This is a genomic window from Streptomyces sp. NPDC025651 (assembly GCF_055558735.1).
Map to the genome: position 1 here is coordinate 960265 of NZ_JBVHLZ010000001.1, position 225867 is coordinate 1186131.

The following is a 225867-nucleotide window of genomic DNA, read 5'->3' on the forward strand; positions in this document are numbered from 1 at the left end:
AGTTCGGGCCCGAGGGGTACGGTGAGTACTTCGAGCACAAGATGATCCACCTTCCGGCCGGATACGAAGGAAGTGGTGCCTGATGGGCGATCGCTGGCACGTCGAGGTCGACCGCTCGGTCTGCATCGGCTCGGGGATGTGCGTGCTCACCGCGCCGGGCGGTTTCACCCTGGACACCGCCCGTCAGTCGCACCCCACCGCCCCCGACACCGACGCCAACGAAAAGGTCCTCGAGGCCGCCGAGGGCTGCCCCGTCGAGGCGATCACGATCACGCTTGCCGACAGCGGGGAGGTCGTCTTCCCGCCGGAGGACTAGCCGGAGGGCCGGCCGACTCCCGTACGCCCGCGTCGATTTCACTTCGGTGACGACGCGGGCGTCGCCATGTGTGCGATCCGTGGATAACCTGTGTACTCGAACAGGAGCGAACGCGACTTTACGCATGCGTTCCGCACGGCCATCCGATGACACTCGTGACTGTTCCGTCCCCTTGCGCCCTGGAAATCTCTCTGCCACGCCGTGCAGAGAGGGGACACCATGGACAAGCGGTACGAGGTCTACTGTCTGGCCGACAGACACTTCTACGAGACCCCGGACCGGCTGTCGTCCGCGGGCGCCGCGGGCGCCCCCGAGTTCCCCGTGACCCACCGCCCCGTTCCCGAGGGCTGGCGCTCGGGCCGCTTCGGCGACTGGCTCTCCTTCGTCCCGGTGGACGACGAGGGAACCCCGCGCCCCGCGCCCCAGCAGGGCTGGAAGATCCACGTCTCCGCCACGCTGCACAACGCCGACCGCGTCGCGGCGATCGTCTGGGACTACTGCGTGCCGCGCGCCGTCCCCTTCAAGCTCGTGCCGGCCAAGCACCTGCTGCACCTGCGCAACAGCAAGTACGCGGGGCGCGACAACAGCGGCAAGGCCGTCACCGTCTACCCGGCCGACGAGGCGCAACTGCACGAGGTACTCGTCGAGTTGGGCGCGCTCCTCGAAGGGTTCGAAGGCCCCTACATCCTCACCGACCTGCGCTGGCAGGAGGGCCCGCTGTACGTCAGGTACGGCGCCTTCACGCGGCGCATGTGCGACAACGGCAAGGGCACGCTCGTCCCCGCCGTCGAGGACGGAGAAGGGCGTCTCGTGCCCGACTCGCGCGAGCCCACCTTCAAGGTCCCCTCGTGGGTGAAGCTGCCCGCCTTCCTCGAACCGGCGCTCGCGGCACGCAACACGACCACCGTCGGCGACCTGCCGTACCGCATCGAGAAGGCCCTCCACTTCTCCAACGGCGGCGGGGTCTACGCGGGTACCGACACCCGCGACGGCCGCAAGGTCGTCCTCAAGGAGGGTCGCCCGCACGCCGGGCTCGCCGCCGACGGAGCCGACGCCGTGGCCCGCCTCGAACGCGAGAAGGCCGCCCTGGAGAAGCTCTCCGGTCTCGGCGTGGCCCCCGAGGTCCGCGACTGGTTCCTCCTCGGCGACCACCGCTTCCTCGTCATGGACTTCCTGGAGGGCTCGACCCTCAACTCCTTCTTCGCGCACCGGCATCCGCTGTGCACCAGCGAACCGGACGACGCCGCCATCTCCGCGTACACGGCCTGGGCGCTGCGCATGCACGCCGCCGTCGAGAAGGCCGTCGCCGCCGTGCACGAACGCGGCGTCGTCTTCAACGACCTGCACCTCTTCAACATCATGGTCGCCCCCGACGAGGAGTCCGTCTCCCTCCTCGACTTCGAGGCGGCGGCATCCGTCGACGACGGCGGCCGCCAGATCGTCGCCCACCCCGGATTCCTCGCGCCGCCGGACCGCACCGGCACCGACATCGACCGCTACGCCCTGGCCTGCCTGCGGCTCGCCCTCTTCCTGCCGATCACCTCGCTGCTCTCCATCGACCGGGGCAAGGCCGCGCACTTCGCGCAGGTGATAGCCGCCGAATTCCCCGACGTACCGCGGGAGTTCCTGGACGAGGCCGTGGCGGAGATCGAGCGCGGCAGGGGCGGGCGGACCGACGGGGAGGAGCCGGCGCCGGTCCTCGCGGCGGGAGGCGCGGAGGCCCTGGAGGGGGGCGTCCTGAAGGGGGGCGGGACCGGCGCCACCCGGCCCTCGGCAGGAGCGGCCGCACCCCTGGTCGACCCCGCCGAGTGGCCGTACAGCAGGGACTCGATGATCAAGGCCATCCTGGCCTCCGCGACGCCCGAGCGCGACGACCGGCTCTTCCCCGGCGACATCGCGCAGTTCTCCGAGGGCGGCGGGCTCGGCCTCGCGCACGGCGCGGCCGGCGTGCTGCTCGCCCTCGCCGAGAGCGGCGCCGAGCGTTACGAGGACGGCGAGCGCTGGCTCCTCAAGCACATCGACCCCGCCCCGCGCGGCACGCCGCTCGGCCTGTACGACGGCCTCGCGGGCGTCGCCCACGTACTCGACCGGCTCGGTCACCGCACCCGCGCCCTGGATCTGGTGGGCCTCGTCCTGCAGGAGAAATGGGAGCGGCTCCCCTCCGACCTGCAGGGCGGCCTCGCCGGACTAGGCCTCGCCCTCGACGCCCTCGCGCACAGCACCGGCGAGCGCGAGCTCGGCCAACACGCCCTGCGGGCAGCCGAGTTGCTCGGCGAGCGGATCACCGCCGACAGCGGCGAGGAGAAGGGCAAGCGGCGCCGTGCGGGGCTGCTGCGCGGCGCCACCGGGCCCGCGCTGCTCTTCCTGCGCCTGTACGAGAGGAACGGCGACCCCGCCCTCCTCGACCTGGCGGCGCGGGCCCTGCGCGCGGACCTCGCCCAGTGCGTCACCCAGGAGCGGGACGGCAGCCTCGCCGTCAACGAGGGCTGGCGCACCATGCCCTACCTCGGCGACGGCAGCGTCGGCATCGGCATGGTCATCGACGACTACCTCGCGCACCGCGACGACGCCGCGTTCGAGGCGGTGCGGCCGGGCATCCTGGCCGCCGCGCGCTCGCGCTTCTGCGTGCAGCCGGGACTCTTCCAGGGGCGGGCGGGGCTGCTGCTGCACGTCAACCGCAGCACCACGCCCGGCATCACCCCCGAGGACGTGGCCGCGCAGATCGACGCGCTCGGCTGGTTCTCCATGGCCTACGACGGTCAACTCGCCTTCCCCGGCCACCAGATGCTGCGCCTTTCGATGGACCTGAACACCGGGACGGCCGGCTGTCTCCTCGCGCTCTCCGGCGCGCTCGGTGACAGCGGAGCGCACGTCCCCTTCCTGCCGCCGCCCAGGCGGCCCCAGAGCCGGTCCCGCGATTCAGCGGGGTCGTGACACAACCGCTCGAATACCAAATCCCCCAAGAGAGAGGCAGAACCATGGCACTTCTCGACCTGCAGAGCATGGAGTCCGAAGAGATGACCGGTGGCGGCGGTGGCGGCAGCGTCGCGAGCCTGCTCCTCTGCTGGAGTGACGCCAGCATCGTCCTGTGTCTCTGACGGTCCTCCGTCTTGACGCGTAGCCGCGCCTGAACGGCACGGCATCGAAGGCCCGGACGGCTTCCCGCGAGGGGGCCGTCCGGGCCGGCCGCTGCCACGGACGCAGACGACGAGGACCCGGAGCGCCATGGCCACGACGACCCCCCGTCCGCAACGACCCACCGCCGACACGCGCCTGTTGGGCCGCGCGACCCGGCACAGCGCCGCCCGCTGCGCGGCCCTCGCGCTGTGCGCCGTCGCCGGTGCGGGCGCGGGCCTGCTCCTGCCGCTGGCGATCGGCCGCGCCCTGGACGCCGTCCTGACCGGACACGTGAGCGGTCACGACGGGGGCGACGCCACCCGCTGGATCCTCGCCTGCGCCGCGCTGGTCGGCGCGAGCGCCCTCCTCGACGCCGTCGACGGCGTCCTCACCGGCACCACCAACGCCCGCACCACGGCCTGGCTGCGCGGCCGCGTCACCCGCCACGTGCTCGGCGTCGGGCCCCGCGCCACCGCGCGCTTCGCCCACGGCGACCTGGTGGCCCGCCTCATCGACAACGCGGCCCACGCGGGCATCGCACCCGCCACCTTCGCCTCGCTCGTCGCCGCCCTGGTCACGCCCCTCGGCGCCGTGGTCGCCCTCGCCCTGATCGACGTCTGGCTCGCCGCGGTGTTCCTCGTCGGGGCGCCCCTCCTCGTGCTGCTCCTGCGGACGTTCGTCCGCGTCTCCTCCGACTGCGTGGCCCGCTACCAACGCATCCAGGGCGACATCGCGGGCCGCCTCGGCGAGGCGATCGGCGGGGCCAGGACGATCGCCGCCGCGCACACCGAGGACAAGGAGTCGCAGCGCGTCCTGCACGCGCTGCCCGAACTCGCCCGCCAGGGACACCGGATGTGGCGCGTCCAGGGCCGCTCCCAGGCGCAGGCCGTGGCCATCGCGCCGCTGCTGCAGATCGCGGTCGCCGCGGTCGCGGGCGCGCTGCTGCTCAGGCACCGCATCACGGTCGGCGACCTCCTCGCCGCGTCCCGGTACGCGGTGCTCGCCACCGGAATCGGCATGCTCGTCGGGCAGTTGGGCGGACTCGTGCGGGCGCGGGCGGCGGCGCGCCGCCTGGAAGAAGTGCTCACGGAGCCCCTGACCACGTACGGCGACAGGCAACTCCCGCCCCAGGGTGGCCGGTTGGAGCTGCGTGGCGTCACGGCGTCCCGCGGCGGACGGACCGTGCTCGACGGCGTCGACCTGACGGTGCCCGCGGGCAGCACGCTCGCCGTGGTCGGCCGCTCCGGCGCGGGCAAGTCGCTCCTGGCGTCCCTCGCCGGGCGCCTCGCCGACCCCGACGAGGGCGACGTGCGCCTGGACGGCGTCCCCCTGCGCGCGCTCGGCCGTGAAGAGCTGCGCCGCGAGGTCGGCTACGCCTTCGAGCGGCCCGCGCTCCTCGGCAGGACCCTGGCGGACACGATCGGCTTCGGCGCCCCCCGCCCGGCCCCGTCCCGCATCGACGAGGCGGCCCGCGCCGCCCGCGCCGACACCTTCATCACCCGCCTCCCCGACGGCTACGCCACGCCCTGCGGTGACGTCCCGCTCTCCGGGGGCGAGGCCCAACGCCTCGGCCTGGCACGGGCGTTCGCGCGCGGCGGGCGGCTGCTGATCCTGGACGACGCCATGTCGAGCCTGGACACCGTGACCGAACACCACATCGCCGAGGCGCTGCTGTCCCCCGCCCCGCACCGCAGCCGGCTGATCATCGCCCACCGCGCCGCGACGGCGGCCCGCGCGGACGCCGTGGCCTGGCTGCACGAGGGCCGGATCAGGGCGGTCGGCCCGCACGACGAACTGTGGCGACGCCCCGAGTACCGGGAGGTGTTCGGCGCGTGAAGCCCTCCCGCGGCCGGTCGGCGCAGGCCTGCGAAGACCCCCGCCGCCCAGGCGCCCGCGGCCCCTACCGCCGCGGTGTCCGGTTCCTGCGGCGCCGGTGGCAGGTGGTGGCGCGGCTCGCGGCCTGGTCGGTCCTCGAGACCGGGCAGACGTTCCTCACCGGGTACGCCCTCGCGCGCGCCCTGGACGACGGATTCCTCAAGGGGCGCGAGGCGGTCGGCCTGTGGTGGCTGGGCGCGGCCGCGCTCGGCGTGGTCGTCGCCGCGTACGGCACGGGGCGCGTGTACCGCGCGGTCGCCGACCTGGTGGAGCCGCTGCGGGACAGCCTGGTGCGGCAGGTCGTCGGCCGGGGCCTGCGGGACGCGGACGGCGCCGCCGTCTCCCGGCTCACGCAGCAGGTGGAGATCGCCAGGGACACCTTCGCGGGCCTGGTCATGGTCTCCCGCTCCTTCGTCTTCACCGCGGTGGGCGCTCTGGTCGGGCTGTTCTCGCTGGACCCGCTGCTGCTGTTGGTGGTCGCGCCGCCGCTGCTGGCCGGGATCGGCCTGTTCGTGGGGTCGCTGCGCCCGCTGGCCCGCCGCCAGGAGGACTTCCTGGTCGCCGACGAGGAACTCGCGGCCCAACTGGGCCTGGTCTGCCCGGGGTTGCGGGACGTCACGGCTGCGGGAGCGGAGCGGGACGTGGCCGGGGACCTGGACCGGGGCGTCGCCGCGGAGTACGAGGCGGCCGGTGCCCTCGCCCGCTGGGGCCTGCTGCGCACGGCGGCCCTCGTCACCGGCGGCCAGCTCCCCCTGGTGCTGCTCCTCGCCACCGCTCCCTGGCTCCTGGACCGCGCAGTGACACCGGGCGCCCTGGTCGGGGCCATCGCCTACGTCACCCAGGCCCTGCTCCCCGCTCTCCACAACCTCGTCCACGGCCTGGGCGCGAGCGGCTCCCGCCTGGTGATCGTCCTGCGCCGCCTGGTGTGGGACGGGCCGCCGGGCGCCGAGGTCACGGGTCAGGCCCAGGTCGACAGCGCGGAACCGGGTGCCGGCGCCGACACCGAGGCCCCCGCCCTCGACCTCTCCTCCCTGACCTTCGCCTACGGCCCCCACGCCGAGCCCGTCCTCAAGGACCTGGCGCTCACCGTGGCCCGGGGCGAGCACCTCGCCGTGGTCGGGCCCAGCGGCATCGGGAAGTCCACGCTGGCCGGGATCGCCGCCGGGCTGCTCGAACCGGACGCGGGGCAGGTGCGGGTCTGCGGGCGGCCCGTGCGGGGCGAGGGGGCCGTGGGGCGGCGCGTGCTCATTCCCCAGGAGGCGTACGTCTTCTCCGGGTCGCTCGGCGACAACCTGCGCTATCTGCGGGCGGACTCCGTCCCCGAGGCCGAGGTGCTCGCCGCGGCCGAGACCATCGGCCTGGCCCCGCTGATCGAGCGGCTCGGCGGACTCGACGCCCCCGTCGTGCCCGCCGAACTCTCGGCGGGGGAGCGGCAGTTGATCGCGCTGACCCGCGCCTATCTCTCCTGCGCCCCGCTGGCGATCCTGGACGAGGCGACCTGTCATCTCGACCCGGTCGCGGAGTCCCGCGCCGAGCGGGCCTTCGCGGCCCGCCCGGGCGGGACTCTCGTGGTGATCGCCCACCGTGTCAGCTCGGCCCGCCGCGCCGACCGCGTCCTGGTGATGGACGGGGCGCACGCCCTGTGCGGGCGGCACGACGAGCTGATGGAGCGTTCGCCCCTCTACCGGGATCTCAACGGGGCGGCCGGCGGCCGCCGAGAGCCGACGGGCGGTTCACACCCAGCCCTCGCCCTGCGAGATCCGTATGGCGTCGATCCTGTTCCGCGCCCCGGTCTTCCGGGTGATCGCGGCCATGTAGTTGCGCACCGTGCCGTTGGACAGATGGAGGCTGCGCGCGATCTCGGCGACCGACGCCCCCCTGGCGGCGAGTGAGAGGACGCTCAACTCCCTTCGAGTCAGCGGCATCTGTGATGCCTTGAGGAATCCGAACCCCAGCGAGTCGTCGACGTACCGCTGGCCTGCCGCCACCTGCCTGATCCCGGCGAGCAGTCGCTCGGGCTGGCTGGCCTTGTTCACATAGCCGAGGGCCTCCGCCTCCGCGGCCCTCCGCAGCAGACCTGGCCGGTTCGCGGTGGCGAGCACCAGGACCCGGCAGGCCCTGCCGTGCGCCGACGGACCGGTCAGTTCGGCGAGCGGAGTGAGCGCGTACGTCGATTCGTCGTCGAGATCCACCACGCACAGGTCGGGTCGTACGCTGCGTTGTCGGCCGCGGGCGTGTGACCACGGCGCATGGAACACCTCCAGATCAGGCTCACGGGCCAATCGCTCCGCCAGAGCCAATCGCATTAGACAGGCGTCGTGCACGAGAAGGACCCGGATCACGCTCTGCCCCTCCAGCTCCCCGCTTCCGGTTGCTTCGTTCAAGCACGCAGACCATTCATAGCGGCGAGTACCCCAGTCGTGACGCTGAGAACTGGCCAAGGGGGAGTCCGGGGGCGCATTTGCCATACGACTGTGCGCCCCCTGTGTCACAGACAGGGCTACGACCTGCGGCTGACGCCCCTATGCGCGCGTCCGCCTCATGCGTGCGCAGGCCCGGCCGTCAGGTCGATCAGCCGGCACACGGTCTCGATGTCGATCTTCACCTGCGCGATCGACGCCCGGCCCGAAAGCCATGTGATCAGCGCCGAGTGCCAGGTGTGCTCGATGACCCGCACCGCGGAGAGCTGCTGGGCGCTCGGTGGCTCGTCGAGGCCCATCGCGTCCAGGATGATCGCCGTCGTCAGCCGCGAGACCGTGTCGACCTCGGGGCTCACCGAGCGGTCCGCGAAGGTCAGGGCCCGTACCATCGCGTCGGCCAGGTGCGGCTCGCGCTGCAGCGCGCGGAAGGCGCGCATCAGGGTCTCGGCGACCCGATCGGCGGGCGTCTCGCCGGCCGGCGGGCGCTTCCTGATCGTGGTGTGCATGTGCTGCAGCTGGTCCTGCATGGTGGCGACCAGCAGATGGACCTTGGAGGGAAAGTAGCGGTAGAGGGTGCCGAGCGCGACGCCCGCGGCCTCGGCGACCTCCCGCATCTGCACCGCGTCGAAGCCGCCCCTGCTGGCCAGTTGGGCGCTCGCGTGCAGGATGCGTCGGCGGCGCGCCTCCTGGCGCTCGGTGAGGGGCGGCGCAGCTGGGCCCGCCGCCTTGGCTTCCGCTGTCATCTCGATGCCCCTCCGAAAACGCCTCCCGGGATCGCACAGCATGGCAGGGAGCCCGCCGTGGCGCGAATCACCTGATCCGGGCCTTACACCTCGCCTACCTGCCGGTAGATTCGAAGCTCGTTCAGCGATCATTCAGCGATCAAGTCTGAAACTTGTTCTAGATTACCGTCCCGGCGTAACCTCGCGGACAACTGCAGGCAGAAGGGGGCCGAGAGTGACCGCTGAGGCCATGGAAGCGGGCCCCCGCAAGGGCTCCGCCACCGACGGCGACCGTCCGTTGCGCATCGCTCTCCTCACGTACAAAGGGAACCCGTTCTGCGGGGGACAGGGCGTCTACGTACGCCATCTCTCCCGCGAGCTGGCCCGGCTCGGCCACAGCGTCGAAGTGATCGGCGCGCAGCCCTACCCCGTGCTCGACGAGGGCGAGGGACTCGACGGACTCAGGCTCACCGAGCTGCCGAGCCTGGACCTCTACCGCTCCCCGGACCCCTTCCGCACGCCGAAGCGCGACGAGTACCGCGACTGGGTCGACGCCCTCGAGGTGGCGACGATGTGGACCGGCGGCTTCCCCGAGCCCGTCACCTTCAGCCTGCGCGCCCGGCGCCATCTGCGGGCCCGGCGCGGCGAGTTCGACGTCGTGCACGACAACCAGACCCTCGGGTACGGCCTCCTCGGCGACCTCGGTGCGCCCCTGGTCACCACGATCCACCACCCCATCACCGTGGACCGGCAGTTGGAGCTGGACGCCGCGCCCGACTGGAAGCGCCGCGCCTCGGTCCGCCGCTGGTACGCGTTCACGCGCATGCAGAAGCGCGTCGCGCGCCGCCTGCCCTCGGTCCTCACCGTCTCCGGCACGTCCCGCCAGGAGATCGTCGACCACCTGGGCGTGCGCGAGGACCGCATCGACGTCGTCCACATCGGCGCCGACACCGACCTCTTCTCGCCCGACCCGTCCGTCGCCGAGGTGCCCGGCAGGATCGTGACGACGTCCAGCGCCGACGTCCCGCTCAAGGGCCTCGTCTACCTCATCGAGGCGCTCGCCAAGGCGCGCACCGAGTACCCCGAGGCGCACCTCGTCGTCGTCGGCAAGCGCGCCGAGGACGGCCCGGTCGCCCAGGCCATAGAGCGCCACGGCCTCGAAGGCGCCGTCGAGTTCGTCAAGGGCATCACCGACGCCGAACTCGTCGACCTCGTCCGCTCCGCCCAGATCGCCTGCGTCCCTTCGCTGTACGAGGGCTTCTCGCTCCCCGCGGCCGAGGCGATGGCCACGGGTACGCCGCTCCTCGCGACCACCGGCGGCGCGATCCCCGAGGTCGCGGGCCCCGACGGCGAGACGTGCCTCGCGGTGCCGACGGGCGACGCGGGGGCACTCGCGCTCGGCCTGAAGCGGCTCCTCGGCGACGCCGGGCTGCGGGCCAGGCTCGGTGCCGCCGGGCGTGCGCGCGTGCTCGCCAAGTTCACCTGGGCCCGCGCCGCCCAGGGCACCGCGGAGCTGTACCGCGCGGCGATCGAAGGATCCGCGGGACGCGGCGCCGCCCGGGCGGTGGCGCGCGGCCACGCCCTTTCCGCGGCCGCGGCCGCCCCCGAAGTTGCAGGACCTCACCACGAAAGCAGGGCCACGTGCTGACCGTCGACTTCACCCGCTTCCCGCTCGCCGCAGGCGATCGCGTCCTGGACCTCGGCTGCGGGGCGGGCCGGCACGCCTTCGAGTGCTACCGGCGTGGCGCGCAGGTGGTGGCCCTCGACCAGAATGCCGAGGAAATCCGCGAGGTCGCCAAGTGGTTCGCCGCGATGAGGGAGGCGGGCGAGGCCCCGGCGGGCGCGACCGCCACGGCCATGGAGGGCGACGCCCTCAACCTGCCCTTCCCCGACGAGTCGTTCGACGTCGTGATCATCTCCGAGGTCATGGAGCACATCCCCGACGACAAGGGCGTCCTCGCCGAGATGGTGCGGGTCCTCAAGCCCGGCGGCCGCATCGCGGTGACCGTCCCGCGCTACGGCCCCGAGAAGGTCTGCTGGGCCCTGTCGGACGCCTACCACGAGGTCGAGGGCGGCCACATCCGCATCTACAGGGCGGACGAACTCCTCGGCAAGATGCGGGAGTCGGGCCTCAAGCCGTACGGCACCCACCACGCGCACGCGCTGCACTCGCCGTACTGGTGGCTCAAGTGCGCGTTCGGCGTCGACAACGACAAGGCGCTGCCGGTGCGGGCGTACCACAAGCTCCTGGTCTGGGACATCATGAAGAAGCCCCTCGCCACGCGGGTGGCCGAGCAGCTGCTCAACCCCGTCGTCGGCAAGAGCTTCGTGGCGTACGCGACCAAGCCGCACCTGCCCAAGGCCACGGCCGACGCCGCGGGCGCCGCCAAGTGACGAGCCCGGAGCGGACCGAACACCTCGTCCTGCCCGGTGTCCTGACGGCCGATCAGGCCGCGGCGACCGTGCGCGGCATCCTCGCCGTCCAGCGCGAGGACGGCGCGATCCCGTGGTTCCGCGGACACCACCTCGACCCGTGGGACCACACCGAGGCCGCCATGGCGCTGGACGTCGCGGGCGAGCACGCGGCCGCCGAGCGCGCCTACGACTGGCTCGCGCGGCACCAGAATCCCGACGGTTCCTGGTACGCGGCGTACGCCGACGGGGACCCGGACGACGTCACCGACCGCGGCAGGGAGTCCAACTTCTGCGCGTACGTCGCGGTGGGCGTCTGGCACCACCACCTCGCCACGGGTGACGAGGCGTTCCTGGACCGCATGTGGCCGGTGGTCGTCGCCGCCGTCGAGTTCGTCCTCGGGCTCCAGCAGCCCGGCGGGCAGATCGGCTGGAAGCGGGAGGCGGACGGCACGCCGGTGAACGACGCGCTGCTCACCGGTTCCTCCTCGATCCACCAGGCGCTGCGCTGCGCCCTCGCCATCGCCGAGCAGCGCGAGGAGCCGCAGCCGGACTGGGAGTTGGCGGCCGGTGCCCTCGCGCACGCGATCCGCCGCCACCCCGAGCGCTTCCTCGACAAGGACCGCTACTCCATGGACTGGTACTACCCGGTCCTCGGCGGCGCGCTCACCGGCCCCGAGGCCAAGTCCCGTATAGAGGAGGGCTGGGACCGCTTCGTCGTGCCCGGCCTCGGCGTGCGCTGCGTGGTCCCCAACCCCTGGGTCACCGGCGGCGAGAGCGCCGAACTCGCCCTCGCCCTGTGGGTGTTGGGGGAGTCGGACCGTGCCCTGGAGATCCTCAAGTCCATCCAGCACCTGCGCGACGCGGAGAGCGGCCTGTACTGGACGGGCTACGTCTTCGACGACAAGGCGGTCTGGCCCGAGGAGCTCACCACGTGGACGGCGGGCTCGCTGCTCCTCGCGGTGGCGGCGCTCGGCGGGGACGAGGCGACGTGCGCGGTGTTCTCGGGCGAACGGCTGCCGACGGGGCTCGACCCGGAGTGCTGCCAGTAAGGGGCGCGCCTCAGTACCGTCGCAGTCGCCCCGCCACCGCGTGGCCGACCAGCAGGTACACGACCGCCGCGAGGCCGTAGCCCGCGACGACCCTGGCCCAGGCGTCGTCGAACGTGAACAGGTCGTGCGACCAGCCGGCGAGCCAGCGGGCCACGTCGTGCACGAACTGGACGAGGTCGTTGGCGCGGTTCGCGTCCAGCAGGTACATCAGGATCCACAGGCCGAGGATGAAGGCCAGGACGTCCGCGACGATCACGATGATCTTCGCTGCCTCGTTGGTGCCGCGTGTACGGGTTCTGGGAGACATGGCGGACGGGTACCGGGCAGGGGCTCCTTGAAACCCGGAGGGACCCGGACGGGCTCGCCCGGGTGGCGGCACCCGGCGGCCGGGGCGAGGCTGCGGTGAGGAACGATCACCGGACCGCAGCTCACCCCTGGAGGCCGCTGCCGTGCTCAGCCCCGTATCCCTCCGCCGTGTGCCCCTCCGCCGTGCCGGAGTCTCCCTCACGCTCTGCTGCACCCTGCTCGTCGGCGCGACGGCTTGTAACGGCGACACCGCCGGGACCAAGGACAGCGCGGCGACGCCGTCGGGCACCAGCTCCGCCGAGAAGCAGAAGTTCGCCAAGACCCGCTTCGTCGCCAACGCGGGGCTCGCCGCGGGGGCGACGTACCAGTGGATCGTGAAGCCGTTTCGCGCGGGGACGTTCCAAAGCGGCGCGGACGGGCGGAAGTTCGCCCTGGTCAAGGCGGGCCTCGCGGGCGCGTTCACGTACAACAGGCTGAAGGCCGCGGTGAAGAACGCGCAGGGCGACCCGACCCTCGCCAAGGCCGTGGCGCCGCTGAGCGCGGGCATCGACGCGCTCAAGGACCTGCCGTCCAAGCTCCGCAAGGGCGAGGGCACGGACGCGATCGTGAACTCCTTCGACGGCATCATCAACGACGTGAAGGGCGCGGGAAAGAGCGCGGGCGCCGAGGTCAAGGACAAGGTGCCCTCGGCCGGGGAACTGGCCAAGGGCTAGGCCGTGCCTAGGAGTTGAGCTCGGCCAGGGTCCGCAGCGTCAGCGGGTCGGGGGCCAGCACGAGCAGGTCCGTCACCGGGCCCTTGCGCCACAGCTCCAGGCGCTCGGCGATGCGGGCGCGCGGGCCGACCAGGGAGATCTCGTCGGCGAAGGCGTCCGGCACGGCGAGGACGGCCTCCTGTCTGCGCCCCGCGAGGAACAGCTCCTGGATGCGCCGGGCCTCCGCCTCGTACCCCATGCGGGCCATCAGGTCCGCGTGGAAGTTGCGGGCGGAGTGCCCCATGCCGCCGATGTAGAAGCCGAGCATGGCCTTGACGGGGAGCAACCCCTCGCTCACGTCGTCGCAGACCTTGGCCCGGGCCATCGGCGCGATCAGGAAGCCCTCGGCGAGGTCGGTCAGCGACGCCTCGTACACATCCGTCCGGGTCGGCGACCAGTACAGCGGCAGCCAGCCGTCCGCGATCCGCGTGGTCTGCGCGATGTTCTTGGGCCCCTCCGCGCCGAGCAGGACCGGCAGGTCGCCCCGCAGGGGATGGGTGATCGGCTTGAGGGCCTTGCCGAGGCCGGTGCCGTCCTCGCCGCGGTAGGGGTGGGCGTGGAAGCGTCCGTCCAGCTCCACCGGGCCCTCGCGCCGCAGGACCTGGCGGATCACGTCGACGTACTCGCGGGTCGCGGTCAGCGGAGAGCGGGGGAACGGCCGCCCGTACCACCCCTCCACCACCTGCGGCCCGGACAGCCCGAGCCCCAGCATCATGCGCCCGCCGGAGAGGTGGTCGAGGGTGAGCGCGTGCATGGCGGTGGTGACGGGGGAGCGGGCCGCCATCTGCACGACGGCCGTGCCCAGCCTGATCCGTGAGGTCTGTGCGGCGATCCAGGTCAGCGGCGTGAAGGCGTCCGAGCCCCAGGCCTCGGCGGTCCACACCGAGTCGTAGCCGAGGCGCTCGGCCTCCTGGGCGAGGGCGACGTGGCCGGGGTCGGGGCCGCGCCCCCAGTAGCCGAGTGCGAGCCCGAGCCGCATACGCCCTCCCAGTCGCCGACATCGTCTGACGGTGCGTCAGGTGAATCCGTCGAGGGGCGACTGTACGACAACGGCCCCCCGCCCGGAAGGGCGAGGGGCCGTGCGGTGAGCGTGGGGTCAGCCGCGCTGGATCCCCGTGGTGTCCTGCAGCACGCCGCGACGGCCGTCCTGCGTCTGGGCCACCAGGCCGGGGCCGCGCTGCTCGACGGCCAAGTACCAGGTGCCGGGCGCCAGTTCGGCGATCGGCGTGGGCGAGCCGTCCTCCGCGTACAGCGGACGCGGCACCGGCACGGCGAACCAGAACGGCGAGAAGTCACCGGCCGGCTGCGCCTGCGCGGGCGGCGGGGTCTGCCCGCCCTGCGGCTGCGGCTGGCCACCGAAGGACTGACCGCCCTGCGGCTGCGGCTGACCCGGCTGACCGCCGTACGGCGCGCCCTGCTGCGGCTGGCCCGCACCCGGGTAGCCGTAGCCACCCTGCGGCTGGCCGCCGTAGGGCTGCGGGGCGGCCGGACGCGGGGCGCCCATGAGGGGGGCCTTCAGCGCGGGGACGATCAGGGTGGCGATCGCGCCGGCGGCGAGCACCAGGGCGGCGATCATGCCGAGGATGAGGCCGACACCGGCGTCCGGGGACTCTCCGCGGGCACCGAGCGAGTTGTCGAAGAAGAAGCCGTAAGACTGGTCGGTGTCGAAGATCGCACCGAGGGAGCTCCAGGCGGCGGCGATGGCGAAGGCCACACCGAGCTGACCGAGGTCCAGGCCGATGACCTTGCGCGGCTGGGGCAGCGCGCGGCCCACGACGATGAGTGCCGCACCGATGATGCCGAGCAGGTAGACGCTCAGCAGCAGGTTGCCGTTTTCCCAGGCGTTCGGCAGCTTGTCACTGGGGGCGCCTTCGATGTCGAGGGTGTCGAGGAACGAGGCGATGAAGAGCAACACCGCTGCTCCGATCACCACGCCGTCGCCTCGAGTGAGGGAGCGGAAATTCACTTCAGGGTCCTTCGTCAGTCGTCTCGTCAGTGGAGGCGTCGCTGTCGCCGTAGTCGCGGTCGTGTCGCGGTGCGCGAAGCGCGGGGGTGGCCCCTCATCGTAGGGAGGACAATATCGCCCGGACACGCGGGGTGTCTGCTCGGGATAAAGACGTCCACGCTTCGGAACGAGGACGTTCACGATCTACCCCCGCAGGAAGCCGGTGATTCCCGACGAAATCCCCTGCGCGGCCTTCTGTCGCCACGCGCCGCTCTTCAGGAGCGCCGCGTCCTTCGCGTCCCGCATGTTGCCGCACTCGATGAACACCTTGGGAACGGTGGAGAGATTGAGGCCGCCGAGGTCCCCTCGTACGTCGAGTCCGGTGCCGTCGCCGATGTAGTTGGAGGGGGCGCTGCCGGTGGCGCGGACGAACTGGCCGGCGATGCGTTCGCCCAACTCCTTGGAGGGCGCGACGATTCCGGAGGTGTCCGCGGCGCCGGACCGCACCTTCGCGGGCATGATCACGTGCCAGCCGCGGTTCCCGGCGCCCGAGCCGTCGGCGTGGATGGAGACCACCGCGTCGGCACCGGCCTTGTTGCCGATCCGGGCGCGTTCGTCGACACAGGGGCCCCAGGGCCGGTCGCCGTCCTGGGTGAGCTTGACCGTGGCGCCCTGCTTCTCGAGCAGCGTGCGCAGGCGGTGGGCGACGTCCAGGGTGAACGTGGCCTCGGTGTAGCCGTCGTTGGTGGACGTGCCCGTGGTGTCGCACTCCTTGCGGTTCGTCCCGATGTCGACCTGGCGGTTGATCTCGGCCGTGTGACGGAAGTTCCCCGCGTTGTGACCGGGGTCGATCACGACGACCTTGCCCTTGAGGGGGCCGTTGGCGGCGGGCTGGTGCGTGGGCTTTTTCGTACTCGAATCGTTGCCGTCGCCGCCCGCGCTCTTGCCGTCCTTCTCCTTTTCCCGCCCCTTGTCGGGTTTGTCGCTGTCCGAGGGGGAGGAGGAGCCGGACCCGGACGGCGCGCCCGGCTCGGCGGACGCGCTCGACGACGCGGGCAGGGACCGCGCGGGCTCGCTCCCGCCGGGCCCGCTCGTCGCCTGATAGACGAGCCACCCCGCGAGACACGTCGGCACCAGCGCGGCCACGGTCACCGTCAGCGGACGGCCGAAGCGGCGCCTGGGCGGCTGGGAGGGATCGAATTCCGGACCTACGTACGACACGAGGGCGAGCCTATCCGCGAGGTCGGGTCCCCGCTCCGGTTGCGGTGGGATCCACTCCGGCCGGGGCGGGATCCGTGACGGCCGGGGCGGGACCCGTGACGGCCGGGGCGGGACCCGTGACGGCCGAGGTCAGATCCCCGCCCCCGTGCGCCGCAGCACCCGCAGTGAGTCCGTCGCCGAGACCTCGGTGAACGCGCCGGATCCCAGGGCCCTGAGGTAGACGCGGTACGGGGCCTGGCCGGTCATGATGTCGACCGGGTCGGGGAACACGTCGTGGATGACGAGCAGGCCGCCCTCGGCGACGTGCGGAGCCCACCCCTCGTAGTCCGCCGTGGCGTGCTCGTCGGTGTGGCCGCCGTCGATGAAGACGAAGCCAAGCGGGCCGCCCCACACCTTCGCCACCTGCGGCGAGCGCCCGACCACCGCGATCACGTGGTCCTCCAGGCCCGCCTTGTGCAGGGTGCGGCGGAAGGTCGGCAGCGTGTCCATCCGGCCGACCTCGGGGTCCACTGTCCCGGGGTCGTGGTACTCCCAGCCGGGCTGCTGCTCCTCGCTGCCGCGGTGGTGGTCCACGGTGATCGCGCTCACCCCGGCCTGCCGGGCCGCGTCGGCGAGCAGGATCGTGGAGCGCCCGCAGTACGTGCCGACCTCCAGGAGCGGAAGGCCGAGCGCGCCGGCCTCGGCCGCGGCCGCGTACAGGGCGAGCCCCTCGCCGCGCGGCATGAAGCCCTTGGCGGCCTCGAAGGCGGCCAGAATCTCCGGCTTAGGCTCGGCGGCCATGGGCGTCCTCCAGGTCGTACGTGTTCGTGGGGCGTAGGTGTTCGTGCGGCGTACGTGTTCGTTCGTGGGCTGTGCGTGCTCATCGGGCGTACGCAGGTATGCGGCGTGCGTACGTATGTATGGGCGCCCCATGATGCACCGCACCCCCGCCACGGGCGTGACGGGGGTGCGGTGAGCGCGGGTGCGTCAGGCCGGTACGTCGCTGGTGCCCGGCAGCGAGAGGTCCAGTTCCACCGCGCGGTCCCGGCCGGGGTGTGCCGCCGCCGAGGCCAGCGGGCCGTGGCCGGTGGCCCGTACCGCGAGGACGTACGAACCGTCGCCGGGCACGGAAAGCTCGTACCGCCCGCCGTCGTCGGTCAGGGCCGCGCCCGCCTGGCGCCCGCCGCGGTCGATCAGCGTCACCTTCGCGCGGGGGACGGGCGTCCCGTCGGCGCCGAGCACCTGGCCGTGGAAGCCCGCGAGGGCCTTGACCGCGCGCCGCAGATTGGCGTCCTCCTCGCTGCTCGCCCGCAGCTGCGTGGTGGTGGAGCGGCGCGCCGAGGGCAGCAGCAGGGCGAAGAGCAGGCCGACGGCGACCGCTCCCGTGGCGATCAGGAACGAGACGCGGAAGCCGTGCATGGTGGGCACGGCGACGCCCCCGACGTGGTCGGCGGTGTTGGCGAGGACCATGCCGATGACGGCGCTGGACACCGAGGTGCCGATCGAGCGCATCAGGGTGTTGAGGCCGTTGGCCGCGCCGGTCTCGGACGGGTCGACCGAGCCGATGATGAGCGCGGGCAGCGAGGAGTAGGCGAGGCCGATGCCCGCGCCGAGGACCACGGAGATGACGATCGTCTGCCAGGCGGCGCTCATCAGGCCGAGGCCGGCGCCGTAGCCGATCGCGATGATCAGCATGCCGAGGATGAGGGTCACCTTCGGGCCGTACTTCGCCGACAGGCGGGCGTACACGGGAGCGGTGAACATCATCGTCAGGCCGAGCGGCATCACGCACAGGCCCGCGACGACCATCGACTGGCCGAGGCCGTAGCCGGTCGCGGACGGCAGCTGGAGCAGCTGCGGCAGGACGAGCGAGACGGCGTAGAAGGCGACGCCGACCATGATCGAGGCGAGGTTGGTGAAGAGCACCGAGCGGCGGGCCGTGGTGCGCAGGTCCACCAGCGGCGCCTTGACACGCAGCTCCATCACGCCCCACAGGACGAGGACGACGGCCGCGGCGCCGAAGAGGCCGAGCGTGGTGCCCGAGCCCCAGCCCCAGTCGCTGCCCTTGGTGATGGGCAGGAGGAAGAGGACGAGGCCCGCGGAGAGGCCGAGCGCGCCGGGCGCGTCGAAGGTGCCCTCGGCGCGGACCGGGCTCTCGGGCACGAAGGCCAGGGTCAGCAGCATCGCGACGACGCCGAGGCCCGCGGCGCCGAAGAACAGCGCGTGCCAGTCGGCGTGCTGCGCGGTCAGCGCGGCGAGCGGCATCGCGAGGCCGCCGCCGACGCCTATGGAGGAGCTCATCAGGGCCATCGCCGAGCCGAGCTTCTCGCGGGGCAGCATGTCGCGCATCAGGCCGATGCCGAGGGGGATGGCGCCCATGGCGAAGCCCTGCAGCGCGCGGCCCGCGATCATCACGAGCAGGTTGTCGGTGAAGCCGCAGACCAGCGAGCCGACGACCATCACGGCAAGGCTCGTGAGCAGCATCTTCCGCTTGCCGAAGAGGTCGCCGAGGCGGCCCATGATCGGCGTGGAGACGGCGCCCGCGAGGAGGGTCGAGGTCATGACCCAGGTGGCGTTCGACGGCGCGGTGCTCAGCAGCTCGGGCAGGTCCTTGATGACCGGCACGAGCAGGGTCTGCATCACCGCGACGACGATGCCGGAGAAGGCGAGTACGGGGACGACTCCGCGGATGCCGCGTGGGTGGGTCGTCGTCATCGACATTGCGTGGGGCCTCCGGAGGCGGAAGGTCGAGCTCGGCAGGAGCGCGGGTGGTGGGCGGCGAGGTGGTGGCCGACGGGGTACGTGTAGCTCGAACCTGTTTCCCGGGGCGACTATTCCGACGGATGTCGTACGAGGGGAAGTCTTGACCCGCTGTTAACCGATTCATCGACCGGGGCGGGGCTGCCCCCGGAGGCGCGCGTCGGGAAGGCGGAGGCGCGCGTCGAGAAGGCGGGGGCGCGCGTCGAGAAGGCGGAGGGGCGTATCAAGACTGCGGAGGTGCGCATCAAGACGACCCGCATCTGACCTTCCGTCAGATTGGAACGTGTTCTACTCTGACGCCCGTCCCGGCAGCTGCTACCGGTGAGGATGCGCATGGGGATCGGAATCACGCGGGAACAGCGGGAGTTGGCGTCGGCGGTGCGCGGCTGGATCGCGCGGGCCGTGCCGCCCGAGGAGATACGCAAGCTGCTCGACGCCCCGTCGGGCGGCGGCAGGCCCGCCCACTGGGACGGCCTCGCCGAACAGGGGCTGCTCGGCGCCCACCTGCCCGAGGAGTGCGGCGGCGGGGGCGGCGACCTCGTCGACCTCGCGGTCGTCCTGGAGGAGGCGGCGCGTGCCGCGCTCCCCGGCCCGCTCGCGGCGAGCTCCCTCGCCTCGGTGGTCCTGCGCCGCGCGGGCGCCCACGCGCTCGCCGCCGAGCTGGCGGGCGGCACCCGCGTCGGCGCCGTCGCCCTCGACGCGGGCACGCTCACCGCCGTCTGCGTCCCGGACGGATACGTCCTCGAAGGCACCGCCCCGCCCGTCCTGTCCGGCGGCGAGGCGGACCTGCTCGTCCTGGCCGCCGCGTCGGCCTCGGGCCCGGTGTGGCTGGCCGTCGACGCCGCCACGGCCGGGCTGACCGTACGGATCCACGAGAGCGCCGACCCGACGAGGCCCACCGCCGAGGTGAACCTGCGCTCCGCCTACGTCCCCGCGGACCGGGCGCTCGCCGTGGATGCCGCGGCCGTCCGCGACCTGGCCGCCGTCGTCCTCGCCGCCGACGCGTGCGGCACCGCGGCGTGGGCGCTGCACACCGCCACCGAACACGCCAAGGTGCGCGAGCAGTTCGGGCGGCCCATCGGACAGTTCCAGGGCATCAAGCACCTCTGCGCCGACATGCTGATCCGCGTCGAGCAGGCCACGGCCCTGACGTGGGACGCGGCCCGTGCCGCGGACGAACCCGGCCTGCCGGACGACGTGCGGGGCCTGGTCGCCGCGCTCGCCGCGGCCACCGCCCTGGACGCCGCCCACTCCTGCGCCAAGGACTGCGTGCAGATCCTCGGCGGCATCGGCTTCACCTGGGAGCACGACGCCCATCTCCATCTGCGCAGGGCGGTCGTGGCCCGGCAGCTGCTCGGCGCCGGCGACACGCACCGGCAGCGCGCCGTACGCCTCGCGGAGTCCGGCGCACGGCGCGAACTGCGCCTGGAACTGCCGGAGGAGGCGGAGGCGTACCGCGTGGCGGCCCGCGAGGTGATCGGGCGGGCCCGCGGCCTCGACCCGGCCGCGGCACGCAAGGCCCTCGCCCCCACCGGATACGCGGCCCCGCACCTGCCCGCCCCCTACGGGCTGGGCGCGGGCCCCGTCCAACAGCTCGTGATCCAGGAGGAGTTGAAGGCGGCCGGGGTCAAGCCGGCCGAGCTGGGCATCGCCACCTGGGTGATCCCCTCCCTCCTCGCGCACGGCACGCGGGAACAGCAGGAGCGCTACGTCGCGCCCACCCTGCGCGGGGAGTTGCTCTGGTGCCAGCTCTTCAGCGAGCCGGGCGCGGGCTCCGACCTCGCCTCGCTGCGCACGAAGGCCGAGCGCGTCGACGAAGGGTGGCGCGTCAACGGCCAGAAGGTGTGGACGAGCGCGGCCCAGTGGGCGGACCACGGCATCCTGCTCGCCCGGACGAACCCGGCGGCCCCCAAGCACAAAGGGCTGACGTACTTCGTCGTCGACATGAAGGCCGCGACGTCCGAAGAGGGCGCCGGCATCGACATCCGCCCCCTCAAGGAGATCACCGGGGACTCCCTCTTCAACGAGGTGTACTTCGACGACGTACTCCTGCCCGAGGACGCGGTCGTCGGACGGGTCGACGACGGATGGCGGGTGGCCCGCGACACGCTCGGCAGCGAACGCGTCCACATGGCCGACCAGTTGACCTTCGACACCGGCCTCGAAGCGCTCATCGCGCGCGTCGGCGACCTCGACGGGGCCTACCGCGCCCGCATCGGGGCGCTCGCCGCCGAGGCGCACGCCCTGGCCTGCATCGGGCTGCGCACCACCACCCGGCAGGTGGCGGGCGCGGAGCCGGGCGCGGGCGCCTCCGTACGCAAACTCGTGCAGACCCCGCACCAGCAGAAGGTCGCCGAACTGGCCCTGGAACTCCTCGGCGCGGCGGGCGCCGTGCGCGAGGGCGCGGGGGAGCGGGCCCTGCACGGCTTCCTGATGTCGCGCTGCCTGACCATCGCGGGCGGCACCACCCAGGTCCAGCTCAACGTCGTCGCCGAGCGGATCCTCGGCCTGCCCCGTGACTGAACCTCGGTCAGTGCCTCGGCCAGTGCCCCGGCCAGTGCCCCGGCCAGTGCCTCAGTCAGTGCCTCAGCCAGTGCCTCAGCCAGTGAAAGGGACCCTCATGAAGGCGTACGTCGTCGGCGTCGGGATGACCAAGTTCGAGAAGCCCGAGACGCGTGACTGGCAGTACTGGGACATGGCGAAGGAGGCGGGCACCAAGGCACTTCAGGACGCCGGGATCACGTACGACCAGGTCGAGCAGGTCCCCGTCGGCTACTGCTTCCAGGCCTCGACGGCCGGTCAGCGCGCCGTCTACGAACTCGGTCTGACCGGCGTCCCCGTCTACAACGTCAACAACAACTGCGCGACGGCGTCGACCGCGCTGATGATGGCGCGGCAGTTCGTCGAGGGCGGCGTCAGCGACTGTGTGCTCGCGCTCGGCTTCGAGAAGATGGCGCGGGGTTCGCTGGGCGGCGGCGGCGACGGGGGCGACTTCAAGACGTCCCCCGTGGCACGCCACTACGGAATCATGGCCGCCCGCCACGGCTTCGAGATGACCCCGCCCACCGCGCAGATCTTCGGCAACGCCGCGCGCGAGCACATGGAGAGGTACGGCACGACCGAGGCGCAGCTCGCCGCGGTGGGCGCCAAGAACCACCGGCACTCGGTGAACAACCCGTACGCCCAGTTCCAGGACGCGTACACCGTCGACGAGATCCTCGCCGCCAAGACGATCCACCGCCCCCTCACCAAGCTCCAGTGCTCCCCGACGTCGGACGGCTCGGCGGCGGCGGTCGTCGTCTCCGAACGGTTCGTGGAGCGTCACGGCCTCCAGGACCGCGCCGTGGAGATCGCCGCCCAGGCCATGACGACCGACACCGGCGAGTCCTTCGACTCCGGGTCCTGCGTCGACGCCGTGGGACAGCCGATGTCGCGGGAGGCCGCGCGCCAGGTGTACGAGAGGTCGGGGCTCGGCATCGAGGACGTGGACGTCGTCGAGCTGCACGACTGCTTCTCCGTCAACGAACTCCTCACGTACGAGGCGCTCGGCATGTGCGCGGCGGGCGAGTCGGGCAAGCTCGTCGAGAGCGGCGCGACGACGTACGGCGGGCAGTGGGTGGTGAACCCCTCCGGCGGGCTCATCTCCAAGGGCCACCCGCTCGGAGCGACCGGCATCGCCCAGGTCGCCGAACTGACCTGGCAGCTGCGCGGCGAGGCGGCGGCACGGCAGGTCGAGGGCGCGCGGGTGGGCCTCGCGCACAACATCGGCCTGGGCGGGGCGGCGGTGGTGACGATGCTGCGGAGGTAGGCGGAGGTAGGCGGAGGTAGGCGGAGGTGGGCGGAGGTGGGCGGAGTCACATGGAGATAGGGGGCGGGCGCGAAGAGTGGGGGAGAGGGGGGCGAAGGGAGGTGGTGGGTGTCGTCTGGGAGACCTAGGCCTCGCGCCCGAGGACCGCTGCAGCGAATTCCCGATGCAGGGCACATCCGGGCCTTGAGAGGATGGCTGTCATGGTCCAGACGCCCTCCACCACTTACACGGCCGCCACCGGCACCTCCCCCTCCCACCCCGCCAAGAAGTCCGCCCCGGTGTGGGCGGTCCTTCTCGCGGCCTGCGCGGGCCAGTTCCTCGTCGTCCTCGACGTCTCCGTGGTGAACACCGCGCTGCCGTCGATGCGGGCCGACCTCGGCATGAGCGCCATCGGCCTGCAGTGGGTCGTCAACGCCTACTCCATAGCCTTCGCGGGCTTCATGCTGCTCGGCGGGCGGGCCGGGGACCTCTTCGGGCGCAAGCGGATGTTCCTCCTCGGGCTCGGCCTCTTCACCCTCGCCTCGCTCGGCGGCGGCCTCGCCCAGGCCGAGTGGCAGCTCCTCGCGGCGCGGGCCGTGCAGGGGCTCGGCGCCGCGGTCCTCGCGCCGTCGACCCTGACGATCCTCACCTCGGCGGTCCCTGAGGGCGCGGCCAGGGTGCGGGCGATAGGCGTCTGGTCGGCGGTCGGCGCGGGCGGCGGGGCGGCCGGCGGCCTGGTCGGCGGGGTCCTCACCGACCTGCTCTCCTGGCGCTGGGTGCTCCTGATCAACGTGCCGATCGGCGCCCTCGTGATCGTCGCGGGCATGGCCTGGCTCACCGAGAGCAGGGCCGGGCAGGCGCGCCGCCTGGACGTGCCGGGCGCGGTGCTCGTCACGGCCGGGCTCGCCACCCTCGCGTACGGCATCGTGCAGACCGAGGAGAAGGGCTGGACGGCGGCCGCGACCCTGGTGCCGCTGGCGGCGGGACTCGCGCTGCTCGCGGCCTTCCTCGTGGTGGAGGCGCGCACGAAGGTGCCGCTGATGCCGCTGAAGCTGTTCAAGGTGCGGACGGTGTCGGCCGCGAACGCCGCGATGTTCGTGTGCGGCGGCGGCATGTTCGCCATGTGGATGTTCATGACGCTGTACGCCCAGAACGTCCTCGGCTACTCCCCGCTGAAGGCCGGCCTCGCCCTGATGCCGTCCTCGCTCACCATCGTCGCCGGCTCGATGATCGCGCCGCGCCTGATGCCGGTGCTCGGCGCGAAGAACGTCTCCGTGCTCGGCATCGTGGTGGCCGCCGCGGGCTTCGGCTGGCAGTCGACGATGACGGTCGACGGCGCGTACGTCACCTCGATCATGCTGCCCGGCATCGTGATGATGTTCGGCGCGGGCCTCGCCACGACGCCCCTCGCCTCGCTGGCCACGTCGGGTGCGCAGTCGGGCGACGCGGGGCTCGTCTCGGGCCTGGTCAACACCTCCCGCACGATGGGCGGCGCGCTCGGCCTCGCGGTGCTGTCCACGGTGGCGGCCGCGCAGATGGACGGCTCGACGTCGCGGCAGGCGCTGACCGACGGATACGCGATGGCGTTCCGCACGAGCGGGTTCATTCTGCTGGCGGGTGTGGTGGTGCTGCTGCTGTGGATGCCGAGGCAGCGGACGACTTCGTAGGCGGCTTCTCACGGGTGAGGCAACGGTTCGTGGCCCTCATGGACTCCAATGTGCAAGGAGGCATTCATGGGGGAGCGAAAGCAGGCTCTGGACAGTGAGTTCCAGGGGTTCGTCACCAGCCGCTGGTCGCGGCTGATGCGCACGGCGTTTCTTCTCACGGGGGAGCAGCACGCGGCGGAGGACCTGGTGCAGTCGTCCCTGGAGCGGACGTACGTGTCCTGGCGCAAGGTCAGCGCCGCGGGTGACCCGGACGCCTATGTGCGCCGGATCATGATCAACACCCATGCGCGCAGACACCGGCGGAAACTCAAGGAGTTCCTGTCGCTGCAGGACTCGAACCCGGTGCTCGACAGACCCGAGCACGGCGACCGCATGGCCCAGGCGGACGACCGGGCGGCCCTGCTGCGCGCCCTGGCCCAACTGCCCGTGCGCCAGCGCGAAGCGGTCGTCCTGCGGTACTGGGAGGACCTGAGCGAGACCCGGACCGCCGAGGCCATGGGCTGCTCGGTCGGGGCCGTGAAGAGCAACGCCGCCAAGGGGATCGCCAAGCTGCGCGCCATACCCGCACTGACCGAGAAGGTCGCAAGCCGAGGAGAGAAGTGATGACCAGCCACCAGGACCCGGCGCGGCACGAGACCGCGGCGCACAGTGACATCGCCCACCGCCTCGCGGACGCGGCGGACGAGGTCGAGATCGGCACGGCCCCGTACCAGGCGGTGATGCGCGCGGGGCGCCGCAGGAAGGCGCGCCGCTGGGTGGTCGGAGCCCTGGCGGCCGTCGCGCTCGCCGGCTCCACGGGCTCCCTGGCGCTCGCCGTGGTGGACGGCAGCGACCAGGCGCGGGTGGCCTCGGACGGCACGGCCGAGGAGCGGCATGTGTACGCACCGCGCCTCACCCCGCTCACCGAGGTCCTGGACGACGCGGGGGCCCAGGCGGCCCGGGTCGAGCTGCAGACGTGGGGCGCTCCGCGTGACGAGGCGGAGGCGCGCGGTCAGAAGAAGGCCATGCTCAGGGCGGGCGTGTGGGACGAGCGGACGGCCGACCCCGTCCCGGACTTCGACCGGCCCTGGTTCGCGGTCGTCGTCAGGGCCGACGGCAAGGACGAGGTGACATCCTTCGGCCTCCAGGACGAGCGGCCGGGCGGCGACGACGGCCTGAGCTTCGCCTCGGTGGAGACCGAGGTGAAGGGCAGGAAGCTCACGATCGGCCACGTCGGCCCGAAGACCAAGCGCTTGGAGTACGTGTACGAGGACGGCACCTCGGAGCCGGACCTGCACAGGGCGGCGGGCTCCGCGTACCTGTGGTTCACGCGGGAGGAGGGGGAGCCGGGCCCCGAGGGCAAGCCGGAGTCGATCCGTCTCTACGACGGAGAGGGAGTGGTGACGGTGGTGCAGGACGACTGAACCCGAGGGACGAGCCCGGCCGAACGCCCGGCCCGTCCGGCGATCGAGGGCGGACGCGGCGGGGCCGGTGACCGACGGCAAACACACCGCGGGGTCACAGCCACCCCCGCTGCCTCGCCTCCCGCACCGCCTCCATCCGATTCCGCGTCCCCGTCTTCCCGATCGCCGCCGACAAGTAGTTCCGCACGGTCGACTCCGACAGATGCAGCTTGGCCGCGATGTCGGCGACCGTGGCACCGTCCACCGAGGCCTTGAGGACATCCGCCTCACGGCCGGTCAGCGGGCTGGGGCCCGCGCTCAGCGCGGCCGCGGCGAGCGCCGGGTCGATGACGGTCTCGCCCCGCAGCGCCTGCCGGATCGCCTCGGCCAGGTCCTCGACGGGGCCGTCCTTGACCAGGAACCCGACCGCGCCCGCCTCCATGGCGCGGCGCAGATAGCCGGGCCTGCCGAAGGTCGTGAGGATGAGGACCCGGCAGTCGGGGCACTCCTCGCGCAGGTCGGCCGCGGCGTCCAGGCCGCTGCGGCCGGGCAGTTCGATGTCGAGCAGGGCCACGTCGGGCCGCGAGGTCAGCGCCGCGTCGACGATCTGGTCGCCCGCACCGACCTGCGCGACGACCTCGATGTCCTCCTCCATACCGAGCAGCAGGGCCAGCGCGCCCCGCATCATGCCCTGGTCCTCGGCGAGCAGGACTCTGATCATCGGGTGTGCTCCTCCTGGACGCCCGCCGGGGCGGGGCCGGTCTCGGGTGCCGGGTCGGGTTCGGTGTTCGGCAGCACGGCGGTGACCTGGAAGCCGGAGCGGGGCCCCGGACCCGAGGTGAGGGAGCCGCCCGCCGCCGCGAGGCGTTCGGCCAGGCCCTTCAGCCCGCTGCCGGGCGTTCCCGAGCCTACGCCGCGGCCGTCGTCCGTGATCACCAGACGGGTCTGTTCGGTGGTGCCGGTGACCTGGATCTCGCACTGGGAGGCGCCGGAGTGGCGCACGACGTTGGTGGCGGACTCGCGGACCACCCAGCCGAGCAGCGCCGCGGTCTGCGGGGCGAGCGGCGGCCCCGACTGGCGGACCACCGTGTCGATCCCGGCGGCCTGGAGCAGGTCGCGGGCGCGGTCGAGTTCGGTGGCGAGGCTGCCCTCGCGGTAGCCGGTGACGGCCTCGCGGATCTCGGTGAGCGCCTGCCGGCCGACGGACTCGATGTCGGCGACCTGGCCGAGCGCCGCGTCGAGGTCGCGGGGGGCCAGGCGGCGGGTGGCCTCCGCCTTGACCACGATCACGGAGAGGGTGTGGCCGAGCAGGTCGTGCAGGTCGCGGGAGAAGCGGAGGCGTTCCTTCTCCACGGCGCTGCGGGCCAGCTCCTCGCGGGTGTCGCGCAGTTCGCGGACGGCCTCGGACAGGGAGAGGATCGCGGCCGTCACCATGGTGGAAAGGAAGGTTCCGTATGCGACGTTCACCCCGCTCCAGCCGTCCCTGAAGGCGCCGATGACGCCCGCGAGCACGCTCAGGGCCAGACCGATGGGCCCGAGGCTGCGGCCGCGCACGATCGCCCCGACGGCGAGGCCGAGGAGGGGGAAGAAGAGGAGCCAGTTGCCGCCGTAGGCGGCGGCCAGGCCGGTGGTCAGCAGGCCGAGGGCGATCAGGGCGATCAGGGTCGAGCGCGCCTCCCGCTTGCACTTGTCGAAGGCGCGGAACGCCAGGAAGACGTAGAGGGAGTTGAAGGCGAAGATCCCGAGGCCGCCGATCCAGGGATTGGGGGTGTCACCCTGGAGGAGGTGGGAGAAGGCGCCCAGGCCCATCAGGAGCCAGGGCAGGAGCGAGAAACCGGTGGGCGGGGGGCCGAACTGCTCGATGTTCCTGCCGGTCCTGCGGCCTTCCCGCCAGTCGGCCTTGACCAGCTTGTGCTCGGCCTTCCACTCGTCGCGGGCGCCCTTCCACTGCGCGCGGGCGTCCTGCCACTCGTGCATCCGGCAGCTGAACCTGCTCATCCTGGGCATGTCGGCGTTCCCCGTCCTCCGTGTCGCGTGGCCGCGCGACGTCGGCGTGCTCTGCGTCATGCGGTCCGCGCGGCCCGCCGGTACGAGTACACAGCGTACGAACCGAAGGCGAGCAGCCAGCAGAGCAGGACCGCGACCGTGACCAGGCCCGGCGCGCCGTTCTCGGTCACCGCGGTCCCGAGGTCCGCGAAGCGGTGGGTCGGTGTGTAGTCCGCGATCGTGCGCAGCCAGCCGGGGAACTGCGTGATCGGGAACCACAGGCCGCCGAGCACGGCGAGCCCGATGTAGCAGGCGACGTTCACGACACCGGTGGACTGCGCGGTCAGGCGGTAGCCGTTGCCGAGGCCGAGGAGGGTGAAGGGCAGCGAGCCGAGCCACAGGAGCAGCGTGGCCGTCGCCCACTGCCAGGCGTCCATGCGGATGCCGTTGACCAGGGCGCCCGCGGCGAACACCGCGACGACCGAGGGGAGCACCGTCACCGAGCCGTTCAGGGCCCGGCCGAGGACGACCTGGCGCGGTGTCATGGGCGTGACCCTGAGCTGGCGCAGCCAGCCGATGGACTTGTCCTCGGCGACGCCGGTGCCGGTGTTCATGGCCGCGCCGAGCGCGCCGTAGGCGGCCATGCCGATCATCGACTGGGTCTTCCAGGCGCCCTGGTTCTCCCCGAGGTTGGTGAACAGCAGGTACATCAGGACCGGCACGGCGACCGCCGAGATCACATAGCCGGGGTCGCGCAGCGTCCTGCGGATCTCGAGTCGGAGGTAGGCGAGCATCAGAGCGTCTCCAGAGCGGTCGGGGCGGTGGTGGGGGAGTCGGCGGGGGCCGAGGTGAGGGCGAGGAAGGCGTCGTCCAGGGAGGCGGGCGCGACCTCCAGACCGCGGACCGCGCCGCGCGAGGCGAGCGCGAGGACGGTCGCGTCGGAGTCGTCGGTGCGCAGCCGGGCCCGGTCGCCGTGCACCTCCAGGGAGAGCACGCCGGGCAGCTCGGTGAGTCCTTCCGTGCCGTCGCCCGCCAGGTCGAAGGAGACGAGGCTGCCGCCCGCGGCCCTGCGCAGCTGGTCGCCGGTGCCGTCGGCGACGATCCGGCCGCGGTCGATGACGACGATCCGGTCGGCGTGCGCGTCGGCCTCCTCCAGGTAGTGCGTGGAGAACAGGACGGTGTGGCCGCGCCGTGCGTAGGAGCGCATCGAGGCCCAGAAGGCGTGCCGGGCCTCGACGTCGAGGGCGGCGGTCGGCTCGTCGAGCACGAGGAGCGCGGGGTCCCCGGCCAGCGCCACGGCGAACCGCACGCGCTGCGTCTGGCCGCCGGAGAGCTTGTCCGCGCGCCGGTCGGCGAGTTCGGCGATGCCCGCGAGCTCCAGTGCCCGCTCGACGGGCATCGGCTCCGGATACGTATGCGCCACGAAGGAGATCAGTTCGCGCACGGTGACGCGCGGCACGAGCCGGCCCTCCTGGAGCATCGCGCCGACCCGTCCCCCGCCCACGGCCTCCCGAGGCGTGCCGCCGAAGAGCCGCACCGCGCCCTCGTCCGGCTCGTTCAGGCCGAGCAGCAGGGAGAGCGTGGTGGACTTGCCCGCGCCGTTGCGGCCGAGCAGCGCGACGGTCTCGCCGCGCGGGATCTCCAGGTCGACGCCGTCCACGGCACGGACCCGGCCGAAGGTCTTCACGGCTCCGCTGAAGGAGACCGCCGGTCCGCGATCTGATGTCTTCGTCATGGCTACGACGCTATGAACCAGGGGGCGGGCGGCGGCAGATGCGCCTGTACGGACTCGGCCGGTACAAATGTCACGGGTCTGGATCTGACGTGACGTCAGGAGTCTTCACAACCTTCGTGGCCTCGGCTATACATGGGACCGCCGGACTGGAACGCGTTCTAGAACGGCCCTGTTGCGACCTCGGTGCGGCCGACGGTGCGGACGGCCGCACCGAGGTCTTCACTCCGGCCCAAGGAGCTGCCGCCACATGCCCATCGACGCCGCGAAGGCCCTGGCCGCCGAGCCCCGGTCCACCGAGATCACCTGGGACCACAAGGACATCCAGCTCTACCACCTGGGGCTCGGCGCGGGACTGCCCGCCACGGACCCCGACGAACTGCGCTACACGCTGGAGTCCAAGCTGCACGTCCTGCCCAGCTTCGCCACCGTCGCGGGCGCGGGCATGGGCATGATGGGCGGCCTCTCCGCGCCCGGTATCGAGGTGAACCTCGCCGCCGTCCTGCACGGCGGCCAGAGCATCGAGCTGCACCGCCCGATCCCGGTCAAGGGCACGGCGGTCGCCACCTCCAAGGTCGCCGCGGTGTATGACAAGGGCAAGGCGGCGATCCTCGTCCTGCGCTCCGAAGTCACCGATGCCGAGGGCCCGTTGTGGACGAGCGACGCCCAGATCTTCGTACGCGGCGAAGGCGGGTTCGGCGGCGACCGCGGCCCCTCCACCCGTCTGCCCGCCCCCGAGGGCGACCCCGACCTGGAGGTCGAGCGCCCCGTCCGCGAGGACCAGGCGCTGCTCTACCGCCTCTCCGGCGACTGGAATCCGCTGCACGCCGACCCCGAGTTCGCCAAGCTCGCCGGGTTCGACAGGCCGATCCTGCACGGCCTGTGCACCTACGGGATGACGCTCAAGGCCGTCGTCGACACCCGGCTCGGCGGCGACGTGTCGCGGGTGCGCGGCTACAGCACCCGCTTCGCCGGGATCGTCTTCCCCGGCGAGACCCTGCGGATCCGCATGTGGCGGACCGAGGGGCGCGTCCGGGCGACCGTGACGGCGGTCGAGCGGGACGACGCGCCGGTGCTCGCCGACACCGTCGTCGAGCACGCCTGAACCGCCGGGCACGCCCGAACCGCCGAGCACGCCGGAATCTTCGTACGAGAGGAGCCGCACCATGCGCGCAGCCGTACTGCACGAGATAGGCCAGGACAAGCTGGAGGTTCTCGACGACGTCGAGGCGGTGGGCTTCGGTCCCGGCAAGGTGAAGATCCGGGTCCGGGCCACGGGCCTGTGCCACTCCGACGTCTCCGCGATGAACGGCGTGCTGCCGCAGCCCGCCCCCTTCATCCCCGGGCACGAGGGCGCGGGCGAGATCATCGACGTGGGCGACGGCGTGACCGGGCTCGCCCAGGGCGACCGGGTGCTGCTGTGCTGGCTGCCCGCCTGCGGCGCCTGTCCCGCCTGCAAGCGCGGCCAGACCCAGCTGTGTCTGGCCGGGTTCATGAACGCGGGCACTCCCAACTTCCAGCGCCCCGGCGGTGACGTCTTCGGCTTCGCGGGCACCGGCACCTTCACCGAGGAGGTCGTCGTCGACGCCGGGTGCGCCGTGCCGATCCCCGACGACGTGCCCTTCGACATCGCCGCGCTGATCGGCTGCGGCGTCACGACGGGGCTCGGCGCGGCCATCAACACCGCGGACGTGAGGGCCGGTTCGTCGGTCGCCGTCATCGGCTGCGGCGGCGTCGGGATCTCCGCGATCCAGGGCGCCCGGCTCAAGGGCGCCGCCCAGATCGTCGCCGTCGACCCGGTCGCGTCGCGCCGCGAGGCCGCCCTGAAGTTCGGCGCCACGGAGGCGGTCGCCCCCGACGAGCTCGGCGACGCCAAGCAGCGGATCACCGCGGGCGAGGGCTTCGACTACGTCTTCGAGGTCGTCGGCAAGTCGGCCACGGCCCGCACGGCGTACGAGACGACGCGGCGCGGCGGCACCCTGTGCGTCGTCGGCGCGGGCGCCATGGACGACTTCCTGCAGCTCAACATGTTCGAGCTGTTCTTCGACGAGAAGCGGATCCTGCCGTCCATGTACGGCGGGGGCGACGTCCTGGAGTCGTACGAGCGGGCCATCGCGCTCTGGCGCGCGGGCCGCATCGACCTGGAGGGCCTGATCACGCACCGCGTGCGGCTCGGCGAGATCAACGAGGCCCTGGACCAGATGCGCACGGGTGTCGCCCTGCGCACCTGCATCGAGATCTGAACCGCCCCCGTTCTCCGCACCGCCAAGCACTCAACTGTCCAGCTCTGAAGGGACCTTGATGTCACTGCCACTTGAGGGCCTCTGTGCGATCGTCACCGGCGCGGGCCGCGGGCTCGGCCGGGCCGAGGCCCTGGAACTGGCCCGGCTCGGCGCGAGCGTCGTCGTCAACGACTTCGGGCAGCCGGGGCGCGACGGCTCGGGCGAGGCGTCGGCGGCGCCGGCCGAGGAGGTCGCCGCCGAGATCCGGGCCGCGGGCGGGCAGGCCGTCGCCCACACCGGGGACGTCGCGGACCACGAACAGGCGCGTACGCTCGTGCAGTTGGCGATCGACACGTACGGAAAGCTCGACGTCCTGGTCAACAACGCGGGCATCCTGCGGGACCGGATGATCTTCTCGATGAGCGAGGCCGAGTGGGACTCGGTCATCCGCGTCCATCTCAAGGGCCACTTCAACACGACCCACTTCGCCTCCGTCCACTGGCGCGAGCGCTCCAAGGCGCAGGGCGGCCCGGTGTACGGGCGGATCGTCAACACCTCCTCGGAGGCGTTCCTCGCCGGGTCCGCGGGCCAGCCCAACTACGCGGCGGCGAAGGGCGGGATCGTCGGCCTGACGACGTCCACGGCGCTGGCGCTCGCCAAGTACGGCGTGACCGCCAACGCGATCTGCCCGCGTGCGCGTACGCGGATGACCGAGGACGTGTTCGCGGGCTTCCAGGAGCCGGGCGCCGGTCAGCTCGACCCGCTGGCGCCGGAGCATGTCGCGCCGCTGGTGGGGTACTTGGCCTCGCCCGCGGCCGCGCGGGTCAACGGGCAGCTGCTGGTGGTGCACGGCGGCATGGTCGCGGTCGTCGAACGGCCCAGGGTGGCGGCGAAGTTCGACTCGGCGAAGGAGGCGTTCACCTTCGACGAGCTGGACGAGGCGCTGTCGCCGTACTACGCGGAGCGCCCGGAGAACGAGACGTTCGCGGCGGCGGAGGTCCTTGGCCTCAAGAAGGGCTGACGCGGCCTCATGTGACGAAGGGCCCGGCACCCTTCTCGGTGCCGGGCCCTTGCCTGGTACGTCGGTTCAGGACGCCTGGTCCTGCCTGCGGTGCCGCCCCCGCGGAACCGTCGCCTCGTCGTGCTCGGCCACCGGTCCCCGGTGCTTTCCGGCGCCGACGAGCCTGGGCGGCTTCGCCTGCGGCTCGGTGTCCCGCGGTGTCTCCGTACTGGTCTCGGTCGTCAACAATGCACTCACACCCCGTAAGAAGATCGTTCGGTACAGCCGGGCGAGTCTAACCGCCCGGCTTGCGCCCGCCGAGGGGTGCCTGCTGCAAGGGAACAGGCCGCGCCGCCATGGGCTTCGGAGGATCCGGGGGAAGCGGCTGTGACCTGCGGGGATCCTCCTCGGCCGGCGTCCCGGGCGGCTCCTGCGGCGCGGGCACCGCCATCCTCGCCACTCCGCACGGCGCCGCGCCGGTCGCGTACGGAAGGCAGAGCGTGCCCTCCGGCGTCCACCACCCGGAGCCCGCCAACCACCCCTCGGGCGCCGCCAGTTGATGCAGCCGCCGCCCGGCCGGGCGCCACAGGCCGACCCAACTGCTGCCCGCCGCGCCGTCGATGCGCAGCGCCACCGCGCAGGCCTCCGGTGTGAGCACCTGCCCCGGCTGGACGGCGAACGGCGTCGCCGCGAGGTCCGCGGGGAAGCGCAGGCACTCGGGGAAGCGCACCGGCCGCGTGCCGCCGAGGACGCCCCAGCCGACGCGGTCCTCGCCCGGGGCGTCCGAGCGGATGATCAGCAGGCCGCTGTCGGCGTCGGCGAGGAGCAGCCGGTCGTCGCTGTCCTCCGCGATCTGCAGGAGGGGGGAGACCTCGCCGCCGCGCTCCAGGTCCACCGCGACCGTCTTGGTGCGGCCCTCCAGCGTGCGGTCCAGGGCGAGCATCCGGTCGGTGCCGTCCAGCCAGACGCCGCCCGAGCAGCGGCCGGGGACCTCGGCGAGGTGCTCGGGCCCGAAGGCGCCGCCCGCCACCAGCCAGACGGCGCTGGAGCGCTCGCCGGGCGCGATCGCGTACGCGCAGGTGCCGCCGGGGGCGGGCGGCAGCAGGCTCAACTCCCCGCACTCCACTGCCCCGAGCGGCACCTCGCCGGTCCCGGGGCCCGTCGGGTAGAGCAGGGCGAAGGTGTGCCGCTCGCCCACCACGCGGTGGATCAGTACGCGGCCATCCGTCATCGGGAGCACTTCGGTGGCCGGCTCCTCCGGCTGGTGGCCGGGCAGCGGCACCGCGTAGGGCTCGGCGGAGCCGAGGGTCCAGCGTTCGGGGTACCAGGACTCCGAGGCGTCCGGGGCGTCGGCGGCGCGGGCGAGGCGCGCCGCGTACGACCCGTCCGCCGTGATGGTGCACCCCGCGGTGCGGGTACGGACCCGGGCGGGGGGCGGCGGCGCTGGTGGCGCTGTCATCGTGGGTGTCACCTCCGGCCCCGAAGCTAGTTTTCGTACGCACTGACGTGGCACCGACGGGCGTCCGCTTCACACAGAAGGGTGGCGATGTCCCGATTCGCCTGAGGGGGCAGGGGCGGTTGTGCTGTGACGGAGGTGACTGTTCCGTAGGGAGGGATTCCGTTTAAGGTAAGGCGAACCTAAGCTCGGCTGGTTCCGAGCAGCGCACCCCCTGGAGTCCCGATGTCCGTGTCCCTCCGGTCCGCACGGCGCAGCCGCCGCCGCGGCACCGCCGCCGTCGCCCTCGCCGTGACCGCGGCGCTCTCGCTCGCGGCCTGCGGGTCGTCCGACGACGGCGCCGCGAAGTCCGAGAACGGCAGCGGCAGCAAGGCCGTCGCCCAGGGCGGCGACGACTTCGCCGAGGCCGCCGAGCAGACCGCGAAGATGGGCACCACCGCCAAGGCGGGCGAGTTCCCGCGCACCATCACGCACGCCCGCGGCAAGACCGAGCTGAAGGCGCGGCCCAAGCGGGTCGTGGTCCTGGACGTCGGCGAGCTCGACAACGTGGTCTCGCTCGGCGTCAAGCCCGTCGGCTACGCCCCCACCGAGGGCGACGACGGCATCCCCGGCTACCTGAAGAAGGAGGCCGGCAGCCCCAAGGACGTCGGCACGATCAACTCCCTCAACCTGGAAGCCATCGCGAACCTCAAGCCGGACCTGATCCTCGGCAGCGAGCTGCGCGCCGCCAAGCTCTACCCGCAGCTCTCCAAGATCGCCCCCACCGTCTTCTCGATCCGCCCCGGCTTCACGTGGAAGGAGAACTACCTCCTGAACGCGGCCGCGCTGGACAGGACCGCGAAGGCCGAGGAGGAGCTCGCCACGTACGAGAAGCGGGCGAAGGACCTCGGCAAGGACATCGCCGAGGCCCACGACGGCAAGAAGCCGACGATCACGATGCTCCGCTACATGCCGGACCGCATCCGCCTCTACGCCAAGGCGTCCTTCATCGGCACGATCCTCGACGACGCCGGTCTGCCGCGCCCCGAGAACCAGCGGATCAACGACCTCGCCACCGAGATCAGCCCCGAGAAGATCGACCAGGCCGACGCGGACTGGATCTTCACGGGTGTCTACGGCGACGCGGAGAAGACGGGTCGCTCCGCCGCGGAGAAGAACCCCCTGTGGAAGAAGCTGGACGCGGTGAAGAAGGGGCAGGCCAAGGACGTCCCGGACGAGACGTGGTACCTCGGTCTCGGCGTGACCGCGGCGAACTCCGTCCTGGACGACCTGAGGAAGAACCTGGCCTCGTAGAAGGCGCCCCGTCAGGGGCGCGGGGAACTGCGCGAGCAAGCGCAGAAAAGCCGCAGACGCGTCTGCTCGTTGCCCGGCAGACGCGTCTGCGGCTTTTCACCGGCTGAGCGCGCAGTTCCCCGCGCCCCTGACGGGGCCCTCCGTAGCCGCCCGGCTGCGGCCAGTAGCACGCGACATGCCGAGCGCAGCGGGAAGGTAGCCTTTCCCCGTGCCCCGTCTGTCTGAAGTCATCGCCGCCCTCGACGCCCTGTGGCCCGCCGAACTGGCCGAAGGCTGGGACGCGGTCGGCACGGTCTGCGGGGACCCCGAGGCCGAGGTCTCCCGGGTCCTCTTCGCCGTCGACCCGGTCCAGGAGATCGCCGACGAGGCGGTGCGCCTCGGCGCGCAGCTCCTGGTCACCCACCACCCGCTCTATCTGCGGGGTACGACGACGGTCGCGGCGTCCACCTTCAAGGGCCGCGTCGTGCACGACCTGATCAAGAACGACGTCGCGCTGCACGTCGCGCACACCAACGCCGACCGCGCCGACCCGGGCGTCTCCGACGCGCTCGCGGGCGCGCTCGACCTCCGTGTCGTACGTCCCCTCGTACCTGACCCGGCGGACGGGAACGGCCGCCGCGGCCTCGGCAGGATCTGCGAGCTGGAGCACCCCCTCACCCTCGCCGAACTCGCCGAGCGCGCCGCGAAGCGGCTGCCCGCCACCGCGCAGGGCATCCGGGTCGCGGGCGACCCGGAGCAGCTGGTCCGCACCGTCGCGGTCAGCGGCGGCTCCGGCGACAGCCTCTTCGACGACGTGCGCGCCGCCGGTGTGGACGCCTTCCTCACCGCCGACCTGCGCCACCACCCGGCGTCCGAGGCCCGCGAGCGCACGCCGCTCGCTCTCCTGGACGCCGCCCACTGGGCCACCGAGTGGCCCTGGTGCGAGCTGGCCGCAGCCCAGCTCGACGCGATCTCCGACCGGAACGGATGGGGACTTCGCGTCCACGTCTCGAAGACGGTCACCGACCCCTGGACCGCCCACGCGGCCTCTCATCACGACTCAACAGGAGCCCCCAACTGAACGCCGCGCCCGCCGACCAGATCCGACTGCTCGACGTCCAGGCCCTGGACGTACGCCTGCAGCAGCTCGCGCACAAGAAGAAGTCGCTGCCCGAGCACGCCGAGATCGAGTCGCTGACCAAGGACCTCACGCAGCTGCGCGACCTGCTCGTCGCCGCGACGACGGAGGAGAGCGACTGCGCCCGCGAGCAGACCAAGGCGGAGCAGGACGTCGACCAGGTCCGTCAGCGCGCCGCCCGCGACCAGCAGCGCCTGGACTCGGGCGCGATCACGTCCCCCAAGGACCTGGAGAACCTCCAGAAGGAGATCGCCTCGCTGGCCAAGCGCCAGGGCGACCTGGAGGAGGTCGTCCTGGAGGTCATGGAGCGCCGCGAGTCCGCGCAGGAGCGGGTCGCCGAGCTGACCGAGCGGGTCTCCTCGGTCCAGTCGAAGGTCGACGACGCCACGGGCCGCCGTGACGCCGCCTGTGAGGAGCTCGACGGCGAGGCGGCCACGGTCGGCAAGGAGCGCGAGGTCGTGGCGGGTTCGATCCCTGCCGACCTGCTCAAGCTCTACGACAGGCTGCGCGAGAAGCAGGGCGGCATCGGCGCCGCCAAGCTCTACCAGCGCCGTTGCGAGGGCTGCCGCCTCGAACTCGACATCACCGAGGTCAACGAGGTGAAGGCCGCGTCCCCGGACACCGTGGTGCGCTGTGAGAACTGCAGCCGCATCCTGGTCCGTACGTCCGAGTCCGGCCTGTAAGGACGCCTGTACATGCGCGAGTTCATCGTCGAGGCCGATGGCGGCTCCCGGGGCAACCCGGGCCCCGCGGGCTACGGCTCAGTGGTCATCGACGCGGCCACGGGGGAGACCCTGGTGGAGGCCGCGGAGTACATCGGCGTCGCGACGAACAACGTCGCGGAGTACAAGGGCCTGGTGGCAGGGCTCAAGGCGGCGCACCAGCTGGACCCGGCCGCGGCGGTCCACGTCCGCATGGACTCCAAGCTCGTCGTCGAGCAGATGTCGGGCCGCTGGAAGATCAAGCACCCGGACATGAAGCCGCTGGCGGCGGAGGCGGCCCGGGTGTACCCGTCGTCCCAGGTGACGTACGAGTGGATCCCCCGCGAGAAGAACAAGCACGCGGACCGGCTCGCGAACGAGGCGATGGACGCGGGCAAGCGCGGCAAGCAGTGGTCGCCGTCGGCGTCGACGGCGGATCTGGACGCGCGCGCCGCGCGGGGTGCCGCCACCGACCCGGCGCCTTCGGGCCCGCCGGGTGACGCCGCGGCGGGCGCGGCGAAGGCGCGGGCGGCCCTGGCGGCCACGCCGAAGGGCTCGACGGCTTCGGGCCAGGGCGGTTCGACGGCTTCGGGCCAGGGCGGCTCAGCCGCTTCGGGTCTCGGCGGCTCTGCCCACTCCGCGCCGGGTTCGGCTCACTCCGCGGCGGGCTCTGCTCACTCCGCGCCGGGCTCCGTCCACTCCGCGGCGGTAGGCGCAACTGCCGCTCCCGCCGCGCCCGTTCCCTCTTCCCGGTCCGCCGCGGCCGACGGCGCCGACGCCCGTGCCGCGCGGAACGCCGCCGCCACGCCGGTCGGTTGGGCCGCGCCCGCCGATCTCGGTGCCCCGGCGACCTTCGTGCTCCTCCGGCACGGCGAGACCGCGCTCACGCCCGAGAAGCGGTTCTCCGGGAGCGGCGGGTCCGATCCGTCTCTCTCCGACGTGGGCCGTGAACAGGCCGAGCGCGCCGCCGCCGCGCTCGCCGCGCGCGGCACGATCCAGGCGATCGTCTCCTCGCCGCTCAAGCGCTGCCAGGAGACGGCCCACACCGTCGCCGCCCGCCTCGGACTCGACGTGCACATCGAGGACGGTCTGCGCGAGACGGACTTCGGGGCCTGGGAAGGGCTGACCTTCGGCGAGGTGCGCGAGCGCCACCCCGAGGAGCTGGACGCCTGGCTGGCCTCGCCGAAGGCGGCGCCGCCCGGCGGCGAGTCGTTCGCCGCGGTCTCCCGCCGCGTCTCGGCGGCACGCGACCGGCTGACCTCGGCGTACGCGGGCCGTACGGTCCTGCTCGTCACGCACGTCACGCCCATCAAGACGCTGGTGCGCCTCGCGCTCGGCGCCCCGCCGGAGTCCCTGTTCCGCATGGAGCTCTCGGCGGCCTCGGTGTCGGCCGTGGCGTACTACGCCGACGGCAACGCCTCGCTGCGCCTCCTGAACGACACGTCGCACCTGCGGTAGCCGCGGGGTCAGCGCAGAGATGCCGCCTCGCGCGCCAGGGACTCGACGCGGGCCCAGTCCTTGGCCGCGACGGCATCGGCGGGAAGCATCCAACTGCCGCCCACGCAGCCGACGTTCTTCAGCGCGAGGTACGAGGGCGCGGAGGCCGGCGTGATGCCGCCGGTCGGGCAGAAACGGGCCTGCGGCAGCGGGGCGCCGAGGGACTTCAGGTAGGCGGTGCCGCCCGCCGCCTGTGCGGGGAAGAACTTCATCTCGCTGACGCCGCGCTCCAGCAGCGCCACGACCTCGGACGTCGTGGAGACGCCCGGCAGGAACGGCACCCCCGCCCCCTTCATCGCGTCGAGCAGCGCGTCCGTCCAGCCGGGGCTGACCAGGAAGCGGGCGCCCGCGGCCACGGAGTCGGCGACGTTCCGCGCCGATATGACGGTGCCCGCGCCGACCACGGCGTCCGGCACCTCGGCGGCGATGGCCGAGATCGCGTCGAGCGCGACGGGCGTCCGCAGGGTCACCTCGATCGCGGGGAGCCCACCGGCGACGAGGGCCCGCGCCATCGGCACGGCGTCGTCGAGCTCCTCGACGACGACCACGGGGACGACGGGGGCCAGATCGAGCACGGAGGCAGAGGGAGAGGTCATAGAGGCATCCTGCCTCGGCGCGCGCAGCATGCGCAAAGGGTGTTGCGCATGCTGCAACGTGGGGCGTTGGGGGGCTCGGGGGAAGCAGGGGATCCCCCGTGCCGGGGGCTTTGGCCAGGGATCCCCCGTGCCGAGAGCTTCGGCGAGGGACCCCCGCGCCGAGGGCTTCGGAAGGCCCGCGCCGAGGCGGCCTCCGGCGGTCTCCCGCGCCGAGGCGACCTCTGACGGCCTCTGACGATCTCCGACGGCCTCCCGTGCCGACGGCCTCGGAGAACCCCTCCCGCGCCGGAGGCCTCAGTGGATCTCCCGCACCACCACGTCCAGCGCCCACGGCCTGCCCGCCTTCGCCGGCGCCTCCGCCTCCACCACGTGCCCCAGGTCCCGCAGCGCCTCGACCAGCTCGGCCGGGTTCTTCGGCTGTGCGCCCGTGGACAGCAGGGAGCGGACGATCCGCCCCTTCGTCGCCTTGTTGAAGTGCGAGACGACGGACCGCTTCTCCACGCCGTCGACCAGCTGCGCGTGCAGCACCCGCACCGTCGCCGTCCGCCCCGCGACCTCGCCCTTCGGCTTCCACGCCGCCGCGTACGCCGACGACCGCAGGTCCAGGACGAGGCCGTCGCCCGCGGCCTCCGGCATCACCGACGCCATCGGCGTACGCCAGTACGCCCCGAGCGCGCCGAGCCCCGGCAGCTTCACGCCCATCGAGCAGCGGTAGGAGGGGATCCTGTCGCTCACGCCGACGGCGCCCCACAGCCCGGAGAAGACCAGCAGCGACCGCGCGGCGCGGCGCTTGGCGGCGGCGTCGAGCGAGGCCAGGTCCAGGGCGTCGTACAGCACGCCGGTGTAGATCTCCCCGGCCGGGCGCGCGCCCGCCGTGCGCAGCTCGGTGTTCTTCGCGACCTCGCCGCGCAGCCCCTCGCTGAGGCCGAGCACCGTCCGCGCCTTCTCCTCGTCGGCGGCGCACAGCTCGACGAGCTCGTCGAGGACGGCCTGCCGCGCCTCGGCGAGCCCCGGCAGGGACAGGGACTCCGGCTTGAGCGGGGCACCCCGCCCGGACGAGGCCTTGCCTTCGGACGGCGGCAGCAGGACGAGCACGATGGGACTCCTTAAGCGGTACAGCGGTACGAGGCCTTGAGCGGTACGAGCAAGGGGTGCGGCCCCTGCGAAAGGGTACGGCGCCAGGACCTCCGCGCCCCACAGGGTGCCGAGCCGTGCCGGGCGCCCTAGGCTCGGTCCATGCCCCGCCGCCATCTGCAGGTGAAAGGCGCAGCCGAGGCTCCGCTGCGGGCCGCGCTGCGTGAGCTGCGTACGAGGCTGGACGTGCCCGAGGAGTTCCCCGCCGACGTCCTCGCCGAGGCGGAGCGGGCCGCGGCCGGGCCACGCCTCCCGGACCACGACGTCACGGACGTCCCCTTCTTCACCGTCGACCCGCCCACCTCCGTCGACCTCGACCAGGCCATGCACCTGGCGCGGCGCGAGGGAGGCGGCTTCCGGGTGCGGTACGCGATCGCGGACGTCGCCGCGTACGTCACGCCCGGCGCACCCCTGGACGCCGAGGCCCACCGCCGCGTCACCACCCTCTACTTCCCCGACGAGAAGGTCCCGCTGCACCCCACCGCCCTGAGCGAGGGCGCCGCCAGCCTGCTGCCCGACCAGACGTGTCCGGCCGTGCTGTGGACGATCGACCTCGACGCGGACGGCCGGGCGCAGCGGACCGACGTGCGCCGCGCCCTCGTCCGCAGCCGCGCCAAGCTCGACTACGAAGGGGTGCAGAAGGCGATCGACGGCGGCACGGCGGAGGAGCCGGTCGCCCTGCTCCGGGACATCGGGCGGCTGCGCGAGCAGCTGGAGGTCGACCGCGGCGGCATCTCCCTCGACGTGCCCGAGCAGGAGATCGTCGAGCGCGACGGTACGTACGAACTGGCCTACCGGGCCCCGCTCCCCGCCGACGCCTGGAACGCCCAGATCTCGCTCCTCACCGGCATGGCCGCGGCCGACCTCATGATCGCCTCGGGTACGGGCATCCTGCGCACCCTGCCGACCGCCCCCGACGGCGCGGTCGGCCGGCTGCGCCGCACCGCCAAGGCCCTGGACATCGACTGGCCGCACCACGTGCCGTACGCGCGGCTCGTACGCTCCCTCGACGCCCGGAAGCCGCGCCATGCCGCCTTCCTCCAGGAGTGCACGACGCTGCTGCGCGGCGCCGGGTACACCGCGTTCAGCGGCGGCCGGCTCCCCGAGCACACGACCCATGCCGCGGTCGCCGCGCCCTACGCCCACGTCACGGCCCCGCTGCGCCGCCTCGTCGACCGCTACGCCGCCGAACTCTCCCTCGCGGCCTGCGCGGGCGCCGGTGTCCCGGAGTGGGTGCTCGCCGCCCTGGACGAACTGCCCAAGGAGATGGCGGACGGCACGCGGCGCGGCAACACCGTGGAACGGGAGTGCGTGGACATCGTCGAGGCCGCACTGCTCAAGGAGCGGGTCGGCGAGATCTTCGACGCGGTGGTGGTGGACGTGAAGGAGGGCGAACCGGCCACCGGAACCGTGCAGTTGACGGAGCCGGCGATCGTGGCCCGCATCACGGGCGGCACGGCGAAACTCCCCCTGGGCGAACACCTGAGAGTCCGCCTCACCCAGGCGGACCCGGGCACGGCGAAGGTTCAGTTCGCGCCTGCGTGAGACGGCTCGGCCGGCCGTTCCCTCAACGCCGCGAGCAGTTCCGCCGGTTGATCGGCGTGCAGCCGCACCGTCGTCACCTCGCGCCGCTTCCCGAGGAAGCCCACGGCGGTGACGGGAGCCGAGAGCTCCAGGGTGAGCGAAGTGGTCGAGGCGACAGGCATGTTGAGCACGCCTTCCGCCGCCTCCTGCCCGGACGACCGCTCGGCACGCACCGCCGTGATCAGCGCGAGCGGTATCCGCAGGTCGAGGTGGGCGCCCTTGCGCACCCGCAGTGCGTCCGGCGACAGGACGTGCGGCCGGGTCACGGAGGCGGCGTGGAGGCCGAGCATCAGGACCACGCCGTACACGTCGACGACCAGCAGGATCCCGTGGGCGACCGGCCGGTCCCGCAGCAGCACGGCGAGCCCGTACGCCTCGATGGCGCTGACGAAGGTCAGGGCGAACATGATCGCCGCCTGGTCGCGGGCGTGCCCGAAGGCCCGGTCGGTCCCCGGCCGCACTCCGCTGCGCCGCCGGGCCACCCAGAGTACGAGGCTGACGAGGACGCGGAGTTCGTGCCCGATGAGGCGGCGGAGGGGCAGCGGCACGAGTTTCTGGAGCCCCGTGATTCTCCTGAGCCGATTCATGGCGTGCTCCCTCCTTCGCTCTCCTGACTCGTGTCCCGTACGAGCAGCCGCATCGCGTGGCGGAAGGCCTCGGCCTGCGGGGGCGAGAAGTCGGCGAGGAAGGCTTCGAGGACGCCGTTCTCGGAGGCGCCGTGGAGGTCGGCGAGCGTCTGCGCGCCCTCGCTCCCGAGCTCCGCGACGAAGGAGTCCGGCAGGGCGCCGGCGAGCGCCCGCGCGGCCTCGTCCACGGCGGCGTCCGTGCGCGGGTCGGCGGGGTCGGCGTCCGCGAGGGCGTCGAGCAGCGCGTACACCGCGTGGGCCCGCTCGGCGGCCCCCGGCGCGGCGAGCGCCGGGCCCATCGCGGCGAGGAAGGCGTCCCGGTCCTGCGGTGACGCGGTGCTGTCGAGCAGGGCGAGGAACGCGCGGTCCTTCGCGGCCGTCGCGGACCCCTGACCGCCGTGCTCCGCCGACGTACGGTTCATCTCGCCGAAGAACGCGGCCAGTTCGGGGGAGACGGGCCCTTCGGGCGGGAGCCGCCCGTGCTCCGCGTCGTCGAGCAGGGTCCGCAGCCGCGCCCTGCGCCCGCGGATGTCGGCCTCCTGCCGGGCCAGGTCGGCGTCCAGCTCGGCGAGGACCTCGGCGAGCTCGCGCCCCGCGTCGTCCGCGAGCACGTCCCGCACCTCGGCGAGCCCGAGCCCGAGCTCGGTCAGCCGCCTGATCCGGGCCAGGGCGACGGCGTGCCGCAGGCCGTACTCGCGATAGCCGTTGGCCCGCCGCTCGGGCTCGGGCAGCAGGCCGAGGTGGTGGTAGTGCCTGATGGCACGCGTGGTGACGCCGACGATGCCGGCGAGCTCTCCGATCCGCATGGGTCCAGTAGAAAGGTTGCCGTTGCGGCAAGGTCAAGCGGACGGCTCCGGGTGGCGCGGACCTAGGTGCGGCATGGAATCAGGGGGCGCGCGCGTTGGAATCCTGGAACGGGTGACGGCACGACGGGACACCGGGGGAGCGGCACCGCATGTGTGACACGTACGACGGGACGACCGGGGCAGAGGCCTCCGGTACGCCTCATGACGACCTCGCCGGTGTCGTCGGGCCCCGTGAGCGGGCGACATGGACCCGTACGCCGCTCGGGCCTTCCGGGCGGACGCTCGACCTGTTGACCGCCCGCTTCGACCAGCACCGCTACGCACCGCACTACCACGAGGAGTTCACGGTCGGCGTCTGTGTCGGGGGATCTGAAGTCATCGACTATCGGGGCGGGCGGCTCCACCTCGGGCCCGGGTCCATCGTCGTCCTCGCCCCGGGCGAGGTGCACACCGGCGGGCCCGGCGCGAGCGGCGGCTACGCCTACCGCGCCATGTACCCGGCGCCGCTCCTCCTCGCCGAGGGCACCACGGCCACGCCGCACTTCCGCGACGCGGTGATGGACGACCCCGAACTGGCCGCGGCCCTGCGCGCCGCGCACACCGAACTCAGCGGCCCCGCCGACCCGTTGGAGGCGGAGTCCCGCCTCCCCTGGCTGCTCGCCGCCCTCGCACGCAGGCACGGCACCGCCCGGCCCCTCGCCGATCACGTCCCCGGCGCCGACCACATCGCCCGCGCCGTCCGCGACCGCCTCGCCGACGAACTCCTCGCCCCGCCCTCCCTCGCCGACCTCGCCGCCCCGCTCGGCCTGTCCCGCTACCAACTCCTGCGCGCCTTCCGCACATCGACCGGAATGCCGCCCTACGCCTGGCTCGCCCAGCACCGCGTGACGCTGGCCCGCACCCACCTGGAGGCAGGCCTGCGCCCCGCCGAGGCGGCCTCCCTGGTGGGCTTCGCGGACCAGGCGCACCTCACGCGCTGGTTCCGCAGGGTGCTCGGGGTGACCCCGGCGGCGTACCGGGCAAGCGTCCGCCGGTGACGTACCGCAACAGCGTTCAAGACCCCCGACGCCGACCCGGCCGAAACTGCCCGCATGACGGCACGCGGCTGGTTTCTCTTCTCCCTCATGGGTGTCCTGTGGGGCATCCCGTATCTCATGATCAAAGTGGCGGTCGACAGCGATCTGTCGCCGTCGATGGTGGTCTTCACACGCTGCGCCCTGGGCGCCGCGCTCCTGCTGCCCTTCGCCGTACGCCAAGGGGGACTGCCCCGCGTACTGAAGACGCACTGGCGCCCGATGCTGGCCTTCGCCTGCGTGGAGATCCTCGGCCCGTGGTGGACCCTGACCGACGCGGAGCGCCGCATCTCCAGCTCCACCGCGGGGCTGCTCATCGCCGCCGTCCCGATCATCGGCGCCCTCCTGGCCCGCTTCTTCGGCGACACGGAACGGCTCGGCCCGCGCCGTCTCACCGGCCTCGGCCTCGGCCTCGCGGGCGTGGCCGTCCTGACGGCGCCCCATCTGACGGGCGGCGACGCCTGGTCCCTGACGGAGGTCATGCTGACGGCCCTGGGCTACGCCATCGCCCCGCTGATCGTCGCCCGGCACCTGCGCGACGTGCCCAGCCTGCAGCTGATCGCGCCCTGCCTGGTCCTGGCCGCCGTGGTCTACGCCCCCGCGGCGGCGCTCTCCTGGCCCGCGACCGTGCCCGACGCCCCGACCCTCGCCTCCCTCGCGGGCCTCGGCGTCATCTGCACGGCCCTGGCCTTCCTCGTCTTCCTCGAACTGATCAGGGAGGCGGGCCCGACCCGCGCCGTCGTCTTCACCTACGTCAACCCGGCCGTGGCGGTGGCGGCGGGCGTCGCCTTCCTCTCCGAGCCCCTGACGGCGGACGTCATCGCGGCCTTCGCCCTGATCCTCGCGGGCTCCTTCCTGGCGACGGCGGCCACCGCGGGCACGGCACGGACCTCGGGGACCCGGCGGGTAACATGGTCGGCACGGCAGACGAGCCGGGCGGACGGCCGCGTGAAGACCCCCTCGGGGGACCTTCCCGAGGAACGTCCGGGCTCCACAGGGCAAGGTGGTGGCTAACGGCCACCCGGGGTGACCCGCGGGACAGTGCCACAGAAAACAGACCGCCGGGGACCTCACGGTCCTCGGTAAGGGTGAAACGGTGGTGTAAGAGACCACCAGCGCCTGAGGTGACTCAGGCGGCTAGGTAAACCCCACCTGGAGCAAGGTCAAAAGGAAACACCCCGGTGTTTCTGCGCGGACGACCGAGGGCTGCCCGCCCGAGTCCGCGGGTAGACCGCACGAGGCCGGCAGCAATGCCGGCCCTAGATGGATGGCCGTCTCCCCGGCCGCCGCGAGGCGACCGGGCGACAGAACCCGGCGTACAGCCCGACTCGTCTGCCCTTCGGTCTCTGACCAGCGCATTCGCCACGCCCAAGCGCTTGTCCGCTCGCTCGGACGTCCCTTGGCGATTCTGACTGCGGAGTCGCGCAGCCCCGGCGCTTTGACGCAGCTCCCTCTGAACCGGGCCGCATCGGCGTCCGGCGAGTCAGGAATCAGGAGTTCCGGTAGAGGAAATCAACGATACTGGCGAATGAATGGATGAAGCTGGCATCTCCAGGGGCGATAGGCCCTGCGGCCCCAAAAAGGAGTTGAATCCTGGTCGGGCCTTGTCTCTTCCCTGTCCTGCCGCTCCGGTGCACGCGTCGTGCGGCCGCTCGCCAGTGGTTCTTCGCGAGCCCCCGGAGCGCCCGGTGGCGAGCCGGGCACAGGTGTCACCGCGTTCCGACCCAAATCGCAGGCATGGCCACCAGTTGTAAGAGGCTCATTACAAATCCAGTCGTTCCGCTTCATGTAGAACCCCCGGGTAACGCAACAGTGTTGAAGAGTGTTGAAGTTGAGGAGATTCGGTGGCCTCCTTCCGCTTGGCCGAGATTTTAACGATCATGAACTAAAAGAGCGGCGTTGCACTGCTACTTGCCGGTCACCCAGCGAATCCTGCTTCCGCAGAACGGAAGGCGCCCTGCTGCGCTCCGTGCCCGAGTTCTGTCGATAGCGGTCAGTTGGTGTGACTCATTGGGGGGCAATTGTGTTTGCTGTAGAGGACAATGAATCTGAGGCCACGCTACTCATCGCGGATTCCAATCCCCTGACCAGATTAGGGCTTTCCGCATTGTTGGACGCGACGTCTGGTCTTCGTGTGGTCGGTCAATCCGCCGACAGTGAGAATGCCTGCAAGATGGCCGAGAATATGCGGCCAGACCTTATCGTCATCGACACCGCCTTCCCGGAAATTGGCGGCGCAGAGACCATCCGTAGAATCCTCGAAGCCGTACCCGAGTATGTTCCGAGCGCACTTCTCATGGCCTCGAAGGTGGATGACAACGATATTTACTCCGCGCTCCACGTAGGGGCTACTGGAATCCTCTCGAAGGATATCCCGCCGGATCAGATGGCGGCCGCAGTCGGTGCCGCCGCCCAGGGGATCATGGTCTTCTCGCCCGACGTGATGACACGCATCATCGACATCTGCACCCGTCGTTCTACGCCATTCGAATACGACGGGTCGGGCCTGGACGCGCTCACCGAGCGCGAGTCCGAGGTTCTCAAGCTCGTCGCCAAGGGGCATGGGAACGTCATCATCGCTCGGTTTCTCGACATCAGTGAAGCGACGGTGAAGACACACCTCAACCGTGCTATGGGAAAACTGGAGATAAGCAGTCGGGCCGAAGCTGTCGCGCTGGGCTATGAGTTCGGCCTTGTCATACCACGGGGCTGTGTGCCGGGAGCTCAGTCGAAAGCCCGCAGCGCATGAGCGCGGGGCTGCGGTGATCCCCGTACATGGCGCAGATGGAGCTCCGGAGGAACAGGTGCATGGTGAAACGCGTGAATATCGATTAGCCGAGCTCGCCAAGGAATCCGGCGTTGCTCAGCGCACCATTCGCTACTACCGCGAACTGAAGATTCTGCCGCCGCCGCGTCGCGCGGGTCGGATCGCCTGGTACAACGAGAGCCATGTCGCTCGACTGCGAGCGATATCCGGGCTGCTGCGCCGCGGGCACTCGCTCAAGGGCCTCGCCGACCTGTTCGAAACCGTCACGGAAACACATCCTGCCGGCGAGACCCGCAGGGACCAGGTTGATACCGGGCATCGGCCGGCGACAACAACAGAGGACTCGGCCGGGATCAAACGGTTACGAAAGGAGAAGGCAGTGGTCAGGCGGGGGTCCGTGGCCAATCTGGAGCCTGGGGCGTCGGCGAGGCCGCGCACTCGGCTGAGCCCTGGCGAGCGCCGCGAGCAGCTGCTGCGGCTTGGAGTCGAGCTACTGGCCGCGCAACCCTTCGACGAAGTGTGGACGAGCCGTATCGCCGAGACCGCCGGTGTGTCCCGTGCGCTGCTTTATCGCTATTTTCCCACCAGACGGGAATTTCTCGCCGCGGTCGTCAGTCGCGAAGGTGACCGGCTGATGGCAATGACGGCGCCTGACCCGGCTCTGGCCATCGAGGAACAGCTGTCCAGCACGCCGGACCTGTACCTGCGTTATGCCGAGGAGAACGTGCACGGCTTCCGCGCGTTTCACCGCGCCGCGACCGTACAGGACGAGGCGATCAGCCGGATCTACGAGCACCACCTCGCCGAGCAGGAGCGGCGCATCCTCAGCGCACTCGACTTCGGCTTCGCCTCGCAGTACTCGGCGCAGGCGCTGCGGCTTGCGGTGCGCGGCTGGCTGACCTTCGTCATCTCCGTCTGCTTGGACTGGCTGGAGCGCCGCGACGTTCCCCGGGACGAGGTGCGGGCGCTGTGTGCGCGCGCCTGGCCGTTCAGGGTCGATGCGTTCTCAGCGGGCGAGACGAGCTGATCACACGGGTACGTGGGGACGACGGTTCATCGAGGCCGAGTAACGCATCTGGTGTGCATCTGGAGCGGCATACCGCCAGAGGTGGACAACGAATATCCGCAGGGAGTGCAGATCCGGCTACACCTGTAGCTGTATGTGCATGCTCGATCACATTGATATGTTCTTCGAGGAATTGGCGGCAAAGTATTGGGTCCTGATCTGGCAAGGGCTCCCCCCTTGCGGGGGAGCGAGGGTGTGCGGGTGGAGGTTTCCGTTACGTGAGCGTATCTCGTGCCATCAGTAGAATGTCTTCCACTACTCGGGGGTTCACGTTCGTCTCAGGGGACTCGGCTGAGTTTCTCAGCTTTGCCGACCTGAAAGAGTCTGCCGATGACATGGGCAGGAGGCTTGGTGCCGCCGGTTTTGATCCCGGGGACCGAGCCATCCTCATGCTCGATAACCAGCGTGAATTCCTCGTCGCTTTCGTGGGAATGGTACGGGCCGGGGTGATCCCTGTTCCAGTGTTCCCGCCCGCCGTTCTCGGCCGGACTGAGGCCTACCGGGACCGGCTGGCTTCCATTCATGCGTCGTGCCTGCCGCGGCATGTCATCGCCGACGAACGACTCTTCGATCTGTGCGCGGAGGCCGTCGGCGAGAAGCCATTGCTTTATGCCGATCTCTGTCGCGCTGAACCGACCGGGGATCTGGTGGAGGAATCGGGCGACTCCCCTCTTTTCCTGCAGTACACCTCCGGCAGCACGGACAGCCCCAAAGGTGTGGTCGTCACCCACGACAACCTCCTTGAGAATGTGCGCTGCATGCACGAAGGACTGGCCATGTCCGCAGAGCGTGACCGCATGGTCAGCTGGCTCCCGCTCTTCCACGACATGGGGCTCATCGGCTGTTTGCTGGGCCCGCTGGTGTACGAGATCCCTACGTGGCTCATCCCGCCGTACGAATTTGCGCGGCGGCCCACTCTGTGGCTCGACTGGATGTCCCGCGTTTCCGGAACCTTCAGTTACGCGCCGAACTTCGCCTACGATCTCGTCACCCGGCGCGCCAGCGACGATCAACTCGCCACTTGGGACCTGTCGTCCTGGCGCGTGGCCGGTATCGGTGCGGAACCGGTCAGGCCCGATACCCTCCGGGAATTCACGCAGCGCTTCGCCCCTGCCGGGTTCAAGGAATCGGCGATCACACCGTCGTACGGACTGGCGGAGGCCACTTTGGGGGTGGCCTTCACGCCGGTGGAGCGAGAGCCGCGCACGCTCTGGGCGGACAAGGCGGTCTTCCAGGAGGAGGGCCTGGTGCGCGGAGCCGACCCCGGCCCCGAGGCGATCGAACTCATCTCCTGCGGACCCGTGTTGAGCGGCTGGGACGTGCGCATCCGCGGACGTGCCGGAGAGCTGCTGGACGAGCGGGCGGAAGGGCACATCGAGGTGAGCTCGGGCAGCGTCGCCGGAGGTTACTGGGCGGCGCCAGAGCTGACCGCCGACACCTTCACGGACGGGTGGCTGCGCACCGGGGACCTGGGATTCCTGGACGAGGGCGAGCTCTTCGTCACCGGACGTGTCAAGGACATGATCATCCACAACGGTCGCAAATACCATCCCACCGACATCGAGTGGGCCTGTATCGGCCTGGAAAGCGTGCGCCGCGACCACGCGATCGCCTTCAGCGACGCCGATGAACGCCTTGTCGTCGTGGTCGAGCACAAGCGGGCCGGCGCGCCCGAGGACTTGGCGGAGCAGATCGTCCGCCGGGTCCGGAGCATGGTCGGGGTGGTGCCCGACGATGTCGTTCTCGTACGGCCCGGCACGTTGCCCAAGACGAGCAGCGGCAAGCTGCGGCGTGCCGCGTGCCGCGACACGTACGCCCGGAATGCGTTTGCCGAGCACGGAGGAGCCAAGTGAAAAGCACCGGTCTGACCGAAGAGGAAGCACTCGGCCTGGTGGCCGAGGCGATGGCGGAGGTGGACCCCAGGCTGGCCGGGCGCAGGCTTCGCATGACCGACGACATAGCGGATGTCGGATTGGACTCGGTCGCCACCCTGGAACTCATCGCCCGTGTCGAGGACAGGACCGGGCTCAGCTTCGACGACGACGTCCTGTTCTCCGCGAGCACGATGGGCGACATCGTCCGGCTGCTCCGCTCGGAGGCGTCGGCCGGAAAGGGGAGCTGATGGTTAATCCCATCTCCGAGGAAAACCTGTACCGGAAGTACATGGAGTTCTTCGAACTGGCCGAGCGTCGCCGCCGGTGGAGCGTTTTCGACGACATCCCGTGGGACAAGTGGGAGGAACGACACGAGGACGAGACCCTGGCGCTCTGCGCGGAGACCTTCCTTGGTGTGGAGATGTATCTCCCTGATTATGTGGCCGAGGGACTCAACCTGATGCGGGAGTCGTTCGGGCAGAGCTGGTTCCACGTGAACTGGGGATACGAGGAGTCGAAGCACGCGCTCGCGTTGAAGGAGTTCCTGCTCCGCACCGGGCAGCGCACCGAGGAGCAGGTCCTCGAATTCGAGCGCAAGGTACTCAGCCGCCGCTGGAAAATGCCGTACAGCACACCGCGCCGCATGTTCATCTACGGCGCCATCCAGGAGAAGACGACCTGGGTGAGCTATCGGCGCCAGTTGGATCGGGCCCGCGACCTCGGCGACTCCGTGATGTCGGAGATCTGCCGCTACATCGCGCGCGACGAGGCGGCGCATGCCGACTTCTACCAGCGCACCCTCCTGGCCTGTCTGCAGGAGGACTACGAGGGAACGATGGCGGACATAGCCCACGTCGTCAGGGACTTCAAGATGCCGGCCTATGACCTGCTGCCTGACTACGACAAGCGGCTGTCGGTCATGCAGGTCATTGGAATCGACCGGCAGTCATTCTTCCGTGATGTCCTCATGCCGACCCTCAAGAAGGTGGGCATAAGCCGCAGCGATCTCTTCAGGGCTCAGCACCTCCTGCCCTCACAGGAACGAGAGGACACGTGATGGTGAACTCATCGCCCCGGGTTACGGACCGGGAGATCATCGAAGTCATCAAGAACCATCTCACAGCGCGTGGTGTATCCGAGGAGCGAATCGTTTCCGGTGCCACGTGGAAGAAGGATCTGGGGATCGACTCGCTCGACATCCTCACCCTGACCCAGGAGCTCGAGGACACCTTCAAGGTGAAGATCGGCGAAGAGGAAGCAATCGAGATCCGCAATGTCGGGGATGCTGTCGACTTCATCCTCGAGGCGTCGTCCGGCCACCTGGCAGAAGAGGAAGACGGCAATGGCTGAATACTCCGCGAGCTGGCTCAACGACCTGCGCTCCTCCGAACTGCTGACAACGTACCGACGCAGCCTGTCGGCGGGGAACACACCGTTCTTCCGGTCTGCCGAGTCGCTGCTCGACCCCGTCGTCACCATGGAGGGGGAGCCGCGGCTCATGCTCGGCTCCCCCAACTACCTCGGCCTCGCCAGCCATCCGCGCGTCCGGGAAGGAGCCAAGGCGGCGGTGGACCGCTACGGCTCCTCGCTCACCGGTTCGCGGATTCTCAATGGCACCACCGCCCTCCACCGTGAGCTGGAGGAGGAGCTGGCCGACTGGCTGGGGCTGGAAGCCGCCCTGCTGTTCACCACCGGTTTCCAGACCAACATAGGCGCGATCAGCGCGCTGGTGGGCGTCGGTGACACGGTGGTGGCGGACTCCTTCGCCCATGCCTCGATGCTGGACGGCGCGAAGCTCTCCCGCGCCAAGCTGCGAGCCTTCCGGCACAATCGGATGGACCTGTTCGCCGACAGCGTCCGCCGGGCAAAGGCCGATGGCGGACGGACCCTCGTCATCGTGGACGGGCTCTACTCCATGGAGGGCGACCTCGCGCCCCTGGACGAGATGGTCGACATCTGCCGCGAGAACGACGCCGCGGTGATGCTGGACGAAGCGCACTCGCTGGGCATCCTCGGCGAGAAGGGGACCGGCGCCGCCGAGATCTTCGGCGTCGAGGACCAGATCGACATCCGGATGGGAGCGCTGTCCAAGGCGTTGGCCGGTGTCGGCGGCTTCATCGCCGGCAAGCGTGACCTCATCGACTACCTCCAGGTCAACGCCCGCTCGTTCGTGTTCACCACGGTTGGTGTGCCGGCCGCGCTCGGCGGCTCGCTGGAAGCCATCCGTATCCGCCGTAGCCCCGAAGGCGACGAGCTGGCCCGTCAGTTGCGGGAGAACGCCCGGTTCCTGCGCACCGAACTCAAGGGCCTGGGGCTGCCGATGGGTCCCGACACGGACATTCCCGAGCGGACCACGCCCATCATCCCCGTGATCCTCGGTGACGACGATCTCGCGATGGAGTGGTGGCGACAGCTCTACGACCGTGGGGTGTTCACCGGCGTGGCGCTCTACCCGGGCGTACCGCCGGAGGGGGCCATGCTGCGGGTCTGTCCCATGGCCCTCCACAGCCGCGCCCAGCTCGAACAGGCGCTGGAGGCGTTCGCCGAGGTCCAGAAGGTCATGCGGCAGAAGGTCGGTACCCCGTGACCACTGCCGACGCCGCCTCCGCGGCATCGCCCCTGCTCGCCTGGTTGACCGCGCCGCGCACCGACCGCAGCATCCGCGTCGCCACCGGCTCCGGCAGCTGGGACCGCTACAGCTACGCGGATGTAGCACAGTTGGTCTCCCACGCCAGTGCCATGTTGCGTGACCGATCGCTGCGGGGCCGCCCCGGCGTCCTGTTGGCCACGCCCAACAGCATCGGCTTCGTGGCGGGCTACTTCGGCGCGGTGAACGCCGGCATGGTCCCCACCGCCCTCGCGCCTCCCGCCCGCTTCGGCGGCCGGGAGGAGTACATCGAGCACGTGGCGCGCGTACTGCACATCTCCAGGGCCTCTGCCCTCGTGGGCGAGAGTCACCATCTGGGCATACTCCAGGAGGCCGCCGACCGGGTGGGCGAGACCGCGGACGGCGGCCGGATCTCCGTACTGTCCAGCGACTTCGGCAGCCACCCCGGTCAGGACGAGCTGAGCGCGGTGCCCGGACACGAGCTGGCGACCCTGCAGTTCACCTCGGGCTCCACGGGCCATCCCCGCGGCGTACGGATCCCCTGGGCCAGCATGGAGGCCAACGCCGCGGGCAACGGCGCCCTCATCGGCTACGACGGGTCACAGTCCACGGTCAGCTGGGTGCCGATGTACCACGACATGGGGCTGGTCGGCACTCTGATGACCATCGTCGCGCACCAGGGCGACCTGAGCCTGATGCGGCCCGAACAGTTCATCTACGACCCGCGGCGCTGGATCAACTGCATCGCCCGTGAGGGCATGCAGATCACCGCCGCCCCGTCCTTCGGCTTCGCCTACGCGGCACGGCGGTTGAAGGACGCGGATCTCGACGGCGCCGACTTCTCCACCCTCCACGCCGCGGTGCTCGGTGCGGAGCGCCACGACCCGCGCGGCCTGTGGCAGTTCACCGAGCGGTGCGCGCCCTACGGGTTCGACCCAGCTGTCTTCACGCCCTGCTACGGCATGGCCGAGGCGACGCTGGGCATCACGGGCCACGCGCCGGGCACCGTCGCGCAGGCCGTCGAGCTGAACTGGGAGGCGCTCTCCCCGGAGCAGCCGGTCAAGATCCTCTCGCAGGGCTCGCTGCGCGACGCCGGCCTCGCCGAGCGGCCGGCCGACTGGCTGGTCAGCTCGGGCACCGCGATCGAGGGGGTGCGGGTGTCCGTGGTGGACGCCGAGCTGCGCCCGCTGCCGGAGGGCTACCTCGGCGAGATGGTCATCTCCGGCAGCAGCGTCGCGGCCGGCTACGAACCGGCCGACGTCGAGAGTTCCTCCCGCTTCCACGAGGGCAGCGTCCTGTCCGGCGACACCGGGTTCATGCTGAACGGCCAGACGTACGTCGTCGGCCGGACCGGCGACGCACTCAGCGTCCGCGGCCGGAACATCTACGCCGAGGACCTGGACTCCCGGCTGGCCGACACCTCCGGCGTGGACCGCGACCGCTGCGTCACCCTCGTCGACGCCCGACGGGTCATCGTGCTCGCCGAGATGGAAAGCGGCCCGTGGGCCGACCAGCTGGCCGAGTCCCTGTCCCTGCACGTCGGCGGCGTCGTCGAGATCTCCGTCTTCAGCTGCCCCAGGGGAACCATCCAGCGCACCTCCAGCGGCAAGCCCCAGCGCCGGCTGCTGCTGTCCCGCTATCTGGGCGGGCAGTTGAGCGGGGAAGAGGCCGCCCACCGCCCCGAGCGCGCCGAAACCGCCCAGTAGCGCCCCGGCGCCGAACGCCCGCCCGCGCCACCTCAGCCACCTTTTCCTTCTTCTTCCCGAGGATTTCGCATGTCCGAGAACGCGCCCGCCAACGACGACCAACAACTCAAGCCCGTGGACGTCATCGCCCACTCCGCACTTCCCGTCGCGGGTCTCATGCAGATCATCCTGGGCCACTACGGCACCCAGGTGGTTTCCACCCTCGCCACCCTCGGCGTCCCCGACTCGCTCGCGGACGGCCCGGCCACCGCCGCGGAGCTGGCCGCGCGGCACGACACCGAACCGCGGGGCATGTACCGGCTGTTGCGTGCCGCGGCCACGCTGCGCGTCGTGGACCACGCCGAGGACGAAACCTTCTCGCTGACCGAGGCCGGACAGTTCCTGCGCACCGAATACCCCTTCTCGATGCGCTACAACGCGATGCTGCACGGGTCACGCTGGCACTGGGACCCCTGGTCTCTGGCTCCCGAGGCGGTGCGCAGGGGTGGCGAGACCTTCTCCGACCACCACGGCGAGCCCTACTACGCGTACATCGACAAGCACCCCGAGGCGGGTGACCTGTTCGACCACGCCATGACGGCGATGGCCGCGCAGGCCCAGCTCCTGGCAGTGTCGCTGTACGACTTCAGCCGCCACAAGACCGTCGTGGACGTCGCGGGCGGCGAGGGAGTGGTCCTCTCCGCGGTCCTGGAGGCCCACGCGTCGGTACGGGGCGTCCTGTTCGACCGCGAGCGGGTGGTCGAGAACGGAAGGAAGCTGCTGGCCGAGGCCGGTCACGCGGACCGGGTCGACTTCGCGCCGGGCGACATGTTCGCTTCGGTGCCCGAAGGCGGCGACTGCTATCTGCTGTCCATGGTCGTCAACGACTACAACGACGACCGCGCCCTGGAGCTGCTCAAGAACTGCCGGGCCGCCATGTCGAAGGACGCGACGCTGGTCCTCTTCGACATGGTCATCCCGCCGAACGGTCAGCCGTCCTTCGCCTCGCTCGGCGACTTCGAGTGCCTGGTCGTCAGCGGTGGCGAGCTGCGTACCGAACCTGAGCTGCGGACCCTGCTGAAGGCCGCCGGCTTCCGCCTCGAAACCGTGCGTCGCGGCATCTCTCCCGTCTGCACCGTCGTCGCCCACCCGGAGTGATCACCATGGCCCACACCGACACCACCACCGGTCCCCGCCGCCTCGCGGCCCGCGAGCGCGAGGTCCTGCACCGCCTCCTGCCCGGCCTGCAGGAGAAGCTCGCCGCGCACCCTCTCGCCGAACTGGAGCAGCGAGGCGGCCCCGCGGTCGGGGCGTTCCGGGCGGCGGGCGGCCCCGGCCTCCTCGTACCCACCGAGCACGACGGACTGGGCGCGGGCCCTGTGGAGGCCGTACGGATCCAGCGGGTGCTCGCCATGCACTCGCCCTCGCTGGCCGTCGCGGCGATGATGCACCAGCTCTCGACGGCGAGCTTCTGCGAGTACCTGACGGCGCACTGCGCACCCGACGCGTTCGAATGGATCCTGCTCAAGACGATCGCCGGCGAGAACCAGCTCGTCGCCTCGGCCTCGGCCGAGGCCAAGCGCGGCGGCAGCATGCTGGAGCCGGCCATGAAGGCCCGGCGGCAGGGTGACAAGTTCATCATCAACGGCACCAAGAAGCCGTGCAGCCTGTCGCAGTCGATGGACTGGTTCGTCGCCAGCGTTCTGGTGGAGGACGACGAGCAGTACCACGGCCATCTGGCGATGGCGGTGGTGCCCGCCGCGACCGAGGGCCTCACCCGTCGCCCGTTCTGGACGAGTGAGGTGCTCGCCGGCGCGGAGAGCGACGAGGTCGTGCTTCAGGACGCCGAACTCGACCCCTCGCTGATGATCTTCACCGACCAGAAGCCCGGCACGCGGATGGACATGCTCCAGGTCCGGGGCTGGACCTGGTTCGAGCTGCTGGCCGCCGCCTCATACGTGGGTGTGGCCTCCGTGTTGGTGGAGAAGGTACTGGACGCCGGGCGGGCCTCCCGTGCGGAGACGGGTGCGCTGCTGGTGAAGCTGGAGAGCGCCATGGGGGCGTTGGAGAACGTCGCCCGCGACATGGCGACCGGCGACACAGACCAGTCGGGGCAGCTTGCCGGCGCTCTCGTGGCCCGCTTCCACGTGCAGGAAGCGACCATGGAGATCTCCGCGGCCGCCGCCGAACTGCTCGGCGGCATCTCCTTCATCCGAGACCCCGAGGTCGGCTACCTGCTGCAGGCCACCCGGGCACTGGCCTTCCACCCGCCGGCCCGCGCCAAGGCGCTCCCCGCGCTGACCGGCTACTACCAGGGCCAGGACCTGGACACCACGATCTACTGATCGGTCCTCTTCCTCTGCCCTCCGGGGAACCCCTCCTCCGCCGATTCCTCGGCAGCTGAAAGGAACGCAGCATGTCCGCGTCAGAAACCTGGTTGAACTTTCCCCTGATCGATGGCCTGAAGTCGCGCCGGGCCCGCCGCTTCGGCATGGGGATGACCATGCCCGGCGGTCCCATGAAGTACCGAAGCCGCCATGAGCCGGTCCCGCTGACCGAGGAGGAGCAGGCCATCCTCGTCTTCGCCGGCGCCGGCATCACCGGCCCGGCGCTGAACGACTGGAACTGGGAGAAGGGCAAGGGCGGCAACGTCATGGCCGGCGTCGTCGGCCGCACGGTCTCCAGCTCCGACGCGCTCCAGAGCGCCGCGATGGTCGTCATGGACGACGAGGCCACCTACCTGATCCGGCGGCCCGCCGACCTCCCGACGCACGAGTTGCAAGTGGTTCTGGGCCTGGTGGCGAAGAACGACTTCGTCGGCGCGTACCGCCGGCTGCGCATCAAGATCGGCGAGGAGCGACGCCACCCGCCGGTTCACGCCCCGTACAACCTGACGGGCAACGAGTGGTCGCTGCACACCCCTGGATCCACCTACTTCCTCCCCATCGAGGACCTCTCGTATCTCTACATCAACATCCTGCTGGAGTTCTTCAACGAGGAGATGGCCTGTTTCTGCCTCGATGAACGGCGGATGTATCTTCCGGCGGGAATCGGCAGGTTCGGCAAGTCCAAAGGCGGGCACCTGGACGATGATCCGCGCAAGCTCAAGGCGCTGCCCGTGCAATTCGCCGAAGGGCTCCTCGTCGAGACGGCCGCCGTCGAGATGGGAATGATGCTGCAGAACATGGGCCTGGTGAGCCAGGCCCTGGGCCTCGGTGGATTCCCGCACTACACCGGGCACGACGGCAAGTGGTGCGAGGCGCTGGGCTTCCGCATGGCGAAGCTGCCCATCAGCCGCTACTTCCGCATCCCCACGCTGTCGAAGCTGGCCCTCAAGATGCGCGGCCAGGACGTGGACTACGCCTACCCGTTGGGCCTGGAGCGAGACGGTGAGGTGCTGCTCAAGCCGTACTGCCCGCCGTACTACGAGTCGATGGAAGCGGCCGTGCACGCCGTGGTGGACCGCAAGTTCGGCCCGAACGGCATCTACCGCGGCGGCATCGGCCGGGGCGGCTGGCGGGAGCCGGAGGAGATGTCCAAGGGAATGCACGGCATCAGCCAGAAGGCGATAGACGCCGTCGTCGCCTTCTGCGAGTACCTCTACGAGAAGTCCGGCCGATTCCCCACCTACCACCCTGCGTACCACACGCAGATGGGATTCCAGTCCATCCATCTGGACGTCGATTTCTACGACGAGTTTTACAGCCCCGAGATGGTGCCCGACGTGCACCGCGACCATATGCGCGACTGGCACCAGCGTTGATGAGGTGGTGGAAATGCTAGAGACGAAGACCTGTACCGATGTCGACCTCATCGTCGACGTCCTCGCGGCTGCGTTCTACGAGGACGACCCGGTCGTCGGGTGGTTGATACCGCACGGAACCCCGGAGCGGGAACGCTACCTCCGTGGGTTCCTGCGAGCCTGGGTGACGTACATGCTGGACCACGAGGGGACCGCCATCATCACGGCGGACCACAGCGGCGTCATCGTATGGGAACCCTCGGAGCGGGCCCCCATACCGAGGGAGGACGAGGAGGCGTTCCTCGCCGACATCGCGGCCTCCACCGGCCCCGCGGAGAAGCGCTGCCGGCAGCTCATCGAAGTGCTGGACCACCACTATCCGGACGACCTTCCGAGGCATGGGCACATTGCGCTCGCCGCCGTCCGTCCGGAGGCTCGGGGAACGGGGGCCAGTATCGCGCTCACGGACGAACTGGCGCGCTATGCCGTCGCCCATGACCTCGGAGGCTACTGCGAGGCCTCCTCCGAGCGGAGCGCCAGGCTGTGGGAGCGGCTCGGCATGCAGCGGCTCGGCGAGACGATCCGACTGCCTGAATCCGACGTGTCGCTGATACCCATGTACATTCCGCCTCCCGGAAGTCTGGGCTGAGCGACATGCGCGAAGAAGCACTGCACAGCTACCGGCTCTACATCGCGGGCAAGGACGTCGAAGGCGACGGCTGGGTCTACACGCTCAGCGCACGATCACTGCTCGAGGACGTCTTCACCAGCGTCAGCCTGAAGAGGGATCTGGAGCGGAACCCTGAATCGGCGGCCGTGGAGCACCCCTATGTGGTGGGCCGCTGCGCCGTCGCGTCCGACGCCACGATCGATCTGGCCACCGAGGCGGCGGCCGCCGCGGCACGGGAGTGGGCGGCGGTTCCGCTGGAGCGCCGGATGCGTCTGGGCGCGCTGTTCCGCGCGGAACTCGTCGCCCAGCAGGACAAGTTCCTGAAGATGCTGGTCGCCGAGGGGCACCCGGTGAGCCTGGCCCGCTGGGAGCTGAGCTGTCTCCTCCAGGTCTACAGCGATGAGAGCCTGGATTGGTACCGGCAGCGGATGCACACGGAGTTCGACCACGCCGGGCGGCGGCTGATCGTCCGCCGCCAGCCCGATGGCGTGGTCGCCTTCAATCCGCCGCAGAACGCCCCCGCGCCCAGCGCCGCCCTCGCCGTGCTCGCGCTGATGGCGGGGAACACCGTTGTCGTCCGTGCGCCCCGCTCGATCCCGCTGTCCACGATGTGGGTGCTGCGTGACGTCGTGGCGCCGTTGCTCGATGAGGTCGGGGCGCCCCCCGGCGTGCTCAACGCGGTCTGTTCCAATCCCAAGCAGACGCTGGACCGCTGGCTTCGGAGCCCGCTCGTCGACGACATCTTCTACATCGGCGGCAGCGAGGAAGGCCTGCGCTTCCAGCAGCAGTGCGTCGAGCGCGGCAAGAAGGCGATCCTGGAACTGGCCGGCAACGACACCATCGTCGTCTGGAAAGACGCGAACCTGAAGCATGCCGCCGAGGCGATCTGCGAATCGTTCTACGGATCCGGACAGATCTGCATGGTGCCCAACTGCGTACTGGTGCACCCTGCTGTTGCGGACGCCCTGATCGCCGCGATCAAGGAAGAGATCAAGACAGTACGCCCGGGCTACCCCGAGGACGAGGGCGTGCTGCTCTCCCCCGTCCGCCGCAGCGAGCGCTTCTTCCGGCTGCTCCGGCAGGCCATGGACAACGGTGCGGAGCTGGTCACCGGTGGCAAGCGCACCGAGCTGGACGGCACCCCTTCAGACACCGGTGTCTTCCTGGAACCGACCGTGGTGCGGGTGAACGAGCTGGGTGGTGCCCGCCGGTTCGACGTCGTGCGGCAGGAGACGTTCTTCCCGCTGCTGCCGATCGTCGTCCCGGAGCCGGACACCGACAGCGCACTGCTCGACGACTTCATCGAGTTCGTCAACACCAACGACTACGGGCTGCGCAACTCGCTGTGGGCCGCCTCCACCGACGTCATCGACACGTACGTCCAGCGCGTCGTCAACGGAGGACTCCTCAAGATCAACGATTCGCACATCGGCTTCCTGCCCTATCTGCCCAGCCACGGCGGCACCGGCCTGACCGGCGGAGTCCACGGCGAAGCCAACTACCCGATGCTCAAGACCTCGCACCTCCAGGGCGTGTCCATCGCCCATGACACCAGTCCCCGTGCGGCGGTCTTCGGGTCCTGACGACCCGCTGCCGCTCCGTGAACCGAACCCGCGCATCCAAAGGGAGTTATCCGTGACCGCGATCCAGGCTGCCCGGGGCGACACCGAGGAGGAGATCCTCGGCCTGTACCGGGCCCATCTCAGCAAAGGGAGGGCAACCCTCGCCGAGCTGTTCGGCAGTCACATGGAGGTGGAGTCGTCCGGTGCCTGGCTGACCACGAGCGACGGCGAGCGGTTCCTCAACGTCGGCGGTTACGGCGTCTTCATCATGGGCGCCCGGCACCCCATCGTCATGGAGGAGGTGGAGCGCCAGCTGCACACCCACCCCACCGCCACCCGCATCCTCATGGAGCCCACCGTCGCCCGCGCGGCCGAGGCGCTCGCGGCCGTCACGCCCGAAGGGCTGGACCGGGTGCACTTCGCGCTCTCCGGCGCCGAGGCGGTCGAGACCGGCCTCAAGCTGGCCCGTGCGAGCGGCCGCAGGCGCACCGTCTCCATGCGCCGTGGCTACCACGGCAAGACGCTCGGCGCGTTGTCGGCCACCGCCAAGGAGGTCTACCAGTCGCCGTTCCGCCCGCTGATCCCCGATGTCCAGCACCTGCCGTTCGCGGACGCGGACGCGCTGGAGGCGGAGTTGCGCGCCCACCCCGGCGAGGTGTGCGTCATCCTCGAACCCGTACAGGGCGAGGGAGGCGTGATCATCCCGCCCAAGGGCTACCTCAAGCGGGTCGAGGAACTCGTCCGCGAATACGACGGCTTCCTCGTCCTCGACGAGGTACAGACCGGGTTCGGCCGGCTCGGCGAATGGTGGGGTGCCGACAGCGAAGGCGTGGTCCCCGACGTCCTGCTCACCGGCAAGTCCCTCGGCGGCGGTGTGGTGCCCGTCTCCGCGGCTGTGGCCACCCGGAAGGCGTTCCGCCCGTTCGACAAGGATCCCTACCTCCACACCGGCACCTTCTCCGGACAGCCGCTGCTGATGGCCGCCGTCCGGGGCGCCCTCCGGGCCGTCGAGGAGGAGCGGCTGGTGGCCGGGGCGGCCCGCCTCGGCGCGGAGCTGCTGCCGAGGATCTCCGAGATCGCCCACCGCAACATCCCCGGCCAGCTCGTGGAGGTACGCGGCAGAGGCTTGCTGATCGGCGTCGAGCTGGTCGAGGCGGGGCTCGCCGGAGAGCTGCTGATCGAGCTGTTCAACCACGGGGTCGTGGCCAACCACTCGATGATCGGCAGCTCGGTGGTGCGCTTCACACCGCCCGCCACCCTCACCGACAGCGACGTGGACTTCCTCCTCACGTCATTCGACAGGGCCACCCGGGACTTGACCAGCGGCTCGGCCACCATGCCGGAAGGCGGTAACTGACTGTGCGACACGTGGAACTGGAAGCCGTGGTGCGTTCCGAAAAGGCCGGAGACGTCCTCGAGAGCGTCGTCAGGTGGGAGGAGTACCCGCGGTTCGCCCCCCATGTACAGACCGCCACCGTACACACCGCGCTGCCCTCAGAGACCGGGAGCTCCAGCTGGGAGCTGCACTTCCGCAGCGGTCTGCTGCGCTGGACCGAGACCGAGCGGTGCGTCCCCGAGCTCGGTGAGATCCACTTCGAGCAGACAGACGGCGACTTCGACTCCTTCGCCGGCAAGTGGAGCATCACGCAGAGCGATGACGATGTCGTCGTGCGCTTCGAGGCCGACTTCGACTTCGGCATCCAGAGCCTCGAAGGGATCCTCGACCCCATCGCCGAGCGCGTCATCAAGGAAACCGTCGCCTGGGCACTGACCGGGCTGTTCGACCGCACAGAGATAACTGGCGACGGCGTTCCGGGCACCCCCGTGGCCGCGCCGTGACCGGCACGCCACCCTGCGAACAGGCGAGCTGGACAAGCCCGGTCGACACCTCAGGACATGAAGGGAACCACACGGCGATGTTCGACAGTCTCAAGGAAATTCTGGTCAGCAAGCTCAAAGTGTCGCCGGAGCAAGTTGTCCCGCAGGCCACCAAGGAGGACGTCGAACTCGACTCGCTGGCCGTCGTCGAGCTCTCTCTGCTCCTGGAGAAGGACTTCGGCATCGCCGTCAGCGACGACGAGCTCCTGGAGGCGGCCACCATCGGCGACATGGCGCGCCTCATGGAGGAGCGGAGCGCCCGAACATGACGGGCGGCCACGATGTCGCCGTCACCGGGCTCGGGCTGGTCACCCCGGCAGGCATCGGGGTGGGGCCGAGCTGGCAGGCAGCCCTGGACGGACGGCCCACCGCCGCCCTCGACACGGAACTCGCCGGCAACCCGGTACGGATCTCCTGCCGCGTCCCGGGCTTCGCCCCGGAGGGGCTGCTCGGCGCCCGCCGGGCCCACCGGCTCGACCGCTTCGTGCAGTTCGCCTTGGTCGCTGCCCGGGAGGCGGTGGCCGATGCCGGGTTGGACCCGGCGACGTGGGACGGCGGCCGGGTCGGCGTGGTCCTCGGCTGCGCCGGCGGTGGGTCCGGCACGATGGAGGCACAGCACCGGGTGCTGGTCGAGGAGAGTCCTGCCTGGGTCTCCCCACTGCTGCTGCCCATGCAGCTGCCCAACATGCTCGCCGGACAGACCGCCATCGAGTTCAAGGCCACGGGCCCCAATCTGGTCGTGGCCACCGCCTGCGCTTCTGGTGCCAGTGCCGTGGGCACCGCCTGCGATCTGCTCGCGCTCGACCGCTGTGACATCGTCATCGCAGGGGGCAGCGAGGCGATGATCACCCCGCTGGTCATGGCCGGGTTCGCCAGGATGGGCGCGCTGTCCGCACGCGAGGACGACCCGGCCACCGCGTCCCGGCCCTTCGACGCCGACCGCGATGGCTTCGTCGCAGGGGAGGGCGCGGGTGTGCTCGTCCTCGAACGGACTGCTGATGCTCGTGCCCGCGGCGCACGCGTTCGGGCCGGCATCGCGGGCTACGGCGCGACCGCCGACGCCCATCACATGACCTCACCACACCCCGACGGCACGAGCATCGAAGCGGCGTTGCGCACGGCGCTCGCAGAAGCCGGCGCAGCGCCATCGGACGTCCAGCACGTCAACGCGCACGGCACCGCCACTCCGTTGAACGACCTGGTCGAGGCCCGAACGCTGCACCGTGTGCTCACCGGGGACCCACTGGTCACCTCCACCAAGGGTGTCACCGGCCACCTGCTGGGCGCGGCTGGTGCGGTGGAAGCGGTGTTCAGCGTGCTCGCGGTCGAACGTCAACTGGTGCCGCCCACCGCGAATCTGCAAACGCTCGACCCTCGCCTCGACATCAAGGTCGCCACCGCATCGACGAGCACGCGCATCGACCTCGCTCTTTCCAACTCCTTCGGTTTCGGGGGCCAGAACGCGGTTCTGGCGATAGCGAGAGCGTAACGCCGCAGGTCAGCCATATGGCCGAGCACATGGAAGAAGAAGGGGGCACAGCTCTGTGCAGCAGACCGTGAACGTGGTGGGGATCGGCGGTTCGAGCAGACCTGGATCGACGGCCGAACAGGCCGTGCGCGTGGTACTGGACGCGGCGGAGCGCCGCGGGGCAACGGTACGGAACTTCGGTGGCCCCGAACTGATGATGCCGCTCTACGACCCCCAGCGGGGTGCCGGTACACCGCAGGCTCGGCGGCTCCTGGCCGCCATCGCCGACGCCGACGGGCTCGTACTCGCCAGTCCCGCGTACCACGGTGGCATCTCGGGTCTTGTGAAGAACGCCCTGGATCATGTCGAGGAGTTGCGCGACGACTCCCGCCCGTACTTCAGTGACCGGCCGGTCGGCTGTGTCGCGGTTGCCCACGGCTGGCAGGGCGCCGTGTCCACGCTGGCCATGCTGCGCGACGTCACCCACGCGCTGCGCGGCTGGCCCACTCCGCTGGGTGTCGCGGTGAACACATCGGTTCCGGGTTTCTCCTTCATGGACCAGGGCCAGGCCCCCCATGTCCACGGGCAGTTGGAAGTGATGGCGGAGCAGGTGGTCGATTTCGCCTTGATGCGCGCGCTCGCGACCGCCGGGCAAGGGGAGTCTGCGATGAAACCGGTCGGCCTGACGTGAGGGAACCGCGGACACATACTCATGGACGGGGAAACGGATGACGGTATCTGCGCGGCCCCCCGCCCCCGTCTTGTGCGGCCTGGGCACCTGGCTGCCCCCGCGCGTCATCACCAACGACGACCTGGTCCAGCAGCTGGACACCTCCGACGACTGGATCCGCAGCCGCACCGGCATCGGGCAGCGGCACGAGGTCCAGCCGGGTACGGCGACGTCGGACCTGGCCGTCGAGGCAGGGCGCCGGGCGCTGAAGTCCGCCGGCCTGGAGGCGGTGGACATGGTGATCGTGGCCACCTCCACGCCCGACCGGAGCTGCCCGGCCACCGCGCCGCTGGTCGCGGCCGAGCTGGGCCTGGGCACCGTCCCCGCCTTCGACGTCGGCGCCGTCTGCACCGGGTTCCTCTACGGCCTGGCCACCGCGGCGGGCTTCCTCGCCACGGGTGCGGCCGACACGGTCCTGGTCATCGGGGCGGACACCTACTCCAGCATCCTCGACCCCGCGGACCGGTCGACCCGTGCCATTTTCGGCGATGGTGCCGGCGCGGTCGTCCTGCGTGCCGGGCACGCGGACGAGCCGGGCGCGCTCGGTCGAGTGGAGCTCGGCAGTGACGGCCGCGGCAGCGATCTGATCATGGTGCCTTCGGGCGGCTCCCGCGATCCGATACGCGCGGACACAGCCGACCGCGCCGACCCCTACTTCCGCATGCAGGGGAAGAAGGTGATGCGCAACGCCGTCGAACGGATGGCAGATTCTTCCCTGCGTGTGGCGCATCGGTTCGGCTGGGGCGTGGACGACATCGACCTGCTCGTCGCCCACCAGGCCAACATCCGCATCCTGTACGCGGTGGCCGACCGGGCCGGGCTGCCACGGTCACGCTGCCACGTCCATCTCGACCGGGTCGGCAATACGGCGGCCGCCTCCATCCCGCTGGCTCTCGCCGACGCGGTGGCGGCAGGAAGCCTGCGCCCCGGCGACCGCGTGGTGACCACCGCGTTCGGCGGCGGGCTCACCTGGGGTGCTGCCGCCCTGTACTGGCCGGACATCACCCCAGCCTGAGACCGCCCGAGTCGATGACACCGGGCCAGGGCAATTCTTCCGACGAGATAGAGGTATGCGCTGTGAGCGACTTCTGCGAGCCTTTCGTGGTTCCGCCGGACGACTTCGGGATACGGTCCGACACAGGGCCGGTCACCGCTGCGTGCCTGCAGACCGTACGCGACACGTCGGTTCGTCAGACACTCCGCAAGACACTCGCGATAGCCGTGGCGCGCCGATGCCCAGGGATATCGGTCGACGAGGTCGAGCAGGATGCCGCGGTGGCGAACTGTGGCGATGCCGGTTGACCGACGTGCCGTTCAGTTCTTCGCGCCCGCCTTCGCCTCCTCGGTGAGGCTCAGGCGGATCAGATGCGCGACGGTCGGGGCCGTGCGCTTGGTGCGGATGCGGCGCAGGTAGGTGCTCACCGTGTGCACGCTGATGCCCAGGCGTCTGGCGACCTGCTTGTGGGAGAGGCCCTCCGCGATATGGGTCAGCACCTGACGCTCCCTGTGGGACAGCGCCGGCGCGTTCTGCGGACGGCTGTCTACTGGCATCTTCCCCCCCGGGAGGCACGGTCAACATATCCGGCGGCCCTGGCCGCGACTTGATCTAACCATGGCCTCGGTGAAACAGAAAGGAGTCCCAGGAACCCTGGGGTAAACCCTTGGCCACCGACAGCGACCGTGCTGTCAAGTCGCCAATTCGGGTGACTGTGGGCGCGCTTCGGGGCGGGTGAGTGTGAGAGCGGTCTCGGCTGAGCACAGCCGTGCACGACCTGAATGGCAGCCCGGCGGCGACCAAGGGGGAGAACGTGAGGCACTTCCGGCTGCTCGTCGTGGGCAACGGCGTCTCGGCGTACGGCAGTTACCTGAACATGGTCGCCCTCAACGTCTTCATCTACGAGGTGACCGACAGCGCCCTGGCCGCGGGGATCTTCATGGCCGTGCGCCTGATGACCAGTGTCGTCTCCGGCTTTGTGAGCGGACGGCTGGTCTCGGCGTACGACCGCAAGGTGTTGATGGTCGGCGCCGATCTGACTCAGTGCGCCGCCATGATAGCGCTGCTGATCGCACCTGACGGGGGTCGTGCGGGGCTTCTGTACGTCCTGGCCGTCGTGACCGGTTTCTGCTCGACCCTGTCCGGCGTCGCCCTGCGCAGCAGCATCCCCGAGATCGTCGGCGGCGAGCTGCGGATGCGGGCCAACTCGCTGCTCGCGACCGGGCGTTCCCTCGCGATGATCGCCGGCTTCGCCTCCGCGGGCGTCATCGTCTCGCAACTCGGTTACGTCGCCGCCATCTCCCTGGACGCCGCCTCCTTCGCGGTCTCGGCCTGCGTCCTCCTCTCCCTTCCCATTCGTACGAAGGAGAAGGAGGACGGGGAGGGGAAGAGCGCGCAGGAGAAGGGGAAGGCGGGGGGAGGCGCGGGCCGTGGGGCCGTGCCTCGTGGCGGGGCCCTGATGCTGCTGCGTGCCGCTCCCGTCCTCGCCGTCATGATCGTCGTCCGCGCCGCCGACGGCCTCGGCTCCTCGTCCCACAACGTCGCGCTGCCCGTCTACTCCAGCGACCTCGACCCCTCCCATCCGGCCACGTTCGTCAGCCAGTTCTGGGCCACCTGGGCCATCGGCAACATCGTCATGCAGCAGATCTGCGGGCGGTGGGCCGGGCGCGGCGGGCGGCAGGGGCCGGGGGAGAAGGCCTTCGCGATCGGGGCCTGCGTGATGTCGGCCGCGTTCATCGTGGTGTTCGCCGGACTGCCCACGGGCGTGGCGGTCGCGGCCGCCCTGGTGGCCGGGATGGCCGACGGGCTCACCGAGATCGCGTACGTCACCCGGCTCCAGGCGGCCCCCGACGAGCAGCGCGGCAGGCTCTTCGGGCTCTCCGCCTCCGTCGAGAACACCGGATTCGGTCTGGGCATGCTCGTCAGCGGCGCCCTCCTCGAACGCTCCTCGCCGCTTCACGTCGTGGGGCTGCTCCATGGACTCGCGATCGTGCTGTGCCTCGCGTTGTTCGTCGTGCTGCTGCGGTACGGGAGGGCCAAGGACCAGCCCGTGGAGCAACTCCAGGGCCCGCCCGAGGGCCGACGCGACAGTTCGAACGACAGCGGCGCCGTGGACGATCGCGCCGGCGCCCAGGGGAGTGAGGCCCGATGACCGCCGCCCGTGATGCCGTGGCCGTCGTCGGGATGTCCTTCCGGCTGCCCGGCGCCGACACCCCAGAGGAGTTCTGGCGCACGATCCACGACGGCGCCGACCGCATCCGCCGCTTCACCGACGCCGAGCTCACCGCCGCCGGAGTGCCCGAAGAGCAGTACCGCGCCGACGAGTTCGTCGGGGCGAGCGGAGTCATCGACGGCATCGCGGGCTTCGACGCGGGCTTCTTCGGGATGAGCGCGCACGAGGCCAGGATCACCGACCCGCAGAGCCGTCTGTTCCTGGAGTGCGTGCACCACGCGCTGGAGAACGCCGGGTACGCGGGCGCGCCCCAGGACACCGGCACGAGCGAGGTCGGGGTCTACGCCAGCGCGGGCTACCACCTCTACACCCTCCAGACCTATCTGCAGAACAACGTCCTCCAGGAAGGCGTCGCCGACTGGGTCGCGGGACTGCAGGTCGCCGTCGGCAACTTCAACGACTTCACCGCCAACCGCGCCTCCTACCGCCTCGGTCTGACGGGACCGGCCGTCAACATCCAGACGGCGTGCTCCAGTTCGCTCACCGCGGTGTACGTCGCCGCGCAGGCCGTGGTCGCGGGCGAGTGCGACATCGCGGTCGCCGGGGCGACCGCACTCCACGTGCCGCAGGTGCTCGGCTACCAGTACGTGAAGGGGTCCATCCTCTCCAAGAGCGGCCGTCTGCGGCCCTTCGACGCCGACGCGGACGGGACGGTCGGCGGCACGGGCGTGGTCGCCGTGATCCTCAAGCGCCTCGACCGGGCCGTCGCGGACGGCGACCACATCCACGGCGTCATCCGGGGCTGGGGCGCGAGCAACGACGGCGCGGACAAGAAGGCGTTCGCCGCGCCCAGCGCGACCGGCCAGCGGCGCGCGATCCGGCGCGCGCTGGAGAGGGCGGGCGTCGACGCGGGCACCGTCGGCTATCTGGAGACGCACGGCACCGGCACCTTCAAGGGCGACCCGATCGAGTTCGAGGGCGCCACCGCCGCGTTCCGCGCCGACACCGACCGCACGGGCTACTGCGCGCTGGGCTCGGTCAAGGCCAACATCGGGCATCTCGACGTGTGTTCGGGCCTGGCGAGCATGGTCAAGGCGCTCCTCGTGCTGCGGCACGGCGTCATCCCGCCGATGGCCAACTTCCGCCGCGCCAACCCCGCCCTCGACCTCGCGTCCAGCCCGTTCTACATCCCCGAGGCGCCGCGTCCGTGGCCCGAGGGCGACGGGCCGCGCAGGGCGTGCGTCAGCTCGTTCGGCGTCGGCGGCACCAACGTCCACGTCGTCCTGGAGCAGGCCCCCGAGCCCGTTCCCCGACCGGCCGGCACGCCGAAGGCCCCGGGCGTCCTGGTCGTCGCGGGGCACACGGAGGCCGCGCTCGCCGACAACGCCGCGGCCCTCCGCGACCACCTGCGCGCCCACCCCGGGACGCACGTCGCGGACCTCGTGACGACGCAGGCGCTCGGCCGCGCCCACCGCAGGCACCGGCTCGCGGTGCGGGGCGACACCGTGGCCGCGCTCACCGGAGCCCTCGACGACTGGATCGCGAAGCCGCGGCCGAAGCCGGGGGAGTCGGGCGGGGCCGGTGCCGGGTTCCTCTTCACGGGGCAGGGCAGCCTCCACCGGGGCGTCGCCCGCGCCCTCCACGAGCGCTTTCCCGTCGTACGCGAGGTCCTGGACGCCTGCGAGCGGCAGTTCGCCGCGCTCACCGGGGGCGACAGCCTCCTCGGTCCGCTCCTCGAAGAGGCGGGGGAGGACGAGCCGGTCTGGCCCACCGAGGTGGCGCAGCCCGCGCTGTTCGCGCTGCAGTGCGCGCTCGTCCGTCTGTGGCGCGAGGCCGGGATCGCACCGGACGTGGTCGCGGGGCACAGCGTCGGGGAGTACGGAGCGCTGTACGCGGCCGGGGCGCTCTGTCTGGAGGACGGGCTGCGCCTGACGGCCGAGCGGGGGCGGCTCATGCGGCGGCACTGCGCGCCCGGCGCGATGCTCGCCGTGCCGGTGGAGGAGCGCGCGGCGCGCGAACTGGCCGCCGAGGTGCCCGGCGTGGAGCTCGCGGTCGTCAACGGCGAGCGCAGCCAGGTGCTCGCGGGCCCGGCCGACGCCGTGGCACGCCTGGCCGCGCTGCTCGCCGGGCGCGGGATCCCGGGGCGGGAGCTCCCGGTGGCGCACGCCTTCCACACCGCCCTGATGGACCCGGTGCTCGACGGGCTGCGCGGGCTGTGCGCCGAGGTGGAGCGGCGGCCCGTCGAGGTGCCGTTCATCAGCGGCCTGGACGGGGTCACCCGGCCCGAGGGGTGGCTGCCGGACGCCGACTACTTCGTACGACAGGCGCGCGAGCCGGTCCGGTTCGCGGACGTCATCCGGGAGTTGGGGGCGGCGTACGACGACGTGGGCGCGCTGGTCGAGATCGGGCCGCACACCACGCTCAGCGGGCTCGCGCGCAGGGGGCTGCCCGGCAAGGCGGCGCTTGCGACGCTGCGGCGCGGCGCGGGGCTCGAACCGCTGTGGGACGCGGCCGCCGGGCTCTACCGGGCCGGGGCCCCCGTCGACTGGCGGATCTTCATGGGCGGGGCGGGGCGCAGGATCCCTCTGCCCGGCTATCGCTTCCAGCACAAGGACTACTGGACAGGGCCGGAGAACCACCTTCCCCGGCCCGTGGAACCCGTACAGGTACAACCCGTACAAGCGGCAAGGGATGGGGCGGAAGTGGCACAGGACGAGGCAGCGGTCGAGCGCGTGCTGCAGCACATCATCAAGGTCACGGCGAAGCACCTCAGCTACGACACGAGCGAGATAGCCGAGGACGCCTCCTTCTTCGATCTCGGCGCGGACTCGCTGCAAATGATCGGCGTGCTGCGGGAGTTGGAGGAGGAGCACCGGGTCAAGGTGTCGATGCGGGAGCTCTTCGAGGAGGCCGGCACGGCGAAGGGGCTCGCTCTGATCATCGTGGGGAAGATGGGGGACGGCGGTGCGGTTTCCGCTCCCGTCGCGCCGCCCGCGCCCGCCGCGGTGCCTGCGCCTGCCGCTCCGGTCACGCCGCCCGCTCCGGTCGCTCCCGTCACGCCGCCCGCGGTGGCCGTTCCGGTCACGCCGCCCGCCCCTGTCGCGGCGCCCGCCCCGTCCTCCGCCGCCCCGGTCGAGTACGCCACGCGCCGCGAAGTGGAGGACCTCGTACGCCAGGTCCACCAGCTCTCGCAGATCCAGCTCCAACTCATGGGCCAGCTCACCCAGTTGCTCGCGGCGCAGACGGCGAACCCTGCCGCCGGCGGGAGGGCGGACCGGTGACCACCGAGACCGGACCCGGCTCCCGTTCCGACGCCCGTTCCGTCTCCGCGGCGGTCGACCAGGACCTCGCGGCGATGGCCGAGCTCTCCCAGCGCATCGCCCAGCAGATCGGCGCCCCGGCGGCCGAACAGACGCAGACGCAGGCCGCGCCGGACGAGACCCCGGACCCGCGCCGGGCCCAGCACGGCCCCCGTCTGGAGGTCGCCCGCGGCTCCGGCATGGTCCGCGGCGGCGCCTCCGCGTCCCAACGGGCCCACCTGGACGACCTGGTGCGCCGCTACACCGCCAAGACGCCCACCTCCAAGCGCATCGCCCAGCGCTACCGCCGCGTGCTGGCCGACAGCCGCGCGGCGGTCGGCTTCCGCAGCACCACGAAGGAGATGCTGTACCCCCTCGCGGGGCGGCGGGCGCAGGGCTCGTGGCTGGAGGACATCGACGGCAACCGCTACGTCGACATCACCATGGGCTTCGGCGTCCTGCTCTTCGGCCACGAGCCCGCCTTCGTCACGGAGGCGGTCCGCGAGCACCTCTCGCGCGGCATCCAGCTCGGTCCGCGCAACGTCGAGACCGGCGAGGCCGCCGAACTGCTCGCCGAGCTGACGGGCCTGGAGCGCGTCGCGTTCGCCAACTCCGGTACGGAGGCGAACTCCGCGGCCATCCGCCTGGCCCGCGCCGCCACGGGGCGCTCCCGCATCATCACCTTCGAGGGTGCCTACCACGGCCACAACGACAACGTCCTCGGACGCTCCCCGCGCACCGGCGGCGAGGGCGGCCTCACCACCGTCCCGATGTCCGCGGGCGTGCCGAGCAACGCCGTCGCCGACCTGCTCGTCCTGCCGTACGGCAGCGAGGAGAGCCTCGCCGTCATCGAGCAGCAGGCCGGTGACATCGCGGCGGTCGTCGTGGAGCCGGTGCAGAGCCGCCACCCGTCGCTGCGGCCCGCCGAGTTCGTGCGCCGGCTGCGCGAGCTGACGAGCCGGCACGGCATCGTGCTGTTCTTCGACGAGATGCTGACCGGCTTCCGCCCCGCGCCGCGCGGCGCCCAGGAGCTCTACGGCGTCACGCCCGACCTGGCCACCTACGGAAAGCTGCTCGGCGGCGGCTTCCCCATCGGCGCCATCGCGGGCCGGGCCGACATCATGGACGGCATCGACGGCGGCCACTGGACGTACGGGGACGCCAGCTATCCGGCGGCCGACACCACGTTCTTCGGCGGCACCTACATCCAGCACCCGGTGTCGATGGTCGCCGCGCGCGCCGTCCTGACCCACCTCAAGGAGAACAGCCCGCGGCTCCAGGAGCGCCTGAACGCGCGCACGGACGAACTGGCCGCCACGCTCAACGCCTTCTTCGAGGCCGAGGGGTTCGCCCTGAGCCTCGACCACTTCGGCTCGATGTTCCGCTTCGAGCACCGCGCGGACATGGAGCTGCTCTACCACCACCTCATGCTGCGCGGGGTGCACGTGTGGGAGTGGCGCAACTTCTTCCTGTCCACCGAACACACCGACGGGGACGTCGAGTTCATCGTGGAAGCGGTGAAGGACTCGCTGCGGGAGCTGCGCGCGGCGGGCTTCTCCCTCGGGACACCCAAGGCCGTGCCCCGGCCCAGGACGCAACCGGCGCCCAAGGCGCAGCCCGCCCCCAAGGCGCAGGCCGTGGCCTGGAACGGCGCGGCCACGGTGCAGCCCAGGCCCAAGCCGACGCCCACACCGGCACCCGCCGCGGCTCCCAAGTCCCCCAAGCCCCTCGACTTCGGCGTCTACTTCTTCGGCGACTACCCGCAGGACGACACGGCCCCCCGCCACGGCAAGTACGACCACCTCCTGGAGACCGCCCGCTTCGCCGACCGCAACGGCTTCCACTCCTTGTGGATCCCCGAACGGCACTTCCACTCCTTCGGCGGCCTGTTCCCCAACCCCGTCGTCCTCGCCGCGGCCCTCGCCCGCGAGACGGACCGCATCCGCATCAACGCGGGCTCCGTGGTCCTTCCGCTGCACGACCCGATCCGCGTCGCCGAAGAGTGGTCGATGGTCGACAACCTCTCCGGCGGCCGCGTCGGCATCGGCTGCGCCAGCGGCTGGCACGCCAACGACTTCGTCTTCTTCCCCGAGCGCTTCGGGTCCCACAAGGAGAAGATGTACGAACAGGTCGCGGAGGTACGGAAGTTGTGGCGCGGCGAGCCGGTCCGCCGCACCACGGGGAACGGCGAGAGCGACCTCCACCTCTTCCCGCGGCCCGTCCAGGACGCCCCGCCCATGTACACGGCCGTCGTCGGCAACCCGGCTTCGTACGCCCTGGCCGCCCGCCACGACCTGGGCGTCGTCACCAACCTCATGACGCAGGACGTCGCGCAGCTGCGCGAGAACATCGCGCTCTACCGCCGTACGCGCGCCGAGCACGGCCTCGATCCGGACGCGGGGCACGTGGCCGTGCTGCTGCACACCTACCTCGACGAGGACCACGACGCGGCACGCGCCGAGGCCCGCGATCCGCTGTCCCGCTACATGCGGGCCTCCCTGTCCCTGTTCGGCAACGTCGCCAACAGCCTCGGCCAGCAGGTCGACCTGTCGGCGATGACCGAGGACGACCTGGACGTCGTCTTCCGCCGCGCCTACGACCGCTACTGCGACCAGCGGGCCCTCATCGGCAGCCCCGAGACGGTCCGTTCGGTCGTGGACGCGGTGGGTGCCGCGGGCGCCGACGAGATCGTCGCCCTTGTCGACTTCGGCGTCGAGCCCACCGCGCTGCGGGCGGGCCTGGTCCACCTCGACGCACTGCGCCGCGACTGCGCGACGCCCACGGCATCGGCGGCCCCGGCGGCCCCTGTAGAGGTGGCGGCGGACCAGGGAGCCGCCCTCTCCCCGGGACAGCAGCGCGTCTGGTTCCTGGAGCGGATGCTCCCCGGCCGCACCGCGTACAACGAGACCAAGGCCATCGAGCTCGAAGGCCCCCTCGACGTGCCCGCGCTGCGCGCCGCCCTGCGCGCCCTGGCCGCCCGGCACGAGCAGCTGCGCACCGTCTTCCGCGAAGTGGGCGGCGAGCCGCGCCAGTTCACCCGGCCGCCGGCCGACGTGGACTTCGAGGTCATCGAGGGAACGGGCGCGGACGACCCGGTCGCCGCCACCCTCAAGGCCGAGAGCGAGCGCCGCTTCGACCTGGTCAACGGCCCGTTGTTCGTCACGCGCCTGGTCCGGCTCGGCGAACGGCGGCACGTCCTGGTCCTGTCCCTGCACCACATCGTGATGGACGCCGCGTCGGCGGCCGTGCTCGCCCGCGACGTCTCCGCCCTGTACCGCGCTCAGCTGCCGGGCGGCCCGGCGGCGGAGCTTCCCGCGCTCACCCGTACCTACGCCGATCACGCCCGCCGACAGCTCGACTCGCTCGCCGACGCGAAGTCGGCGGAGGACCTCGCGTACTGGAAGAAGGCCCTCGACGGCGACCTGCCCGTCCTCGAGCTGCCCACCGACCGGCCGAGGCCCGCGGTGATGACCTCCAACGGCCGCGCCCTGTTCCGCTCGCTGAGCCCGGAACTGTCGGACGCCGTAAGGAAGTTCGGCCGGAGCAGGCGCAGCACGCTCTTCATGACCCTGCTCGCCGGATACGCGGCCGCGCTGTGCCGCGTCACCGGTCAGGACGACGTGGTCATCGGCACACCGATGTCCGACCGCACGCCCGAGTACGAGGACGTGGTCGGCTTCTTCGTCAACACGCTGGCGCTGCGCCTGGACCTCTCCGGGGACCCGGAATTCGGCACGGTCCTGGACCGGGTGCGCGGGGTCGCCCTGGACGCGTACGACCACGCGGACGTGCCGTTCGGCGCGGTCGTCAGGGAGCTGGACCCGCCGCGCGCGCTCGACCGGACGCCCGTCTTCCAGACGCTGGCCGAGTTCGAGACCGGTGACCCGTTCGACTTCGACCTGCCCGGGATCCGGTCGACACCGCTCGACTCGGGGCCCGACAAGGCGCTGACGGACCTCAGTGTGTACTTCACCGACCAGCCGGACGGTGTGCGCTGCCATCTGGAGTACAACACCGACCTGTTCGACGAGGCGACGATCGACGCGCTCTTCGCGACGTTCCGCGACGTCCTCGCCGAGGCAGTGGGCGTCGAGACCCCGGCGGCGGAGCCGCAGGAGTGGCGGCGCGGCCCGGTCCGGCAGCGCACGCGCGGCACGGTCGACTTCCTGACGTCGCGCTGGGCCGGGGTCGCCCCGCACCGCACCGCGGTGATCAGCGGCGAAGTCACCCTGACGTACGGCGAGTTGGCCGAACGGGCCGACCGTCTCGCGGGCGTTCTGCGGGCCGCGGGCGCGGGTGACGCGCCGGTCGCCCTGTGGCTGCCGCGCGGCCCCGAGCTGATCGTCGCCATGCTCGCGTCCCTCAAGTCCGGCCGCGGATATGTGGCGTTGGACCCGGGCCAGGGCCGGGCGCGGGCCGAGGCGATCCTCGCGGAGAGCGGCGCGCGGGTGCTCGTGGTGGACGGCGCGGGACGCGCGGACGCGCGGCCGACGACACCGGCCGGGACCGCGGTGATCGACGTCGACGCCCCGGGTCCCTCGACACCCGCCCCGGCGTCGGACGCACCCCACGGCCCCGAGTCCCTGGCCTTCGCCATCTACACCTCCGGCAGCACCGGCACCCCCAAGGGCGTCGCGATCCCGCACCGGGCCGTGGTGGACCTGTGCCAGTGGCACCACGAACGCTTCGGCTTCACCGCGGACGACCGCAGCGCCGCCGTGTGCAGCCAGGGCTTCGACGCCTGCGCGCTGGAGATCTGGCCCGCGCTGACCGCGGGCGCCACGGTGGTCGTGGCCGACGACGAGACCCGCAGGGACCCGGCCGTCCTGGCCCGCTGGTACACGGACCGGCGCATCGCCTTCTCCATCCTGCCGACGGCTCTCGGCGAGGCGGTCATGGCGCTGCCGGAGGACCAACAGCCCTCCCTGCGGCACCTGTTGGTCGGCGGCGACGTGCTGCGCACCCGGCCGCGCCCCGGCGCTCCGTACGAGACGGTGAACGTGTACGGCCCCACCGAGGTGACGGTGCTGTGCACGGTGGAGACCGTGCGCCCCGAGGAGCCGGGCGCCGCACGGTCCCCGATCCCGATCGGCCGCCCCGTCGACAACGTCACGCTGCGGGTCCTCGACGCCGACGGCCGTGAGGTGGACGCCGGCGAGGTGGGGGAGCTGTACGTCGGAGGTCCCGGCGTGGCGAGCGGCTACCTGGGCAGGCCCGACCTGACCGCGGAGCGCTTCGTCGACGATCCGCGCGGCACCGGGGACCGGATGTACCGCACCGGCGACCTGGTGTGCCGGAACGCGGCGGGAACCCTGGAGTTCCGCGGCCGGACCGACGACCAGGTGAAGATCCGGGGCTACCGCGTCGAGCCCGAGGAGGTCTCGCGGGCCCTCAACGGCCTGCCGGAGGTCGGCGAGGCGGTCGTCCTGCCCCGCCGCGACCGGCGGGGCGAGGCCGGACTCGTCGCCTACGCCGTGCCCGCGCGGCCCGGCGCGGCGGAGCAGGAGCTCGCGGACCGGCTGACGGCGGAGCTCGCCCGGCTGCTGCCGGACCACATGGTGCCGCGCGCCTGGGCCGTGCTTCCCCGGTTCCCGCTGTCCGGCAACGGCAAGCTGGACCGGGCCGCGCTGCCCGCCCCCTCGCTGACCACCTCGCCCACCGCTCCCTCGGCCCGCGCCGGGCGGACGCGGACCGCGAGCGACGACATCGAGGCGCGGCTGAAGCGGCTGTGGGCCCAGGAGTTCGAGACGCAGGCGGCGGCGATCGCGTCCGACGCCTCCTTCTTCGAGCTGGGCGGCCACTCCATCACGGCGATCCGTCTCGCCAACGCCGTACGGGAGGAGTTCGGCGCGGAGTACCCCGTCGCCCGCTTCTACGAGGAACCGACGCTGGAGGCGATGGCGGCCTATCTCGCCGAGTCCGGGGGCGAGTCCGAGCCGCGGCCCGCGGGCGAGGCGGGCGGAGCCGACGCGGACGTCGTCGGCCGCGCCCCCGTCACCGCCCAGCAGGCCGCCTTCATCGCCCGGCACGGCACGCACCCCCGCCCGGAGATCTACAACGTGGCGATGCGGCTCACCCTGACGGGGGCGCTGGACGTACCCGCCCTGCGCACGGCGCTCAGCCAACTGGTCGCCCGGCACGAGGGCCTGCGCACGCGCTTCGTGTCGGACGACGGCGAGCAGTGGTGGCAGGAGGTGCTGCGCGCGAGGCCGGTGGAGCTGCCGGAGGAGGACCTGTTCGCCCGGTTCGGTTCGGCGGCCGAGGCCGAGGCGGCGGCCCATGTCGCGGCCGGGGAGACGGCCTCGACGCCCATCGACCTGCTCGACGAACTCGCCCCGGTCCTGCGTCTGCTGCGCACGGGCGAGGACCGCTGGGCGCTGGTCTTCGTCATGCACCACGCCTGCTGCGACGGCTGGTCGGTCAGCCTGCTGCTGCGCGAACTGGCCGAGCTCTACCGCGCGGCGACCACCGGGACCCCGCACGCTCTCGCCGGGAGTGTCCCGCAGCCGGGCGCGTACGCGCGCTGGCAGCAGGAGCAGAGCGGTACGCAGGACAAGGGCCGTCTGGTCGAGCACTGGGCGCGCCGCCTGGAGGGTGCCTCCTTCGGCATGCCGCTGCCGCTGGACAGGCCCCAGCCCGAGGTGCTGAGCGGCGAGGGCGACGTGGTGCTGTTCACGGTGGGCCGGGACACGCGCGCCGACGTGGAGGCGCTGGCGCGACGGCACCGCACGACGCCCTTCGTGGTGACGGCGGCCGCCTTCGCGCGTCTGGTCGCGAAGGTCGGGGACCAGCGGGACGTCCTGCTCGGCATCTCCTTCGCCAACCGCGAGCGGCGCGAGTTCGAGGCCCTCGCGGCCTGCACGGTGTCGTCCTTCACGCTGCGGGCCGACGACGCGGCCGCCGGGCCGTTCGCGGAGCTGGTGGACCGGGTGGCACGCAACGCCGTGGAGGCCATGGGCCACCCCGCGCCGATCCGCGCGCTGGCGGCGGACCTGAGCCGGGCGCTTGCCACCGAGGTGCCCGACCGGCTGCCGCTCGGCTTCCAGTACCAGAGCTCGCTGGAGACGGACATCGAGCTGCCGGGGCTGACCACGGCGGTCGAGGACCTCGCGGTGTCGGGCGCGCGTGGGGAGCTGAACTTCGGTCTGATCCCCACGGGTGACGTGCTCTCCGGGTACGTGGAGTTCTCGACCGACCTGTGGGACCGCGCGACGTTCGAGGCCTGGACGGCCGCGTACGTCGATCTCCTGGCCGAGGAGGTGGGGGGAGCGCTGCGCGGCGAGGGGTGAGGGGCCGGGGGCGAGGGGCGGCCGAATTTGGTCGTGACATGTCAAGAATCATGAAGGTCGACCTTGTCACGCCAGAGGCCCTGTGTATCAATGGGCGACAATCCGGGTTACTGACTACCCGTCAGACCGGCACCCCCTCGCTCCCCCCACACATGAAGGCAGGCCCTCCATGAGACATGGCAGATTCGGCATCGGAATCGGCTCGGCGATCGGCGCCGGCGCGCTCGCCGTGGGCGCGCTCGCGACGGCACCCGCGGCCGGTGCCGTGGAGCCGCAGACCGCCACCCTCTCGTTCGACTGCGGTTCGTACGGCGCGGGAACGGCGACGCTCAAGGCCACCCAGGACGGCACCAGCGCGACCATCGACCTGTCCACGTCCGCGATCACGGCCCCCATCGACGTCGCGGCGGGCGCGGTCACCTCGACGCTCACCCTCGCCAAGAACGGCACGGGAACGACCGACTTCACGGGCAACTCCAACCCGGCCATCCCGGCCGGCGGCGCCGTGTCCACCGGGCCCCTCGCCGGGACCGTCGCCTCCGGCGACAGCCTCGAAGCGAAGTCCCTGAAGGTCCAGGTCCTCGGCATCACCGTGAACTGCACCGCCACGTCGCCGCAGTCACCGGGGCCGTTCGTGTTCTGACGTTCCGGCGTTCCGCGGCTCCGGCGCCGCATGTCATGGGGCGGTGCCCTCTCCGCGGAGAGGGCACCGCCTTCTCACGCCCCGGCCAGGGGGCGCCAGTGCTGCTCCCTGCCCTCGTCGCGTACGACGAATCCGAGCCCGCGCACCGTCTCGACCAGGTCCCGCGCGTCCCGCCCGGCGTCCCGCTTCAGTGCGGCCTTCCGCGCCGCGAGCAGCGCGTGCACCTCGGCGGGCAGGTCGGGGGTGCCGGGGATCCAGCGCCGGAACAGGCAGGCGTGCGGATCGGCGTCCCGCCAGGGGTAGCCGTGCGCGCGGAACGCCTCGGACAGGGCGGCGGCGCGCGCCCCGTTCTCGCCGCGCGCCAGCTCGCCGGAGTCCGTGCCGAGCAGCACCAGGTGCTTGCCGTCGAGGAACACCGCCGAGACGTCGGCGCGTGCGAACGTCCGCGTCCGGCCCTCCTGCTCGACGGTCACCCGCGCGTCGGTCAGCTTCACCTTCAGCGACTCCGCGAGCGCCGTGCACGCCAGCAGGAGTCCGGCCACGAGCCCGGCCGCCATGACGAGCGCGGTCTGCCACGGCGCGTCGAGCCTGCCGACGAACTCGATGCCGTCCCGCCACGGCAGCACCGGCGACCCGGAGGCCCAGCGGGCCAGGCGCGGCAGCGCGAGCCCGAGCAGCAGGCCGAGGAGCGGCATGCCGACGAGTATCAGGGCGAGATCGCGGCGCGGGTAGCCGAGTTCGGTGGTCCCCTCGCGCGAACTCGCCTGGCCGCGTGCCTTGTTGAGCCTGTCACCCGACATCTTGTAGTGCTCCGTTCCGCCCCGTGACGGCCCATCGCCGTCGAACGCCTGCACCAGGGACGTTAGGAGCGGGGCCCCGCCGCGCACAGCAGCCGAAAGTCGCTCGCGGCCCTACTTCGGTAGTCAGTACGGTGCCGATCATGCTGCCTGCGGTGAACACGGACGAGGAATGGGACCGCGTCGTCCCCGACGAAGCGGTCATGCGGCCCGGCGTCGAGGACCTGTGCGGCACGCTGGGGCTCGCCGGAGCCCCCCTGATCCGCTACTCCGAGGGCTCCCAGCCGGTCTACGCGGTCGGCGACGAGCACGTACTGAAGCTCTTCCCCACCGTCTGTGCCGAGGACGGCGTCACCGAGGCCCGCGTGCTCGCCCACGTCGAGGGCCGCCTCCCCGTCCCCACGCCCCGGCTGCACGCCTCGGGAACGTACGGGAACGGCTGGCGCTACGTCCTGATGTCCCGCCTGCCCGGCGAGGACCTCGCCGTCGCCTGGCCGCGCATCCCGCGCGCCGACCGGGAGCGGATCGTCACCGAGGCCGCCGAGACGCTGGCCGCCCTGCACGCGCTCGACCCGGCGCCGCTCGCCGACGTCCTCGGGCCCGGCGACTGGACCGCGTTCCTCGCCCGGCAGCGCGCCGGCGCGGTCGCGCGGCAGCGGGAGCGCGGGCTGCCGGAGAGCTGGCTGGAGCGGATCCCCGGCTTCCTCGACTCCGTCGAGCTGCCCTGCGCCGAGGGGGAGCAGCACGCGCTCCTGCACACCGAGTTCATGCGCCAGCACCTGATCGTCGCCCCCGACGACTGGCGCCTCACCGGGCTCTTCGACTTCGAGCCCGCCATGATCGGCGACAGGGCGTACGACTTCGTGGCCGTCGGCCTCTTCGTCACGCGCGGCGAGCCGGGCCTGCTCGCCCGCTTCATGAAGGCGTACGGCCGGGCGTACGATCCGCGCCAACTCCTCGCGTACACGCTGCTCCACGTGTACAGCAATCTGCCCTGGTATCTGCGGGAGTTGCCCGCTCCGCCCGAGCCGACGCCCGACGCGCTCGCCGAGACGTGGTTCGCGTAGGCCGGGCCCAGACGGTCTTCCCGGGCCCAGACGGTCTTCCCGGGCTCAGACCGTCTTCAGCGGGCGGTGCGGTTCCTCCGGCAGGACGATCTCGATCGCGTCGCCGGGGCGTATCTCGCCGCCCCGGCGGACCACGCTCATGATCCCCGACTTGTAGAAGACGGCCCCGCTCTCGTCGCGCCCGACGACCTTCTTCATCAGCCCGGCCTGGAAGTCGTCGATCTGGCGGCAGGGGTTGCGCAGGCCCGTGACCTCCACGACGGCCGTGTCGCCGATGCGCAGGAGCGCCCCGGTGGGCAGGCCGAGCAGGTCGATGCCGCGCGTGGTGACGTTCTCGCCGAGCTCGCCCGCCGCCACGGTGAAGCCGTCACCGGCCAGCTCGTCGAAGAGCTCCTCGTGGATGAGGTGGACCTGGCGGAGGTTCGGCTGGTCCGGGTTCTGCGCGACGCGGAAGCGGTGCTTGACCTTCTCCCCGGCGTGCACGTCCCCCTCGACGCCGAGACCTTCGAGCAGCGTGATGCTCTCGCGGTTCGGCTTGGTGAAGGAGTACGTTCCGTTGCTGCTGACCGCCGTGACCCTCGCGCCCATGGTGGGTGGCCCCCTTGCCTGTCCTCGGTGCCCGTCGGGCTCGTCCTCCCCGACGCCCTTACCGCGCGACCCTAACCCGCCTCAGCCGACCGGCACCAAGGTCAGGTACGTGAGACCGAGCACCCTGCGGTAACCGCGCAGCCAGGACGAACGCTGGGCGTCGACGCGCTCGCGGGTCTCGGCGGCCAGCGGGTGGCCGGGGTGCGCGGCGAGCCACTCCTCGACGTCGGAGCGGTACGCGGACTCGAACTCCTCCCACTCCCCGGGGCTCGCCGTCTCCACCCACAGCGGCCGGAACCCCGCCTCGACCGCCGCGTCCACCAGGTCGCCGAGGAACAGGTGCTCCTCGACCCGGGCGTCCGGCCACATCCCGGCGAGCTCCTCCTCGGTGGGTGTGCGCTGCCAGAAGCCCTCGCCGAGCACGACGCGGCCGCCGGGGTCGACCAGGCGGCGCAGCTCGCGCAGCGCCTCGGCCGTCGCCCGGCCCTGCGGCCGGGCGGTGCTGAGCGCCTGGCTCGCGCCGAGGCACAGGACGACGTCGGCGGGGCCGCGCGCGGTGTCCGTCGCGGACTCCTCGGCGAAGACGACCCGCTCCCCGAGCCCGCGCTCCTCGGCGTTGGCCCGGCCGCGGTCCAGGTCCTCGCCCGACAGGTCGACGCCGACGCCGGTGGCCCCGGGGACGGCTTCGAGCACGCGGAGCATCAGCTCGCCCCAGCCGCAGCCGAGGTCGAGCACGGTGCGGGGCCCGGACGCCGCGAGCCGCTCGACGATCCGCTGCGCCCGGGCCTCGGAGAGGGGGCCGTGGAAGGTGAGGCGGGTGAGGCGAGGGGGCCCGTCGAGGGCGCTCGGGGTGCCGGACGCGGAGGGCGAGGCGGAGGGCGAGGCGGAGGGCGAGGCGGAGGTGGTGGTCATGGCAGCGGACGTTAACCCGTCAACTGGTCGGCGGGACAGCGATTTCGGCCCCCTGCTCCTGGGAGCGCTCGTCGACGCGCCGCAGATGTCCGGCCAGCACACCCCGTGCGTCCGGGGTCAGCGTGCGCAGGGCGACCATGGCCGTGACGATGACGTCGCAGAGCTCGGCCTGGACGTCGTCCCAGGTGTGGGTGGCGCCCTTGCGGGGGTTCTGGCCGGTGGCGCCGATGACCGCCTGCGCGACCTCGCCCACTTCCTCGGAGAGCTTCAACATCCGCAGGAGCAGGGCCTCTTGGGGTGCGCGCCGGTTGTGGGAGTCGAGCCATTCGCAGAGGCGGCCGACCGTCTCCCAAGGGTCCTGGTGGCCGTCCGCCGGGTCCTGCTGATCGTCCATGCCCCGCAGCCTGCCACGGCGGCTACGCCTCGGGCGAGGCGTCCTCGCGCACCTTCCTGTTCCTCGCCCCCAGCGTGGCGAGCACCCCGACGGCCGTCCCCGCGAGCGCGGCCGGCACCATCCAGCCGCGGTTCAGCGCGTGGCCGAGCGCGTGGTCGGCGGAGTAGCGGCCGGGGCCCGTGACGGCGAGGGCCGCCGAGACCAGGCCGAGGAACGCCGGGTACTCGTATCCGCCGCCCTGGCTGAAGAACCCGTTGGGCGTGTGCACGGCCGTCGCGCCGGCCATGGCCCCCGCCGCGGCCGCGCCCGCCGCGGGGGTCGCGAGGCCGAGGGCGAGGAGCGCGCCGCCGCCCGCCTCGCACACCCCGGCGACCAGGGCGTTCAGCTTGCCGGGGGCGTATCCGACGGACTCCATGAAGGCGCCGGTGCCCTCCAGGCCGCCGCCGCCGAACCAGCCGAAGAGCTTCTGGGCACCGTGCGCGGCGAGCACCCCGCCGGTGCCCGCACGCAGCAGCAGAAGGCCGAGGTCACGTCGGTCCAGGCACGAGCAGGTCATGGCGGCTCCCGGGGCTGCTGGTCGGCAGGGATCGGTCTTCTCCCACCGTCCGCCGGACCGGCCCCGGGCACCCGGTCCGCTGGGCCGTACGGGTGACCGCACCCGATCCGCACCCGATCCGCACCCGGACCGCTCCTGGGCCGCACCTGCTCCGTTCCCTGTCCGCGCCCGGGCCGCAGCGGTGGCGCCCGACCCCGCCCGGTGTGACCGTGGGCCCATGAGCATTCAGGTAAACAGGCTCTCCGACCCCGCGGTCCGCGCCTTCGTCACCGCGGTGAACGCCAACGACAAGGCCGCCTTCGAGGCCCTGCTCGCGCCCGGCGCGACCATGTCCGACGACGGCTCCGACCGGGACGTCGCCGACTGGACCGAGCGGGAGATCTTCTCCTGCAACGGCCACATGGACGTCGACTCGGAGTCGGACGGCGGCCGCACGCTGCTCGTCACGTACCGCAACGACACCTGGGGCGAGATGCGGACGAAGTGGCACTTCACCGTGGACGAGGCGGGCAAGGTCTCCCGCTTCGAGACGGGCCAGGCCTGACCCCGCGGGCCCGCGGCCGGTCCCGCCGTCCGGGAATCCGCACCGCCGCCCCGCTGACCCGCACCCGCGCGTCCCCGTCCCGCAGTGTCACGGTGAGGACGCCCGGCCTGCCCATGTCCTCGCCCTGGTGGAGGGTGAGGACGGCGTCGGCGGGGACGAGCGCGAGGTCGCGCGCGTACGCGCCGAAGGCGGCCGCGGCCGCGCCCGTCGCGGGGTCCTCCACGACACCGCCGACCGGGAACGGGTCGCGCACGTGGAAGACGGACTCGGCCTCGCGCCACACCAGTTGGACGGTGGTGAGGTCGAGGCGCCGCATCAGTGCTTCGAGGCGTGTGAAGTCGTACGAGAGGTCGGCGAGCCGCGCACGGGTGGCGGCCGCCAGCACGAGATGGCGGGCGCCCGCGAACGCGACGCGCGGCGGCAGCGCCGCGTCCAGTTCGCCCGCAGCCCAGCCGAGCGCGGCGAGCGCCTCGGCCACGTCGTCCGGCGCGGCCTCCTCGACGCGGGGCTCCACGCTGGTGAGGGTGGCCCGCAGCGTCCCGCCCGCCTCGGTGACGGTGACCGGGACCGTGCCCGCGGCCGTGGCGAAGACGTAGTCCCCGGGACCGGCCCCGTCCCGCTCGGCGAGCGCCACGGCGGACGCCACGGTGGCGTGGCCGCAGAAGGGGACCTCGGCCTTGGGGCTGAAGTAGCGGACGGAGTAAGCGCGTTCGGCACCCACGGAAGCCGCGGCACCCACGGAAGCCGCGGCGTCCCCGCCCCCCGGCGTGAGAAACGCCGTCTCGCTGTACCCGAGCTCCGCCGCGATCGCGAGCATCGCCGCGTCGTCGAGCCCGGTCGCGTCCGGCACGACCCCCGCGGGATTGCCACCCGCGGGGTCGGTCGCGAAGGCGGTGTACCGCAGCACCTCGGGGGCGGTGCCGGGGGAGTCAGGGGCGTTCGTCGTCATGTCGCAGGGCAACCGCTCCGCGGCCCGGGTCATTCCCGCGGCCCCAACCGCGGCACCCCACCCACCGCGGAGCGATTGCCCTGCCCCCTCCCCCTCAGTGGTGGTCAGTGGCAGTTCTTGGTGCCGTGGTCGCCGCGGCCCCAGGAGCAGGAGTCCTGGAGCGAGCCGCTCGGCTTGATCAGGCGGGCCTTGTCGCTGGTGTTGTTCCAGACGTAGTTGCCCTGGCCCCAGTAGCGGACGCCGGAGGCGTTGGCGCCCTTGCCGGTGCGGACCTTGACGGTCTTGCCGGCGCCGATCTTGTAGCTGCCGAAGGTGTAGGTGTAGCCGGTGTTGTCCTTGAGCTTGTAGCCCTTGAGCTGGATCGCGGAGCGGCTGTTGTTGTGGATGTTCACCCACTCCGCGTTCAGCGAGGCGTTCGAGCGGGTGTCCCGGCCCGGGCTGTCGTACTGGATGTAGCCGAGGTGCAGGCCGCCCTGGTGGCGCGCGGTCGCCGCCGACGCGGGCGACGTGGCGAGCAGCGCCGCCGACAGGGCGGTGGCGGTGAGGACGGCGGGGGCGGCGGTGCGTATGCGCAAGGAGTGCTCCAAGTGTGAAGTTCTCGTGGAGAGAAGCCGAGCATACGGGGTGTGCTGCCCTGTATTGATGCGGTAGTTCCTATTCCACTTGTGGAGATCTCGGCCGCACGGCCGCGCCACCACGCGCCACCCCCGTCACCCCGAGCCGTCAACCCCGCCCGATGTACGGCATGTTGGTCGCGAGCACCGTCGCGAACTGGACATTCGCCTCCAGCGGCAGCTCCGCCATGTGCCGCACCGTGCGCGCCACGTCGGCCACGTCCATCACCGGCTCGCTCGCCAACTGGCCGCTGGCCTGGAGGATTCCGGACTGCATGCGCTCGGTCATGTCGGTCGCCGCGTTGCCGATGTCGATCTGTCCGACGGCGATCCGGTACGGCCTGCCGTCCAGGGAGAGGGACTTCGTCAGGCCCGTCAGGGCGTGCTTCGTCGCCGTGTAGGCCACCGAGTTGGGGCGCGGGACATGGGCCGAGATCGAGCCGTTGTTGATGATCCGCCCGCCCTGCGGGTCCTGCTCCTTCATCTGCCGGAAGGCCGCCTGCGCGCACAGGAAGGCGCCGTTGAGGTTGGTGTCGACGACGTGGCGCCAGGCGTCATAGGGGAGTTCCTCGACCGCGACGCCGCCGGGGCCGAACGTCCCGGCGTTGTTGAAGAGGAGGTCCAGGCGGCCGAAGCGGTCGCGCACGGCGGCGAACAGCGCGGCCACGTCCTCGGGCCGCGACACGTCCGTACGTACGCAGAGGGCGGCGCCGTCCTTCACGGCGGCCCCGGCACAGGCGAGGGCGGCCGTCTCCTCCAGCGTCTCCACGCGGCGGCCGGCGAGCGCCACCGACCAGCCCGCGGCGAGCAGTTCGACGGCGACGGACCGGCCGATGCCGGAGCCCGCACCGGTCACCACGGCGGTCCTCGCGGTGGCCACCGGCGGGTTCGATGAGTCAGTTCGCTCAGCGTTCATGGCCCCGCAGCGTACGGGAGGGGTGTCCACGCGGACATCATCCGCCCGCCATGCGGCTGTTGTGTACGTGACAGTCGGTCGTCGTCCCCCGCCACTTGCATGCCCCTGACACCAATCGTCAGGGGAGGGCCCATGACACCCGCAGGCCAGCAGCACGCACCCGAACTACGCGCCGCCGCCCGACACTTGGGGCGCCGCCGGTTCCTCACCGTCACGGGGGCCGCCGCCGCGCTCGCGTTCGCCACCAACCTGCCCACCGCGGGCGTCGCGGGCGCCGCCGAGCTGGACGCCCGCCGCATAGCGGACGACCCCTTCACGCTCGGCGTCGCCTCCGGTGACCCGCTGCCCTCCTCGGTCCTGCTCTGGACCCGGCTCGCCCCCGCCCCCTACGAGCAGGGCGGCGGCCTGCCCGCCGAGCGCGTCACCGTCCACTGGGAGCTCGCCCACGACGCCCGCTTCCGCCGGATCGCCAGACGGGGCACGGCCACCGCGCACCCCGAGTTCAGCCACACCGTGCACGTGGAGGTCGACCACCTGGAGGCGGGCCGCACCTATTACTTCCGCTTCAGGACGGGCCGCTGGATCAGCGAGACCGGCCGCACCCGCACCGCGCCCGCGACGGGCGGCCGCACGAGCGCCCTGACCCTGGCCGCCGTCTCCTGCCAGGCGTACCACGACGGGTACTTCACCGCGTACAGGCATCTCGCGCAGGACGACGTCGACGTCGTCTTCCACCTCGGCGACTACCTCTACGAGTACGCCGTCAACGCGGTCGGCGGCGCCCGCAACTACACCGACCGCACGCTGCCCGCGCACTACAACAAGGAGACGCAGACCCTGGAGGACTACCGCCTGCGGTACGCCCTCTACAAGTCCGACCCCGATCTGCGGGCCGCGCACGCCGCGCACCCCTTCGTCGTCACCTGGGACGACCACGAGGCCGAGAACAACTACGCCGACGACATCGACGAGAACGGCAACCCGCCCGCCGAGTTCCTGCTCCGCCGCGCCGCCGCCTACCGCGCGTACTGGGAGAACCAGCCGCTGCGCCGCCCGCAGCTGCCGAAGGGACCCGACGCGCAGCTCTACCGGCGCCTGAGGTGGGGCCGCCTCGCCCAGTTCGACATCCTCGACACCCGGCAGTACCGCTCCGACCAGGCGTACGGCGACAAGGCGCACGTCCCCGGGCCCGAGACGGACGACCCGGCGCGCACCATCACCGGGGCCACGCAGGAGCGCTGGCTCATCGACGGCTGGCACCGCTCGCGCGCCCTGTGGAACGTCGTCCCGCAGCAGGTCACCTTCTCCCAGCGCAAGCTCGACCTCAACGCGCAGGCGAAGCTCTCCATGGACGCCTGGGACGGCTACCGCGCCTCGCGGCAGCGGGTCCTCGCGGGCGCGAAGGCCGCGGACCTGGAGAACCTCATGGTCCTCACCGGCGACGTGCACGTCGGCTACGCCTTCGACATCAAGGCCGACTTCGACGACACGTCCTCCAGGACGGTCGGTACGGAGATCGTCGCCACGTCCGTCGCGAGCGGCAAGGACGGCGCGGACAAGCCGGCCAACTGGGACACGTACACGCGGGCCAACCCGCACCTGAAGTTCTACAACGGGCGGCGGGGCTACGTGACGGTCTCCCTGGGCAGGGAGGCGGCACGGGCGGACTTCAAGACGATCGACGCGGTGACGGTCCCCGGGGCGCCGATCAAGACGGCGGCGTCCTTCGTGACGGAGTCGGGCAACCCCGGGCTGCGGCCCGCGTAGATCACCGGCTCCGCCGAGTTCGTCCTCGGACGCCGGACGGGCTGAAAGATCCAGCCCGTCCGGCGTTCGTATCTTTCAGCCCCTCCGGCGTTTGAGGAGCGGGGTCTGGGGCGGCGCCCCAGTTTCGGGAAGAGGCGGGATTGGGGAAAGGACACGTCTGTACCACCCACCCACAGCTGCGACCATGGAGGACGACACGAAGCTACGGGAGGGGCGTAATGCCTGAGCGCGGGCAGACCACGGAAAAGCACGAGATACAGCAGGCGGCGGAGCCCAACCGCTCCGCCGCCCTCCGCCGTACCGGCGCCCTCGTCACCCTCGTACTCGGCGGCCTCACCGCCGTCCCCCCGCTCTCCATGGACATGTACCTCCCGGCCCTGCCGGAGGTCACCGACGCCCTGCACGCCCCCGCCGCCACCGTCCAGCTGACCCTGACCGCCTGCCTCATGGGCATGGCCCTCGGCCAGCTCGCCGTCGGCCCGATGAGCGACAAGTGGGGCCGCCGCCGCCCCCTCCTCATCGGCCTGCTCGTCTACATCCTCGCCACCGCGATCTGCGCCTTCGCCCCCACCGCGGAACTCCTCATCGGCTTCCGCCTCCTGCAGGGCCTCGCGGGCGCCGCCGGCATCGTCATCGCCCGCGCCGTGGTCCGCGACCTCTACGACGGCGTGGAAATGGCGCGTTTCTTCTCCACGCTCATGCTGATCTCCGGAGTCGCCCCGATCGTCGCGCCCCTCATCGGCGGCCAGGTCCTCCGCTTCACGGACTGGCGCGGCATCTTCGTCGTCCTCACGGCCGTCGGCATCGCGCTGACCCTCCTGGTCTGGCGGCGCCTGCCGGAGACGCTCGCGCCCGAGAAGCGGCACGGCGGCGGCACCGTCGAGGCGCTGCGGACCATGAGGTCCCTCCTCGCCGACCGCGTCTTCACCGGCTACATGATCGCGGGCGGCTTCGCGTTCGCCGCGCTCTTCGCGTACATCTCCGCCTCGCCCTTCGTGATCCAGGAGATCTACGGCGCGTCCCCGCAGACCTTCAGCCTGCTGTTCGGCGCCAACTCCGTCGGACTGATCATCGTCGGCCAGATCAACGGCAAGGTCCTCGTCGGCCGCGTCAGCCTGAACAAGGCGCTCGCCTTCGGCCTGACGGTCATCACCCTCGCCGCGACGGCCCTGCTCCTGATGACGACCGGCGTCTTCGGCGACGTCGGCCTCCTCCCGGTCGCCGCCGGGCTCTTCGTCCTCATGTCGGCGATGGGCCTCGCCATGCCCAACACCCAGTCGCTCGCCCTGGTCCGCACCCCGCACGCCGCGGGTTCCGCTTCCGCGCTGCTCGGCACCTCCTCCTTCCTCATCGGCGCCGTCGCCTCGCCGCTCGTCGGGATCGCCGGCGAGGACACGGCCGTCCCGATGGCCGTCGTCCAACTGGTCTGCGCGCTGGCGGCCATCGCATGCTTCGTGGGACTGTGCCGCCCCTGGCAGCACAAGACCACGGAGGAGGCGGACCACTGAGCGCACCACGACTCCTGCGCGCCGGCACCCCCGACCGCGCGGGCCTCGTCCCCGACGAGATCGACCGGCTCGTCGCCGAGGTGCGCGATCTGACACGCGGACCGCGCCCCTGGTGCGCGGGCGCCGTGGTCGTCGTGGGCCGCGGCCCCGTGATCGCGGCCGAGGAAGCGGCGGGCTGGGCGGTGCGCTACGCCTCGTACGACGAGGAGAGCGACACCGGCGTCGAGCTGCCCCGCGAGTGGCGCGTGCCGACGCGCACCACCACCCCCTTCGACCTGGCCTCGCTCACCAAGCTGTTCACGACGGTCGCCGCCGTGCAGCAACTGGAGCGCGGCACGCTCGGCATCGACGCGCTCGTGGGCGCGTACGTCCCCGAGTTCACGGCGGCCGCCGAGCACGGCGTCACGGTGCGCCAGCTGCTCACCCACACCTCGGGGCTGCGGCCCGAACTGCCGCTCTACGACTGCCCGGACGACGCCGCGCGCCTGGCCGCCCTGCGCGCCGAGGCCCCGGTCACCGAGCCCGGCGAGTACGTCTACTCCGACCTGAACATGCTGCTGCTCCAGCACATCCTCCAGCGCCTCACCCGCCGCCCCCTGGACGCCCTGATCCGCGAGGGCATCACCCGGCCGCTCGGCATGACCGCCACCGGCTTCGGACCGCGCCCCGACGCCGCCGCGACGGAGGACCAGCGCAGGCCGTGGGCGAAGGCCGACCGCGGGATGCTGCGCGGCACCGTCCACGACGAGAACGCGTGGGCGCTCGGCGGCGTCGCCGGGCACGCGGGCCTCTTCTCCACCGCCCGTGACCTCGCGGTGTTCTGCCGCACGCTGCTGTGCGGCGGCTCGTACGGCAGGGCCCGCATCCTCGGCCCCGACTTCGTCGAGCTGATGCTGGCGGGCGACGGCCTCGGCTTCGGCATCGACCAGCCGTGGTTCATGGGGGAGCTCGCCGGGCGCGGCGCGGCCGGGCACACCGGCTTCACGGGCACGTCCCTGGTGATCGACCCGGCCACGGACACCTTCCTGGTGCTGCTCGCGAACACGGTGCATCCGCGCCGTCGTGTGGCGGACAGTTCGCCGCGGGCGGCGGCGGGCACGAGGCTCGCTCGCGCGGCGCGAGGGCGGTGAGTGCTCCGCTGGGGCCCGGTGTGTCATCTGCGGGTACGTCGGGGCTGGTCGCGCAGTTCCCCGCGCCCCTTCGGGGCACGTGCCCCGAAGGGGCGCGGGTGCCCTAGAGGTGCCTCCGGAAGCAGACCCGGTCGAAGCCGGGGCCGTCGTAGTCGCCGTGCACGGGCAGCCCGTCGACCTCGCGGTCGCCCGGTTCGAGGGTGAAGCCCAGGGCCCGGTGGAACGCGACGGAGCGCCGGTTGTGCGGCGAGGTGATCGAGCGCACCTCCGTGCGCCCGGCCCCGGCCGCCCGCCGGAAGAACTCCTCGTACAGCCCGCGGCCCACGCCCTGCCCCCGCAGCCCGGGGGCGACGCCCACGAAGTGGATGTACGCGCCGTGGTCGTCGTCACCGGAGTACAGGCCGATCAGGAAGGCGCGGATCTCCCCGTCCCGCTCCACGACCAGGCTGGTGTGCGCGAAGAACTGCAGGAACAGCCTGGGCAGCAGCAGGGACAGCTCCCTGGTCTGCTCGGGGGAGTGGGTCTCGCCCCACCAGCTCCGTACGCGTTCGATGATCGCGGGGTGGTCGGACACCGTGGCCCGACGCGTCTGTGTGGTCATCGCTCTCCCTCTCCCCCTGCTCCCTCTCTTTGCTCCCGCTCCCTCCTACCCCCGTAGAATCATGGGGTGAACGCCCCGATTTCCCCGGCATCCCCAGCCTCCCCGGCCGAGACCCTGCGCAGTGCCCTCGCCGGACTCCTCGACGGCCTCCCGCCCAAGCAGGCGACCCAGGCCGTCGACCGGCTGATCGCCAACTACCGGGGCCGCACGCCGACCGACGCCCCCATCCTGCGCGACCGCGCGGACGTCGCCGCGTACGCCGCGTACCGCATGCCGGCGACCTTCGAGGCGGTGCGTTCCGCGCTGGCCGCCCTGGTGGACGCGGCGCCCGAGGGCTGGTCGCCGCAGAGCCACGTGGACGTGGGCGGCGGGACCGGCGCGGCGACCTGGGCGGTCGCGGCGACGTGGGCGGGGGAGCGTCCGGTGACGGTCCTCGACTGGGCGGAGCCCGCGCTGGACCTCGGGCGTGAACTGGCGGGCGCGGTGCCCCAGTTGAACTCGGCGAGGTGGCAGCGCTCTCGTATCGGAGCATCGCTCGCCATCGAGAGCGCCGATCTCGTCACGGTGTCGTACGTGCTCGGGGAGCTGACCGAGGAGGACCGCGGATCGGTCGTGGACGCGGCGGCACAGGCCGCCGAGCGGGCCGTCGTCGTCGTCGAGCCGGGCACCCCCGACGGCTACGCCCGCGTCATGGCGGCCCGCGACCGGCTGATCGCGGCGGGCTTCACGATCGCCGCTCCCTGCCCGCACAGCGCCGCCTGCCCCATCGTGCCCGGCGAGGACTGGTGCCACTTCTCGGCGCGGGTCAGCAGGTCGTCCCTGCACCGCCAGGTCAAGGGCGGCTCACTGGCGTACGAGGACGAGAAGTTCAGCTACGTCGCGGCGGTCCGCTTCGGCACCGCCCCGGACACCGCGCCCCACCGCGTGGTGCGCCGCCCCCAGATCCGCAAGGGCCTCGTCCTCCTCGACCTGTGCGGGGCCGAGGAGGAGCTGACCAGGCGGACCGTGACCAAGCGCCACGGCCCCCTGTACCGCGCGGCGCGCGACGCGGACTGGGGCGACGCGTGGCCGCCCCGGTCCGCTCAGTGACCAGGCCGGTCAGTGGCCGGCCCGGTCAGTGACTAGGCCGGGCCCCAGGTCCCCTGGTTGACCGCGCAGTTCCAGCCGGTGCCGCGCAGCGTGAACTTCACGCCGTAGGACCGGACGTTCAGGATCCGCGTCTTGACCTTGAAGCCGAGCTTGGCCTTGCCCTTGAAGGTCTTGTCGTACACGGCGACGGTCTTCGTCGTCCTGCGCGTGACCTTGCCGCCCGTCGGCGTCGCCTTGCCGAAGCGGACGTTCTTGGTGTTGGTCACCGTGAGGGTGACGTTCTTGACGCTCTTCGTGGTCTTGCTCTTGATGCCGAAGTACAGGCCGCCGTTGAGTACGTTGCCCCGCGCGTCGTACGAGAAGCGCTTCGGGTAGACGATGTCGATCGGGCAGCCGGAGACGGCGCGCGGCGCGGCCTTCGGAGCGGTCGAGCCGGTCGCCGCGGACGCGGACCCGGCGAGGCCGAGCTGAGCGGCCGTGAGTGCCCCCGCGGTGGCCAGGACTGCGGCGGACGTGCGCATACGGTTCACTGCGCTGATACCTCTTCTTCCCCCTGGGCCCCTGTGGGCCCACCTTTTTGGTTGTTGTGATGCGTTCGCACGGGACGCCCCGCGTGTCCGCGCGTCGCACCCGTGCGTCCGTATTGTTAGCACGCCGCAGGTCAGGTGGCTGAATTGGGCCGCTTCTTAAGAGGTTCTTAGACGCGGTGACTATCCACGTCCCCATGCCAACCAAGATCACGTCACCCGGTCATGCCCGCAGGCGGTCGGAGACCCGTTTCCTCGCCCTGTCCGTCGCCCTTGCGGTCACCGCGGTGGGCGCCACCACCTACGCCTTCACCGCGGGGGCCGAACAGCCGCGCGGCAAGCAGGTCGAACTGTCCGTCGACGGCGGCACCGCGGTCGTCGACACCGCCTCCCTCGCCGTGCGCGCCCGCACCCGCGACGGCCGCGAACTCACCCTCTCCGACGCCTCGGGCACCGACCTCGGCGCCCCCGGCCCGGTGACCCGCACCGGCGGCGGGGCCCGCTGGAGCTACCCCGCGCGCGGCATCGACGTCACCGCCCGCGCCGACCACGGCCGCCTCTCGCTGCGGCTGAAGGCGCACCGCGACACCTCGGTGAGCTGGCCCGTCACCGGCACCGACGCCACCGCGAGCTCCCTTCAACTCCCGCGCGGCGAAGGCCTGGACATCCCCGTCACGGATGCCTTCTGGACCACCGGCAAGGGCGGCCTCGGCGGCAGTACCGTCGACGTGGGCGAGGGCCTGACGCTGCCGCTGTGGGGCTACTCCCTCGGCGGGAGGACCGGCGTCAGCTACCTCACGCCCACCGACATCGGCACCACCCTCGGCTTCACCGCGCCGGGCGGCCGGCTGCGCGCCACCGCCGAGCACACCTTCGACCGCGGCGAGGGCACCCGCGACTACGCCGTCACCTTCGCGCTGACCGACGGCAACCCGGTCGCGCCCGCCGCCGACTACCGCTCCTACCTCGCCGAGCGCGGCCAACTGGGCAGCCTGAAGCGGAAGATCGCGAAGAACCCCGCCACCGGCAAGCTCCTCGGCGCCTTCCACGCCTACACCTGGGGCGACGCCCGCAAGGCCCCCGCGGTCCGGAAGCTGCGCGCGCTGGGCGTCGACCGGATGTGGCTCGGCTACGACGGCGAGCCCCACCCCGACAAGGAGGCGGTGAGCGCCGCGAAGAAGGCCGGGTACCTCGTGGGCCCGTACGACTCCTTCGCCAACGGCCAGGACCCGAAGACCGCCGACGCCCCGAACGCCGTGTGGCCCGGCCGCGTCTACCCCGACTACTGCGTACGCGACGCGAAGGGCAGGCCCGAGACCGGCTTCGGCGGCCGCGGCTGCTACCTCAGCTCCCAGGCCTTCGAACAGGCCGAGCCCCGCCACCACTACCTCGCCGACCGCACCCGCTCCATGGTCGCCAACGGCGCGGACAGCTACTTCCTCGACGTCGACGCCACCGGCGAACTCTTCCGCGACCACGACAAGAGCCACCCGATGACCAAGGCGGAGGACCGCGAGAACCGTCTCGCGCGGATGCGGCGCATCGCGGACACGGACACGGGCACGGACACGGGCAAGGGCCTCGTCCTCGGCTCCGAGACCGCCCAGGCCTGGGCGAACAAGGTGCTCGCCTTCGACCACGGCGGCGCCACCCCGGCCGCCGACGGCCTGTGGGCGCTCCAGAAGGACCGCGAGAAGTGGGGCGGCTACTACCCGGAGAACGCCCCCGGGGTCTTCTTCAAGCCGGTCGACCTGCCCGCCGACCTCGCCAAGGCGATGTACGACCCGCGCTACCGCGTCCCGCTCTACGAGACCGCGCTGCACGGCTCGCTGGTCAACACCGAGCGCTGGGAGCTGAGTCACGACAAGCTCCCGCGGCAGAAGACCACCCGCGCCCTGCTCGCGATGCTCGGCAACACCCCCCTCAACTACGTCCTGGACGGCCCGTCCCTGACGAAGCACGGCGCCGAACTGGCCGCGCTCCAGAAGTACTTCTCGCCCCTGCACAAGGCCGCGGGCACCGAGCCCCTGACCTCCTACCGGCGCCTGACCGAGGACCGCACCGTCCAGCGCACGGTCTTCGGCAGGGGCACGCTGACCGTCACGGCCAACTTCGGCACCACGGCGTACGAGGGGCTGCCGGGCGGCTGCGTCGACGCCCGCCTCAAGGGCGACGACGCGCCGCGCAGGCTCTGCCCGGCGAAGCTGGGCTAGCCCGCCGGGTCAGACCCGCAGCTCCTGTGTGCAGCACTTCACGCTGCCGCCGCCCTTGAGCAGCTCGCTCAGGTCCATCCCGACGGGTTCGTAGCCGCGCTCGCGCAGCGGTTCGAAGAGTCCGACGGCGGCCTGCGGGAGCAGCACGTGGAGCCCGTCGGAGACGGCGTTGAGCCCGAACGCCGCGGCGTCGGGCTCCTCGACGACCAGGGCGTCGGGGAAGAGCCGCTCCAGGACGGCGCGGCTGCCGGGGGAGAAGGCGGGCGGGTAGTACATGACCTCGTCCGCCGCGTCGTCCAGGACCGCGAGCGCGGTGTCCAGGTGGTAGTAGCGGGGGTCGACCAGGTCGAGCCCGATGACCGGGCGGCCGAAGAACTCCTGCGCCTCGCCGTGCGAGAGCGGACTGGCCCTGAAGCCGCGCCCGGCCAGGACGTAGGAGGAGGTGACGGCGAAGTCGCCCTCGCCCTCGTTGATGTGGGTGGGCTCGTGGATCTCGGTGAAGCCGTGCGCACGGAACCACTCCAGGTGGGCCGCGGCCTCCTGCTCGCGCTCGCGGTAGGCGAAGCGCGCGCCGAGCACGCGTCCCTCGACGACGGTCGCGCCGTTCGCCGCGAAGACCATGTCCGGCAGGCCGGGCCTGGGGGCGAGCTCCTCGACGGTGTGGCCGAGCGCCCGGTACCGGTCGCGCAGGTCCTCCCACTGGGCGACGGCGAGCGGCACGTCGACCGGCTTGGCGGGGTCCATCCAGGGGTTGATGGAGTAGGTGACCTTGAAGTGTTCGGGCGAGCACATCAGGTAGCGCCGGGGTGTGGCGCACCGAGGAGAGCGAGGAATACGGGACAAAGAAGGCTCCTCACGTACCGCAGGGTCAGGTGCTGCCCGTGGTGGGGCAGTCGAAGCCCATAGTGCGGTGTGAGGAGCCTTCGCGCTGTGAACCGAACGGGTGGTGGTCGACGTCACACGGCCACCCGCGTGCGCGGTTCACGAACGGCCGTGCGTCTCGCGGCCCTCCCGCAGTCTGCGCAGCAGCTCGCGCTTCTGCTCCTGGGGGCTGAGGCCGCCCCCGACGCGGTCGCCCCTGCCCCCGCCGCGCAGCGCCTTGCGGGAGAGATTGCTGCGGGTGCCGCCGACGCCCAGCATGTTTCCTGATCCTCGGGTCATGTCCGCCTCCAGGTCGGTCGAGTGTCACCAGTCGGGCGAGACGGATCGTCTCGCTTCGGTCACCACTATCGGCGAGACGCCCCGTCTTGTCAAGACGGTACGTCTCGGCTCGCCCGCTGCTACATTCGACGACATGGCCCAGAAGACAGCTCCCGACTCCACGCGCCGCAGCGAACGCTCGCGCCGCGCGATCTACGACGCCGCCCTCGCCCTGGTCGAGGAGGTCGGCTACGCCAAGCTGACGATCGAGGCCATCGCGGCCCGCGCCGGCGTCGGCAAGCAGACGATCTACCGCTGGTGGACCTCCAAGGGTGCCGTCCTGCTCGACGCCTTCCTCGACCTCGCCGAACAGGCGGCCCGGGAGGCCGGCGAGAACGCGGGCGCGGACGAGGTCGCGACCGATATCCCGGACTCCGGGGACCTGGAGGCCGACCTCAAGTACGTGATGCGCGCCACCGTCGACGAGTTCAACGACCCCAAGTACGACGCCCCCTACCGCGCGCTCGCCGCCGAGGGGCTGCTCAACCCCGAGCTGGGCGCCGAGTTCGTGGAGAAGCTCCTCGAACCACAGCTCCAGCTCTACGTGCGGCGCGTGCGCCGGGCCCAGGACGCGGGCCAGGTCGCGCCCGGCGTCGACCCCCGCATCGCCCTCGAACTGTGGGCGAGCCCGCTCGCCCAGCGCTGGCTGATGCGATCGGGCCCCCTCGACCACGCGTACGCCGACAAGCTCGTCGAGTACGCCCTCTACGGCATCACGCCGCGTTCCGCAACGTCCTGACCTGCGAGGACCGCTCGATCCCCGCGGCCTGCTTGAACGGCTCGTCGGGCTTGATCGGCGTACGCGAGAGCAGTCCCGGCGCGTCCGTGATGATGCCGTTGCAGCCGAGGCGCAGCGCCCGGTCGCGCTGCTTCGGCGTGGTCACCGTGTGCGCCCACACCCGCGGGATGCCCGAGTTGACGGCCCGCAGCAGGTCGTTGTCGCGCGCCTTGTAGTCCACGTCCAGGACGTCCACGAACGACGCCCAGCGCTCGGGCCTGTCCGTGCGCATCTGCGTCTTGGAGCGCCACAGCTGCGCGAGCAGCCCCAGCTCGTGGGCGCGCCGGGCGACCGCGGGCTTGTTGGAGTTCACGAAGACCGAGCGGGTCAGGCCGCGCACCCGGATCAGCTGGGCGAGCTTCTTCAGGCTGCCCGGGTCCTTGGCCTCCAGCATCAGCATGATCCGCCCGCCGAAGCGGTCCAGGACCTCCGCGACCGTCGGCGGCCGCTCGGGGCGCCAGCTGCCGGGCAGGGCCGCGCCGGGGCGCAGCCGCACGCTCTGCCACTCCTGCCGGTCCAGGCCGCGCACCGGGCCCGTCGCGTACGTGGTCCGGTCCAGGGTGTCGTCGTGCATCACCACCATGGTTCCGTCGCGCAGTATCCGTGTGTCGAAGTCGATGACCTGGGCGGTGCCGCGCTCGTACGCGGCCACCAGACCCGACATGCTGTTCTCCGGCACCTCCAGGGCGCCGCCGCGGTGCGCGGTGTAGACGACGCGGGGGAGCGCGTCCACGGTCAGGGGGCCGCCGCCCCACTCGATCGGGGCGAGGAAGCCGTTCGGTGCCGTGAGGGTCAGCGCCGTGAGGCCTGTCAGCACAGTCCTAATGACCATGGCGACCACGGTAGGGGTGGAAATCCCTTCTTAGTACGCAATGACGCGCTATGTCGTCCAGCGGCTGGCATCACCCCAGCTACCCCGGATGTGGGCTCCGGCCCCCCGAGGCGCAGGATGGTGGGACCATGGGTCATGCTTTCGGCACAACGGCGAGGTGAGGGGCTAGATGGGCGCGGAGTTCGGCAGCCGGTCCGGCGGGCAGGGCAGGATTTCCCAGTGGCTTCGCCGCCGTCCCAAGGACACGGCAGGGGATGACCGGGTCCGCGAGGACCTGCTGCTCGCCGCCGCGGCGGCCGGACTGCCGCTCGCCCCGGCCGCGTATCCGTCGGGGTACCGATGTTCGTGCGACCGCATCGGCTGCCCCACACCCGCCAGGCACCCCGTCTCCTTCGCCTGGCAGACGCAGTCCACGACCGACCGCGGCCAGATCGAGCGGTGGGCCCGCCACCAGCCGCAGGCCAACTTCATCACCGCGACCGGCATGGTCCACGACGTCCTGGACGTACCCCTGGACGCCGGGCGCGCGGCCCTGGAGCGGCTCCTGGCCGCCGGCATCGAGGTCGGCCCCGTGGCCGAGTCGGACGACGGCCGCATGCTCTTCTACACCGCCACCCGCGGCACCCCCGAGGACGAGGACGAGTGGTGGCCCTGCGAGCTGGACTGCCACCCCGAGACGATGGACGAGCACCCGGGCCTGCGCTGGCACTGCCGCGGCAGCTACGTCCTCGTGCCGCCCGCCCGGCTCCCCGGTGACCTCCAGGTCCGCTGGGCGCGCGGCCCCGAGCACCCGCTGCCGGACCCGCTGACCCTCCTGGAGACGCTCACCGACGAGTGCGCGCGCGTCGCGGGAGAGCCCCAACAGGACGTCGCCGCCTGGCCGTTGAGGGGCTGAGCCCGCACACCGGGCGTGGGGGCGGACCCACCGGCCGCGGGGGCGGGACCTACTCGCCCTTGGCGCCCGTCAGGCCCTGGATGCGGCCGAGGAACGCCACCTTCTCGCCGCCCGACTTCTTCGGGTCGACGACCACCTGGTTCGAGACCCGGTCCAGCATCAGGGACTGCTTCACCTCGCCCTTGAGCAGCGCCTTCGCGTCCGCCTCGACCTTCGGGCTCAGGCCCTTGGACGCGGTCTGCTTCTCGTAGTGGCGGGTGGAGAAGAACACCAGCGCGCCGCCGTCCTCGGTGCGCAGACCCACCGGCGCGAACGTGCCGCCGTTCTCCGGCTCGTCGATGTACTGCACGGCGAGACCGGCCCGCTTGGAGTTCCGGTCGCGGTAGGCCTTCCAGCCCGACGTGTGGCCGCCCGGCGCGAACGCGTCGCCGCCCGACTTCAGGTACGACGTGTACTCCCTGCCGAGCGCGGAGGGGGCGAGCGCGAGGTCCTTCGCGGCCACGTCCACCGGCTCGGCGAAGCCGTCCTCGTCCTTCTTCAGCTTCGGCAGCTTGTCCGGCGACACCAGGTTCAGGTAGGTGGCACGCCACAGCTGGTCGGGGCCGCCCTTGGTGAAGACCCACAGCCAGCGCAGGTCCGAGCGGCGGTTGGCCTTGGAGTCGGCCACGAACCAGCGCGGCCAGCCGGCCTTCTTCGGGATCGCGTACGACACGTCCGAGAGCTCCAGCGGCACGTGCTTGGGGTTGCCGTCCGGGTTCTGCACCCGGCGCGATGTGAGGCCGCCCTGGTTGATGGCGCCCAGCGGCCCGGTGATGCGGGCGGCGTCCAGGGCGGGATCGTAGGCCTTGTCCGCCTTGTTGTACGCGGTGAGGAACTCCTTGAGCGCGCGCCGCGCCTCGGACGTGGTGGCCGAGGGAACGATCTCCCGCTCGCCGTGCACGGTCACGCATCCGCTCGCCGTGAGCGCCAGAGCCGTCACCGCCGCCGACGCCATGACGGGCCGACCCAGACCGCGAACCCTGCGTACCTTGCTCATCGGAATTCCCTCACCTACCCCTTCCAGGGCCCGAACCTTATCGGGCCCCGGAAGGGGTGCGTGGTGCGGGTGCGTGGTGCGGGTCAGTTCTCCTGGAGGAGCATCGCGTCGACCCAGCCGCGCTTGCTGGTGCCCGGCAGATCGCCGTAGTACCACTGGGTGCCGCGCTTCACCGTGTAGCAGCGGACGTGGACCTGGTCGAACCACTGCAGGCTCTTCACCTTGCTGTAGCCGTTGCCCGGGCCCGAGCGCGCGGTGGCGCCCACGTTGATGACCATCATGTTGTGGTTCTTGACGTTCTTGGTGCACGCGCTGCCGCCGACCGCGGAGGCCGTGGGGGCCGTCATGAGCGAGGCGCCGAGCGCGACGGCCGTCGCGGCGGTGAGGGTGGCAAGGGACTTCCCGAGCCGGGAGCGAGACATGGGGGGACTCCTCATTCGTGATGATCGACTGGTGAACGGCGATCATAGGCACAGGAGTTCGGGGCCAGACACATCGGTACGGGATGCGGCGACATGAGACGCAGTGACACGAGAAGCGCTGCGAGCCAGGGCAGCCAGACCGCGGCCTGGACCACCGTCGGATCGGGCCGGAGGGCGAAGGCGCCCCGCAGCAGCGCCCCGTACCAGCTGTCCGGCGGGATCACCGCACCGAGGTCGAACGCCATCTCCCGCGGGCCGCCCAGGAGTTCGGCCTCCTGCAGGGCGCCGACGCCGCGGGCGAGGACACCCGCCGCCACGACGGCCAGGACCGCCCCGGTCCAGGTGAGGAACGTGCCGGGGGCGACGAGGGTCGCGCCCCTGTGGAGCAGCAGGCACAGCGCGAGCGCCGTGAGCAGCCCCAGGAGTACGACCAGGAGCGGCCCGTGCGAGCCGTCGAGGGAGGTCCGCACGGACGCCCACACGTACAGGGACGTCTCCAGGCCCTCCCGGCCCACGGCGAGGAACGCGGTCGCCGTCAGCAGGCACGTCGTACGAGGTCCCGCGCGCCGCATCGCGAGGAGGGCCCACGTCAGCAGGGCCGCGGCCGCGATCGACAGGGTGGCGCCGAGCGTCTCCCGCGCCCGGGGCGTCAGCTCCTGCGAGCCGAAGGTCAGCGCGCACCCGAAGCCGAGCGCGAGCGCCGCCGCGACCCCGGCGCCGGTCCACAGGGACGGCAGCGTCTCCCGCCGTCCGGTCCGTGCCGCGTACGCGACGAGGAGCGTGACGACCATGCCGGCCTCCAGGCCGCCGCGCAGCCCGAACAGATAGTTCTCGTACATCGATCGACGCCCCCCGGTGATCCGGCCCCTGCCCCACGGGAAGCGTAACCGCGGCAGGGGAACACCGGTTCGGGGTCAGGCGTCCCTGAGCGGCGTGACCACGGGGGCGCCCGTGCGCGGGTGCGGGAAGACCTCGACGGGCTGCCGGTACACCTCGGAGAGCAGTGCTTCCCCGAACACGTCGCCGGGGGCGCCCTCCGCCGCCACGGCCCCGCGGCGCAGCACGGCGACCCGGTCCGCGTACGCCGCCGCGAGACCCAGGTCGTGCAGCACCACCACGACCGCGTCACCGGCGGCGGCGCGCTCCCGGCAGATCCGCAGGACCAGCTCCTGGTGGCGCAGGTCGAGCGCGGCGGTCGGCTCGTCGAGCAGCAGCAGCGGGGCGCGCTGGGCGAGGACACGGGCCAGCGCGACCCTGGCCCGCTCGCCGCCGCTGAGCGCGGAGAAGGGGCGCCCGGCGAACTCGCCCACCTCGGTGGCCGCCATCGCCTCGCGCACGATCCGGTCGTCGTCGTCCGCCGGTCGCCTCCCCGCCCAGGGGGCGCGGCCCATCCGGACGACGTCCTCGACCGCGAAGGGGAAGGAGAGCGCGGCGGACTGCGGCAACACGGCGCGGCGCAGGGCGAGGTCGGGCGCGGGCCAGTCGGCCGCGGGACGACCGCAGACGCGTACGACACCCTCGTCGGCCGGGAGGTCGGCGGCGAGCGCGGCCAACAGGGTCGACTTCCCCGCGCCGTTGGGGCCGACCAGGGCGAGCACCTCGCCCGCGCGAGCGGCGACCGAGACCCCGCACAGGACCTCGCGCCCGCCGAGCCGCACCCGCAGGCCCTCGGCCTGCGCCAGCACGTCACCGGCGGCGAAGGGGCCGGGCGGCGCACTTCCCCGAGCTCTGAACGAGCGGGGGAGCCCCCACCCGCCCTCGCGGAGCCTTCTGCCCAACCGGCCGGTCATGCCCAACCCCCTTGCCTGCGACGGGTCCTGCGCAGCAGCCAGAAGAAGAACGGGCTGCCGAAGAGTGCGGTGAGCACCCCCAGCGGCAGCTCGGCGGGTGCGGCCACCGTGCGCGCGGCCAGATCGGCCGCGACCAGGACGAGCGCCCCGCCGAGCGCGCTGCCGGGCACGAGGAAGCGGTGCCCGGGGCCCGCGGCCATCCGCAGCAGATGCGGTACGAGAAGGCCGACGAAGGTGATGATCCCGGCGACGGCCACGGCGGCCGCGGTCAGCAGGGCCACCACGAGAACGAGGACGAGCCGCAGCCGCTCGACGTCCACGCCCAGGTGCCGGGCGGGCCGCTCGCCGAGCGCGAGCAGGTCCAGCTTCCTTGAGTGGAAGGGCGCGACGGCGAGGCCGAGCAGCGCGCACGGCAGCACGGCGAGCACCTTCGGCCAGGTCGCCTGCGCGAGCGAGCCGAGCTGCCAGAAGGTGATCTGGCTGATCTGCGCGTTGTCCGCGAAGAAGATGCACAGGCCGATGAGCGCACCCGCGAAGGCGTTCACGGCGATGCCGGTGAGGATCAGCGTGACGACCTCGGTGCGGCCGCCCTCGCGCGACATCGCGTACACGAGCAGGACGGTCGCGAGCCCGGCGACGAACGCGCAGACGGTCACCGTCCAGTTCCCGAAGAAACTCAGGCCCAGCGCGATGGAGGCGACGGCGCCGACGGCCGCGCCCGAGGAGATCCCGATGACGCCGGGCTCGGCCAGCGGATTGCCGAACACGCCCTGCATCAGCGCGCCCGCGCAGCCGAGCGAGGCGCCGACGAGCAGCGCGAGCACGACGCGCGGCAGCCGCACGTTCCACAGCACGCTCTCCCCGACCCGGTCGAGCGGGGTGCCGCCGATGCCGACGCGGTGCTGCATGGAGGAGACGACATCGCCGATGGGGATGTCGTAGGCGCCGATGCCGGCGGAGAGCAGCGAGAGGAGGACGAGGGCGGTGACGAGGGCGACGGTCAGGGGGAGGGCGGTGCTGCGGTGGGGGCTGGGGGCTTGGGTGGGTGTCTGCTTGTCGGAGGAGCCGGGCGTCTGCTTGTCCGAGGAGCTGGGCGTCTGCTTGTCCGAGGACTCGGCCCTCTGCTTGTCTGAGGACCTGCTGTCCGGGTTGTCTGAGGACATGCCGTCCGAGAACCCGTTGTCTGAGGACCCGTTGTCTGACGACCTGCTGTCCGATGACTTGGCGTCAAGGCTCACTTGGCATCCCCGTACAACTGCGCCACCAGCGACTTCAGCACCTGGTCGGTCCGCGGGCCGTAGTTGAGGAGGACGCCGTCGTCGACCGAGACGACGCGGCGGTCCAGGCCCGCTGGGGTCTCGGCGACGCCCGGGACCTTCAGCAGGCCGTCGACGCCGTTCACCGACTCCAGGCCCTTCGTCATCACGAGGATCGCGTCGGGCGCGGCCTTGGCGAGCGCCTCGCTCGTGATCGCGGTGAAGTCCTTCCTCAGCCCCGACTCCTTGCCCGCGTCCACCGCGCCCGCCGCCTCCAGGAGTGAACCCGCCCCGGAATCGCGGCCGCCGAGCAGATAGACGGAGGCCGAGCCGCGCAGGTACAGGAAGGCGACCCGCGGCTTCTTCCTGTGGGCCGAGGCCGGGATGGTGTCGCGGACGGCCTCGATCCGCCGCTGCGTGCGCTCGGTCAGCTCGGCGCCCGACTTCTCGACGCCGAGCGCCTCGGCGACCGCCTCGATGCGCGGGCTCACGTCGTCGAGGCCCTTCGCCGGGTCGAACACGACGAGGGGGACGCCCGCGTCGCGGATCTGGTCGATGGCCTCGGCGGGCCCGGTCGTGGTGTCCGCGAGGACGACGGTCGGCTTGAGCGAGAGCACGCTCTCCGCCGAGACGTCGTGCGCGCGCGTGACCACCGGCAGCTTCTTCGCCTGCTCGAAGGTGGCGGTGATGTCGCGGGCGACGACGTTCTTGCCGAGCCCCAGCGTGAAGACGATCTCGTTCAGGCTGCCGGTGAGCGGCACGATGCGGCGGGTGTCCTTCACCGTCACCTCGTGGCCGTCGGCGGAGGTGACGGTGGCGGGGAGCGCGGGCTTCGGCGCGGTCTTCAGGGGCTCGACCCGGTCGGGCGCGTGGGCCGCCGCCTCCGTCCCGGCCTTCGGTGACTGTGTGCCACCGCCGTCCGGCGTTCCGCATCCGGTGAGGCCGAGGGCGAGTACGGCGGCCCACGCGCCGGCGATACGGAGTGAGCGCGGCATACGCACCGAAGTCCACCGTCCTGTCGTGCTGTTGAGGTCTGACGCCTCCGACGCGTGAGGCCCGAGGTGTCCGGGATCCGGTTGGTGGGGTTCCAGTCCGGAGTGATCGTAGTTTAGGTTAGCCTTACCTCATTAGCTAGCCCTGGAGGGGTCTCCCCATGCCGTCGTCGAGACAGGCGCGCGTCACCGCACGCGCCGGAGTCGTGGCCGTGCTGACCGCGGTCGTCGGAGCGCTGCTCCCGGCGTCCGCCGCCCACGCCGAGGACCGCACGGTCCGGGGCGGACGGCTCGACTGGGGCATCAAGTCCTCCTTCCAGAGCTACGTCACCGGGCCCATCGCCCAAGGGAGTTCGACGCTGCGGGGCGGGGCCGCCACGGTCGGCGGCAGCCAGTTCCGCTTCCACTCGGCGAAGGGCTCCTACGACCCCGACAGCGGGGCCTTCGACGCCGCCTTCTCGGGCGGGGTGCGCTTCACCGGGCACAAGAAGGGCGGCTCGTACGAGCTCGACCTCACGATCAGCCGCCCCACCGTCAAGATCTCCGGCGGCTCCGGCACCCTCTACGCCGACATGGTGAGCAAGGAGAAGGGCACCGGCCAGGTCACCACGACCGCGCAGGTGCCGCTCGCCTCGCTCAACATCTCGGGCATCGACATGAAGGGCGGCACCGGACCGATCGCCCTCGACAACCTTCCCGCGACGCTGACTTCGCAGGGCGCCAGGGCCTTCGCCGGGTACTACACGGCGGGCACCGCGCTCGACCCCGTGAGCCTGTCGACGGACCTCGCCGCGGCGTCCGGCCCGAAGAAGCCCTCGGACCAGCCCGCCGACAAGAAGAAGGACCGGAAGTCCGAGGGCAGGAAGGCGAAGGCGGGCCGCATCGAGGACGCCGCCGTCGACTGGGGCGTGCGCCGCACCTTCCGCGAGTACGTCACCGGGTCCATCGCCAAGGGCGAGTGGACCCTGTCCGCCGGCGCCCAGGACGGGGGCGCGCTCTTCCGCTTCCCCGAGGGCGAAGGGACGTACGACGAGAAGAAGCAGACCCTCGACGCCGACTTCGCCGGAGCCGTCCGCTTCACCGGTGAGCACGGCCTCGACCTGACGCTCTCCGGCGTCGCCGTCGAGGTGAAGGACGGCAAGGGCACGCTCTCGGCGGACGTGGCGGGCAAGGGCGACCGCGGCGTCGCCCTGAAGAACGCCCCGCTGATCACCTTCGCCGCACAGGAGTTGAAGCCGAAGGACGGCCTCGTCTCCCTCACCGAGGTGCCCTCGAAGCTCACCGCCGACGGCGCCAAGGCGTTCGGCGGCATGTACAAGGCGGGCTCCGCCATGGACCCGCTCTCGCTCGCCGTCGCCCTCGACGCCGACGCGCGGCTGCCCGCGCTGCCGGACCTCGGCTCGTCCGCGAAGCCCGCCCCGGAGCCCGGGAAGCAGGAGGCGAAGGAGCCGAGGACCGAGAACGCCGCGGACTCCGAGGGCTCCTCGTCGAACGCCGTGCCGATCGGCGTCGGCGCCGGCATCGCGGTGCTGCTCGCCGCGGCGGTCGCCTTCGGCGTCGTGCGCAAGAAGCGCGCGGCGGCGGACTCGCCGGGCACCGCGGACGGCTCCGGCTCCGCCGACTCCTGACCGTCGCGCCGGTCATCGGCCCCTTCGCCGGTCACCGGCCCCCCGCACCCCCCTCACGTCTCAAGGAGAAGCCTGATCATGGCCCCCACCCGTCGTCCCATAACCCTCGCGGCGGCCGTCGCCACCGCCGTCGCGCTCGGTGCGAGCGCCCTGGCCCTGCCGGCGCTCGCCGCCGACGGAGACAAGCCCGCAGCCCCGCCGAAGCTGGAGCTCAAGGACGGCACGCTGCAGTGGGGCGTGAAGGAGTCCTTCCGCAAGTACGTCGTCGGCATGGCCCACGGCAAGATCGAGGCCAAGGACGGGGCCCAGCAGGCCGCGGACAACGGGGTGTTCACGTTCACCGGCGGCAAGGGGACGTACGACACCGCAGTGCACGCCACCGACGTCGCCTTCAAGGGCAACGTCCGTTTCTCCTCCACGGTCCACCGGTTCGACATCAAGATCGCCGACGTCAAGGTCCACACCAAGGGCAAGACCGGCGCGATCCGGGCCGACGTCACCCTCAACGGCGCCGTCCAGAACGACATCGACCTGGCGAAGCTGGACCTGAGCGCGGTCGCGGGCGGCCAGGGCGAGGGCGGCGCGATCGTCTACAAGGACATCCCCGCGACGCTCACCGCGGACGGCGCCAAGGCCTTCAACGGCATGTACAAGGAGGGCGAGAAGCTCGACCCGGCCACGCTCGCGGTGACGCCCGGCGCCCCGGTGACCGAGAAGCCCACCGAGTCGCCGAAGCCGACCGAGTCGGCCAAGCCCACCGAGTCCGCGAAGCCCACCGAGTCCGCGAAGCCGACGGAAGGCCCCACGGAGTCCACGAAGCCGACCGGCAAGCCCACCGGCAGGCCCACCGGAACGCCCGGCGGCCAGTCCGCAGACAAGATCGTCGAGGGCAGCCTCACCTGGGGCCTGAAGAAGTCCTTCCGCACCTACATCTCCACCGGCGGCGAGGTGAGCGTCGCGGGCGGCGCGAAGAAGATCTCCGGCGGCTACCGGTTCCCGTACGGCAAGGCCGACGTGAACTCCGGCGCCAGGAAGATCGACGCGTCCTTCGGCGGCAGCGTCCGCTTCACGTACAAGGCGCACGGCATCGACATGAAGTTCAGCGACATCAAGGTGCGGGCGAACGGCGCCAAGGGCACCCTGCTGGTCGACGTCACCACGCCCAAGGGCACCAACGACGACGTCGAGTTCGCGACGCTCGACCTCTCCAAGGCCTCGTACAAGGCCAAGGGCGGCGTCGTCCTGCTCGACAAGGTCCCCGCGGCCTTCACCGCGGACGGCGCCAAGCAGTTCGCCAACGGCGCCGTCGGCTCCATGTACAAGGCGGGCCAGAAGATCGACCCGGTGACGGTCGCCCTGTCCTCGACGGCGGGCGCGGACCTGCCGTCCGGCGGCGGTGACATCGGCACCGAGGTGGCGGGCGGCGGCGCCACGGGCTCCGGCTCCGTGGGTGGCGGTGGCACGGTCGGCGGCTCCGGCTCGCTGGCGTCCACCGGCGCCTCCGTCCCCTCGACCGCGCTGCTCGGCGCGGCGGGCCTGGCGACGGCGGCGGGCGCGGCCGCGGTGGTCGTGGCGCGGCGCCGCCGGGGCACCGAAGTGGCGTGACGCGCGTGATGCTTCAATGCGCGGATGACTGAACCACTCGACGCAGGCGAAGTGCTGGACGCACTCGACGTGGTGCGTGTCTTCTGCGGGCCCGACGGTCGGCACGGCAACGAACTCGGTGTCGTGCGGCCGGGGCCGTTCCCCGAGCTCTTCATGAGCAGGGGAGACCCCCTCCGTGCCCGCGAGGACCGCCAGGCCCTCGCGGGCGAACTCGGCTTCAGCGAGACGGTGTTCGTCGACGACCCCGAGCGCGGCGTCATCGACATCTACACCCCCACCCTGCGGCTGCCCTTCGCGGGACACCCCTGCGTCGGCACGGCCTGGCTGCTCGACCTGCCCGAACTGGTCACGCCCGCGGGGGTGGTCCAGGCCCGCCAGGACGGCGAGTTCAGCTGGATCACGGCGCGTGCCGAGTGGGCGCCGGCGCGGACGCTGCGGCGGTACGACAGCGTGGCGGAGGTCGACGCGCTCGACGTGCCGCCGCCGGGGGAGTGGATCTACGCCTGGGCGTGGCAGGACGAGGCCGCGGGGCGCGTGCGCGCGAGGGGCTTCCCCGGCCGGAACGACGGCATCGACGAGGACGAGGCGACGGGCGCGGCGGCGCTCCTGCTCGCCCACGAGTTGAGCCGCGCCCTCAACATCACGCAGGGACGCGGCTCACAGATCCTCACGGCTCCGGGGCCGGGGGGAGGGATCGAGGTGGGGGGAAGGGTGAAACTCAGCCCCTCCGGCGTTTGAGGAGCGGGGGCCCGGGGGGGGCAGCGCCCCCGCGACCTCAGCACTCACGCCGTCAACGGAAACTCTTCCCCCAGCTCACGAAAGACCCGCGTATTCAAAGCGAAAGCGCGCTTGCATTCGTCGACGATCCGCTTCTTCTCCAGCTCGTCCGTGACGACCTCGTCGATCCCGTCGAGCAGCTCGCGGTAACTCCGCTTGAACGCGGCCGGGTTGGGGATCCCCTCGAAGACGTAGAACCGCACGCCGTCGCCCTTGCGCGCGAAGCCCCAGGTCTGCTCGGCCTTGCCGCGGATGATCTGGCCGCCGGAGAGGTCGCCGAGGTAGCGCGTGTAGTGGTGGGCGACGTAGCCGCCGGGCCAGGTGCGCGCGCACTCCTCGATCCGCGCGGCGTACGCGGCGGTGGCGGGCAGCGGGGTCAGGCCCTCGCGCCAGTCCGCGCCCCGCAGATGCGCGAGGTCGCGCTCCAGCTCGCTCACGCGCGCCAGCTCGGGCCGAATGAACGGCCCCGCGACGGGGTCCTCGCGCAGGGCCTGCGCGCCGCCCTCCAGGGCGCGGTACACGAACCACAGCTGTTCCGTGTAGCGCGTGTAGGCGTCGACGCCGAGCCTGCCGCCGAGCATGTCGCTCATGAACGTCGAGGTCTCCGCCTCGGTGTGCTGCTCGTGCGACGCGGTGCGGATGACCGTCGAGAAGGGCGTGAGCGGCGTGTCCATGCGGGACCTCCAACGGGGAGCCGAGGAATGACGGGATGGCCGGGAACCAGCGCGACCCCTGCCGCAGATCATGGCAAGTTAGGCTTACCTAAGTCAACTGGTTCCCGACGTCCTGTCGGTAAAAAAGCTACCCGCTGCCGGTTCAGGGAACCGTAAGGATTTCGATCTTCCGGTCCGCGGAACTCAGGGCAGCGTGAGGATCTCCGCCCCGGTGTCCGTCACCACCAGTGTGTGCTCGAACTGCGCGGTCCGCTTCCTGTCCTTGGTGACGACCGTCCAGCCGTCCTCCCACATGTCGTACTCGTACGTGCCGAGCGTCAGCATCGGCTCGATCGTGAACGTCATGCCGGGCTGGATCACGGTCGTGGCGTGCGGGCTGTCGTAGTGCGGGACGATCAGGCCGGAGTGGAAGGACGTGTTGATGCCGTGGCCGGTGAAGTCACGGACCACGCCGTAGCCGAAGCGCTTGGCGTACGACTCGATGACACGGCCGATGATGTTGATCTGGCGGCCGGGCTTGACCGCCTTGATGGCGCGGTTGAGGGACTCGCGGGTCCGCTCGACGAGCAGCTTCGACTCCTCGTCGACGTCGCCGACGAGGTAGGTGGCGTTGTTGTCGCCGTGCACGCCGCCGATGTACGCCGTGACGTCGAGGTTGATGATGTCGCCGTCGTTCAGGACGGTGGAGTCGGGGATGCCGTGGCAGATGACCTCGTTGATCGAGCTGCACAGCGACTTCGGAAAGCCGCGGTAGCCGAGCGTCGAGGGGTAGGCGCCGTGGTCGCACATGTACTCGTGCGCGACGCGGTCCAGCTCGTCGGTGGTGACGCCGGGCGCGATGTGCTTCGCGGCCTCTTCCATGGCGCGGGCGGCGATGCGGCCCGCGGTGCGCATCAGCTCGATGGTCTCGGGGGTCTGCACCTCGGGGCCCTTGTACGGGGTCGGGGCGGGTTTCCCCACGTACTCCGGGCGCCTGATGTTGCCGGGTACGGAACGGATGGGAGAGAGCTCCCCTGGGACGAGCGGTGACTGGCCAGACATGCCAGCGAGTCTAGCCAGCCGCGGTGGGGCAGCATGGCCTCAGAGAGCGGGACGAAAGGAGCGGGGCATGGCGCTGTTCAAGAAGAGGACGGTCGGCAAACCGGGCGAGTGGTACTACTGCCTGGAACACCGGCGGGTCGAGGAGGGCCCGGACTGCCCGGGCAAGGACCGCATGGGCCCCTACGCCTCGCGTACGGAGGCGGAGCACGCGATGGAGACGGCCAGGGAGCGGAACCTCGAATGGGAGAACGACCCCCGGTGGCACGATTCCGCCGCGCGGGGCGAGAACGACGACGCGTGAGCGCTCGGCTGGGTGTGCCGCATCATCCCGTCCGTCGTCTGCGGGTGCTCCGTGGCCGGTCGCGCAGTTCCCCGCGCCCCTTCGGGGCGCGGGACCGCTAGGCCGTCAGTTCTGCCTCGCCCCGTTCCCTGCGCAGCTTCGCGTCCGGGTCCGTGTCCGCGTCGTACGAGATGAGGCGCGGCAGCACCGCCGCGAGGACGCCGACCGAGGCCAGGCAGGCCAGGCCGCCGGACCAGATGGCGGGGCGGGTGCCGGTCCAGCCCGCCGTCGCGCCCGCGCGGACCTGGCCGAGCTGCGGGCCCACGCTGTAGGACAGGACCTCGATGCCGGCGAGGCGGCCGCGCAGCTCGTCGGGGATGGTCTGGTTCCAGATGGTGGAGCGGCCGAGGCCGCTCAGCATGTCGCCCGCGCCCGCGAACGCGAGGCAGACGAGCACCACCCAGACGTTCGAGAACCACCCCGCCGCCGTGATCGCCAGACCCCAGCCCGCCGCCCCGAACACCACGAGCAGCCCGTGCCGCCGCACCCGCGACGTCCAGCCGCTGGTGAGGCTGAGCAGCAGCGAACCGACCGCCCCCGCCGCGTACATCAGGCCGAGCGACCACTTGGCGTCCAGGTCGTCCGCGAGGAACGGGAAGATCGTGTTCGGGAAGGCGAAGAACATCGCCGCCATGTCGATCGCGTACGTACCGAGGAGCACCGGCCGTGACCACGCGTACCGCGCACCTTCGGCCAGGCCCTTCAGGGACGGCTTCTCCGCGTCGTGCGCGGCGGGCGCGGGCGACAGGCGGGTGCACAGGAGCACGGACACGGTGAAGCCGACGATCGTGATCGCGTACGCGGACGCGTGCCCGAAGTAGGCGACGACGAGGCCCGCCAGCGAGGGGCCCGCGATGGCGCCCACGTTCCAGCGCAGCGAGTTCAGCGCGGCGGCCGCCGTCAGCTGGTGGTGCGGCACGATCCGCGCCATCAGCGAGTCGAGCGCGGGGCGCTGCAGACCCGCGAGGGCGGAGACGCCCGCCGCGACCACGTAAAGCGGCCAGAGCAGCGGGTCGGGCAGGAGCGCGTTGACCAGGAGCACGACGGCCAGCAGGCCGAGCGCCGCCTCGGTCAGGAGGATCACCTTGCGCCGGTCCACCGCGTCGGCGAGCGCGCCGCCGTAGAGCCCGAAGACGATCAGCGGCACGAGCTCGACCGCGCCCATCGCGCCGACCGCGACCGGCGAGTCCGTCAGTTCCTTGATCTGCAGCGGCAGGGCGACCATCGCCATGAAGCTGCCGAAGTACGTGACGAGGCCCTGGATCCACAGCAGACGGAAGTCACGGGTGGAACGCCAGGGTGAAAGATCGGGCAGTATCGCGGAGAGAGGCACGAGAAGTCATGCTCAGCGGCGACGGGTGCACCGGGCAACTGAATTTCCGCCGGACGGGCGTGAGGATCACCACCGCGTCCGCGCGAGGTTCACCACCGCGTCGGCGGGGGTGACGTCAGCTGGTCGGCGAGCCGGGACAGCCGGTCGCGGAACCGCCTGCGCCCGCGGGCCTCGGGCAGGGCGTTCTCCCCGGCCGCCGCGCTCACCAGGTGCTGGACCGTGTCCAGGTCGAGGTCCGGCGTCTGCGGCACCGCGAGCGCGTCGTGCGACAGGGCGTCCAGGTCCCGGTCCCCGGAGCCGAGCGCGAGCACCGTCGCCCCGGCCTGCCGCGCGTCGTGCACGCGTGTGAGCAGCTCCGCTCCCGGCGCGTCCGGCGCCACCACGAGCAGCGTCTCGCCGCGCCGCGCCGCCTCGATCCTGCCGAGCCCCGTCGACAGGTGTGCGGGGTCCCCGGCGCGGACCCGGTGGCGTACGAGCGTGGGGGTGAGCTCCGGCGTGCCCGACCAGGCCGCCTCGTCCACCAGGTGCGCGGCCAGGTGCCACGGTTCGTACGCCCGCGTGCCCACGAGCAGCAGACCGCCGCCGTGCGGCACGACGGAGGAGCGCAGCGCCCCCGCGAAGCGGCGCGTGGCGCCGATCCACTCGGTCCCGGCGAGCACTTCGCGCAGCAGCGCGACCCGTACGGCGTCCATGGCGTCGCATCCTGCCCCAACATGCCACTCGTCACCGGGAGTTCACGGGGAATTCCCCCGCGCTGGGGAAGGGCGGGGGATGACTGCCCAGACATCTGTTCCCTTCCGTGCGGGCCGCGAGGGATACGCGAGCTTCCGCATCCCCGCCGTCGTGAGGACGTCCGTCGGCACCGTCCTCGCCTTCTGCGAGGGCCGCGTAGGCTCCCAGGCGGACTTCGGAAACATCGACGTCGTCCTCAAGCGCTCCGCCGACGGCGGCCGCACCTGGGGCCCGCTCCAGGTCGTCGGCAAGAACGGCGCCGACCTCGCGGGCAACCCCGCCCCCGTCGTCCTCGACACCGGACGCGTCCTCCTCGTCCAGGTCAGGAACGCCGCCGCGGCCACCGAGGACGCCATCCGCCGCGGCACCGTCTCCGCCGCCGACGGGCGCCGCGTGTGGGTGCAGCACAGCGACGACGACGGCCTCACCTGGTCGGTGCCGCGCGAGATCACCGCGCAGGTGAAGAAGGCGAGTTGGCGGTGGTACGCGACCACGCCGGGGCACGCCCTGCAGCTGACCACGGGGCGCGTGGTGGTTCCCGCCAACCACTCCCTGCCGCCCACCGGCACCGACAACGGCACCGAGGGCAAGTACAACGGCGGCCACTGCCTGCTCAGCGACGACGACGGGGCGACCTGGCGCATCGGCTACATCGACGACAACACCAACGGCTACATCAACGTGAACGAGACCACCGCCGCCGAACTCCCCGACGGGCGGCTCTACTTCAACACCCGCAACGACTCCCCGGCGCCCGGCAACCGCGCCGACGCCCACTCCCGCGACGGCGGCGCGAGCCTCGTCAAACCCTTCCGTCCGCAGGCCGGACTCACCGGGCCCGTCGTGGAGTGCAGCGTCCTGCAGCTGCGCGACCCCGACGTCCTGCTCTTCTCGGGACCCGCCGACCCCGGCTTCCGCGCCCTGATGACCGTGCGCCGCTCCACCGACGGCGGCACCACCTGGCAGGTCGCGCACACGGTCGACGGGCTGCCCGCCGCCTACTCCGACCTCGTGCGCCTCGACGAGGAGACCGTCGGGCTGCTGTACGAGACGGGGGACTTCAGCGCGTACGAGACGATCTCGTTCCGGCGGATACCGGTGGCGGGGCTGGCCGGGGCGGGCGCCGATACGGGTGCGGGCGGGCGCTGATACGGGTGAGTAAGGTCGCCCCATGACCTCTACAGACAGTGCGCAGAACGCCCCAGGGAACGCCCCCGCGAAGGCCCCGGCCAAGGACCCCTGGGAGCTGCCCGACGTGTCCGGGCTCGTCGTCGGCGTGCTCGGCGGCACCGGCGACCAGGGGCGCGGCCTCGCCTACCGGCTGGCCCGCGCGGGCCAGAAGGTGATCATCGGCTCCCGCGCGGCCGAGCGCGCGCGGGCCGCCGCCGACGAGTTGGGCCTCGGCGTCGAGGGCGCCGACAACGCGGAGTGCGCGCGGCGCAGCGACATCGTGATCGTCGCCGTGCCGTGGGAGGGGCACGGCAAGACCCTGGAGTCCCTGCGCGAGGAGCTGAGCGGCAAGCTCGTCGTCGACTGCGTCAACCCGCTCGGCTTCGACAAGAAGGGCGCCTACGCCCTCAAGCCCGAGGAGGGCAGCGCCGCCGAGCAGGCCGCGGCCCTGCTGCCCGACTCGCGGGTCACCGCCGCCTTCCACCACCTCTCCGCCGTGCTGCTCCAGGACGCGTCGGTCGAGGAGATCGACACCGATGTGATGGTGCTCGGCGAGAGCCGCGCCGACACGGACGCGGTGCAGGCGCTCGCCGCCCGCATCCCCGGGATGCGGGGCGTCTTCGCGGGACGCCTGCGCAACGCCCACCAGGTCGAGTCCCTGGTCGCCAACCTGATCTCCGTCAACCGCCGCTACAAGGCGCACGCGGGGCTGCGGGTCACCGACGTCTAGCCGCGTACGGGACGGGGCGGGGCATGGGGGACACTGGTCGGCGTACGACAACGCCGGAATCCGACAGGAGCCGACCCCATGCCCCGCCTCGCTCTGTACGCCCTCGTGGTCTGCGCGCTCGCCGTCGCCGCGGCCGTGATCTCCTTCGCGCGGGGCAGCTTCCTCGGCATCGTGTGGGTGCTGCTGGCGGGGCTCTCCTCGAACATGGCGTGGTTCTACCTGCGCAAGGAGAAGGCGCGGCGGGCGGCCTCCGGCCCGGTCACCGGTTGAGCGACGGCGGGACCTCCGCCGGGCCGTCCCAGAACCTGTACAGCTTCTGGCCCCAGTAGCTGTCCCACTCGCTGACGCCCAGGCCCCGCAGGATCGCGTCGATCGCGTCGAAGAACACGCGGTTGACCTCCGGGATCCACAGGACCGCGAAGACCGCGAGGAGCCCGAACGGCGCGAACGGCTCCACCTGGCGGCGGATCTTGTACGAGAGCCAGGGCTCGATCACGCCGTACCCGTCCAGGCCCGGGATGGGCAGGAAGTTCAGGATCGCGGCCGTCACCTGGAGCAGGGCGAGGAACGCGAGGGCGTAGCGGAACGCGTCCGGGACGCCGTCCAGGGCGTCCAGCCAGAACGGTGCCGTGCAGACGATCGCGAACAGCACGTTCGTCAGCGGGCCCGCCGCCGAGATCAGGCTGTGCTTCCAGCGGCCCCTGATGCGGCCCCGCTCGATGAAGACCGCGCCGCCGGGCAGACCGATGCCGCCCATGATCACGAAGAGCACCGGGAGCACGATGCTGAGCAGCGCGTGCGTGTACTTGAGCGGGTTGAGGGTCAGATAGCCCTTCGCGCCGATGGAGATGTCGCCGCTGTGCAGGGCGGTGCGGGCGTGCGCGTACTCGTGCAGGCAGAGGGAGACGATCCAGGCGGCCGTCACGAAGAGGAAGACGGCGAGCCCGGGGTTGTCCGCGAAGCCGGTCCAGGCGGCCCAGCCGGAGACCGCCGTGACGGCGGCGATCCCCAGGAAGACGGGGCTGATCCGCCGGTCGCTGCGGCGGATGGGGGCGGTGGTCATGGGGCGGGGCTCCTGGGGGACGGCGGTCGGCGTGCCGACCGTACCGGGCTCACGGCGAAAACGTCTCGCACATGCCGTGGAGTTCCGTGGAGGCTGGGGCATGACCCTGTGGAACGTGATGTACCAGGACTGGCAGATGGAGTGCTGCGGGGAGCCGTTCGGTGTCGGGGACGAGGTGGCGTGGCAGCTGCTCGTCGACGAGGCGGTGTGCGGGGACGCGGCGTGGGCGGGTGAACTGACCGGGATCTCGGGGGCGGTCGAGTCGGCCGGGGGCGGGCCCGTGGTGCGGACGGGCGGCGTGACGGTGCCGTGGACCGGGGACGGGCGGAGGTGGCCCGCGCGGGCGGACCTGACGGGGCTGCTGACGGTGGAGCGGCACGGTGGGAAGTGGCCGGTGACCGTGGGCCGGGTGCGGTCCATCCAGGTCGTTGCGCAGCGCTTCGCCGACGGTTCGCGGGTGGCGGGGGAGAGGTGGCTGCGGGAGGTGCCGGTGTGCCCCAAGTGGTTCGAGCGGGGGGAGCCGGACCGGCAGGGGTATCGAAAGGACGAGACGGGGGTGCTGGTGTCCTTGGAGGTGGACTGAGGCCGGTTCGCCGGTACCGCTGAATCGCGCCGCCGGGGCGGCACGGGTGGGCGCAGGCACGGCCCGTGGACAATAGGGCGGTGAGGTATTGCGTGCTGGGCGCCGCCAGAGCCGTGCGGTCCGACGGAGAAACCGTCGCCGTCGGCGGCGCACGCCTTCGCGCGCTGCTGACCGCCCTCGCCCTGCGCCCCGGCCGCACCGTCCCCGCCGCCGCCCTCGTCGACGACGTCTGGGCCGCGGAACCGCCCGCGGACGCCCCCGGCGCCCTCCAGGCCCTGGTCGGCCGGCTCCGCAGGGCCATCGGCGCGGACGCCGTCGTCGCGGTGGACGGCGGCTACCGGCTGTGCGCGAACCCCGACGACGTGGACGTGTTCCGCTTCGACCGGCTCGTCGGCGAAGGCAGCCGCGCCCTCGCCGACGGCGACGCCCCGAAGGCCGCCGAGGTCCTGGACGACGCCCTCGCCCTGTGGACCGGCGAACCCCTCGCCGACCTGCCCGAGCGCACCGCGGACGCCGCCCGCTGGCAGGCCCGCCGCCTCGACGCCCGCCGCGCGAGGATGACCGCCGCCCTCGCCCTCGGCGAGGCGGAACACGCCCTGCCCGAGCTCGCCGCGCTGTGCGAGAGCCACCCCCTCGACGAGCCCCTGCAGATCCTGCGGCTGCGCGCCCTGCGCGACACGGGCCGCCCCGCCGAGGCCCTCGCCGCGTACGAGGACGTACGCCGTGACATCGCCGATCGCCTCGGGGCCGACCCCGGGAGCGAACTCCAGGCCCTGCACGGGGAGTTGTTGCGGGGAGAGGGCGCGCAGGCGCCGGGCGCGGGGGCGTGTGCCGTCGGGAACCTGCGGGCCAGGCTCACCTCCTTCGTCGGGCGGGAGGGCGACATCGGCGGGCTGAGGGGCGATCTCGGGCGTGAGCGGCTCGTCACTCTGCTCGGGCCCGGCGGCGCCGGAAAGACGCGGCTCTCGCAGGAGGCCGCCGAGGCCGCCGCGCAGGGCTTCCCCGACGGCGTGTGGCTGGCCGAGCTCGCGCCGGTCGAGGCACCCGCGGACGTGCCCGCCGCCGTCCTCACCGCCCTCGGCGCCCGCGAGACCGTGCTGCGCGGCGCGGGCGCCGAGGAGATGCGGGCCCTCTCGGAGCGGCACGGCGGGGAGGCCCTCGCCCGCCTCGTCGAGCACTGCGCGCCGCGCCGCATGCTGATCGTCCTGGACAACTGCGAGCACGTCGTCGAGGCGGCCGCCCGCCTCACCGAGGAGCTCCTCGCCCGCTGCCCCGGCCTGACGGTCCTCGCCACCAGCCGTGAACCCCTCGGCGTACCGGGCGAGTCGGTGCGCCCCGTCGAGCCGCTGCCCGAACCGGTCGCGCTGCGGCTGTTCGCGGAGCGAGGCGCCGCGGTGAATCCGGGGTTCGCCATCGGCGACGACCCCGCGTCGGCCGCCGAGATCTGCCGCCGCCTGGACGGGCTGCCGCTCGCCATCGAACTGGCCGCCGCCCGGCTGCGGATGCTCACCCCGCGCCAGATCGCCGACCGGCTCGACGACCGCTTCCGCCTCCTGACCGGCGGCGCCCGCACGGTCCTGCCCCGCCAGCAGACCCTGCGCGCCGTCGTCGACTGGTCCTGGGAGCTCCTCGACGAGGCCGAGCGCGCCGTCCTGCGCCGCCTCTCCGTCTTCGCCGGCGGCTGCGACCTGGCCGCGGCGGAAGAGGTGTGCGCGGGGCCCCACGACGTCATCGACGTGCTCGGCTCCCTCGTCGACAAGTCGCTTGTCGTCGCCGACCCCTCGCCCGCAGGCATGCGCTACCGGCTTCTTGAGACCGTCGCCGAGTACGCGGGCGAGCGGCTCGACGAGGCGGGGGACAGGACCGCGGCCGAGCGCGCGCACCTCGTGCACTACCGCGAGGTCGCGAGGACCACCGACCCCGGGCTGCGCGGCCGCGGCCAGCTCGCGGCCGTGGAGCGCCTGGAGACCGAGTACGAGAACCTGCGCACCGCCCTGCGGCACGCCCTCGCGGCGAAGGACGAACAGGAGGCGCTCTGCCTCGTGCTGTCCCTGGCCTGGTACTGGCAGATACGGGGGCTGCGCACGGAGACCGGCGCATGGTCCCGCGACGTCATCGCGCTCGGCCCCGACCCGTTCGCCCCACCCGTCGCCCCCGCGCCCCCGCTGTACGAGCCGTGCACGGCCACGCCCCCGCCGATGGCCCCCGAGGTCCTCGTGGAGGCACGCAGGGGCGCGCATCTGCTCCAACTCTCCTGCCTGGAGCTGGACATCACCTTCTGGCAGTCGCCGGAGGCCGAGGCCAGACTGGAGGGCATCAGGACCGCGTACCGCCCGGGGCTCCCGCAGACGTGCCGTACACCGGGCAACCTCTGGCTCTTCGCCACCATGCTCACCGGCGACACGGAGCGCCTGCGCCTCATCCTCGACGCGACCGTCGACACCTGCCGCGAGCTCGGCCACGCCTGGGAACTGGCTGCCGCGCTGCAGATGCGTGCGGGCTTCCTGGCCAACCGCACCGACTGGGCGGCCGAGGCGAGCGGCGACGCGGACGAGGCGCTGCGGTGCTTCGAGCGGATCGGCGACGTCTGGGGCATGGCGGAGGCGCTCTCCGCGCGCGGGGAGTCCCATGAGCGGCGCGGCCGATTCGACCTGGCCGCCCAGGACTTCGAGGCCGCCATCGGGTACGCCGAACAGCTCGGCGCCCGCAGCCAGGCGGCCGTCCTGCGGGCCCGCCTCGGCTCGGTCCTGACCGACTGGACGACGGGCGCGCCGGGCGACTTCGAGCGCGGCGAGGCGCTGCTGCGGGAGGTCATCGAGGGCGACGGCCGCGGCCACACCGGTGAGGCCGAGCCCGCCGCCCGGCTCTTCCTCGTCGGCGCGCTCGCCCGCACCGGACGCGTCACCGAGGGGCGCGAGCAACTGCGGCTGCTGCGCTCGGAGTTCCGCGGCGGTGTGGGGCACGCCGTCTTCGACAGCTTCGTGCTGGGGCTGGAGGCCTGGCTCAACACGCTGGAGGGGCGGTACGCCGAGGCCGTCGCCGGAGCGCGCACCGCCGTGGAGAAGGCCAGGGACGTGCTGCCGGAGCTGGTCGCCCCGCAGGGGATTCCCATCCATCTGAGGATCGCGGCCCGTGCGCTCGCCGAGGTCGACGGCGGCAGCCGCGCCGCCGACGCGGCGCGGATCCTCGCCGTCGCCGACCGCGAGGCTCAGCCGGGACACTTCCTGAACGCGATGGAGCAGGAGATCTACGGGTCCGCCGTGGAGCTCGCCCGTGCCGCGCTCGGCGACGCGGCGTACGACATCGCGTACGAAGAAGGCGGCGGCCTCTCGTTGGAGGAGGCCACCGCCCTGTGCACCGTGCACGACGAGTGATCGTTCCTGATCAGTTCTTCGTGCGGAACTTGTGGATCGCGATCGGCGCCATCACCAGCGTGAGCACCACCGACCAGCCGATCGTCACCCACAGGTCGTGCGCCACCGGGCCGCCGACCATCAGGCCGCGCGCGGCGTCGGCGAGGGAGGACAGCGGGTTGTAGTCGGTGAAGCCCTGCAGCCAGCCCGGCATCGACTGCGTCGGCGCGAAGATCGACGAGCCGAACTGCAGCGGCATCAGGACCAGGAAGCCCATCGCCTGCACGGACTGGGCGCTCTTCATCGCGACGCCGAGGACCAGGAAGATCCACATGATCGACGTGCCGAAGAGGGCGGCGAGGCCCACGGAGGCGAACAGGCCGGGCCAGTTGGTGATGTCGAAGCCCACCAGGACACCGACGATCATCATGATCGTCGTCGCGATGAGCAGCCGCATCACCTCCACCACGATCTTGGCGAAGAGGACCGAGCCCTGGCCGATCGGCAGGGTGCGGAAGCGGTCCATGATGCCGTTCTGGAAGTCCTGGTTGAAGCCGGTGCCGACGGCCATGGCGATGTTCATGCTCATCATCGCCATCATGCCGGGGACCACGTACTGCACGTACTGGTCCTGACCGCCGCCGAGGGCCTGGCCGATGGAGCCGCCGAAGACGTACACGAACAGGAGCGTGAAGACGATCGGCATCAGGACGGCGTCGAACATCGACTCCGGGTCCTGGCGGATCCACAGCAGGTTGCGGCGGACCAGGGCGCCGGTGTGGCGCACGTGCGCGCGCAGGCCTATGCGGCCGTCGGCCTGTCCCTTGGTCAGGGGAGGCGGCGTGAGAGTGGTGGCGCTCATACGGCGACCTCCTCGAGTTCGTTCCCGGTGGGGCGGGCGTCCTGCGGGGCACTGGCCTTCTGGCCGGTGATGGAGAGGAACACCTCGTCCAGGCTGGGCAGTTCGGTGGCGATCGAGCCGATGGTGATGCCGCGCGCGGTGACCGCGCCGACCACCGCGGTCAGCTGCTCGTCGCTGAGGATCGGGACGAGGACCGTGCCGGTCTCGACGTCCACCGTCGTGGTGGCGAGGCCGGTCAGGCCCAGGTCCTCCAGGGCGCCCGCCAGGGGGCGCAGCTCCAGCGGATCGGCCGGGCGGACGCGCAGGGTGCGGCCGCCGACCTTCGCCTTCAGTTCGTCGATGCCGCCGTTGGCGATGACCTTGCCGCGGTCGATGACCGTCAGCTCGGAGGCCAGCTGCTCGGCCTCCTCCATGTACTGGGTGGTGAGCAGCACGGTGACGCCGTCGGCGACCATGCGCTTGACCTCGCCCCAGACCTCGTTGCGGGTGCGGGGGTCGAGGCCGGTGGTCGGCTCGTCCAGGTAGAGGACGGCCGGGCTGCCGATCATCGACGCGGCGAGGTCGAGGCGGCGGCGCATGCCGCCGGAGTACGTGCTCGCCGGGCGCTTGGCCGCGTCGGTGAGGGAGAAGCGCTCCAGGAGGCCGTCGGCGCGGGACCTGGAGTCCTTGCGGGACAGGTCGAGCAGCCGGCCGATCATGTAGAGGTTCTCGCGGCCCGAGAGTTTCTCGTCCACCGAGGCGTACTGGCCGGTGAGGCCTATGACGCGGCGGAGCTGGCGGGGCTGGCGGACCACGTCGTACCCGGCGACGAGGGCCGAGCCCGCGTCCGGGGTGATGAGCGTGGACAGGCAGCGCACGAGGGTCGTCTTGCCGGCGCCGTTCGGGCCGAGCACGCCGAGGACCGTGCCCTCGCGCACGTCGAGGTCCACGCCGTCCAGTGCCTTGGTCTCGCCGTAGTGCTTGACCAGTCCCCTCACGGTGACCGCGCTTCCCGCGCCGTCGGGGGTCATGTCGATTCGGTTCATGCCCCCAAGCTGTCAGACGCCACCGACAAACCACCGACATCCCGCTGACACGGCCTGACAGGGGCTTGCGGAGCGAGCTCCGGCCGCGTACGGCACGGGCGGGAAGGGCAGCCCGTCGGTGGGGGAGGCCGACGGGCTGCCGTGGTGCCGCGGTGGTCCGTGACCGGTCGGCGGCGGTCCGCGAGCGGCTAGTGGACGGCGTGCTCCGGGGCCGGGAACGCCCCGCCCACCACGTCCTCGGCGAACGCCTTGGCCGCGCCGGACATGACGCCGCGCAGGTCCGCGTACTGCTTCACGAAGCGCGGCATCTTCCCGCCGGTCAGGCCCAGCATGTCCGTCCAGACCAGGACCTGCGCGTCGCACGCGGCGCCCGCCCCGATCCCCACGGTCGGGATGTGCAGGGAGCGGGTGACCTCGGCGGCCAGCTCCTCGGGGACCAGCTCCAGGACGACCGCGAACGCGCCGGCGTCCTGTGCCGCCTTGGCGTCGCGGATCAGCCGGTGGGCGTCCTCCTCGCCGCGGCCCTGCACGCGGTAGCCCATGGTGTTCACGGACTGCGGGGTCAGACCCAGGTGGGACATGACGGGGATGCCGGACTGCACCAGCAACTCGGTCTGGGCCAGGGAGCGTTCGCCGCCCTCCAGCTTCACCGCGCCGACGCCCGCCTCCTTCACCAGGCGGGTCGCGGAGCGCAGTGCCTGCACGGCGCCCTCCTGGTACGAGCCGAACGGCAGGTCGCCGACGATCAGGGCGCGCGAGGTGCCCCGTACGACCGCGGCCGACAGCATGGTCATCTCGTCGAGGGTGACGGGCACGGTCGTCTCGTACCCGAGGTGGCAGTTGCCCGCCGAGTCGCCGACGAGCATCACGGGGATGCCCGCCTCGTCGAAGACGGACGCGGTCATCGCGTCGTAGGCGGTCAGCATGGGCCACTTCTCGCCGCGCTCCTTGGCGGCGGTGATGTCGCGCACGGTGATGCGCCGGGTGCCCTTGCCGCCGTACAGCGCCTTGCTGCTGTCGGGGTTCCTGGGGGCATCGGCGCTCTTCTGGGCAGCCGAAAGCTGCGTCATCGCAACTTCTCCTTCTGTCATCTCGAGGCGCCCTGACGGCGTCCCCGGACCGAGTCCATGGTGGCATCACGTGCCGTCCGGGGGCTAGTGCGTCCCCCGGTAATGCGGAGGGGCGGCTCGGCGAGGCCCTTGAGTAAAGCCTTTCCAATACGAGACGGTCTCGTATCGAAATGGGTCTAGGGTGAAGGGCATGTCATCCCCTGCCATACCCACCCCTCCTCGCATCCCGGAAGCCGTCCACCGGCGCCGCTGGGCGATCCTCGGGGTGCTCATGCTCAGCCTGTTGATCGTGGTGCTCGACAACTCGATCCTGAACGTCGCGATCAAGACGATCTCCACGCCCGAACCCACCGGCCTGGGCGCCACCCAGAGCGAGCTCGAGTGGGCGATCAACTCCTACACGCTCGTCTTCGCGGGACTGCTGTTCACCGCCGGCCTGCTCGGCGACCGGCTCGGCCGCAAGAAGATCCTGCTCGCGGGGCTCGTCGTCTTCGGCCTCGGCTCGGCGCTCGCCGCCGAGTCGGGATCGCCCGCCGAACTCATCGCGTTCCGCGCGGTGATGGGCCTCGGCGCGGCCTTCGTGATGCCCGCCACCCTCGCCATCCTCATGAACGTCTTCGAACGCGAGGAGCAGCCCAAGGCCATCGGCATCTGGGCGGGCGGCGTCGGCCTCGCCATCGCCATCGGGCCCATCACCGGCGGTGTGCTCCTCGACCACTTCTGGTGGGGTTCGGTCTTCCTGATCAACGTGCCGATCGTGCTCGTCGCCGTCGCGCTGATGGTCTGGCTGGTGCCCGACTCCCGCGACCCCAGGCCCGGCCGGATCGACCTCTTCGGCGTCGCGCTCTCCGTCGTCGGCCTGGTCCTGCTCGTCTACGGCATCATCAAGGGCGGCCAGCTCGCCGACTTCACCGACCCGGCCGTGCTCGGGACCGTCGCCGCGGGCCTCGTCGTCCTCGCCGCCTTCGTGCTCCACGAGAAGCGCAGCGACCACCCGTCCATCGACATCACGTACTTCAAGAACCGCGTCTTCTCCGCGGCGATCTGCGCCATCGCGCTCGTCTTCTTCGCGCTGATGGGCGTGACCTTCTTCGCGGTCTTCTACACCCAGAGCGTGCGCGGCTACACGCCGCTGGAGACCGGCCTGCTGATGCTGCCGCTCGCGGTGGCCCAGCTGATCTTCGCGCCGCGCGCCCGCCTCGTCGTCGACCGCTTCGGCGTCCGGGCCGTGTGCACCGGCGGACTGCTCCTGGTCATGGCGACCCTCGCGGCCTTCACGATCTTCGACACCGACACGCCGATCTGGCTCCTGGAGGTCGTCTTCTTCCTGATGGGCGCCGGCATGGCGCACATCATGACGCCCACCAGCGTCGTGATCATGCAGGCCCTGCCCCGTGAGAAGGCCGGCTCCGCCTCCGCGCTCAGCAACACCTTCCGGCAGGTCGGCGGCGCCCTCGGCATCGCGGTCCTCGGCTCGGTGCTCTCCACGGCCTACCGCGGCGGCGTCGAGGACGAGCTCGCGGCGCTGCCCGAAGGGGCGCGGCACGCCGCGGGCGAGTCCATCGAGGCGACCCTCGGCGTGGCCGCGAAGCTCGGCCCCAAGGGCGAGCCGCTGGTCTCCGCGGCCAACGACTCCTTCCTGCACGCCATGCACGTCACGGCGCTGTGGGGCGCGGGCGTCGCCGCCATCGGCGCGGTGGTCGTCTTCCTGTTCCTGCCGGGGCGCACCCCGGCACAGCCGGAACCGGAGGGGAAGGAGACCGAGCCGGTGGGCGCCGCCGGGCGCTGAGGGAGAATCGGCCGGGCAGCGGCAGCGGAGAGAGGGAGACGGGACGACGTGATCCACAAGGGCGTGCGCACCCCGGGCGACAGTGGCATCGCGAACGGCGCGTCGACCACGAGGGGCGGCCGCGGCCGCCCCAGGAGCGAGGCCGTGGAGCAGGCCATCATCGAGGGCGTGGTGCGGCTCCTGGAGGACGGCGTCCCGCTCACCGAGCTCTCCATCGAGCGGATCGCCCGCACCGCCGGCGTCGGCAAGGCCACCATCTACCGGCGCTGGGACGGCAAGGAGGCCCTCTTCGTCGACGTCCTGCGCGTCTTCGAGGAGCCCGACGCCGAACTGCCCGGCACCTCCATGCGCGACGACCTCGTCTGCCTTCTGGAGGGCCTGCGCCGACGCGGCCTGAACATGCGCTCCTCGGCCATGCTGCACAACGTCTTCGCGCAGATGAAGGCCCTGCCCAAGCTGTGGGAGGCGTACCACGCCACGGTTGTCGACCCCCGCCGCCGCACCACCTACGACGTGCTGCGGCGGGGCGTCGCGAACGGCGAGCTGCGCGCGGACGTCGACATCGAGACGGCCAACGACCTCCTCGTCGGGCCCATGCTGCTGCGCACGGTCATGCGGCCCGACGCCCCGCTCGACGACGACCTCGCGCAGCGCATCGTCGACACCGTCCTGGAGGGGCTGCGGCCCGCGGACCGAAGCGGCGCGTGACCCGTCGGCGGCGGGGGTTGTACGAAAGCCGCGCCGGGTTATGCGCATTTCGTCACAGAGGATGTTCTCGGCCGCAGATCAGGAACCCGCCGCGCCGCGCCGTTCGTCCTGCTGCCTGTACGGCCGTCGCGGACGGCAGGGACGACACCCGATCATCGCCTAGGGTTTCAGGGGCGGGACAGACGGTGTGCACGGCAGGCAGTGAGGCGACGAGAGCATGGCGCAGGCGTATATGACGGAGACGGGCAGCGGCGGCTCGGGGCCCGAGCGCCCGGGGTCCCGGTTCCGACGCCTGCTCGACGGGTGGCGGGGCGACCCCGGCATCTGGCGGCGGGGTCTGGTCACCGCGGGCGTCGCGGTCTTCGTCGCCCTGGTGATGATCTTCCACGCGCAGATCCCGAACAACGTCGGCAACCTCGGCAGCCTGACCGAGACCTTCCTGCCCTGGCTCGGCCTCTTCATCCCGGTGCTGCTCGTCGTCGCCCTGGTCCGCAAGTCGGCCAGCGCGCTGATCGCCCTGCTGCTGCCCGTGATCGTCTGGGTCAACTCGTTCGGCGGCCTGATCACCGACAAGTCGGGCACCGGCGGCGACCTGACCGTGGCCACGCACAACGTCAACGCGGACAACCCCGACCCGACCGGCACCGCCCGGGACGTCGCGGCCTCCGGCGCCGACGTGATCGCCCTGGAGGAGCTCACCGCGGAGGCCGTCCCCACGTACGAGAAGGCCCTCTCCGGCCAGTACAAGTACCACTCGGTGCAGGGCACGGTCGGCCTGTGGAGCAAGTACCCGCTGAGCGACACCAAGCCCGTCGACATCAAGCTGGGCTGGACGCGCGCGATGCGGACGACGGTCGCCGCCCCCAAGGGCGAGGTCGCCGTCTACGTCGCGCACCTGCCGTCGGTGCGCGTGAAGCTCGACGCGGGCTTCACCGCCAACCAGCGCGACAACAGCGCCGACGCGCTCGGCGAGGCCATCGCCGACGAGAAGATCGGCAAGGTCGTCCTGCTCGGCGACCTCAACGGCACGATGAACGACCGTGCCCTGAACGCCGTCACCTCCCAGCTGCGGTCCACGCAGGGCGCGGCGGGCAACGGCTTCGGCTTCAGCTGGCCCGCGTCGTTCCCCATGGCCCGCATCGACCAGATCATGGTCAAGGGCGTCGAGCCGGTCTCCTCCTGGACGCTGCCGGAGACGGCCAGCGACCACCTGCCGATCGCGGCCCGGGTCGACCTCTCCTCGTGACGCCGGCGTCGTCCCTCCTCGACGCCTCCTTTCCCGCCCCCACGGAATATCCGGGGCGAGGGGCTGTGTTCCGCACGTAGAATTGTGGGTTCCGCTTCTCGCCGGCCCCGTCCCCCGCCCCGGCCCGTCCCCGTTCCGTGGAAGGTACTTCTTCATGCCCCTGGCCCTGCTCGCCCTCGCCGTGGGCGCCTTCGGCATCGGTACGACCGAGTTCGTGATGATGGGCCTGCTGCCCAACGTCGCGGACGACCTGCACATATCCATCCCCACCGCCGGACACCTCGTCTCGGCCTACGCCCTCGGTGTCGTCGTCGGCGCCCCGCTGCTCGCCGCCGTCACCGCGCGCATGCCGCGCCGCCGCGTCCTGATCGGCCTGATGCTGCTGTTCGTGGCCGGCAACGCGCTCTCGGCCGCGGCCCCCGACTACCACCTCCTGATGGCCGCGCGCTTCCTCAGCGGGCTGCCGCACGGCGCCTTCTTCGGCGTCGGCGCGGTCGTCGCCACCGGGCTCGTCGGACCCGAGCGCAAGGCCCGCTCGGTCTCCCTGATGTTCCTCGGCCTGACCGTCGCCAACATCGTGGGCGTTCCCGTGGGCACGGCGATGGGGCAGCAGCTCGGCTGGCGCGCCACGTTCCTCGCGGTGAGCGCGATCGGCCTCGCCGCCGTCGCCGCCCTCGCCCTCCTGGTCCCGGCCGACCACGGTCACGGCGACGCGGCCGGGCTGCGCAGCGAACTGCGCGCGCTGCGCAGCGTCCCGGTGTGGCTCGCGCTCGGCACGACCGTCGCGGGCTTCGGGGCGCTCTTCGCCGCGTACAGCTACATCACGCCGATGCTGACCGACGCGGCGGGCTACGCGGAGTCCAGCGTCACGCTGCTCCTCGCCCTGTTCGGCGTCGGCGCGACGGCGGGCAATCTGCTGGGCGGCCGCCTCGCGGACCACTCCCTGCGGGGGACGCTCTTCGGCGGCCTCGCGGCGCTCGCGCTCGTCCTCGTGCTGTTCCCGCCGCTCATGGGCGCCGCGTGGAGCGCCGCGCTCGCGGTGGTGCTGCTCGGCACGGCGGCGTTCGTCACCGGGTCCCCGCTGCAGCTGATGGTGATGGAGAAGGCGTCGGCGGCACCGTCCCTGGCCTCCTCCGCCAACCAGGCGGCGTTCAACCTCGCCAACGCGGGTGGCGCGTGGATCGGCGGCCTCGCCCTGGCGGCGGGCTTCGGCGTGACGTCCCCGGCGGTGGCGGGCGCGGGCCTCGCGGCGCTGGGCCTCGCGGTGGCGGGGGCGGCGTATCTGGTGGACCTGCAGCGTGCTCCGGTGGTGGCGGCGCCGAGCCCCGTCAGGGGCTCGGGGAACTGCGAGACCAGCCCCCACCGGCCCGCAGCTCCCTCACCGCACACGCACGTCAGTCCGTAGCCGACTCCCGCCACCGATTCGTGATCGGCAGGCGGCGGTCCTTGCCGAAGCCCTTCGCCGAGATCTTCGTGCCCGGCGGGTACTGCCGCCGCTTGTACTCCGCGGTGTCCACCATCCGCAGCGTCTTCGTGACCAGCTCCCGGTCGTACCCCGCGGCCACGATCGCGTCCGCGCCCTGGTCACGGTCGACGTAGAGCTCCAGGATCCCGTCCAGGACGGGGTAGTCCGGCAGGGAGTCCGTGTCGACCTGGTCCGGGCGCAGCTCCGCGCTCGGCGGCTTGCTGATGGAGTTCTCCGGGATCGGCGGCGTCTGCCCCCGCTCCTGCGCCGCGCGGTTGCGCCACTTCGCGAGCCGGAAGATCGAGGTCTTGTAGACGTCCTTGATCGGGCCGTACGCGCCCACGGAGTCGCCGTACAGCGTCGAATAGCCCACCGCCAGCTCGGACTTGTTGCCCGGCGCGAGGACGATGTGCCCCTCCTGGTTGGAGATCGCCATCAGCATCGTGCCGCGCAGGCGCGACTGGAGGTTCTCCTCGGCGAGCCCGGTGAGCCCGAGCGAGCCCATGTACGCGTCGAACATCGGGGCGATCGGCACGGTACGGAAGTTGAGCCCCGTGCGCCGCGCCAGCTCCTCCGCGTCGCCGATGGAGTGGTCCGAGGAGTAGCGGGACGGCATGGCGACGCCGTACACGTTCTGCGCGCCGAGCGCGTCGCAGGCGATGGCGGCGGTGATCGCCGAGTCGATGCCGCCGGAGAGCCCGATCAGGACACTGCTGAAGCCGTTCTTCGCGGCGTACGCCCGCAGGCCCACGACCAGCGCGGAGTAGACCTCCTCGTCGTCGTCCAGGCGCTCCGCGTACCCACCGGTGAGCTCCGGCTCGTACGCGGGCAGGGGCTCCTCGGAGAGGGTGACGTGCTCGACGCGCAGGCCGTCGTCCACCACACCGGACGGCGGCTCGGGCGCGGCGGCGGGCAGCTCCAGGTCGAGGACCACGCAGCCCTCCGCGAACTGCGGGGCGCGCGCGATGACTTCGCCGTCCTTGTCGACGACGATCGAGTCGCCGTCGAAGACCAGCTCGTCCTGGCCGCCGATCATCGCGAGGTAGGCGGTGGTGCAGCCGGCCTCCTGGGCGCGCTTGCGCACGAGCTCCAGGCGCTGGTCGTCCTTGTTCTGCTCGTACGGCGAGGCGTTGATGGAGAGCAGCAGGCCCGCCCCGGCGCTGCGGGTCGCGGGGACGCGGCCGCCGTCCTGCCAGAGGTCCTCACAGATGGCGAGCGCCACGTCGACGCCGTGCACCCGCACGACCGGCAGGGTCTCGCCCGGAACGAAGTAGCGGAACTCGTCGAAGACGCCGTAATTGGGGAGGTGGTGCTTGGAGTACGTCAGCACGGCCTCGCCGCGGTGCAGCACGGCGCCCGCGTTGCGCGGCGCGCCCGCGGGCTGGCCGTACTTCGGCTTGGCCTCCTCGGTGCGGTCGAGATAGCCGACGACGACCGGCAGCTCGCCGAACCCCTCGTCCTGCAGCCGGACGGCGAGCGCGCGCAGCGCCTCCCGCGAGGCCTGGACGAAGGACGACCGCAGGGCGAGGTCCTCGACGGGATACCCGGTCAGCGCCATCTCGGGGAACGCGACGAGATGCGCCCCCTGCTCGGCCGAGTGCCGGGTCCAGCGGACGACCGCGTCGGCGTTCCCGGCGAGATCGCCGACGGTCGAGTCGATCTGATTCAGGGCGAGGCGTAGTTGAGGCACGCGGCCCAGTGTAATCGTCAGAGCGACGCGATGCCCTCCGGGCGGGGTGTGGGGCGCCCCACCTGGGACCACGGTGGGACCAGGTGGGCGCCCCGCCCGGTGGCTACTTGCGATAGCCGAGGACCGTCATCATGCCCGCCTCCGCGTGGTACACGTTGTGGCAGTGGATCATCCACAGGCCCGGGTTGTCCGCCTCGAAGTCCACCGTCAGCGTGCCGTTCGGCAGGATGACCGCGGTGTCCTTGCGGGGGCCGCCCACCACGTTCGCCAGGGCGAAGGTGTGGCCGTGGAGGTGGACGGGGTGCCACATCGAGGTCGAGTTGGCGAAGGCCAGCCGGACCCGCTCGCCCGCGCGGACGGGGTGGCGCTGATCGGGGGAGTAGGGCTTCTTGTCGAACGCCCAGTCGTACCCGGCCATGCCGCCCGTCAGCTGGATCCTGATCGTGCGGTCCGGCTTGCGCGCGGGCAGGGCGACCGACTCGTGCGCCCTCAGCTTGTCCGCCGTCAGGACGGAGCCCTTCAGCTCCTCGGGGCGGGTGGCCGCGGTCGGCGCGGCGCCGCCGCCCGTGCGGAGCACCGCGAGGGCCGCCGCCTTCTTGCCCTCGGCCAGCGCGGTCAGCGGGAAGACGCCGTCCCCGGCGGTGACCAGCACGTCGTACCGCTCGCCCATGCCGAGGAGCAGGGCGTCCGTCTTCCGGTGCGCCACGGGGAAGCCGTCGGAGTGCGTCACCGTCATCTCGTGGCCGCCGAGGGCCACGCGGAAGGCCGTGTCGCCGCCGGCGTTGATGACGCGCAGGCGGATCCGGTCCCCGGGGCGGGCGCGGAACTGCGAAGGGGCCTTCGCCGTACGTCCGTTGATGAGGTAGTGGGGGTAGGCGACGTCGCCCGCGTCACCGCCCAGCAGGTCGCTCTTGGCGCCCATCATCATCCGGGAGGGGCCGGACGGCTTCGGGGACGGGGCGGTCCGCGCCGCGGCGTGCGACATGTTCGACATGTCGTGGCCGCCGTGGTCCATGCCGCCCGAACCGTCGCCGCCGTCGCTGCCGCCGCCCATGTCATGACCGGCCATGCCCTGGCTCAGCTCCGCGAGCACGCCGTCCGGGGTCGAGCCGTCCACGCCGTCGACCCAGTCGTCGAGGACGATCACCCACTCCTTGTCGTACTTCAGCGGCTCCCTGGGGTCTTCGACGATCAAGGGGGCGTACAGACCGCGGTCCTGCTGGGTGCCGGAGTGCGGGTGGAACCAGTACGTCCCCGGGTCCGGGACCGCGAAGCGGTAGGTGAAGTCGGCCCCCGGCCTGATGTTCTTCTGGGTGAGTCCGGGGACGCCGTCCATGTCGTTGCGCAGGGCGATGCCGTGCCAGTGCATCGAGGTGGCCTGGGGGAGGTGGTTGGCGAGCGTGAGGGCGAGGGTGTCCCCGGCGGTGACGCGGACCTCCTTGCCGGGGAGACGGTCGCCGTACGCCCACGTCTTCACCGTGGGGCCGCCCAGGTCGAGTCTGGTCTCCATGGCCGTCAGCTTCACCTCGCGGACCCGGCCGCCCTTGCCGCGCTTCTTCTCGGCGGCCGCGACCTCCTTGCCCGCCGGGTCCACATAGCCCTCGGGGCCGGAGGCGCCGCCGGCGCCGTGACCGCCGTGGCCCGAGCCGCCGGAGTCCGAGCCGGAGCAGGCCGTCAGGACTCCCGTCCCGGCGACGGCGGCCGCGGCGCCGAGCAGGGTGCGGCGCGAGGGGGTGTTCGGAACGTGTGTACGCATGACTGAGTGACACCTCGTCGTGGTGGTGCGTGTGCAGGTGGGCGCATCTGCTGCTTCTGGTACACCGCTCGACGCCCGTGGGTTCCCACCGGAACGGCACGAGATGCGCGGGCAGCACGAAGCAGCCGGTGCGCCGACCTATTGGCGCAGCACCGACAGACGAGTCAGCAGGGTGCGGGGCGGCGGCGGTTCGGGGCCCACGAAGTGCAGGAGCCGCCCGAGTCCGGGCAGGCGGGCGGGCGTTCCGCTCGGCCGCAGCAGGCCTGCCCGCAGCAGCAGGACGAGAGTGAAGACCCCGAGGACGGCCAGACACACGGACAGCGGATCCATCGCCATCCCGCCGTGCGGCTCGGGGGCGGGCGCGGCCACGCTCATGACGCGGTCGCCCTCCGCGGGGGCGAGGGCGGGAGCGAGGACGGGGGTGCCGTGCGCCGGGGCGGCCTCGCCGTGCCCCGCGCCTGTTGCGTGCCGGGTGTGCGACGACGTGTCGTGCCGCATGGACGACGACGCACCGGCAGAGGACGACCCGCTCTCGTGGCCGCCCGAGGGATGCCCCAGCGTATGCATGGTCACGATCCCGAAGAGCAGCGCGGCGAGCAGCGTCAACTGCCCGTACCCCGTGCGGCTCCTCGTCCTCGCCATGAGGCGAACCCTACCCCCGCCGGGTATCCGGCGACATGCGGGCCCCCGACGCTGCGACGATCATGAGCGCATGACGACCAAGGACGAACCGGAGCGGACAGGGGCGGGCACCCTGCCGGAACCGGACCCCGCCATCCCGCGGCAGTTCATCTCCTGGGTGACGCTCGCGCTCATGACCACCGCGTCCGTGGCGAGCCTGCGCCCCTCGCCCTCGATGGCCATCTACGGGCTCGCCGCGGTCTTCCTCTACCTCCTGCCCGCCCTGGTCTTCCTGCTCCCCACCGCCCTCGTCGGCGCCGAGCTCGCCTCCGGCTGGTCCGGCGGCATCTACCGGTGGGTGAGCGAGGCGCTCGGCAAGCCGCTCGGATTCGTCGCCGTGTGGTGCCAGTTCGCCATGACCATCGCGTACTACCCGAGCCTGCTCGCCTACGTCGCCTCGACGTTCGCGTACGTCGTCCATCCGAGCCTCGCCGAGAACGGCCTCTACGTAGCGATCGTCATCGTCGTCATCTACTGGACGGGCGTGTGGATCACGTCCCGGGGCACCAAGACCGTCGCCGGGCTCTCCTCCCTCGGGCTGATCATCGGCACCCTCGTCCCCGGCGTCGTGCTCGTCGTCCTCGGCATCGTCTTCCTGGGGCAGGGCAACCCGTCCGCCGCGCCCATGAGCGCCGACCACTGGCTGCCCCCGTGGACCGGCCTCGCCAGCCTGGTCCTCATCGTCAACAACTTCCTCTCCTACGCGGGCATGGAGATGAACGGCGTCCACGTCTCGTCGCTGCGCGACCCCCGCTCGGAGTACCCGCGCTCGATCTTCCTCGCCACCGGGCTCGTGCTGCTGATCTTCATCCTTCCGGCCCTGGCCATCAGCTGGGTGATGCCGTCGGAGGAGCTCAGCCTCACCGCCGGTCTGATGCAGGCCTTCCAGGCGTTCTTCGACCACTTCCACATCGGCTGGATGACGAAGGTCGTCGGCATCATGCTCGTCATGGCCGCGCTCGGCGGCATGCTCACCTGGCTCGCGGGCCCCGCCAAGGGACTGGTCACGCTCGCCCGCCAGGAGGGCTATCTGCCGCCCTTCCTGCAGAAGTTCAACAAGGCGGGCGTCCCGCGGAACATCATGGTCGCGCAGGGCGTCGTCACCACCCTGATCGGTGTCCTCTACGCCTTCAGCAGCGACGTCTCCAGCGCGTACTGGATGTTCTCGGTGATCACCGTGCAGATCTATCTGATCGCGTACCTGCTGATGTTCGTGGCCGTCGTGCGCCTGCGGACGTCGCAGCCGCAGGTGCCGCGCGGCTTCGTGGTCCCCGCCGTCACCTTCGTCGCGGCCGTCGGGTTCATCGCGTCGCTCGCCGCGCTCGTCATCGGCTTCGTGCCGCCCGACCAGTTCGGCAAGGGCCCGCTGTGGCGCTATCTGCTGGTCGTCGGCGGCGGTCTCCTGGCGCTCGGCGTCCTTGCGCCCGCGGCCTTCCTCAAGTTCCGCAAGCCGAGCTGGATCCACCCCGACCACCGGCCGGCCCGTGCGTCCGAATAGCATTTGTCGATCGATGTCCGCATCTACGACGGCAGCCGCATCCATGGTCTCTGAGCAGCAGCCGCGCTCGCGCGGCACCCGGCCCGGGGCCTGCCGGCCCGCCGTCCTGCGTGTCCTCGCGGCCCTCCTGCTGCTCGGCGCCCTCGGGTACGCGAGCTGGTCGGCCGAGGCGTTCCTGCCGACCGGGCTCTCGCCCCTTTCGTCGTACGTCAGTGAACTCGCCGCCCAGGACCAGCCGTACGGGAGGTTCTTCCGCACGGTGGACTTCCTCGCGGGGCTGCTCGTCCTCGCGGGCGCGGTGGGGGCGCTGGTCCGGCTGCCGCGTCAGGGGTGGTGGGCCACGGCGGGCTGGGCCGGGCTCGCGCTGTTCGGGGCGGCCACGGCCGTCGACGCGCGGGTGCTGCCGCTGAGCTGCGCGCCGACCGCGGACGCGGAGTGCGCGGCGCGGGAGGGGGCGGGGGACGTGCCCTGGACGCACGCCGGGCACGCCTTCAGCAGCAGTCTCGCGGTGACGGGGGCGCTGGTCGCCATGGTGCTGCTCACGGTCGCCGCGAGGCGTTCGCCCGGCGGGGCGCGCGCGTGGCCTGCGCTCGCGCGCGGCGGGCCGGTTCTCGTCGTGCTCGAACTGGTCGCCACGGGATGGACGTTGGCGTCCGTCGCGGCGCTGGAGGCGGGGCGGGGGACATGGGGGCTCGGGGTGGGGCAGCGGCTTCAGGTGCTGTTCATCGCGGTGTGGATCGCGGTCCTCGCGTGGTCGATGGCTTCTTCGGCGGCGCGGCGGACATGAGTTTCGTACGTATCGGGGGAGTGCCGCACCACGTCGAGGTGACGGGGAGCGGGCCGGTGTGCGTGCTGAGCGCGGGGCTCGGGCTCGGCTGGTTCGACTGGGATCCCGTGGTGCCGCTCCTTGCTCCGCATCGGACCGTGGTCCGCTTCGACCGTCCCGGCCTCGGACTGAGCGGCCACGCGCGCGTGGCGCCCACGTTGCGGGGCGAGGCGGAGCGGATCCTGCGGGTCCTGGACGCGGTGGGTCTCGGCGGGGAACGGGCCACGGTGGTCGGGCACTCGCTCGCCGGCTTCCACGCGGAGGCGTTCGCCCGGCTGTGGCCCGAGCTGACCTCGGGGCTCGTCCTGGTCGACTCCAGTGTGGAGGAGCGGCCGAGGGTGTTGTTGCCGCGGGGGCTGCGGGTGGCGGCCACGCGCGCGTGCGGGGCGGTGGTGTGCGGGGCGGGGGTGCCGCGGGCGGTGGGTCCTGCGCTCCGCGGGCTGACGGCGCCGAGTCGGTGGGCGGGGCTGTACGGGACCAGCAGGGTGTGGCGGGCGGCGTCGATGGAGTACGCGACGTACGGCGACGTCGCGCTGGAACTGGCCCAGCTGCGGAGGAGCGTGCCGCTGCCGCCTGCCCGGGTCACGGTCCTCGCGGCGTACGGGGGTGGCTCGCGCCGGTGGCTGAACCGTCAGCGGGCGCTGGCCGCGGGCCTCGGCGGGGTGTTCCGCGTCGCGGAGCCGTCGGGGCACCTGGTGATGCGGGACCGCCCCGAGGACGTGGCATCGTCCATCCACCCCACGCAACCCCTCTCCCACCCGCCCACCGGTTTGCCCGGCAGCGGCTGGGAACCGTAGGGGCGCGGGGAACTGCGCGATCAGCCACGATGGATCCGCAGACATACGAGCGGCGGCGTGCCCCTGAAGGGGGCGCGGGGAACTGCGCGATCAGCCGCCACTCGCCCGCAGACACGAACTCCCTCAGCCGCCCGCAGGGCCAGGGCTCCCGCCCCGGAGGGGCCGGACGCTGTCCCGGATCACGATGTGCGTGCCCAGTACGTGACGTTCCTGCCCCGCCCGCGGCGAGCCCGTCAGGGCCCGGCGGACCGCCGTGCGGCCCATCTCCTCGGCGGGGATGTGGACCGTCGTCAGGCCGGGCGTGATGTCCGCGGCCACGGGGTCGTCGTTGTAGCCGACCACCGAGACGTCCTCCGGCACCCGCAGCCCGTACTCCCGCAGCGCGGTGATCGCCGCCGCCGCGGCCCGGTCGTCGCCCCCGAAGACCGCCGTGAAGTCCGGCTTCCCGTCCGCCTTGTCGAGCAGGTCCCGCATCGCCTGGTAGCCGTGGTTCTGCCCGAAGCCGAGGCCGTGGAGGACGGCTTCGCCGCGCGGCACGCCGTGGTCGTCGAGGGCACGGAGGTAACCGGCGAGGCGGTCCTCGCCCGTCGTGTTCCCCGGCTGGTAGCCGAGCAGCGCGATCCTGCGGTGTCCGGCGCCCAGCAGGTGGCTGGTGACGGCATGGGCGCCCGCTTCGTTGTCGTACTCGACGACCAGCGCCGGCACGTCGGGCGCCGGCGCCGGACGGCCGCAGAGCACCAGACGCGAGCCCGCCGCCGCGAGGACCTCCGCGTACCGCGCCATCCGCTGCCGGTACTCGTCGTCCTGGACCGCGCCCCCGACGAGCACCACGGCCTCGGCGGCCTGCTCCCGCATCATCTGCACCAGTGCCAGCTCGCGCGAGGGATCGCTGCCGGTGGACGCGACCAGCGTGAGGCGGCCGTGCTGGGCCGCCTCCATCTCGACGCCCTGCGCGACCTGTGCGTAGAACGCCCCGACCACGTCGTAGGTGAGCACCGCGATCGTCTTGCGGCCCGCGCCCGCCAACGCGCGCGCGTGCGCGTTGGCGACGTAGTCGAGGTCCTTGACCGCCCTCAGCACCTTCGCGCGCGACGCCGTGGACGTCGGATAGTTCCCCGCGAGGACCCGCGAGACGGTCGCCACCGAGACCCCCGCACGCGCGGCCACGTCGCGGATCGTGACCCGCTCACCCACCTGTGTCTCCCTCACCCGTGGCCTCTCGGCCGTCCAACCGACCGGATCCGGGGCGGAGTTGCCCCCACGGCGCCCCTCGCCCCGGACCCATCATCCCGCGCCGGGACCCCGGCTCAGTGCGCGGCCTCGTACTCCTTCAGGAACTCCTCGGCGGACCGCTTGCCGCCCTGCGACTGCCACTTCTGGTGGATGGAGTCCCAGTCGGAGAGGTTCTTGCGGCCGGAGACGACCGCCGTGACGCCGTCCTCGATGATCTGCTGCATCGAGGCGCCCTGCCGGTTGTACGTGTCCGACATCAGGCCCCAGTGGTCGTCGGGGACGAGGAGCGGGACGACCTTCTTCTCCCAGGCGTGCAGCCGCTCGGTGAGGTCGGGGAAGCCGGGGAAGTACAGCGGCTGCGGGGCGTCCATCAGGTAGGGGAAGGGCAGGTTGGTCCTGGAGTCGATCAGGCCGAGCTCGGTGGCGACCGGGTCGCCGTCCTTGTTGTACGTGAAGTGGGTGCCCTCCACGCCGTAGTGCATCAGCTCGTACTCCTTCGAGCCGAACGGCGAGGCGAGCCAGTCGAGCACGCGCAGCATCAGCTTCACGCGGTCCTTGGAGGCCTTCTTGACGACGGTGTAGCCGAAACAGCCGCGGTTTTGCTGGTAGACGGGCGTGACGCCGTCGACGGCGTACGGCTCGGCGACGTCCAGGGTGAACTCGTCCTTGATTCCCTGGGCGTTGGAGATGACGGCGCCCCAGCCGTCGGTCATCGAGCGGACGGTGCCGTTGTAGAACTGGGTCTTCAGGTCCACCTGGGAGATCGAGGTGGCGTCCGGGTTGTACGAGCCGGCCGCCCGCATCTTCGCCATGAACTCCAGCGCGGCCTTGAACTCGTCGGTCCCGTACATGTCGGTGACCTTGCCGCCCCTGATCCGCCACTGGTTGGGCGCGCCGTGCCACATCGCGTGGTACAGGTACCCGAAGAAGCCGACCGTGGAGGCACCGAGGGCGAACTTCTTTCCCTGCGAGGCCTCCTGGGCCATGGCCTGGAAGTCGGGCGCGGACATCCCCGGCCGGTACCCGGCCTTGTCGAAGGCCTCGCGGTTGATGAACATCGCGCCCTGCACCTTGGCGCGCTCGATCGGCAGGCCGTAGATGCGCCCGGCGATGCGGCCCATGCCCTCCCAGGCGTACGTGGGGATGTTGGCGAGGTTGGGGTAGTCCTTGACGGCGTCGCCGGACAGGTGGTCGCTGAGGTCGGCGCACCGGGACTTCACGAACTGCGCCTCCCTCGGCAGCACGTACCCGCCACCGAAGTTGATCATGTCGGGCAGGTCGTCGCCGGACATCAGCGTGGACATCTTGGCGCGGAAGTCCGCGTCGGGCACGACGGTGAACTCGACCTCCACGCCGAGCGCTTCGTTCACCGCCTGCCAGTACTTGTTCCGTCCGACCTCCTTCGGCGGGGTGCCGTAGGTGATCGTCATGACCTTGATCTTCTCCTTGCCGGTCCCCGGCTTCTCGGACATCGCCCGCACGAGCTTCTCCGGGTACTTCGTGTACCCGGGCTGCACGCCCTCGGCGGTCGGCGCCAGGTCGGGGGTGGGGCCCTTCGCCGGGGCGTACGTCGGCCAGGGCACCGCCTTCTTGCCCGCGTTGGAGACGTTGCCGCCGCCGGAGTCGGTCGAGCAGGCCGTCAGGACGGCGGGAGCGGCCAGGGCGGCGCCGCCGACGGCCATGGAACGGAGCAGGGTACGCCGCGACATCGAGGAACCGGACACGTGAATGAACCCTTCGGGACGACGAGTTGGGGGAGGTGCTCAGCCGACTGGGCTCCGGCTCAGCTCTTGATGGCGCCGGTGAGCACGCCCTTGGTGAAGTACTTCTGCAGGAAGGGGTAGACGAGCAGGATCGGCACGGTGGCGATCACCAGGACGGCCATCTGTGTCGTCTGCGGCGCGGAGACCATCCCGGCCTCGCTCAGGCCGGTGTCCGCGATCTGGGAGCCGCCGATGACGTACGTACGCAGGACCTGGGACAGCGGCCAGTGGCCTGACTCCATGTAGATCGAGGCATGGAACCAGGCGTTCCAGTAGCTCACCGCGTAGAAGAGGGAGACCACCGCGAGGGCCGCCTTCGACAGCGGCAGGACGATCCGCCACAGGATGTGCCAGTCACCGGCGCCGTCCAGCCTCGCCGCCTCGTACAGCTCCTCGGGTATGCCCTGGAAGAAGCCGCGCAGCACGATCAGGTTGAAGACGTTGATGAGTACGGGCGCGATGAGCGCGGCGTACGTATCCATCATCCCCATGCCCTTGACCAGAAGGAACGCGGGGATCATGCCGGGCGGGAAGAGGAAGGTGAAGAGGATGAGAAGGAGTACGGGCTTGCCGCCGAAGACACCGGGGCGGGCCAGCGCGTACGCGAGGAAGGTGGTGCACGCGAGCGAGAGGAGCGTGCCCACGACGGTGAGGCCGACGCTCACGCCGAGCGCCTTGGTGACGATGCCGCCGCTGAGGATGGTGCGGTAGGCGCGCAGCGTCGGATCGCTGGGCCACAGGACCCAGCCGCCGTTGTCGACGACCTCGCGGTTGGAGGCGAGTGAGGTGGAGACGATGACGAGGAACGGGATCAGCACGAGCCCGAGAACGACCACCACCGCGACGGCCTTCGCTGCCTTGGTGGCGAACCGGGGCTTCTCCCTCCAGGCGGGCCTGGTGACGTGACCGGTGCTCACTTGTAGACCCCCTGTTCGCCGAGCCGGTGGGCGACCCGGTTGGCGGTGAAGACGAGTGCCGCGCCGACGACACCCTTGAACAGGCCCGCGGCCGCCGCGTATCCGGTGTCGCCGCCGACGATGCCCTGCCAGAAGACGAAGGTGTCGAGGACCTCGCCGACCTCCGGGCCGACCGACTGCCGCTGCAGCAGCATCTGTTCGAAGCCGACGGAGAGGATGTCGCCGAGCCGCATGATCAGGAGCAGGATGATGATGGGCCGGATGCCGGGCAGCGTGACGTGCCAGAAGCGGCGCCAGGGCCCTGCCCCGTCGATGGCGGAGGCCTCGTACAGCTGCTCGTCGACCTGCATGAGGGCGGCGAGGAAGATGATCGTTCCCCAGCCGGCGTCCTTCCAGATCACCTCGATGACGACGAGGGGCTTGTACGCGTCCGGATTGCCGATGATGTCGACGGTGTGCAGCCCGGAGTCGCTGAGGAAGGTGTTCAACAGGCCCGTGTCGCTCAGCACTTGCTGGAACAGGGCCACCACGACGACCCACGACAGGAAGTGCGGCAGATAGATCACGGACTGCGTGAAGCGGCGCAGCAGGTCCGAGGTCAGGCTGTGCAGGAGCAGGGCGAGGGCGAGCGGCGCGGGAAAGAAGAAGACCAACTGCAGCACGGCGATGAACAGGGTGTTCCACGTCGCGTGCCAGAAGTCCGGATCGCCGAACATCCGCGAGAAGTTCTCCGTGCCGACCCAGGGGCTGGCCCACAGGCCGTCGAAGGGCACGTACTCCTTGAAGGCCACCGCGTTGGCGACGAAGGCGCCGTAATGGAAGACCAGGAAGTACACGAGGCCCGGCACCATGAGCAGCACCAGGAAGCGCGTGCGCTGAAACCGTTTCCACAGCTCACCACGGCCTGATTTCCTGCCGTTTGACCCGCTGTCGCTCCTGCCGGGCGGCTTCACCGCCTCGGTTTCCGCCCGGTCCTTCGTCACCGTCGGCACGGCAACCCCTCCGTCGTCGGAACAAGGTGCCCGGAATCTAAAGCGGTTACTGTCCTCGGTCAACCCCCTTGTCCTGCACCGCTCTTGACCCCTGTCGCGGCTTGGTCCTAGCCTCCAAGCGCTGGTGAGTAACCGGTTACTACGAGGGATGGTCACGCGTGGCGGAGCAGGCATTGCGGGCGGATCAGCGGCGGCGGAGCGATGACGACCCGCCGGTCACGGCACTGGCGATGGGCGTCGAGGTCGCGGACCGCGTGTTCCCTCGGGACCTGCGCGAACGGCTTTCCCACAGCGTGGAGTTGGCGCCGAGGCCGCTCTCCGGGTCGCTGACGACACCGGAGTCCCTTGAGGTCCTCTCCGAGACGGAGATCCTGGTCACGGGCTGGGGGTGCCCGCCGCTGACGCCGGAGGTCCTGGCGCGCGCGCCCCGCCTCCGGGCGGTGATCCACGCGGCGGGGTCGGTCAAGCCGATGGTGACGGACGCGGTGTGGGAGCGGGGGATCGTCGTCTCCTCGGCGGCGGACGCCAACGCGGATCCGGTGGTGGCGTTCACGCTGGCGGCGATCACGTTCGCGGCGAAGGGGGCGCTGTCGGCGGCGGCGGGGTACGCGGACGGGTGGCCGCCGTTCGCGGAGCGGGTCGGGGCGGACGCGAGGACGGTCGGTGTCATAGGGGCCTCGCGCATCGGGCGGGGCGTGATGGCGGCGCTTCGCGCGTCGGACGCGGGCTATCGCCTTCTGCTGACGGATCCGTACGTGACTCCGGTGGAGGCCGCGGAGTTGGGGGCGGAGTTGGTGTCGCTGGCTCAACTGTGCCGACGGAGCAGCATCGTGACGGTGCACGCACCGCAACTTCCGGAGACGCGGGGGCTGTTGAGCGAGGAGAAGCTGCGTCTGATCCCGGACGGCGGAGTCGTGATCAACACGGCCAGGGGGTCGCTGGTGGACACGGAGGCGTTGGCCCGGGAGTGCGGGGCGGGGCGGCTGGACGCGTTCCTGGACGTCACGGATCCGGAGCCGCTGCCCGCGGGGCACGCGCTGCTGCGCCTGCCGAACGTCCTGGTGACCCCGCATGTCGCCGGTGCACAGGGGAGCGAGGTGCGCAGGCTCGGTGCGTACGCGGTGGCGGAGGTGGAGCGGTACGTCGCGGGGGCGGAGCTGAGGGGCGCCCTCCGCCGCGAGGACCTGCGGCGCCTGGCGTAGTGGTTGCCCCGCGGCGGAATCGGAGCCTGCCCTTACGGCTTTGCGTCGCGGGACTTCAGCATGGTGGACATCAGGGCGATCTCCGACTCCTGCGACTCCACCATGCCCCGCGCCAGCCGCCGTTCCGCCGGTACCCCGCAGCGCTTCACACAGCCCTCCGCCATGTGCACCCCGCCCCGGTGGTGCCGCGTCATCAGCCGGAGGTACAGAACCTCCGCCTTCTCACCGCTCAGCTTCCCCAGCCGGGACAGCTCCGTTCTCGTCGCCATGCCCGGCATCAGCGCCCCGTCCTCGCCCGCCGGCATGTCCCCCATGCCCATCCACTCCATCGGCGCCCCCTCGGGCACCTTCGGCAGCTCCCACAGGTCGAGCCAGCCCAGCAGCATCCCGCGCTGGTTGGCCTGCGTCTGGGCGATGTCGTACGCGAGGCGCCGCACCTCCTCGTCGTCGGTCCGGTCCCGCACGACGTACGACATCTCCACCGCCTGCTGATGGTGGACCGCCATGTCCCGCGCGAAGCCCGCGTCGGCGGACGAACTCGCGGGCGTACCAGGGGAGTCGGACTCCGTCGCGGCCACCGCCGCCGTGATGCCGCACGCCAGGAGCGCCGCCGCCGCGACACTCCCCACGATCCATTGCGTACGCGGCTTCTTCCGCCACTTCACCGGCTACCCCCGCCTCACTGCGCAAGCCCGTTCGTGCACGCGGCCCCCGGCTCCGGAGTCTGCTTCCCCTGCACGTACGTGGAGAAGAACTCCTTGACCTTCGGGTCGTCCGCGCCCGACACCGTCCGCTGGTGCGCCCACGCCGTCAGCATGACGGGGTCCTTCTGGTCCTTCACCGGGCTCATCAGCGAGTACGGCGTCGCCCTGACCTTCGCCGCGAGCTTCTTCACGTCCGCCGGCTTCGCCTTGTCGTTGTAGGTGACCCAGACGGCGCCGTGCTCCAGCGAGTGCACGGCGTTCACCTCGGGGAGTTCCTTCTCGTAGACGTCGCCGTTGCAGTTCATCCACGCCTGATGGTGGTCCCCGCCCACCGGCGGGGTCATGGGGTAGTCCACGTCCTTCGTCACATGCGTACGCCCGAGCTTGCCCCAGACCTTCTCGCCGTCCTCGGTGACCTTGTACGTCGGCCGGCCCTTCGCGTCGTCCTTCGAGCCGGAGTCGTCGTCGGTCCGGGAGAGGAGGAAGAAGCCGCCCGCGCCCAGCGCCGCGACGACGACCGCGCTGAGCGTGACGGTCAGGGTGCGGACCCGGCGGTCCCGTGCGCGCTCGGCCCGGCGCATCTCCTCTATCCGGGCCTTGCGGGAGGCGTTGCTCGTGTTCTTGGCGGAACCCATGGTGTGTCCTTCGGCAGAAAGAGACGTACGGGACGACGAACGAGAGTCCGCTGATCGTAGTGGGAGGGAAGGCAAGGACCACAGGGGTCTTCGCGTCCATGGCGGCACCAGGAGAATTTGAGGCGCGGATGCGCATTACCTACGCTCGAAGGCATGCGGCTCATGCGATCCACCGACCTGGCGCTGCGCACCCTCATGCGTCTGGCCGTGGCGGAGAGCGGGACGGCCCCCACGACGCGCGAGGTGGCCGCCGACATGGCGGTGCCCTACACCCACGAGGCGAAGGTCGTCGCCGAGCTCCAGAAGAGGGGCCTGCTGCAGGCCCGCAGGGGCAGGGGCGGCGGGCTCGCGCTGACCGAGGCGGGCCGCACGGCGTCGGTCGGCGCGCTGGTGAGGTCCTTCGAGGGCGACGGCGACGTGGTGGAGTGCGAGGGCGTGGCCCCGTGCCCGCTCAACTCGGCGTGCCGGCTGCGCGGCGCGCTGCGCAGGGCCCAGGAGGCGTTCTACGCCTCGCTGGACCCGCTGACGGTGGCGGACATGGTGGCGGCGCCGACGGGCCCGCTGCTCCTGGACATCACGACACGGGACGCGACCTGAGCCCCGGCCGCACCGCCACCTGACCCCGGGGCTCAGGCGTCCTGCGCCAGCCAGAGGTCCGGCCCGAACACCTCGTAATGGATGTCGGCGGCGGCAACCCCCCGCTCGATGAGCTGGGCCCGCACCGCCCGCATGAACGGCAGCGGCCCGCACAGGTACGCGCGCGTACCGGCCGCCGGCGGCGGCAGCGCCCCCAGGTCGGCGAGTCCGGTGAGTTCGGCGGGGTGCCCCTCCTGCGGCCGCTCGTAGAAGAAGTACGCGGCGGCGTCCGGGAGTTTGCCGGTGTACGCCGCGTGGTCGGCGCGCAGCGCGTGCTCGGCGGGGGAGCGGTCGGCGTGCACGACGGTGACCGGGGCGCGGTGCCCGGCGGCGGCGAGCTGCTCCAGCACGGCGATCATCGGGGTGACGCCGATGCCGGCGGAGGCGAGCAGCAGGGGCACCTCCTGGTCGGCCGTCGCCGTGTCCAGGACGAGGTCGCCGTACGGAGCGGAGACCCGCAGCACGTCCCCTTCCCGTACGTGCGCGTGGAGGTGGGTGGAGACCTCGCCCTCGGGCGTCCCTGCGGCCGCCCGGACCCGCTTCACGGTGATCTGCCGTACCGGGGATTCGGCCGGGCCGCCCGCACCGGTCAGGCTGTACTGCCGTATCTGCCGTGCCCCGTCGGCCAGTTGGACCTGCACGGACACGTACTGTCCCGCGCGAAAGCCCGGCGCGGGCGCCTCGCCGACGGGGCGCAGCTGGAAGGTGGCGACGTCGGCCGTCTCCTCGACGCGGCCGACGACCTGCCACTCCCGCCAGGTGTCGCCCGAGACGGCGCCCTGTTCGGCGTAGAGGCGGGCCTCGATGGCGATGAGGGCGTTGGCCATCAGCCAGTAGACCTCGTCCCAGGCGGCGGCGACCTCGGGCGTGACGGCGTCGCCGAGCACTTCGGCGATGGCGGCGAAGAGGTGCTCGTGGACGATCCCGTACTGGTCGGCGGCCACGCCGAGCGAGGCGTGCTTGTGCGCGATGCGGTTCAGCATCACGTCGGGCCGCTCGTCGGGGTGATCCACCAGGTACGTCGCGAAGGCGGCGATCGATCCCGCCAGGGCCTGGCGCTGGGTGCCGGCGGCCTGGTTGCCGCGGTTGAAGAGGTCCCGCAGGAGTGCGGGGTGGGCCTCGAAGAGCCGCCCGTAGAACCGCTCGGTGATCTCGCCGATGGCGGCTCCGACGACGGGGAGGGTGGCGCGGACGGTCGCGGCGGACGGTTCTGACAGCAACGGGACTCCTCAAAGCCGGGTGGGCCGATAAGGGCGCTTTACGTCTCCCTTGTCTGTGTTCAGACGGTAGAAAACTTGCATCTCAGATGCAAGTTAAAGAAGGGCGTGGCAAGCCCGCCGTTACAGAGCCGCCGATCAGCAGGCACTATGGGCACAGAGCGACGAGCGGATCGGCCCGCGGCACGGAGTCCGCAACGCGTTCGAAACCGCGCAGTGGGATGCTCATGTGCCCGATGTGTCCCGTTGCGCGGGTGCAGGCGGCCTGACCAGCAAGGATGGGTGGAAGCGGAAGATGGACAAGCAGCAGGAATTCGTGCTCCGTACGTTGGAGGAGCGCGACATCCGGTTCGTACGCCTGTGGTTCACGGATGTCCTCGGCTTCCTGAAGTCGGTGGCCGTGGCCCCGGCCGAGCTGGAGCAGGCCTTCGACGAGGGCATCGGCTTCGACGGCTCGGCGATCGAGGGCTTCGCCCGCGTGTACGAGTCGGACATGATCGCCAAGCCGGACCCGTCGACGTTCCAGGTGCTGCCCTGGCGCGCGGAGGCCCCCGGCACCGCCCGCATGTTCTGCGACATCCTGATGCCGGACGGATCGCCGTCCTTCGCCGACCCCCGCTACGTACTGAAGAGGGCCCTGGCCAAGACCTCCGACCTGGGCTTCACCTTCTACACCCACCCCGAGATCGAGTTCTTCCTCCTGAAGGACAAGCCGCTGGACGGCTCGCGGCCCACCCCCGCCGACAACTCCGGCTACTTCGACCACACCCCGCAGAACGTGGGCATGGACTTCCGCCGCCAGGCCATCACGATGCTGGAATCCATGGGCATCTCGGTCGAGTTCAGCCACCACGAGGGCGCGCCGGGCCAGCAGGAGATCGACCTGCGGTATGCGGACGCGCTCTCCACGGCGGACAACATCATGACGTTCCGCCTGGTCATGAAGCAGGTCGCGCTGGAGCAGGGCGTGCAGGCGACGTTCATGCCGAAGCCGTTCTCCGAACACCCGGGCAGCGGCATGCACACGCACTTGTCGCTGTTCGAGGGCGACCGCAACGCGTTCTACGAGTCCGGTGCCGAGTACCAGCTCTCCAAGGTCGGCCGCTCCTTCATCGCGGGCCTGCTGAAGCACGCCGCCGAGATCTCCGCGGTCACCAACCAGTGGGTGAACTCCTACAAGCGCATCTGGGGCGGCTCCGAGCGCACGGCGGGCGCGGGCGGCGAGGCGCCCTCGTACATCTGCTGGGGCCACAACAACCGCTCGGCACTGATCCGCGTACCGATGTACAAGCCCGGCAAGACGGGCTCGGCGCGCGTGGAGGTCCGCTCCATCGACTCCGGCGCCAACCCCTACCTGACCTACGCGGTGCTGCTCGCCGCCGGACTCAAGGGCATCGAGGAGGGGTACGAGCTCCCTCCGGGGGCGGATGACGACGTGTGGGCGCTCTCCGATGCCGAGCGCCGCGCGATGGGCATCGAGCCGCTGCCGCAGAATCTCGGCGAGGCGATTTCGTTGATGGAGCGGAGCGAGTTGGTCGCCGAGACGCTCGGCGAGCACGTGTACGACTTCTTCTTGCGGAACAAGAAGCAGGAGTGGGAGGAGTACCGCTCCGAAGTGACCGCCTTCGAGCTCCGCAAGAACCTCCCGGTTCTGTAGAACCCTGAAGGGGGCGCGGGGAACTGCGCGAGCAACCACAGAAAGGCCGCAGACGCGTCTGCCGAGTCATCGGGCAGACGCGTCTGCGGCCTTTCACGGGCCGAGCGCGTGGTTCCCCGCGCCCCTAACGGGGCACGATCGCATCCCGCAGCGGCGTGGCCGCGCGAACCCGGTACTCCTGGATCGCCCAGCCGTTGCCGTCCGGGTCCTTGAAGTACATGAACGTGCCGCCGTCCTGCGGCGCGTGCTGGACCGGCTCGGCGATGTCCAGGCCGCGGGCGACCAGCTCGGCGTGGGCGGCCTTGGCGTCGGGGACGCACAGCTGCAGGCCCTGGTAGGAGCCCGGGGCCGGGCGAGGGCCCTGCACGGTCTCCCAGACCGCGTCGCCCAGGGCGATGGAACAGCCCGATCCCGGCGGGGTCAGCTGGACGATGCGCATGCCCGGCATGACCTCGGTGTCGATGTCGACGTGGAAGCCGAGCTTGTCGCGGTAGAACGCCATCGACCGGTCGATGTCGCTGACCGGCAGCAGGATCACTTCGAGTGTGTATTCCATGGGCCGCAGTACACCAGGGAGTTGGGGCCGTGTCAGCGCTCGAAACGCCACCGCGTCGCCGGCCGCCGTACCGCCGCCTTCTCGATGCTCCGTACGACGACGGACCCCGCACGCGGGCGGAACCCAGCGGTGAGGCCGTAGGCTCGGGCCAGGATTGATCGAACGGAGGCGCGGGACCATGACGCTGCCGCAAGGGCGCAGGAGCAGTACGTTCACGCGGCTGCTGCGGCACGGCTTCACCGATCCGTCCGCGGCGGAGCGGCTCCTGGACGAACCCGCGCTGAGCGCCGTCCGCTCCGACCCGCTGCTCCTGGACGCGCTCGGCGCCACCGCCGACCCGGACCTGGCGCTGCTCGGCCTGGTCCGCCTGGTGGAGGGGCAGGAGGACGACCTCAGCCGGCGGGAGCTGCTCGACACCCTCGTCACCGCCAAGCCCCTGCGCGACCGCCTGCTGGGGGTGCTCGGCGCCTCCGAGGCCCTCGCCGACCACCTGGCCAGGCACCCCCGCGACTGGCGGGCCCTGGTCACGTACGAGTCGGCCGATCTGCACCCCGGCGTGGAGGAGTTCGAGCGGGGTCTCGCCGACGCCACCGACCCGGTCTCGCTGCGCGTCTCCTACCGCCGCTGCCTGCTGGCCATAGCGGCCCGTGACGTGTGCGGCACGACGGACGTCGCCGAGGCGGCGGCCGAGCTCGCGGACCTCGCGACGGCGACGCTGCGGGCGGCGCTCGCCATGGCCCGCGCGGCGGCGCCCGGCGACGCCGCGCAGTGCAGGCTCGCGGTCATCGCGATGGGCAAGTGCGGCGGCCACGAGCTGAACTACGTCTCCGACGTCGACGTCATCTTCGTCGCCGAGCCCGCCGAAGGCGCCGACGAGGACAAGGCGCTGCGGGCGGCGACGCGGCTCGCCTCGCACATGATGCGGATCTGCTCGGAGACGAACGTCGAGGGCACCATCTGGCCCGTCGACGCCAACCTCCGCCCCGAGGGCAGGAACGGCCCGCTGGTGCGCACCCTCTCCAGCCATCTCGCGTACTACCAGCGGTGGGCGAAGACCTGGGAGTTCCAGGCGCTGCTCAAGGCCCGCCCCGTCGCGGGCGACCTGGAACTCGGCGAGGAGTACGTCGCCACGCTCGCCCCCCTCGTCTGGCACGCCGCCGAGCGCGAGAACTTCGTGACCGACGTGCAGAAGATGCGCCGCAGGGTCGTCGAGAACATCCCGGCCGGCGAGGTCGACCGGGAGCTGAAGCTCGGGCCCGGCGGGCTGCGGGACGTCGAGTTCGCCGTCCAGATGCTGCAGTTGGTGCACGGCCGAAGCGACCCCTCGATCCGCAGCGGGTCGACGCTGGAGGCGCTGCACGCGCTCGGCGAGGGCGGGTACGTGGGGCGGGTGGACGCCGTCCAGCTCGACGACGCGTACCGCTTCCTGCGCTCCCTCGAACACCGCATCCAGCTGTACAAGCTGCGCCGCACCCACCTCGTGCCGGAGGACGACGCGGACCTGCGGCGCATCGGCCGCTCCCTGGGGATGCGCACCGAGCCGATCACGGACCTCAACCGCGCCTGGAAGCGGCACACCTCCGTGGTGCGCCGCCTGCACGAGAAGCTCTTCTACCGCCCGCTGCTCGACGCCGTCGCCCAACTCTCCCCCACCCTCGAATACGCTCGGACGGGGGGACCCCCCTCCGGCGAGGCCCGGTTGAGCACCGAGGCCGCCCGCGAGCGCCTGGTCGCCCTCGGGTACGCCGACCCCAGCGCGGCCCTCAGGCACCTGGAGGCGCTGGCGTCCGGGGTGTCCCGCAAGGCGGCCATCCAGCGCACCCTCCTGCCGGTCCTGCTCGGCTGGTTCGCGGACTCGGCGGACCCGGACGCGGGCCTCCTCGGCTTCCGCAGGGTCTCCGACGCGCTCGGCAAGACCCCCTGGTACCTGCGGCTGCTGAGGGACGAGGGCGCGGCGGCGGAGAACCTCGCCCGCGTCCTGTCCGCCGGCCGCCTCGCCCCCGACCTGCTGCTCCGCGCCCCCGAGGCGGTCGCCCTCCTCGGCGACCAGCGGGGCCTGGAGCCGCGCGGCCACGCCCACCTGGAGCAGGAGATCCTCGCCGCGGTGCGCCGCGCGGACGGCGCCGAGCAGGCGGTGACGGCGGCGCGCGGGGTCCGGCGCAGGGAGCTGTTCCGCACCGCGGCGGGCGACATCATCGGCTCGTACGGCACGGAGGACGGCCCCGCGAAGGAAGGCGCGCGTGAAGCGCCCGCCACAAGGGCGGTGGCGGGAGACGGGCGGGCCGACCCGGGCGCGCTGGTGGACCGGGTGGGCACGGCGGTCTCCGACCTGACCGCCGCCACGCTCGCGGGCACGCTGCGCGCCGTGGTCCGCGAGGGCTGGGGCGACACGCTCCCGACCCGCTTCGCGGTCATCGGCATGGGCCGCTTCGGCGGCCACGAGCTGGGCTACGGCTCGGACGCGGACGTCCTGTTCGTGCACCAGCCGCGGGAGGGCGCCGACGAGCAGGAGGCGGCCAAGGCCGCGGCGAAGGTGATCTCGGAGATGCGCAGGCTCCTCCAGATCCCGTCCGCCGACCCGCCACTGCTCATCGACGCAGATCTGCGCCCGGAGGGCAGGAGCGGCCCGCTGGTGCGTACGTTGAAGTCCTACGAGGCCTACTACCGACGCTGGTCCCTGGTCTGGGAGTCACAGGCGCTGCTGCGGGCCGAACCGGTGGCGGGCGACGAGGAGCTGGGCCGCGCCTTCATCGAGCTCGTCGACCCGCTGCGCTATCCGGCGGAGGGCCTCGGCGAGGACGCGATCCGTGAGATCCGCCGCCTCAAGGCCCGCATGGAGGCGGAGCGGATGCCGCGCGGCGCCGACCCGACGCTCCACACCAAGCTGGGCCGCGGCGGCCTCTCGGACGTCGAATGGACCGTCCAGCTCCTGCAGCTGCAGCACGCCTGGGCCGAGCCGGGCCTGCGCACGACCCGCACCCGCGAGGCCCTCGCGGCGGCCTGCGCGGCGGAGCTGATCCCGACGCAGGACGCGGCGACCCTCGACGAGGCCTGGGTCCTCGCGACCCGCGTGCGCAACGCGGTGATGCTGGTGCGCGGCCGCGCGGGCGACACGTTCCCCTCCGACGGCCGCGAACTGGCGGCCGTGGGCCGGTACTTGGGGTACGACGCGGGGCATGTGGGCGACATGCTGGACGACTACCGGCGCATCACGCGCAGGGCGCGGGCGGTGGTGGAGGAGAGGTTCTACGGGGCGCCGTAGCCCGCCTGACGGTGGCGCGCCCCGAAGGGGCGCGGGGAACTGCGCGACCAGCCACGAGGCCCCCGCAGCCGAGGAACGAACCGCTCAGACCTTCAGTGGCGTCAAGGGCACCGCGCCCTTGACCCCCACCTCGCGCGGCAGCGCATACGGCATCGCGCCGTACCACAGGCGGGCCACCGCGAAGCCGAAGGCCAGGCAGATCATGCCGCCGACCGCGTCCAGCCAGAAGTGGTTGGCGGTGGCCACGATCACGACGAGCGTCGCCGTGGGGTACAGGAGGCCGAGGACCTTCACCCACGGCACGGACGCGAGCGCGAAGATCGTCAGGCCGCACCACAGGGACCAGCCGATGTGCATCGACGGCATCGCCGCGTACTGGTTCGACATGTTCTTCAGGTCGCCCGACGCCATCGAGCCCCAGGTGTTGTGGACGACGACGGTGTCGATGAACTGGGTGTTGTTCATCAGGCGGGGCGGGGCGAGCGGATACAGGTAGTAGCCGACCAGGGCCACCGCCGTCGTCGCGAAGAGCACCAGGCGCGTGGCCGCGTACCGCCCGGGATGCTTGCGGAACAGCCAGACGAGAACACCCAGCGTCACCACGAAGTGCAGCGTCGCGTAGTAGTAGTTCATGCCGACGATGAGCCACGTCACCGAGTCCACGGCGTGGTTGACGCTCTTCTCGACGGCGATGCCCAGGTCCTGCTCGATCCGCCAGATCCAGTCGGCGTTCCGCAGCGCCTGGGCCTTCTGCTCCGGCACGGCGTTGCGGATCAGTGAGTACGTCCAGTAGCTCACCGCGATCAGCAGGATCTCGAACCACAGCCGGGGACGGCGGGGCATGCGCAGGCGCTGCGCACGGCGCAGGAGATTCCGCCCATTGCGGTCTTCTTCCTCGCCCGCGACGGGTGATGCGGCGGGCCCTTCGCGGCCCTCGATTGTCGTCACGGTCGTCTCACCCATAGGCACAGAGTCTGCCAGATCCCCGCCCCCCGACCGATCATCCCCTGGTCGGGTTCGGCCCGCACTCCCTACGCCGCAGGAACGACCCCGCGACCCCGAGGAGGCCCTAGGGGTTCCTGGGCGCGGAAGCGGTTGAACCTCGAACCACCAGCTCGGGCATGAAGACGAACTCGCTGTGCGGCGCGGGGGTGCCGCCGATCTCCTCCAGGAGGGTGCGCACCGCCGCCTGGCCCATCGCGGGCACCGGCTTGCGGACCGTGGTCAGCGGCGGATCGGTGAACGCGATCAGCGGGGAGTCGTCGAAGCCGACCACCGAGACGTCGTCCGGCACCTCCAGGCCGCGCTGGCGCGCCGCCCGTATCGCGCCGAGCGCCATCATGTCGCTGGCACATGCCACGGCCGTGCAGCCGCGGTCCATCAGCGCCGTGGCCGCGGCCTGGCCGCCCTCCAGGGTGTACAGGGAGTGCTGGACGAGATCCGCCTCGATCTCCTCGGGAGAGAGGTCCAGCTGGTCCTGCACCGTGCGTATGAAGCCCTCGATCTTTCGCTGTACGGGCACGAACCGCTTCGGGCCGAGGGCGAGCCCGATGCGCGTATGACCGAGGGAGACGAGGTGGGTGACCGCGAGGCGCATCGCCGCGCGGTCGTCGGGGGAGATGAACGGCGCCTGCACCTTCGGCGAGAAGCCGTCCACGAGGACGAAGGGCACGCCCTGGGCCCGCAGCTGTTCGTAGCGCTGCATGTCGGCCGAGGTGTCCGCGTGCAGGCCCGAGACGAAGATGATCCCGGCGACCCCGCGGTCCACCAGCATCTCGGTCAGCTCGTCCTCGGTGGAGCCCCCGGGGGTCTGCGTGGCCAGGACCGGTGTGTACCCCTGCCGGGTCAGGGCCTGCCCGATGACCTGGGCGAGCGCCGGAAATATCGGGTTCTCCAGCTCGGGGGTGATCAGGCCGACCAGGCCCGCGCTGCGCCGGCGCAGCCGCACCGGGCGTTCGTAGCCGAGCACGTCGAGTGCGGCGAGCACGGACTGACGGGTGGCCGCGGCGACGCCCGGCTTGCCGTTGAGCACGCGGCTTACTGTCGCTTCGCTGACCCCCGCCTGGGCTGCGATGTCGGCTAGCCGTGCGGTCACAGGATTGGACTGTACCGGTCGCATCTCAGGCTGCCCACCAGACCGTTGAATCGGCCGGGAGCACGGTCTCGTCGGCGGTGGGCGCGACGTCGGCGCTCGCGAGGAGCAGGGTGCCCGGGGTGGGCAGCGCGACGGGCGACGCGGTGAGGTTCACCGTGCAGACGACGGAGCCCCCGGGGGTGGTGCGGCGGAAGGCGAGCACGCCCTCGGGCGATGCCAGCCAGGTGATGTCGCGGCCCGCGCCGAGCGCCGGGTGCTCGCGGCGCACGGCGAGGGCGCTGCGGTAGAACTCCAGCGTCGAGGTCGGGTCGCCGCTCTGCGCGGCCACCGACAGGTCCTTCCAGTTCGCCGGCTGCGGCAGCCAGCTCGGGCCGCCCTCGGCGGGCCCGAAGCCGAACGGAGCGCGCTCGCCGGACCAGGGCAGGGGCACCCGGCAGCCGTCGCGCGTGCCGTCCTGGCCGGCGGAGCGGAAGAACGCCGGGTCCTGGCGCACCTCGTCCGGCAGCTCGGTGACCTCGGGCAGGCCGAGCTCCTCGCCCTGGTAGAGGTAGGCGGAGCCGGGCAGCGCCAGCATCAGGAGCGTGGCCGCGCGGGCCCTGCGCAGGCCGCGTGCCTCGTCGCCGTCGGCGAAGCGGGTGGAGTGGCGTACGACGTCGTGGTTGGAGAGCACCCAGGTGGCGGGCGCCTCGACGGCGTTCATCGCGGTGAGGGAGCGGTCGATGACGGTGCGCAGCGCGGCGGCGTCCCAGTCGGTCGTCAGGTAGGCGAAGTTGAAGGCCTGGTGCAGCTCGTCCGGGCGCAGGTAGAGGGCGCTGCGCTCGATGGTGGGGGTCCACGCCTCGGCGACGGCGATCCGGTCGGCGCCGTACTCCTGGAGGATCCTGCGCCAGTCGCGGTAGATCTCGTGCACGCCGTCCTGGTCGAAGTACGGCACGGCCTGGTTGCCGAGCAGCTTGACCTGTTCGTTGTGGCCGATGTCGGGCAGGCCCGCCGCCTTGACCAGGCCGTGCGCGACGTCGATGCGGAAGCCGTCGATGCCGAGGTCGAGCCAGAAGCGCAGGACGGAGCGGAACTCGTCGTGGACGGCGGGGTGCTCCCAGTTGAAGTCGGGCTGCTCGGGCGCGAAGAGGTGGAGGTACCACTCGCCGTCCTCGACGCGGGTCCAGGCGGGGCCCCCGAAGATGGACTCCCAGTCGTTGGGCGGCAGTTCGCCGTCCGCGCCCTTGCCCGCGCGGAAGTGGAAGCGGTCGCGCAGCGGGGAGCCCGGGCCCTCGCGCAGCGCCTGCTTGAACCACTCGTGCTGGTCGGAGCAGTGGTTGGGCACGACGTCGACGATGACGCGCAGGCCGAGCGAGTGGGCCTCGCGCACCAGGTCGTCGGCGTCGGTGAGGGTGCCGAACATCGGGTCGACGGCGCGGTAGTCCGCCACGTCGTACCCGGCGTCGGCCTGCGGCGAGGAGTAGAAGGGGGAGAGCCAGACGGCGTCGACGCCCAGGTCGCGCAGGTGCGGCAGACGGGCGGTGATGCCGGGCAGGTCGCCCATGCCGTCGCCGTTCCCGTCGGCGAAGCTGCGCGGGTAGACCTGGTAGATGACCGCGTCGCGCCACCACTCCCCGGCGGGCGCGGAGTCGGTGGTGGTGGGCGCGGCGGTGGCGTGCTGGGTCATGAAGTCCCTTAGGAGTGCGGGGAGTGGTGAGGGGGTCGAGGCGTCAGGACTTGGTGCCGCCGGCCGTCAGGCCCGACACCAGGTTGCGCTGGACCAGAAGGAAGACGAGGGTCGCCGGGATCAGGATGATCACCGAGGCGGCGGTCATCATGGCCCAGTCCGCGCGGGATTCGGTGGCGAAGGTGCGGATTCCGACGGCGAGGGTGTAGTGGTCCGCACCCATGAACTGGGAGGCGTAGGCGACCTCGCCCCACGCGGTGAGGAAGCTGTAGAAGGCGGTCACCGCGAGGCCCGGCTTGGCGAGCGGCACGATGAGCCGCCAGAACGTGCCGAAGGGGGTGAGGCCGTCGACCCGCCCCGCCTCGTCGATCTCGTGCGGGATCGTGTCGAAGTACCCCTTCATCATCCAGGCGCAGAAGGGGACCGCGGTCGTCGCGTACGTGAGGATGAGCCCGAGGTAGTTGTCGATCAGGTCGAAGCGGGCCAGGAGTTCGTAGAGCGGCACGATCAGGACGGCCATCGGGAACATCTGGGTGACCAGGAACGACCACATCAGCTGCCTGTGGCCGGGGAAGCGCATCCGCGAGACCGCGTAGCCCGCGCTCGCCGCGAGGAACACGCCGAGCACCGTGGTGCCGCCCGCGACGATCACCGAGGCGCCGAACCACTGCGGGAAGTCGGTGTCGGTGAGGACCTTGACGTAGTTGTCGAGGCTGAGGTTGCCGAGCACCTCGCCGGGGCTCTGCCAGGCCGTCTTGGGGCCGAGCGAGATGAAGACGATCCACACGACGGGGAACGCGGCGACCAGGCTCGCGAGGATCAGCGTGCCGTGCAGCGCGACCGAGGCGAGCGTCGAGCGCTCCTCGCGGCCGCGGACCTTCTTCACGCGCGGCGCGGCGGCCTTCGCCGGGGTGGCGACGGAGGCGGGGGAGTGGGTGGTTGCTGAGGTCATGGTGGCGGGCCCCCTCACGCCTGCTCGGTCTTGAGCTGGCGGCGGCGGTAGAAGGTCGAGAAGGCGAGGAGGAGGGCGAGGATGACGATTCCGTAGGTGGCTGCGCCGGAGTAGTCGGACACTCCGGTGAACGCCTTGCGGAACGCGAAGGTCACGAGGATGTCCGCCTCACCGGTGGTGTTCTGGCCAAGGAGGAGGTAGATCACCGCGAACATGTTGAACGTCCAGATGCAGCCGAGCAGGACCACGGTGTTGGTCACCGGGCGCAGGCCGGGGAGCGTGACGTTCACGAAGCGCTGCCAGGGGGACGCGCCGTCCATCTCGGCGGCCTCGTACAGCTCCTTGGGGATGGACTGCAGTCCGCCGAGGAGCGCCACCATGTTGAAGGGGACGCCGATCCAGACGTTCACCATGATCACGGCGACCTTCTGGGCGAGCGGTGTCGCGAGCCAGTTCTGGGCCGGCAGGCCGACCGCCGTGATCATCTCGTTGAACACGCCGTACTGCGAGTTGAGCATCAGACGCCAGGCGAAGACGCCGACGAAGGCGGGGACCGCCCACGGCAGGATGAGCAGGGCGCGGTAGAGCAGCTTGGCGCGCATCCTGCGGTTGAGCAGCAGCGCGAGGCCCATGCCGATGGCGATGTGCAGGACGACGCAGGACACGGTCCAGATCACCGTCCAGATCAGGCGCGGGTAGAAGTCGCCGTCCGCGCCGGACAGGACCGACCAGTAGTTGTCGAGCCCGACCATCTCGTACGTCGCCGGGGCGTGGAAGGCGCCGATGTCCCGCGCCACGTTCGCCTCGTTGGCGTTGGTCAGCGAGAGGTAGAAGCCGTAGCCCAGCGGATACAGGACCAGTACCGCGAGGACGATGGTGACCGGAGCCACCATCGCCCAGGCGTACCAGTACTTCTGCCAGGAGTGGCGAAGTGCGGTGATCAACTCAGCCCGCCTCAGCTGCCGATGGTGTAGCCGGGGAGCAGCTTCTTGAAGTCGTCGGCGGCCGCGTCGAGGCCGGACTTCACGGAGACGTCACCCTGCAGGATCTTCGTGTACTGCTGCACCAGCGGCGTGAAGAGGCTGCCGACCTGGGGGAGCGCGACGCGCGGCCGGGCGCTCTTCATGATCGGGTGGAAGCCCTTGATGCGCGGGTCCTTGAGGACCTCGGGGGTGTACGCGGACTCGCGGGTCGGCAGCGTCGCGGTCTCCGCGGCGATCTTCTGCTGGCTCTTGGAGGTGGTCATGAACTGGGTGAAGAGGTAGGCGGCGTCCAGGTTCTTCGAGCCCTGGTAGACGGTGAGGTCGTGGCCGCCGGTGGGGGACTGCGGCTTGCCGGTGGAGCCCGCGGGGACCGGGGCGAAACCGAGGTTGTCCTCGTCGCCCTTGAAGGCCTTGCCCGAGAGGTCGTCGGTGACCGACCAGGGGCCCTGGATCAACATGGCGACCTCGCCGTTCTTGAACGAGGTCTGCATGTTGTCGTAGGCGTTGGCGAAGTCGACCTTCGCCGAGGCCTGGTCGTAGACCTTCTTCGCCGTGGTGACGGCCTTGACGGCCTGGGGCGAGTTGATCGTGATCTTCTTCGACTTCGGGTCGGCGAGGTCGGTGCCCTCGCCGTAGAGGAAGGGGAGCAGGAAGTAGGAGTCGGGGTTGAGGTAGGTGCCCTCGACGCCGGTCTTCTTCTTGATGGTCTTCGACGTCTCGATGAACTCGTCCCAGGTGGCGGGCGCCTTCTCGATGCCGGCCTTCTTGAAGAGCTTCTTGTTGTAGAGGATCCCGAGGGTGTCGGTGACCGACGGGACGCCGTACGTCTTGCCCTGGTACTTCGTGGTGTTCAGCGGGCCTTCGGTGAAGTCGTCCGTGCCGCCCTTGAGGGCGAGGGTGCCGTCCAGCGGGGCGATGTAGTGCAGCGAGGCGTACTCGGGGATGAGGCCGACGTCGGCGCGCATCACGTCGGGGGCGCCCTTGCCGGTCTTGGCCGCGGACTTGAACTTCTGCTCGATCGAGGCGAACTCGACGTTCTCGTAGTTCACGTCGATCTTCGGGTACTTCTGCTCGAAGTCGGCGATCAGCTTCTTGTAGACCGGCGCCTCGGTCGTGGCGTCCGAGGTGTCCCAGTACGTGAGGGAACCGGAGATGTCCTTGGCGGACTTCGCGTTGCCGGTCGAGCCTTCGCCGTCATCACTGCCGCTGCCGCAGGCGGTGGCGCCGAGCGCGAGAGCGGTGACCGCGGCGGCGATCGATATGCCACGTCGCATGGTGAACTCCTGAGGGATGGACCCGCTGTGCCGTCCGTCCCTTCGACGGCCGCCGGGCTGGAGGGAAGTTAACAGCCCTGCAAGGTCTTGCGAAAGACCTTGCAGGGCTCTTTTTCGTGCGCCGGCTCAGATGTGGATCGCCACCGCGCCCATCGCGGGGACGGTGATCTCGGCCGAGCCGCCGGAGACGGTGACGCTGCTCGCGCCGCCGTCGATCACGTTCTCGTACGTCCCGTCCGCGAGGTTCGTCGCGAACGTGTACGTCGCCTCCGCGGACGTGTTGTTGAGCGCCATGAAGCCCTTGTCGCCCCGGCTGAAGCCGATGACATCGGGCGATTTCGCCTGGAAGTTCGTGTATGCCGCGCCGTCGGTGGCGTTGTGGAAGGCCACCGCGCCCTTGACCGCGGCGTCACGGTCGAGGCAGGACCAGCCGCCCGAGCAGTCGGTGTCGGTGACGAAGCCGTCCGCGTTCGGCGGTGCCCCGTCGGCGTCCGACCAGGAGAAGCTGGCGTACACGGACGGCGTGCCGTAGCCGCGGCCCAGCTGGAAGACGGTGGCGAGGGTGGTGGTCGCGCCGTCCTTCAGGCCGAGGGTGTAGCCGTTGCGGTCGGTGTCGTGGTTGGTCACGAAGGTCGCCGACGTGTCCTCGGGGACGAGGCCCCAGCTCTCGCCGAACGTCTCCAGGCCGGAGATGTCGCCCTTGAACTGGTCCTTCAGCTTGCTCGCGTACGTGAAGTCCAGGACGTCACCCGTGTCGAAGTAGTCGCCGGGGGCGGGCGTCGCGCCCGGGTAGACCTCCTGGAAGACGTACGGCTTCGCGCCGGACGGCGTGGGCTCCAGGTACCCCTCGATCGCGGCGAGATCGGCGGCCGGGATGTGCTTGGCGGCGTCGATGCGGTAGCCGTCGACGCCGATGCCGGTGAGCTCGTTCAGGTACCCGGCGATCTTCTTGCGGACCCCGTCCTCCTCCGTCTCCAGGTCGGGCAGGCCGAGCAGTTCGCAGTTCTGGACCTCGGCCTGGTTCGACCAGTCGTCGATCGTGAGGTCCTCGTCCTTGCAGTCGTCGCTCTGGTGGAAGTCGCCGGGGTTCCAGTCGGGGGTGTCGTACTTGTCGGTGACCTTCGTGCCGCCGTAGCCGGTGCCCGGCTGTGCGGAGGTGTGGTTGATCACCGCGTCGACGTACACCTTGATGCCCGCGCCGTGGCAGGTGGCGACCATCTCCTCGAACTGCTTCTCCGTGCCGAACCGGCTGGTGAGGCCGTACGAGTAGGGCTGGTACACGTCCCACCAGTTCAGGCCGGTGGCCTTGAGGGACTCGGCGGGCGGCGCGACCTGGACGGCGCCGTAGCCGGCCGGGTCGAGGACGTCGGTGCACTCGGCGGCGACCGACTTCCAGTTCCACTCCCAGAGGTTGGCGATGGTGTCGCCGTTGGGGACGCCGGTGTCGGTGGCCTGCCGGCCGGCCTGCGCGGGCGTCGCGGGCAGGGTGGTCAGGGCGCCGATGGTCAGGGCGCCCGCCGCGAGCAGTCGCGCGGCGCGCCGTCGTGGTCGTGGGGGGAGGGGCATGGTGCGGCTCCTTGAGGGTTCACGGTGGGGGGACGACGACGAACTCGACTCCAGACGGGCCGAGTTGCGTGTCGTGGTGAGCGTGGAGGGGCTGGTGTGGCTCAGTCAATGCGTCGACTGGAAATTCTTGCAATCCCTTGCTGCAAGATGGACTTGGCGGTACGTTCCCCCGTCATGGCCCAGGAGTTCAGGCACCGCACCGTGGCGGTCACCGGCATCGTTCTCGCGCTCGTCGCGGCCCTCCTCGCCGCGATACCGGCGGGCGCGGCGCCCCCCGACGGCGACGCCCCCCTCGACCTGACGAAGTCGACGGCCCAGTGGATCGACCGCGCCACCGTCGCCGTCCGGAAGGACGCCGTGGCGGCCGCCGCCACCCGGCTCGTCGCCGACCGGGACGGGAAGCTCGCCCTCAAGGGCGGCGAACTCACCGGTACCGGCACGGAGTTGCGTCTCCGCAAGGTCCCCGGCGGCCTGTCCGCGGCCCAGCGCGAGAAGTTCCCGCACCTCGCGTCCTACGCCGCCTACGCGGTGGAGAGCCGGGACCGTGAGCGCCTCGCCGAGGCCCTCACCGGCCAGGTGGTCCTCACCCAGCGCACGGCCGACGGCACCCTCGTCACCGCCACCGGCGTCCAGACCCAGGGCGTCCTCGACGACCTCTACGCCGCGCGCGCCACCAAGGCCTCGCTCGGCCCGGTCTTCCGCAAGGGGCGCCCCACCCTGTCCGTCTGGGCGCCCACCGCGCAGTCCGTCGCCCTCGAACTCGGCGGCGAGCGCGTGCCGATGAGGCGCGACGGCTCCAGCGGCGTCTGGTCCGCCACCGGCCCCGCGCGCTGGAACGGCAAGCCCTACCGCTACGTCGTGAAGGTCTGGTCCCCGAGCGCCCGCGCGGTCGTCACCAACCAGGTCACCGACCCCTACTCGCTCGCCCTGACCACCGACTCCACCCACAGCCTCGTGGCCGACCTCGACGCCAGGTCCCTCGCCCCCAAGGGCTGGTCGAGGCTGAAGAAGCCGCGGGCCGTGCCGATGGGCGACGCCCAGATCCAGGAACTCCACATCCGCGACTTCTCCGCGTCCGACCGCACGGCCAAGGCCCGCCACCGCGGCACGTACCTCGCCTTCACCGACACCCGCAGCAAGGGCTCACGGCACCTCAGGAAGCTGGCCGGGGCCGGGACTTCGTACGTGCACCTGCTGCCCGCCTTCGACATCGCGACCATCCCCGAGCGCAGGGCCGACCAGAAGAGCCCGGACTGCGACCTCGCCTCCCACGCCGCCGACTCCGACAAGCAGCAGGAGTGCGTGACCGCCGTCGCCGCCGACGACGCATACAACTGGGGGTACGACCCCTTCCACTACACGGTGCCCGAAGGGTCGTACGCCACCGACCCCGAAGGGACCCGCCGCACCGTCGAGTTCCGCGAGATGGTCAAGGCCCTCAACGGCGAGGGGCTGCGCGTCGTCATGGACGTCGTCTACAACCACACGGCCGCGAGCGGCCAGGACCCCAAGTCCGTCCTCGACAGGATCGTGCCCGGCTACTACCACCGCCTCCTGGCCGACGGCACCGTCGCGAACTCCACCTGCTGCGCGAACACCGCGCCCGAGAACGCCATGATGGGCAAGCTCGTCGTCGACTCCCTGGTCACCTGGGCGAAGCAGTACAAGATCGACGGCTTCCGCTTCGACCTGATGGGCCACCACCCCAAGGCCAACATCCTCGCCGTCCGCACGGCCCTGGACGCGCTCACCCCGGAGAAGGACGGCGTCGACGGCAAGCGGATCATCCTCTACGGAGAGGGCTGGAACTTCGGCGAGGTCGCCGACGACGCCCGCTTCGTCCAGGCCACCCAGAAGAACATGGCGGGCACCGGCATCGCCACCTTCTCCGACCGGGCCCGCGACGCGGTGCGCGGCGGCGGCCCCTTCGACGAGGACCCGGGCGTCCAGGGCTTCGCCAGCGGCCTGTACACCGACCCCAACTCCTCGAAGGCCAACGGCACCCCGGCCCAGCAGAAGGCCCGCCTCCTGCACTACCAGGACCTCGTCAAGCTCGGCCTCACGGGAAACCTCGCCGACTACACCTTCACCGACAGCACGGGACGTACGGTCAAGGGCTCCGAGGTCGACTACAACGGCGCGCCCGCGGGCTACGCGGCAGCCCCCGGAGACGCCCTCGCCTACGCCGACGCCCACGACAACGAAACCCTCTTCGACGCCCTCGCCTTCAAGCTGCCCGCGTCGACCTCCCCGGCCGACCGCTCCCGCATGCAGGTCCTCGCGATGGCCACGGCCACGCTCTCCCAGGGCCCCGCGCTCTCCCAGGCGGGCACCGACCTGCTGCGCTCCAAGTCCCTGGACCGCAACTCCTACGACAGCGGCGACTGGTTCAACGCCCTGCACTGGGACTGCCGCGACGGCAACGGCTTCGGGCGCGGCCTGCCGCCCGCCGCCGACAACAAGACCAAGTGGACCTACGCCAAGCCGCTGTTGACGTCGGTCCGGGTCGGCTGTGCGGACATCCGGGCCGCCTCGGCCGCCTACCGGGATCTGCTGAAGATCCGTACGACCGAACCCGCCTTCGGGCAGCGCACGGCGGACCAGGTGCAGCGGACGCTGAGCTTCCCCCTGTCGGGCCGCGGGGAGACGCCCGGGGTCATCACCATGCGGCTCGGCGATCTCGTGGTGGTCGTCAACGCCACCCCGGACACCAGGGAACAGCAGGTCGGGGCCGTCGCGGGGAGCGCCTACGCCTTGCACCCCGTCCAGAAAACGGGCGCGGATCCTATCGTCAAGTCCGCGACGTACGAGACAAGTTCCGGGATCTTCACCGTTCCCGGTCGGACCGTCGCCGTGTTCTCCCGGAGCGCCCGCTAGAGCGCTAACTTGGTCGGGCAGGCCCGAGGGGGGTCTGCCCCACCAGCCCCAAAGGGGCCCCGCGTGAGCGCCAACGGCAAGGCAGACACCACGATCCTGGTGGTCGACGACGTCGCCGCCAGCCGATACGCGCTGAGCGCTGTCCTGCGCAGGGCCGGCCACCGCGTGGTCCTCGCGGCCAGCGCCGGCGAGGCCCTCGTCGAACTCGACGTCCGCCACCGCGCCGGCGAACTGCCCGACGTGGCCCTCGTCGACGTCGGCCTGCCCGACATGAGCGGCTTCGAGCTCTGCCGCCGCATGAAGGAGTCGCCCCCGACCGCCGCGCTGCCCGTCGTGCACTTCTCGGCCGCCCGGGTCGCCCCCGCGGACCGGTGCCTCGGCCTCGACGCGGGCGGCGAGGCCTATCTGACGGTGCCCGCCGAACCGGAGGAGATCCAGGCCGTCGTCCGGGCCGTGGCCCGCGGCGCCCGCCACCGCAGCGACGCCGAGGCACAGGCCGGGCACCTCACCCAGCTCACCGAGACGGTCCTGGACGTGCAGTCGGCCCGTTCCTCGCGCGAACTCGTCGAGGCCGCCGCCACCGGTACGGCCCGCCTCACCTACGGCCCCGCCGCCGCGTTCGTCCTCGGCGCGGACGGCGAACTGCGCCGTGGCCTGTCCCGGCGCAGAACCGCCGCCGCACTGCCCGACGACGGCGCGCACGACGCGGTGGCGCGCCTGATCCAGCGCAGCATGTCGGGCCGCGTCGGCGTGCGCAGCACCATCGTGCCCGCCCCGCTGTGGCCGCCCGGCTTCTTCCAGGCCGAGCCGCCCGGTGGCAGTCGCCCACCCGACGGCGCCCGGCTCGCCCTGGCCCGCGCCCGCGAGGGCGGCGTGCCCGTCTGCCTGGCCACACCCGCGTACGCCCACGGCCTCACCGAGGACACCGCACGCCTGGTGAGCAGGCTCGCCCACGCCACCGCGCTCGCCGCCGAACGACTGCTGATGTACGAGATGGAACGCCACATCGCCCTCACCCTCCAGCGCAGCTTCCTGCCCACGCAGGTGCCGCAGGTGCCCGGCGCCGAGATCGTCGTGCGCTACGAACCCGCCTCCCACGACACGGAGATCGGCGGCGACTTCTACGCCGCGCTCGCCACACCGGAGGGCGTGCTCACCGGCATCGGCGACGTCGTCGGCCACTCCCTGGAGGCCGCCACCGTCATGGTCGAGATCCGGCACGCGCTGCGCGCCTACTGCGTCGAGGAGAGCGACCCCAGAGCGCTCGCCGGACGCCTCGACAGGATGCTGCAGCGCTACCACCCCGAGGTGACGGCCACCCTCTGCCTCGCCCTCGTCGACCCGGCCACCGGGCGCACCCGCGTCGCCAACGCCGGACACATCCCACCGCTGGTCGTCGGCGCCGACGGCGCCCGCTACATCGAGGCGAGCGGCCCGCTGCTCGGCCTGGGCCTCGATCGGCCGCAGCCCACCGACACGGTCCTCGGGCCCACCGACCGGCTCGTCATGGTCACCGACGGGCTCATCGAGACCCGCGGCACGGACCTCGCGGTGTCCATGGAGCATCTGCGCGCGGTCGCCGCCGGCGCGCCGCCCGGCGCCGCCGCCCTGTGCGACACCCTGCTCGCCTGCTTCGGGCACGACAGGGGCGACGACATCGCGATGCTCACGCTGCGGCTGAACGGCGACGCGTAGGGCGTCAGCCGAGCGGCTTCTCCAGGAGCAGCACGCCGTACGTGCTCCCGTCGGCGGCGACCTTCCCCGCCAACTCGCCCACCAGCGTGTACCCGGCCTCCTCGTAGTACGTGCGCAGCCGCGGGTTGGTCGACACGCAGTCCAGACGGCACAGCGCCCGCCCGGCCTCGGCGATCCGCCGCTCGGCCCGGGCCAGCATCGCCCGCCCCGTCCCCGGCCGCGCCCCGCGCCGCACCATCAGCCGGTGCACATAGCCCGCGACCGGCGGCTGCGGACCCCACGCGGCCTCGTCGTCCCACCACACCTCGTACGCCCCCGCGGCCTCGTCGCCGTCGTACGCGAGCCACACCTCTTCGGCACCCGACGTGATCAGCCGCCGGAAGTGCGGCTCGTCCTTGTCGCCCGGCTTCCACTGGTCGATGCCGCGCTCCAGCATCCAGTGCGCCGCACCGTCGAAGAGGCCGGTGAGGGTGGCCGTGTCCGTCTCGTCCGCCCTGCGGAACGCGAGTTGTGCCGTCATGGCGATCACTGTAGGGGCGGGCGCGCCCCGCGGGTCGTCTCAGACCCGGGCCTGCGGCACCAGCGCCACGAGCCGCTCGATGAGTTCGGCGAACGGCCCGTCGGCCGGCTCCGAGGCGAGGATGCCGGCGAGGACCCGTGCCATCTCCTCGTCGTAGGCGGCGCTCACCGCGGCCAACGCCGCGAAGTCGTGGACCAGTTGGAGCTCCAGCTCCGCGCGCGGGATGCGCCGCCCGCCCAGCCAGATCAGGGCGGTCGACTCGGCGAGCGAGATCCAGGAGCGCACGACGAGTTCGAGGCGGGCGGGCGGGGAGGTGACGCCCAGGTGCATGAGGATCTGGTCGTACGCCGCCTGCCGCACCGAGTCGATCAGCGCGTTGGTGGTCGACGAGCCGACCGCGGGGCCGCCCCGCATCAGCGCGGAGAAGCCGGGTCCGTGCTCGTCGACGAAGGCGAGGAAGCGCCCCATCACCCGCAACAGCCGTGCCCCGAGCGGCCCTTCGTGCGGCTCCACGAACCGCTCGGCCAGGTCCTCGGCCGCCCGGCGCAACGCCGCCTCGTACAGGCTGAGTTTGCCGGGGAAGTAGTGGTACACCAGCGGGCGCGAGATGCCCGCGGCCGCTGCTATCTCGTCGATGGACACGTCGTCGGGGGAGCGGTGGCTGAACAGTTCGAGCGCGACCCCGATCAACTGCTGCCGCCGCTCCTCGACACCCATCCTGCGGCGCACCCCGGTTGTCATGCGAACACCTTACCGAGCGGAACCGGCCCACCGGCGAACCGGTCCGGTGCCGATCGCGCGCACGAGACCTCACATGTCGAGCACGAGACCTCACATGTCGAGCACGAGCCGCTCGCCGCGCGCCCGTGAGACGCAGATGAGCATGGAGTCGCCCCGCTCCTCGTCCGTGAGCAGCTCGTCCCTGTGGTCGATCTCCCCTTCCAGGACGCGCTGTTGGCACGTTCCGCAGAAACCCTGCTCGCAGGAGTACGCCGTGTCCGGCAGCTCGGCGCGGACGGCGGCAAGGACCGTGGTGTCCGCGGGCACCGCCACCGTCCGCCTGCTGCGCCGCAGTTCGACCTCGAAGGCGGCGTCGCCGTCGGCGGACGTGCGCGGCGCGAACCGCTCCAGGTGCAGTGTGCACCCCTCGGGCAGGACGGCGCCGACGGCCTCCGTCAGAGGCTCGGGTCCGCATGCGTGGACGGCGGCGCCCCGCGGCGTCCCTTCGAGGAAGGCGGCCAGGTCCGGCAGCCCGTCCTCGTCCTCGGCGACGACGGTGACCCGCGCCCCCTCGGGCCCGTCGAGCTTGGCGACCTCTTCGAGGAAGGGCATCGAGGCCCGCGAACGCCCCCCGTACAGCAGCCGCCAGTCGGCCCCGGAGGCCTCGACGGCCCGCAGCATCGGCAGGATCGGCGTGATCCCGATGCCGCCGGCGACGAAGACGTACGAGGGTGCGTCGGTGAGCGGGAAGCGGTTGCGCGGCCCGCGCACCTCGACCTCGGCGCCCACCGCGAGCCGCTCGTGCACCTCGCGCGAGCCGCCCCTGCCGCCCTGCTCCGCGGTGATCAGACGGGTGGCGACGGTGTACGAGGAGGTGTCCTCGGGGTCGCCGCACAGCGAGTACTGCCGCACGAGCCCCGAAGGCAGGACGAGATCGAGGTGGGCGCCGGGCTCCCAGGCGGGCAACCCCGCACCTTCGAGGCGCAGTTGGACGACGCCCTCGGCGATGTTCTCGTGCCGGGCGACCGTCAACCGCAGCGCCCGGCCGCGCGGCTGCCCGGAGACCGGCTCCTCCAGGGCGGGCAGCGGCCACAGCGGCGAGGCCTCGATGCGGCGCCGCATGGCCCGCCTGGCGAGCAGGGCCACGCCCGCGGCGAGGGCGACGGTATAGACGCGCGGCATGTCAGGCGGCTCCCTTCTCGGCGGCGACGGCGGCGGGCGAGGAGGCGAGGTAGGCGGCGGCCTGCTCGGTGCTGCCTTCCCGGGAGGGGTGGTAACTCCGGCTCAGATAGCGGGGGATGGACTTGATCATGTCGCCGGTCGCGGGCAGCGTGCCCGCGCGCCCGCTGCGGTGGAAGGCCCTGAAGCTCGCCTTGCCGTCGACGAGCGTCGGGTCGTTCGCCATGAAGAACCGGGCCCCGCGCTGCCAGAGGAAGACCAGGGCGCTGAAGGCGGTGGCCCAGGTCCTGGCCCGGCGCCGGTAGCTGCCGTCAAGGTGCATGAACAACTCGAAGGCGACGGAGCGGTGCTCGACCTCCTCGGCGCCGTGCCAGCGCAGCAGGTCCAGCATGGTGGGGTCGGCGCCCCTGCGGTCCAGCTCCTCGGCGTTGAGCACCCAGTTGCCGAGAAAGGCGGTGTAGTGCTCGATGGCCGCGATGATCGCCACGCGCTCCATCAGCCACCACTGGCGCGGCCTGCCCGGCGGCAGCGTCCGGTCGCCGAGCAGCTTCTCGAAGAGCCAGTCGACCTGCGCGGTGTACGGCGTCGGGTCGAGCCCCTGCTCCTTGAGGTGCGGAAGCACCTCGTCATGGGCCTGCGAGTGCATGGCCTCCTGGCCGATGAACCCGATGACGTCCGCGCGGAGCCGCTCGTCGCGGACGAGGGGGAGCACCTGCTTGTAGACGTGCACGAACCAGCGCTCGCCGGCGGGCAGCAGCAGATGCAGCACGTTGATGGTGTGCGTGGTGAACGGGTCGTTCGGGAGCCAGTGGAGCGGGGTGTTCTCCCAGGAGAAGGAGACGTTGCGTGCCTTGAGCGGTATGCGCTCGGACGCGACGGGCTCGGGCGCCCGGCTCTGCGTATTAGACATGGCGTCAATGTACTGATGGGTAGTTCGGGGGTACAGGGGTCTGCGCCGGGAACTTCCCTCAGCGCAGGGTCGTCACCTTCGTCCCGTCGGCCAGCTCGCCGCTGAGCCGCGCCCGTGTGGACCGCTCGGTCCTCGTGGCCAGGACGTTGCCGTTCGCGCGCTCGCCGCCGGACGCGGTGATGGACGTGACGTCCTTGCTGCCCGCGCCGAGCAGGTACCAGTGGCCCGCCCGGGACTTCCACAGGACGCCCGCGAGGACCTGCGGGTCGCGGGTGCCGCACGCGGGGGAGTTCTCGGCCTTGGCGGCGACGGCACCGGCGGGCCCCTCGGGCGTCTGGAACTGGGCGAGGACCCGGCTGCCGCCGCCCCGCCAGGTCTCGGCGCGGGTGCAGACCCACGCGGCGGTGCCGTCGCCCTCGGGCAGCGTCTGGCGGGCGTACGCCCAGGAGTTCACGGACCGCACGCCGTGCGAGCGGACGGAGGCCAGGGAGCACGCGGACTTCGTCCAGTCCGCGGCCGTGGCCTCGCGCGGAGCCTGCGGGCGGCCCGTGGTCAGCCGGGCGGGGACGAGCTCGCCGAGGTCGGTCGACATGCGGACGGCCCCGGAGTTGTCGCGCAGCCGCAGCGCGTTCCAGGACGTGCACCGGCCGTTCTGCGCGGGGCCTGCGAAGGGCTCGGTGACGCCGTCGCCGGACCGGGGCAGAGAAGCGGCCTTCGCGCCGGGCTTCAGGAGGTCCTGAACCGACGAGGACGTGATCCAAGGGGCTGTGAGGTACCGGACGTTCCCGTCGGAGCGGTTGACGACGACGGCGCCCGCCTCGGCGCCGGTGGCGCCGTCGACGCGGGCGAAGTCGAGGGCGGCGCCGCTCGTGCCCTCCCGGGGCTCGGCGTACCGGACGATGCGCAGGCCGTCGTAGAGCAGGACGACGCGGGCGGCGTCGACCTCGCCCGCGAAGAGCAGCTGGGCGGGGCCGGGGGGCGCCCCGGCGGCCGTGCCGGGGGTCGCGGAGACCCGCACGGACTCGCCGGGCCTGGCCCAGACGGCGAGGGCGCGGCGCAGCAGGGCCCTGTCGTCGGTGAGGTCGCCGCGCGCGGGCCACACGGAGAAGTCGGTGCGGGCGGAGCGCTTCCAGGCCCCGGCGGCGGCCTTCGTCAACGTGCCGGGATCCAGGGCGGCTTGACCGGCCGGGTTCTGCGCGTACGGGGGCGCGGCGGCGCCGTCGGGCCCCCAGCCGTCGCCCGGCAGGCCGAGCAGCGCCCCGCACACCAGCGCGGCGGCGGCCGCGACGCCCGCGGCCCGCAGGTGCTGCCTGCGCCGCATCAGGTCGGTGGGCCGCGCCTGCAGGGAGCAGGGGTCGAACTCGGGCGACGCGAGGAGTTCGTACCGCGCCTCGACGTCACCGGCCTCGGCGAGGGCGGCTCCGGGGTCGTCGCATCCGGCGGCGGTCAGCACGGCGCGGGCCCCGTCCTCGTCGAGGCGTTCGAGGCCCCGCAGGACGTAGGCGGCGCGGGCGGCTCCCGACAGGGCGGAGAGCCGCTGGTCCAGGGCGAGTTCGTCGGCGCCGCCGGAGCGCGGGAAGAGCCGGAGCCCCCACACCTGGGGGAGCAGCGGCGGCAGTTGGGCCCGCTTGGGCCAGGCCTTGCGCTTCAGGGGGAGCCCGGCGTCGAGGGCGCTGCGCAGGACGTGGAGGCGTACGTACGCGTATCCGGCGTCGCCGTGGCGGGCGGCGCCGCCGCGCGGTGCGGGCACGGCGACGGCGTCGACGGAGGTGCGGCCGCGGGGCAGGGCGCGCTGGGCGAGGGAGTGGGCGGTCAGGACCCGCCGGTTGCGGCCGAGGCTCGGCGGCAGCACGAGGTAGGCCAGCCGGACGAGCCGTGGGTAGTGCTCGACGAGGGCGGCCTCGGCCTGCTCCACGTCGACGACGGGGGCGGGGTGGGACGGGGACGGGGACTGCACATGCGAGGACACGTTCAACAGAACGAGCGAATCGTCGGATGGTCACCTTGCCGCCCGCGGCACGCCGGGTGCGGCACCGCCCCACGGTGGACTTGTCCGCCTGGGGCAGGGGGGGGGAGGCGGCGGCGGAACAGGCCCTGCCCACACGCGGCCCGCGGAGGACGCGTCCCCCCCCCGCCCCGCAGACGAACAGGCCGGGCTACCCGCCCGCGACCCGCCACCCGCTGAACTCCACCGTGCCGCGCGCCCCGTCACCCCCGTTCGTCGCGCTCATGAACATGCCGACGTCCTGCGCGGTCCCCATCCCCGCCACGGTCACCGTCGCCACGTCCCGCCACGTGGCCCCGTCGTCCACGGAACAGGACCCCGTGACCGCGCCGCCCCCGACCCGCGTCAGCCGCAGCAGTACCGGCGCCGCGATTCCCGTGATCCGCTTGTACGTGTCCAGCGTGCCGTCGCCGTTGGTGTCGTACGACAGCACCACCCCGTTGCCCGGCGTGACCGCGAGGTTGACGATCCCCGCGGAACCGGGGCGCCCCAACGCCACCCGGCTGATGATGCCCGCACGGGCCCAAGGCCCGGTCGCGGCCTGGGAGTCGACCCGTACGACCACCGAGACCCCGTCCCGCAGCACCCCCTCCCGGTACAGCGCCCCGAACTCCGTCGTGCCCTTCCACAGATCCGCCCCGCCCCCATGGATCGCGTACCGACCGTCCCACTCCCCGAAGACCGCGCCGTTGTTGCTGTACGTCTCCCAGGAGTCGCTCACCGGCCCCGCCACGAACAGCGTCCCGTCGTGCACGGACCGCACCCTCCGCTCGCCCGCGGGGCCGTACCGCACGGCGATCTCGTACGGGAGCGGCCGCAACGGCCGGTCCAGGGGCGTGTCCGGGGCGCTGACCCGCCACGCGACCTCACCCGTCCCGGCCGCCTCGACCCTCGGCAGGGAGACGGGCCCCGACGGCTCCGCGGCCACGCCGGTCAGCGTGAAGTCGACGCGGCCGGTGGCGCGCAGCCCGTTGACGTTGCGGAAAACGGCCTTAACGCGCGCGTGCCCGCCCGGCGGCATCGACGCCGGATCCGCGGTGACCTCCAGGTTCCCCTGGTACGGCGCCCGCGCCAGAACGTCCCGCACCCGCGCGGCCGTCCGGTACGGAGCGCCGACGGGCCGCAGCGGGTAGTCCTTGCGCTCCCGCGTCCACGGCTCCTCGAACGCGAACCAGTCCACCGGCCTCGGCGCCCGCCCCGCCGCCAGCGCGTCGGCGAGCTCGTCGAGCCACTTCTGCCACCGGGGCACGTAGAAGTCGCCCAGCAGGCCGTGCCATTCACGGTTGCCGTAGTCGTGCAGCCGCCCCGGGTCGGACGTCGCCCGGTCCCCCCACACCGTGATCAGCACCTTCGCGGTCCGCTCGAACTCGGCACGCTCGGCCTCGCTCGTCCCCATCCGCCGCGCGGCCTCCACCCAGGGTCCGAGCAGGAACGCCGCATGGGTGCCCGTCACGTCGTCCGAGAGCCGCATCAACCGCAGCCAGAGCGTGGCCAGTTCACGGAAGGCCGCCTGGTCCTTCCTCGTGTACGCGGCCCGCAGCTGCGGAAGGAGCTGCCGGCTGCGGTGCGCGAGGGCCTGGCGGGCGACGTCCACCAGGTCGTGCCGGTAGGCGGCGCTGCCCCGCAGCGCCCCCGCGACCCCGAGGAGCCCGGAGAGCGCGGCGTCGAAGCGGCCGGGGTCATACGTCAGGGCGCGCGGCGCGTACTCCGCGGCGCGAGCGGCGGCGAGGTCGGGCCGGGCGGCGAAGAGGGAGTCGTGCGGATCGCTGCGCTCGACGGCGGTGTGCTGGTAGGCGGTGTCGTGCAGCGCCCGCCAGGCGGCCCGCGCGGCGCGGTCGCGCCCGCCGTACCGGAAGTCGGCGTACGAGGAGAACCACGCGGCGCGGTCGACGGGCCCCTTCGTCCAGGCCAGTTCGGAGAAGAGCTCGAAGGCGGCGGGGTCCCGGTCCGTCGCCTCCGGCATGAACGCGGTGCCCACCAGCGCGCTGTCCGCCTTGTCGCGCCAGGCGAAGAACTTCTCGTTCCACAGGTGGGTGCGGGCGCCGATGGTCGTGCGCCCGCCGAAGTTGGGGATGGTCCCGAACGCGTACGGGGTCCCGCCCCAGTCCTTCTCCCGGTCCGTCACGCTGGCGAACCGGTCGGAGACCCCGTCGACGATGAGCATCCGCTTCTTGTCGACGGCGTCGAGCAGCGCGGGCAGCGGGTTGGCCTCCCAGCCGAGGATGACCCAGGTGGCGCCGGGCCTTGCCGTGCGCAGTGCGGCCTCCACGCCGCGGGCGGCGTCGGGCACGGGCACGTCGCCCGGAGTGCCGCCCTCGTGCAGCAGGTCCATCTTGAAGAGGTCGGCGGGGCCGAAGAGTTGCTCCTGGTGGCGGTAGAAGGAGGCGGCGACCTTCGCGAACGCCGAGGTCCGCGGGTCGAGCCAGTCGGGTCTCCTGAACCCGTGCCAGACGCCCTGCGGCACGACGCGCGCGTCGCCGCCGTTGCGCTCGACGAAGCCGTCCGGGACGTGACCGTAGTAGCCGGGCAGGACGGGCGCGATGCCGAGCTCCCGCAGCCGCCGCACGATGCGCCGCCCCAACTCCGCCCGTGCGTCGATGAGTTGCCCGGAGAGGGGCCCGCCGTACCCGGACAGGTTCTGCAGCAGCCACCACGGCTGGTGCGAGGGCGCGGGCAGCCACGCCCGCGCCTCGGCGTCGGAGTAGCCGAACTCCGTGAGGACCCGGTGGTACACGGCCTCGGCGCCCGCGATCACCAGGACTTCGTTGCAGCCGTGCAGGGCGAGTACGTCGATCATCCGCTCCCAGTACGCCCAGTCGGCGTACGGCGCGGTGTACCCGTCGTTGGTGTCGTTCAGGGCGAACCGGTGGGGGAGCGAGGTGGACCGCTCAAGGGGGCGGGCCGGCGCGGGCAGCCTGCGCGGCAGGTCCAACTGGCTGCCGTTCCACGTGACATGGGCCCCGCACACGTACTTCAGGTACCAGTGGACGCCGGTGAGCAGCACGGCGGGCGTCGTGCCGGACGCCTCGATCCGCCCGGTGGTCCCGGTGACCCGGAAGCGGTCCTCGCGGCCCCGCCGCGGGACGAGTCTGAGACGGATCTGCTCCGCGTGATGCGGGAGGAGTCTGTTGAGCACGGAGCGCGCGGCATCCGTATCCAAGGCCGGGGCCTCGGCGGGGTGCGCGGCCGCGGGGCCGGCCAGGGCCGGAAGGCCGCCGGCGGCGGCGCCGAGGCCGAGGGCTCCCGCGGTGCCGAGCACGGTGCGTCGGGACGGTTCGGACATGTGTACCCCCTGGGTTGAAGGCTGCGCGCACGGTATCCGTGTCGCCCCGGGGGCTCAACGGTGCATGTGCGGTACGGGAGTTGAGTCAGCCGAAAGGAGCGGGTGGGACGATGAAGGCAGTGCGAGCAGTGCGAGCGGTGCGGGGAGCGCGCGCGAGGCGGGCAGCGCGAGGCGCGCTTTCGGGCATGGGTGTGGGAGTCCTGCTGATGGTGGTGGGGTGCGGCTCGGGGGGTGACGACACACCGCGCACGGCGAGCGGCAGCCTGGAGCAGCTGGCGGCCAAGGCGCGATGCAGGCCCGACATCCAGACGGACGCGGCCGAGCTGCGGCAGGCCACCTGTGTGGGTGGTGCCCGCAACTACATCCTCGTAACCTTTACAAACGCCCGTGGCCAGGCCGAATGGCTCGACGAGGCGAACGACTACGGGGGCACGTACCTCGTCGGCGGCAGCTGGGTCGCGGTCGGCGGCGCCGCCGACATCGCGGCGCTGCGCGACCGCCTCGGCGGGACCGTGGTGGACGCCGCGGGGAGGCACGGCGGGGGCCACCACGGTCACCGCGCGGAGTGAGCGGCGCTCCGGCCGGGATCTCCGGCGGGCGTGGCGTCAGGCGCAGCGTTGGCCGGAGTTGACGCACTTCGCCACGCGTCGCATCAGCCGCTCGTCGAAGACGTTGATGAAGTCACCGTGGTCGGTGACGGGTTTGTGCAGCTGCTCGGGGAAGGAGTCGACGGCGAAGCCGGGCCCCGGCGGCACGTCGTACACGACGCGCTGCACCAGCTGCGGAATGGCGCGGAAGCCCTGCGGGCAGGCGCCGGTGCGGGGGTCGGCGAAGGCGACGTGGGTGCGGTGGTTGGCGCTGTCGGTGTTCTGCCCGTCCCAGCAGCTCTGGAAGTTGAACGTCCGCACGACCTTGCTGCCCTCGGGGCAGATCGGGTACTTGTCCGTCAGCTGACGGTTCTCGAATCCGGTGCAGCTCCACGAGGCGTTGGCATTGGCGTCGCCGTTCGTGAACGCCTTGGCGTCACCGGTGATGATGCGCAGGAAACGCGGCATCGCGACGACCTTGCTCCGCGGATTTCCGGCGAACTTCAGCGTGACCGCGGCGGGTGTCTGGATCTCCCCGACATTCTGGTCCTTGCCGCCGCCGTCGGCCTGGGCGTCGTCCTCGTCCTTTCCGTTCTGCAGCCTCAGGACCGGCCAGTAATAGGTCGACTTGTCGCCCTGATTCCGGCAGCTGGTCCGCCCGTTCGCGAGATCGTCGTCACTGGAGAAGGCGTCCGTCGCCTGATTTCCGACGTAGTCGTGCATGTGGTGGGCGCCATTGCTCACGCCGGGCGCGACGATGACGTTGTCGGGATTGAACTTGCCGTTCTCGTTCCGCCCGCACTTCGTGGTGAAGGTTCCGCGGGATGCGTTGCGGCCGTTTCGGGGGCGGTTGACGTTGGGCTGGACGGACTCGATCTCGACGAAGTCACCGGCGTCGGGCCCGTTGCCGCTCTGCCCTTGTTCCTGTTCCTGTTCCTGTCCCTGTTGCTGTTGCTGTTCCTGGTCGGCGGCGCGCAGGGTGCAGGGCGCCAGGCTGTCGAGTCCTTCGGGCGCGGTTCCGGCCTGGTCCAGGGTGTTCGTGATCCCGGCGAGGGTTTCCCTGCGTTTCTCCTCCAGGGGGGCGAGCAGGGACTCCTTGTCCTGCGCCTGTGCGAACTGCCCGTACGCCTCCGTGATCTGACTGTCCAGGTCGGCCAGTTGCCGGTCCACGTCACCCCGTGCCGCGTCCGGCACCTCCGGCAACTGATTGGCCACGTCCGGGCAGTTGATGGTCGAAGCCTGCTGCCCGGCGCTCTGCGGGGGAGGCTGATCCGTGCCTTCCTCGGCATTCGCGTAGACGTTCACGGCGATCAGGCCGCCGCCGCCCATGAGCAACGCCACGGAAGCGGCGGCCGCCCGGCCCGCGAGTTTTGATCGTTTTCGTGATGTGCGTCGTGAAGTGCGTCCCATGGGGCTACATACGAATCAGTGGCCCGCCCCGTTCAACCGCCCCGGGAATCAGCGCCCTTGATCGAGATAGGCGAGAACCGCGAGCACCCGCCGATTGTCGTCGTCCGAAACCGGCAGATCCAGTTTCCCGAAGATATTGGACGTGTGCTTGGCGATGGCCCGTTCCGTCACGACGAGCTGCGCCGCGATGGCCGCGTTCGACCGGCCCTGCGCCATGAGTTCGAGCACCTCGCGCTCGCGCGGCGTCAGCGCGCCGAGCGGCTGGTCGGTGGCGCGGCGGGACAGGAGCTGCTGGATGACCTGGGGGTCCATCGCGGTGCCGCCGGCCGCGACCCTGCGCACGGCGTCGATGAACTGGGCGGCGTCGAAGACCCGGTCCTTGAGGAGATAGCCGACGCCGCCGGTGCCGTCGGCGAGGAGTTCGCGCGCGTACAGCTGCTCCACGTGCTGCGAGAGGACCAGGACGGGCAGGCCCGGTCTCGCCCGGCGCGCGGCGAGCGCGCACTGGAGGCCCTCGTCCGTGTGGGACGGCGGGAGCCGGACGTCGACGACGGCGACGTCCGGCTGCAACTCCGCGAGGGCCTTGGTGAGTTCGGGCCCGCTCTCCACGGCCGCCGCGATCTCGAAGTCGAACGCCTCCAGCATCCGCACCAGGCCGTCGCGCAACAGGAAGAGGTCTTCGGCTAGGACAACTCGCAAGGGATCTCCATGGTCACCATGGTCGGACCGCCCGCGGGGCTGCTGACGGCCAGTACGCCGTCGAATGTACCGAGTCGGCGTTCGATGCCGCTCAGCCCGGATCCCGATCCGACCGAGGCGCCGCCCTTGCCGTCGTCGGTGACGGCGATGCGGAGCATGCCCTCGGCGTGGTGCACGTCGACCCAGATGCGGTCGGCGCCCGAGTGCTTGATGGCGTTGGTCAGGGTCTCGCTCACCGCGAAGTACGCGGCGGACTCGACCGGCGCCTCGACCCTGCCCGCCAGCTCCACGTCGACCTCGGTGGCGATCGGCAGGCGCAGCGCGAGGGCCTTCACCGCGTCGCCGAGGCCGCGTTCGGCGAGGACCGGCGGGTGGATGCCGCGGACCAGGTCGCGCAGCTCGGTCAGCGCCTCGCCGGAGTTCTGCCGCGCCTTGGCGAGCAGCTCCTTGGCCTTGGCGGGGTCGGCGTCGATCATCGCCTCGATGGTGCCGAGGTCCATGCCCATGGCGACCAGGCGGGCCTGTGCCCCGTCGTGCAGATCGCGCTCGATGCGGCGCAGTTCGGCGGCGGAGTTGTCGACGGCGTCGTGCCGGGTCTCGGTCAGCCGGTCCACGCGCAGCGCCAGTTCACGTTCCCGCATGCTCGTGGTGGGCGCGAGGAGCGTGCGGGCCAGCAGGAAGTGGCCGCGGATGAGGTGGGGGTTGGCGAACAGGCCCACCACCAGGAGGGCGGTGCCGAGCGCGGCGGCCTGGTTCGCGGTGGACTGCGAGGTGACGTGGATGAAGCCGTACCAGTCGCCGCCGCCCGCGTCGACGATCGGCTTCCAGACGCCGAGGGCGAGGACCCAGCCGTACAGCCAGTAGAGCAGCAGCGCGGGAGCGAAGATCGCGGTGATGAAGCCCCCGGTCATGTCGACGAGCAGCCACTGCAGGTCGCGCCAGGTCGCCGGGTCCTTGAGCATCAGCGTGCAGCGCTCGACCTGCCCGGTGACGCCGGTACGCAGTCCCGGGGGGAAGGTCCGGTACGGGACCGGGATCCGTACGTCCGCCCACTGACCTGCCTGATAGCGGCGCAGGGTGGCCCACTTGCGTACGCCGGTCAGGACGACCGGAGTGGTGAAGAGGCCGATCCCGAGCAGGATGAAGGCGATCGACAGGACGGAGAGGACGAAGAGGGTGATCGAGCCCGCGAGGGAGACGATCGACAGATAGAGCCCCTGCCCTCCGGCGACCGCCGCGGTCCGTAGCCTCGTCATGATCATCAATCCCTCTCGTCAAGCTCAAGCCGACCGTTCGCGTGCTGTGCGTCCGGCACGGTGACCAGTCTCGCCGGTGGGGCGGCCCCGGTCATTGGGCCCCCCACCCGAGCGGGGGGTGTACCTGACGACACCCCCCGGCCTCGCCCTGTGCCTCGCCGGGAGGGGGCTTCGGCGGCTGGGGCGAGAGGTCCCGGATTCCTAGCGTGAGTCACGTCTTACCCGACGCTTACTTGCGCAGACTGATGGGGGCGAATCGCCATGAGGCGGAACCTCGCGGCACGACTCGGTGTGTGGAGCGCACACCACCGGAAGGCGGCCGTCCTCGGCTGGCTGGTCTTCGTGGTCCTCGCCACGGTCATCGGCGGGGCCACCGGCACGGTCACCGCGTCCGACGACGAGATGGGGGTCGGCGACTCGGGCCGGGCCGCGAAGATCCTCGAAGACGCGGACATCGACGAGCCCGCGGGCGAGCTCGTCATGGTCACCGCGCGGACCGCCGACGGCTGGCGGGACGCGGCGGCCGACCTGTCCAAGGCACTGGTCGCGACGGGCGACGTACGCGACGTCCAGGCGCCGCTGCCCTCGAAGGACGGTAGGGACGCGCTGCTCCGCTTCGCGATCAAGGGCCCGTCGGACGACGCGGCCGACCGCGTCGGGCCGGTCCTCGACGCCGTGGCGAAGGCGAAGGAGGACGGGGCCGCGCACGGCATCTCCGTCCACCAGTTCGGCGACGCGAGCTCCGAGAAGCACCTGTCCGACCTGCTCGCCGACGACCTGAAGAAGGCCGAGTTCACCGCGGTGCCCCTCGCCCTCGGCATCCTTCTGATCGCCTTCGGGGCCGTGGTCGCGGCGCTGCTGCCGGTGGGGCTCGCGCTCACCGCGTGCGTGGCGGCGTTCGGGCTGCTCTCCCTCGCCAGCCATCAGCTGCACCTCTTCGAGACGACGTACTCCGTGATGTTCCTGATGGGCCTCGCGGTCGGCGTCGATTACTGCCTGTTCTACCTGCGCCGCGAGCGGGACGAGCGGGCCGCCGGGCGGGACCCGGAGACGGCCCTGCGGATCGCCGCCGCCACCAGCGGACGCGCGGTGCTGGTCTCCGGCCTCACGGTGATGGTCGCGATGGCCGGCATGTTCCTCTCCGGCCTGCTCCTCTTCAAGGGCTTCGCCGTCGCCACGATCCTGGTGGTGTGCGTGGCGATGCTCGGCTCGGTCACGGTCCTGCCCGCGCTGCTCGCCTGGCTCGGCGACCGGATCGACGCGGGCCGCATCCCCTTCCTCAACCGCCGCGCCAGGAAGGGCGCGCACGCCGGCGGCGGCATCGCGGGACGCGTCCTGCGGCCCGTCCTGACCCACCCGAAGTTCTTCGCCGTCGGCGCGGCCGCTCTGCTGCTCGCCCTCGCCGCGCCCGCGCTCGGCATGAGGACCGAACAGCTCGGCCTGGAGAAGCAGTTCGGCTCCGACGCGGCGCTCTCCGTCTCGTACCAGAAGATCACCGAGGAGTTCCCCGGCGGGCCCGCCCCGGCCAGGGTGGTCGTCAAGGCCGACGACATCGGGGCGCAGCCGGTGCGCAAGGCTCTCGCCGCGGTGACGGACGAGGCGGGCGACGGCGCCGACCTCACCGTCCACAAGGCGGCGGGCGTGGCAGAGATCGCGGTCCCGCTGCCGGGCACCGGCACCGACGCCGAGGCGAAGAAGGCGCTGTACGACCTGCGCGAGGTGACCGTCCCCGCGGCCTTCGACGGCGTCGACGCCGAGGCGTACGTGGGCGGTGACCTGGCCTCGTCCGAGGACTTCAGCGACCAGCTCGGCAAGGGCATCGTGCCGGTCCTCGCCTTCATCGCGGCGGTGACGTTCCTCCTGATGCTGTTCAGCTTCCGCTCGGTGGTGATCGCGGTGACGTCGATCGCGCTGAACCTGCTGTCGGTGGGCGCGGCCTACGGCGTCATGACCGCCGTCTTCCAGCACGGCTGGGGCGCGGAGCTGATCGGCTCGGAGAAGGTCGGCGCGATCGAGAACTGGATGCCGCTGTTCGTCCTCGTCGTCCTCTTCGGCCTGTCGATGGACTACCACGTGTTTGTGGTCTCCCGGATCCGCGAGGCCCGTGACCGGGGCGCGGACAACCGCGCGGCGATCCGCGAGGGCGTCACGAGCACGGCGGGCGCGGTCACCGGCGCCGCGGTGATCATGGTGGCGGTCTTCGCGGTCTTCGGCACGCTGTCCATGCAGGACATGCAGCAGATGGGCGTGGGCCTGGGCGTGGCGGTCCTCCTGGACGCGACGGTGGTCCGCATGGTCCTGCTCCCGTCGGTGATGACGCTCCTCGGCGACAGGAACTGGCACACGCCGAGGTGGCTGGCCTGGCTGCCGAGGGTCTCGCACGGCGAGGAGGGTGTGACGGACGGCCGTTCGCCGGTGCGGGCAGGCGTTCCGCACGGCGGATCCCGGCCCACTGACAACGCCCCGCTGCAGGGCACTCGTTGACGAGGCCCCCACTGAAACGTCGTATCCCCCGGTGCGGAGCACACGCACCGGGGGATACGCCCAGCTACAGCTACAGCTACAGCTACAGCTACAGCCCCAGCACCTTCGCCTCCTTCTCCGGCGCGAGCCCGACCACAGGCCGGTCCCCCCGCTGCGGCGCGACCCCACCGAGCCCCCGCAACCACTCCCACGTGTCCCGCACCGTCTCGACCACGGGCCGGGCCACGAGCCCCGAAGCGATCGCCTTCTCCGAAGACGTGCGATGCATCGTGTCGTGCACCTCACCCGGCGCCAGCCACACCGGCAACTCCAGCCACGGCTCGACCCCCGCCCCCAGCACCACCTCCGGCGGGGTCCACCGCAGCGTCACGTCACCACCGCCCGCCACCTCCACGCACGCGTCGAGCAGCTCGCCCATGGTGAACTTCCCCAGGGGACTGACCAGGTTGTACGCCCCGTGCAGCCCCGCGGCCGCCGCGTCCAGGACCCATTCCGCGAGGTCCCGCACGTCGACGTACTGGATCTCCAGATCCCGCGGCCCCGGCGCCAGCACGTCCCCGCCCCGCGCGACCCGGTTCAGCCACCACGGCAGCCGCCCGATGTTCTCGTAAGGCCCCAGGATCAGCCCGGCCCGCGCGAGCAGCGTCCGCTCGGCCCCGAACGCGGCGACCGCGGCGAGCTCACCGCCCCGCTTGTCCTGCGCGTACGCGACCGCGTCGGCGTCCGGGTCGCCGTCCACCACGGGGAAGTCCTCGTCGGACCCGGCCACGCCGGGGTAGCGGTACACGGAACCGCTGGAGACGTAGACGTACCGCCCGGCCCGCCCCGCGAGCAGCCGGGCGGCGTCCCGCACCACCCGGGGCGCCGCCGACCAGGTGTCGACCACCACGTCCCAGGTGCCCTCGGCGAGCGCCGCGAGGCCGCCCTCGGCAGTGCGGTCGCCGTGCAGGGACCGCACACCGGCGGGCGGCTCGTGGCGGCCGCGGTGGAAGACGGTCACCTCCCAGCCCCGGGCGAGCGCCGCCTCGGTGACGGCGCGTCCCACGAACTCCGTACCACCCAGCATCAGAAGTCTCATGGAAGGACTCTGCACGCCAGACGGGTGCGAAGGGAACAGAGTTCTGCCGGAGGCAGAGCGAACGGAGCCGACGTGAGCTGAGCGGGCGCGGACCGGAGAAGCCGGCGCTCAGCGCGCGGGCGTCGGCGGCGCGTACTTGTAGCCGACCCGGCGCACCGTCTGGATCGTCCTGCGGTGCTCCGCGCCGAGCTTGCGCCGCAGCCGCGCGATGTGGACGTCGACGGTGCGGCCGTCGCCCACGTGCCCGTACCCCCACACCGTGGTCACCAACTGGTCGCGGGTGTGCACCCGGTGGGGGTGCGCGACGAGGTGCGCGAGCAGCTCGAACTCCAGATACGTGAGGTCGAGGGTCCGCCCGTCGACCTCGGCGGCGCGCTGCACGGTGTCGATGCGGACGGGGCCCGCTTCGGGCGCGGGCCGTTCCGGCGGCAGGACGGGCTCCGCGGCGACGGGTTCCTGCCCGGCCGGCACGAGGACGAGGTAGCCGACCATCGGCGGCTGCCCCGGCAGGGTCGGCAGGGTGTGCTGCGGCGCGGGCAGCCAGGTGGCGCCCGGCGGCAGGAAGTCGGAGATCTGCACCACCTCGTCGGGCGCGACGGCCCGCAGGCGTCCCCGGGCGGCGGAGACGGAGGCACCGGACGCGGCGGCGGTGGCGGAAGCGGTGGCAGTGAAGGTACGGGAGTTCGCCATGGTGAGGTCAGCTCTTTCGCGCGAAGAAGGAGTCGTCGAGAACGAGACGTACGTCGTGCGCGTCAGGCGAAGGCCGGGTGAACGGCTTTAGAGGGCCCGCGCGTTCATCGCGCGGCAACACACCCGGTCGAAGTCGTGGTGCTGACGGGAAGGCCAGAAGGGCTCGAGGTCATGACGACCCGTCGCTGCGTTCCGGTGGCTTCCCATGCCCCCCATTGAATCAGATGGGTGGGTTACTGGCAGTTCCCTCTCGCCCACCGATACGGCCCTCTGACGGATCTTGGCGTGAAATGTGCCCTGTACCAAGGCCTGAGGGGGCGCCCACCGGAACCGGCGGGCGCCCCCTCAACAGGCTTGTGTGCGGCGGGACTCAGACCTGACCGGCCTTCTCCAGCGCCGCGCAGCAGGTGTCGACGAGCAGCCGCGTCACGACGTACGGGTCGACGTTCGCGTTCGGGCGGCGGTCCTCGATGTAGCCCTTGCGGTCCACCTCGACCTGCCACGGGATGCGGACCGAGGCGCCGCGGTCGGAGACGCCGTAGCTGTACTCGTTCCACGGGGCGGTCTCGTGCAGGCCGGTGAGGCGGTCGTCGATGCCCGCGCCGTAGTTCTTGACGTGGTCCATCGGCTTGGAGCCCTCGCCGAGCGACTCGCACGCGGTGATGATCGCGGCATAGCCCTCGCGCATCGCCTTGGTCGAGAAGTTGGTGTGCGCGCCGGCGCCGTTCCAGTCGCCCTTGACCGGCTTCGGGTCGAGGGTCGCGGAGATGTTGAAGTCCTCGGCGGTGCGGTAGAGCAGCCAGCGGGCCACCCACAGCTGGTCGGAGACCTCCAGCGGGGCCAGCGGGCCGACCTGGAACTCCCACTGGCCGGGCATGACCTCGGCGTTGATGCCGGAGATGCCGAGGCCGGCCTTGAGGCAGTTCTCCAGGTGCGCCTCGACGACGTCACGGCCGAAGATCTCGTCCGAGCCGACGCCGCAGTAGTAGCCGCCCTGCGCGGCGGGGAAGCCGCCGACGGGGAAGCCGAGCGGGCGGTCGCCCTCGAAGAACGTGTACTCCTGCTCGATGCCGAAGATGGGCTCCTGCGCGCCGAAGCGGGCCTCGACCTCGGCCAGTTCGGCGCGGGTGTTGGACTCGTGCGGCGTCATGTCCGTGTTCAGGACCTCGCACAGGACGAGGATGTCGTCGCCGCCGCGGATCGGGTCCGGGCAGCTGAAGACGGGCTTGAGCACGCGGTCGGACGCGTGGCCCTTGGCCTGGTTCGTGCTGGATCCGTCGAAGCCCCAGAGCGGGAGCTCGGCGACCCCCGCCGCGCTCTCGGGGCCTGCCAGTATCTTCGTCTTCGAACGGAGCTTGGCGGTCGGCTCGGTGCCGTCGATCCAGATGTACTCAGCCTTGAACGTCACGGGGCCTCATCCTTAAAGCTCGGTACGGCGCAGAACGTGCGGGTGCTGCGGTGCCGTGGTGATGTGCGGCAGCCTGGCAACCGGCGATTTCCCGACCGTTGCTCTCATGTGAACCCCGTGTTACCTGGGGCGAGTATGGCTCACATCACCCGGCGGGCCCCGGCGGGCGTCACTTGATGACCGCGTTGGCGGCCGCGATGACCAGGCCGATCGTCGCGTCGGCCCCGCCGATCAGGACGGCGGAGCGGCGCCGGTAGCCGACCCGCAGCGCGGCGAAGGTGCCCCAGCCGAACAGGAGCGCGGCGTTCAGCATCAGCCCGGCGTAGGTGACCGGGGTCTCGGACCAGCCGAGGGCTCCGGCCGCGATCAGCAGGATCACGGTGGGCCAGCAGGCGATGATCACCGGCCACTCGTCGACGAGCGCCCAGGCCAGCTGTCGCCAGCGGTGGGCGCCCGTGCCGGGCCGGTGCGTGGACATGTGATGCGCGTATCCGTGCGCGAGCGCGGCCGTGCCCGCGGTCACCATGACCCAGGCCGCGTCGTAGTACGGCGTGTAGGGGGTGCCCTCCGACTGCAGTGCCGCGAGCATCGCGCTCGCGAGGACCGTTCCGTATACGCCCCCGAACATCCAGCTCCGCACGGCGCGCTCCCTTCCGTGTGCCGGACGGTGCGTCCGGTCGGCGGCGGTGGAGCCATCCACGCTATGGGGGCATGTGTAACGGTTTGCCGGACATTGCGCATCGGTCGCTGTTCAACCACGGCCGTGCGGCGGCCGCGGCCTCAGCGCGACAGCGCGTCCCGCACCGCCTCCTCCGTGCGGGCCACCACCGCCGTACCGTCGTCCGCCGTGATGATGGGGCGCTGGATCAGCTTCGGGTGCTCGGCGAGCGCCCTGATCCAGCGGGCGCGGCCCGAGGCGTCGCGCGGCCAGGCCTCGCGGTCCTTGAGGTTCAGGTCCTTGGCGGCCTGCTCCGTGGTCCTCGTGATGTCCCAGGGTTCGAGGCCGAGGCGGTCCAGGACGGCGCCGATCTCGTCCTCGGTGGGCACGTCCTCGAGGTAGCGGCGCACGGTGTAGTCGGCGCCCTCCGCGTCGAGCAGGGTGAGGGCACCGCGGCACTTCGAGCAGGCGGGGTTGATCCAGATCTCCATGCGCACACGCTACCCGCGAACCACCCGCCCCAGGCCGCTCGGCGCCGCTCTGTTCGAATACCCCAAAGCCCTTCTGGCCAGCGGCGATTGTCAGTGCCCCGCAGTAGAATCACAGTAGTGTTCGAGGGCGCCCGACGGGGGGTCCTGACCGCGACAGGAGGATGCCTTGCCCGCTGCCGCACTCACATCGAAGCGTGTGTCCAAGACCGTACCGAAGCCCGTCCTGATCGACCTGCCGTACGCCCCGCTGGAGAAGAAGGCGCTCCCCGCCGGACGCCCGCGTGAGTGGTACGTCAACCACAACCGCCGCCTCAAGGCCATGCGCCTGGCCATCGCGCTGCTCGACTCGGGCGTCTATCTGCCGAACCAGGCGAAGAACAGCACGATACGGCGCATGGCGGAGGACGTCGGGATCCATCCGCCGTCCGACATCACCTGCCACATGGTGCGTGCGCTGATGCGCTACAGCAGGTGAGCAAGTGCGGTGCCCGTGGGGCGGGTTGGCCCCGTGGGTCCCGCGTTCTCGCACGATGTCCGTGTGGGCCCGGGTGATTTCCGCCCGGGCCTGTGCGTGCACTTGTGCGATGGGACATGCTGTGGCCATGACCCAGCAGGAACCCGCCGGCACCCGGCCGGCCCCCGTGGGCGAACTGCCGCTCCTGACGACCGCCGAACTCCCGGACGGCGCCCGCCTTCCGGTGCGGGCCCTGCGCGCGCCGGAGCCGGAGCGCTTCCTTCCGTCCGGCTCGGGACCGGCACCGGGCCCGCCCCCGGCCCCGGCGGTCCTGATCCTGCCCGCGATGGGCACGCCCGCCCGCTTCTACCGCCGCTTTGCGCACGCCCTGCGCGACGAGGGCCTGACGGCGCTCACCGTCGACCTGCGCGGCCAGGGCGAGGCGACCCCGCACGTCACCGACCCCGCCGCGCCCGACCACGGCTACCGCACCGTCGTCGAGGAGGACCTGCCCGCCGTCGTCGCGGCGGTCCGTGCCGCACTCGGCACCGAGCCGCCCCTGTACCTCCTCGGCCACAGCCTGGGCGGCCAACTCGCGCTGGTGCACGCCTCCCTGGGGGTGGGCCCCGGCGTCGACGGCGTGGTACTCGTCGCCTCGGGCTCGGTCTGGTACCGCGCGTACGGCCCGCTGCGCGCCCCCGCCCTGCTCGTCGGCGAGCTCCTCATCGCGGCGACGGCGACCGTGCTCGGCCGCTGGCCCGGCACCCGCCTCGGCTTCGGCGGCAACCAGCCCAAGGGCGTCATGCGCGACTGGGCGCGCCAGGGCCGCACCGGGCGCTACGGGGCCAGGGGCTCCGCGCTCGACTACGAAGCCGCGCTCGCCGCCCTGGACCTGCCCGTGCTCGCGGTCGGCGTCGAGGGCGACACGTACGCTCCCGCGTCCGCCCTCGACCACCTGCTCTCCAAGGTCCCGAGGGCCCGCCTCACCCGCCGCCGCTACACCGCGCAGGAGGCGGGCGCCCGGCTCGACCACTTCGCGTGGACCCGCGCGGGCGCCGCGCTCGCCAAGCAGGTGGCGGGGTGGGTGGCCGAAGAGGAGCGGCCCGGCGGGGGAGCGGACGCCGCCGGGCCCGGGAGCTGATCCGGTCACCCGTTCGCCGTATCCGGCATGCGCGCCGGGCCCCGGCCGCATTGGCTGCTGCTGAGGGCCGGAGCGGCGACCGCGGGGCGACCGGCCGTCCGCCGCGAGCGCGAGAGGGGAGCGAGCATGACGACCCCGGAGGCACGCGCGACGACCCCCGAAGCACGCGCGCGTGCGGGCAAGGCCGCCCGCAAACGCGCCTCGCGCTCCTCCCACGGCGCCTGGATACCCTCCGCCGACCGCCCCGACCCGGTGGCCGTCCTGGAGCGCCAGGGCGCCGACCGGGTCCAGGAACTGCTCCCCATCCGCTACGGCCGCATGGCCGCGTCCCCCTTCGCCTTCCTGCGCGGCGCGGCCGCCGTCATGGCGGGCGACCTCGCCGCCCAGCGGCACACCGGCCTCACCGTGCAGCTCTGCGGCGACGCCCACCTCATGAACTTCGGCCTGTTCGCCTCGCCCGAACGCGCCCTGCTCTTCGACCTCAACGACTTCGACGAGACCTGCCCCGGGCCCTTCGAGTGGGACGTCAAACGGCTCGCCGCCAGCGTCGCCGTCGCCGCCCGCGAGAACGGCACGGGCGAGAGCGGCGCCCACGAAGCGGCGCGGGACGCCGTGGCCGCGTACCGCAGGAGCATGCGGCGCCTGGCGGGCCTCGGCGAGCTCGCCGTCTGGTACGAGCGCATCGACGCCCGCGACCTGCCCCCTCTCGCGCGCCCCGGCGCCTGTCGCGACCGCGTGACGGCACGCCTGGACCACGCCCGCAGGCGCACCAGCCTCCAGGCGCTCGGCAAGCTCACCGAGGTCGTGGACGGCGAGCGCCGCATCGTCCACGACCCGCCGCTCCTCGAACCGGTCGGCGCCCCCGACATGGCCGCCCTGCGCAAGATCTTCGGGGACTACCGCTCCACGCTCGCCGAGGAGCGCCGCCTCCTCCTGGACCGCTACCGCTTCGTCGACGCGGCCCGCAAGGTCGTCGGCGTCGGCAGCGTCGGCACCCGCTGCTTCATCGTGCTGCTCGCCGGGCGCGACGCGGGCGACCCGCTCTTCCTGCAGATCAAGGAGGCGGTGCGGTCCGTCGTCGAGGACCACCTGCCGACCGGCCCCCACATCCACCCCGGGCACCGCGTGGTGGCGGGGCAGCGGCTGCTCCAGGCGGCGAGCGACATCTTCCTCGGCTGGATGACGGGGCCCCAGGGCCGCGCCTTCTACTGGCGCCAGCTGCGCGACATGAAGGGCTCCGCGGACCTCGCCGCCATGTCGGCCGACGAACTGCGTGCCTACGCCCGGCTGTGCGGCACCGCCCTGGCCCGCGCCCACGCGCGCTCCGGCGACCGCATCGCGATCGCCGCCTACCTCAGCGGCTCGGACACCTTCGACCGCGCCGTGGCCGACTTCGCGCTGCGCTACGCGGCACAGAACGCCCGGGACCACGCGGCGCTCACCGCGGCGATCGACTCCGGCGTGATCGGGGCGGCACCCGGGATCTGAAGGGCCCTGGCCGTCCTCGGCCCATGGCGCCGCCCGTGCCCGTGTTCACCCTCGGCGGCACCGTCTCCGCGCGGGGCGGCGGCAGTTCGCCCCGCCTGACCGGCGCCGAGATCCTCGCGGCCACCGGCGCGGTCCCGCCGAGCGTGTGGCGGTGGCGAGCGCCGCGGGGCACGGTGTCGTCGTGGTGCAGGGCACCGACCCCCTGGAGGAGACCGGCCCCGGATCCGAGAGCGACATGCTCGGGCGCGGCCTGCTCCCCGCGGGCGACCTGGACGCGCCGAAGGCCGGACTCCTGCTGCACGCCCTGCTCGCGGACGGCGCCGACCGTGCCCAAGTGGCCGACGCCTTCCGGGCGTTGACCGACCGCTAGCCGATCTGGTCCGGGGTGACCGTCAGCCAGCGCTTGTCGGCGGTCACCTTCTGGCCCAGCTCCCGCTGGCGCTGCGCGTTCTTCTTCTTCATCCCGTCGAGCTGCTTCATGTACGCGTCCTTGCGGTTGACCCAGACCCGTACGCCGCCGTGCTCCACGTCCGCGGAGTGGAACAGCATCGGGCCGTCGCTGACCGGGGTGTCACCGGCGGCGAGGAGCGGCTTCCTCCACTCGTCGATGTACGTGTTGATCGCCGCGGGCTTGCCCTCGTACCAGGTCAGCGGCGCCCACAGGTTCGGCGTCAGCTCGCGCTCGCCGAGCTTCTCGCGGTCCTTCTCGCCGAAGCGGCCCTCGGCGATCTCCTTGCGGGAGGTGGTCACTTCACCCGTCTTGCGGTCCTTGAGCTGCATGGAGACGCCGATGACGTTCTGCGGCTTCACGCCGTAGCCGTACTTCGGGTCGCCGAGGACCATGCGCACCAGGTCCTCGGCGGCCGCGCTGACCACGTACACCTCGATGCCGTGCGAGCGCAGCGTCTTGTAGAGCTGCTGCATGCCGCGCGAGAACTCCGGCGCCTTCACCTCGGTCTTCGTGAGCTTCCCGCCCTCGTAGTACTCGGCGGGGATCGGCTTCTTGTACGCCAGGAGCTCGTCGACGTACCCCTTGAGCTCGTTCAGCGTGAAGCCGGAGAAGATCTGCGCGGCCCACGGGTAGCAGACCTGGTCGTCCACCTCGCACAGCCGGTTGTAGTAGCTGTAGAGGCTCTCCTTGTGCCCGGCCTTGTCCTTGAAGGGGATGACCTTCAGGGACGGGTCCATCGTCTTGCGGGTCAGGACGCCCTTCATCTCCAGGAACGGCAGCAGCGACTCTTCGAGGTCGTTGCGGTATGTCGTGTTGTCCGCGTCGAACACGGCGTACGCGCCCTTGTGGTCGTTCTTCGCGATGACCTTGCCGAGCTGCTTCGCGACGGGCTTCGGCCAGTGCGACAGCTCACGGGCGGTGGCCGCCGAGGTGTCGGCGGCGCCGGCCTCGCTCGTCGGCCACAGCGTGCTGCCCGCGAGGACGGCGGCGGCCAGCGCGCCCGTGGTGCCGATGACGGCCAGCTTGCCCTTTGCCCGTACTGCCATGTCTCTACGTCCCTGCCGTTCCCTGAGAGCGATGCGCGGCCCCGTCCGGAGCGGCGCGCAATGCTATGGGGCGACGCCGGCATTTCCCATGATCGAAGTCACCGTGCGCAGGGGGCATGGGGCAGGGGAACACGGGTAGCCGAAGCGGACGCCGGGACGGTGCGGGGCGACCGTGTGCGAGAGCCCTGCGCGGGGCTCGCGTGCCGGACTCACGTGCCGGGTTCGCGTGCCGGGCCGCCAGGCCGAGGACGCCCTGTACGCGAAGCTGACCGCGGCGGGCGTGCGGATCGCGGGCGAGACGAGGACAAGCCGTACGGCAGCCGGGAGTTCGGCACCCTCGATCCGGCGGGAAACCGCTGGTCGTTCGGCACCTACCGGGGCGAGCCGAGGCCCGGGCCGACCCTCTGGACAGGCGTGATAACTTGCGCAAGCCAGTCAAACCCACACCTGGGCCAGGGAATCCGGTGAGAATCCGGAACTGACGCGCAGCGGTGAGGGGGACGGGCGGGGCCACGGCCACTGGGCGTCTTCGGACGCCTGGGAAGGCGCCCCGCCCGGCCGATCCCGAGTCCGAAGACCTGCTGGCGCCTCCGCTCGCACACCGGGCGGCGGAGGTCGTGACGCAGGCCAGGCTCCGCGTATGAGCCGTGAGACTCAAGGGATCACGTGTCCTCGAAGAACCGCCGTATACGTACGTTCGCCCTGCTCGGCGCCGGAGCGCTCGCACTCACCGCGTGCGGCGGCTCCGCGGAGAAGACGGCGGGCAAGGACGCGAAGGGCTATCCCGTGACGGTCGCCTCCTGCGGCAAGGAGGCCGAGGTCGAGGCGCCGCCGCGGCGGGCCGTCTCCCTGGACCAGGGATCCACCGAGATCCTGCTCTCGCTCGGCCTCGCCGACCGCATGGTGGGCACCGGCACGTGGACCGACCCGGTCCTGAAGAACCTGGCCGAGGACAACGCGAAGGTGGAGCGGCTCTCCGACCGCTACCCGGCACTGGAGAAGGTCCTCTCCAAGGAGCCCGACTTCGTCAGCGCGTCCTTCCTCTACACGGTCGGCAAGGGCGGCGTCGCCGACCGGATGAAATTCACCGAACTCGGCGTCCCCGTCTATGTCTCGCCCACCGACTGCGCGGGCAAGGACAACGACGGCGGCGGCGACGGCAAGCGCGTCAGGACGCTGACCATGGACACCGTCTACGGCGAGGTGCGGGACCTGGCGAAGGTCTTCGGGGTCGAGAAGCGCGGCGAGAGGCTGATCGATGAGCTGAAGGGCCGGACAGCGAAGGCCACGAAGGACATCGACGCCTCCGACGTGACGCTCCTGTACTGGTTCGCCAACTCCGACGCCCCGTACATGGCGGGCTGCTGCGGCGCCCCCGGGATCATCACCCGCGAGCTCGGCGCGAAGAACGTCTTCGACGACACGCGCGAGGAATGGCCGCAGATCAACTGGGAGACGGTCGCCGACCGCGACCCCGACGTCCTCGTCATCGGCGACCTCACGCGCAAGTCGCAGTCCGCGGAGAGCGCCGATGCGAAGATCAAGTTCCTGGAGACCAACCCGGCGACGAGGAACCTGACCGCCGTGAAGAAGAAGCGCTACGTCCTGCTGAGCGGCCAGGCCATGAACCCCACGATCCGCACGGTCGACGGCGTCGAACAAGTGGCGGCGGGTCTACGGAAGTTCGGACTGACGAAGTGACGCCCGGCATGCGGGGCGAGCCCTCGCGCCCGCCGACGTCCACGGCGGGCGACGCGGCCGCGCCGGCGCGCGGTGCCGCTGCGGCGGCTGACGCGGTCGCGGCCCGGGGCGTCGGCTCGGTGTCCGAGGCCGCCCCCGCACCCGCCGTCCCGCCGGTCGCGTCTGCCGTCCCGCCGGTTGTATCTGCTGTCCCGCCGGTCGCGTCTGCCGTCCCCTCGGCCGCACCCGCCCTCCCTCCGGCCGCACCCGCCCTCCCCTCGGTCCCCGGTGTCCTGCGGCAAGGGCTGCTGTGGCTCGGGGGCCTCGGGGTGCTCGTGGTGTCCGTGGCCGTTGCCGTCACCATCGGGCCCGCGGACATCTCCGTGCCCGACGTGTGGTCCGCCGTCGCCGCGCACCTGGGGTGGGGCGAGGCGCGGCTCACGCCGATCAGGGACGGCATCGTGTGGAACCTGCGGATGCCCCGCACCCTGCTCGCCGCGGTCTGCGGCGCCGGGCTCGCGGTCTGCGGGGCCGTCATGCAGTCCCTGCTCCGCAACCCCCTCGCCGACCCCTTCGTGCTCGGGGTGTCGTCCGGGGCGTCCACCGGAGCCGTCGCCGTCGTCGTCCTCGGCGTCGGCGGGGGAGCGCTGTCGGTCTCGGCCGGTGCCTTCGTGGGCGCGCTCTGCTCGTTCGCCCTGGTGCTGCTGCTCAGCCACACCCTGGGCGGCACGACGGACCGGGTCGTCCTGTCCGGCGTCGCGGCCATGCAGCTCTTCTCCGCGCTGACGTCGTTCGTCATCCTCGCGGCGGGCGACGCGGAGACCACGCGCGGCGTCATCTTCTGGCTGCTCGGCTCGCTCAGCGGGGTCGGCTGGACGGACGTGTGGCTGTGCGGGGCGGTGCTCGCCACGGCGCTGCTGATCTGCCTGTCCCACGCCCGCACGCTGGACGCCTTCGCGTTCGGCCAGGAGGCGGCGGCGACCCTGGGCGTCCGGGTGGCCCGCACCCGCCTCGTCCTGCTCTGCACGACCGCGCTGCTGACCGCGGCCCTGGTCAGCTCGGCGGGCGCCATCGGCTTCGTCGGCCTGGTCCTGCCGCACGCGGCCCGCGCGATCGTCGGCTCCGGTCACGCGCGCCTGCTCCCGGTCACGGCACTCGCGGGCGCGGTCTTCGTGGTCTGGGTGGACACGCTGGCCCGCACGGTCCTCGACCCGCAGGAGGTCCCGGTGGGCGTGGTGACCTCGCTCATCGGCGTACCGGCGTTCGTGGCGGTCCTGTACCGGACGCGGAGGGCGACGACATGACGTACGAAGCGATGCCCTCCGAAACGGCTTCCCTCGCCCCCGAAGCCCAGCCTCCGGACACCGTCGGCCTCCGCGCCGACCGCGTCACCCGCGAAGCCGGTGGCCGGCTCGTCGTGGACGGGGTCAGCCTCGCCCCGCCCGCCGGTGCCGTGGTCGGCCTGCTCGGGCCCAACGGCTCCGGCAAGTCCACCCTCCTGCGGATCCTCGCCGGAGTCCTCGCCCCGGCCTCCGGAGTGGTCACCCTGGACGGCCGGCCGCTGGCCGACGTCGGCCGCCGCTCGGTGGCGCGCCGCGTCGCCGTGGTCGAGCAACACGCCTCCACGCAGGCCGAGTTGACGGTACGAGATGTCGTACGCCTCGGCCGCGTCCCGCACCGCCGCGCCTGGTCCGCCCCCACGCCCCACGACGAGCGGGCCGTGCGCGAGGCCCTGGAGCGCACCGGTCTGACCGGCCGGGCCGCCCAGTCCTGGCACACCCTCTCCGGCGGTGAGCGCCAGCGCGTCCAGATCGCCCGGGCCCTCGCCCAGGAGCCCCGCGAGCTCCTCCTGGACGAACCCACCAACCACCTGGACATCCAGCACCAGTTGGAGCTGCTCTCCCTGGTGAGCGAACTCCCCGTCACCAGCGTGATCGCGCTGCACGACCTCAATCTGGCGGCGATGTTCTGCGACCACCTGCTGGTCCTGAAGGAGGGCACGGCCCACGCGGCGGGGACACCGGCCGAGGTGATCACCGAGAAGCTGATCGCGGAGGTGTACGGGGTGCGGGCGGTGGTGACGCCGGACGGCGAGGGCGGCCCGGACGGAGGCAGACCCTCCGTCCGCTTCCTGCGGGGTTGAGCTTCGGAGTTCGAACCTGCGGGGCTGAGCTTCGGAGTCTGAGCCTGCGGGGTTGAGTCCCGGAGTCTGAGCCTGCGGGGGTTGAGCCTCGGAGTCCGCTTCCTGTGGGGTCGAGCCTCGGAGTCCGGGCCTGTGGGGTCGAGCCTCGGAGTCCGGGCCTGCGGGGTTGAGCTTCGGAGTCCGGGCCTGTGGGGTCGAGCCTCGGAGTCCGGGCCTGCGGGGCTGAGCCTCGAAGTCCGAGTCTGCGGGGCTGAGTCCCGGAGTCCGAGCTCTCGCGGCTGAGCCCCGGAGCCCGAGCCCTCGTGGCTGAGCCCTTGCCGCCGGGGGACTCCAGTCGCCGGGGACTCCAGTCGCCGCCGACTCCAGCCCTCGGGGAACCCCGGCCGCCGGGAACCCCGGCGGCCGGGGGGGAAGGCGGCCACCACACCCCCTCACTCCTCCGACGCCCCGATCGGCCGCACATGCCGCAGCAGCGCCAGCGCCAGCCCCGCGAGGCCCACCAGCAGTACGGCGCTGATGAGGGCCACCGTGCCGACCCCGGTGGCGAAGGCGCTCCGGGCGGCGTCGGCGAGCGCTCCCGCGGGCCCCTCCGGCAGCCCTTCCGCCGCGCCCCGCACGGCGGCCAGGCTCTCGCGCGCCGCCTCGGCGGTCCGGTGCGGGACGGCCTCCAAGGCGTCCGCGTCGGCCAGTTGGGCACGGTAGACGGCCGTGCCGACGCTGCCGAGGACGGCGACGCCGAGCGCCGCGCCGAGTTCGGCGCCGGTCTCCGACACCGAGGCCGCGGCACCGGCACGCTCCGGGGGCGCCGAACCCACGATCATGTTCGTGCCGAGCACCATCAGCGGGCCGAAGCCGAGCGTGACCACCATGCTGCCCGCGGCCAGCAGGACGGGCCCCGACGACGCGTCGACCCGTGAGATCACCAGGAATCCCGCGCTCGCGAGGAGCAGCCCGCCCGCGATGACGTACGCGGGCCGCACCCGGCGCGCGATCCGCGGGGCGAGGCCGAGCCCGGCGAACGTGCCCGCGACGAACGGAATCATCCACAGCCCCGCGGGCACCGGCGAGAGCCCCTCGACCAGCTGCAGGTACTGCGTGAAGAACAGCGTCAGCGCATGCAGGGTGATCATGCCGAGCAGAAAGACGACGAGCGCACCGCTGAACGCCCGCTCGGCGAAGAGCCCCAGGTCGAGAAGGGGATCGGTCAGGCGCCGCTGCCGCACCACGAAGACCCTGCCGATCACGAGCCCGGCGGCGACCAGGGCGAGGGGGACGGGGGCGAGGCCCTCCCGCGCCAGCTCCTTCAGCCCGTGGATCACCGGCAGGATCGCGGCCAGGGAGAGGGCGACGCTGAGCGGGTCCAGGCGCCCGGACGCGGGGTTGCGGTGCTCGGGCAGCAGCGCGGGCGCGCAGACCAGGAGCAGCGCCATCACGGGCACGCCGAGCAGGAAGACGGACCCCCACCAGAACCGCTCCAGCATCACGCCGCCCACGACGGGTCCGATGACGGCGCCCACCGAGAACGCCATCATCCACAGCCCGATCGCACTCGCGCGCTGCGCGGGCCGCTTGAACATGGTGGTGATCAGCGACATCGTCGACGGCAGCACCGTCGCGCCCGCGATGCCGAGCAACGCCCGTGCGGCGATGAGCAGTTCGGCGCTGGAGGCGAACGCGGCGAGCACGGACGCCGCGCTGAACGCGGCGGCCCCGAGCATCAGCAGGCGGCGCCGCCCGATGCGGTCCCCGAGCGTGCCCATCGTGACGAGGAACCCGGCGAGCATGAAGGGGTAGATGTCGGCGATCCACAGCGACTGCGTGCTGTGGGCGCCGAGATCGGCGCCGAGGGTGGGCAGCGCCATGTAGAGGACGGTGAGGTCCATGGAGAGGAGGAGCGCGGGAAAGGCGAGGACGGCGAGGCCGATCCATTCGCGGGGGCCCGCGGGCGGTGGCTGCGGGTCGGTGCCCGAGGCGGTGTCGGCATACGTGTCGGCACTGGGATCGGCATGGGTGTCGGCACTGGTTTCCGCTGAGGGAGAAGACATGCGTTCAGGCTGGTCGGCTGGGGTTCCGGAAAGCTTCCGGAAAGCTTCCGGAGAGATCAATTCCGGTTCTGCTGCATTACGTTGGGGGCATGCGCTTCGCGATACTCGGCCCCCTGGAGGTGTGGTCGGCAGACGGCGAACGGGTCACGGTGCCCGAGGCGAAGGTGCGCGCGCTCCTCGCCGGCCTGCTGATCCGCGAGGGCCGGCCCGCCCCGGCCGACCGGCTCGTCGACGACCTCTGGGGGCAGGACCCGCCGGCCAGGGCCGCCGGCGTGCTGCGCAGCAAGATCTCCAGGCTGCGGCGGGTCCTCGATGACGCGGAGCCCGGCGGCCGGGCGCTGATCACGCACCAGCCCGCCGGGTACGCCCTCGCGGCCGCCCCCGACACGGTCGACGCGCACCGCTTCCGCGCGCTGACCGCGCGGGCGCGCGAGACCGACGACCCCTCCCTCCGCGTGGAGTTGCTCGACTCGGCGCTCGCGCTGTGGCGCGGTCCCGCGTACGCCGACGTGGCGGGCGAGCCGTTCGCCGAGGCCGCCGTCGCGCGCCTGGAGGAGCAGCGCCTCACCGCCCTGGAGGACCGGGCCGAGGCCCGCGCCGAGCACGGCGACGCCCACCGGCTCGCCGCGGACATCGCCGACCTCGCGGACCTGGTGACCCGCCACCCGCTCCGCGAACGGCTCCGCGCCGCCCACCTGCGCGCCCTGTACCGCGCGGGCCGGCAGAGCGAGGCCCTCGACGCCTACCGCGCCCTGCGCGCCCTGCTCCGCGACGAACTGGGCGTCGACCCCGGCCCCGACCTGGTGGCCCTGCACACCGCGATCCTCAACCAGGACCCGTCCCTGAGCCCCACCCCCACGCCCACGCCCCCGCTCCGCCCGCCGGACACCCCGCGCCCCGCCCCCGCGGACACCCCCGCCGAACAGCCGCACCCCCGCGGCGGCAACCTCCCCACCCCCCTCACCGAACTCATCGGCCGCACGGCCGCGGTCACCGAGGCGCGGGGCCACCTCGAGTCCGGGCGCCTCCTGACGCTCACGGGGCCCGGCGGCGTCGGCAAGACCCGGCTCGCCCTGGAGACGGCCGCCCGCGTCGGCGACACGTACGACGGGGTCCATCTGGTCGAGCTGAGCCCACGCGGAACGACGTCGGCCGGTCTCACGGAGCTGGTGGCCGCGGCCCTCGGCGTCCGCGACGACGCCGGTCCCGCCCCGTCCGCCGCGCACCCCGCGGACCCGACCGGGCTCCTCGCCCGCGTCACCGCCGCGCTCCGCGCCCGCCGCACCCTGCTCGTGCTCGACAACTGCGAGCACGTGATCCAAGAGGCGGCACGGACCGCCGAGTTGCTCCTGACGGCCGCCCCGGAGCTGCACGTCCTGGCCACGAGCCGCGAACCCCTTGCCGTGCCGGGCGAGATCCTCCAGGTGGTGCCCCCGCTCGAACTGCCCGACGCGGAAGGCCCGTTGGAGCCGTCGGAGCTCGCGTCCTCCAGCGCCGTACGCCTGTTCCTGGCCCGCGCCCGTGCCGCCGCCCCCGGGTTCACGCTCGACGCGGACAACGCCGCCCCCGTCGCGGCGATCTGCCGCCGCCTGGACGGCCTCCCGCTCGCCCTCGAACTCGCCGCCACCCGCGTCCGCGCGCTCGGCGTCCACGAACTGGCCGCGCGGCTCGACGACCGCTTCCGCCTCCTCACCGCGGGCCACCGCGGCGCCCCGCCCCGGCAGCAGACGCTCCGCGCCGTGATCGACTGGAGCTGGGCCCTGCTCTCGGAGCCCGAACGCGTCGTCCTGCGCCGCCTGGCCGTGCACGCCGACGGCTGCACGCTGCGGGCCGCCGAGGAGGTGTGCGCGGACGACACCGTCCCCGCCGCCGACGTCCCCGAACTGATCGCCCGCCTCGTCGACCGCTCCCTGGTCGCCACCGTCGACACGGCGGACGGCATCCGCTACCGCCTGCTCGAGTCGGTGGCCGCGTACAGCCTCCAGCACCTGGACGAATCCGGCGAGGACACCCTCGTACGCGAGCGGCACCGCCGCTATTACACCGACCTCGCCGAAGCGGCCGACCGCGATCTGCGCGGCCCCGCCCAGCGGCGCGCGCTGCGCCTCCTGGACGCCGAGTCCGCCAACGTGCGCGCCGCCATCGACGGCGCGGCCCGCGGCGGCGACGCCCATGGCGCGCTGCGCCTGGTCAACGCGACGACCTGGTACTGCTATCTGCGCGGCCGCCTCGGCGGGGCCCGTCGAGGCCTCGACGCCGCTCTGGCCGCGGCGGGCGACGCGCCGCGGAGCGTACGCGCCCAGGGCGAGGCCTGGCGGCACGCCGTCGCCGTCCTGACCCGCACGGCCGAGGCCGCGGCCATGGGGGCGGGAAGCCCGGCCGCCCGGGCGGCGCCGTCGTACGACCTCATCGACGACCCGGTGCAACGCGCCAGGCTCCGCTGGTTCCTCGCCTCCGCGCTGCAGGGCTGCGGCGACCTCTCCGCGGGCGAGAACCTCATCACGGGCGCCCTCGCCGAGCTGCGCTCCCTCGGCGACCGCTGGGGCACCGCCGCGGCACTCGGCACCCGCGCCCGCCAGGCGGTGTCCCTCGGCGACCTCGCCACGCTCGGCGACGCGGGCGCGCGCAGCCTGAGCCTCTTCCGCGAACTGGGCGACGGCTGGGGCCAGTCGCAGGCCATGGCCCTGCTCGCCTACCGCGCGGAGGTCACCGGCGACCACGAGGGCGCGGCCGCCCTGCACGGCGAAGCGCTGCGCATCGCCGAGGACCTCCACCTGTGGACCGACGCCTCCCACGGCCTGTCCGGACTCGGCCGGATCGCCCTGATCACCGGCGAGTTCGAGCGCGCGGACGCCCTGAACGAGCGGGCCCGCCGCCTCGCCGTCGAGCAGTCCGACACCGTCGGCACGTACTTCGCGGACCTCGGCCTCGGCCGCACGGCCCGCCGCGCGGGCCGCCTCGCCGACGCCGAGGCCCGCCTGCGCCCCTGGCTCGACTGGACCCGCGCCATGGACTGGGGGCCCAAGACCGCGGGCCTCCTCGCCGAACTCGGCTTCCTCGCCGAGCAGCGCGGCGACGCGGACGACGCCCTGCGCCTGCACCGCGAGGGCTACGCGACCGCGCGCGCCACCGACAACCCCGCCATGATCGCGCTGGCCCTCGAAGGCATGGCGGGCGCCCACACCCGCGCGGGCCGCCCCGCCACCGCCGCCCATCTGCTCGACGCCGCGGCCCACGTGCGCGCCACGACGTCCACCCCCGTCCCGCCGACGGAACGCGCCGACGTGTCCCGCGTCGAGACCGCCACGCGCGAGGCGCTTGCGGCCGGTTCCACGACCGAGAAAGGCCCCCAGCGATGATCGTGATCGCCCACCTGAGCGACCCCCACATCGACACCGGAGCGAAGGACGCGGGGCGCAGCACCGCCCGCGCCCGTGCCGTCATGGAGTACGTGAACGGCCTCCCGTACGACCTGGACGCAGTGATCGCCACCGGCGACATCGCCGACCACGCGGCCCCGTCCGAGTACGAGGAGGCCCGCAGACTCCTCACGTCCCGGCACCCCCTGCTGGTCTGCCCCGGCAACCACGACGAGCGCGCCGCGTTCCGCGAGCACCTCCTCGGCGAGCCCCCGACCACCGCGCCGGTCAACCAGTCGTACGCCACGGACCGCTTCACCCTCGCCCTGTGCGACACCTCGGTGCCCAGCGAGGACCACGGCCGTCTGGAGGACGAGACCCTGGCCTGGCTCTCGGACCTCCTCGCCGACACCCCGCCCGCGCGCCCGGTCCTGATCGGCTTCCACCACCCGCCGGTCCCGCTGCACACGCCCTACGTGGACGTCATCCGCCAGTTCGAGGAGGACCGCCTGGCCGAGCTGACGGCACGCCACCCGAACGTGACGGCGTTCCTCGCGGGCCACGCCCACACCCCCGCGGCGACGACCTTCGCGAACAGGCCGCTCCTGGTGGCCCCGGGCGTGGTCTCCACGCTCCGCCTCCCCTGGGAGCCCCAGGACCACGCCGCCCACCACGTCCACAGGGACCTGCCGCCGGCGCTCGCCTTCCACGTCCTGGACGAGGAGGGCCGCCTGACGACCCACTACCGCCCGGTCCCGGTCACCTGACGGCCGATCACCTGGGCATCCGCACGTTCTCCCGCTCCCGATGCCGTGATCACTCATGACCGCAGGCCGTGCACGTCCCCACCGCCAAGCCCCGGCACGGCTGTGGACAGGTCAGCCGGGCACGTCCATGCGCTGCGTGCCGACGACCGAGAGCAGCCGCATCGCCTCGGCCGAGGACGAGCCGGGGGCGGCGGTGTAGAGGAAGACGCGCTGGTCGCGGTCGGTGATGTCCAGGACGTCACAGGACACGGTGACCGGCCCGACCATCGGGTGGTGGAACGTCTTGCACAGGACGGGCCGCGCGGCCACCTCGTGGGCGTCCCAGAGCCGGGCGAACTCCGCGCTCCCGGCGCGCAGTTCGTCGACCAGGCCCGTCACCTCCGGGTCGTCCGGGTAGCGGGCGGCGGTGGCGCGCAGATGCTGGACCGAGCTCCGCACGAACGCGTCGGCGTCCGAGGACCCGTACAGCGACCGTGCGTTCGGGTCCGGGCCGAGGAAGGAGCGCCGGACGAGGTTCCGGTCCCTGCGCGACAGGGCGGAGAAGTCCTCCATCAGGGCGGCGGCCAGCTGGTTCCAGGCGATGACCTCGTACGTCGCGGACAGCACGATCGCCGCGGCCTCCGGCAGCCGGTCCAGCAGGTCGACGAGGCTCTGCCGCACCTCGCGCGAAGGCCCGGGCGGCGGACCGGGCGGGGCACCGGCGAGGTGGTGGAGATGGTCGCGCTCGGCCTCCGTCAGACGCAGCGCGCGGGAGAGCTGGGCCAGCACCTCGCGGGAGGGCCGTGGGCCGCGGGCCTGCTCCAGGCGCGTGTAGTACTCGGTGGAGATGAACGCCAGCTGCGCCACCTCCTCGCGCCGCAGCCCAGGGGTACGACGGCGGGGCCCGGCGGGCAGCCCCACGTCGGAGGGGGTGATGCGCTCGCGCCTGCCGCGCAGGAAGCCGCCCAGTTCTCGTCGGTTCACGGCTCCAGTGTGCGGGGACGCGAAGGTGTTCATCCAGGTACTGCCGGTGCCTGGATGAGCCGCGCCCCCCGAGCCAGGCTCGTCCCCATGAACGACAACACCCGGATCAAGCCCGCCACGACCCCCGTCGGCCTCCTCACGGACAAGGTCGCCTTCATCACCGGAGCAGGCAGGGGCATCGGTGCGGCGGCGGCACGGCTGTTCGCCGCGGAGGGCGCCAAGGTGGTCCTCGCCTCCCGCACGGAGGCCGAGCTGAAGGCGGTCACGGAGGAGATCCGCGCGGCGGGCGGCACGGCGGACCACACGCTCCTCGACCTCTCCGACGCGACCAGCGTCCGCGCGGCGGTCGACCGCGCCGTGGAGCTGTACGGCCGCCTGGACATCGCCTTCAACAACGGCGCGACGGGCCAGGAGCCCGGCCCGATGGACGAGCTGCCGGAAGCGGACTTCGACCACGTCAGCGCCGTCAACCTCAAGGGCCCGTGGCTGGCCATGAACGCCGAGATCGCCGCCATCCGCGCCACCGCGAAGCGCGGCGCGATCGTCAACACCTCCAGCGTCGGCAGCCTGATGGCCAACCCCGAACTGCCGGTGTACGCGGCGACGAAGCGCGCCCTCAACGGCCTCACCGCCTCGGCGGCCGTCACCTACGGCCCGGAGAACATCCGCGTCAACGCCGTCGCCCCCGGCACGACGCTCACCGAGATGCTCCAGGAGTGGGACACCAGGTCCCCCGGCACCATCGACCACCTCAACGCCCAGACCCCCCTGGGCCGCGCCGCGGCCCCCGAGGAGATAGCCCAGGCAGCGGCCTGGCTCCTCAGCGACCGGGCGTCGTACGTCACCGGCACGGTCCTCCGGGTGGACGGCGGTATGTGGGCGTCCTGACCCCGGTGGGCACGACCGCGGCCCGGGGCGGCGCTCAGTCGCGCCGCCCCGGGCCCGCGTGGGCCCACGCCAGCACGCTCAGGCCGAACATCAGGACCCCCAGCGGGACATGGACCGACGAGACGTGCGCGACGCCCAGCACGACCTGGAGCGAGGCGAGGGCGAGGAAGCCGCTCGCGTGGGCGACGGGCCGGGGTGAGCCGCCGCCCGGCCGCCAGGCCAGCACCGCGGCGAGCAGGTACAGCATCGACGTCCCGTACATGACCCGCGCTCCGACGTCGTGCAGCAGTTCCCCGTGCGACGCGGCGAGCAGCACCCCGGCGCTGACCGCCTGGCAGAAGAGGGCCAGGGTCTGCAGGGCGATCGACATCCGCAGGAACGCGGCACCGCGCCCCGCCGTGGTCGCACCCGGTCCCGCGGATGTGGTCTGAGAGGCCATGACGTCGTCTCCTCGTCCGCCCGGAAGCGGTAGATCGATAAGGTCTCACCGGCTCGACGACACAGGGACGCCGATTACAAGGTGGGGAACGGCGGCCCGGAACAGGGGGGAGTGGTCATGGGCCTGAACGCACCCGAGCGGGGCGACGCACAGGTAGCCGGTGAGCGGCGTCAACTGATCAATGTGGCCTACCGGTTGCTCGGTTCGCTGGCCGAGGCCGAGGACGCCGTGCAGGAGGCGTACGCCCGCTGGTACGCGCAGCCTCGGAGCAGGCGGGAGGCCGTCAGGTCCCCCGGCGCCTGGCTGACGACGGTGACCGGGCGCGTCTGCCTGGACGTGCTCGGCTCGGCGCGGGCCCGGCGCGAACGCTACGTCGGCGCGTGGCTGCCCGAACCGCTGCCCTACCGCAGGGAGTGGTCCGGCGGGCGCGCCGCCGACGCCGCCGATCCCGCCGAACAGATCACGCTGGACGAGTCGGTGACCATGGCCTTCCTCGTCGTCCTGGAGTCGATGACGCCCGCCGAGCGGGTCGCGTTCGTCCTGCACGACGTCTTCCGCTACCCCTTCCCCGAGATAGCCGGGATCGTCGGCCGCACCCCGGGAGCCTGCCGGGAGCTGGCGAGTTCGGCACGACGGCGGGTACGGGCGGCGCAGGCCCCGACCGCCACGACGCCGACGGGCCGGGCCGAAGTGGTACGACGCGTCAAGGAGGCATGGGAGACCAAGGACATCTCCGCCCTCGTCGGCCTGCTCGACCCCGAAGCCGTCATGACCGCCGACGGCGGCGGCCTGGTCGGCACCGTGCTGCGTCCGGTCGAGGGAGGCGCGCGCATCGCCCAGTACATGATCGCGATCGCCGACAAGGCCCCCGGCCTGCGCCTCCTGGAACGCTCCGTGGCCGGTGCCCCCGGCCTGGTCGCGCAGCACGCGGGCACCACCGCGACGGTCGCCGCGTTCGACGTCGCCGAGGGCCGCGCCACCCGGATCTGGGTGGTCCGCAACCCGGAGAAACTCCGCTTGTGGACACCGAACGAGCCCTGGAGGAACGAGCCTTAGAGGTCTTGGCCTCCAGTGCCCCGCCGACGCGCCGCGTGCGTTCCGTACGGCGGGCACGTCAACCGAGGCGGCGCAGGCGGTGGGCCGCGGCCAGGACGCGGGTGGCCGCTGTGGTGGCGGCCGCCCCGAGCGGGGTGTCGGTCGCGCGGATCAAGCCGACCGTCTTCATGGCCGACGTCAGGACCTCGCTGCCGCGCCGGCGCATGCCCGCCTCGTACCGGCCGACGGCGACGGTGAGTTCGGTGGTGCCGTCGGTGACGTCGCGCAGCCGGCCGAGCAGGGCGGCGGCGTCGCGCAGGGCCGCGCCCGCTCCCATGCCCGCCGTCGGCGGTGTCGCGTGGACGGCGTCGCCGAGCGCGGTGATCCGGCCGGCGGGCCAGGGGGCGAGGTCCCGGGTCCGGGTCGACGCGGCGTTGAAGCGGTACGCGGCCACGGTGTCCGGGGCGGCAGCGGCGATGACGCCCAGGGCGGGCGCGGACCAGCCGCGTTCGCGGAAGCGGGCCAGGAGCGCGTCCCGCAGGTCGTCGGCGCGCAGCTCGCGCAGGGAATCGGTGGCGGCCGACGCGGGGAGCATGGCGCCCCAGATGTAGGTGGGGCCTGTGGTGACGGCCGTCCGCAGCTCGGGGGCGTCGAGCACGGCGTTGCCCACCGGGTCGAGGAATCCGACGTACAGGGCCGCGCCCCGGGGCCCCAACGCGAGGCCGGAGCGCGGCCCGAGGCGCTCCTGCTCGTCGGGGCTCAGGTCCCCGCGGCGCGTCCGGCCGGAGAAACCGACGATGCCCGTGGGGGTATGGGTCGGCCCGCCCGCCAGGTACCGGGCGACGAGGGAGTGCGTGCCGTCCGCGCCCACCACCAGATCGGCCGCGACGGGCCCGGCGCCGTCGACGTACACCTCGGGGGCGCCGTCCGCGCCCCGGCCGACGCCGGTGACCTCCCGGCCCAGCTGGAGGTCCTCGCCGACCGCCTCGGCGAGGAGCGTCCGCAGGGTGACGCGGTCGATGTCCACACCGGACTCGCCGCTGAGATCCGGGCCGTGCCCGATGACCCGGCCGTGCCGGTCCCAGAACGCGTCGCGCTCGCGCAGCCGCAGCGCGGAGGCGGACGCGAGCAGCCGCTCCACGGTCTCCGGCGCGACCAGCTCCCGCAGAGCTGCCTGCGCCTGTTCGTGCAGGGTGATGTGGTAGCCCCCGGTCGACGCCACATCGGTGTCGCGCTCGAACACCGTCACTTCGTGCCCCCGTCGGCGCAGCCCCGCGCCCAACGCGAGGCCCCCGATCCCGCCACCGACCACTACGACCCGCATCTTCCGTACCCCGCATCCCTTGGCGATGTGCCGTGCGGGGCCGACCTTGGCAGGGGTGGTGGACACCGAGTGGCCAGAACCCGCTTAGGGTGCGGCGATGGCGACCACCTCACAGCGCGCGCTGCGGCTGCTCTCCCTGCTCGGAACGCGTCGGCAGTGGCCGCTGCGCGAACTCGCCGACCGGCTCGGCGTCAGCGGGCGCACCGTCCGCCGGGACATCGAGACGCTGCGGCGGCTCGACTACCCGATCACCACCGTCCACGGGCCGGACGGCGGCTACCGGCTCGGCGCCGGGCACCCGCTTGTGTCACTGCGGTTCGACGAGGACCAGGCGCTCGCGGTGGCGGTCGCGCTGCAGACCGCCCCCGGTACGGTGTTCGGCCTCGGTGACGACGCGGCGCGGGCGCTCGCGGTGCTGGAACAGGCGATGCCCGCTCGGCTGCGGGCGTCGATGGAGTCGCTGCGGCTGACCAGGCTGCGCAACTACTGGGAGTTTCCGGGGCCGCCGATCGATCCGGACGCGCTGACGGCCGTGGGGGCGGCGGTGCGTCGCCGCCACGTGCTTGTCGTCGAGCCTTCGGGTGCCGACGGCACCCGCCGTGTCGAGCCCCATCACCTGGTCGTCTGGGCCGCCCGCTGGTACCTGGTCGCCTACGACCTCACCGAGGGTGCCTGGCGGGCCCACCGCGTCGACCGGCTGCGCGTCCGCCCGACGACGCAGACGTTCGCCGCCCGCCATCTGCCCGCGGACAGCCTCGCCCAGTTCGTCATGGGCAGCCACGACCGGGGCGACACGCTCGCCGAGTGGCCCTGCACGGGCAGCGCCCGGCTCGACCTGCCCGCCTCCGTCGTCGCCCGCTGGGCCCCGGGCGGCTCGGTCATCGAACACCTGGACCCCGACCACTGCCGCCTCACCCTCGGCGCCTGGTCCTGGGCCGGCCTGGCTGGCCTCCTCGCCACGTTCGACACCGACCTGGCGGAGATCCGCCCACCCGAACTCGCCGACGCCTGCCGCCGGTTGGCCCGGCGCCTCGACGGCGTCACCCGTCACTGAGCCCTGGCCATGGCCTGCTCGCCGACGCGACGGATCTTGGCATGGGCGGTGTTGTGTCGCCGCTTCCATCGCTTGAGGCGGCGGCCCCGAAATGGGACGCGGACAGGGGCGCCAGCGCCCTGGTACGCCTTGTCGGCCCGGCACTTGAGCCCGGTTTCGGCGAGCGCCTCGAGGATGCCGTGGGTTCGGGCGGCGGTGAGGCCGTGGGCGGATCCGGGGAGTGCGGGCGAGGCCCACAGCAGGCGTCCGAGCAAGCAGAGCCCGACGGCTCGCGGTCAGCCGCCTCCACCGCGCGGGCCGCTGCGGGTACAGGCCAGCCACGCATGCGGTGGTCTCACCGCACTTCCAGCACTCACGCTGCAGTGCCAGGGGCCGTGCGGGGATGGTTGCGGCACATCCGAGTGGCGTCTCGTCTGGAGTTCAAGGACCGGCGCCTGGCTATACACGCGGGGTATACATCCCGTGTAGTGTTCGCTGGACCCGCAGTGGCTGGTACTCGCACCGCCCGCTCCGACCAGTTCGCCACGGAGATCCGTACATGACCGACCCCATCCTGTCTGCCACGCGCCTGCACAAGGCCTACGGTCGGACCTCCGCGCTGGACGGCGCGGACTTCAGCATCAGCTCTGGCGAGGTCGTCGCGGTGATGGGGCCATCGGGCTCCGGCAAGTCCACTCTCCTGCACTGTCTCGCGGGCATCGTCACACCCGACTCGGGACGGGTGACGTACGAAGGGCGGGCCATGGCGACCCTGTCGGACGCCGGGCGCAGCAGGCTGCGGCGGGGCGACTTCGGCTTCGTGTTCCAGTTCGGCCAGTTGGTGCCCGAGCTGACGTGCGTGGACAACGTCGCGCTGCCGTTGCGGCTGAACGGCACCAGGCGCAAGGAGGCCAGGCGCAGGGCGGCCGAGTGGATGGAACGCCTGGAGGTCGCCGACCTGGCGGGCAAGCGCCCCGGGGAGGTCTCGGGCGGCCAAGGCCAGCGCGTCGCCGTCGCCCGCGCCCTGGTCGCGGAGCCCCGTGTCCTGTTCGCCGACGAGCCGACCGGCGCCCTGGACTCCCTCAGCGGCGAGCGCGTGATGCACCTGCTCACCGAGGCCGCCAGGGAGACCGGTGCGGCCGTCGTCCTGGTCACCCACGAAGCGCGTGTGGCCGCCTACTCCGACCGCGAGGTCGTCGTCCGCGACGGGAAGTCCCGCGAGACGGAGCGCGTCGCGTGAAGACGAGCCGCGTGAAGCCCGGCCGCGTGAAGGCCAGTCGTATGCGGCGCCGCCGCGAAGCGCGGGGCGAGGTCCGTACCACTCCCGCTGACTGGGCGCGTGACCTCGCGGTCGGCGTCCGGTTCGCGGTGAGCGGCGGGCGCGAGGGCTGGACCCGTACGCTCCTGACCGCCGTCGGCGTCGGCCTCGGCGTCGCCCTGCTGCTCGTCGCCGCCGCGGTCCCGGCCGTCCTGAACGCCAGGGACGACCGCGGCGCGGCCCGCGACGACTCCGCCTACGGCACTCCGGTCAAGCCGACCGCCGAGACGATCGTCACCGGCAAGGTGGATACCACCTACCGGGGCCAGGACATCTACGGGCGGCTGGTCCAGCCGGACGGCGACCAGCCGGTTCTCCCGCCAGGACTGGACGAACTGCCCGCCCCCGGCGAGATGTTCGTCTCCCCCGAGCTGAAGAAGGTGCTCGACTCGCCCGACGGCGCCCTGCTCAGGGAGCGCCTCGGCCACCGCATCAGCGGCACCATCGGTGATGCGGGGCTCCTCGGTCCGCGGGAGCTCGCCTACTACGCGGGGGCCGACGATCTGGTCGCGGGCGGTGAGAACCCGACCCGCACCGACCACATCGGCAGACCCAGCCCGGCCGACGGTCTCGACTCGTTCCTGATGCTGCTGGTCATCGTCACCTTCGTGGTGCTGCTGATGCCGGTGGCCGTGTTCATCGCCACCGCCGTCCGCTTCGGCGGCGAGCGCCGTGACCGGCGGCTGGCCGCGCTGCGGCTGGTCGGCGCGGACACCACGATGATGCGGCGGATCGCGGCCGGCGAGGCGTTGTTCGGCGCGCTGATCGGGCTCGCGGTGGGCCTCGTTCTCTTCGTGGGCGGACGACGTCTCATCGGTACGGTCGAGCTGTGGCGGATCAGCGTCTTCGCCTCCGACGTGACTCCGAACCCGGTCCTTGCCGCGCTGATCGTGGTCGGCGTGCCGGTCGTGGCCGTGGCCGTCACCCTGTTCGCGCTGCGTACGGTCTCCGTCGAACCGCTGGGAGTCGTACGCCAAGCAGGCACGGTCAAGCGGCGGTTGTGGTGGCGGCTGCTGCTGCCGATCCTCGGCGTGATGCTGCTGTTCCCGATGGTCGACGGCCTCGATCCGACCGCCCGTGTCAACGAGCCGACGATCGCGGTCGGTGCGGTCCTGCTGCTCGCCGGGGTGACGGTGCTGCTGCCGTCGGCGCTGGATGCCGTCGTCGGACGGATACGCGGCGGTCCGCTGCCGCTCCAGCTCGCTGCCCGTCGCCTCCAGTTGGAGAGCGGCGCGTCGGCGCGGCTGGTCAACGGCATCACGGTCGCGGTGGCCGGGGCGATAGCCGTGCAGATGCTGCTCTCCGGACTGGAGAGCCGGTACACGCACGACACCGGCCACAGCCCGGTCCGCGCCGAACTGCGGGTCTCCCGGGACTCCATCGATACGGCACAGCAGGCCAAGGACGTGGCCGCCCTGCGCGCCACGGCCGGGGTGACGTCCACCCTGACGTACACACTCGGCTACGCCAACAAGCCCGACAGCGGCCTTCCCGGGGCCTTCGTGGTGGTCGGCGACTGCGCGACCCTGGGCCAGATCGTCGAGACCCCCGGCTGCGGGCCCGGCAGCGTCTACACCGCCGCTCCGCCCGCTCAGGGCCCGGGCGAGCAGGGCGACGAATTCATCCCGGCCCCCGGCGAACAGGTCGACCTGAACGCCGAGGAGAACACAACCGCGAAGCCCCGAATGTGGACCGTCCCCGCCACCACCGTCCCCACCCGGCTGGTTCCGGACCCGGCGGGCTCCTTCCACACCGGAGTCTTCGCCACACCCGAGGCGATCAGGATCGGCGACCTGGGCGGCGCGAACACCGAGCTGCTGGCGAAGCTGAACCCCTCCGACCGCGACGCGGCCGAGCGGGTCCGCAACACGGTCGCCCGGATCGATCCGCTGCAGAGCGTCGAATACTACGACCAGGTCGAGCAGGCACCGGAGTTCGTGAACATCAAACGCGGCCTGTTCATCGGCGCGACCGGCACGCTCCTGCTGATCGGCGTGGGCATGCTCGTGGTCATGCTGGAGCAGCTCCGCGCGCGGAAGAAGCTCCTCGCGGTGCTGGTCGCCTTCGGCACCCCGCGCGCGGTCCTCAGCCTGTCGGTGCTGTGGCAGGCAGCGCTGCCGGTGGCGCTCGGCCTGGCGCTGGCGGCCGTCGGCGGTCTGGCCCTGGGCGCGATCCTGCTGAAGATGGCGGCCCTGCCGCTGGCCGTGGACTGGGCGGGCATCGCGGTGATGGCGGGCATCGGAGGCGGCGTCGTCCTCTTGGTGACACTGCTCAGCCTGCCACCGCTGTGGCGCATGATGCGTCCTGATGGACTGAGGACCGAATGAGTCGGTATTACTGAGTCTCTTCCGACCTGGCGGTGACGACCGAGAGCTGGATGTGTCTGCACAAGGGTGAAGCGCGCCTGGTGGACGAGTTGTCACCCGTCTACCGCTACGTCCGCGAGACCATCGACCCATGCCAAGATCCGTTGCGTCGGCGAGCAGGCCATGGCCACCCTGAAGGGCTGACGTCCTTCACCACGCATCAGCATGAGACTGGAAAGAGCTCACTACTCGCCACGCCGCTACCGAGCCCGGATGCGAGGATCACCGTCCCCAACGCTCTGGCCAGTGTGACGACCAGCGCAATGTACGCAATACCCAGCTTTCGGTTACGCATGGGTCTTCACTGCTGCGCATAGAGCAATCGCGGCGGTCACCGTCCGGTCGATCCAGAAGACCGCGTCGTCCGGGGTGAGCGCATGCCAGCCGCAGCCGACAGAGAGGGAGCGAAGAAGAGAGCGCACTGGGCCATGTAACTGCCTTCCAAACAGCCGTCGGCCGTGCCTTCCAGGGACGGAAGAACACGGCCGACGGCCCACAGACGGCCCAGGCGAGCGGAAACCCGCTCTGACCTGTGGCGTCTTTAGATGTCGAAGTACAGCTCGAACTCGTGCGGGTGCGGCCGCAGCTGGATCGGCGCGATCTCGTTCGTGCGCTTGTAGTCGATCCACGTCTCGATCAGGTCGGACGTGAAGACGCCGCCCGCCTGCAGGTACTCGTTGTCCGCCTCCAGGGCGTCGAGGACCGCGGGGAGGGAGGTCGGGACCTGGGGGACGCCCGCGTGCTCCTCGGGGGCGAGCTCGTAGAGGTCCTTGTCGATCGGCTCGGCCGGCTCGATCTTGTTCTTGACGCCGTCCAGGCCCGCGAGGAGCAGCGCGGAGAAGGCGAGGTACGGGTTCGAGGACGGGTCCGGCGCGCGGAACTCGACGCGCTTGGCCTTCGGGTTCGAGCCCGTGATCGGGATGCGCATGGCCGCGGAGCGGTTGCGCTGCGAGTAGACCAGGTTGACCGGGGCCTCGAAGCCGGGGACCAGGCGGTGGTACGAGTTGACGGTGGGGTTCGTGAACGCCAGCAGCGACGGGGCGTGCTTGAGGATGCCGCCGATGTAGTAGCGCGCGGTGTCCGAGAGGCCCGCGTAGCCCTGCTCGTCGTAGAAGAGGGGCTCGCCGCCGGACCACAGCGACTGGTGGACGTGCATGCCCGAGCCGTTGTCGCCGAAGATCGGCTTCGGCATGAAGGTCGCGGTCTTCTCGTTGCGCCAGGCGACGTTCTTCACGATGTACTTGAAGAGCATCAGGTCGTCGGCCGCGGCGAGCAGCGTGTTGAACTTGTAGTTGATCTCCGCCTGGCCGGCCGTGCCGACCTCGTGGTGCTGGCGCTCGACCTGGAGGCCGTTCTTGTCGAGTTCGAGGGAGATCTCGGCGCGGAGGTCGGCGAAGTGGTCGACCGGCGGGGCCGGGAAGTAGCCGCCCTTGTAGCGGACCTTGTAGCCGCGGTTGTTCTCGACCGCACCGGTGTTCCAGGCGCCCGCCTCGGAGTCGATGTGGTAGAAGCTCTCGTTCGCCGACGTCTGGAAGCGGACGTTGTCGAAGACGTAGAACTCCGCCTCGGGGCCGAAGTAGGCGGTGTCCGCGATGCCGGTGGAGGCGAGGTACGCCTCGGCCTTCTTCGCGACGTTGCGCGGGTCACGGCTGTACTGCTCGCCCGTGATCGGGTCGTGGATGAAGAAGTTGATGTTGACGGTCTTGTCCCGGCGGAACGGGTCCACGCGCGCCGTCGACAGGTCCGCGCGCAGCGCCATGTCGGACTCGTGGATGGCCTGGAAGCCACGGATCGACGAACCGTCGAAGGCCAGCTCCTCGTCCGGGTCGAACGCCGCCGCCGGGATCGTGAAGTGCTGCATCACACCGGGCAGGTCGCAGAAGCGGACGTCGATGAACTTGACGTCCTCGTCCGCGATGAACTTCTTCGCGTCGTCGGCGTTCTGGAACAACATCCAACTCCTCCTACTCCCGCCCGGGGCGGGACGGGGTTGCAGCTCGTTGTGCGGCCAGTGCGGTGGCACACGCTGGGACCCGACCATAGGGACGGGGGATTTCTCAAGCATGACCCATTTGTTTCGCCGAAGTTAACCGGGCCGGGTGCCCCGGGCCGCCGCACGGCCTCCGTTGTGTCCGTCACGTACGACCCCGCCCGCCCCCGTACGAAAAGGGGCGCAGTACCGTGGACGGGTGGACAACAGGCAAGCAATCGGATCGTGGCTGTCCGGACCGCGCGCGGCCGCGGAGGACGCCGGAGTCGACTTCGGGTACCGGGGCGAGCAGCTCGGACTGCCGGAGGAGGGGCCGGGGTCGATCGCGCGCCCGGGCCGCCGCATCGGCGCCATCGCCGTGGACTGGGGTCTGTGCATGCTCATCGCATACGGCCTGTTCGCCCGCGGTGACCAGCAGGCGATGGGCAACTGGGCCCTCGGGATCTTCTTCGTCATGAGCGTGCTGACCGTGGGCACGGTCGGCTGCACCCCGGGCAAGGCCCTCTTCCGGCTCCGCGTCGTCGCCGAGGGCGGGGGCAGGCTCGGCCCGCTGAAGGTCCTGGCCCGCAGCGTCCTGCTGTGCGTCGCCATCCCGGCCCTGATCTGGGACCGCGACGGCCGCGGCCTGCACGACCGCCTCGCCCGCGCCGTGCAGATCCGCGTCTGAGCGACCGAAGCCACGGCGAGACGTACGAAGACGACGTACGAAGACGAAGACGTACGAAGACGAAGACGTACGAAGACGACGTACGAAGACGACGTACGAAGACGACGTACGAAGACGAAGACGTACGAAGACGAAGACGTACGAAGACGAAGACGTACGAAGACGAAGGCCCCGGAACCGATCGGTTCCGGGGCCTTCGTCGACGTAGAGACGGGGAAGCGGGCGTTACCTGGCCTTCGGGCCGCCGCGCGGCATCCGCATGCCCTTGGGCATCGGCCCCTTCGGCAGCGGCATGTTCGACATCAGGTCGCCCATCGCGCGCAGCCGGTCGTTGGTCGCCGTGACCTGCGGTCCTGTGAGGACGCGGGGGAGCTTCAGGAGCGTCGTGCGCAGCTTCTTCAGCGAGACCGTGCCCTCGGCGGTGCCGACGATGACGTCGTGCACCGGGACGTCCGCCACGATGCGCGCCATCTTCTTCTTCTCGGCGGCCAGCAGGCCCTTCACGCGGTTCGGGTTGCCCTCGGCGACCAGGACGATGCCGGCCTTGCCGACGGTGCGGTGCACCACGTCCTGGCTGCGGTTCATCGCGACCGCGGGGGTCGTCGTCCAGCCGCGGCCGATCTTGTCGAGCACCGCGGCCGCCGCGCCGGGCTGGCCCTCCATCTGACCGAAGGCGGCCCGCTCGGCCCTGCGTCCGAAGACGATCGCCATCGCGAGGAAGGCGAGCAGGAATCCGAGAATGCCCAGGTAGACCGGGTGACCGATCCAGAAGCCGATCGCGAGGAAGACGCCAAAGGTGACGATTCCCACAGCCGCGATGATGAGGCCGATCTTGGAGTCGGCCCGCCGGGTCATCTTGTAGGTCAGAGCGATCTGCTTGAGTCGCCCTGGCTCCGCGGCCGCATCCGCCGCGGTGGTTTCCTTCCTCGCCATGTCGTGAAGTCTACGTGTCCCCGGAAGCGACTACGACGTGCGGGTTGCCACGGCCTCTTCGAGTACGCGCAGCGCCTCGACCCGGTCCTTGGCGCGGCGCCGGTCCTCGAGCACGGAAGTCCAGGCGTTGCGGCGTGCGGTGCGCTGGCCGCCGCTCATCAACAGCGACTCGACGGCCCGCAGGGCGTCGGTGACGGACGGGATGGCGGTGGCGCGAACGGGCGCGGCCTGCATGGGGCCCCTCCTGAAAGCGGCTATGGGTAGGGATGTGCGAGCGGTAATTCCAGGGTCACTGATTGGTGTTACCAGGGCGTGACCGACCGGTCAAACACCGATGAAACCTTGATGCTCCGGCCCAAAACACTGACGCGGCCCATACGGTCCCCTTCACCTGCGGGGATCGTACGGGCCGCGTCATTACGGCCACTACTGGCTGGTAGCTGCTTGTGCGCGGATTCACACGCGGGCGGGCCCGTGGATTCCCGCGCGGGCGGCCCGCGGCGTCACGCGCGGGCGGCTCGTCGCGTCACACGGCCTGCGAAGCCACGTACGCACCACGCTTCTCGATCGCCATCTGGTAGAGACGGCCCGCGCGGTACGAGGAGCGGACCAGCGGCCCGGACATCACGCCGGAGAAGCCGATCTCCTCGGCCTCGTCCTTCAGCTCCACGAACTCGGCCGGCTTCACCCAGCGCTCGACGGGGTGGTGGCGCGGCGTCGGGCGCAGGTACTGGGTGATGGTGATGAGCTCGGTGCCCGCCTCGTGCAGCTGGCGCAGTGCCTCGCTGACCTCCTCGCGGGTCTCGCCCATGCCCAGGATCAGGTTGGACTTGGTGACCAGACCGGCCTCGCGGGCCTTCGTGATGACCTCGAGGGAGCGCTCGTACCGGAAGCCGGGGCGGATCCGCTTGAAGATGCGCGGCACCGTCTCGACGTTGTGCCCGAGGACTTCGGGGCGGGACGAGAAGACCTCGGCCAGCTGGTCCGGGTCGGCGTTGAAGTCGGGGATGAGCAGCTCGACCTTGGTGTAGCCGGCCTCGCGCTCCGCCGTCATCGCGTGGATCTGGCGCACCGTCTCCGCGTACAGCCAGGCGCCGCCGTCCTCCAGGTCGTCGCGGGCGACGCCGGTGATGGTGGCGTAGTTCAGGTCCATCTTCACGACGGACTCACCGACGCGGCGCGGCTCGTCACGGTCGAGTGCCTGCGGCTTGCCGGTGTCGATCTGGCAGAAGTCGCAGCGCCTGGTGCACTGGTCACCGCCGATGAGGAACGTGGCCTCGCGGTCCTCCCAGCACTCGAAGATGTTCGGACAGCCCGCTTCCTGGCAGACCGTGTGCAGCTCCTCGCTCTTCACGAGTTTCTGCAGGGCGTTGTACTCGGGGCCCATCTTCGCCCGGGTCTTGATCCACTCGGGCTTGCGCTCGATGGGGGTCTGGCTGTTCCGGACCTCCAGGCGCAGCATCTTGCGTCCGTCGGGTGCGACTGCGGACACATCGGCTCCCTGTAGCTTCGATTCTTCGGCGCACACCAGGGTACGCCCGTGATGTCGTTGGGCTTACTTCTGGCCAACCTCTGGCCAATGGGGTGCATTCCCCCCGAGCCCCGGGTGTCTCGTCAGGCGGTCGCGGGCTGCGCCGCGGCAGGCGCGGCGGTTCCCGCGTCGGCCTGCTTCTCGATCTCGCGCGGCTTGAGCTCCGCGTTCTCCAGGACGTCCCGCAGATGCCGCTCCACGACGGGCAGCACGTCGGCGATGGTGATCTCGCGGCCCAGCTCGTACGAGAGGGACGTCACGCCCGCGTCGCGGATGCCGCACGGGATGATCCGGTCGAACCAGGTGTTGTCCGGGTTCACGTTCAGCGCGAAGCCGTGCATCGTGACGCCCTTGGCGACGCGGATGCCGATCGCGGCGATCTTGCGGTCCTCGCGGCGCTGGCCCGCGTTGGACGGGGCGTACTCGGGGCCGTTGAACCGGGCGTCGAACTCGTCGTCCTGCAGACGCGGGTCGAAGTCCAGGGAGAGCCCGCCGAGCAGCGGGCGCTGCTCCACCGGATCGCCCAGGACCCACACGCCGCTGCGGCCCTCGACGCGCGTGGTCCGCAGCCCGAACTCCGCACACGTACGGATAAGTGCCTCTTCCAGGCGGCGCACGTGTGCTACGACGTCCACCGGGCGCGGCAGCTTCTGGATCGGGTAGCCCACGAGCTGGCCGGGGCCGTGCCAGGTGATCTTGCCGCCGCGGTCCACGTCGATGACGGGGGTGCCGTCCAGCGGGCGCTCGCTGTCCTCGGTGCGGCGGCCCGCGGTGTAGACCGGCGGGTGCTCAAGGAGCAGGCAGGTGTCCGGGGCCTCGTCGGCGAAGCGGGCGGCGTGCACGCGGCGCTGCTCGTCCCACGCCTCCTGGTACTCCACGGCGTCCGGGCCGAAGCCCAGCCGGACGAACCGAAACTCACTCACGGCAGGTGCCTCCCTGAACGTTCACCGTGCACATATCGCGCCTCTGCCACTGTACGGGCCCACCAGGGCGGCAACTCCAGCCCGGGTTCCTCACACGATCGGATGAATGAGAGGCGAAGGCGGCGATGAGGGCTGTGATGGCCGTTACATTCGCGCCGTTCACGAGGCCATAAGGGCTGTTCAAGGCATGGCCCGGAAGGCAGGAGACCGCACCGCTGATGACGGAACGACCCCCGCAGCGCACCCCAAACCGCCAGCTTGCCGCTCTCATTTCGGAAGCAGGGTTCTCCAATGCGGGCCTCGCGCGCCGCGTCGACCAGCTCGGGCTCGAGCACGGGCTCGACCTGCGCTACGACAAGACATCGGTGACCCGCTGGCTACGCGGCCAGCAGCCCAGAGGCACCACACCCGCGCTGATCGCCGAGGTCTTCACCAGACGGCTCGGGCGCCGGCTCTCCGCCCAGGATCTCGGGCTCGACGCGTGCGCGCCGGTGTACGCCGGGCTTGAGTTCGCGGCGACCCCCGAGGAGGCCGTCGACATCGTCGGGGGCCTGTGGCGCAAGGACTCGGGGAGCCACGCGGAGCTGCGGAAGATCGCCTTCACCCCGGCCGGGCTCGTGGTGCCCAGCAGGGACTGGCTGATCGGTCGGGCCGACGAGCGCGTCGGACGCGGCGAGCCCGACCCCGGGCACGCGCGCGTGCCCGTCCAGGGGCGCCCCGCGGTGCCCCGTCAGCGGCAGGGCCCCGACCGCGGGCCCGGGCAGCGGGTCACCAGCGGCGACATCGCGGCGCTGCGCTCCGTCGGCGAGCTGTTCCGCGCGCTCGACCACGCGTACGGCGGCGGTCACGCCCGCCAGGCCCTCGTCCGCTACCTGGAGCACGAGGCCGAGCCGATGCTCCGCGGCACCTACGGCGAGCAGGCGGGGCGGCGGCTCTTCGCGGCCGCCGCCGATCTGACCCGGCTCGCGGGCTGGACCTCGTACGACATCGCGGCCCACGGTCTCGCCCAGCGGTACTACGTCCAGGCGCTGCGCCTCTCGCAGGCGGCGGGCGACCGGGCCTACGGCTCCTACGTCCTGGTCACGATGAGCCGCCAGGCCGTCTACCTCGGGCACGGGCGCGAGGCCGTGCAGCTCGCGCGGGTGGCCCAGCAGGGCATCGGCTCCTCGGCGCCGCCCGTCGTGCAGTCGCTGCTGTACGCGGCGGAGGCGCGCGGGCACGGGGTGCTCGGCGAGGTGCGGGCCTGCACGGCATCGCTCGTCCGCGCCGAGCGCTCGCTCGAAGCGGCGCGGCCGGGGGACGACGTGCCGCACTGGGCCCGGTTCTTCGACGAGGCCCAGCTGGCCGACGAGTTCGGGCACAGCTACCGCGACCTGCAGCAGTACCGCGCCGCGGCCCAGCACGCCGAGCGCTCGCTCCAGCTGCGCGCCCCCGCCTTCGCGCGCAGCCGCCTGTTCTGCCGGGTGGTGCTCGCCACGGCGCGGCTCGGCCTCGGCGAGCTGGAGCAGGCCTGCCAGCTGGGCGCCGAGGCCGCGCAGGCCGCGGGGGAGATGCGGTCGGCGCGCGCCCATGAGTACGTACGCGACTTCGAGCGCCGCCTGGAGCCGTACCGGGACGCGGCTCCGGTGCGGGGGTATCGCGACAGGGTCGCGGCTCTGGGGTAGCCGTCGCCGGGGCGGGTTCGGCGCCGCCGGGCCGCGTCGTCATGGCTGATCGCCGTTGCGGCGGGGTGGAGGGGCCGGACTGGATCAGTCCGGCCCCTCCCCCCTCACCTCGAACGCGCGACCTCCTCGGGGCTCAACGCCTCGTCCCACGTCGTCAGGTCGTCAGGTCGTCAGGTCGTCCACGTCACCCCGCAGACTCGCCTTCTCCGTGCCGATGGACTGCGGGGGCGGCGGGATCGACGCGGCGACCGAACCCACCCGCTTCCCGTCGACGTACAACGTGGTGAGCCCCTGGGGCGCGACCCGGGTCAGCCGTGTCCAGCGGTCCAGCCGCAGGGTGTGGCCGAAGCCGAAGTCGGCCTCGCCGTAGCGCGTGAAGCCTGCGGGGCCCGGGAGTTCGGCGCGTCCGGAGGGCAGCGCGATGGCTCGGGCGGTGCGCGGGTCGATGAGGATGCGGGTGGCGCGGGGGACGACGTCCGGCGGGGCCTGCGCTCCGGCGGGCTCCTCGCGCGGGGTGTCGGCTGGGGCCGCGGGCAAGGCTGCAGCTCCCATGACCAGGCCGAAGCTCCCATGACCAGGCCGAGGATGAGCGATATCACCGGCAAGGTGCGACGCACGTCGGTCCTCCCGCTGCTCGGCGGTCCGGGTGGGACCGTAACCGTGTACTGCCCGTGTGGCGAGGGGAGTTGCAGGGGCCGGTGGGGTGTAGGGGCGGGCGGGCACAGGGAGAAGCCCCCGCGTGGGGGGCGCGGGGGCTTCCGGGGGAGCTGGACCGGAGGTCGGCGCAGAGGTCGGATGGGTCAGGCCGCGGCGGGCAGCGTCTCCTGGGTGTAGGAGGGGGCGATGCCGAAGTCGGTGAGGACGGCGTGCGCCGCGCGCCGCCCCGAGTGCAGGGCGCCCTGGACCGTGCCGGTGTCCCGGTGGTCCCCGCAGACGTAGAGCCCCGAGAGCAGTCGCACGGGGCGGCGCAGGTCGTGCGGCGGCGGCATGGCGGGCACGGCCTCGCGGGTGTGGTGGACGGCGAGGAGCTCCCAGCGGTGGGTGGCGGTGCCGTACAGGGCCGCGAGGTGGGCGAGGACGGTGCGCTCGTCGGGCGGCGGGCCGAGCACCGTGGAGGAGACCAGGACGCGGCCCGCGGGGGCGCGTGACGGGTCGACCTGGCTGACGACCGCGGTGTGGGCGACGGGCCCCGCCCGGTCGGCGTCCAGGAGCAGCGCGGGCCCGTCGAGCGGCGGCTCGGGCGCGGCGTGGTGGACGACCGTCACCTCGTGGAACGGCGGTACGCGCAGGCCGGGGAGCAGCTCGGCCGCGGCGCGGGCGTCGGTGGCCAGCAGGACGGCGCGGCAGGGGATCTCGCCGTGCTCCGCGGTGGCGACGGAGGTCGTGGAGACCGAGGTGACGCGGACGCCGGTGCGGACCGTGCCCGTCGGCAGGGCCGCGGCGAGGAGCTCGGGCAGGACCTCGGCGCCGCCCTGCGGCAGGCAGAGGCGGCCGCTCGCGAAGGCGTGCAGGGCGAGGTCCGCGCACCGGCTGGAGGTGGTCAGGCCGGGGTCGCAGAGCAGGGCGGAGAGCAGCGGGCGCAGAAAGCCCTCGATGGTGCGCGAGGGCAGTCCGCGTGCGGACAAGGCTTCCCCGGCGGGGAGTTCGGGGCGGGCCAGGAGGCGCCGGACGGGCGTCGCGGCGAGCCGGGCGAGGGCGGCGCCGAGCCGGGCCTGGTCGAGGGCGTTGCCCAGCGGGGCGGTGCGCGGGCCGGTGCCGGGTGCGGTCCTCGCGGGGGTCCGTGCGGCCCGCGGTCCGAGGGGGGCGCTCGCCAGGGCGCGTGCCGCCGTGAGTGCGCCCCTCGCGCTCCGTCCGGGCAGGGGCTCCGCGGCGCGGTGGTGCCGCCCCTCGCTGTGCACCAGGAGGCCCGGCGCGAAGGGGCGCAGGACGAGCGAGTCGAGCCCCGGCGTGCGGCGCAGTTCCGGATACGAGGTGGTGAGGAGCTGCCCGATCCTGTCGAGGCGGAACCCGTCGACTTTCTCGGTCGACATCCGGCCGCCGACGTAAGGGGCGGCTTCCAGGACAACGGTCGTTACACCGGCGCTGGTCAGCCGATGCGCTGCCGAGAGCCCCGCGGCCCCGGCTCCCACGATGACGACGTCCGCATGGTGCGCAGGCTCTGGCACGTGCCCCTCCCGAGGTCGCGCGGCTTGTGGGGTCCTGATGCCCCCGACAGGGCCAGGGAATACCCGAGTTCGGCACGAGGGTAGGAGTGGTTCCGGTCCGGGGCACTCGCGCATGCACCGGGCACGGTCGCACGCCGGTCGCACGGCCGGCCCCCGCGAGCCCCGCCGCCACGCCCCCGCGAGCTCTTCGCTCCGCTTCCCCGGCCCCTACGCTCCGTTTCCCGGGCCTCGCCGCCCCGATCCCGGCCTCGGCGCCGCCCCGGCCCCTACCTCAGCGCAGCCCGGATCGCCTCGTCGATGCCGGGGAACGCGAAGGAGAAGCCGGACTCCAGGAGCCGGGTCGGCAGCACCCGTTGGCTGCCGAGCACGTCCCCGGCCATCTCGCCGAGCACCACGCGCAGCGCGGGCGCGGGGGCCGTCAGGAGCGTGGGCCGGTGCAGCACCCGCCCCATCGCGGCCGTCACCTCCCGGTTGGTGAGCGGATCGGGCGCCGTGAGGTTGACCGGGCCCGACAGCGACTCCGTGTCGACGAGATGGCGCAGGGCGGCCACCTCGTCGTGCAGGGCGATGTAGCTCCAGTACTGCCGGCCGTTGCCGAGGCGCCCGCCGAGCCCCGCCTTGAAGAGCGGGAAGAGGCGCCCCCAGGCCCCGCCCTCGCGGCCCACCACCAGGCCGTTGCGGGCGAGGACGGTGCGGATGCCGGCCTCCTGCGCGGGCGCCGCGGCCTCTTCCCACTCGACGCAGAGCGCGGGCAGGAAGCCCTCACCGGCGGGCGCGCTCTCGTCCACCGCGCGCGATCCCGTGTCTCCGTAGTAGCCGATCGCGCTCGCGTTCACGAAGACCCGCGGTGGCTCGTCGAGCGAGGTCATGGCGGCGACGAGCGCGCGGGTGCCGAGGACCCTGCTGTCCCTGAGCTCCCGCTTGTAGGCGGCCGTCCAGCGGTGGTCGCCGATGCCCGCGCCCGCGAGGTTGACGACCGCGGAGCAGCCCGCGAGCCCGGCCGTGTCGACGTACCCCTTCTCGGGGTCCCAGCGCACCTCGTCCTTGGCGCGGGGCGCCCTGCGCACCAGCCGCACCACGTCGTACCCGTCGGCGGCGAGGGACCGCGTCAGCGCCGTGCCGATGAGCCCGGAGGCACCGGCCACGGCGACGCGGGACTGTGTGGTTTCCATGGACCCCATCCTGCCGCGAAACGGCGGCCGGGGACCTGCCCCGGAGGCCCGTGGCGGCGCTGCCCGTAAAGCCGCGGTGGCGCGCGGTCCGCCCGCCGTACAGTGGCGCCATGCCGGACATGCACATACGCACCGCACTGCCCGAGGACGACGACGCGCTCGCCCGCCTCGACCGCGACACGTGGTCCACGCTGCACGCGGTCCAGCCCCGTCCCGAACCCCCCTTCGAGCCCTTCTTCAACGACCGCTTCGGCCCCCGCGACCACCTGGTCGCCGAGTGGGACGGCCGGATCATCGGCTATGTGAAGCTCGGCTTCCCCACCCCGCTGCTCGTCAACGCGCACGTGCGCCAGATCCAGGGCTTCGTCGTCGCCGAGGAGGCGCGCGGCCGCGGCGTCGGCAGGCGGCTGATCCGGGCCGCCATGGACGAGGCCCGCCGCCAGGGCGCGCTCCGCATCACGCTGCGGGTCCTCGGGCACAACACCCCGGCCCGCAAGCTCTACGAAGCGGAAGGTTTCGTCATCGAAGGCGTCCTGCCCGGCGAGTTCCTGCTCGACGGGGCGTACGTCGACGACGTCCTCATGGGCCGCCTTCTCTGAGACCCCCCTTGGGGCGAACACACCTCGCGGACCGGCCCGGGGTGCGCCCGCCACGCGCGCGTAGGAGCGTGAAGACGTACGCGGGAAGGAGCGCACCGGTGATCAGGGCCGCGGCCAGTCGTCGGGACCAGGAGGAGTGGGGCTGGCTGCGCGGTGCGCCGCCGCCCCGCTGGGTGCGCGGCGCGCCGCCCGTGCTGCTCGCCCTGATCTGCGTCGTCCAGCTGGCCACGCCCAAGCCGGTCGACCTCGGCTTCCTGCTCGCCGCCGTCCCGCCGCTCGCCGCCCTCGCCTACGGCCCCGCGGCCACCGCGGTCTTCGGTGGTGCCTCCATCGCGCTGATCGCCCTGCCGGGCTTCGGGCTCGACAGACCCGGGGAGAGCGACGCGGCGACGGTCGCCTTCGTGGCGCTGCTCAGCGTGCTCTTCTCCTGGCTGCGCAGCCGCCGCGACGCCCAGCTCGTGACGGTCCGCACCGTCGCGGAGGCCGCCCAGCTCGCCGTGCTCCCGCCGCTTCCCGAGAAGGTGGGGGCGGTGCGCTGCGCGGGGCTCTACCAGGCAGCGCAGCGCGGCACGCTGGTCGGCGGCGACTTCTTCGACGTACGCAGGGGGCCGTGCGGGACGCGTGCGCTGGTCGGCGACGTGCAGGGCCATGGACTCGCCGCCGTCGGCACCGTCGCCTCGCTGCTCGGCGCGTTCCGCGAGGCGGTCCTCGACCAGCCCGACCTGGACGGCGTCGCGGCCCGTCTCGACCGCAGGCTCGTCGTGGACTCGGCGGGGGACGAGCACGCCGAGCTGTTCGCGACGGCGGTGCTCCTGGAGTTCCCCGACGACTCCTCCGTCGTACGCGTCGTCTCCTGCGGCCACCCGCCGCCCCTGCTCCTGCGCGGCGCCGAGGTCACCGAGCTCGCGGTGGCGCCGGGCGCGCCGCTGGGCCTCGGCATCGCGGGCGTCGCGCCGCCCGAAGAGCTGACGGTGCCGCTGCTCGCCGGGGACCTGCTGCTCGCGCTGACCGACGGGGTGAGCGAGGCGCGGGACGCGTCCGGCGCCTTCTACCCGCTGCCCGAACGGATCGGCGCGCTGGTCAAGGCCGACGCGTCGCTCCTGGACGACCCCGCGGAGCTCACGGAGCGGATCTGGCGGGACGTGAAGCGCCACGCGGGGAGGGTGCGGGACGACGTGACGATGATGGTGTTCGTACCGGAACCGAAGCGAGGTCCGGAACCGGAGCGAGGCCCGGAGTCGGAGAGAGGTCCGGAGCCGGGCCCCCGCCGAGCGCCCTGACGGTCAGTCCCGCGCCCGGGTCGACAGCCCCATCCCGCCCATGAGTTCCCGCAGGCACCGCACGGCGAGGTCCGCGGGCGAGCCGGGGCCCGTGACGTCCGCGTCCGTCTCCGACCACGTCTCCAGGGCGATCCGGATCGCGTCCGTCGCCGCGGCCGCCGCGAGGCGGACCTCCAGGGCGCTCGCGCCCTCGCCCGCGAGCTCCGCGACGACGGGGCGCAGCCTGTCCTCGGACTCCTGGTTCACGCGGTACCAGACCGCCCGCAGCGCCGGATCGTCCACGGCGGCGCGCAGCAGCCCGCGGGCCTGGCGCAGCCCGTCCGCGGCGGCCTCGTCCGGCGCGGCGAGCGCCTCGGAGATCGCGCTCCGCAGGGCATCGGGGAGGTCCGCGCCCGGTTCGCTCGCGGCGAGGAGCGCGCGCCAGCGCTCCCCGCCGACGGCGAGCAGCGGGCCCACCGCGTCCTGCTTGGTGCGGAAGTACCGGTAAAAGGTGCGCAGCGAGACCCCGGCCCGGCCTGCGATGGCCTCGGCCGTGGTGCCGCCCGGTCCGTGCGCGGTGAAGAGCTCGGCCGCGGCGTGCGCGATCTCCAGCTGGGTGGCCAGCTTGCGGCGCTCCGTGAGGGAGAGGGGCGGGGTGGACGACTGGGTGCTCACGCGTCGAAGCCTACGCCGCACGAGCCAGGTAGGCACGCCAGGTCGAAGTGGCACAACGTGCCATGCAGGCGTAACGTGTAACGCACAAGTGGAACCATTGCGAGAGTGAGTGGGAGAACGCCATGAACGCCACGAGCGCCATGCAGACCCTGAACCGTTACGAGGGGCGCCGCGCCCTGGTCACCGGTGGCGGCTCCGGCATCGGCCAGGCCACCGTGCTGCGCATGCTGGCCGAGGGCGGCACGGTCGTCGCCGCCGACGTCAGCGAGGACGGCCTCAAGGACACCGTCGCCAAGGCCGGCGCCGACGCGGAGCGCCTCACCACCGTCGTCGTGAACATCGCCGACGAGGCCTCGGTCCGCGCCGCGGTGGCCACCGCCACCGCCGCGCTCGGCGGCCTGGACGTGCTGGTGAACGCCGCGGGCATCCTGCGCTCCTCGCACACCCACGAGACCACCCTCGACGCCTTCAACCAGGTCATCGCCGTCAACCTCACCGGTACGTTCCTGATGATCCGCGAGGCGATCCCCGCGCTGCTCCGGGGCAACGGCCCGGCCGTGGTCAACTTCAGCTCCACGTCCGCGATGTTCGCCCACCCGTACATGGCGGCGTACGCGGCGAGCAAGGGCGGCATCCAGTCCATGACGCACGCCCTCGCCAGTGAGTACGGCAAGCAGGGCATCCGCTTCACCGCCGTGCAGCCGGGATCCATCTCCTCCGGCATGACCGACGGCTCCGGCGCGAGCCGCCAGAGCGTGGGACCCGGCCTGCCCGAGGACGCCGACATGAGCCTGTTCGTGAAGCTCGCCCCCGCCCTCGGCCAGGGCTTCGCGGGCCCCGAGACGGTGGCCTCGGTCGTCGCGATGCTCGCCTCGGACGACGGCCGCTTCATCACCGGCACCGAGGTCCGCGTCGACGGCGGCACCCACTTCTGAGCCGGAGGAGGCCCACGACCATGAGCACCGCGGCAGAGACCTTCGGCGGCAAGGCCGCCGTCATCACCGGGGCGTCCGCGGGGATCGGCGCCGGGTTCGCCCGGCACGCCGCGTCCCTCGGCATGCGGCTCGTCCTCGCCGACATCGCGGCCGAGCGCCTCGCGGCGTTCGCCGACGAGCTGGCCACGGCGGGCGCCGAGGTCGAGGCCGTCCCCACCGACGTCGCGGACCCGGCCTCCGTCGACGCGCTCGCCGACCGTGCGTACGAGCGTTTCGGCGCCGTCGACCTGCTGGTCAACAACGCCGGGATCATGGCGATGGGCTACTCCTGGGAGATCCCCGCCGAGCGCTGGGACGCGGCCCTGCGCGTGAACGTCGGCGGATACGTGAACGGCATCCGCTCCTTCGTGCCGCGCCTGCTCGAACGCGGCACGAAGGCGTGGATCGTCGACGTCTCCTCCGTCGGCGGCCTCTTCCCGAGCCCGCTGATGGCGCCCTACAGCGCCACCAAGTTCGGCACGCTCGCGCTCACCGAGTCCCTTGCGTACGAGCTCCAGATGAAGCGGGCGGACATCCAGGTGTCCGTCGTGCTCCCGGACTCCGTGCGCAGCGAGATCTTCCGGGCGGCGGAGCCCGGCGAGGGCACGCCGCCCGAGGTCGCGGGCTTCAACGCGCGGCTCCAGGCGCGTGCCGACGCCCAGGGCATCACCGCCGAGGAGCACGCGCGCCGCTGCTTCGAGCAGATCGCCGAGGGCCGCTACTGGGTCACGCCGCAGCCGGAGATGATCGACGCGGGCCTGCCGCCGCGTACGGAGATGATCCTCGGCCGCACGAACCCCTGCCTCGACCTCGGCGCCGTCTAGCCGAGCCCCAGCAGGGCGGCCGGCAGGTCGAGGACCGAGGTGAGCAGGGAGCCGAGCGGGCCCGGGCAGGACGGCTTGACCGCGTGCGCGGGATCCAGGGCGTTCAGCGCGATGCGGGTGGCCAGCGGATCCGTCGCGGTGCGCTGGTGCCCGGCCCGGTTGTCGGGGCAGACGTCCTGCAGGTAGACGTTGCTGACCTTGTCGCCCTGCAGGAACTGTTCCCGGGGCGGGGTGACCACGGTGTCGTACTTGCTGGCGATCACCTGGTACGTCACACCGGGCAGGGTGTCGCCGCCTGCGTTGAGCCGCGTCAGGAACGTCGAGCCCGCCATCTGGTCCGTGCAGGCGGGGCAGGGCAGATCGAGGATGTCCCCGGTGGGCAGCAGGGCGGCGACGGGCGCCAGCAGGGCGGCAAGACCCCAGTCGTCCTTGAACAGCGAGTCCAGGAACTCCGAGCGCGTGCCGTGGTTGGAGGGGGAGATCCCGACGAGCGTGCGCACCTTCTTCGCGCCGCCCTCGAACTTCATGTACTGGCGGGGCATCATCCCGCCCTGCGAGTGCCCGACGACGTCCACCTGACCGGCGCCCGTGGCGGCGAGGACCCCGTCCACGAACACGGCGAGCTCCTTGGCGGACTCGGCGACCCGCCCCACACCGCCCGCCACGAGGCTGAGCGCGCCGCCGGTCCTGCCGTAGTCGAGGGCGAAGACGCAGTACCCCGCGGCCTTGTAGACCGGTGCGGTCTTCTTCCAGATCAGCCCGGACTCCAAGGTGCCGTGCACCAGGACGAGGGGGCGCGGATGGCCGGATCCGGGCCTGCAGGACCAGTCGTTGACGCCGAACGCCCCCATGTTCGGGGTGGCCAGCTTCCGCGCCGCGGGGATCGGGTCGGCGGCGGGCGCGGACCGCGCCGTGGCGGGACCGGCAGCGGTCGCGGTGACGGCCAGCGCGGTGAGCAGGGCACGGACGAGGAAGCCGCGGGAGGAGCGGAGGGCGGGGGAGGAGTGCGAGGTACGGGACACGGGGTCTCCTGGGGGAGGCTCGACGGGATCATCGGTGCCTCACGTTTCCCGCGCGGGCGCGCCCCCGTACCGCCCCTTGAGCCGTCCGGGAAGCCGCTCAGTCCGCCATGAAGCGGTCCCACAGCTTCGGATACCGCTGCGCCATCACCGCGTCGTCCTCGAAGTCGATCGGCGTGCCCTCCGGCTCCGGCGGCGCGGGCGGGATGCCGAGATCGGGGGCGACGACCCCGGTGAGCTGCTCGTACGCCTCGTCCGCCGCGTAGCCGAGCTCCTCGCCGTCCCCGTCGAGCTCCTCGTCGAAGTCGTCAAGGAGGTCGGCGAGCGCGTCGGGATCGTGCACCGCGCCCTCGAAGACCTCCCTGCCCTGGCCGATCAGCCAGCACCGGAAGTAGTCGAAGGCGTCGTCGCTCGCGCCGCCGAGCAGCACCCAGGCGGCGCCCCACAGGTCCCAGCGGTAGGCGCGGTTGTAGCGGGACTCGAAGTGGCGGGCGAAGTCGACGACGGAGTCCGGATCGGACTGCAGCAGTCTCTCGACGAGCAGCTCGGCGTGGTCCTCGGGGTCGCCGCCGGCGGCCTCACGAGTACGGTCCACGATCTCCCAGAACTCCGTCTCGTCCATCACGGGTCAAGCATCGGTCCTGCGGAGTGGGGGCGCACGCGGAGTGCGCCGGAATGCGGCTGTCTCGTTATGCGTGCACATGCCCATGGAAAGACCGACAGAAGGTGTCGGCATTCGGTGGCAGCCTCGACCACATGAACAGCACACAGCCGCACACCCCGCAGCCCCTCACCGGAAAGACCGCCCTCGTCGCGGGCGCCACCCGCGGCGCGGGCCGCGCCATGGCCGTGGAGCTCGGCCGCGCCGGGGCCACCGTGTACGTGACGGGGCGGACCACCCGCGAGCACACCAGCGAGGTCGGCCGCACCACCGAGACCATCGAGGGCACCGCCGAGCTGGTGGACGCGGCAGGAGGCAAGGGCGTCGCCGTGCCCACCGACCACCTGGAGCCCGAGCAGGTCGAGGCGCTCGTCGAGCGCATCGACCGCGAGCAGGGCCGCCTGGACATCCTCGTCAACGACATCTGGGGCGGCGACGTCCACGTCGAGTGGGACAAGAAGATGTGGGAGCACGACCTCGACAAGGGGATGCGCATCCTGCGCCTCGGTATCGAGACCCACATCGTCACCAGCCGGTACGCGCTGCCGCTGCTGGTCAGGAACCCCGGCGGCCTCGTCGTCGAGGTCACCGACGGAACCGAGGAGTACAACGGCCCCCGCTACCGCAAGCCGTTCTACTACGACCTCGCCAAGGCGGCCCCGCTGCGCATGGCGCGCGGGCTCGCCCAGGAGGTCGCGGAGTTCGGCTGCACGGCGCTCTGCCTCACCCCCGGCTGGCTGCGCTCGGAGGCCATGCTCGACACCCACTTCAAGGTGACCGAGGAGAACTGGCTCGACGGGCGCGAGCAGAACCCGCACTTCGCGATCTCCGAGACGCCGACGTTCGTGGGCCGTGCGCTGGTCGCCCTCGCCGCCGACCCCGACGTGGCGCGCCACAACGGCACGTCGCTCTCCAGCGGAGGACTCGCCCAGGAGTACGGCTTCACGGACGTGGACGGCTCGCGGCCCGACGCCTGGCGCTACCTCACCGAGGTCGACCAGGAGAGCGAGACCGCCGACGTCACCGGCTACCGGTAGAGCTCCGCCGTCCGCGCCGAGGCCTGCGCGAAGCGTTCGCGCAGGCTCAGCGGCTCCAGGACCTCCACCTCCGGGCCGAGCCCCATGAGCTGCGTATAGGCCACGTCCTCGTTCTCGACGGGCAGGGTGAGCGTCAGCAGGCCCCTCGCGTCGGGCTCGCCCGCCGACTCCAGCGCCTCGCGCGCGGAGACGGTATCGGTGGCGTACGGCAGTCTGCGCACCCCCGCCTCGGAGAGCCGCACCACGACCTCGGACCTGAGGATCGCCCGCGCGAACTGCGCCGCACGCTCCTCCCAGAAGCCCGGCAGGTCGAACTCCTCGTCGCGTACGAAGCGTTCCTCGCCGGACACGACGGCGGTGAACCGGTCGATGCGGTACACGCGGTACGACCCCGAGTCCGGCACCCGCGCGCACAGGTACCAGACGCCCGCCTTGAGCACGAGCCCGTACGGCTCCAACTCCCGCTCCACCTCGGCCTCCTGGCGGCGGTAGCGGGCCGTGACCCGGCGGTCGTCCCACACCGCGTCCGCGACGGCGGGAAGCAGCTCGGGCGCGGGCGTCTCCTTGAACCAGCCGGGCGCGTCCAGATGGAACCGCTGCGAGGCGTTCTGCGAGGCGTCCCGCAGGGAGGGCATGAGCGCCGCCGACACCTTCAGACGGGCGGCCGACGCGGCGTCCTCCAGGCCCATCTCCCGCAGCGCGCCCGGCACTCCGGACAGGAACAGCGCCTCGGCCTCGCTGCGCCCGAGCCCGGTGAGACGGGTGCGGTAACCGCCGATGAGCCGGTAGCCGCCGGTGCGCCCCCGGTCGGCGTAGACGGGCACGCCCGCCTCCGACAGCGCCTGCGCGTCGCGCGTGATGGTCCGCTCGGACACCTCAAGCTCGGCCGCGAGCTCGGCGGCGGTCATGGAGGGCCGTGACTGGAGCAGCAGAACCATCTTGATGAGGCGGGCAGCGCGCATACGCCCATGATGCCGTGTACCAAAACGCCCGCCCGTTCACCGTGAGGTGAACGGGCGGGCGGGTGGGAGACATCCGCCGCGCAGCGGCGGCCTCGAACTCCCGAAGGCTTACAGCCCGTACTTCGCCCGGGCTTCCTTCACCGCGGAAGCAGGCACCTCGCCCCGGCGGGCGAGCTGCGCCAGCGCGGCGACCACGATCGACTCGGCGTCCACGCCGAAGTGGCGGCGCGCCGCGTCCCGCGTGTCGGAGAGGCCGAAGCCGTCCGCGCCGAGCGAGGAGTAGTCCTGCTCGACCCACTGCGCGATCTGGTCGGGGACCTGGCGCATGTAGTCGGAGACGGCGAGCACGGGGCCCTTGGCGCCGTCGAGCGCCTGGCGCACGTACGGGGTGCGCTCCTCGCCGCGCAGCAGCGCCTCGTCCGCCTCCAGGGCGTCGCGCCGCAGCTCGGTCCAGGACGTCGCGGACCACACGTCGGCGGCCACGCCCCACTCCTCGGCGAGCAGCTTCTGGGCCTGGAGCGTCCAGTGGATGGCCGTACCCGAACCGATGAGCTGGATCCGCGCGGCGTTGGCCGCGGGCGAGAGCCCGGCGGTCTCGGCCGTGTTGAAGCGGTACAGGCCCTTGATGATGCCCTCGTCCACACCCGCGGGCTTCGCGGGCTGCGGCATCGGCTCGTTGTAGACGGTGAGGTAGTAGAAGACGTCCTGGTCCTCACCCGGGGCGGCCTCGCCGTACATGCGGCGCAGACCGTCCTTGACGATCGCGGCGATCTCGTAGGCGAACGCGGGGTCGTACGACAGCGCGGCGGGGTT

At 72.0% G+C, this 225867-nt stretch carries 197 protein-coding genes, 1 other RNA gene, 3 pseudogenes and 1 riboswitch (2 of these 202 cut by a window edge); of the genes and pseudogenes, 103 read left to right on the forward strand and 98 right to left on the reverse strand.

Annotated features, from left to right (window positions below; genetic code table 11):
* From ACZ4D5_RS04575 to ACZ4D5_RS04600, 6 genes are all read left to right on the forward strand, one after another.
* A protein-coding gene (locus ACZ4D5_RS04575; protein ID WP_467770846.1) for an aldehyde dehydrogenase crosses the window boundary here: on the forward strand, positions 1-83 show its 3' end. Its footprint begins 1384 nt before the window's first position; only the last 83 of its 1467 coding nucleotides appear in the window; its start codon lies off the left edge, out of view; the stop codon is at positions 81-83.
* Positions 83-316, forward strand: coding sequence for a ferredoxin (locus ACZ4D5_RS04580; protein WP_467770847.1), 234 nt, complete (start codon positions 83-85; stop codon positions 314-316). Before ACZ4D5_RS04575 ends, ACZ4D5_RS04580 begins: the two co-directional genes overlap by 1 nt.
* A gap of 219 nt (positions 317-535) precedes the next feature.
* On the forward strand, positions 536-3250 hold the full coding sequence (gene lanKC / locus ACZ4D5_RS04585; protein WP_467770848.1) for a class III lanthionine synthetase LanKC: 2715 nt from the start codon (positions 536-538) through the stop codon (positions 3248-3250).
* A gap of 44 nt (positions 3251-3294) precedes the next feature.
* Positions 3295-3414, forward strand: a complete 120-nt coding sequence (locus ACZ4D5_RS04590) for a SapB/AmfS family lanthipeptide (RefSeq protein WP_467770849.1) — start codon at positions 3295-3297, stop codon at positions 3412-3414.
* Positions 3415-3541: 127 nt separating this feature from the next.
* Positions 3542-5269, forward strand: coding sequence for an ABC transporter ATP-binding protein (locus tag ACZ4D5_RS04595; protein WP_467770850.1), 1728 nt, complete (start codon positions 3542-3544; stop codon positions 5267-5269).
* A 107-nt stretch (positions 5270-5376) separates the two neighbouring features.
* Positions 5377-7200 carry an ATP-binding cassette domain-containing protein gene (locus ACZ4D5_RS04600; RefSeq protein WP_467771482.1) on the forward strand — a complete coding sequence of 608 codons (1824 nt, stop codon included), beginning with the start codon at positions 5377-5379 and terminating at the stop codon, positions 7198-7200.
* Here ACZ4D5_RS04600 and ACZ4D5_RS04605 read toward each other — a convergent pair.
* Positions 7126-7776 (reverse strand): annotated as a pseudogene (locus ACZ4D5_RS04605) (LuxR C-terminal-related transcriptional regulator); the annotation flags it as partial. The gene ACZ4D5_RS04600 and the pseudogene ACZ4D5_RS04605 sit on opposite strands and share 75 nt — an antisense overlap.
* A gap of 71 nt (positions 7777-7847) precedes the next feature.
* Complete coding sequence (locus ACZ4D5_RS04610) at positions 7848-8471, reverse strand: TetR family transcriptional regulator (RefSeq protein WP_467770851.1); 624 nt, start codon at positions 8469-8471, stop codon at positions 7848-7850.
* A 214-nt stretch (positions 8472-8685) separates the two neighbouring features.
* Here ACZ4D5_RS04610 and ACZ4D5_RS04615 point away from each other — a divergent pair, with 214 nt between their 5' ends.
* The 3 genes from ACZ4D5_RS04615 to ACZ4D5_RS04625 are packed head-to-tail and all read left to right on the forward strand — an operon-like array spanning position 8686 to position 11914.
* Positions 8686-10098, forward strand: coding sequence for a glycosyltransferase family 4 protein (locus ACZ4D5_RS04615; RefSeq protein WP_467770852.1), 1413 nt, complete (start codon positions 8686-8688; stop codon positions 10096-10098).
* Positions 10092-10844 (forward strand): class I SAM-dependent methyltransferase, encoded by a 753-nt coding sequence (locus tag ACZ4D5_RS04620; protein ID WP_467770853.1) that lies wholly within the window; start codon positions 10092-10094, stop codon positions 10842-10844. The genes ACZ4D5_RS04615 and ACZ4D5_RS04620 overlap by 7 nt, the downstream gene beginning before the upstream one ends.
* Positions 10841-11914, forward strand: coding sequence for a prenyltransferase/squalene oxidase repeat-containing protein (locus tag ACZ4D5_RS04625; RefSeq protein ID WP_467770854.1), 1074 nt, complete (start codon positions 10841-10843; stop codon positions 11912-11914). The genes ACZ4D5_RS04620 and ACZ4D5_RS04625 overlap by 4 nt, the downstream gene beginning before the upstream one ends.
* A 10-nt stretch (positions 11915-11924) precedes the next feature.
* Here the strand turns inward: ACZ4D5_RS04625 and ACZ4D5_RS04630 are convergent, their stop codons facing one another.
* Positions 11925-12221, reverse strand: coding sequence for a hypothetical protein (locus tag ACZ4D5_RS04630; RefSeq protein WP_467770855.1), 297 nt, complete (start codon positions 12219-12221; stop codon positions 11925-11927).
* Positions 12222-12390: 169 nt separating this feature from the next.
* Between ACZ4D5_RS04630 and ACZ4D5_RS04635 the strand changes: the two genes are divergently transcribed.
* Entirely contained in the window at positions 12391-12933 is a 543-nt protein-coding gene (locus ACZ4D5_RS04635) for a hypothetical protein (protein WP_467770856.1), read from the forward strand.
* A 7-nt stretch (positions 12934-12940) separates the two neighbouring features.
* On the opposite strand, the gene ACZ4D5_RS04640 is transcribed toward ACZ4D5_RS04635, so the two are convergent.
* The 5 genes from ACZ4D5_RS04640 to ACZ4D5_RS04660 all read right to left on the reverse strand — a co-directional run bounded on the left by ACZ4D5_RS04640 (position 12941) and on the right by ACZ4D5_RS04660 (position 18838).
* Positions 12941-13951, reverse strand: coding sequence for an LLM class F420-dependent oxidoreductase (locus ACZ4D5_RS04640; RefSeq protein WP_467770857.1), 1011 nt, complete (start codon positions 13949-13951; stop codon positions 12941-12943).
* A 117-nt stretch (positions 13952-14068) separates the two neighbouring features.
* Positions 14069-14938, reverse strand: coding sequence for a hypothetical protein (locus ACZ4D5_RS04645; protein WP_467770858.1), 870 nt, complete (start codon positions 14936-14938; stop codon positions 14069-14071).
* Between the two features lie 183 nt (positions 14939-15121).
* Positions 15122-16138 (reverse strand): N-acetylmuramoyl-L-alanine amidase, encoded by a 1017-nt coding sequence (locus ACZ4D5_RS04650; protein WP_467770859.1) that lies wholly within the window; start codon positions 16136-16138, stop codon positions 15122-15124.
* Positions 16139-16267: 129 nt separating this feature from the next.
* Positions 16268-16918: a class I SAM-dependent methyltransferase gene (locus ACZ4D5_RS04655; RefSeq protein ID WP_467770860.1), complete on the reverse strand. Its 651-nt coding sequence runs from the start codon at positions 16916-16918 to the stop codon at positions 16268-16270.
* A gap of 186 nt (positions 16919-17104) precedes the next feature.
* Complete coding sequence (locus tag ACZ4D5_RS04660; RefSeq protein WP_467770861.1) at positions 17105-18838, reverse strand: MFS transporter; 1734 nt, start codon at positions 18836-18838, stop codon at positions 17105-17107.
* A 372-nt stretch (positions 18839-19210) separates the two neighbouring features.
* On the opposite strand from ACZ4D5_RS04660, the gene ACZ4D5_RS04665 reads away from it, so the two are divergent.
* From ACZ4D5_RS04665 to ACZ4D5_RS04685, 5 genes are all read left to right on the forward strand, one after another.
* On the forward strand, positions 19211-21400 hold the full coding sequence (locus ACZ4D5_RS04665) for an acyl-CoA dehydrogenase (protein ID WP_467770862.1): 2190 nt from the start codon (positions 19211-19213) through the stop codon (positions 21398-21400).
* Between the two features lie 97 nt (positions 21401-21497).
* A complete protein-coding gene (locus ACZ4D5_RS04670; RefSeq protein WP_467770863.1) occupies positions 21498-22685 on the forward strand; it encodes a lipid-transfer protein in 1188 nt (395 codons plus the stop codon).
* Positions 22686-22885: 200 nt separating this feature from the next.
* Positions 22886-24331: an MFS transporter gene (locus ACZ4D5_RS04675; protein ID WP_467770864.1), complete on the forward strand. Its 1446-nt coding sequence runs from the start codon at positions 22886-22888 to the stop codon at positions 24329-24331.
* A 66-nt stretch (positions 24332-24397) separates the two neighbouring features.
* On the forward strand, positions 24398-24934 hold the full coding sequence (locus tag ACZ4D5_RS04680; protein ID WP_467770865.1) for a SigE family RNA polymerase sigma factor: 537 nt from the start codon (positions 24398-24400) through the stop codon (positions 24932-24934).
* A complete protein-coding gene (locus ACZ4D5_RS04685; protein ID WP_467770866.1) occupies positions 24934-25734 on the forward strand; it encodes a hypothetical protein in 801 nt (266 codons plus the stop codon). Before ACZ4D5_RS04680 ends, ACZ4D5_RS04685 begins: the two co-directional genes overlap by 1 nt.
* A gap of 94 nt (positions 25735-25828) precedes the next feature.
* Here ACZ4D5_RS04685 and ACZ4D5_RS04690 read toward each other — a convergent pair whose 3' ends face one another.
* The 4 genes from ACZ4D5_RS04690 to ACZ4D5_RS04705 are packed head-to-tail and all read right to left on the reverse strand — an operon-like array spanning position 25829 to position 29434.
* A complete protein-coding gene (locus tag ACZ4D5_RS04690) occupies positions 25829-26434 on the reverse strand; it encodes a response regulator (protein ID WP_467770867.1) in 606 nt (201 codons plus the stop codon).
* The gene (locus tag ACZ4D5_RS04695; RefSeq protein ID WP_467770868.1) at positions 26431-27720 is read right to left on the reverse strand and encodes a sensor histidine kinase; all 1290 of its coding nucleotides are present in this window, start codon (positions 27718-27720) and stop codon (positions 26431-26433) included. Before ACZ4D5_RS04695 ends, ACZ4D5_RS04690 begins: the two co-directional genes overlap by 4 nt.
* A gap of 56 nt (positions 27721-27776) precedes the next feature.
* Entirely contained in the window at positions 27777-28493 is a 717-nt protein-coding gene (locus ACZ4D5_RS04700; protein WP_467770869.1) for an ABC transporter permease, read from the reverse strand.
* Positions 28493-29434, reverse strand: coding sequence for an ABC transporter ATP-binding protein (locus ACZ4D5_RS04705; RefSeq protein ID WP_467770870.1), 942 nt, complete (start codon positions 29432-29434; stop codon positions 28493-28495). The genes ACZ4D5_RS04700 and ACZ4D5_RS04705 overlap by 1 nt, the downstream gene beginning before the upstream one ends.
* Positions 29435-29681: 247 nt before the next feature.
* On the opposite strand from ACZ4D5_RS04705, the gene ACZ4D5_RS04710 reads away from it, so the two are divergent.
* The 3 genes from ACZ4D5_RS04710 (at position 29682) to ACZ4D5_RS04720 (ending at position 32674) form a co-directional block, all read left to right on the forward strand.
* A complete protein-coding gene (locus tag ACZ4D5_RS04710; protein WP_467770871.1) occupies positions 29682-30536 on the forward strand; it encodes a MaoC/PaaZ C-terminal domain-containing protein in 855 nt (284 codons plus the stop codon).
* 61 nt (positions 30537-30597) lie between these two features.
* Positions 30598-31674 (forward strand): Zn-dependent alcohol dehydrogenase, encoded by a 1077-nt coding sequence (locus ACZ4D5_RS04715; protein ID WP_467770872.1) that lies wholly within the window; start codon positions 30598-30600, stop codon positions 31672-31674.
* A 58-nt stretch (positions 31675-31732) separates the two neighbouring features.
* Complete coding sequence (locus ACZ4D5_RS04720) at positions 31733-32674, forward strand: 3-oxoacyl-ACP reductase (protein ID WP_467770873.1); 942 nt, start codon at positions 31733-31735, stop codon at positions 32672-32674.
* Positions 32675-32740: 66 nt separating this feature from the next.
* Here ACZ4D5_RS04720 and ACZ4D5_RS04725 read toward each other — a convergent pair whose 3' ends face one another.
* Both ACZ4D5_RS04725 and ACZ4D5_RS04730 read right to left on the reverse strand, forming a co-directional pair.
* Positions 32741-32899: a hypothetical protein gene (locus ACZ4D5_RS04725; RefSeq protein ID WP_362330977.1), complete on the reverse strand. Its 159-nt coding sequence runs from the start codon at positions 32897-32899 to the stop codon at positions 32741-32743.
* Between the two features lie 49 nt (positions 32900-32948).
* Positions 32949-34112 carry a hypothetical protein gene (locus tag ACZ4D5_RS04730; protein ID WP_467770874.1) on the reverse strand — a complete coding sequence of 388 codons (1164 nt, stop codon included), beginning with the start codon at positions 34110-34112 and terminating at the stop codon, positions 32949-32951.
* Between the two features lie 222 nt (positions 34113-34334).
* Between ACZ4D5_RS04730 and ACZ4D5_RS04735 the strand changes: the two genes are divergently transcribed.
* The 4 genes from ACZ4D5_RS04735 (at position 34335) to ACZ4D5_RS04750 (ending at position 38678) form a co-directional block, all read left to right on the forward strand.
* The gene (locus ACZ4D5_RS04735; RefSeq protein WP_467770875.1) at positions 34335-35402 is read left to right on the forward strand and encodes an ABC transporter substrate-binding protein; all 1068 of its coding nucleotides are present in this window, start codon (positions 34335-34337) and stop codon (positions 35400-35402) included.
* Between the two features lie 208 nt (positions 35403-35610).
* On the forward strand, positions 35611-36462 hold the full coding sequence (locus ACZ4D5_RS04740) for a Nif3-like dinuclear metal center hexameric protein (protein ID WP_467770876.1): 852 nt from the start codon (positions 35611-35613) through the stop codon (positions 36460-36462).
* Complete coding sequence (locus tag ACZ4D5_RS04745; RefSeq protein WP_467771483.1) at positions 36459-37202, forward strand: zinc ribbon domain-containing protein; 744 nt, start codon at positions 36459-36461, stop codon at positions 37200-37202. The genes ACZ4D5_RS04740 and ACZ4D5_RS04745 overlap by 4 nt, the downstream gene beginning before the upstream one ends.
* A 12-nt stretch (positions 37203-37214) precedes the next feature.
* Positions 37215-38678: a bifunctional RNase H/acid phosphatase gene (locus ACZ4D5_RS04750; RefSeq protein ID WP_467770877.1), complete on the forward strand. Its 1464-nt coding sequence runs from the start codon at positions 37215-37217 to the stop codon at positions 38676-38678.
* A gap of 8 nt (positions 38679-38686) precedes the next feature.
* Here ACZ4D5_RS04750 and eda read toward each other — a convergent pair whose 3' ends face one another.
* Both eda and yaaA read right to left on the reverse strand, forming a co-directional pair.
* A complete protein-coding gene (gene eda / locus ACZ4D5_RS04755) occupies positions 38687-39313 on the reverse strand; it encodes a bifunctional 4-hydroxy-2-oxoglutarate aldolase/2-dehydro-3-deoxy-phosphogluconate aldolase (protein WP_467770878.1) in 627 nt (208 codons plus the stop codon).
* Between the two features lie 294 nt (positions 39314-39607).
* Positions 39608-40408 carry a peroxide stress protein YaaA gene (gene yaaA / locus ACZ4D5_RS04760; protein WP_467770879.1) on the reverse strand — a complete coding sequence of 267 codons (801 nt, stop codon included), beginning with the start codon at positions 40406-40408 and terminating at the stop codon, positions 39608-39610.
* A gap of 141 nt (positions 40409-40549) precedes the next feature.
* Between yaaA and ACZ4D5_RS04765 the strand changes: the two genes are divergently transcribed.
* Positions 40550-41992, forward strand: coding sequence for an RNB domain-containing ribonuclease (locus ACZ4D5_RS04765; RefSeq protein ID WP_467770880.1), 1443 nt, complete (start codon positions 40550-40552; stop codon positions 41990-41992).
* Here ACZ4D5_RS04765 and ACZ4D5_RS04770 read toward each other — a convergent pair.
* Both ACZ4D5_RS04770 and ACZ4D5_RS04775 read right to left on the reverse strand, forming a co-directional pair.
* Positions 41974-42618: a hypothetical protein gene (locus tag ACZ4D5_RS04770; RefSeq protein ID WP_467770881.1), complete on the reverse strand. Its 645-nt coding sequence runs from the start codon at positions 42616-42618 to the stop codon at positions 41974-41976. The genes ACZ4D5_RS04765 and ACZ4D5_RS04770 overlap by 19 nt on opposite strands.
* Positions 42615-43463, reverse strand: coding sequence for a MerR family transcriptional regulator (locus ACZ4D5_RS04775; RefSeq protein WP_467770882.1), 849 nt, complete (start codon positions 43461-43463; stop codon positions 42615-42617). Before ACZ4D5_RS04775 ends, ACZ4D5_RS04770 begins: the two co-directional genes overlap by 4 nt.
* Before the next feature lie 149 nt (positions 43464-43612).
* Between ACZ4D5_RS04775 and ACZ4D5_RS04780 the strand changes: the two genes are divergently transcribed.
* Positions 43613-44500 (forward strand): AraC family transcriptional regulator, encoded by an 888-nt coding sequence (locus ACZ4D5_RS04780; RefSeq protein ID WP_467770883.1) that lies wholly within the window; start codon positions 43613-43615, stop codon positions 44498-44500.
* Between the two features lie 54 nt (positions 44501-44554).
* Positions 44555-45337 (forward strand): annotated as a pseudogene (locus ACZ4D5_RS04785) (DMT family transporter); the annotation flags it as partial.
* On the opposite strand, the gene ACZ4D5_RS04790 reads toward ACZ4D5_RS04785, so the two are convergent.
* On the reverse strand, positions 45286-45417 hold the full coding sequence (locus tag ACZ4D5_RS04790; RefSeq protein ID WP_467770884.1) for a hypothetical protein: 132 nt from the start codon (positions 45415-45417) through the stop codon (positions 45286-45288). The pseudogene ACZ4D5_RS04785 and the gene ACZ4D5_RS04790 overlap by 52 nt on opposite strands.
* A gap of 47 nt (positions 45418-45464) precedes the next feature.
* Between ACZ4D5_RS04790 and rnpB the strand changes: the two genes are divergently transcribed.
* From rnpB to ACZ4D5_RS04890, 20 genes are all read left to right on the forward strand, one after another.
* Positions 45465-45871: RNase P RNA component class A (gene rnpB, locus ACZ4D5_RS04795), an RNA gene on the forward strand.
* 688 nt (positions 45872-46559) lie between these two features.
* On the forward strand, positions 46560-47285 hold the full coding sequence (locus ACZ4D5_RS04800; RefSeq protein ID WP_467770885.1) for a LuxR C-terminal-related transcriptional regulator: 726 nt from the start codon (positions 46560-46562) through the stop codon (positions 47283-47285).
* Between the two features lie 55 nt (positions 47286-47340).
* Complete coding sequence (locus ACZ4D5_RS04805; RefSeq protein ID WP_467770886.1) at positions 47341-48330, forward strand: TetR/AcrR family transcriptional regulator; 990 nt, start codon at positions 47341-47343, stop codon at positions 48328-48330.
* 284 nt (positions 48331-48614) lie between these two features.
* Positions 48615-50222, forward strand: coding sequence for a fatty acyl-AMP ligase (locus ACZ4D5_RS04810; RefSeq protein ID WP_467770887.1), 1608 nt, complete (start codon positions 48615-48617; stop codon positions 50220-50222).
* The gene (locus tag ACZ4D5_RS04815; RefSeq protein WP_467770888.1) at positions 50219-50491 is read left to right on the forward strand and encodes an acyl carrier protein; all 273 of its coding nucleotides are present in this window, start codon (positions 50219-50221) and stop codon (positions 50489-50491) included. The genes ACZ4D5_RS04810 and ACZ4D5_RS04815 overlap by 4 nt, the downstream gene beginning before the upstream one ends.
* Positions 50492-50532: 41 nt before the next feature.
* On the forward strand, positions 50533-51300 hold the full coding sequence (locus ACZ4D5_RS04820; protein WP_467770889.1) for an acyl-ACP desaturase: 768 nt from the start codon (positions 50533-50535) through the stop codon (positions 51298-51300).
* Positions 51300-51593 (forward strand): phosphopantetheine-binding protein, encoded by a 294-nt coding sequence (locus tag ACZ4D5_RS04825; RefSeq protein ID WP_467770890.1) that lies wholly within the window; start codon positions 51300-51302, stop codon positions 51591-51593. Before ACZ4D5_RS04820 ends, ACZ4D5_RS04825 begins: the two co-directional genes overlap by 1 nt.
* Complete coding sequence (locus ACZ4D5_RS04830; protein WP_467770891.1) at positions 51586-52830, forward strand: aminotransferase class I/II-fold pyridoxal phosphate-dependent enzyme; 1245 nt, start codon at positions 51586-51588, stop codon at positions 52828-52830. The genes ACZ4D5_RS04825 and ACZ4D5_RS04830 overlap by 8 nt, the downstream gene beginning before the upstream one ends.
* The gene (locus ACZ4D5_RS04835) at positions 52827-54557 is read left to right on the forward strand and encodes an AMP-binding protein (RefSeq protein WP_467770892.1); all 1731 of its coding nucleotides are present in this window, start codon (positions 52827-52829) and stop codon (positions 54555-54557) included. The genes ACZ4D5_RS04830 and ACZ4D5_RS04835 overlap by 4 nt, the downstream gene beginning before the upstream one ends.
* Positions 54558-54626: 69 nt before the next feature.
* On the forward strand, positions 54627-55694 hold the full coding sequence (locus tag ACZ4D5_RS04840; protein WP_467770893.1) for a methyltransferase: 1068 nt from the start codon (positions 54627-54629) through the stop codon (positions 55692-55694).
* A gap of 5 nt (positions 55695-55699) precedes the next feature.
* Complete coding sequence (locus tag ACZ4D5_RS04845; RefSeq protein WP_467770894.1) at positions 55700-56881, forward strand: acyl-CoA dehydrogenase family protein; 1182 nt, start codon at positions 55700-55702, stop codon at positions 56879-56881.
* Between the two features lie 71 nt (positions 56882-56952).
* Positions 56953-58299 (forward strand): hypothetical protein, encoded by a 1347-nt coding sequence (locus ACZ4D5_RS04850; RefSeq protein ID WP_467770895.1) that lies wholly within the window; start codon positions 56953-56955, stop codon positions 58297-58299.
* A gap of 13 nt (positions 58300-58312) precedes the next feature.
* Positions 58313-58927: a GNAT family N-acetyltransferase gene (locus ACZ4D5_RS04855; RefSeq protein WP_467770896.1), complete on the forward strand. Its 615-nt coding sequence runs from the start codon at positions 58313-58315 to the stop codon at positions 58925-58927.
* A gap of 5 nt (positions 58928-58932) precedes the next feature.
* Positions 58933-60531, forward strand: a complete 1599-nt coding sequence (locus ACZ4D5_RS04860; RefSeq protein ID WP_467770897.1) for an aldehyde dehydrogenase family protein — start codon at positions 58933-58935, stop codon at positions 60529-60531.
* Positions 60532-60583: 52 nt separating this feature from the next.
* Positions 60584-61867 (forward strand): aspartate aminotransferase family protein, encoded by a 1284-nt coding sequence (locus ACZ4D5_RS04865; RefSeq protein WP_467770898.1) that lies wholly within the window; start codon positions 60584-60586, stop codon positions 61865-61867.
* Positions 61868-61878: 11 nt separating this feature from the next.
* Positions 61879-62349 carry an SRPBCC family protein gene (locus ACZ4D5_RS04870; protein WP_467770899.1) on the forward strand — a complete coding sequence of 157 codons (471 nt, stop codon included), beginning with the start codon at positions 61879-61881 and terminating at the stop codon, positions 62347-62349.
* Between the two features lie 77 nt (positions 62350-62426).
* A complete protein-coding gene (locus tag ACZ4D5_RS04875) occupies positions 62427-62657 on the forward strand; it encodes an acyl carrier protein (protein ID WP_467770900.1) in 231 nt (76 codons plus the stop codon).
* Complete coding sequence (locus tag ACZ4D5_RS04880) at positions 62654-63877, forward strand: beta-ketoacyl-[acyl-carrier-protein] synthase family protein (RefSeq protein ID WP_467770901.1); 1224 nt, start codon at positions 62654-62656, stop codon at positions 63875-63877. Before ACZ4D5_RS04875 ends, ACZ4D5_RS04880 begins: the two co-directional genes overlap by 4 nt.
* 55 nt (positions 63878-63932) lie before the next feature.
* Positions 63933-64547, forward strand: coding sequence for an NADPH-dependent FMN reductase (locus ACZ4D5_RS04885; RefSeq protein WP_467770902.1), 615 nt, complete (start codon positions 63933-63935; stop codon positions 64545-64547).
* 37 nt (positions 64548-64584) lie between these two features.
* On the forward strand, positions 64585-65601 hold the full coding sequence (locus ACZ4D5_RS04890; protein ID WP_467770903.1) for a beta-ketoacyl-ACP synthase III: 1017 nt from the start codon (positions 64585-64587) through the stop codon (positions 65599-65601).
* 299 nt (positions 65602-65900) lie between these two features.
* Here ACZ4D5_RS04890 and ACZ4D5_RS04895 read toward each other — a convergent pair whose 3' ends face one another.
* Positions 65901-66137, reverse strand: coding sequence for a response regulator transcription factor (locus ACZ4D5_RS04895; RefSeq protein ID WP_467770904.1), 237 nt, complete (start codon positions 66135-66137; stop codon positions 65901-65903).
* Between the two features lie 257 nt (positions 66138-66394).
* Here ACZ4D5_RS04895 and ACZ4D5_RS04900 point away from each other — a divergent pair, with 257 nt between their 5' ends.
* From ACZ4D5_RS04900 to ACZ4D5_RS04915, 4 genes are all read left to right on the forward strand, one after another.
* Complete coding sequence (locus ACZ4D5_RS04900; RefSeq protein ID WP_467771484.1) at positions 66395-67732, forward strand: MFS transporter; 1338 nt, start codon at positions 66395-66397, stop codon at positions 67730-67732.
* A complete protein-coding gene (locus ACZ4D5_RS04905; RefSeq protein ID WP_467770905.1) occupies positions 67729-71034 on the forward strand; it encodes a type I polyketide synthase in 3306 nt (1101 codons plus the stop codon). Before ACZ4D5_RS04900 ends, ACZ4D5_RS04905 begins: the two co-directional genes overlap by 4 nt.
* Positions 71031-78341 (forward strand): MupA/Atu3671 family FMN-dependent luciferase-like monooxygenase, encoded by a 7311-nt coding sequence (locus tag ACZ4D5_RS04910; RefSeq protein ID WP_467770906.1) that lies wholly within the window; start codon positions 71031-71033, stop codon positions 78339-78341. The genes ACZ4D5_RS04905 and ACZ4D5_RS04910 overlap by 4 nt, the downstream gene beginning before the upstream one ends.
* Positions 78342-78510: 169 nt before the next feature.
* Positions 78511-78984 (forward strand): hypothetical protein, encoded by a 474-nt coding sequence (locus ACZ4D5_RS04915; protein ID WP_467770907.1) that lies wholly within the window; start codon positions 78511-78513, stop codon positions 78982-78984.
* Between the two features lie 74 nt (positions 78985-79058).
* On the opposite strand, the gene ACZ4D5_RS04920 is transcribed toward ACZ4D5_RS04915, so the two are convergent.
* Positions 79059-79784: a YqeB family protein gene (locus tag ACZ4D5_RS04920; protein WP_467770908.1), complete on the reverse strand. Its 726-nt coding sequence runs from the start codon at positions 79782-79784 to the stop codon at positions 79059-79061.
* A gap of 140 nt (positions 79785-79924) precedes the next feature.
* Here ACZ4D5_RS04920 and ACZ4D5_RS04925 point away from each other — a divergent pair, with 140 nt between their 5' ends.
* On the forward strand, positions 79925-80848 hold the full coding sequence (locus tag ACZ4D5_RS04925; protein WP_467770909.1) for a phosphotransferase: 924 nt from the start codon (positions 79925-79927) through the stop codon (positions 80846-80848).
* A gap of 45 nt (positions 80849-80893) precedes the next feature.
* Here the strand turns inward: ACZ4D5_RS04925 and ACZ4D5_RS04930 are convergent, their stop codons facing one another.
* The 4 genes from ACZ4D5_RS04930 to ACZ4D5_RS04945 all read right to left on the reverse strand — a co-directional run bounded on the left by ACZ4D5_RS04930 (position 80894) and on the right by ACZ4D5_RS04945 (position 83298).
* Complete coding sequence (locus ACZ4D5_RS04930) at positions 80894-81436, reverse strand: MOSC domain-containing protein (protein WP_467770910.1); 543 nt, start codon at positions 81434-81436, stop codon at positions 80894-80896.
* A gap of 81 nt (positions 81437-81517) precedes the next feature.
* On the reverse strand, positions 81518-82348 hold the full coding sequence (locus tag ACZ4D5_RS04935; protein WP_467770911.1) for an SAM-dependent methyltransferase: 831 nt from the start codon (positions 82346-82348) through the stop codon (positions 81518-81520).
* Between the two features lie 19 nt (positions 82349-82367).
* Positions 82368-82742, reverse strand: a complete 375-nt coding sequence (locus ACZ4D5_RS04940; protein WP_467770912.1) for a MazG-like family protein — start codon at positions 82740-82742, stop codon at positions 82368-82370.
* 22 nt (positions 82743-82764) lie between these two features.
* A complete protein-coding gene (locus ACZ4D5_RS04945) occupies positions 82765-83298 on the reverse strand; it encodes a DoxX family protein (RefSeq protein ID WP_467770913.1) in 534 nt (177 codons plus the stop codon).
* Positions 83299-83515: 217 nt separating this feature from the next.
* Here ACZ4D5_RS04945 and ACZ4D5_RS04950 point away from each other — a divergent pair, with 217 nt between their 5' ends.
* Positions 83516-83842, forward strand: coding sequence for a nuclear transport factor 2 family protein (locus ACZ4D5_RS04950; protein ID WP_467770914.1), 327 nt, complete (start codon positions 83516-83518; stop codon positions 83840-83842).
* Here the strand turns inward: ACZ4D5_RS04950 and ACZ4D5_RS04955 are convergent.
* The 3 genes from ACZ4D5_RS04955 to ACZ4D5_RS04965 all read right to left on the reverse strand — a co-directional run bounded on the left by ACZ4D5_RS04955 (position 83790) and on the right by ACZ4D5_RS04965 (position 86321).
* Positions 83790-84791, reverse strand: a complete 1002-nt coding sequence (locus ACZ4D5_RS04955; protein ID WP_467770915.1) for a PhzF family phenazine biosynthesis protein — start codon at positions 84789-84791, stop codon at positions 83790-83792. The genes ACZ4D5_RS04950 and ACZ4D5_RS04955 overlap by 53 nt on opposite strands.
* 104 nt (positions 84792-84895) lie before the next feature.
* A complete protein-coding gene (locus ACZ4D5_RS04960; protein ID WP_467770916.1) occupies positions 84896-85366 on the reverse strand; it encodes a lamin tail domain-containing protein in 471 nt (156 codons plus the stop codon).
* Between the two features lie 148 nt (positions 85367-85514).
* Positions 85515-86321: an SDR family oxidoreductase gene (locus ACZ4D5_RS04965; RefSeq protein WP_467770917.1), complete on the reverse strand. Its 807-nt coding sequence runs from the start codon at positions 86319-86321 to the stop codon at positions 85515-85517.
* Between the two features lie 132 nt (positions 86322-86453).
* Here ACZ4D5_RS04965 and ACZ4D5_RS04970 point away from each other — a divergent pair, with 132 nt between their 5' ends.
* The 3 genes from ACZ4D5_RS04970 to ACZ4D5_RS04980 all read left to right on the forward strand — a co-directional run bounded on the left by ACZ4D5_RS04970 (position 86454) and on the right by ACZ4D5_RS04980 (position 90726).
* Positions 86454-88088, forward strand: coding sequence for an alkaline phosphatase D family protein (locus ACZ4D5_RS04970; protein ID WP_467770918.1), 1635 nt, complete (start codon positions 86454-86456; stop codon positions 88086-88088).
* A gap of 218 nt (positions 88089-88306) precedes the next feature.
* On the forward strand, positions 88307-89596 hold the full coding sequence (locus ACZ4D5_RS04975; RefSeq protein ID WP_467770919.1) for a multidrug effflux MFS transporter: 1290 nt from the start codon (positions 88307-88309) through the stop codon (positions 89594-89596).
* Complete coding sequence (locus ACZ4D5_RS04980) at positions 89536-90726, forward strand: serine hydrolase domain-containing protein (protein WP_467770920.1); 1191 nt, start codon at positions 89536-89538, stop codon at positions 90724-90726. The genes ACZ4D5_RS04975 and ACZ4D5_RS04980 overlap by 61 nt, the downstream gene beginning before the upstream one ends.
* A gap of 103 nt (positions 90727-90829) precedes the next feature.
* Here the strand turns inward: ACZ4D5_RS04980 and ACZ4D5_RS04985 are convergent, their stop codons facing one another.
* Entirely contained in the window at positions 90830-91327 is a 498-nt protein-coding gene (locus ACZ4D5_RS04985) for a GNAT family N-acetyltransferase (protein ID WP_467770921.1), read from the reverse strand.
* Between the two features lie 66 nt (positions 91328-91393).
* On the opposite strand from ACZ4D5_RS04985, the gene ACZ4D5_RS04990 reads away from it, so the two are divergent.
* Positions 91394-92416 (forward strand): small ribosomal subunit Rsm22 family protein, encoded by a 1023-nt coding sequence (locus tag ACZ4D5_RS04990; protein ID WP_467770922.1) that lies wholly within the window; start codon positions 91394-91396, stop codon positions 92414-92416.
* A gap of 32 nt (positions 92417-92448) precedes the next feature.
* Here the strand turns inward: ACZ4D5_RS04990 and ACZ4D5_RS04995 are convergent, their stop codons facing one another.
* Positions 92449-92937: a hypothetical protein gene (locus ACZ4D5_RS04995; RefSeq protein ID WP_467770923.1), complete on the reverse strand. Its 489-nt coding sequence runs from the start codon at positions 92935-92937 to the stop codon at positions 92449-92451.
* Between the two features lie 203 nt (positions 92938-93140).
* Here ACZ4D5_RS04995 and ACZ4D5_RS05000 point away from each other — a divergent pair, with 203 nt between their 5' ends.
* Complete coding sequence (locus ACZ4D5_RS05000) at positions 93141-95156, forward strand: glycoside hydrolase (RefSeq protein WP_467770924.1); 2016 nt, start codon at positions 93141-93143, stop codon at positions 95154-95156.
* Positions 95157-95165: 9 nt separating this feature from the next.
* On the opposite strand, the gene ddaH is transcribed toward ACZ4D5_RS05000, so the two are convergent.
* A complete protein-coding gene (ddaH, locus tag ACZ4D5_RS05005) occupies positions 95166-95999 on the reverse strand; it encodes a dimethylargininase (RefSeq protein ID WP_467770925.1) in 834 nt (277 codons plus the stop codon).
* A gap of 138 nt (positions 96000-96137) precedes the next feature.
* Positions 96138-96317, reverse strand: a complete 180-nt coding sequence (locus ACZ4D5_RS05010) for a DUF6243 family protein (RefSeq protein WP_467770926.1) — start codon at positions 96315-96317, stop codon at positions 96138-96140.
* 133 nt (positions 96318-96450) lie between these two features.
* Here ACZ4D5_RS05010 and ACZ4D5_RS05015 point away from each other — a divergent pair, with 133 nt between their 5' ends.
* Positions 96451-97095: a TetR/AcrR family transcriptional regulator gene (locus tag ACZ4D5_RS05015; RefSeq protein WP_467770927.1), complete on the forward strand. Its 645-nt coding sequence runs from the start codon at positions 96451-96453 to the stop codon at positions 97093-97095.
* On the opposite strand, the gene ACZ4D5_RS05020 is transcribed toward ACZ4D5_RS05015, so the two are convergent.
* The gene (locus ACZ4D5_RS05020; RefSeq protein ID WP_467770928.1) at positions 97070-97966 is read right to left on the reverse strand and encodes a glycerophosphodiester phosphodiesterase; all 897 of its coding nucleotides are present in this window, start codon (positions 97964-97966) and stop codon (positions 97070-97072) included. The two genes, ACZ4D5_RS05015 and ACZ4D5_RS05020, sit on opposite strands and share 26 nt — an antisense overlap.
* A gap of 169 nt (positions 97967-98135) precedes the next feature.
* Here ACZ4D5_RS05020 and ACZ4D5_RS05025 point away from each other — a divergent pair, with 169 nt between their 5' ends.
* The gene (locus tag ACZ4D5_RS05025) at positions 98136-98861 is read left to right on the forward strand and encodes a bifunctional DNA primase/polymerase (protein WP_467770929.1); all 726 of its coding nucleotides are present in this window, start codon (positions 98136-98138) and stop codon (positions 98859-98861) included.
* A 49-nt stretch (positions 98862-98910) separates the two neighbouring features.
* Here ACZ4D5_RS05025 and ACZ4D5_RS05030 read toward each other — a convergent pair whose 3' ends face one another.
* From ACZ4D5_RS05030 to ACZ4D5_RS05055, 6 genes are all read right to left on the reverse strand, one after another.
* The gene (locus tag ACZ4D5_RS05030) at positions 98911-99897 is read right to left on the reverse strand and encodes an SCO2278 family lipoprotein (RefSeq protein ID WP_467770930.1); all 987 of its coding nucleotides are present in this window, start codon (positions 99895-99897) and stop codon (positions 98911-98913) included.
* 83 nt (positions 99898-99980) lie between these two features.
* Positions 99981-100319 carry a hypothetical protein gene (locus ACZ4D5_RS05035; protein ID WP_467770931.1) on the reverse strand — a complete coding sequence of 113 codons (339 nt, stop codon included), beginning with the start codon at positions 100317-100319 and terminating at the stop codon, positions 99981-99983.
* Between the two features lie 11 nt (positions 100320-100330).
* Positions 100331-101158 (reverse strand): FTR1 family protein, encoded by an 828-nt coding sequence (locus tag ACZ4D5_RS05040; protein WP_467770932.1) that lies wholly within the window; start codon positions 101156-101158, stop codon positions 100331-100333.
* Between the two features lie 75 nt (positions 101159-101233).
* Positions 101234-102109, reverse strand: coding sequence for a heme ABC transporter ATP-binding protein (locus ACZ4D5_RS05045; RefSeq protein ID WP_467770933.1), 876 nt, complete (start codon positions 102107-102109; stop codon positions 101234-101236).
* On the reverse strand, positions 102106-103272 hold the full coding sequence (locus tag ACZ4D5_RS05050) for a FecCD family ABC transporter permease (protein WP_467770934.1): 1167 nt from the start codon (positions 103270-103272) through the stop codon (positions 102106-102108). Before ACZ4D5_RS05050 ends, ACZ4D5_RS05045 begins: the two co-directional genes overlap by 4 nt.
* A 71-nt stretch (positions 103273-103343) precedes the next feature.
* Positions 103344-104360 carry a heme/hemin ABC transporter substrate-binding protein gene (locus ACZ4D5_RS05055; protein ID WP_467770935.1) on the reverse strand — a complete coding sequence of 339 codons (1017 nt, stop codon included), beginning with the start codon at positions 104358-104360 and terminating at the stop codon, positions 103344-103346.
* A 158-nt stretch (positions 104361-104518) separates the two neighbouring features.
* On the opposite strand from ACZ4D5_RS05055, the gene ACZ4D5_RS05060 reads away from it, so the two are divergent.
* The 3 genes from ACZ4D5_RS05060 to ACZ4D5_RS05070 all read left to right on the forward strand — a co-directional run bounded on the left by ACZ4D5_RS05060 (position 104519) and on the right by ACZ4D5_RS05070 (position 108328).
* Positions 104519-105985 (forward strand): HtaA domain-containing protein, encoded by a 1467-nt coding sequence (locus ACZ4D5_RS05060; RefSeq protein ID WP_467770936.1) that lies wholly within the window; start codon positions 104519-104521, stop codon positions 105983-105985.
* Positions 105986-106063: 78 nt separating this feature from the next.
* Positions 106064-107590: an HtaA domain-containing protein gene (locus tag ACZ4D5_RS05065; RefSeq protein WP_467770937.1), complete on the forward strand. Its 1527-nt coding sequence runs from the start codon at positions 106064-106066 to the stop codon at positions 107588-107590.
* A 24-nt stretch (positions 107591-107614) separates the two neighbouring features.
* Positions 107615-108328 carry a PhzF family phenazine biosynthesis protein gene (locus tag ACZ4D5_RS05070; protein ID WP_467770938.1) on the forward strand — a complete coding sequence of 238 codons (714 nt, stop codon included), beginning with the start codon at positions 107615-107617 and terminating at the stop codon, positions 108326-108328.
* A gap of 44 nt (positions 108329-108372) precedes the next feature.
* Here ACZ4D5_RS05070 and ACZ4D5_RS05075 read toward each other — a convergent pair whose 3' ends face one another.
* Both ACZ4D5_RS05075 and map read right to left on the reverse strand, forming a co-directional pair.
* Complete coding sequence (locus tag ACZ4D5_RS05075; protein ID WP_467770939.1) at positions 108373-109041, reverse strand: biliverdin-producing heme oxygenase; 669 nt, start codon at positions 109039-109041, stop codon at positions 108373-108375.
* A gap of 183 nt (positions 109042-109224) precedes the next feature.
* On the reverse strand, positions 109225-110082 hold the full coding sequence (map, locus tag ACZ4D5_RS05080) for a type I methionyl aminopeptidase (protein WP_467770940.1): 858 nt from the start codon (positions 110080-110082) through the stop codon (positions 109225-109227).
* Positions 110083-110149: 67 nt separating this feature from the next.
* Between map and ACZ4D5_RS05085 the strand changes: the two genes are divergently transcribed.
* Complete coding sequence (locus ACZ4D5_RS05085; RefSeq protein ID WP_467770941.1) at positions 110150-110383, forward strand: hypothetical protein; 234 nt, start codon at positions 110150-110152, stop codon at positions 110381-110383.
* 97 nt (positions 110384-110480) lie between these two features.
* Here ACZ4D5_RS05085 and ACZ4D5_RS05090 read toward each other — a convergent pair whose 3' ends face one another.
* On the reverse strand, positions 110481-111755 hold the full coding sequence (locus ACZ4D5_RS05090) for an MFS transporter (protein WP_467770942.1): 1275 nt from the start codon (positions 111753-111755) through the stop codon (positions 110481-110483).
* Positions 111756-111844: 89 nt separating this feature from the next.
* Positions 111845-112447 carry a hypothetical protein gene (locus tag ACZ4D5_RS05095; protein WP_467770943.1) on the reverse strand — a complete coding sequence of 201 codons (603 nt, stop codon included), beginning with the start codon at positions 112445-112447 and terminating at the stop codon, positions 111845-111847.
* A gap of 79 nt (positions 112448-112526) precedes the next feature.
* On the opposite strand from ACZ4D5_RS05095, the gene ACZ4D5_RS05100 reads away from it, so the two are divergent.
* The 3 genes from ACZ4D5_RS05100 (at position 112527) to ACZ4D5_RS05110 (ending at position 114657) form a co-directional block, all read left to right on the forward strand.
* Positions 112527-113636, forward strand: coding sequence for a sialidase family protein (locus ACZ4D5_RS05100; protein WP_467770944.1), 1110 nt, complete (start codon positions 112527-112529; stop codon positions 113634-113636).
* A gap of 22 nt (positions 113637-113658) precedes the next feature.
* Positions 113659-114387 (forward strand): NADPH-dependent F420 reductase, encoded by a 729-nt coding sequence (npdG, locus tag ACZ4D5_RS05105; protein ID WP_467770945.1) that lies wholly within the window; start codon positions 113659-113661, stop codon positions 114385-114387.
* A 78-nt stretch (positions 114388-114465) separates the two neighbouring features.
* Entirely contained in the window at positions 114466-114657 is a 192-nt protein-coding gene (locus ACZ4D5_RS05110; RefSeq protein ID WP_467770946.1) for a hypothetical protein, read from the forward strand.
* Here ACZ4D5_RS05110 and ACZ4D5_RS05115 read toward each other — a convergent pair.
* Entirely contained in the window at positions 114647-115450 is an 804-nt protein-coding gene (locus ACZ4D5_RS05115; protein WP_467770947.1) for a site-2 protease family protein, read from the reverse strand. The genes ACZ4D5_RS05110 and ACZ4D5_RS05115 overlap by 11 nt on opposite strands.
* Positions 115451-115550: 100 nt before the next feature.
* Here ACZ4D5_RS05115 and ACZ4D5_RS05120 point away from each other — a divergent pair, with 100 nt between their 5' ends.
* Both ACZ4D5_RS05120 and ACZ4D5_RS05125 read left to right on the forward strand, forming a co-directional pair.
* A complete protein-coding gene (locus ACZ4D5_RS05120; RefSeq protein WP_467770948.1) occupies positions 115551-116033 on the forward strand; it encodes a DUF6578 domain-containing protein in 483 nt (160 codons plus the stop codon).
* Between the two features lie 80 nt (positions 116034-116113).
* Positions 116114-119407: an ATP-binding protein gene (locus ACZ4D5_RS05125; RefSeq protein WP_467770949.1), complete on the forward strand. Its 3294-nt coding sequence runs from the start codon at positions 116114-116116 to the stop codon at positions 119405-119407.
* A gap of 10 nt (positions 119408-119417) precedes the next feature.
* On the opposite strand, the gene ACZ4D5_RS05130 is transcribed toward ACZ4D5_RS05125, so the two are convergent.
* The 3 genes from ACZ4D5_RS05130 to panB all read right to left on the reverse strand — a co-directional run bounded on the left by ACZ4D5_RS05130 (position 119418) and on the right by panB (position 122343).
* Positions 119418-120248: an ABC transporter permease gene (locus tag ACZ4D5_RS05130; RefSeq protein ID WP_467770950.1), complete on the reverse strand. Its 831-nt coding sequence runs from the start codon at positions 120246-120248 to the stop codon at positions 119418-119420.
* Positions 120245-121273 (reverse strand): ATP-binding cassette domain-containing protein, encoded by a 1029-nt coding sequence (locus tag ACZ4D5_RS05135; RefSeq protein ID WP_467770951.1) that lies wholly within the window; start codon positions 121271-121273, stop codon positions 120245-120247. Before ACZ4D5_RS05135 ends, ACZ4D5_RS05130 begins: the two co-directional genes overlap by 4 nt.
* A 188-nt stretch (positions 121274-121461) precedes the next feature.
* The gene (gene panB / locus ACZ4D5_RS05140) at positions 121462-122343 is read right to left on the reverse strand and encodes a 3-methyl-2-oxobutanoate hydroxymethyltransferase (protein WP_467770952.1); all 882 of its coding nucleotides are present in this window, start codon (positions 122341-122343) and stop codon (positions 121462-121464) included.
* Positions 122344-122533: 190 nt separating this feature from the next.
* On the opposite strand from panB, the gene ACZ4D5_RS05145 reads away from it, so the two are divergent.
* From ACZ4D5_RS05145 to ACZ4D5_RS05160, 4 genes are all read left to right on the forward strand, one after another.
* Positions 122534-124132, forward strand: coding sequence for an MFS transporter (locus ACZ4D5_RS05145; protein ID WP_467770953.1), 1599 nt, complete (start codon positions 122534-122536; stop codon positions 124130-124132).
* A 63-nt stretch (positions 124133-124195) separates the two neighbouring features.
* A complete protein-coding gene (locus tag ACZ4D5_RS05150; protein WP_467771485.1) occupies positions 124196-124840 on the forward strand; it encodes a TetR/AcrR family transcriptional regulator in 645 nt (214 codons plus the stop codon).
* 217 nt (positions 124841-125057) lie between these two features.
* Complete coding sequence (locus tag ACZ4D5_RS05155; protein ID WP_467770954.1) at positions 125058-126086, forward strand: endonuclease/exonuclease/phosphatase family protein; 1029 nt, start codon at positions 125058-125060, stop codon at positions 126084-126086.
* A 154-nt stretch (positions 126087-126240) separates the two neighbouring features.
* Positions 126241-127491: an MFS transporter gene (locus tag ACZ4D5_RS05160; protein ID WP_467770955.1), complete on the forward strand. Its 1251-nt coding sequence runs from the start codon at positions 126241-126243 to the stop codon at positions 127489-127491.
* Here ACZ4D5_RS05160 and ACZ4D5_RS05165 read toward each other — a convergent pair.
* From ACZ4D5_RS05165 to ACZ4D5_RS05175, 3 genes are all read right to left on the reverse strand, one after another.
* Positions 127481-129241 carry an NAD+ synthase gene (locus ACZ4D5_RS05165; protein ID WP_467770956.1) on the reverse strand — a complete coding sequence of 587 codons (1761 nt, stop codon included), beginning with the start codon at positions 129239-129241 and terminating at the stop codon, positions 127481-127483. The two genes, ACZ4D5_RS05160 and ACZ4D5_RS05165, sit on opposite strands and share 11 nt — an antisense overlap.
* Positions 129242-129344: 103 nt before the next feature.
* Positions 129345-130997, reverse strand: a complete 1653-nt coding sequence (locus tag ACZ4D5_RS05170) for a multicopper oxidase family protein (RefSeq protein WP_467770957.1) — start codon at positions 130995-130997, stop codon at positions 129345-129347.
* Between the two features lie 138 nt (positions 130998-131135).
* A complete protein-coding gene (locus tag ACZ4D5_RS05175) occupies positions 131136-131639 on the reverse strand; it encodes a hypothetical protein (protein ID WP_467770958.1) in 504 nt (167 codons plus the stop codon).
* 70 nt (positions 131640-131709) lie between these two features.
* Here ACZ4D5_RS05175 and ACZ4D5_RS05180 point away from each other — a divergent pair, with 70 nt between their 5' ends.
* The 3 genes from ACZ4D5_RS05180 to ACZ4D5_RS05190 are packed head-to-tail and all read left to right on the forward strand — an operon-like array spanning position 131710 to position 134799.
* Entirely contained in the window at positions 131710-133176 is a 1467-nt protein-coding gene (locus ACZ4D5_RS05180; RefSeq protein WP_467770959.1) for an APC family permease, read from the forward strand.
* 13 nt (positions 133177-133189) lie between these two features.
* Positions 133190-133963 carry a DUF998 domain-containing protein gene (locus tag ACZ4D5_RS05185; RefSeq protein WP_467770960.1) on the forward strand — a complete coding sequence of 258 codons (774 nt, stop codon included), beginning with the start codon at positions 133190-133192 and terminating at the stop codon, positions 133961-133963.
* Positions 133960-134799, forward strand: a complete 840-nt coding sequence (locus tag ACZ4D5_RS05190; RefSeq protein WP_467770961.1) for an alpha/beta fold hydrolase — start codon at positions 133960-133962, stop codon at positions 134797-134799. Before ACZ4D5_RS05185 ends, ACZ4D5_RS05190 begins: the two co-directional genes overlap by 4 nt.
* A gap of 123 nt (positions 134800-134922) precedes the next feature.
* On the opposite strand, the gene ACZ4D5_RS05195 is transcribed toward ACZ4D5_RS05190, so the two are convergent.
* From ACZ4D5_RS05195 to ACZ4D5_RS05210, 4 genes are all read right to left on the reverse strand, one after another.
* On the reverse strand, positions 134923-135993 hold the full coding sequence (locus ACZ4D5_RS05195; RefSeq protein ID WP_467770962.1) for a LacI family DNA-binding transcriptional regulator: 1071 nt from the start codon (positions 135991-135993) through the stop codon (positions 134923-134925).
* A gap of 113 nt (positions 135994-136106) precedes the next feature.
* Positions 136107-137741: an extracellular solute-binding protein gene (locus ACZ4D5_RS05200; RefSeq protein WP_467770963.1), complete on the reverse strand. Its 1635-nt coding sequence runs from the start codon at positions 137739-137741 to the stop codon at positions 136107-136109.
* A gap of 74 nt (positions 137742-137815) precedes the next feature.
* A complete protein-coding gene (locus tag ACZ4D5_RS05205) occupies positions 137816-138712 on the reverse strand; it encodes a carbohydrate ABC transporter permease (protein ID WP_467770964.1) in 897 nt (298 codons plus the stop codon).
* Positions 138709-139563 (reverse strand): ABC transporter permease, encoded by an 855-nt coding sequence (locus ACZ4D5_RS05210; protein WP_467771486.1) that lies wholly within the window; start codon positions 139561-139563, stop codon positions 138709-138711. Before ACZ4D5_RS05210 ends, ACZ4D5_RS05205 begins: the two co-directional genes overlap by 4 nt.
* Positions 139564-139934: 371 nt before the next feature.
* Here ACZ4D5_RS05210 and ACZ4D5_RS05215 point away from each other — a divergent pair, with 371 nt between their 5' ends.
* Positions 139935-140906 carry a hydroxyacid dehydrogenase gene (locus tag ACZ4D5_RS05215; RefSeq protein ID WP_467771487.1) on the forward strand — a complete coding sequence of 324 codons (972 nt, stop codon included), beginning with the start codon at positions 139935-139937 and terminating at the stop codon, positions 140904-140906.
* Positions 140907-140938: 32 nt separating this feature from the next.
* Here ACZ4D5_RS05215 and ACZ4D5_RS05220 read toward each other — a convergent pair whose 3' ends face one another.
* Both ACZ4D5_RS05220 and ACZ4D5_RS05225 read right to left on the reverse strand, forming a co-directional pair.
* A complete protein-coding gene (locus tag ACZ4D5_RS05220) occupies positions 140939-141535 on the reverse strand; it encodes a DUF305 domain-containing protein (RefSeq protein WP_467770965.1) in 597 nt (198 codons plus the stop codon).
* A 50-nt stretch (positions 141536-141585) separates the two neighbouring features.
* Positions 141586-142245: a DUF3105 domain-containing protein gene (locus ACZ4D5_RS05225; protein ID WP_467770966.1), complete on the reverse strand. Its 660-nt coding sequence runs from the start codon at positions 142243-142245 to the stop codon at positions 141586-141588.
* Positions 142246-142398: 153 nt separating this feature from the next.
* Here ACZ4D5_RS05225 and ACZ4D5_RS05230 point away from each other — a divergent pair, with 153 nt between their 5' ends.
* Positions 142399-142842, forward strand: coding sequence for an RrF2 family transcriptional regulator (locus ACZ4D5_RS05230; RefSeq protein ID WP_467770967.1), 444 nt, complete (start codon positions 142399-142401; stop codon positions 142840-142842).
* Between the two features lie 32 nt (positions 142843-142874).
* Here the strand turns inward: ACZ4D5_RS05230 and ACZ4D5_RS05235 are convergent, their stop codons facing one another.
* Positions 142875-144101: a globin domain-containing protein gene (locus ACZ4D5_RS05235; RefSeq protein ID WP_467770968.1), complete on the reverse strand. Its 1227-nt coding sequence runs from the start codon at positions 144099-144101 to the stop codon at positions 142875-142877.
* A gap of 292 nt (positions 144102-144393) precedes the next feature.
* On the opposite strand from ACZ4D5_RS05235, the gene ACZ4D5_RS05240 reads away from it, so the two are divergent.
* Positions 144394-145755: a glutamine synthetase family protein gene (locus ACZ4D5_RS05240; RefSeq protein ID WP_362331234.1), complete on the forward strand. Its 1362-nt coding sequence runs from the start codon at positions 144394-144396 to the stop codon at positions 145753-145755.
* 124 nt (positions 145756-145879) lie between these two features.
* Here the strand turns inward: ACZ4D5_RS05240 and ACZ4D5_RS05245 are convergent, their stop codons facing one another.
* Complete coding sequence (locus ACZ4D5_RS05245) at positions 145880-146311, reverse strand: VOC family protein (RefSeq protein ID WP_467770969.1); 432 nt, start codon at positions 146309-146311, stop codon at positions 145880-145882.
* Between the two features lie 178 nt (positions 146312-146489).
* Between ACZ4D5_RS05245 and ACZ4D5_RS05250 the strand changes: the two genes are divergently transcribed.
* Complete coding sequence (locus ACZ4D5_RS05250) at positions 146490-149573, forward strand: bifunctional [glutamine synthetase] adenylyltransferase/[glutamine synthetase]-adenylyl-L-tyrosine phosphorylase (protein ID WP_467770970.1); 3084 nt, start codon at positions 146490-146492, stop codon at positions 149571-149573.
* An 84-nt stretch (positions 149574-149657) separates the two neighbouring features.
* Here the strand turns inward: ACZ4D5_RS05250 and ACZ4D5_RS05255 are convergent, their stop codons facing one another.
* The 7 genes from ACZ4D5_RS05255 to ACZ4D5_RS05285 all read right to left on the reverse strand — a co-directional run bounded on the left by ACZ4D5_RS05255 (position 149658) and on the right by ACZ4D5_RS05285 (position 158109).
* A complete protein-coding gene (locus tag ACZ4D5_RS05255) occupies positions 149658-150536 on the reverse strand; it encodes a phosphatase PAP2 family protein (RefSeq protein WP_467770971.1) in 879 nt (292 codons plus the stop codon).
* 106 nt (positions 150537-150642) lie between these two features.
* Positions 150643-151668, reverse strand: coding sequence for a LacI family DNA-binding transcriptional regulator (locus ACZ4D5_RS05260; RefSeq protein ID WP_467770972.1), 1026 nt, complete (start codon positions 151666-151668; stop codon positions 150643-150645).
* 25 nt (positions 151669-151693) lie between these two features.
* Positions 151694-153334: a glycoside hydrolase family 13 protein gene (locus tag ACZ4D5_RS05265; RefSeq protein WP_467770973.1), complete on the reverse strand. Its 1641-nt coding sequence runs from the start codon at positions 153332-153334 to the stop codon at positions 151694-151696.
* Positions 153335-153377: 43 nt separating this feature from the next.
* A complete protein-coding gene (locus tag ACZ4D5_RS05270; protein WP_467770974.1) occupies positions 153378-154286 on the reverse strand; it encodes a sugar ABC transporter permease in 909 nt (302 codons plus the stop codon).
* Positions 154287-154300: 14 nt separating this feature from the next.
* Positions 154301-155179 (reverse strand): carbohydrate ABC transporter permease, encoded by an 879-nt coding sequence (locus ACZ4D5_RS05275; RefSeq protein ID WP_362331673.1) that lies wholly within the window; start codon positions 155177-155179, stop codon positions 154301-154303.
* Between the two features lie 62 nt (positions 155180-155241).
* Complete coding sequence (locus tag ACZ4D5_RS05280) at positions 155242-156543, reverse strand: extracellular solute-binding protein (RefSeq protein ID WP_467770975.1); 1302 nt, start codon at positions 156541-156543, stop codon at positions 155242-155244.
* Positions 156544-156669: 126 nt separating this feature from the next.
* Positions 156670-158109, reverse strand: a complete 1440-nt coding sequence (locus tag ACZ4D5_RS05285; protein ID WP_467770976.1) for an alpha-amylase — start codon at positions 158107-158109, stop codon at positions 156670-156672.
* A 174-nt stretch (positions 158110-158283) separates the two neighbouring features.
* On the opposite strand from ACZ4D5_RS05285, the gene pulA reads away from it, so the two are divergent.
* Together pulA and ACZ4D5_RS05295 are read left to right on the forward strand one after the other, a co-directional pair.
* Positions 158284-160986 carry a pullulanase-type alpha-1,6-glucosidase gene (gene pulA / locus ACZ4D5_RS05290; RefSeq protein WP_467770977.1) on the forward strand — a complete coding sequence of 901 codons (2703 nt, stop codon included), beginning with the start codon at positions 158284-158286 and terminating at the stop codon, positions 160984-160986.
* A 63-nt stretch (positions 160987-161049) separates the two neighbouring features.
* Complete coding sequence (locus tag ACZ4D5_RS05295) at positions 161050-162681, forward strand: SpoIIE family protein phosphatase (protein WP_467770978.1); 1632 nt, start codon at positions 161050-161052, stop codon at positions 162679-162681.
* A 4-nt stretch (positions 162682-162685) separates the two neighbouring features.
* On the opposite strand, the gene ACZ4D5_RS05300 is transcribed toward ACZ4D5_RS05295, so the two are convergent.
* The 6 genes from ACZ4D5_RS05300 to ACZ4D5_RS05325 form a co-directional block, all read right to left on the reverse strand.
* Positions 162686-163201: a GNAT family N-acetyltransferase gene (locus ACZ4D5_RS05300; RefSeq protein WP_467770979.1), complete on the reverse strand. Its 516-nt coding sequence runs from the start codon at positions 163199-163201 to the stop codon at positions 162686-162688.
* A 39-nt stretch (positions 163202-163240) separates the two neighbouring features.
* Complete coding sequence (locus ACZ4D5_RS05305) at positions 163241-163942, reverse strand: TetR/AcrR family transcriptional regulator (protein ID WP_467770980.1); 702 nt, start codon at positions 163940-163942, stop codon at positions 163241-163243.
* A 90-nt stretch (positions 163943-164032) separates the two neighbouring features.
* Positions 164033-165103 carry a PDR/VanB family oxidoreductase gene (locus tag ACZ4D5_RS05310; RefSeq protein WP_467770981.1) on the reverse strand — a complete coding sequence of 357 codons (1071 nt, stop codon included), beginning with the start codon at positions 165101-165103 and terminating at the stop codon, positions 164033-164035.
* Position 165104: 1 nt separating this feature from the next.
* Positions 165105-166010 (reverse strand): metal-dependent hydrolase, encoded by a 906-nt coding sequence (locus ACZ4D5_RS05315; RefSeq protein ID WP_467770982.1) that lies wholly within the window; start codon positions 166008-166010, stop codon positions 165105-165107.
* A 58-nt stretch (positions 166011-166068) separates the two neighbouring features.
* Positions 166069-167988: a hypothetical protein gene (locus tag ACZ4D5_RS05320; protein ID WP_467771488.1), complete on the reverse strand. Its 1920-nt coding sequence runs from the start codon at positions 167986-167988 to the stop codon at positions 166069-166071.
* Between the two features lie 178 nt (positions 167989-168166).
* On the reverse strand, positions 168167-171298 hold the full coding sequence (locus ACZ4D5_RS05325) for an alpha-N-acetylglucosaminidase (RefSeq protein ID WP_467770983.1): 3132 nt from the start codon (positions 171296-171298) through the stop codon (positions 168167-168169).
* 185 nt (positions 171299-171483) lie between these two features.
* On the opposite strand from ACZ4D5_RS05325, the gene ACZ4D5_RS05330 reads away from it, so the two are divergent.
* On the forward strand, positions 171484-171867 hold the full coding sequence (locus ACZ4D5_RS05330; protein ID WP_467770984.1) for a hypothetical protein: 384 nt from the start codon (positions 171484-171486) through the stop codon (positions 171865-171867).
* Between the two features lie 36 nt (positions 171868-171903).
* On the opposite strand, the gene ACZ4D5_RS05335 is transcribed toward ACZ4D5_RS05330, so the two are convergent.
* Genes ACZ4D5_RS05335 through ACZ4D5_RS05345 form a run of 3 tightly spaced genes read right to left on the reverse strand, consistent with a single transcriptional unit; the run spans position 171904 to position 175250 of the window.
* The gene (locus ACZ4D5_RS05335; protein ID WP_467770985.1) at positions 171904-173295 is read right to left on the reverse strand and encodes a DUF1996 domain-containing protein; all 1392 of its coding nucleotides are present in this window, start codon (positions 173293-173295) and stop codon (positions 171904-171906) included.
* Positions 173296-173343: 48 nt separating this feature from the next.
* On the reverse strand, positions 173344-173994 hold the full coding sequence (locus ACZ4D5_RS05340) for a LuxR C-terminal-related transcriptional regulator (RefSeq protein WP_467770986.1): 651 nt from the start codon (positions 173992-173994) through the stop codon (positions 173344-173346).
* Complete coding sequence (locus ACZ4D5_RS05345; protein ID WP_467770987.1) at positions 173979-175250, reverse strand: sensor histidine kinase; 1272 nt, start codon at positions 175248-175250, stop codon at positions 173979-173981. Before ACZ4D5_RS05345 ends, ACZ4D5_RS05340 begins: the two co-directional genes overlap by 16 nt.
* Positions 175251-175511: 261 nt before the next feature.
* On the opposite strand from ACZ4D5_RS05345, the gene ACZ4D5_RS05350 reads away from it, so the two are divergent.
* On the forward strand, positions 175512-177734 hold the full coding sequence (locus ACZ4D5_RS05350) for an MMPL family transporter (RefSeq protein WP_467770988.1): 2223 nt from the start codon (positions 175512-175514) through the stop codon (positions 177732-177734).
* An 88-nt stretch (positions 177735-177822) separates the two neighbouring features.
* On the opposite strand, the gene ACZ4D5_RS05355 is transcribed toward ACZ4D5_RS05350, so the two are convergent.
* From ACZ4D5_RS05355 to ACZ4D5_RS05375, 5 genes are all read right to left on the reverse strand, one after another.
* On the reverse strand, positions 177823-178812 hold the full coding sequence (locus ACZ4D5_RS05355) for an NAD-dependent epimerase/dehydratase family protein (protein ID WP_467770989.1): 990 nt from the start codon (positions 178810-178812) through the stop codon (positions 177823-177825).
* Between the two features lie 108 nt (positions 178813-178920).
* Entirely contained in the window at positions 178921-179502 is a 582-nt protein-coding gene (locus ACZ4D5_RS05360; protein WP_467770990.1) for a winged helix-turn-helix domain-containing protein, read from the reverse strand.
* Positions 179503-179872: 370 nt separating this feature from the next.
* Positions 179873-180910 carry a glutamine synthetase gene (gene glnII, locus ACZ4D5_RS05365; RefSeq protein WP_467770991.1) on the reverse strand — a complete coding sequence of 346 codons (1038 nt, stop codon included), beginning with the start codon at positions 180908-180910 and terminating at the stop codon, positions 179873-179875.
* A 169-nt stretch (positions 180911-181079) separates the two neighbouring features.
* A complete protein-coding gene (locus ACZ4D5_RS05370; protein WP_467770992.1) occupies positions 181080-181550 on the reverse strand; it encodes a hypothetical protein in 471 nt (156 codons plus the stop codon).
* 140 nt (positions 181551-181690) lie between these two features.
* Positions 181691-182059, reverse strand: coding sequence for an arsenate reductase family protein (locus ACZ4D5_RS05375; RefSeq protein WP_467770993.1), 369 nt, complete (start codon positions 182057-182059; stop codon positions 181691-181693).
* Between the two features lie 166 nt (positions 182060-182225).
* Between ACZ4D5_RS05375 and ACZ4D5_RS05380 the strand changes: the two genes are divergently transcribed.
* The 4 genes from ACZ4D5_RS05380 (at position 182226) to ACZ4D5_RS05395 (ending at position 185512) form a co-directional block, all read left to right on the forward strand.
* Positions 182226-182534 carry a hypothetical protein gene (locus ACZ4D5_RS05380; protein ID WP_150167033.1) on the forward strand — a complete coding sequence of 103 codons (309 nt, stop codon included), beginning with the start codon at positions 182226-182228 and terminating at the stop codon, positions 182532-182534.
* A 127-nt stretch (positions 182535-182661) separates the two neighbouring features.
* Complete coding sequence (locus ACZ4D5_RS05385) at positions 182662-183654, forward strand: alpha/beta hydrolase family protein (RefSeq protein ID WP_467770994.1); 993 nt, start codon at positions 182662-182664, stop codon at positions 183652-183654.
* A 126-nt stretch (positions 183655-183780) separates the two neighbouring features.
* Entirely contained in the window at positions 183781-185142 is a 1362-nt protein-coding gene (locus ACZ4D5_RS05390) for a DUF2252 domain-containing protein (RefSeq protein ID WP_467770995.1), read from the forward strand.
* A 151-nt stretch (positions 185143-185293) separates the two neighbouring features.
* A complete protein-coding gene (locus tag ACZ4D5_RS05395; RefSeq protein ID WP_467770996.1) occupies positions 185294-185512 on the forward strand; it encodes a hypothetical protein in 219 nt (72 codons plus the stop codon).
* On the opposite strand, the gene ACZ4D5_RS05400 is transcribed toward ACZ4D5_RS05395, so the two are convergent.
* A complete protein-coding gene (locus tag ACZ4D5_RS05400) occupies positions 185509-186639 on the reverse strand; it encodes an HAD family hydrolase (protein ID WP_467770997.1) in 1131 nt (376 codons plus the stop codon). The two genes, ACZ4D5_RS05395 and ACZ4D5_RS05400, sit on opposite strands and share 4 nt — an antisense overlap.
* Before the next feature lie 415 nt (positions 186640-187054).
* A riboswitch (cobalamin riboswitch) is annotated at positions 187055-187239 on the forward strand.
* 66 nt (positions 187240-187305) lie between these two features.
* On the opposite strand from ACZ4D5_RS05400, the gene ACZ4D5_RS05405 reads away from it, so the two are divergent.
* The 3 genes from ACZ4D5_RS05405 to ACZ4D5_RS05415 are packed head-to-tail and all read left to right on the forward strand — an operon-like array spanning position 187306 to position 190462.
* Positions 187306-188340, forward strand: coding sequence for an ABC transporter substrate-binding protein (locus ACZ4D5_RS05405; protein WP_467770998.1), 1035 nt, complete (start codon positions 187306-187308; stop codon positions 188338-188340).
* An 8-nt stretch (positions 188341-188348) separates the two neighbouring features.
* Complete coding sequence (locus tag ACZ4D5_RS05410) at positions 188349-189623, forward strand: FecCD family ABC transporter permease (protein WP_467770999.1); 1275 nt, start codon at positions 188349-188351, stop codon at positions 189621-189623.
* Positions 189624-189634: 11 nt separating this feature from the next.
* Positions 189635-190462: an ABC transporter ATP-binding protein gene (locus ACZ4D5_RS05415; protein WP_467771489.1), complete on the forward strand. Its 828-nt coding sequence runs from the start codon at positions 189635-189637 to the stop codon at positions 190460-190462.
* Between the two features lie 431 nt (positions 190463-190893).
* Here ACZ4D5_RS05415 and ACZ4D5_RS05420 read toward each other — a convergent pair whose 3' ends face one another.
* Positions 190894-192507, reverse strand: a complete 1614-nt coding sequence (locus ACZ4D5_RS05420; protein ID WP_467771000.1) for an MFS transporter — start codon at positions 192505-192507, stop codon at positions 190894-190896.
* Between the two features lie 89 nt (positions 192508-192596).
* Here ACZ4D5_RS05420 and ACZ4D5_RS05425 point away from each other — a divergent pair, with 89 nt between their 5' ends.
* Positions 192597-195866 (forward strand): AfsR/SARP family transcriptional regulator, encoded by a 3270-nt coding sequence (locus ACZ4D5_RS05425; protein ID WP_467771001.1) that lies wholly within the window; start codon positions 192597-192599, stop codon positions 195864-195866.
* Positions 195863-196633: a metallophosphoesterase gene (locus tag ACZ4D5_RS05430; protein WP_467771002.1), complete on the forward strand. Its 771-nt coding sequence runs from the start codon at positions 195863-195865 to the stop codon at positions 196631-196633. Before ACZ4D5_RS05425 ends, ACZ4D5_RS05430 begins: the two co-directional genes overlap by 4 nt.
* Positions 196634-196744: 111 nt before the next feature.
* Here the strand turns inward: ACZ4D5_RS05430 and ACZ4D5_RS05435 are convergent, their stop codons facing one another.
* Positions 196745-197596, reverse strand: a complete 852-nt coding sequence (locus ACZ4D5_RS05435) for a helix-turn-helix transcriptional regulator (protein ID WP_467771003.1) — start codon at positions 197594-197596, stop codon at positions 196745-196747.
* Positions 197597-197683: 87 nt separating this feature from the next.
* Between ACZ4D5_RS05435 and ACZ4D5_RS05440 the strand changes: the two genes are divergently transcribed.
* Positions 197684-198484, forward strand: a complete 801-nt coding sequence (locus ACZ4D5_RS05440) for an SDR family NAD(P)-dependent oxidoreductase (protein WP_467771004.1) — start codon at positions 197684-197686, stop codon at positions 198482-198484.
* Between the two features lie 34 nt (positions 198485-198518).
* On the opposite strand, the gene ACZ4D5_RS05445 is transcribed toward ACZ4D5_RS05440, so the two are convergent.
* Positions 198519-198923: a hypothetical protein gene (locus tag ACZ4D5_RS05445; RefSeq protein WP_467771005.1), complete on the reverse strand. Its 405-nt coding sequence runs from the start codon at positions 198921-198923 to the stop codon at positions 198519-198521.
* A 117-nt stretch (positions 198924-199040) separates the two neighbouring features.
* Here ACZ4D5_RS05445 and sigJ point away from each other — a divergent pair, with 117 nt between their 5' ends.
* Positions 199041-199979 (forward strand): RNA polymerase sigma factor SigJ, encoded by a 939-nt coding sequence (gene sigJ / locus ACZ4D5_RS05450; RefSeq protein ID WP_467771006.1) that lies wholly within the window; start codon positions 199041-199043, stop codon positions 199977-199979.
* A gap of 58 nt (positions 199980-200037) precedes the next feature.
* On the opposite strand, the gene ACZ4D5_RS05455 is transcribed toward sigJ, so the two are convergent.
* Positions 200038-201348 carry an FAD-dependent oxidoreductase gene (locus tag ACZ4D5_RS05455; protein WP_467771007.1) on the reverse strand — a complete coding sequence of 437 codons (1311 nt, stop codon included), beginning with the start codon at positions 201346-201348 and terminating at the stop codon, positions 200038-200040.
* Positions 201349-201379: 31 nt separating this feature from the next.
* Here ACZ4D5_RS05455 and ACZ4D5_RS05460 point away from each other — a divergent pair, with 31 nt between their 5' ends.
* Entirely contained in the window at positions 201380-202336 is a 957-nt protein-coding gene (locus ACZ4D5_RS05460) for a helix-turn-helix transcriptional regulator (RefSeq protein ID WP_467771008.1), read from the forward strand.
* Positions 202337-202341: 5 nt separating this feature from the next.
* Here the strand turns inward: ACZ4D5_RS05460 and ACZ4D5_RS05465 are convergent.
* Positions 202342-202584, reverse strand: a pseudogene (locus ACZ4D5_RS05465) (transposase family protein); the annotation flags it as partial.
* A 290-nt stretch (positions 202585-202874) separates the two neighbouring features.
* Here ACZ4D5_RS05465 and ACZ4D5_RS05470 point away from each other — a divergent pair.
* Positions 202875-203555, forward strand: coding sequence for an ABC transporter ATP-binding protein (locus tag ACZ4D5_RS05470; protein WP_467771009.1), 681 nt, complete (start codon positions 202875-202877; stop codon positions 203553-203555).
* Positions 203552-205960 carry an ABC transporter permease gene (locus ACZ4D5_RS05475; RefSeq protein ID WP_467771010.1) on the forward strand — a complete coding sequence of 803 codons (2409 nt, stop codon included), beginning with the start codon at positions 203552-203554 and terminating at the stop codon, positions 205958-205960. The genes ACZ4D5_RS05470 and ACZ4D5_RS05475 overlap by 4 nt, the downstream gene beginning before the upstream one ends.
* Before the next feature lie 580 nt (positions 205961-206540).
* Here ACZ4D5_RS05475 and glnA read toward each other — a convergent pair.
* Positions 206541-207950: a type I glutamate--ammonia ligase gene (glnA, locus tag ACZ4D5_RS05480; RefSeq protein ID WP_362331683.1), complete on the reverse strand. Its 1410-nt coding sequence runs from the start codon at positions 207948-207950 to the stop codon at positions 206541-206543.
* Positions 207951-208188: 238 nt separating this feature from the next.
* On the opposite strand from glnA, the gene ACZ4D5_RS05485 reads away from it, so the two are divergent.
* Positions 208189-208656 carry an RDD family protein gene (locus ACZ4D5_RS05485; protein ID WP_467771011.1) on the forward strand — a complete coding sequence of 156 codons (468 nt, stop codon included), beginning with the start codon at positions 208189-208191 and terminating at the stop codon, positions 208654-208656.
* A 225-nt stretch (positions 208657-208881) separates the two neighbouring features.
* Here the strand turns inward: ACZ4D5_RS05485 and ACZ4D5_RS05490 are convergent, their stop codons facing one another.
* The 4 genes from ACZ4D5_RS05490 to lipB form a co-directional block, all read right to left on the reverse strand.
* A complete protein-coding gene (locus tag ACZ4D5_RS05490) occupies positions 208882-209589 on the reverse strand; it encodes a DUF4191 domain-containing protein (RefSeq protein WP_467771012.1) in 708 nt (235 codons plus the stop codon).
* 30 nt (positions 209590-209619) lie between these two features.
* Positions 209620-209823: an SCO2195 family GlnR-regulated protein gene (locus ACZ4D5_RS05495; RefSeq protein WP_055697444.1), complete on the reverse strand. Its 204-nt coding sequence runs from the start codon at positions 209821-209823 to the stop codon at positions 209620-209622.
* 292 nt (positions 209824-210115) lie between these two features.
* Complete coding sequence (locus ACZ4D5_RS05500; protein WP_362331365.1) at positions 210116-211081, reverse strand: lipoyl synthase; 966 nt, start codon at positions 211079-211081, stop codon at positions 210116-210118.
* A 122-nt stretch (positions 211082-211203) separates the two neighbouring features.
* Positions 211204-212043 (reverse strand): lipoyl(octanoyl) transferase LipB, encoded by an 840-nt coding sequence (gene lipB / locus ACZ4D5_RS05505; RefSeq protein WP_467771013.1) that lies wholly within the window; start codon positions 212041-212043, stop codon positions 211204-211206.
* A gap of 218 nt (positions 212044-212261) precedes the next feature.
* Here lipB and ACZ4D5_RS05510 point away from each other — a divergent pair, with 218 nt between their 5' ends.
* Positions 212262-213707 carry a regulator gene (locus ACZ4D5_RS05510; protein WP_467771014.1) on the forward strand — a complete coding sequence of 482 codons (1446 nt, stop codon included), beginning with the start codon at positions 212262-212264 and terminating at the stop codon, positions 213705-213707.
* A gap of 162 nt (positions 213708-213869) precedes the next feature.
* Here ACZ4D5_RS05510 and ACZ4D5_RS05515 read toward each other — a convergent pair whose 3' ends face one another.
* The 3 genes from ACZ4D5_RS05515 to ACZ4D5_RS05525 all read right to left on the reverse strand — a co-directional run bounded on the left by ACZ4D5_RS05515 (position 213870) and on the right by ACZ4D5_RS05525 (position 217044).
* The gene (locus ACZ4D5_RS05515) at positions 213870-214244 is read right to left on the reverse strand and encodes a hypothetical protein (RefSeq protein ID WP_467771015.1); all 375 of its coding nucleotides are present in this window, start codon (positions 214242-214244) and stop codon (positions 213870-213872) included.
* A gap of 263 nt (positions 214245-214507) precedes the next feature.
* Positions 214508-215872: an NAD(P)/FAD-dependent oxidoreductase gene (locus tag ACZ4D5_RS05520; RefSeq protein ID WP_467771016.1), complete on the reverse strand. Its 1365-nt coding sequence runs from the start codon at positions 215870-215872 to the stop codon at positions 214508-214510.
* Between the two features lie 266 nt (positions 215873-216138).
* Positions 216139-217044 carry a TIGR01777 family oxidoreductase gene (locus ACZ4D5_RS05525; RefSeq protein ID WP_467771017.1) on the reverse strand — a complete coding sequence of 302 codons (906 nt, stop codon included), beginning with the start codon at positions 217042-217044 and terminating at the stop codon, positions 216139-216141.
* A gap of 110 nt (positions 217045-217154) precedes the next feature.
* Here ACZ4D5_RS05525 and ACZ4D5_RS05530 point away from each other — a divergent pair, with 110 nt between their 5' ends.
* Entirely contained in the window at positions 217155-217643 is a 489-nt protein-coding gene (locus ACZ4D5_RS05530) for a GNAT family N-acetyltransferase (RefSeq protein WP_467771018.1), read from the forward strand.
* A 101-nt stretch (positions 217644-217744) separates the two neighbouring features.
* Positions 217745-218923, forward strand: coding sequence for a PP2C family protein-serine/threonine phosphatase (locus ACZ4D5_RS05535; protein WP_467771490.1), 1179 nt, complete (start codon positions 217745-217747; stop codon positions 218921-218923).
* 3 nt (positions 218924-218926) lie between these two features.
* Here ACZ4D5_RS05535 and ACZ4D5_RS05540 read toward each other — a convergent pair whose 3' ends face one another.
* Positions 218927-219577, reverse strand: coding sequence for a TetR/AcrR family transcriptional regulator (locus tag ACZ4D5_RS05540; RefSeq protein ID WP_467771019.1), 651 nt, complete (start codon positions 219575-219577; stop codon positions 218927-218929).
* A gap of 140 nt (positions 219578-219717) precedes the next feature.
* Between ACZ4D5_RS05540 and ACZ4D5_RS05545 the strand changes: the two genes are divergently transcribed.
* Both ACZ4D5_RS05545 and ACZ4D5_RS05550 read left to right on the forward strand, forming a co-directional pair.
* A complete protein-coding gene (locus tag ACZ4D5_RS05545) occupies positions 219718-220512 on the forward strand; it encodes an SDR family NAD(P)-dependent oxidoreductase (RefSeq protein WP_467771491.1) in 795 nt (264 codons plus the stop codon).
* A gap of 20 nt (positions 220513-220532) precedes the next feature.
* Complete coding sequence (locus tag ACZ4D5_RS05550; RefSeq protein WP_467771020.1) at positions 220533-221375, forward strand: SDR family NAD(P)-dependent oxidoreductase; 843 nt, start codon at positions 220533-220535, stop codon at positions 221373-221375.
* On the opposite strand, the gene ACZ4D5_RS05555 is transcribed toward ACZ4D5_RS05550, so the two are convergent.
* Positions 221372-222397: a lipase family alpha/beta hydrolase gene (locus tag ACZ4D5_RS05555; RefSeq protein ID WP_467771021.1), complete on the reverse strand. Its 1026-nt coding sequence runs from the start codon at positions 222395-222397 to the stop codon at positions 221372-221374. The genes ACZ4D5_RS05550 and ACZ4D5_RS05555 overlap by 4 nt on opposite strands.
* A gap of 97 nt (positions 222398-222494) precedes the next feature.
* Positions 222495-223016 (reverse strand): DUF4240 domain-containing protein, encoded by a 522-nt coding sequence (locus ACZ4D5_RS05560; RefSeq protein ID WP_467771492.1) that lies wholly within the window; start codon positions 223014-223016, stop codon positions 222495-222497.
* A gap of 134 nt (positions 223017-223150) precedes the next feature.
* On the opposite strand from ACZ4D5_RS05560, the gene ACZ4D5_RS05565 reads away from it, so the two are divergent.
* Positions 223151-224092 carry an SDR family oxidoreductase gene (locus ACZ4D5_RS05565; protein WP_467771022.1) on the forward strand — a complete coding sequence of 314 codons (942 nt, stop codon included), beginning with the start codon at positions 223151-223153 and terminating at the stop codon, positions 224090-224092.
* Here the strand turns inward: ACZ4D5_RS05565 and ACZ4D5_RS05570 are convergent.
* Positions 224083-225054: a helix-turn-helix transcriptional regulator gene (locus ACZ4D5_RS05570; protein ID WP_467771023.1), complete on the reverse strand. Its 972-nt coding sequence runs from the start codon at positions 225052-225054 to the stop codon at positions 224083-224085. The genes ACZ4D5_RS05565 and ACZ4D5_RS05570 overlap by 10 nt on opposite strands.
* Positions 225055-225162: 108 nt before the next feature.
* Positions 225163-225867, reverse strand: partial view of a pyruvate dehydrogenase (acetyl-transferring), homodimeric type gene (aceE, locus tag ACZ4D5_RS05575; RefSeq protein WP_467771024.1) — the end only. 1992 nt of this gene lie beyond the right edge of the window; the window shows 705 of its 2697 coding nt (coding positions 1993-2697); the start codon falls outside the window, past its right edge — the gene reads right to left on this strand; the stop codon is at positions 225163-225165.

Excerpts from the sequence above, each read along its gene's own strand:
- ACZ4D5_RS05070 (WP_467770938.1), top strand. The coding sequence starts at position 107,615 with ATGACTGAACCACTCGACGCAGGCGAAGTGCTGGACGCACTCGACGTG.
- ACZ4D5_RS05115 (WP_467770947.1), bottom strand. The coding sequence starts at position 115,450 with ATGACCACCGCCCCCATCCGCCGCAGCGACCGGCGGATCAGCCCCGTC.
- ACZ4D5_RS05265 (WP_467770973.1), bottom strand. The coding sequence starts at position 153,334 with ATGACCCAGCACGCCACCGCCGCGCCCACCACCACCGACTCCGCGCCC.
- ACZ4D5_RS04930 (WP_467770910.1), bottom strand. The coding sequence starts at position 81,436 with ATGGGCGCGAGGGTCACGGCGGTCAGCAGCAACGGAACGTACTCCTTC.
- ACZ4D5_RS05280 (WP_467770975.1), bottom strand. The coding sequence starts at position 156,543 with ATGCGACGTGGCATATCGATCGCCGCCGCGGTCACCGCTCTCGCGCTC.
- ACZ4D5_RS05335 (WP_467770985.1), bottom strand. The coding sequence starts at position 173,295 with ATGGGACGCACTTCACGACGCACATCACGAAAACGATCAAAACTCGCG.
- ACZ4D5_RS05310 (WP_467770981.1), bottom strand. The coding sequence starts at position 165,103 with ATGCCGCGCGTCTATACCGTCGCCCTCGCCGCGGGCGTGGCCCTGCTC.
- ACZ4D5_RS05110 (WP_467770946.1), top strand. The coding sequence starts at position 114,466 with ATGCCCCGCCTCGCTCTGTACGCCCTCGTGGTCTGCGCGCTCGCCGTC.
- ACZ4D5_RS05270 (WP_467770974.1), bottom strand. The coding sequence starts at position 154,286 with ATGACCTCAGCAACCACCCACTCCCCCGCCTCCGTCGCCACCCCGGCG.
- panB (WP_467770952.1), bottom strand. The coding sequence starts at position 122,343 with ATGACGCAGCTTTCGGCTGCCCAGAAGAGCGCCGATGCCCCCAGGAAC.
- ACZ4D5_RS05530 (WP_467771018.1), top strand. The coding sequence starts at position 217,155 with ATGCCGGACATGCACATACGCACCGCACTGCCCGAGGACGACGACGCG.
- ACZ4D5_RS04765 (WP_467770880.1), top strand. The coding sequence starts at position 40,550 with ATGCCCCGCCGCCATCTGCAGGTGAAAGGCGCAGCCGAGGCTCCGCTG.
- ACZ4D5_RS05130 (WP_467770950.1), bottom strand. The coding sequence starts at position 120,248 with ATGAGCGCCACCACTCTCACGCCGCCTCCCCTGACCAAGGGACAGGCC.
- ACZ4D5_RS04655 (WP_467770860.1), bottom strand. The coding sequence starts at position 16,918 with ATGGCCGCCGAGCCTAAGCCGGAGATTCTGGCCGCCTTCGAGGCCGCC.
- ACZ4D5_RS05570 (WP_467771023.1), bottom strand. The coding sequence starts at position 225,054 with ATGCGCGCTGCCCGCCTCATCAAGATGGTTCTGCTGCTCCAGTCACGG.
- ACZ4D5_RS04705 (WP_467770870.1), bottom strand. The coding sequence starts at position 29,434 with ATGACGAAGACATCAGATCGCGGACCGGCGGTCTCCTTCAGCGGAGCC.
- ACZ4D5_RS05545 (WP_467771491.1), top strand. The coding sequence starts at position 219,718 with ATGCAGACCCTGAACCGTTACGAGGGGCGCCGCGCCCTGGTCACCGGT.
- ACZ4D5_RS04715 (WP_467770872.1), top strand. The coding sequence starts at position 30,598 with ATGCGCGCAGCCGTACTGCACGAGATAGGCCAGGACAAGCTGGAGGTT.
- ACZ4D5_RS04595 (WP_467770850.1), top strand. The coding sequence starts at position 3,542 with ATGGCCACGACGACCCCCCGTCCGCAACGACCCACCGCCGACACGCGC.
- ACZ4D5_RS05060 (WP_467770936.1), top strand. The coding sequence starts at position 104,519 with ATGCCGTCGTCGAGACAGGCGCGCGTCACCGCACGCGCCGGAGTCGTG.
- eda (WP_467770878.1), bottom strand. The coding sequence starts at position 39,313 with ATGACCTCTCCCTCTGCCTCCGTGCTCGATCTGGCCCCCGTCGTCCCC.
- ACZ4D5_RS05040 (WP_467770932.1), bottom strand. The coding sequence starts at position 101,158 with ATGTACGAGAACTATCTGTTCGGGCTGCGCGGCGGCCTGGAGGCCGGC.
- ACZ4D5_RS05490 (WP_467771012.1), bottom strand. The coding sequence starts at position 209,589 with ATGGCGAGGAAGGAAACCACCGCGGCGGATGCGGCCGCGGAGCCAGGG.
- ACZ4D5_RS05400 (WP_467770997.1), bottom strand. The coding sequence starts at position 186,639 with ATGGCAGTACGGGCAAAGGGCAAGCTGGCCGTCATCGGCACCACGGGC.
- ACZ4D5_RS05275 (WP_362331673.1), bottom strand. The coding sequence starts at position 155,179 with ATGGTGGCTCCGGTCACCATCGTCCTCGCGGTACTGGTCCTGTATCCG.
- ACZ4D5_RS04670 (WP_467770863.1), top strand. The coding sequence starts at position 21,498 with ATGAAGGCGTACGTCGTCGGCGTCGGGATGACCAAGTTCGAGAAGCCC.
- ACZ4D5_RS04590 (WP_467770849.1), top strand. The coding sequence starts at position 3,295 with ATGGCACTTCTCGACCTGCAGAGCATGGAGTCCGAAGAGATGACCGGT.
- ACZ4D5_RS05145 (WP_467770953.1), top strand. The coding sequence starts at position 122,534 with ATGTCATCCCCTGCCATACCCACCCCTCCTCGCATCCCGGAAGCCGTC.
- sigJ (WP_467771006.1), top strand. The coding sequence starts at position 199,041 with ATGGGCCTGAACGCACCCGAGCGGGGCGACGCACAGGTAGCCGGTGAG.
- ACZ4D5_RS05160 (WP_467770955.1), top strand. The coding sequence starts at position 126,241 with ATGCCCCTGGCCCTGCTCGCCCTCGCCGTGGGCGCCTTCGGCATCGGT.
- ACZ4D5_RS04640 (WP_467770857.1), bottom strand. The coding sequence starts at position 13,951 with ATGCGGCTCGGGCTCGCACTCGGCTACTGGGGGCGCGGCCCCGACCCC.
- ACZ4D5_RS05315 (WP_467770982.1), bottom strand. The coding sequence starts at position 166,010 with ATGTCTAATACGCAGAGCCGGGCGCCCGAGCCCGTCGCGTCCGAGCGC.
- ACZ4D5_RS04840 (WP_467770893.1), top strand. The coding sequence starts at position 54,627 with ATGTCCGAGAACGCGCCCGCCAACGACGACCAACAACTCAAGCCCGTG.
- ACZ4D5_RS05470 (WP_467771009.1), top strand. The coding sequence starts at position 202,875 with ATGACCGACCCCATCCTGTCTGCCACGCGCCTGCACAAGGCCTACGGT.
- ACZ4D5_RS05185 (WP_467770960.1), top strand. The coding sequence starts at position 133,190 with ATGTCCGCATCTACGACGGCAGCCGCATCCATGGTCTCTGAGCAGCAG.
- ACZ4D5_RS05415 (WP_467771489.1), top strand. The coding sequence starts at position 189,635 with ATGCCCTCCGAAACGGCTTCCCTCGCCCCCGAAGCCCAGCCTCCGGAC.
- ACZ4D5_RS05410 (WP_467770999.1), top strand. The coding sequence starts at position 188,349 with ATGCGGGGCGAGCCCTCGCGCCCGCCGACGTCCACGGCGGGCGACGCG.
- ACZ4D5_RS05345 (WP_467770987.1), bottom strand. The coding sequence starts at position 175,250 with ATGACGAGGCTACGGACCGCGGCGGTCGCCGGAGGGCAGGGGCTCTAT.
- ACZ4D5_RS05035 (WP_467770931.1), bottom strand. The coding sequence starts at position 100,319 with ATGTCTCGCTCCCGGCTCGGGAAGTCCCTTGCCACCCTCACCGCCGCG.
- ACZ4D5_RS04770 (WP_467770881.1), bottom strand. The coding sequence starts at position 42,618 with ATGAATCGGCTCAGGAGAATCACGGGGCTCCAGAAACTCGTGCCGCTG.
- ACZ4D5_RS05305 (WP_467770980.1), bottom strand. The coding sequence starts at position 163,942 with ATGACAACCGGGGTGCGCCGCAGGATGGGTGTCGAGGAGCGGCGGCAG.
- ACZ4D5_RS04890 (WP_467770903.1), top strand. The coding sequence starts at position 64,585 with ATGACGGTATCTGCGCGGCCCCCCGCCCCCGTCTTGTGCGGCCTGGGC.
- ACZ4D5_RS04845 (WP_467770894.1), top strand. The coding sequence starts at position 55,700 with ATGGCCCACACCGACACCACCACCGGTCCCCGCCGCCTCGCGGCCCGC.
- ACZ4D5_RS04880 (WP_467770901.1), top strand. The coding sequence starts at position 62,654 with ATGACGGGCGGCCACGATGTCGCCGTCACCGGGCTCGGGCTGGTCACC.
- ACZ4D5_RS04775 (WP_467770882.1), bottom strand. The coding sequence starts at position 43,463 with ATGCGGATCGGAGAGCTCGCCGGCATCGTCGGCGTCACCACGCGTGCC.
- ACZ4D5_RS05430 (WP_467771002.1), top strand. The coding sequence starts at position 195,863 with ATGATCGTGATCGCCCACCTGAGCGACCCCCACATCGACACCGGAGCG.
- ACZ4D5_RS05375 (WP_467770993.1), bottom strand. The coding sequence starts at position 182,059 with ATGGAGATCTGGATCAACCCCGCCTGCTCGAAGTGCCGCGGTGCCCTC.
- ACZ4D5_RS05190 (WP_467770961.1), top strand. The coding sequence starts at position 133,960 with ATGAGTTTCGTACGTATCGGGGGAGTGCCGCACCACGTCGAGGTGACG.
- ACZ4D5_RS05065 (WP_467770937.1), top strand. The coding sequence starts at position 106,064 with ATGGCCCCCACCCGTCGTCCCATAACCCTCGCGGCGGCCGTCGCCACC.
- ACZ4D5_RS04955 (WP_467770915.1), bottom strand. The coding sequence starts at position 84,791 with ATGACGACGAACGCCCCTGACTCCCCCGGCACCGCCCCCGAGGTGCTG.
- ACZ4D5_RS04985 (WP_467770921.1), bottom strand. The coding sequence starts at position 91,327 with ATGACCACACAGACGCGTCGGGCCACGGTGTCCGACCACCCCGCGATC.
- ACZ4D5_RS04750 (WP_467770877.1), top strand. The coding sequence starts at position 37,215 with ATGCGCGAGTTCATCGTCGAGGCCGATGGCGGCTCCCGGGGCAACCCG.
- ACZ4D5_RS05180 (WP_467770959.1), top strand. The coding sequence starts at position 131,710 with ATGACGACCAAGGACGAACCGGAGCGGACAGGGGCGGGCACCCTGCCG.
- ACZ4D5_RS04895 (WP_467770904.1), bottom strand. The coding sequence starts at position 66,137 with ATGCCAGTAGACAGCCGTCCGCAGAACGCGCCGGCGCTGTCCCACAGG.
- map (WP_467770940.1), bottom strand. The coding sequence starts at position 110,082 with ATGTCTGGCCAGTCACCGCTCGTCCCAGGGGAGCTCTCTCCCATCCGT.
- ACZ4D5_RS05350 (WP_467770988.1), top strand. The coding sequence starts at position 175,512 with ATGAGGCGGAACCTCGCGGCACGACTCGGTGTGTGGAGCGCACACCAC.
- ACZ4D5_RS05120 (WP_467770948.1), top strand. The coding sequence starts at position 115,551 with ATGACCCTGTGGAACGTGATGTACCAGGACTGGCAGATGGAGTGCTGC.
- ACZ4D5_RS05240 (WP_362331234.1), top strand. The coding sequence starts at position 144,394 with ATGGACAAGCAGCAGGAATTCGTGCTCCGTACGTTGGAGGAGCGCGAC.
- ACZ4D5_RS04905 (WP_467770905.1), top strand. The coding sequence starts at position 67,729 with ATGACCGCCGCCCGTGATGCCGTGGCCGTCGTCGGGATGTCCTTCCGG.
- ACZ4D5_RS04970 (WP_467770918.1), top strand. The coding sequence starts at position 86,454 with ATGACACCCGCAGGCCAGCAGCACGCACCCGAACTACGCGCCGCCGCC.
- ACZ4D5_RS04665 (WP_467770862.1), top strand. The coding sequence starts at position 19,211 with ATGGGGATCGGAATCACGCGGGAACAGCGGGAGTTGGCGTCGGCGGTG.
- ACZ4D5_RS04940 (WP_467770912.1), bottom strand. The coding sequence starts at position 82,742 with ATGGACGATCAGCAGGACCCGGCGGACGGCCACCAGGACCCTTGGGAG.
- ACZ4D5_RS05075 (WP_467770939.1), bottom strand. The coding sequence starts at position 109,041 with ATGGACACGCCGCTCACGCCCTTCTCGACGGTCATCCGCACCGCGTCG.
- ACZ4D5_RS04925 (WP_467770909.1), top strand. The coding sequence starts at position 79,925 with ATGCTGCCTGCGGTGAACACGGACGAGGAATGGGACCGCGTCGTCCCC.
- ACZ4D5_RS05230 (WP_467770967.1), top strand. The coding sequence starts at position 142,399 with ATGCGGCTCATGCGATCCACCGACCTGGCGCTGCGCACCCTCATGCGT.
- ACZ4D5_RS04810 (WP_467770887.1), top strand. The coding sequence starts at position 48,615 with ATGTCTTCCACTACTCGGGGGTTCACGTTCGTCTCAGGGGACTCGGCT.
- ACZ4D5_RS04855 (WP_467770896.1), top strand. The coding sequence starts at position 58,313 with ATGCTAGAGACGAAGACCTGTACCGATGTCGACCTCATCGTCGACGTC.
- ACZ4D5_RS04580 (WP_467770847.1), top strand. The coding sequence starts at position 83 with ATGGGCGATCGCTGGCACGTCGAGGTCGACCGCTCGGTCTGCATCGGC.
- ACZ4D5_RS04975 (WP_467770919.1), top strand. The coding sequence starts at position 88,307 with ATGCCTGAGCGCGGGCAGACCACGGAAAAGCACGAGATACAGCAGGCG.
- ACZ4D5_RS04660 (WP_467770861.1), bottom strand. The coding sequence starts at position 18,838 with ATGTCGATGACGACGACCCACCCACGCGGCATCCGCGGAGTCGTCCCC.
- ACZ4D5_RS05055 (WP_467770935.1), bottom strand. The coding sequence starts at position 104,360 with ATGCCGCGCTCACTCCGTATCGCCGGCGCGTGGGCCGCCGTACTCGCC.
- ACZ4D5_RS04980 (WP_467770920.1), top strand. The coding sequence starts at position 89,536 with ATGCTTCGTGGGACTGTGCCGCCCCTGGCAGCACAAGACCACGGAGGA.
- ACZ4D5_RS05135 (WP_467770951.1), bottom strand. The coding sequence starts at position 121,273 with ATGAACCGAATCGACATGACCCCCGACGGCGCGGGAAGCGCGGTCACC.
- ACZ4D5_RS04935 (WP_467770911.1), bottom strand. The coding sequence starts at position 82,348 with ATGACCACCACCTCCGCCTCGCCCTCCGCCTCGCCCTCCGCCTCGCCC.
- ACZ4D5_RS05100 (WP_467770944.1), top strand. The coding sequence starts at position 112,527 with ATGACTGCCCAGACATCTGTTCCCTTCCGTGCGGGCCGCGAGGGATAC.
- ACZ4D5_RS05445 (WP_467771005.1), bottom strand. The coding sequence starts at position 198,923 with ATGGCCTCTCAGACCACATCCGCGGGACCGGGTGCGACCACGGCGGGG.
- ACZ4D5_RS04950 (WP_467770914.1), top strand. The coding sequence starts at position 83,516 with ATGAGCATTCAGGTAAACAGGCTCTCCGACCCCGCGGTCCGCGCCTTC.
- ACZ4D5_RS05045 (WP_467770933.1), bottom strand. The coding sequence starts at position 102,109 with ATGACCGGCCGGTTGGGCAGAAGGCTCCGCGAGGGCGGGTGGGGGCTC.
- ACZ4D5_RS05495 (WP_055697444.1), bottom strand. The coding sequence starts at position 209,823 with ATGCAGGCCGCGCCCGTTCGCGCCACCGCCATCCCGTCCGTCACCGAC.
- ACZ4D5_RS05010 (WP_467770926.1), bottom strand. The coding sequence starts at position 96,317 with ATGACCCGAGGATCAGGAAACATGCTGGGCGTCGGCGGCACCCGCAGC.
- ACZ4D5_RS05390 (WP_467770995.1), top strand. The coding sequence starts at position 183,781 with ATGACGACCCCGGAGGCACGCGCGACGACCCCCGAAGCACGCGCGCGT.
- ACZ4D5_RS04920 (WP_467770908.1), bottom strand. The coding sequence starts at position 79,784 with ATGTCGGGTGACAGGCTCAACAAGGCACGCGGCCAGGCGAGTTCGCGC.
- ACZ4D5_RS04675 (WP_467770864.1), top strand. The coding sequence starts at position 22,886 with ATGGTCCAGACGCCCTCCACCACTTACACGGCCGCCACCGGCACCTCC.
- ACZ4D5_RS04730 (WP_467770874.1), bottom strand. The coding sequence starts at position 34,112 with ATGACAGCGCCACCAGCGCCGCCGCCCCCCGCCCGGGTCCGTACCCGC.
- ACZ4D5_RS05175 (WP_467770958.1), bottom strand. The coding sequence starts at position 131,639 with ATGGCGAGGACGAGGAGCCGCACGGGGTACGGGCAGTTGACGCTGCTC.
- ACZ4D5_RS05330 (WP_467770984.1), top strand. The coding sequence starts at position 171,484 with ATGGGTGTGGGAGTCCTGCTGATGGTGGTGGGGTGCGGCTCGGGGGGT.
- ACZ4D5_RS04685 (WP_467770866.1), top strand. The coding sequence starts at position 24,934 with ATGACCAGCCACCAGGACCCGGCGCGGCACGAGACCGCGGCGCACAGT.
- ACZ4D5_RS05425 (WP_467771001.1), top strand. The coding sequence starts at position 192,597 with ATGCGCTTCGCGATACTCGGCCCCCTGGAGGTGTGGTCGGCAGACGGC.
- ACZ4D5_RS05420 (WP_467771000.1), bottom strand. The coding sequence starts at position 192,507 with ATGTCTTCTCCCTCAGCGGAAACCAGTGCCGACACCCATGCCGATCCC.
- ACZ4D5_RS05300 (WP_467770979.1), bottom strand. The coding sequence starts at position 163,201 with ATGACGGCACAACTCGCGTTCCGCAGGGCGGACGAGACGGACACGGCC.
- ACZ4D5_RS05440 (WP_467771004.1), top strand. The coding sequence starts at position 197,684 with ATGAACGACAACACCCGGATCAAGCCCGCCACGACCCCCGTCGGCCTC.
- ACZ4D5_RS04945 (WP_467770913.1), bottom strand. The coding sequence starts at position 83,298 with ATGACCTGCTCGTGCCTGGACCGACGTGACCTCGGCCTTCTGCTGCTG.
- ACZ4D5_RS05215 (WP_467771487.1), top strand. The coding sequence starts at position 139,935 with ATGGGCGTCGAGGTCGCGGACCGCGTGTTCCCTCGGGACCTGCGCGAA.
- ACZ4D5_RS04995 (WP_467770923.1), bottom strand. The coding sequence starts at position 92,937 with ATGCGCACGTCCGCCGCAGTCCTGGCCACCGCGGGGGCACTCACGGCC.
- npdG (WP_467770945.1), top strand. The coding sequence starts at position 113,659 with ATGACCTCTACAGACAGTGCGCAGAACGCCCCAGGGAACGCCCCCGCG.
- ACZ4D5_RS04830 (WP_467770891.1), top strand. The coding sequence starts at position 51,586 with ATGGCTGAATACTCCGCGAGCTGGCTCAACGACCTGCGCTCCTCCGAA.
- ACZ4D5_RS04735 (WP_467770875.1), top strand. The coding sequence starts at position 34,335 with ATGTCCGTGTCCCTCCGGTCCGCACGGCGCAGCCGCCGCCGCGGCACC.
- ACZ4D5_RS05095 (WP_467770943.1), bottom strand. The coding sequence starts at position 112,447 with ATGGACGCCGTACGGGTCGCGCTGCTGCGCGAAGTGCTCGCCGGGACC.
- ACZ4D5_RS05015 (WP_467770927.1), top strand. The coding sequence starts at position 96,451 with ATGGCCCAGAAGACAGCTCCCGACTCCACGCGCCGCAGCGAACGCTCG.
- ACZ4D5_RS05085 (WP_467770941.1), top strand. The coding sequence starts at position 110,150 with ATGGCGCTGTTCAAGAAGAGGACGGTCGGCAAACCGGGCGAGTGGTAC.
- ACZ4D5_RS05245 (WP_467770969.1), bottom strand. The coding sequence starts at position 146,311 with ATGGAATACACACTCGAAGTGATCCTGCTGCCGGTCAGCGACATCGAC.
- ACZ4D5_RS04850 (WP_467770895.1), top strand. The coding sequence starts at position 56,953 with ATGTCCGCGTCAGAAACCTGGTTGAACTTTCCCCTGATCGATGGCCTG.
- ACZ4D5_RS05460 (WP_467771008.1), top strand. The coding sequence starts at position 201,380 with ATGGCGACCACCTCACAGCGCGCGCTGCGGCTGCTCTCCCTGCTCGGA.
- ACZ4D5_RS04780 (WP_467770883.1), top strand. The coding sequence starts at position 43,613 with ATGTGTGACACGTACGACGGGACGACCGGGGCAGAGGCCTCCGGTACG.
- ACZ4D5_RS04965 (WP_467770917.1), bottom strand. The coding sequence starts at position 86,321 with ATGAACGCTGAGCGAACTGACTCATCGAACCCGCCGGTGGCCACCGCG.
- ACZ4D5_RS05525 (WP_467771017.1), bottom strand. The coding sequence starts at position 217,044 with ATGGAAACCACACAGTCCCGCGTCGCCGTGGCCGGTGCCTCCGGGCTC.
- ACZ4D5_RS05560 (WP_467771492.1), bottom strand. The coding sequence starts at position 223,016 with ATGGACGAGACGGAGTTCTGGGAGATCGTGGACCGTACTCGTGAGGCC.
- ACZ4D5_RS05510 (WP_467771014.1), top strand. The coding sequence starts at position 212,262 with ATGACGGAACGACCCCCGCAGCGCACCCCAAACCGCCAGCTTGCCGCT.
- ACZ4D5_RS05200 (WP_467770963.1), bottom strand. The coding sequence starts at position 137,741 with ATGTCGCGGCGTACCCTGCTCCGTTCCATGGCCGTCGGCGGCGCCGCC.
- ACZ4D5_RS05155 (WP_467770954.1), top strand. The coding sequence starts at position 125,058 with ATGGCGCAGGCGTATATGACGGAGACGGGCAGCGGCGGCTCGGGGCCC.
- ACZ4D5_RS05285 (WP_467770976.1), bottom strand. The coding sequence starts at position 158,109 with ATGCCCCTCCCCCCACGACCACGACGGCGCGCCGCGCGACTGCTCGCG.
- pulA (WP_467770977.1), top strand. The coding sequence starts at position 158,284 with ATGGCCCAGGAGTTCAGGCACCGCACCGTGGCGGTCACCGGCATCGTT.
- ACZ4D5_RS05170 (WP_467770957.1), bottom strand. The coding sequence starts at position 130,997 with ATGCGTACACACGTTCCGAACACCCCCTCGCGCCGCACCCTGCTCGGC.
- ACZ4D5_RS04875 (WP_467770900.1), top strand. The coding sequence starts at position 62,427 with ATGTTCGACAGTCTCAAGGAAATTCTGGTCAGCAAGCTCAAAGTGTCG.
- ACZ4D5_RS05325 (WP_467770983.1), bottom strand. The coding sequence starts at position 171,298 with ATGTCCGAACCGTCCCGACGCACCGTGCTCGGCACCGCGGGAGCCCTC.
- ACZ4D5_RS05050 (WP_467770934.1), bottom strand. The coding sequence starts at position 103,272 with ATGTCCTCAGACAACCCGGACAGCAGGTCCTCAGACAAGCAGAGGGCC.
- ACZ4D5_RS04825 (WP_467770890.1), top strand. The coding sequence starts at position 51,300 with ATGGTGAACTCATCGCCCCGGGTTACGGACCGGGAGATCATCGAAGTC.
- ACZ4D5_RS04700 (WP_467770869.1), bottom strand. The coding sequence starts at position 28,493 with ATGCTCGCCTACCTCCGACTCGAGATCCGCAGGACGCTGCGCGACCCC.
- ACZ4D5_RS05385 (WP_467770994.1), top strand. The coding sequence starts at position 182,662 with ATGACCCAGCAGGAACCCGCCGGCACCCGGCCGGCCCCCGTGGGCGAA.
- ACZ4D5_RS05225 (WP_467770966.1), bottom strand. The coding sequence starts at position 142,245 with ATGGGTTCCGCCAAGAACACGAGCAACGCCTCCCGCAAGGCCCGGATA.
- ACZ4D5_RS05360 (WP_467770990.1), bottom strand. The coding sequence starts at position 179,502 with ATGGCGAACTCCCGTACCTTCACTGCCACCGCTTCCGCCACCGCCGCC.
- ACZ4D5_RS05030 (WP_467770930.1), bottom strand. The coding sequence starts at position 99,897 with ATGAGCAAGGTACGCAGGGTTCGCGGTCTGGGTCGGCCCGTCATGGCG.
- ACZ4D5_RS04695 (WP_467770868.1), bottom strand. The coding sequence starts at position 27,720 with ATGCCCAGGATGAGCAGGTTCAGCTGCCGGATGCACGAGTGGCAGGAC.
- ACZ4D5_RS04630 (WP_467770855.1), bottom strand. The coding sequence starts at position 12,221 with ATGTCTCCCAGAACCCGTACACGCGGCACCAACGAGGCAGCGAAGATC.
- ACZ4D5_RS05025 (WP_467770929.1), top strand. The coding sequence starts at position 98,136 with ATGGGCGCGGAGTTCGGCAGCCGGTCCGGCGGGCAGGGCAGGATTTCC.
- ACZ4D5_RS04610 (WP_467770851.1), bottom strand. The coding sequence starts at position 8,471 with ATGACAGCGGAAGCCAAGGCGGCGGGCCCAGCTGCGCCGCCCCTCACC.
- ACZ4D5_RS05250 (WP_467770970.1), top strand. The coding sequence starts at position 146,490 with ATGACGCTGCCGCAAGGGCGCAGGAGCAGTACGTTCACGCGGCTGCTG.
- ACZ4D5_RS04915 (WP_467770907.1), top strand. The coding sequence starts at position 78,511 with ATGAGACATGGCAGATTCGGCATCGGAATCGGCTCGGCGATCGGCGCC.
- ACZ4D5_RS04710 (WP_467770871.1), top strand. The coding sequence starts at position 29,682 with ATGCCCATCGACGCCGCGAAGGCCCTGGCCGCCGAGCCCCGGTCCACC.
- ACZ4D5_RS05355 (WP_467770989.1), bottom strand. The coding sequence starts at position 178,812 with ATGAGACTTCTGATGCTGGGTGGTACGGAGTTCGTGGGACGCGCCGTC.
- ACZ4D5_RS04860 (WP_467770897.1), top strand. The coding sequence starts at position 58,933 with ATGCGCGAAGAAGCACTGCACAGCTACCGGCTCTACATCGCGGGCAAG.
- ACZ4D5_RS05550 (WP_467771020.1), top strand. The coding sequence starts at position 220,533 with ATGAGCACCGCGGCAGAGACCTTCGGCGGCAAGGCCGCCGTCATCACC.
- ACZ4D5_RS04820 (WP_467770889.1), top strand. The coding sequence starts at position 50,533 with ATGGAGTTCTTCGAACTGGCCGAGCGTCGCCGCCGGTGGAGCGTTTTC.
- ACZ4D5_RS05000 (WP_467770924.1), top strand. The coding sequence starts at position 93,141 with ATGCCAACCAAGATCACGTCACCCGGTCATGCCCGCAGGCGGTCGGAG.
- ACZ4D5_RS05255 (WP_467770971.1), bottom strand. The coding sequence starts at position 150,536 with ATGGGTGAGACGACCGTGACGACAATCGAGGGCCGCGAAGGGCCCGCC.
- ACZ4D5_RS05565 (WP_467771022.1), top strand. The coding sequence starts at position 223,151 with ATGAACAGCACACAGCCGCACACCCCGCAGCCCCTCACCGGAAAGACC.
- ACZ4D5_RS05020 (WP_467770928.1), bottom strand. The coding sequence starts at position 97,966 with ATGGTCATTAGGACTGTGCTGACAGGCCTCACGGCGCTGACCCTCACG.
- ACZ4D5_RS04680 (WP_467770865.1), top strand. The coding sequence starts at position 24,398 with ATGGGGGAGCGAAAGCAGGCTCTGGACAGTGAGTTCCAGGGGTTCGTC.
- ACZ4D5_RS04690 (WP_467770867.1), bottom strand. The coding sequence starts at position 26,434 with ATGATCAGAGTCCTGCTCGCCGAGGACCAGGGCATGATGCGGGGCGCG.
- ACZ4D5_RS05210 (WP_467771486.1), bottom strand. The coding sequence starts at position 139,563 with ATGGTGCCGGGCCTCGTGTACTTCCTGGTCTTCCATTACGGCGCCTTC.
- lanKC (WP_467770848.1), top strand. The coding sequence starts at position 536 with ATGGACAAGCGGTACGAGGTCTACTGTCTGGCCGACAGACACTTCTAC.
- ACZ4D5_RS04720 (WP_467770873.1), top strand. The coding sequence starts at position 31,733 with ATGTCACTGCCACTTGAGGGCCTCTGTGCGATCGTCACCGGCGCGGGC.